The organism is Rhodococcus sp. BUPNP1, assembly GCF_002215235.1.
Taxonomy (GTDB): Bacteria; Actinomycetota; Actinomycetes; order Mycobacteriales; family Mycobacteriaceae; genus Rhodococcus.
Map to the genome: position 1 here is coordinate 56,509 of NZ_NERM01000003.1, position 227,152 is coordinate 283,660.

General features: G+C 68.6%; 232 protein-coding genes, 4 tRNA genes and 1 pseudogene (2 of these 237 running past the window's edge). 157 read left to right on the top strand and 80 right to left on the bottom strand.

What is annotated here, in order from left to right:
• On the bottom strand, positions 1-63 hold the beginning of the coding sequence (locus B9C99_RS03755; protein WP_088897011.1) for a hemerythrin domain-containing protein. The gene continues 621 nt to the left of window position 1, outside the view; the window shows 63 of its 684 coding nt (coding positions 1-63); the start codon lies at positions 61-63; the stop codon falls past the left edge of the window.
• A 147-nt stretch (positions 64-210) separates the two neighbouring features.
• On the bottom strand, positions 211-918 hold the full coding sequence (locus B9C99_RS03760; RefSeq protein WP_253249970.1) for a TetR/AcrR family transcriptional regulator: 708 nt from the start codon (positions 916-918) through the stop codon (positions 211-213).
• A 103-nt stretch (positions 919-1,021) separates the two neighbouring features.
• Here B9C99_RS03760 and B9C99_RS03765 point away from each other — a divergent pair, with 103 nt between their 5' ends.
• The 3 genes from B9C99_RS03765 to lpdA all read left to right on the top strand — a co-directional run bounded on the left by B9C99_RS03765 (position 1,022) and on the right by lpdA (position 4,263).
• Positions 1,022-1,978, top strand: a complete 957-nt coding sequence (locus B9C99_RS03765; RefSeq protein WP_253249990.1) for an ABC transporter ATP-binding protein — start codon at positions 1,022-1,024, stop codon at positions 1,976-1,978.
• Complete coding sequence (locus B9C99_RS03770) at positions 1,975-2,796, top strand: ABC transporter permease (protein WP_016693060.1); 822 nt, start codon at positions 1,975-1,977, stop codon at positions 2,794-2,796. Before B9C99_RS03765 ends, B9C99_RS03770 begins: the two co-directional genes overlap by 4 nt.
• A 63-nt stretch (positions 2,797-2,859) precedes the next feature.
• The gene (lpdA, locus tag B9C99_RS03775; RefSeq protein ID WP_059384716.1) at positions 2,860-4,263 is read left to right on the top strand and encodes a dihydrolipoyl dehydrogenase; all 1,404 of its coding nucleotides are present in this window, start codon (positions 2,860-2,862) and stop codon (positions 4,261-4,263) included.
• 74 nt (positions 4,264-4,337) lie between these two features.
• Here lpdA and B9C99_RS03780 read toward each other — a convergent pair whose 3' ends face one another.
• Positions 4,338-5,015 (bottom strand): metalloregulator ArsR/SmtB family transcription factor, encoded by a 678-nt coding sequence (locus B9C99_RS03780; protein WP_253249976.1) that lies wholly within the window; start codon positions 5,013-5,015, stop codon positions 4,338-4,340.
• A 179-nt stretch (positions 5,016-5,194) separates the two neighbouring features.
• On the opposite strand from B9C99_RS03780, the gene B9C99_RS03785 reads away from it, so the two are divergent.
• The 4 genes from B9C99_RS03785 to B9C99_RS03800 all read left to right on the top strand — a co-directional run bounded on the left by B9C99_RS03785 (position 5,195) and on the right by B9C99_RS03800 (position 8,970).
• Positions 5,195-6,007, top strand: coding sequence for a class I SAM-dependent methyltransferase (locus B9C99_RS03785; RefSeq protein ID WP_172414859.1), 813 nt, complete (start codon positions 5,195-5,197; stop codon positions 6,005-6,007).
• Positions 6,007-6,339 (top strand): cupin, encoded by a 333-nt coding sequence (locus B9C99_RS03790; protein ID WP_088897016.1) that lies wholly within the window; start codon positions 6,007-6,009, stop codon positions 6,337-6,339. Before B9C99_RS03785 ends, B9C99_RS03790 begins: the two co-directional genes overlap by 1 nt.
• Before the next feature lie 68 nt (positions 6,340-6,407).
• The gene (locus B9C99_RS03795) at positions 6,408-7,505 is read left to right on the top strand and encodes a ferredoxin reductase (protein ID WP_088897017.1); all 1,098 of its coding nucleotides are present in this window, start codon (positions 6,408-6,410) and stop codon (positions 7,503-7,505) included.
• Positions 7,506-7,533: 28 nt separating this feature from the next.
• Positions 7,534-8,970 carry an acyl-CoA desaturase gene (locus B9C99_RS03800; protein ID WP_088897018.1) on the top strand — a complete coding sequence of 479 codons (1,437 nt, stop codon included), beginning with the start codon at positions 7,534-7,536 and terminating at the stop codon, positions 8,968-8,970.
• Positions 8,971-9,045: 75 nt separating this feature from the next.
• Here the strand turns inward: B9C99_RS03800 and atzF are convergent, their stop codons facing one another.
• From atzF to urtA, 9 genes are all read right to left on the bottom strand, one after another.
• Positions 9,046-10,800, bottom strand: coding sequence for an allophanate hydrolase (atzF, locus tag B9C99_RS03805; protein WP_253249980.1), 1,755 nt, complete (start codon positions 10,798-10,800; stop codon positions 9,046-9,048).
• Positions 10,800-14,441, bottom strand: a complete 3,642-nt coding sequence (gene uca, locus B9C99_RS03810) for an urea carboxylase (RefSeq protein WP_088897019.1) — start codon at positions 14,439-14,441, stop codon at positions 10,800-10,802. The genes atzF and uca overlap by 1 nt, the downstream gene beginning before the upstream one ends.
• A 101-nt stretch (positions 14,442-14,542) precedes the next feature.
• The gene (locus B9C99_RS03815) at positions 14,543-15,073 is read right to left on the bottom strand and encodes a carboxymuconolactone decarboxylase family protein (RefSeq protein WP_088897121.1); all 531 of its coding nucleotides are present in this window, start codon (positions 15,071-15,073) and stop codon (positions 14,543-14,545) included.
• A 54-nt stretch (positions 15,074-15,127) separates the two neighbouring features.
• Positions 15,128-15,814: a GntR family transcriptional regulator gene (locus B9C99_RS03820; RefSeq protein WP_088897020.1), complete on the bottom strand. Its 687-nt coding sequence runs from the start codon at positions 15,812-15,814 to the stop codon at positions 15,128-15,130.
• Positions 15,814-16,506 (bottom strand): urea ABC transporter ATP-binding subunit UrtE, encoded by a 693-nt coding sequence (gene urtE, locus B9C99_RS03825; RefSeq protein WP_088897021.1) that lies wholly within the window; start codon positions 16,504-16,506, stop codon positions 15,814-15,816. Before urtE ends, B9C99_RS03820 begins: the two co-directional genes overlap by 1 nt.
• Positions 16,506-17,288 (bottom strand): urea ABC transporter ATP-binding protein UrtD, encoded by a 783-nt coding sequence (gene urtD, locus B9C99_RS03830; RefSeq protein WP_088897022.1) that lies wholly within the window; start codon positions 17,286-17,288, stop codon positions 16,506-16,508. Before urtD ends, urtE begins: the two co-directional genes overlap by 1 nt.
• Positions 17,285-18,421, bottom strand: coding sequence for an urea ABC transporter permease subunit UrtC (gene urtC, locus B9C99_RS03835; protein WP_016693073.1), 1,137 nt, complete (start codon positions 18,419-18,421; stop codon positions 17,285-17,287). Before urtC ends, urtD begins: the two co-directional genes overlap by 4 nt.
• Positions 18,421-19,305 carry an urea ABC transporter permease subunit UrtB gene (urtB, locus tag B9C99_RS03840; protein ID WP_088897023.1) on the bottom strand — a complete coding sequence of 295 codons (885 nt, stop codon included), beginning with the start codon at positions 19,303-19,305 and terminating at the stop codon, positions 18,421-18,423. The genes urtC and urtB overlap by 1 nt, the downstream gene beginning before the upstream one ends.
• A 26-nt stretch (positions 19,306-19,331) precedes the next feature.
• The gene (gene urtA / locus B9C99_RS03845; protein WP_088897024.1) at positions 19,332-20,606 is read right to left on the bottom strand and encodes an urea ABC transporter substrate-binding protein; all 1,275 of its coding nucleotides are present in this window, start codon (positions 20,604-20,606) and stop codon (positions 19,332-19,334) included.
• Positions 20,607-20,938: 332 nt separating this feature from the next.
• Between urtA and B9C99_RS03850 the strand changes: the two genes are divergently transcribed.
• Positions 20,939-21,832 carry a type IV toxin-antitoxin system AbiEi family antitoxin domain-containing protein gene (locus B9C99_RS03850; RefSeq protein WP_237451320.1) on the top strand — a complete coding sequence of 298 codons (894 nt, stop codon included), beginning with the start codon at positions 20,939-20,941 and terminating at the stop codon, positions 21,830-21,832.
• Between the two features lie 67 nt (positions 21,833-21,899).
• Here the strand turns inward: B9C99_RS03850 and B9C99_RS03855 are convergent, their stop codons facing one another.
• From B9C99_RS03855 to B9C99_RS03865, 3 genes are read right to left on the bottom strand one after another with little or no spacing between them, the layout of a single operon-like run.
• Complete coding sequence (locus tag B9C99_RS03855; RefSeq protein ID WP_088897026.1) at positions 21,900-22,301, bottom strand: PPOX class F420-dependent oxidoreductase; 402 nt, start codon at positions 22,299-22,301, stop codon at positions 21,900-21,902.
• A 19-nt stretch (positions 22,302-22,320) separates the two neighbouring features.
• Complete coding sequence (gene ramB, locus B9C99_RS03860) at positions 22,321-23,733, bottom strand: acetate metabolism transcriptional regulator RamB (protein WP_088897027.1); 1,413 nt, start codon at positions 23,731-23,733, stop codon at positions 22,321-22,323.
• A gap of 53 nt (positions 23,734-23,786) precedes the next feature.
• The gene (locus B9C99_RS03865; RefSeq protein WP_253249981.1) at positions 23,787-24,932 is read right to left on the bottom strand and encodes a globin domain-containing protein; all 1,146 of its coding nucleotides are present in this window, start codon (positions 24,930-24,932) and stop codon (positions 23,787-23,789) included.
• A 534-nt stretch (positions 24,933-25,466) separates the two neighbouring features.
• Between B9C99_RS03865 and aceA the strand changes: the two genes are divergently transcribed.
• The 4 genes from aceA (at position 25,467) to B9C99_RS03885 (ending at position 31,365) form a co-directional block, all read left to right on the top strand.
• Positions 25,467-26,756 carry an isocitrate lyase gene (gene aceA / locus B9C99_RS03870; RefSeq protein WP_006553580.1) on the top strand — a complete coding sequence of 430 codons (1,290 nt, stop codon included), beginning with the start codon at positions 25,467-25,469 and terminating at the stop codon, positions 26,754-26,756.
• 168 nt (positions 26,757-26,924) lie between these two features.
• Positions 26,925-27,821: a 3-hydroxybutyryl-CoA dehydrogenase gene (locus tag B9C99_RS03875; RefSeq protein ID WP_016693080.1), complete on the top strand. Its 897-nt coding sequence runs from the start codon at positions 26,925-26,927 to the stop codon at positions 27,819-27,821.
• A 105-nt stretch (positions 27,822-27,926) separates the two neighbouring features.
• Positions 27,927-30,227, top strand: a complete 2,301-nt coding sequence (gene metE, locus B9C99_RS03880; protein ID WP_026061320.1) for a 5-methyltetrahydropteroyltriglutamate--homocysteine S-methyltransferase — start codon at positions 27,927-27,929, stop codon at positions 30,225-30,227.
• Positions 30,228-30,306: 79 nt separating this feature from the next.
• A complete protein-coding gene (locus B9C99_RS03885; protein WP_016693082.1) occupies positions 30,307-31,365 on the top strand; it encodes an NAD(P)-dependent alcohol dehydrogenase in 1,059 nt (352 codons plus the stop codon).
• A gap of 45 nt (positions 31,366-31,410) precedes the next feature.
• Here the strand turns inward: B9C99_RS03885 and B9C99_RS03890 are convergent, their stop codons facing one another.
• Positions 31,411-32,193, bottom strand: coding sequence for a SigB/SigF/SigG family RNA polymerase sigma factor (locus B9C99_RS03890; protein ID WP_016693083.1), 783 nt, complete (start codon positions 32,191-32,193; stop codon positions 31,411-31,413).
• Positions 32,190-32,609: an ATP-binding protein gene (locus B9C99_RS03895; protein ID WP_026061321.1), complete on the bottom strand. Its 420-nt coding sequence runs from the start codon at positions 32,607-32,609 to the stop codon at positions 32,190-32,192. The genes B9C99_RS03890 and B9C99_RS03895 overlap by 4 nt, the downstream gene beginning before the upstream one ends.
• A 308-nt stretch (positions 32,610-32,917) precedes the next feature.
• Between B9C99_RS03895 and B9C99_RS03900 the strand changes: the two genes are divergently transcribed.
• Positions 32,918-33,361, top strand: coding sequence for an STAS domain-containing protein (locus B9C99_RS03900; RefSeq protein WP_033096142.1), 444 nt, complete (start codon positions 32,918-32,920; stop codon positions 33,359-33,361).
• 182 nt (positions 33,362-33,543) lie between these two features.
• Positions 33,544-34,044 carry a hypothetical protein gene (locus tag B9C99_RS03905; RefSeq protein ID WP_088897029.1) on the top strand — a complete coding sequence of 167 codons (501 nt, stop codon included), beginning with the start codon at positions 33,544-33,546 and terminating at the stop codon, positions 34,042-34,044.
• Between the two features lie 33 nt (positions 34,045-34,077).
• Here B9C99_RS03905 and B9C99_RS03910 read toward each other — a convergent pair whose 3' ends face one another.
• Positions 34,078-35,370 (bottom strand): glycosyltransferase, encoded by a 1,293-nt coding sequence (locus B9C99_RS03910; protein ID WP_253249983.1) that lies wholly within the window; start codon positions 35,368-35,370, stop codon positions 34,078-34,080.
• 547 nt (positions 35,371-35,917) lie between these two features.
• Positions 35,918-36,498: pseudogene (locus B9C99_RS03920) on the bottom strand (PAS and ANTAR domain-containing protein); the annotation flags it as partial.
• 248 nt (positions 36,499-36,746) lie between these two features.
• Between B9C99_RS03920 and B9C99_RS03925 the strand changes: the two are divergent.
• A complete protein-coding gene (locus B9C99_RS03925; protein ID WP_026061459.1) occupies positions 36,747-36,947 on the top strand; it encodes a hypothetical protein in 201 nt (66 codons plus the stop codon).
• Positions 36,948-36,981: 34 nt separating this feature from the next.
• Here B9C99_RS03925 and B9C99_RS03930 read toward each other — a convergent pair whose 3' ends face one another.
• The 4 genes from B9C99_RS03930 to B9C99_RS03940 all read right to left on the bottom strand — a co-directional run bounded on the left by B9C99_RS03930 (position 36,982) and on the right by B9C99_RS03940 (position 41,008).
• Positions 36,982-38,424 (bottom strand): trehalose-6-phosphate synthase, encoded by a 1,443-nt coding sequence (locus tag B9C99_RS03930; protein WP_088897030.1) that lies wholly within the window; start codon positions 38,422-38,424, stop codon positions 36,982-36,984.
• Positions 38,425-38,562: 138 nt separating this feature from the next.
• The gene (locus B9C99_RS25810) at positions 38,563-38,709 is read right to left on the bottom strand and encodes a hypothetical protein (RefSeq protein ID WP_016693674.1); all 147 of its coding nucleotides are present in this window, start codon (positions 38,707-38,709) and stop codon (positions 38,563-38,565) included.
• 115 nt (positions 38,710-38,824) lie between these two features.
• Entirely contained in the window at positions 38,825-39,391 is a 567-nt protein-coding gene (locus B9C99_RS03935; protein ID WP_088897031.1) for a type 1 glutamine amidotransferase domain-containing protein, read from the bottom strand.
• 90 nt (positions 39,392-39,481) lie between these two features.
• Positions 39,482-41,008 (bottom strand): FAD-dependent oxidoreductase, encoded by a 1,527-nt coding sequence (locus B9C99_RS03940; protein WP_088897032.1) that lies wholly within the window; start codon positions 41,006-41,008, stop codon positions 39,482-39,484.
• 258 nt (positions 41,009-41,266) lie between these two features.
• Between B9C99_RS03940 and B9C99_RS03945 the strand changes: the two genes are divergently transcribed.
• Positions 41,267-42,253: an alpha/beta hydrolase gene (locus B9C99_RS03945; protein WP_253249984.1), complete on the top strand. Its 987-nt coding sequence runs from the start codon at positions 41,267-41,269 to the stop codon at positions 42,251-42,253.
• Positions 42,254-42,362: 109 nt separating this feature from the next.
• On the opposite strand, the gene surE is transcribed toward B9C99_RS03945, so the two are convergent.
• Together surE and B9C99_RS03955 are read right to left on the bottom strand one after the other, a co-directional pair.
• Positions 42,363-43,154 (bottom strand): 5'/3'-nucleotidase SurE, encoded by a 792-nt coding sequence (gene surE / locus B9C99_RS03950; RefSeq protein WP_016693678.1) that lies wholly within the window; start codon positions 43,152-43,154, stop codon positions 42,363-42,365.
• Positions 43,151-44,110, bottom strand: a complete 960-nt coding sequence (locus tag B9C99_RS03955) for a 1-phosphofructokinase family hexose kinase (RefSeq protein WP_026061461.1) — start codon at positions 44,108-44,110, stop codon at positions 43,151-43,153. The genes surE and B9C99_RS03955 overlap by 4 nt, the downstream gene beginning before the upstream one ends.
• A gap of 115 nt (positions 44,111-44,225) precedes the next feature.
• Here B9C99_RS03955 and B9C99_RS03960 point away from each other — a divergent pair, with 115 nt between their 5' ends.
• The 4 genes from B9C99_RS03960 (at position 44,226) to B9C99_RS03975 (ending at position 47,343) form a co-directional block, all read left to right on the top strand.
• Positions 44,226-44,669 (top strand): SRPBCC family protein, encoded by a 444-nt coding sequence (locus B9C99_RS03960; protein WP_088897034.1) that lies wholly within the window; start codon positions 44,226-44,228, stop codon positions 44,667-44,669.
• On the top strand, positions 44,666-46,258 hold the full coding sequence (locus tag B9C99_RS03965; RefSeq protein ID WP_088897035.1) for an NAD(P)/FAD-dependent oxidoreductase: 1,593 nt from the start codon (positions 44,666-44,668) through the stop codon (positions 46,256-46,258). Before B9C99_RS03960 ends, B9C99_RS03965 begins: the two co-directional genes overlap by 4 nt.
• Before the next feature lie 139 nt (positions 46,259-46,397).
• Positions 46,398-47,084, top strand: a complete 687-nt coding sequence (locus B9C99_RS03970) for a HemK2/MTQ2 family protein methyltransferase (RefSeq protein ID WP_367301595.1) — start codon at positions 46,398-46,400, stop codon at positions 47,082-47,084.
• 4 nt (positions 47,085-47,088) lie between these two features.
• Positions 47,089-47,343, top strand: coding sequence for a CDGSH iron-sulfur domain-containing protein (locus tag B9C99_RS03975; RefSeq protein ID WP_016693683.1), 255 nt, complete (start codon positions 47,089-47,091; stop codon positions 47,341-47,343).
• A 202-nt stretch (positions 47,344-47,545) separates the two neighbouring features.
• Here the strand turns inward: B9C99_RS03975 and B9C99_RS25815 are convergent, their stop codons facing one another.
• Positions 47,546-47,701 carry a DUF6131 family protein gene (locus B9C99_RS25815; RefSeq protein WP_006552398.1) on the bottom strand — a complete coding sequence of 52 codons (156 nt, stop codon included), beginning with the start codon at positions 47,699-47,701 and terminating at the stop codon, positions 47,546-47,548.
• Positions 47,702-47,919: 218 nt separating this feature from the next.
• On the opposite strand from B9C99_RS25815, the gene B9C99_RS03985 reads away from it, so the two are divergent.
• From B9C99_RS03985 to B9C99_RS03995, 3 genes are all read left to right on the top strand, one after another.
• Positions 47,920-48,465, top strand: a complete 546-nt coding sequence (locus tag B9C99_RS03985; protein ID WP_016693685.1) for a Dps family protein — start codon at positions 47,920-47,922, stop codon at positions 48,463-48,465.
• 25 nt (positions 48,466-48,490) lie between these two features.
• Positions 48,491-49,597: an NAD-dependent epimerase/dehydratase family protein gene (locus B9C99_RS03990; RefSeq protein WP_088897037.1), complete on the top strand. Its 1,107-nt coding sequence runs from the start codon at positions 48,491-48,493 to the stop codon at positions 49,595-49,597.
• A 79-nt stretch (positions 49,598-49,676) separates the two neighbouring features.
• Positions 49,677-49,949 (top strand): hypothetical protein, encoded by a 273-nt coding sequence (locus B9C99_RS03995; RefSeq protein ID WP_016693687.1) that lies wholly within the window; start codon positions 49,677-49,679, stop codon positions 49,947-49,949.
• 78 nt (positions 49,950-50,027) lie between these two features.
• On the opposite strand, the gene B9C99_RS04000 is transcribed toward B9C99_RS03995, so the two are convergent.
• Positions 50,028-51,047, bottom strand: coding sequence for an iron-containing redox enzyme family protein (locus B9C99_RS04000; RefSeq protein ID WP_080597714.1), 1,020 nt, complete (start codon positions 51,045-51,047; stop codon positions 50,028-50,030).
• Between the two features lie 105 nt (positions 51,048-51,152).
• Here B9C99_RS04000 and B9C99_RS04005 point away from each other — a divergent pair, with 105 nt between their 5' ends.
• From B9C99_RS04005 to B9C99_RS04020, 4 genes are all read left to right on the top strand, one after another.
• Positions 51,153-52,010 (top strand): SDR family oxidoreductase, encoded by an 858-nt coding sequence (locus B9C99_RS04005; protein ID WP_088897038.1) that lies wholly within the window; start codon positions 51,153-51,155, stop codon positions 52,008-52,010.
• 67 nt (positions 52,011-52,077) lie between these two features.
• A complete protein-coding gene (locus tag B9C99_RS04010) occupies positions 52,078-53,085 on the top strand; it encodes a helix-turn-helix transcriptional regulator (protein WP_088897039.1) in 1,008 nt (335 codons plus the stop codon).
• A complete protein-coding gene (locus tag B9C99_RS04015) occupies positions 53,082-53,645 on the top strand; it encodes a dihydrofolate reductase family protein (RefSeq protein WP_088897040.1) in 564 nt (187 codons plus the stop codon). Before B9C99_RS04010 ends, B9C99_RS04015 begins: the two co-directional genes overlap by 4 nt.
• A gap of 63 nt (positions 53,646-53,708) precedes the next feature.
• Positions 53,709-53,930: a hypothetical protein gene (locus B9C99_RS04020; RefSeq protein ID WP_016693692.1), complete on the top strand. Its 222-nt coding sequence runs from the start codon at positions 53,709-53,711 to the stop codon at positions 53,928-53,930.
• Positions 53,931-54,007: 77 nt separating this feature from the next.
• On the opposite strand, the gene B9C99_RS04025 is transcribed toward B9C99_RS04020, so the two are convergent.
• From B9C99_RS04025 to B9C99_RS04035, 3 genes are read right to left on the bottom strand one after another with little or no spacing between them, the layout of a single operon-like run.
• On the bottom strand, positions 54,008-54,865 hold the full coding sequence (locus B9C99_RS04025) for a polyphosphate kinase 2 family protein (protein ID WP_088897041.1): 858 nt from the start codon (positions 54,863-54,865) through the stop codon (positions 54,008-54,010).
• 28 nt (positions 54,866-54,893) lie between these two features.
• On the bottom strand, positions 54,894-55,247 hold the full coding sequence (locus B9C99_RS04030; RefSeq protein ID WP_016693694.1) for a DUF4873 domain-containing protein: 354 nt from the start codon (positions 55,245-55,247) through the stop codon (positions 54,894-54,896).
• 44 nt (positions 55,248-55,291) lie between these two features.
• On the bottom strand, positions 55,292-56,035 hold the full coding sequence (locus B9C99_RS04035) for a TetR/AcrR family transcriptional regulator (protein WP_026061465.1): 744 nt from the start codon (positions 56,033-56,035) through the stop codon (positions 55,292-55,294).
• Positions 56,036-56,131: 96 nt separating this feature from the next.
• Between B9C99_RS04035 and B9C99_RS04040 the strand changes: the two genes are divergently transcribed.
• The 6 genes from B9C99_RS04040 to B9C99_RS04065 all read left to right on the top strand — a co-directional run bounded on the left by B9C99_RS04040 (position 56,132) and on the right by B9C99_RS04065 (position 61,386).
• On the top strand, positions 56,132-57,403 hold the full coding sequence (locus tag B9C99_RS04040; protein WP_172414866.1) for a DUF445 domain-containing protein: 1,272 nt from the start codon (positions 56,132-56,134) through the stop codon (positions 57,401-57,403).
• 61 nt (positions 57,404-57,464) lie between these two features.
• On the top strand, positions 57,465-57,941 hold the full coding sequence (locus tag B9C99_RS04045) for a helix-turn-helix domain-containing protein (RefSeq protein WP_051033041.1): 477 nt from the start codon (positions 57,465-57,467) through the stop codon (positions 57,939-57,941).
• Positions 57,938-58,864, top strand: coding sequence for a heparin-binding hemagglutinin (locus B9C99_RS04050; RefSeq protein ID WP_088897042.1), 927 nt, complete (start codon positions 57,938-57,940; stop codon positions 58,862-58,864). Before B9C99_RS04045 ends, B9C99_RS04050 begins: the two co-directional genes overlap by 4 nt.
• A gap of 64 nt (positions 58,865-58,928) precedes the next feature.
• On the top strand, positions 58,929-59,219 hold the full coding sequence (locus tag B9C99_RS04055) for a DUF2516 family protein (RefSeq protein WP_024101750.1): 291 nt from the start codon (positions 58,929-58,931) through the stop codon (positions 59,217-59,219).
• 165 nt (positions 59,220-59,384) lie between these two features.
• Entirely contained in the window at positions 59,385-60,308 is a 924-nt protein-coding gene (locus B9C99_RS04060) for a diiron oxygenase (RefSeq protein WP_088897043.1), read from the top strand.
• Positions 60,309-60,348: 40 nt separating this feature from the next.
• Positions 60,349-61,386, top strand: a complete 1,038-nt coding sequence (locus B9C99_RS04065) for an alpha/beta hydrolase (protein WP_088897044.1) — start codon at positions 60,349-60,351, stop codon at positions 61,384-61,386.
• 66 nt (positions 61,387-61,452) lie between these two features.
• Here B9C99_RS04065 and purU read toward each other — a convergent pair whose 3' ends face one another.
• The 3 genes from purU to B9C99_RS04080 all read right to left on the bottom strand — a co-directional run bounded on the left by purU (position 61,453) and on the right by B9C99_RS04080 (position 63,837).
• Positions 61,453-62,340 (bottom strand): formyltetrahydrofolate deformylase, encoded by an 888-nt coding sequence (purU, locus tag B9C99_RS04070; protein ID WP_016693701.1) that lies wholly within the window; start codon positions 62,338-62,340, stop codon positions 61,453-61,455.
• Between the two features lie 76 nt (positions 62,341-62,416).
• The gene (locus B9C99_RS04075; protein ID WP_088897045.1) at positions 62,417-63,307 is read right to left on the bottom strand and encodes a class I SAM-dependent methyltransferase; all 891 of its coding nucleotides are present in this window, start codon (positions 63,305-63,307) and stop codon (positions 62,417-62,419) included.
• Positions 63,304-63,837 (bottom strand): GNAT family N-acetyltransferase, encoded by a 534-nt coding sequence (locus tag B9C99_RS04080; RefSeq protein WP_088897046.1) that lies wholly within the window; start codon positions 63,835-63,837, stop codon positions 63,304-63,306. Before B9C99_RS04080 ends, B9C99_RS04075 begins: the two co-directional genes overlap by 4 nt.
• Before the next feature lie 117 nt (positions 63,838-63,954).
• On the opposite strand from B9C99_RS04080, the gene deoC reads away from it, so the two are divergent.
• Entirely contained in the window at positions 63,955-64,620 is a 666-nt protein-coding gene (deoC, locus tag B9C99_RS04085) for a deoxyribose-phosphate aldolase (RefSeq protein WP_088897123.1), read from the top strand.
• Between the two features lie 36 nt (positions 64,621-64,656).
• Here deoC and B9C99_RS04090 read toward each other — a convergent pair whose 3' ends face one another.
• Positions 64,657-65,406 (bottom strand): DUF2993 domain-containing protein, encoded by a 750-nt coding sequence (locus B9C99_RS04090; protein WP_088897047.1) that lies wholly within the window; start codon positions 65,404-65,406, stop codon positions 64,657-64,659.
• Positions 65,407-65,510: 104 nt separating this feature from the next.
• Between B9C99_RS04090 and B9C99_RS04095 the strand changes: the two genes are divergently transcribed.
• Positions 65,511-66,128, top strand: a complete 618-nt coding sequence (locus tag B9C99_RS04095) for a type IV toxin-antitoxin system AbiEi family antitoxin (RefSeq protein ID WP_088897048.1) — start codon at positions 65,511-65,513, stop codon at positions 66,126-66,128.
• Positions 66,129-66,139: 11 nt separating this feature from the next.
• Here B9C99_RS04095 and B9C99_RS04100 read toward each other — a convergent pair whose 3' ends face one another.
• The 3 genes from B9C99_RS04100 to B9C99_RS04110 all read right to left on the bottom strand — a co-directional run bounded on the left by B9C99_RS04100 (position 66,140) and on the right by B9C99_RS04110 (position 68,060).
• A complete protein-coding gene (locus B9C99_RS04100; protein WP_088897049.1) occupies positions 66,140-66,970 on the bottom strand; it encodes an SAM-dependent methyltransferase in 831 nt (276 codons plus the stop codon).
• 3 nt (positions 66,971-66,973) lie between these two features.
• The gene (locus B9C99_RS04105; RefSeq protein WP_088897050.1) at positions 66,974-67,474 is read right to left on the bottom strand and encodes a DUF2505 domain-containing protein; all 501 of its coding nucleotides are present in this window, start codon (positions 67,472-67,474) and stop codon (positions 66,974-66,976) included.
• A gap of 76 nt (positions 67,475-67,550) precedes the next feature.
• Positions 67,551-68,060, bottom strand: a complete 510-nt coding sequence (locus tag B9C99_RS04110; protein ID WP_016693708.1) for a DUF2505 domain-containing protein — start codon at positions 68,058-68,060, stop codon at positions 67,551-67,553.
• Positions 68,061-68,083: 23 nt separating this feature from the next.
• Here B9C99_RS04110 and B9C99_RS04115 point away from each other — a divergent pair, with 23 nt between their 5' ends.
• Positions 68,084-69,178 carry a UDP-N-acetylmuramate dehydrogenase gene (locus B9C99_RS04115; protein WP_088897124.1) on the top strand — a complete coding sequence of 365 codons (1,095 nt, stop codon included), beginning with the start codon at positions 68,084-68,086 and terminating at the stop codon, positions 69,176-69,178.
• A gap of 16 nt (positions 69,179-69,194) precedes the next feature.
• Here B9C99_RS04115 and B9C99_RS04120 read toward each other — a convergent pair whose 3' ends face one another.
• Both B9C99_RS04120 and B9C99_RS04125 read right to left on the bottom strand, forming a co-directional pair.
• A complete protein-coding gene (locus B9C99_RS04120) occupies positions 69,195-70,229 on the bottom strand; it encodes a DUF2804 domain-containing protein (RefSeq protein ID WP_088897051.1) in 1,035 nt (344 codons plus the stop codon).
• Between the two features lie 64 nt (positions 70,230-70,293).
• Positions 70,294-71,043, bottom strand: coding sequence for an SDR family NAD(P)-dependent oxidoreductase (locus B9C99_RS04125; RefSeq protein ID WP_088897052.1), 750 nt, complete (start codon positions 71,041-71,043; stop codon positions 70,294-70,296).
• An 83-nt stretch (positions 71,044-71,126) separates the two neighbouring features.
• On the opposite strand from B9C99_RS04125, the gene B9C99_RS04130 reads away from it, so the two are divergent.
• Both B9C99_RS04130 and B9C99_RS04135 read left to right on the top strand, forming a co-directional pair.
• Complete coding sequence (locus B9C99_RS04130; RefSeq protein ID WP_088897053.1) at positions 71,127-71,804, top strand: TetR/AcrR family transcriptional regulator; 678 nt, start codon at positions 71,127-71,129, stop codon at positions 71,802-71,804.
• A gap of 283 nt (positions 71,805-72,087) precedes the next feature.
• Entirely contained in the window at positions 72,088-73,413 is a 1,326-nt protein-coding gene (locus B9C99_RS04135; RefSeq protein ID WP_088897054.1) for an ROK family protein, read from the top strand.
• Between the two features lie 16 nt (positions 73,414-73,429).
• Here B9C99_RS04135 and B9C99_RS04140 read toward each other — a convergent pair whose 3' ends face one another.
• Positions 73,430-74,524, bottom strand: coding sequence for a tocopherol cyclase family protein (locus B9C99_RS04140; protein ID WP_088897055.1), 1,095 nt, complete (start codon positions 74,522-74,524; stop codon positions 73,430-73,432).
• Positions 74,525-74,708: 184 nt separating this feature from the next.
• Here B9C99_RS04140 and B9C99_RS04145 point away from each other — a divergent pair, with 184 nt between their 5' ends.
• The 6 genes from B9C99_RS04145 (at position 74,709) to B9C99_RS04170 (ending at position 81,300) form a co-directional block, all read left to right on the top strand.
• On the top strand, positions 74,709-75,902 hold the full coding sequence (locus B9C99_RS04145) for an MFS transporter (protein ID WP_088897056.1): 1,194 nt from the start codon (positions 74,709-74,711) through the stop codon (positions 75,900-75,902).
• Positions 75,903-75,907: 5 nt separating this feature from the next.
• On the top strand, positions 75,908-76,810 hold the full coding sequence (locus B9C99_RS04150; RefSeq protein WP_229565360.1) for an alpha/beta hydrolase: 903 nt from the start codon (positions 75,908-75,910) through the stop codon (positions 76,808-76,810).
• Entirely contained in the window at positions 76,807-78,141 is a 1,335-nt protein-coding gene (mshA, locus tag B9C99_RS04155; protein WP_088897058.1) for a D-inositol-3-phosphate glycosyltransferase, read from the top strand. The genes B9C99_RS04150 and mshA overlap by 4 nt, the downstream gene beginning before the upstream one ends.
• The gene (locus B9C99_RS04160) at positions 78,138-78,692 is read left to right on the top strand and encodes a YbjN domain-containing protein (RefSeq protein ID WP_016693718.1); all 555 of its coding nucleotides are present in this window, start codon (positions 78,138-78,140) and stop codon (positions 78,690-78,692) included. Before mshA ends, B9C99_RS04160 begins: the two co-directional genes overlap by 4 nt.
• 444 nt (positions 78,693-79,136) lie before the next feature.
• Complete coding sequence (locus tag B9C99_RS04165) at positions 79,137-79,466, top strand: transglycosylase family protein (RefSeq protein WP_016693719.1); 330 nt, start codon at positions 79,137-79,139, stop codon at positions 79,464-79,466.
• Between the two features lie 247 nt (positions 79,467-79,713).
• On the top strand, positions 79,714-81,300 hold the full coding sequence (locus tag B9C99_RS04170; protein ID WP_088897059.1) for a 4-coumarate--CoA ligase family protein: 1,587 nt from the start codon (positions 79,714-79,716) through the stop codon (positions 81,298-81,300).
• A 75-nt stretch (positions 81,301-81,375) separates the two neighbouring features.
• Here the strand turns inward: B9C99_RS04170 and B9C99_RS04175 are convergent, their stop codons facing one another.
• Complete coding sequence (locus B9C99_RS04175) at positions 81,376-83,148, bottom strand: FAD-dependent oxidoreductase (protein WP_088897060.1); 1,773 nt, start codon at positions 83,146-83,148, stop codon at positions 81,376-81,378.
• A 195-nt stretch (positions 83,149-83,343) separates the two neighbouring features.
• On the opposite strand from B9C99_RS04175, the gene B9C99_RS04180 reads away from it, so the two are divergent.
• The 3 genes from B9C99_RS04180 to B9C99_RS04190 all read left to right on the top strand — a co-directional run bounded on the left by B9C99_RS04180 (position 83,344) and on the right by B9C99_RS04190 (position 86,219).
• Positions 83,344-84,090 (top strand): phosphoglyceromutase, encoded by a 747-nt coding sequence (locus tag B9C99_RS04180; protein WP_059383356.1) that lies wholly within the window; start codon positions 83,344-83,346, stop codon positions 84,088-84,090.
• A gap of 199 nt (positions 84,091-84,289) precedes the next feature.
• Positions 84,290-85,468, top strand: a complete 1,179-nt coding sequence (locus tag B9C99_RS04185) for an ATP-binding protein (RefSeq protein ID WP_088897061.1) — start codon at positions 84,290-84,292, stop codon at positions 85,466-85,468.
• Between the two features lie 61 nt (positions 85,469-85,529).
• Complete coding sequence (locus B9C99_RS04190; RefSeq protein ID WP_016693724.1) at positions 85,530-86,219, top strand: response regulator transcription factor; 690 nt, start codon at positions 85,530-85,532, stop codon at positions 86,217-86,219.
• Here B9C99_RS04190 and B9C99_RS04195 read toward each other — a convergent pair.
• The gene (locus B9C99_RS04195; RefSeq protein ID WP_172414867.1) at positions 86,201-87,031 is read right to left on the bottom strand and encodes a hypothetical protein; all 831 of its coding nucleotides are present in this window, start codon (positions 87,029-87,031) and stop codon (positions 86,201-86,203) included. The two genes, B9C99_RS04190 and B9C99_RS04195, sit on opposite strands and share 19 nt — an antisense overlap.
• A gap of 45 nt (positions 87,032-87,076) precedes the next feature.
• On the opposite strand from B9C99_RS04195, the gene B9C99_RS04200 reads away from it, so the two are divergent.
• From B9C99_RS04200 to B9C99_RS04210, 3 genes are read left to right on the top strand one after another with little or no spacing between them, the layout of a single operon-like run.
• Entirely contained in the window at positions 87,077-88,030 is a 954-nt protein-coding gene (locus B9C99_RS04200) for a Ppx/GppA phosphatase family protein (RefSeq protein WP_080597715.1), read from the top strand.
• Positions 88,027-89,295 (top strand): hypothetical protein, encoded by a 1,269-nt coding sequence (locus tag B9C99_RS04205; RefSeq protein WP_088897063.1) that lies wholly within the window; start codon positions 88,027-88,029, stop codon positions 89,293-89,295. The genes B9C99_RS04200 and B9C99_RS04205 overlap by 4 nt, the downstream gene beginning before the upstream one ends.
• A 4-nt stretch (positions 89,296-89,299) precedes the next feature.
• Entirely contained in the window at positions 89,300-90,253 is a 954-nt protein-coding gene (locus B9C99_RS04210; protein ID WP_088897064.1) for a sugar phosphate isomerase/epimerase, read from the top strand.
• On the opposite strand, the gene B9C99_RS04215 is transcribed toward B9C99_RS04210, so the two are convergent.
• Positions 90,212-90,628, bottom strand: a complete 417-nt coding sequence (locus B9C99_RS04215; protein ID WP_088897065.1) for a hypothetical protein — start codon at positions 90,626-90,628, stop codon at positions 90,212-90,214. The two genes, B9C99_RS04210 and B9C99_RS04215, sit on opposite strands and share 42 nt — an antisense overlap.
• Before the next feature lie 94 nt (positions 90,629-90,722).
• On the opposite strand from B9C99_RS04215, the gene B9C99_RS04220 reads away from it, so the two are divergent.
• The 7 genes from B9C99_RS04220 to B9C99_RS04250 all read left to right on the top strand — a co-directional run bounded on the left by B9C99_RS04220 (position 90,723) and on the right by B9C99_RS04250 (position 96,276).
• Positions 90,723-91,388, top strand: a complete 666-nt coding sequence (locus tag B9C99_RS04220; protein ID WP_088897066.1) for a MerR family transcriptional regulator — start codon at positions 90,723-90,725, stop codon at positions 91,386-91,388.
• Positions 91,385-92,242: a thioesterase family protein gene (locus tag B9C99_RS04225; RefSeq protein WP_088897067.1), complete on the top strand. Its 858-nt coding sequence runs from the start codon at positions 91,385-91,387 to the stop codon at positions 92,240-92,242. The genes B9C99_RS04220 and B9C99_RS04225 overlap by 4 nt, the downstream gene beginning before the upstream one ends.
• Positions 92,243-92,319: 77 nt before the next feature.
• Complete coding sequence (proC, locus tag B9C99_RS04230; protein ID WP_088897068.1) at positions 92,320-93,180, top strand: pyrroline-5-carboxylate reductase; 861 nt, start codon at positions 92,320-92,322, stop codon at positions 93,178-93,180.
• A 260-nt stretch (positions 93,181-93,440) separates the two neighbouring features.
• On the top strand, positions 93,441-93,677 hold the full coding sequence (locus tag B9C99_RS04235) for a helix-turn-helix domain-containing protein (protein WP_006552345.1): 237 nt from the start codon (positions 93,441-93,443) through the stop codon (positions 93,675-93,677).
• A gap of 261 nt (positions 93,678-93,938) precedes the next feature.
• Complete coding sequence (locus B9C99_RS04240; RefSeq protein ID WP_003402602.1) at positions 93,939-94,040, top strand: AURKAIP1/COX24 domain-containing protein; 102 nt, start codon at positions 93,939-93,941, stop codon at positions 94,038-94,040.
• Positions 94,041-94,264: 224 nt separating this feature from the next.
• Positions 94,265-95,296 (top strand): NAD-dependent epimerase/dehydratase family protein, encoded by a 1,032-nt coding sequence (locus tag B9C99_RS04245; protein WP_088897069.1) that lies wholly within the window; start codon positions 94,265-94,267, stop codon positions 95,294-95,296.
• Positions 95,293-96,276: a lysophospholipid acyltransferase family protein gene (locus B9C99_RS04250; RefSeq protein ID WP_016693736.1), complete on the top strand. Its 984-nt coding sequence runs from the start codon at positions 95,293-95,295 to the stop codon at positions 96,274-96,276. Before B9C99_RS04245 ends, B9C99_RS04250 begins: the two co-directional genes overlap by 4 nt.
• 66 nt (positions 96,277-96,342) lie before the next feature.
• On the opposite strand, the gene B9C99_RS04255 is transcribed toward B9C99_RS04250, so the two are convergent.
• Positions 96,343-97,299 carry an HAD family phosphatase gene (locus B9C99_RS04255; protein WP_016693737.1) on the bottom strand — a complete coding sequence of 319 codons (957 nt, stop codon included), beginning with the start codon at positions 97,297-97,299 and terminating at the stop codon, positions 96,343-96,345.
• Positions 97,300-97,540: 241 nt separating this feature from the next.
• On the opposite strand from B9C99_RS04255, the gene B9C99_RS04260 reads away from it, so the two are divergent.
• The 8 genes from B9C99_RS04260 (at position 97,541) to B9C99_RS04295 (ending at position 105,233) form a co-directional block, all read left to right on the top strand.
• Entirely contained in the window at positions 97,541-97,831 is a 291-nt protein-coding gene (locus B9C99_RS04260) for a glutaredoxin family protein (RefSeq protein ID WP_006552340.1), read from the top strand.
• A gap of 159 nt (positions 97,832-97,990) precedes the next feature.
• Positions 97,991-98,860: a redox-sensing transcriptional repressor Rex gene (locus B9C99_RS04265; RefSeq protein ID WP_026061479.1), complete on the top strand. Its 870-nt coding sequence runs from the start codon at positions 97,991-97,993 to the stop codon at positions 98,858-98,860.
• Complete coding sequence (locus B9C99_RS04270; RefSeq protein WP_026061480.1) at positions 98,857-100,278, top strand: glutamyl-tRNA reductase; 1,422 nt, start codon at positions 98,857-98,859, stop codon at positions 100,276-100,278. The genes B9C99_RS04265 and B9C99_RS04270 overlap by 4 nt, the downstream gene beginning before the upstream one ends.
• Positions 100,275-101,285 (top strand): hydroxymethylbilane synthase, encoded by a 1,011-nt coding sequence (gene hemC / locus B9C99_RS04275; RefSeq protein WP_016693741.1) that lies wholly within the window; start codon positions 100,275-100,277, stop codon positions 101,283-101,285. The genes B9C99_RS04270 and hemC overlap by 4 nt, the downstream gene beginning before the upstream one ends.
• 63 nt (positions 101,286-101,348) lie before the next feature.
• Positions 101,349-102,914, top strand: coding sequence for a bifunctional uroporphyrinogen-III C-methyltransferase/uroporphyrinogen-III synthase (locus B9C99_RS04280; RefSeq protein WP_016693742.1), 1,566 nt, complete (start codon positions 101,349-101,351; stop codon positions 102,912-102,914).
• 86 nt (positions 102,915-103,000) lie between these two features.
• On the top strand, positions 103,001-103,978 hold the full coding sequence (gene hemB / locus B9C99_RS04285; RefSeq protein ID WP_088897070.1) for a porphobilinogen synthase: 978 nt from the start codon (positions 103,001-103,003) through the stop codon (positions 103,976-103,978).
• Entirely contained in the window at positions 103,975-104,508 is a 534-nt protein-coding gene (locus B9C99_RS04290; RefSeq protein WP_232622175.1) for a hypothetical protein, read from the top strand. The genes hemB and B9C99_RS04290 overlap by 4 nt, the downstream gene beginning before the upstream one ends.
• Positions 104,509-104,744: 236 nt before the next feature.
• Positions 104,745-105,233 carry a hypothetical protein gene (locus tag B9C99_RS04295; protein WP_088897071.1) on the top strand — a complete coding sequence of 163 codons (489 nt, stop codon included), beginning with the start codon at positions 104,745-104,747 and terminating at the stop codon, positions 105,231-105,233.
• On the opposite strand, the gene B9C99_RS04300 is transcribed toward B9C99_RS04295, so the two are convergent.
• Positions 105,215-107,161: an acyl-CoA dehydrogenase gene (locus B9C99_RS04300; protein ID WP_088897072.1), complete on the bottom strand. Its 1,947-nt coding sequence runs from the start codon at positions 107,159-107,161 to the stop codon at positions 105,215-105,217. The two genes, B9C99_RS04295 and B9C99_RS04300, sit on opposite strands and share 19 nt — an antisense overlap.
• 126 nt (positions 107,162-107,287) lie before the next feature.
• Here B9C99_RS04300 and hemL point away from each other — a divergent pair, with 126 nt between their 5' ends.
• From hemL to B9C99_RS04335, 7 genes are all read left to right on the top strand, one after another.
• Complete coding sequence (hemL, locus tag B9C99_RS04305; RefSeq protein WP_026061881.1) at positions 107,288-108,613, top strand: glutamate-1-semialdehyde 2,1-aminomutase; 1,326 nt, start codon at positions 107,288-107,290, stop codon at positions 108,611-108,613.
• A 61-nt stretch (positions 108,614-108,674) separates the two neighbouring features.
• Positions 108,675-109,325, top strand: a complete 651-nt coding sequence (locus B9C99_RS04310) for a histidine phosphatase family protein (protein WP_016696081.1) — start codon at positions 108,675-108,677, stop codon at positions 109,323-109,325.
• The gene (locus tag B9C99_RS04315; protein ID WP_016696082.1) at positions 109,322-109,927 is read left to right on the top strand and encodes a TlpA disulfide reductase family protein; all 606 of its coding nucleotides are present in this window, start codon (positions 109,322-109,324) and stop codon (positions 109,925-109,927) included. The genes B9C99_RS04310 and B9C99_RS04315 overlap by 4 nt, the downstream gene beginning before the upstream one ends.
• Positions 109,928-109,929: 2 nt before the next feature.
• A complete protein-coding gene (locus B9C99_RS04320) occupies positions 109,930-110,748 on the top strand; it encodes a cytochrome c biogenesis CcdA family protein (protein WP_016696083.1) in 819 nt (272 codons plus the stop codon).
• Positions 110,745-112,412 (top strand): cytochrome c biogenesis protein ResB, encoded by a 1,668-nt coding sequence (locus B9C99_RS04325; protein WP_016696084.1) that lies wholly within the window; start codon positions 110,745-110,747, stop codon positions 112,410-112,412. The genes B9C99_RS04320 and B9C99_RS04325 overlap by 4 nt, the downstream gene beginning before the upstream one ends.
• Positions 112,412-113,401 (top strand): c-type cytochrome biogenesis protein CcsB, encoded by a 990-nt coding sequence (gene ccsB / locus B9C99_RS04330; RefSeq protein ID WP_088897073.1) that lies wholly within the window; start codon positions 112,412-112,414, stop codon positions 113,399-113,401. The genes B9C99_RS04325 and ccsB overlap by 1 nt, the downstream gene beginning before the upstream one ends.
• Before the next feature lie 51 nt (positions 113,402-113,452).
• Positions 113,453-114,418, top strand: a complete 966-nt coding sequence (locus B9C99_RS04335; RefSeq protein ID WP_088897074.1) for a MinD/ParA family protein — start codon at positions 113,453-113,455, stop codon at positions 114,416-114,418.
• Positions 114,419-114,443: 25 nt separating this feature from the next.
• On the opposite strand, the gene B9C99_RS04340 is transcribed toward B9C99_RS04335, so the two are convergent.
• Entirely contained in the window at positions 114,444-114,644 is a 201-nt protein-coding gene (locus tag B9C99_RS04340; RefSeq protein ID WP_026061601.1) for a hypothetical protein, read from the bottom strand.
• A 190-nt stretch (positions 114,645-114,834) separates the two neighbouring features.
• Entirely contained in the window at positions 114,835-115,044 is a 210-nt protein-coding gene (locus B9C99_RS04345) for a BldC family transcriptional regulator (RefSeq protein ID WP_006552323.1), read from the bottom strand.
• A 208-nt stretch (positions 115,045-115,252) separates the two neighbouring features.
• On the opposite strand from B9C99_RS04345, the gene B9C99_RS04350 reads away from it, so the two are divergent.
• The 4 genes from B9C99_RS04350 (at position 115,253) to B9C99_RS04365 (ending at position 117,590) form a co-directional block, all read left to right on the top strand.
• Complete coding sequence (locus tag B9C99_RS04350; RefSeq protein ID WP_016694334.1) at positions 115,253-115,636, top strand: DUF4229 domain-containing protein; 384 nt, start codon at positions 115,253-115,255, stop codon at positions 115,634-115,636.
• Positions 115,633-116,730, top strand: a complete 1,098-nt coding sequence (locus B9C99_RS04355; RefSeq protein WP_088897075.1) for a PLP-dependent cysteine synthase family protein — start codon at positions 115,633-115,635, stop codon at positions 116,728-116,730. The genes B9C99_RS04350 and B9C99_RS04355 overlap by 4 nt, the downstream gene beginning before the upstream one ends.
• 75 nt (positions 116,731-116,805) lie before the next feature.
• On the top strand, positions 116,806-117,021 hold the full coding sequence (locus tag B9C99_RS04360) for a helix-turn-helix domain-containing protein (protein ID WP_088897076.1): 216 nt from the start codon (positions 116,806-116,808) through the stop codon (positions 117,019-117,021).
• A 5-nt stretch (positions 117,022-117,026) separates the two neighbouring features.
• Positions 117,027-117,590, top strand: coding sequence for a Clp protease N-terminal domain-containing protein (locus B9C99_RS04365; protein ID WP_172414860.1), 564 nt, complete (start codon positions 117,027-117,029; stop codon positions 117,588-117,590).
• 12 nt (positions 117,591-117,602) lie between these two features.
• Here B9C99_RS04365 and B9C99_RS04370 read toward each other — a convergent pair whose 3' ends face one another.
• On the bottom strand, positions 117,603-118,589 hold the full coding sequence (locus B9C99_RS04370) for a membrane protein (RefSeq protein ID WP_026061599.1): 987 nt from the start codon (positions 118,587-118,589) through the stop codon (positions 117,603-117,605).
• A 111-nt stretch (positions 118,590-118,700) separates the two neighbouring features.
• Here B9C99_RS04370 and B9C99_RS04375 point away from each other — a divergent pair, with 111 nt between their 5' ends.
• A complete protein-coding gene (locus tag B9C99_RS04375; RefSeq protein ID WP_016694329.1) occupies positions 118,701-119,090 on the top strand; it encodes a phage holin family protein in 390 nt (129 codons plus the stop codon).
• A gap of 42 nt (positions 119,091-119,132) precedes the next feature.
• On the opposite strand, the gene B9C99_RS04380 is transcribed toward B9C99_RS04375, so the two are convergent.
• The 7 genes from B9C99_RS04380 to B9C99_RS04410 form a co-directional block, all read right to left on the bottom strand.
• A complete protein-coding gene (locus B9C99_RS04380; RefSeq protein ID WP_026061597.1) occupies positions 119,133-120,002 on the bottom strand; it encodes a 1,4-dihydroxy-2-naphthoate polyprenyltransferase in 870 nt (289 codons plus the stop codon).
• Between the two features lie 48 nt (positions 120,003-120,050).
• Positions 120,051-121,196, bottom strand: a complete 1,146-nt coding sequence (gene menE, locus B9C99_RS04385) for an o-succinylbenzoate--CoA ligase (protein WP_016694327.1) — start codon at positions 121,194-121,196, stop codon at positions 120,051-120,053.
• The gene (locus tag B9C99_RS04390; RefSeq protein WP_006552314.1) at positions 121,193-121,492 is read right to left on the bottom strand and encodes a DUF3349 domain-containing protein; all 300 of its coding nucleotides are present in this window, start codon (positions 121,490-121,492) and stop codon (positions 121,193-121,195) included. Before B9C99_RS04390 ends, menE begins: the two co-directional genes overlap by 4 nt.
• 12 nt (positions 121,493-121,504) lie before the next feature.
• Positions 121,505-121,765 carry a hypothetical protein gene (locus B9C99_RS04395; RefSeq protein WP_016694326.1) on the bottom strand — a complete coding sequence of 87 codons (261 nt, stop codon included), beginning with the start codon at positions 121,763-121,765 and terminating at the stop codon, positions 121,505-121,507.
• Complete coding sequence (locus tag B9C99_RS04400) at positions 121,762-122,943, bottom strand: inorganic phosphate transporter (RefSeq protein ID WP_088897078.1); 1,182 nt, start codon at positions 122,941-122,943, stop codon at positions 121,762-121,764. Before B9C99_RS04400 ends, B9C99_RS04395 begins: the two co-directional genes overlap by 4 nt.
• Before the next feature lie 193 nt (positions 122,944-123,136).
• On the bottom strand, positions 123,137-123,520 hold the full coding sequence (locus B9C99_RS04405; RefSeq protein ID WP_026061596.1) for a VOC family protein: 384 nt from the start codon (positions 123,518-123,520) through the stop codon (positions 123,137-123,139).
• A gap of 2 nt (positions 123,521-123,522) precedes the next feature.
• A complete protein-coding gene (locus B9C99_RS04410; RefSeq protein ID WP_033096352.1) occupies positions 123,523-123,969 on the bottom strand; it encodes a hypothetical protein in 447 nt (148 codons plus the stop codon).
• A gap of 185 nt (positions 123,970-124,154) precedes the next feature.
• On the opposite strand from B9C99_RS04410, the gene B9C99_RS04415 reads away from it, so the two are divergent.
• Complete coding sequence (locus tag B9C99_RS04415) at positions 124,155-124,451, top strand: DUF4193 domain-containing protein (RefSeq protein ID WP_016694322.1); 297 nt, start codon at positions 124,155-124,157, stop codon at positions 124,449-124,451.
• 87 nt (positions 124,452-124,538) lie between these two features.
• Here the strand turns inward: B9C99_RS04415 and B9C99_RS04420 are convergent, their stop codons facing one another.
• Positions 124,539-125,432: a 1,4-dihydroxy-2-naphthoyl-CoA synthase gene (locus tag B9C99_RS04420; RefSeq protein WP_016694321.1), complete on the bottom strand. Its 894-nt coding sequence runs from the start codon at positions 125,430-125,432 to the stop codon at positions 124,539-124,541.
• Between the two features lie 64 nt (positions 125,433-125,496).
• On the opposite strand from B9C99_RS04420, the gene B9C99_RS04425 reads away from it, so the two are divergent.
• The 3 genes from B9C99_RS04425 (at position 125,497) to B9C99_RS04435 (ending at position 127,660) form a co-directional block, all read left to right on the top strand.
• Complete coding sequence (locus B9C99_RS04425; protein WP_016694320.1) at positions 125,497-126,129, top strand: PaaI family thioesterase; 633 nt, start codon at positions 125,497-125,499, stop codon at positions 126,127-126,129.
• Complete coding sequence (locus tag B9C99_RS04430; protein ID WP_019291219.1) at positions 126,126-127,121, top strand: o-succinylbenzoate synthase; 996 nt, start codon at positions 126,126-126,128, stop codon at positions 127,119-127,121. The genes B9C99_RS04425 and B9C99_RS04430 overlap by 4 nt, the downstream gene beginning before the upstream one ends.
• A 98-nt stretch (positions 127,122-127,219) precedes the next feature.
• Positions 127,220-127,660, top strand: a complete 441-nt coding sequence (locus tag B9C99_RS04435) for a hypothetical protein (protein ID WP_006552306.1) — start codon at positions 127,220-127,222, stop codon at positions 127,658-127,660.
• Between the two features lie 91 nt (positions 127,661-127,751).
• Here B9C99_RS04435 and B9C99_RS04440 read toward each other — a convergent pair whose 3' ends face one another.
• A complete protein-coding gene (locus B9C99_RS04440) occupies positions 127,752-128,612 on the bottom strand; it encodes a siderophore-interacting protein (RefSeq protein ID WP_172414861.1) in 861 nt (286 codons plus the stop codon).
• An 83-nt stretch (positions 128,613-128,695) separates the two neighbouring features.
• Positions 128,696-129,301, bottom strand: coding sequence for a flavin reductase family protein (locus tag B9C99_RS04445; RefSeq protein WP_088897080.1), 606 nt, complete (start codon positions 129,299-129,301; stop codon positions 128,696-128,698).
• A 52-nt stretch (positions 129,302-129,353) separates the two neighbouring features.
• On the opposite strand from B9C99_RS04445, the gene menD reads away from it, so the two are divergent.
• The 3 genes from menD to B9C99_RS04460 all read left to right on the top strand — a co-directional run bounded on the left by menD (position 129,354) and on the right by B9C99_RS04460 (position 132,206).
• Positions 129,354-130,973, top strand: coding sequence for a 2-succinyl-5-enolpyruvyl-6-hydroxy-3-cyclohexene-1-carboxylic-acid synthase (menD, locus tag B9C99_RS04450; RefSeq protein WP_026061593.1), 1,620 nt, complete (start codon positions 129,354-129,356; stop codon positions 130,971-130,973).
• Positions 130,970-131,422, top strand: coding sequence for a DUF3592 domain-containing protein (locus B9C99_RS04455; RefSeq protein ID WP_088897081.1), 453 nt, complete (start codon positions 130,970-130,972; stop codon positions 131,420-131,422). Before menD ends, B9C99_RS04455 begins: the two co-directional genes overlap by 4 nt.
• 82 nt (positions 131,423-131,504) lie before the next feature.
• Positions 131,505-132,206 (top strand): demethylmenaquinone methyltransferase, encoded by a 702-nt coding sequence (locus tag B9C99_RS04460; protein WP_088897082.1) that lies wholly within the window; start codon positions 131,505-131,507, stop codon positions 132,204-132,206.
• A gap of 55 nt (positions 132,207-132,261) precedes the next feature.
• On the opposite strand, the gene B9C99_RS04465 is transcribed toward B9C99_RS04460, so the two are convergent.
• On the bottom strand, positions 132,262-133,533 hold the full coding sequence (locus B9C99_RS04465; protein WP_088897083.1) for a geranylgeranyl reductase family protein: 1,272 nt from the start codon (positions 133,531-133,533) through the stop codon (positions 132,262-132,264).
• Between the two features lie 112 nt (positions 133,534-133,645).
• Between B9C99_RS04465 and B9C99_RS04470 the strand changes: the two genes are divergently transcribed.
• Together B9C99_RS04470 and htpX are read left to right on the top strand one after the other, a co-directional pair.
• On the top strand, positions 133,646-134,692 hold the full coding sequence (locus B9C99_RS04470; protein ID WP_088897084.1) for a polyprenyl synthetase family protein: 1,047 nt from the start codon (positions 133,646-133,648) through the stop codon (positions 134,690-134,692).
• Positions 134,693-134,794: 102 nt separating this feature from the next.
• A complete protein-coding gene (gene htpX / locus B9C99_RS04475; RefSeq protein ID WP_088897125.1) occupies positions 134,795-135,655 on the top strand; it encodes a zinc metalloprotease HtpX in 861 nt (286 codons plus the stop codon).
• Positions 135,656-135,785: 130 nt separating this feature from the next.
• Here htpX and B9C99_RS04480 read toward each other — a convergent pair whose 3' ends face one another.
• Positions 135,786-136,277, bottom strand: coding sequence for a YajQ family cyclic di-GMP-binding protein (locus tag B9C99_RS04480; RefSeq protein WP_016694310.1), 492 nt, complete (start codon positions 136,275-136,277; stop codon positions 135,786-135,788).
• A gap of 149 nt (positions 136,278-136,426) precedes the next feature.
• Here B9C99_RS04480 and B9C99_RS04485 point away from each other — a divergent pair.
• From B9C99_RS04485 to B9C99_RS04610, 26 genes are all read left to right on the top strand, one after another.
• A tRNA-Tyr gene (locus tag B9C99_RS04485) sits at positions 136,427-136,509 on the top strand.
• A gap of 362 nt (positions 136,510-136,871) precedes the next feature.
• Positions 136,872-136,944 (top strand) — tRNA-Thr (locus tag B9C99_RS04490).
• A gap of 43 nt (positions 136,945-136,987) precedes the next feature.
• Positions 136,988-137,063, top strand: a tRNA-Met gene (locus tag B9C99_RS04495).
• A gap of 59 nt (positions 137,064-137,122) precedes the next feature.
• Positions 137,123-137,290, top strand: coding sequence for a 50S ribosomal protein L33 (gene rpmG, locus B9C99_RS04500; RefSeq protein WP_003941903.1), 168 nt, complete (start codon positions 137,123-137,125; stop codon positions 137,288-137,290).
• Between the two features lie 84 nt (positions 137,291-137,374).
• Entirely contained in the window at positions 137,375-137,950 is a 576-nt protein-coding gene (gene hadA, locus B9C99_RS04505; RefSeq protein WP_016694308.1) for a (3R)-hydroxyacyl-ACP dehydratase subunit HadA, read from the top strand.
• Positions 137,937-138,362, top strand: a complete 426-nt coding sequence (hadB, locus tag B9C99_RS04510) for a (3R)-hydroxyacyl-ACP dehydratase subunit HadB (protein ID WP_019291230.1) — start codon at positions 137,937-137,939, stop codon at positions 138,360-138,362. Before hadA ends, hadB begins: the two co-directional genes overlap by 14 nt.
• A gap of 179 nt (positions 138,363-138,541) precedes the next feature.
• Positions 138,542-138,614: transfer RNA gene (locus B9C99_RS04515), tRNA-Trp, on the top strand.
• Positions 138,615-138,646: 32 nt separating this feature from the next.
• Positions 138,647-139,072: a preprotein translocase subunit SecE gene (gene secE, locus B9C99_RS04520; protein ID WP_026061589.1), complete on the top strand. Its 426-nt coding sequence runs from the start codon at positions 138,647-138,649 to the stop codon at positions 139,070-139,072.
• 50 nt (positions 139,073-139,122) lie between these two features.
• Entirely contained in the window at positions 139,123-139,959 is an 837-nt protein-coding gene (gene nusG, locus B9C99_RS04525; protein ID WP_016694306.1) for a transcription termination/antitermination protein NusG, read from the top strand.
• A 95-nt stretch (positions 139,960-140,054) separates the two neighbouring features.
• Positions 140,055-140,489 carry a 50S ribosomal protein L11 gene (gene rplK / locus B9C99_RS04530; RefSeq protein ID WP_006552290.1) on the top strand — a complete coding sequence of 145 codons (435 nt, stop codon included), beginning with the start codon at positions 140,055-140,057 and terminating at the stop codon, positions 140,487-140,489.
• 114 nt (positions 140,490-140,603) lie between these two features.
• Positions 140,604-141,317 carry a 50S ribosomal protein L1 gene (rplA, locus tag B9C99_RS04535; RefSeq protein ID WP_016694305.1) on the top strand — a complete coding sequence of 238 codons (714 nt, stop codon included), beginning with the start codon at positions 140,604-140,606 and terminating at the stop codon, positions 141,315-141,317.
• Between the two features lie 397 nt (positions 141,318-141,714).
• Positions 141,715-142,242: a 50S ribosomal protein L10 gene (gene rplJ / locus B9C99_RS04540; RefSeq protein ID WP_006552288.1), complete on the top strand. Its 528-nt coding sequence runs from the start codon at positions 141,715-141,717 to the stop codon at positions 142,240-142,242.
• Between the two features lie 123 nt (positions 142,243-142,365).
• Complete coding sequence (gene rplL / locus B9C99_RS04545; protein WP_003937621.1) at positions 142,366-142,752, top strand: 50S ribosomal protein L7/L12; 387 nt, start codon at positions 142,366-142,368, stop codon at positions 142,750-142,752.
• 314 nt (positions 142,753-143,066) lie between these two features.
• Entirely contained in the window at positions 143,067-144,140 is a 1,074-nt protein-coding gene (locus tag B9C99_RS04550) for an ABC transporter ATP-binding protein (protein WP_088897126.1), read from the top strand.
• 67 nt (positions 144,141-144,207) lie between these two features.
• Positions 144,208-144,999, top strand: coding sequence for an ABC transporter permease (locus B9C99_RS04555; RefSeq protein WP_006552286.1), 792 nt, complete (start codon positions 144,208-144,210; stop codon positions 144,997-144,999).
• 4 nt (positions 145,000-145,003) lie between these two features.
• Positions 145,004-145,864: an ABC transporter permease gene (locus B9C99_RS04560; RefSeq protein ID WP_024101684.1), complete on the top strand. Its 861-nt coding sequence runs from the start codon at positions 145,004-145,006 to the stop codon at positions 145,862-145,864.
• Positions 145,861-147,234 (top strand): MCE family protein, encoded by a 1,374-nt coding sequence (locus B9C99_RS04565; protein WP_016694782.1) that lies wholly within the window; start codon positions 145,861-145,863, stop codon positions 147,232-147,234. The genes B9C99_RS04560 and B9C99_RS04565 overlap by 4 nt, the downstream gene beginning before the upstream one ends.
• Positions 147,231-148,310, top strand: coding sequence for an MCE family protein (locus B9C99_RS04570; RefSeq protein ID WP_016694781.1), 1,080 nt, complete (start codon positions 147,231-147,233; stop codon positions 148,308-148,310). Before B9C99_RS04565 ends, B9C99_RS04570 begins: the two co-directional genes overlap by 4 nt.
• Positions 148,307-149,305 carry an MCE family protein gene (locus tag B9C99_RS04575; protein WP_016694780.1) on the top strand — a complete coding sequence of 333 codons (999 nt, stop codon included), beginning with the start codon at positions 148,307-148,309 and terminating at the stop codon, positions 149,303-149,305. Before B9C99_RS04570 ends, B9C99_RS04575 begins: the two co-directional genes overlap by 4 nt.
• On the top strand, positions 149,305-150,555 hold the full coding sequence (locus B9C99_RS04580; protein WP_016694779.1) for an MCE family protein: 1,251 nt from the start codon (positions 149,305-149,307) through the stop codon (positions 150,553-150,555). Before B9C99_RS04575 ends, B9C99_RS04580 begins: the two co-directional genes overlap by 1 nt.
• Before the next feature lie 14 nt (positions 150,556-150,569).
• Positions 150,570-151,883 carry an MCE family protein gene (locus tag B9C99_RS04585; RefSeq protein WP_019291235.1) on the top strand — a complete coding sequence of 438 codons (1,314 nt, stop codon included), beginning with the start codon at positions 150,570-150,572 and terminating at the stop codon, positions 151,881-151,883.
• Positions 151,880-153,127 (top strand): MCE family protein, encoded by a 1,248-nt coding sequence (locus B9C99_RS04590; RefSeq protein WP_016694777.1) that lies wholly within the window; start codon positions 151,880-151,882, stop codon positions 153,125-153,127. Before B9C99_RS04585 ends, B9C99_RS04590 begins: the two co-directional genes overlap by 4 nt.
• Before the next feature lie 140 nt (positions 153,128-153,267).
• Positions 153,268-153,888, top strand: coding sequence for a hypothetical protein (locus B9C99_RS04595; RefSeq protein WP_088897085.1), 621 nt, complete (start codon positions 153,268-153,270; stop codon positions 153,886-153,888).
• Positions 153,889-154,003: 115 nt separating this feature from the next.
• Positions 154,004-154,798 carry a hypothetical protein gene (locus B9C99_RS04600; RefSeq protein WP_202399757.1) on the top strand — a complete coding sequence of 265 codons (795 nt, stop codon included), beginning with the start codon at positions 154,004-154,006 and terminating at the stop codon, positions 154,796-154,798.
• Between the two features lie 389 nt (positions 154,799-155,187).
• Positions 155,188-158,694: a DNA-directed RNA polymerase subunit beta gene (locus B9C99_RS04605; protein ID WP_026061693.1), complete on the top strand. Its 3,507-nt coding sequence runs from the start codon at positions 155,188-155,190 to the stop codon at positions 158,692-158,694.
• A gap of 115 nt (positions 158,695-158,809) precedes the next feature.
• Positions 158,810-162,781 (top strand): DNA-directed RNA polymerase subunit beta', encoded by a 3,972-nt coding sequence (locus tag B9C99_RS04610; protein ID WP_016694773.1) that lies wholly within the window; start codon positions 158,810-158,812, stop codon positions 162,779-162,781.
• Between the two features lie 135 nt (positions 162,782-162,916).
• Here B9C99_RS04610 and B9C99_RS04615 read toward each other — a convergent pair whose 3' ends face one another.
• Positions 162,917-163,408 (bottom strand): histidine phosphatase family protein, encoded by a 492-nt coding sequence (locus B9C99_RS04615; protein ID WP_016694772.1) that lies wholly within the window; start codon positions 163,406-163,408, stop codon positions 162,917-162,919.
• Positions 163,405-164,217: an acyl-ACP thioesterase domain-containing protein gene (locus B9C99_RS04620; RefSeq protein ID WP_088897086.1), complete on the bottom strand. Its 813-nt coding sequence runs from the start codon at positions 164,215-164,217 to the stop codon at positions 163,405-163,407. Before B9C99_RS04620 ends, B9C99_RS04615 begins: the two co-directional genes overlap by 4 nt.
• Before the next feature lie 166 nt (positions 164,218-164,383).
• Between B9C99_RS04620 and B9C99_RS04625 the strand changes: the two genes are divergently transcribed.
• The 4 genes from B9C99_RS04625 (at position 164,384) to B9C99_RS04640 (ending at position 167,342) form a co-directional block, all read left to right on the top strand.
• Complete coding sequence (locus tag B9C99_RS04625; protein ID WP_088897087.1) at positions 164,384-166,060, top strand: FAD-dependent oxidoreductase; 1,677 nt, start codon at positions 164,384-164,386, stop codon at positions 166,058-166,060.
• Positions 166,061-166,149: 89 nt separating this feature from the next.
• Positions 166,150-166,605 (top strand): Rieske (2Fe-2S) protein, encoded by a 456-nt coding sequence (locus tag B9C99_RS04630; RefSeq protein ID WP_088897127.1) that lies wholly within the window; start codon positions 166,150-166,152, stop codon positions 166,603-166,605.
• A gap of 25 nt (positions 166,606-166,630) precedes the next feature.
• Positions 166,631-166,996 carry a DUF202 domain-containing protein gene (locus B9C99_RS04635; RefSeq protein WP_016690879.1) on the top strand — a complete coding sequence of 122 codons (366 nt, stop codon included), beginning with the start codon at positions 166,631-166,633 and terminating at the stop codon, positions 166,994-166,996.
• Between the two features lie 13 nt (positions 166,997-167,009).
• Positions 167,010-167,342 carry a DUF202 domain-containing protein gene (locus B9C99_RS04640; protein ID WP_016690880.1) on the top strand — a complete coding sequence of 111 codons (333 nt, stop codon included), beginning with the start codon at positions 167,010-167,012 and terminating at the stop codon, positions 167,340-167,342.
• Positions 167,343-167,379: 37 nt separating this feature from the next.
• Here B9C99_RS04640 and B9C99_RS04645 read toward each other — a convergent pair whose 3' ends face one another.
• Complete coding sequence (locus B9C99_RS04645) at positions 167,380-168,405, bottom strand: putative sulfate exporter family transporter (RefSeq protein ID WP_088897128.1); 1,026 nt, start codon at positions 168,403-168,405, stop codon at positions 167,380-167,382.
• Positions 168,406-168,506: 101 nt separating this feature from the next.
• Here B9C99_RS04645 and B9C99_RS04650 point away from each other — a divergent pair, with 101 nt between their 5' ends.
• Positions 168,507-169,400, top strand: coding sequence for a LysR family transcriptional regulator (locus B9C99_RS04650; RefSeq protein WP_016690882.1), 894 nt, complete (start codon positions 168,507-168,509; stop codon positions 169,398-169,400).
• 23 nt (positions 169,401-169,423) lie between these two features.
• Here B9C99_RS04650 and B9C99_RS04655 read toward each other — a convergent pair whose 3' ends face one another.
• On the bottom strand, positions 169,424-170,287 hold the full coding sequence (locus B9C99_RS04655) for an EamA family transporter (RefSeq protein ID WP_172414862.1): 864 nt from the start codon (positions 170,285-170,287) through the stop codon (positions 169,424-169,426).
• Positions 170,288-170,381: 94 nt separating this feature from the next.
• Between B9C99_RS04655 and B9C99_RS04660 the strand changes: the two genes are divergently transcribed.
• From B9C99_RS04660 to B9C99_RS04670, 3 genes are all read left to right on the top strand, one after another.
• Positions 170,382-171,176: a TIGR03084 family metal-binding protein gene (locus tag B9C99_RS04660; protein ID WP_088897089.1), complete on the top strand. Its 795-nt coding sequence runs from the start codon at positions 170,382-170,384 to the stop codon at positions 171,174-171,176.
• Between the two features lie 52 nt (positions 171,177-171,228).
• A complete protein-coding gene (locus B9C99_RS04665) occupies positions 171,229-172,377 on the top strand; it encodes an acyl-CoA dehydrogenase family protein (protein ID WP_088897090.1) in 1,149 nt (382 codons plus the stop codon).
• Positions 172,378-172,445: 68 nt separating this feature from the next.
• Positions 172,446-173,606, top strand: coding sequence for an acyl-CoA dehydrogenase family protein (locus tag B9C99_RS04670; protein WP_016690886.1), 1,161 nt, complete (start codon positions 172,446-172,448; stop codon positions 173,604-173,606).
• On the opposite strand, the gene B9C99_RS04675 is transcribed toward B9C99_RS04670, so the two are convergent.
• Positions 173,603-174,277, bottom strand: a complete 675-nt coding sequence (locus tag B9C99_RS04675) for a TetR/AcrR family transcriptional regulator (protein ID WP_088897091.1) — start codon at positions 174,275-174,277, stop codon at positions 173,603-173,605. The two genes, B9C99_RS04670 and B9C99_RS04675, sit on opposite strands and share 4 nt — an antisense overlap.
• A gap of 161 nt (positions 174,278-174,438) precedes the next feature.
• On the opposite strand from B9C99_RS04675, the gene B9C99_RS04680 reads away from it, so the two are divergent.
• The 7 genes from B9C99_RS04680 (at position 174,439) to tuf (ending at position 180,861) form a co-directional block, all read left to right on the top strand.
• Positions 174,439-175,068 (top strand): TetR/AcrR family transcriptional regulator, encoded by a 630-nt coding sequence (locus B9C99_RS04680; RefSeq protein WP_016690888.1) that lies wholly within the window; start codon positions 174,439-174,441, stop codon positions 175,066-175,068.
• Positions 175,069-175,078: 10 nt separating this feature from the next.
• On the top strand, positions 175,079-175,630 hold the full coding sequence (locus tag B9C99_RS04685) for a DUF3558 domain-containing protein (RefSeq protein WP_172414863.1): 552 nt from the start codon (positions 175,079-175,081) through the stop codon (positions 175,628-175,630).
• Positions 175,627-176,160, top strand: a complete 534-nt coding sequence (locus tag B9C99_RS04690; RefSeq protein ID WP_016690890.1) for a DUF3558 domain-containing protein — start codon at positions 175,627-175,629, stop codon at positions 176,158-176,160. Before B9C99_RS04685 ends, B9C99_RS04690 begins: the two co-directional genes overlap by 4 nt.
• A gap of 324 nt (positions 176,161-176,484) precedes the next feature.
• Positions 176,485-176,859, top strand: a complete 375-nt coding sequence (rpsL, locus tag B9C99_RS04695) for a 30S ribosomal protein S12 (protein ID WP_006552258.1) — start codon at positions 176,485-176,487, stop codon at positions 176,857-176,859.
• Positions 176,859-177,329 (top strand): 30S ribosomal protein S7, encoded by a 471-nt coding sequence (gene rpsG / locus B9C99_RS04700; RefSeq protein WP_016690891.1) that lies wholly within the window; start codon positions 176,859-176,861, stop codon positions 177,327-177,329. The genes rpsL and rpsG overlap by 1 nt, the downstream gene beginning before the upstream one ends.
• Before the next feature lie 146 nt (positions 177,330-177,475).
• Entirely contained in the window at positions 177,476-179,578 is a 2,103-nt protein-coding gene (gene fusA / locus B9C99_RS04705) for an elongation factor G (RefSeq protein WP_016690892.1), read from the top strand.
• Between the two features lie 92 nt (positions 179,579-179,670).
• Positions 179,671-180,861, top strand: coding sequence for an elongation factor Tu (gene tuf, locus B9C99_RS04710; protein ID WP_016690893.1), 1,191 nt, complete (start codon positions 179,671-179,673; stop codon positions 180,859-180,861).
• Between the two features lie 99 nt (positions 180,862-180,960).
• Here tuf and B9C99_RS04715 read toward each other — a convergent pair whose 3' ends face one another.
• Together B9C99_RS04715 and B9C99_RS04720 are read right to left on the bottom strand one after the other, a co-directional pair.
• On the bottom strand, positions 180,961-182,124 hold the full coding sequence (locus B9C99_RS04715) for a serine hydrolase (RefSeq protein ID WP_026060887.1): 1,164 nt from the start codon (positions 182,122-182,124) through the stop codon (positions 180,961-180,963).
• A gap of 153 nt (positions 182,125-182,277) precedes the next feature.
• Entirely contained in the window at positions 182,278-182,910 is a 633-nt protein-coding gene (locus tag B9C99_RS04720; protein ID WP_088897093.1) for a TetR/AcrR family transcriptional regulator, read from the bottom strand.
• Between the two features lie 45 nt (positions 182,911-182,955).
• Here B9C99_RS04720 and B9C99_RS04725 point away from each other — a divergent pair, with 45 nt between their 5' ends.
• Positions 182,956-184,131: an oxygenase MpaB family protein gene (locus B9C99_RS04725; protein ID WP_088897094.1), complete on the top strand. Its 1,176-nt coding sequence runs from the start codon at positions 182,956-182,958 to the stop codon at positions 184,129-184,131.
• Between the two features lie 21 nt (positions 184,132-184,152).
• On the opposite strand, the gene B9C99_RS04730 is transcribed toward B9C99_RS04725, so the two are convergent.
• From B9C99_RS04730 to B9C99_RS04750, 5 genes are read right to left on the bottom strand one after another with little or no spacing between them, the layout of a single operon-like run.
• Positions 184,153-184,716, bottom strand: coding sequence for a hypothetical protein (locus B9C99_RS04730; RefSeq protein ID WP_059383288.1), 564 nt, complete (start codon positions 184,714-184,716; stop codon positions 184,153-184,155).
• Positions 184,713-185,741 (bottom strand): DUF6286 domain-containing Asp23/Gls24 family envelope stress response protein, encoded by a 1,029-nt coding sequence (locus B9C99_RS04735; protein ID WP_088897095.1) that lies wholly within the window; start codon positions 185,739-185,741, stop codon positions 184,713-184,715. The genes B9C99_RS04730 and B9C99_RS04735 overlap by 4 nt, the downstream gene beginning before the upstream one ends.
• Complete coding sequence (locus B9C99_RS04740) at positions 185,734-185,928, bottom strand: hypothetical protein (protein WP_006552248.1); 195 nt, start codon at positions 185,926-185,928, stop codon at positions 185,734-185,736. Before B9C99_RS04740 ends, B9C99_RS04735 begins: the two co-directional genes overlap by 8 nt.
• Positions 185,925-186,236, bottom strand: coding sequence for a hypothetical protein (locus tag B9C99_RS04745; RefSeq protein WP_016690899.1), 312 nt, complete (start codon positions 186,234-186,236; stop codon positions 185,925-185,927). The genes B9C99_RS04740 and B9C99_RS04745 overlap by 4 nt, the downstream gene beginning before the upstream one ends.
• Positions 186,233-186,694: an Asp23/Gls24 family envelope stress response protein gene (locus B9C99_RS04750; protein ID WP_026060889.1), complete on the bottom strand. Its 462-nt coding sequence runs from the start codon at positions 186,692-186,694 to the stop codon at positions 186,233-186,235. Before B9C99_RS04750 ends, B9C99_RS04745 begins: the two co-directional genes overlap by 4 nt.
• A gap of 210 nt (positions 186,695-186,904) precedes the next feature.
• Here B9C99_RS04750 and B9C99_RS04755 point away from each other — a divergent pair, with 210 nt between their 5' ends.
• From B9C99_RS04755 to B9C99_RS04765, 3 genes are all read left to right on the top strand, one after another.
• On the top strand, positions 186,905-188,110 hold the full coding sequence (locus tag B9C99_RS04755; RefSeq protein WP_088897096.1) for an FAD-dependent oxidoreductase: 1,206 nt from the start codon (positions 186,905-186,907) through the stop codon (positions 188,108-188,110).
• Positions 188,111-188,178: 68 nt separating this feature from the next.
• A complete protein-coding gene (locus B9C99_RS04760) occupies positions 188,179-188,982 on the top strand; it encodes a glutamate racemase (protein ID WP_088897097.1) in 804 nt (267 codons plus the stop codon).
• Between the two features lie 139 nt (positions 188,983-189,121).
• Complete coding sequence (locus tag B9C99_RS04765; protein WP_088897098.1) at positions 189,122-190,372, top strand: MFS transporter; 1,251 nt, start codon at positions 189,122-189,124, stop codon at positions 190,370-190,372.
• 52 nt (positions 190,373-190,424) lie between these two features.
• Here B9C99_RS04765 and B9C99_RS04770 read toward each other — a convergent pair whose 3' ends face one another.
• Entirely contained in the window at positions 190,425-191,480 is a 1,056-nt protein-coding gene (locus B9C99_RS04770; protein WP_059383283.1) for a ferredoxin--NADP reductase, read from the bottom strand.
• Positions 191,481-191,779: 299 nt separating this feature from the next.
• Here B9C99_RS04770 and mdo point away from each other — a divergent pair, with 299 nt between their 5' ends.
• The 3 genes from mdo (at position 191,780) to B9C99_RS04785 (ending at position 195,793) form a co-directional block, all read left to right on the top strand.
• A complete protein-coding gene (gene mdo, locus B9C99_RS04775) occupies positions 191,780-193,051 on the top strand; it encodes an NDMA-dependent methanol dehydrogenase (protein ID WP_016690905.1) in 1,272 nt (423 codons plus the stop codon).
• Between the two features lie 80 nt (positions 193,052-193,131).
• Positions 193,132-194,220, top strand: a complete 1,089-nt coding sequence (locus B9C99_RS04780; protein WP_088897099.1) for a MoxR family ATPase — start codon at positions 193,132-193,134, stop codon at positions 194,218-194,220.
• Positions 194,221-194,338: 118 nt separating this feature from the next.
• Positions 194,339-195,793 carry a VWA domain-containing protein gene (locus B9C99_RS04785; RefSeq protein ID WP_237451197.1) on the top strand — a complete coding sequence of 485 codons (1,455 nt, stop codon included), beginning with the start codon at positions 194,339-194,341 and terminating at the stop codon, positions 195,791-195,793.
• Positions 195,794-195,800: 7 nt separating this feature from the next.
• On the opposite strand, the gene B9C99_RS04790 is transcribed toward B9C99_RS04785, so the two are convergent.
• Together B9C99_RS04790 and B9C99_RS04795 are read right to left on the bottom strand one after the other, a co-directional pair.
• On the bottom strand, positions 195,801-196,286 hold the full coding sequence (locus B9C99_RS04790) for an SRPBCC family protein (RefSeq protein ID WP_088897100.1): 486 nt from the start codon (positions 196,284-196,286) through the stop codon (positions 195,801-195,803).
• A 54-nt stretch (positions 196,287-196,340) separates the two neighbouring features.
• Positions 196,341-196,700, bottom strand: coding sequence for a helix-turn-helix transcriptional regulator (locus tag B9C99_RS04795; protein ID WP_016690909.1), 360 nt, complete (start codon positions 196,698-196,700; stop codon positions 196,341-196,343).
• A 159-nt stretch (positions 196,701-196,859) separates the two neighbouring features.
• Between B9C99_RS04795 and ggt the strand changes: the two genes are divergently transcribed.
• The 4 genes from ggt to B9C99_RS04815 all read left to right on the top strand — a co-directional run bounded on the left by ggt (position 196,860) and on the right by B9C99_RS04815 (position 202,361).
• Entirely contained in the window at positions 196,860-198,854 is a 1,995-nt protein-coding gene (ggt, locus tag B9C99_RS04800) for a gamma-glutamyltransferase (RefSeq protein WP_088897101.1), read from the top strand.
• Between the two features lie 230 nt (positions 198,855-199,084).
• Complete coding sequence (locus B9C99_RS04805; RefSeq protein ID WP_016690911.1) at positions 199,085-200,317, top strand: iron-containing alcohol dehydrogenase; 1,233 nt, start codon at positions 199,085-199,087, stop codon at positions 200,315-200,317.
• Positions 200,314-201,687 carry a GAF domain-containing sensor histidine kinase gene (locus B9C99_RS04810; RefSeq protein ID WP_016690912.1) on the top strand — a complete coding sequence of 458 codons (1,374 nt, stop codon included), beginning with the start codon at positions 200,314-200,316 and terminating at the stop codon, positions 201,685-201,687. The genes B9C99_RS04805 and B9C99_RS04810 overlap by 4 nt, the downstream gene beginning before the upstream one ends.
• The gene (locus tag B9C99_RS04815; protein WP_016690913.1) at positions 201,684-202,361 is read left to right on the top strand and encodes a response regulator transcription factor; all 678 of its coding nucleotides are present in this window, start codon (positions 201,684-201,686) and stop codon (positions 202,359-202,361) included. Before B9C99_RS04810 ends, B9C99_RS04815 begins: the two co-directional genes overlap by 4 nt.
• Positions 202,362-202,379: 18 nt before the next feature.
• On the opposite strand, the gene B9C99_RS04820 is transcribed toward B9C99_RS04815, so the two are convergent.
• Positions 202,380-202,724, bottom strand: a complete 345-nt coding sequence (locus B9C99_RS04820) for a helix-turn-helix domain-containing protein (protein WP_088897102.1) — start codon at positions 202,722-202,724, stop codon at positions 202,380-202,382.
• Between the two features lie 132 nt (positions 202,725-202,856).
• On the opposite strand from B9C99_RS04820, the gene B9C99_RS04825 reads away from it, so the two are divergent.
• The gene (locus B9C99_RS04825; protein WP_253249988.1) at positions 202,857-203,837 is read left to right on the top strand and encodes an NAD(P)H-dependent oxidoreductase; all 981 of its coding nucleotides are present in this window, start codon (positions 202,857-202,859) and stop codon (positions 203,835-203,837) included.
• On the opposite strand, the gene B9C99_RS04830 is transcribed toward B9C99_RS04825, so the two are convergent.
• The 3 genes from B9C99_RS04830 to mftR all read right to left on the bottom strand — a co-directional run bounded on the left by B9C99_RS04830 (position 203,760) and on the right by mftR (position 205,750).
• Positions 203,760-204,203, bottom strand: coding sequence for a hypothetical protein (locus B9C99_RS04830; protein WP_016690916.1), 444 nt, complete (start codon positions 204,201-204,203; stop codon positions 203,760-203,762). The genes B9C99_RS04825 and B9C99_RS04830 overlap by 78 nt on opposite strands.
• Positions 204,204-204,284: 81 nt before the next feature.
• Positions 204,285-205,088, bottom strand: coding sequence for a mycofactocin oligosaccharide methyltransferase MftM (gene mftM / locus B9C99_RS04835; RefSeq protein WP_088897103.1), 804 nt, complete (start codon positions 205,086-205,088; stop codon positions 204,285-204,287).
• Complete coding sequence (mftR, locus tag B9C99_RS04840) at positions 205,085-205,750, bottom strand: mycofactocin system transcriptional regulator (RefSeq protein ID WP_088897104.1); 666 nt, start codon at positions 205,748-205,750, stop codon at positions 205,085-205,087. Before mftR ends, mftM begins: the two co-directional genes overlap by 4 nt.
• A gap of 119 nt (positions 205,751-205,869) precedes the next feature.
• On the opposite strand from mftR, the gene mftA reads away from it, so the two are divergent.
• From mftA to B9C99_RS04875, 7 genes are read left to right on the top strand one after another with little or no spacing between them, the layout of a single operon-like run.
• Positions 205,870-205,965, top strand: a complete 96-nt coding sequence (gene mftA, locus B9C99_RS04845; RefSeq protein WP_006553546.1) for a mycofactocin precursor MftA — start codon at positions 205,870-205,872, stop codon at positions 205,963-205,965.
• Positions 205,966-206,005: 40 nt separating this feature from the next.
• Positions 206,006-206,281, top strand: coding sequence for a mycofactocin biosynthesis chaperone MftB (gene mftB / locus B9C99_RS04850; RefSeq protein WP_016696156.1), 276 nt, complete (start codon positions 206,006-206,008; stop codon positions 206,279-206,281).
• Positions 206,282-206,300: 19 nt separating this feature from the next.
• A complete protein-coding gene (mftC, locus tag B9C99_RS04855; RefSeq protein WP_059383270.1) occupies positions 206,301-207,542 on the top strand; it encodes a mycofactocin radical SAM maturase in 1,242 nt (413 codons plus the stop codon).
• 23 nt (positions 207,543-207,565) lie between these two features.
• The gene (gene mftD, locus B9C99_RS04860) at positions 207,566-208,774 is read left to right on the top strand and encodes a pre-mycofactocin synthase MftD (protein ID WP_016696154.1); all 1,209 of its coding nucleotides are present in this window, start codon (positions 207,566-207,568) and stop codon (positions 208,772-208,774) included.
• Positions 208,775-208,787: 13 nt separating this feature from the next.
• The gene (locus B9C99_RS04865) at positions 208,788-210,689 is read left to right on the top strand and encodes a mycofactocin system FadH/OYE family oxidoreductase 1 (protein ID WP_088897105.1); all 1,902 of its coding nucleotides are present in this window, start codon (positions 208,788-208,790) and stop codon (positions 210,687-210,689) included.
• A 50-nt stretch (positions 210,690-210,739) separates the two neighbouring features.
• Positions 210,740-211,552 (top strand): mycofactocin-coupled SDR family oxidoreductase, encoded by an 813-nt coding sequence (locus tag B9C99_RS04870; protein ID WP_024101647.1) that lies wholly within the window; start codon positions 210,740-210,742, stop codon positions 211,550-211,552.
• 2 nt (positions 211,553-211,554) lie between these two features.
• Entirely contained in the window at positions 211,555-213,540 is a 1,986-nt protein-coding gene (locus B9C99_RS04875; RefSeq protein ID WP_088897106.1) for a mycofactocin system FadH/OYE family oxidoreductase 2, read from the top strand.
• Here the strand turns inward: B9C99_RS04875 and B9C99_RS04880 are convergent.
• Positions 213,515-214,498, bottom strand: a complete 984-nt coding sequence (locus tag B9C99_RS04880; RefSeq protein ID WP_088897107.1) for a GNAT family N-acetyltransferase — start codon at positions 214,496-214,498, stop codon at positions 213,515-213,517. The two genes, B9C99_RS04875 and B9C99_RS04880, sit on opposite strands and share 26 nt — an antisense overlap.
• Positions 214,499-214,595: 97 nt before the next feature.
• Between B9C99_RS04880 and mftE the strand changes: the two genes are divergently transcribed.
• From mftE to B9C99_RS04935, 11 genes are all read left to right on the top strand, one after another.
• Entirely contained in the window at positions 214,596-215,279 is a 684-nt protein-coding gene (mftE, locus tag B9C99_RS04885; protein WP_088897108.1) for a mycofactocin biosynthesis peptidyl-dipeptidase MftE, read from the top strand.
• Positions 215,276-216,709: a mycofactocin biosynthesis glycosyltransferase MftF gene (mftF, locus tag B9C99_RS04890; protein WP_088897109.1), complete on the top strand. Its 1,434-nt coding sequence runs from the start codon at positions 215,276-215,278 to the stop codon at positions 216,707-216,709. Before mftE ends, mftF begins: the two co-directional genes overlap by 4 nt.
• 1 nt (position 216,710) lies before the next feature.
• Entirely contained in the window at positions 216,711-218,171 is a 1,461-nt protein-coding gene (mftG, locus tag B9C99_RS04895) for a mycofactocin system GMC family oxidoreductase MftG (RefSeq protein WP_088897110.1), read from the top strand.
• A 36-nt stretch (positions 218,172-218,207) separates the two neighbouring features.
• The gene (locus B9C99_RS04900) at positions 218,208-219,506 is read left to right on the top strand and encodes a GAF domain-containing protein (protein ID WP_088897111.1); all 1,299 of its coding nucleotides are present in this window, start codon (positions 218,208-218,210) and stop codon (positions 219,504-219,506) included.
• A gap of 66 nt (positions 219,507-219,572) precedes the next feature.
• A complete protein-coding gene (adh, locus tag B9C99_RS04905; RefSeq protein WP_088897131.1) occupies positions 219,573-221,096 on the top strand; it encodes an aldehyde dehydrogenase in 1,524 nt (507 codons plus the stop codon).
• A gap of 93 nt (positions 221,097-221,189) precedes the next feature.
• Complete coding sequence (locus tag B9C99_RS04910; protein ID WP_088897112.1) at positions 221,190-221,714, top strand: DUF779 domain-containing protein; 525 nt, start codon at positions 221,190-221,192, stop codon at positions 221,712-221,714.
• A gap of 133 nt (positions 221,715-221,847) precedes the next feature.
• Positions 221,848-222,396: a hypothetical protein gene (locus B9C99_RS04915; protein WP_088897113.1), complete on the top strand. Its 549-nt coding sequence runs from the start codon at positions 221,848-221,850 to the stop codon at positions 222,394-222,396.
• A gap of 264 nt (positions 222,397-222,660) precedes the next feature.
• Positions 222,661-223,944 carry an MFS transporter gene (locus B9C99_RS04920; protein WP_253249993.1) on the top strand — a complete coding sequence of 428 codons (1,284 nt, stop codon included), beginning with the start codon at positions 222,661-222,663 and terminating at the stop codon, positions 223,942-223,944.
• 112 nt (positions 223,945-224,056) lie between these two features.
• A complete protein-coding gene (locus tag B9C99_RS04925) occupies positions 224,057-225,724 on the top strand; it encodes an AMP-binding protein (RefSeq protein WP_088897132.1) in 1,668 nt (555 codons plus the stop codon).
• A gap of 146 nt (positions 225,725-225,870) precedes the next feature.
• Complete coding sequence (locus B9C99_RS04930; protein WP_016696140.1) at positions 225,871-226,140, top strand: GlsB/YeaQ/YmgE family stress response membrane protein; 270 nt, start codon at positions 225,871-225,873, stop codon at positions 226,138-226,140.
• A 144-nt stretch (positions 226,141-226,284) separates the two neighbouring features.
• Positions 226,285-227,152 carry the 5' portion of an acetoacetate--CoA ligase gene (locus tag B9C99_RS04935; RefSeq protein ID WP_088897115.1) on the top strand. Its footprint extends 1,079 nt past the window's final position, so the window shows 868 of its 1,947 coding nt (coding positions 1-868); the start codon lies at positions 226,285-226,287; the stop codon falls past the right edge of the window.

Below are 227,152 nucleotides of genomic sequence, written 5' to 3' on the forward strand. Positions count from 1 at the left end.
GAGACGCATTCCGAGCAGGTCGTCGTCGGTGGTGAGGCGCGGGGTGAGGGATGCGGAAGTCATGCCGGTAGCGTGCGCGGCCGGACTTGGAACCCACTTGGTGCCGAGCGGACGCCGAGATCGTCGCGCACCAAGTGGTCACCAAGAATGTCTCCACACGCTCGGTCCACGATCATCACTCCGGCGCTCGCAGAGAGCCGGCAGGCGATGTCAGCGGGTCGGCGCGATGCCGAACAGGAGCGCGTCGATGCCGGCGCGGAACGCACGGTCGTTCGCATCGGATCCGTCGTCCGCACCGCTGCCGCCGCCCGCAGGCCCTCCGGCCGACGCGCCGGTCATCAGGGCGGTGAGATGCGGGTAGTCGCCGTGCTCGAGCATCGCGGCGATGTGCGCGGCTCCGCCACCGGCCGCCCCTGCCGTCATCCCGGCCGCCTCCTGCGCGGCGAAGTTGGTGATCCACCCCGACAGCAGGGCGACCCCGGTCATCGTCGCGGTCGGGTCGAGTCCGGCAGGGGCGAGGGCGCCGACGAGGTGGTCGAGATACCGCATCGAGTTCGGGCCGAGCGTCGTGGCCGTGACCTGGCTCAGCCAGGGGTGTCGGCGGTGGATGGCGCGGGACTGTTCGGCGATGTCGAGTACGTCGGCGCGCACGTCGCCGGTCAGCGGAGCGAACCGGTATTCGGCGCCGGCCCGGTCGACCATGAGGTCCACGAGATCCGTCTTGCCCGAGACGTAGCGGTAGAGCGACGCGGGGGCGGTGCCGAGGGCGTCGGCGAGCCTGCGCATGGACAGGGCGCGGATGCCGTCCTCGTCGGCGATCCGCACGCACGCGTCCGCGAGCTGGTCGAGCGTGTAGGCCGGTCGCGGGCCGGGGCGCCCGGTGCCGGACCGCAGCCAGATCGAGTCGGAGACCGTCATGCAGGACAGCATGCCTCCTCGAACGGGTTGCGAACGATGTTCGCAGATGCGTACCCTCGAACTGCGAACGTTGTTCCCAGTCGAGAGGTGGATCGTGACCGAGATGGCACTCGAGGCGGAAGGCCTCACCCGGGCGTTCGGCGATCGCACCGTCGTCGACGACGTCCACCTGCGCGTCCCACGGGGGCGCGTCCATGCGCTCCTCGGTCCGAACGGATCGGGGAAGACCACCACCGTGCGGATGCTCGCCACCCTGCTGCGGCCCACGGCCGGTCGGGCCCGCGTACGCGGCTTCGACGTGGTGCGCGACGCGGCCCGCGTGAAGCGCTGCATCGGCTTCGTCGGCCAGTACCACGCGGTGGATCTGCGACTGACCGGTGTCGAGAACCTGATGATCGTCGCTCGCCTGCACGGTCTGGGCGGCCGCGCCGCCCACGCCCGCGCGGTCGAACTGCTCGACCGCTTCGGCCTCGCCGATGCTGCGAACCGGCAGGCGAGCACCTACTCCGGCGGGATGCGCCGGCGGCTCGATCTGCTCGCCGGGATGCTCGTGCGACCCGATGTGCTCTTCCTCGACGAACCGACCACCGGTCTCGACCCGAGCAGCCGCAACGAGATCTACGGGATGGTCGGCGAACTGGTCGCCGAGGGCACCGCGGTCCTGCTCACCACGCAGTATCTCGACGAGGCCGATCGGCTCGCCGACGACATCACCATCCTCGACGCGGGCCGGACGATCGCGACCGGCACTCCCGCCGAGATCAAGGAAGCGGTCGGCTCCGGACTCGACCTCGTCCTGCCCGGTGCCGCCCACCTCGACGAGGCCGTCGCCGTCATCGGCGCATTCGGCCTGCGCCACACCGGCATCCAGGTGCCGGGCGAGAACGGCTCGGTCCGGCTGTCCTTCACGACCGACGCCCACTCGGTGCCGCTACTGCCGGTGCTGCGCGCCCTCGACGACGCGGGCGTCCCCGTCGACGACATCGGCCGTCGCCGCGTCGGTCTCGACGAGGCATTCCTGACCCTGACCGGACGCGAGCGAATCGAGGAGTCCGCATGACCACCATCCACGAGTCCGGTCACGGCAGTTCTGCCCTCACCGGCACCCGGACGTTGCTGCATCGCGTCCTGCTGACCTACCGGCACTCGCCGGCCCTGCTGTTCGTCACCCTCGCCGCACCGCTGGGCATGATGCTGCTCTTCGGGTTCGTCTTCGCCGGCGCCCTGTCCGGTGGCGAGGGTGCCGCCTACCGCGCGTATCTGATGCCGGGTGTGCTCGTCCTCGTGGCGGCCATGGGCCTCGCGACCACCGCCGCCACCGCGAACGCCGACATGCGCAGCGGACTGTCGGATCGATTCCGGACCCTGCCCACCTCGCCGGTGGCCGCACCTGCCGGGCTCGCCTTCGCGGAGACGCTGACGTGTGCGGTCACGCTGGCGCCGATGGTCGGCATCGGGTATCTCGTCGGCTGGCGGATCGAAGCGGGCGCCGTGGAGATCGCGCTCGCCGCACTGGTGCTGCTGCTGTTCCGGTTCGCGCTCTCGTGGATGGGCGTGTGGCTCGGGGTCTCGATCCGCGACGAGCAGGTCCTGCAGCAGTGCGCACCGATGATCTTCGGCACGATCATGTTCTCGAACATCTTCGTGCCCACCGACACGATGCCGGTGGTGGTCCGGCAGATCGCCGAGTGGAATCCCGTCAGTGCCGTCGTGGGTGCGCTGCGCGAGCTGCTCTCGGCGTCCGCGCCGGTACCCGCCGATGCGGCGTGGCCGCTGCACCATCCGGTGTGGTCGGCGTTCGGCTGGTGCGTCGTACTGCTCGCCGTGACGGTCCCGCTCGCGGTGCGCCGATACACGGCCGATCACCGGATCCGGTAGCTACCGGCCGGTAACCGGACCATCGGCAGACACCGGAATCGGGCGGGACTACCCTGTATATCCGTGACCTCACACTATGACGTCGTTGTCCTCGGAGCCGGTCCCGGTGGGTACGTCGCTGCTATCCGCGCGGCACAGCTGGGACTGAGCACCGCCATCATCGAGCAGAAGTACTGGGGTGGTGTCTGCCTGAACGTCGGCTGCATCCCCTCGAAGGCACTTCTCCGCAACGCCGAGCTGGCACATCTCTTCAACAAAGAGGCCAAGACCTTCGGCATCTCGGGAGACGTGTCCTTCGACTTCGGTGCCGCCTACGACCGCAGCCGCAAGGTCGCGGACGGGCGCACCAAGGGCGTGCACTTCCTCATGAAGAAGAACAAGATCACCGAATACGACGGTAAGGGCTCGTTCGTCGACGCCAAGACCATCGAGGTGGCCCTCACCAAGGGCGGCACCGAACAGGTGACCTTCGACAACGTCATCATCGCCACCGGCTCCGTCACCAAGCTGCTGCCGGGCACCGAGCTCAGCGACAATGTCGTCACCTACGAGGAGCAGATCCTCACCCGCGACCTCCCCGAGTCCATCGTCATCGTCGGTGCCGGCGCCATCGGCATGGAGTTCGGCTACGTCCTGAAGAACTACGGGGTCGACGTCACCATCGTCGAGTTCCTCGACCGCGCACTGCCCAACGAGGACGCCGACGTCTCCAAGGAGATCGCCAAGGCGTACAAGAAGCTCGGCATCACCATCAAGACCGGTGCCGCCGTGCAGAAGATCTCCGACGACGGCTCGAAGGTGACCGTCGAGATCAAGGACAACAAGTCCGGCAACGTCGAGACCGTCACGGTCGACAAGGTGCTGCAGTCGGTCGGCTTCGCGCCGCGCGTCGAGGGCTACGGCCTCGAGAACACCGGCGTCGAGCTCACCGACCGCGGCGCCATCGCGATCGACGAGCGCATGCGCACCAACGTCAAGGGCATCTACGCCATCGGCGACGTCACCGCGAAGCTGCAGCTCGCGCACGTCGCGGAGGCGCAGGCCGTGGTCGCGGCCGAGACCATCGGCGGTGCCGAGACCCTCGAGCTCGGCGACTACCGCATGATGCCGCGCGCGACCTTCTGCCAGCCGCAGGTCGCCTCCTTCGGTCTCACCGAGGAGCAGGCGAAGGCCGAGGGCTACGACGTGAAGGTCGCGACCTTCCCGTTCACCGCCAACGGCAAGGCGCACGGTCTGGGCGATCCCAACGGCTTCGTCAAGCTCATCGCCGACAAGACCCACGGTGAGCTCATCGGCGGCCACCTCATCGGCCCCGACGTCTCGGAGCTGCTGCCCGAGCTGACCCTGGCCCAGAAGTGGGACCTCACGGTCAACGAGCTCGCGCGCAACGTCCACACGCACCCGACTCTGAGCGAGGCGCTGCAGGAGGCCATCCACGGTCTCGCAGGACACATGATCAACTTTTGAGGATGCGGGGCCGACCCGAGGCCCCGCGTTCACCCTTCTTCCGTGTGGGCGGATCCCCGCTCGGATGTACCGGCTCAGCCCGTGACGACTCGACCGTCGTCGCGGGCTGACGTCGTTCCGCCCTTCTCCGGGCGCAGCACCAGTTGGACGAGACAGTTGCCGTCCTGCGGGTCGGGCCGGACATCGACGGCGTAGCGGCTGCGCAGCAGGTCGGCGTGGTCGTCGAGGACGCGCTGGATCAATCCGCGTTGGATGCCGCGCACCACTTCGGGATTCGTGCGGGCGATCTCCGCGAGCGGGCACGTGCACAACGTGAGGCTGTGGGTGCCGAAGGCGTTCGTCGCGGTCTGTGTCTCGAACCCCAACTGCTGCAGGGCGTCGATGACGAGCGTGCCGGCGTCGACGGTCGGTGCGGGTGCCAGGGCGAGCATGCCCGCCCAGTCCGAGCCCACCTCGAACGCCTTGTCCTCGCGCTCGGTGGGGGTGCCCCCGATCCGCGCGGCGAGCAGCGCGACGAGATCGGTGTAGGACGGTTCCTTCACCGCGACGTAGCCGAGACGCGGGCGCCCGACCCGCTCGGCCGGAAGTTGCCGGGTGCGGACGAGACCTTCCTCCTCGAGGCCTGTGAGGTGGAAGCGGACGGTCGTGACGTGCAGGTCGAGCGTGGCGGCGAGGTGATGGGCGTCGACCGGCCCCGGGGACTCCCGCAGCAGTCCCAGAATCCGCTCGCGTTGCTTCACCCGCCGTGCCAAGTCCGCTCTCCCGTCGCGCCCGCGGTGACTCTTAGGTGAGGGTCACCTTATTAAAAGGAGGAAAATCCTCTATAGTCGGCGTCATGGAGGCGACGACCGGCTCACCGTCCACGTTACGACCGGTCCGGAAGGCCTCGGAACTGTGGCTACCCTTGGCCTCGCGAGAAAGAGTGCAGAACATGACGAATGAGCGCGCATCGGAAGATGCTCTGCCCCTTGCCGGTAGGGACACCGCCCACCTGCCGGGACACTGGCTGCTCGCCCGCCTCGGCAAGCGTGTGCTCCGGCCCGGCGGCAAGGAACTGACGGCACGCGTGCTCGCCGACGCGCGGTTGCGCGGCGCGGACGTCGTCGAGTTCGCGCCCGGCCTCGGCCGTACGGCGCAGGAGATCCTCGCGTACTCGCCCGGCAGCTACACCGGCGTCGAATCCGACGAGACGGCAGCCGAACTGACGCGCAAGGCCATCGCCGGTGGCGGCAGGGTGGTCAGCGGCGAGGCGTCGAAGACCGGACTCGACGACGAGGTCGCCGACGTCGTGGTCGGCGAAGCGATGCTCACCATGCAGACCGACAGGCACAAGGCGGAGATCGTGCAGGAGGCCCGCCGGGTGCTCCGCGCCGGCGGCCGGTACGCCATCCACGAACTCGCGATCGAACCCGACGAGGTCGACGACGATGTCAAGACCGAGATCCGCAAGTCGCTCGCGCGCTCGATCAAGGTCAACGCCCGCCCGCTCACCGCGGCAGAATGGCGGAGCCTGTTCGAGGAGAACGGATTCGAGGTCGAGAAGGTCGGCTTCGCCCCCATGGCGCTGCTCGAACCCAAGCGCATCCTCGCCGACGAGGGCCTGCCCGGCACCCTGAAATTCGTCCGCAACGTCCTTCGCGACTCCGAGGCCCGCAACCGGGTGTTGCAGATGCGGTCGACGTTCACGAAGTACAAGAAGCACCTGGTCGCGATCGAGATCGTCGCCACGAAGAAGGAAGCGTGATGAGTACACAGCAGGTCGAGGGCAAGCTCACCCGTATCGAGGGGCTCGCGGAGCTCCACCCGGGGGAGGGGAGCGGGCCGCGCATCGAGAAGCTCGCGGCGGTCACCGGCGCCACCGTGGTGCGGCTGTCCTTCATCGCCGGGCAGACGATGGACGACCACAAGGCCGGCGCTCCGATCCTCGTGCAGACCGTCACCGGCGACATCTCGTTCGGCACCGCCGACGAGACCGTCTCGCTCGTGCCGGGTACCGCCGTCCACGTCGACGCCGGCATCGTGCACCGCCTCGTCGCGAACGCCGATTCGGTGGTGCAACTGACGATCCTGCGCTGACCTGTCACCGATCCCACATCGGCGACGAATTCGCACGTGAGCTGTGCGCGCCCGCGTACTGTTGCGCCATGGCGGAACGCGGCGCTCGCCCACACGTGCACCCGATTCGGAGATGGTTGCTGCGCACGGTGCGGCACCTGTTCACACCTCTGCGGCCCGACGACTATCTCGAGATGATCAACCCGCTCTGGACGACCCGCGAACTGCGCGGCCGTGTGGAGCGGATTGTCCCCGAGGGTGGCGACGCCGCGTCGGTGCTCATCCGCCCGGCCTACGAGTGGCGCGGGCACGAGCCGGGCCAGTACGTGCGGCTCGGGGTGATCATCGACGGGGTCTACCACTGGCGCGCGTACTCGCTCACCTCCGATCCCGATCCGGTCGACGGGCTCATCAGCGTCACGCCCAAACTCGTCGAGAACGGGGTGGTCTCGCCGTACCTGGTCCGCAAACTCGAGCCCGGCGACATCGTCCGGCTCGGCGAGGTCGAGGGCGTGTTCACCCTGCCCGACCCGCTGCCCGCGAAGATGCTGTTCATCAGCGCGGGCAGCGGGATCACGCCGATCATGAGCATGCTGCGCAGCCTCGATCACCGCGACCGCATCGACGACGTCGTCGTCGTGCATTCCGCCCACACCGAGGACGAGGTGATCTTCGGTTCGACCCTGCGCGACCTCGACGAACGTCATCCCGGACTGCGCCTCGAACTGTGGCTCAGCGGCGACCGCGGCCGCATCACCCCCGACGACCTCGACGCTCTGTGCCCCGACTGGCGCGAACGCGACGCCTTCTGCTCGGGCCCGCGCGACCTGCTCGACGCCCTCGAAGAACACTGGGACGAACACGGCGATCCCGAAAGATTCCATCTCGAACGTTTCCAGCCGATCATCGGTGGGAATGCCGGGAGCGGCGAGGGCGGCACCATCCACTTCCTCGACAGTGAGAAAGAGGTGGAGTGCGACGGGGGAACACCCATCCTGGTCGCAGGCGAGAACGCCGGCCTGAAGTTGCCGTACGGCTGCCGTATCGGCATCTGCCACACGTGCGTCGGAACGCTGAAATCCGGGCAACTCCGGGACCTGCGGACCGACGAGGTGAGCGAGCCCACCGGGGCTGCGGTGCGTACCTGCATCCACACCGCGGAGGGTGACATCGAAATAGAACTGTGAAGCAACCGGCTTCGAAGCAGGGGGCGTCGTGACGAGAAGCATCGACAGGACCGACACCGGAACGCGGGAACCACAGAGTCCGCTCGCGCATCTGAGCGACGACGATCTCGAGCAGATCGCCAAGGAATTCGACGCCATCCACGACGAGGTGTACTCGAGTCTCGGCGACAAGGACCGGCAGTACATCAAGAACGTCATCGCCGCACAGCGGCAGCTGGTCGTGGCGGGGCGGGTACTGCTCTTCGCGTCGTCGTACAAGCCCGCATGGGTGGCCGGGACGGCCTGTCTCGGAGTGGCGAAGATCCTCGAGAACATGGAGATCGGCCACAACGTCATGCACGGCCAGTGGGACTGGATGAACGATCCGGACATCCACTCGTCGGTGTGGGACTGGGACACCGCCTCCACCGCAGAGGCGTGGAAGCACTCGCACAACTACATCCACCACACGTTCACGAACATCCGCGGCCTCGACAAGGATCTCGGCTACGAGATCATGCGGATCGACCCGCACCAGAAGTGGCACCCCGTCTACCTGGCGCAACCGCTCTACAACGCGCTGCTGACCGTGCTCTTCGAATGGGGTGTGGCGCTGCACGACCTCGACCTCGAGGCGTTGTGGGCCGGCGAGAAGTCGACCGGGCAGGTGATCGAGGAGCTGAAGGGCATCTTCGGCAAGGCCCGCGCGCAGTTCGTCAAGGACTATGTCGGTTGGCCGCTGGTGAGTGCCGCGCTGTTCGGTCTCGCGCAGGTCGCGCTGCAGGGCCGGTTGCCCCAGCCGAAGACGTCGCGTCTGGGCCGGCGACTGCGGTCGATGAGTAAGGGACCGATGGGCAAGGGGCGGTCCGGAAAGTTCCGCACCGCAGCCCATCTCGCCGACCGGTATCTGCCCGGCGTCGAGAAGACCTTCCTCGCGACGGTTCTCGCCGACATCACGGCCAACATCATCCGCAACGTGTGGGCGCACGCGATCATCTTCTGCGGGCACTTCCCCGACCAGACCTACACCTTCTCCAAGAAGGAGGTCGAGAACGAGTCGCGCGGCGGGTGGTACGTGCGGCAGCTCGTCGGAGCCGCGAACATCGAAGGCACCCCGCTGTTCCACATCCTCAGCGGCAATCTCGGCTACCAGGTGGAGCACCACCTGTTCCCCGACATGCCGAGTACTCGTTACGCGGAGGTCGCGCCGAAGGTCAAGGACATCTGCGAGCGCTACGAACTTCCCTACAACTCGGGCAGATTGGGCAAGCAATGGTTCATGGTGCACCGCACCATCGCCCGGCTCGCCTTCCCGGGCGGCAAGCCCCGGCCGAAGCCCGGACCGTACCGTCGCTCCCAGGACCCCACCGGTGGTCCCGTCCCCAGCGAGGCCGCACGGTTCCGCGACCGCCTGCCGGCCGACCATCCCGACGCCGGACCGGAACACGCCGGTGGCGGCGTGAAGGTCGATCCGCCGCCCCGCTGATCAGTTCGTCCGGTGCGCAGTTCTCGTCGACGATGCGTGAATTCGCCGACGAGAACTGCACTCCGGAGCCCGGGGTCAGGACGCCCGGTAAGCCTTCCAGCCGCCGAACTCGGTGATGTCCACCGCGTCGGCGGCTGCGTCCTGCGTGCACCCGAAACCGACGACCCACCGCCCGTCCGCCAGTTCGACACTCGTCAACGTCATCGGGGCGGGCAGCGCGGCGAGGAACCGCCCCAGAGCGGCCTCCGACAACCGGAACAGTTCACCCACGATCGCGGCGCCCTCACCCGGTGCGTGACGTACCAGTCCCGGCTTCGGCGGCGTCGTGTTCAGTGCGGCGAGACGGTACGCGTCGGAGGTGTGCACCTCCTCGACGAAACGCGCCCCGAGTTCCTCGAGCTGGAAGTGCAGCGGCTGACCGCGCAGGTGTGCTCCGAAGACCGCGAGTTCGACGCCGGATTCGACGACGCGCGGTGCATCCACACCGTTCAGCGCGGCCGCGACGTCGACGGCCACCTGGTCGCCGAACGCCGGGACCACGACCATGACCCCGAACGGCTCACCGGCCGCCGTGGGCGCGCCGGGCACCGCCACCGCTGCCATGTCCAGCAGGTTGCAGAAGTTCGTGTAGGTGCCCATCCGTCGATTGATCGCGATCGGATCGGCCTGCACCGCGGCGATCGTCGGGTGTTCCGTCGTCGTCGGGAGCAGCAACCCGTCGAACCCGGCGAGCAGTTCAGCGGCGAACGCCTTCACGTGGGTGAGGGTGTCGAGGTCCTCGACGAGTTCGTGGGCAGCGGGCTTCTTCGCGCCGGCGACGATCGCGGCGACGGTGGGATCGGCTCCCTCCGGTGCGGTCGACAGGAATTCGCCGACGGCCGCGTAGCGCTGGGCCACGACGGCACCGTCGTACAGGAGCAGGGCAGCGTCGAGCAGCGGTGAGACATCCACCTCCGCGATCTCGATGCCGGACTCGCGTGCCGCGGTCACCGTGCGGGTGAAGGCGTCGCGGTATTCCTCACACAGCGCCTCGAGGTCCTCGGCGCGCGGCACGGCGACGCGCAGGGTGTTCGGCGCGGCGAGTCGCACGTCCGCGGGCCAGGCCCTGCTGCGCGGGTCGCGGGGTTCGGGTCCGGCCATGATCCGCATCGCGGTCGCCGCCAGGTCGAGCGACGTCGCGAAGACCGTGAGGCAGTCGTAGTCGACGCAGGCCGGGACCACACCGTGGGCCGGGATCACGCCGAGAGTGGCCTTGATGCCGACGATTCCGTGCAGGGCGGCGGGGACGCGTCCCGAACCGGCCGTGTCGGTGCCCAGTCCGATGTCGGCGATGCCGAGCGCCACCGCGGCTGCCGAACCGGAACTCGAACCACCCGAGACCTTCTCGGGATCCCACGCACACCGCACCGCCCCGTAGGGGCTGCGGGTGCCGACGAGACCGGTGGCGAACTGGTCGAGATTGGTCTTGCCCAGCACGACGGCGCCGGCGGCGACCAGACGCTCGACACCCGAAGCGGTTTCCTCCGGGACGTACGCGAACTCGGGACATGCCGCGGTGGTGGGGATTCCTGCGACGTCCACGTTGTCCTTGACCGCCACGACCAGACCGGCGAGAGGAAGCGACTCACCGGCGGCGACCCGCGCGTCCACGGCGGCGGCGTCGGCGAGGAGATCGTCGGCGCTGCGCAGCGTGATCCACACCTCGGGTCGGTCCACCTCGTCGATGCGGCCCAGTGCGGCACGAACGCGATCGGTGGCGGACACCCTCACCGAGGGGACGGGCGCCGCGAATCCGACACCCGGGTTGTCGAGGGTACTGCCGATGCTCATCAGACTGCTCCGATCACGAGAAGGGGGGTCCCGGGTGCAACCTTCGTGCCCGGGTTCACGAGAACTTTCAGGACCGTGCCGCTGGTCTCCGCCGGCACGGGCATCTCGAGCTTCATCGCCTCGAGGATCACCGCGGTGCCCCCGGCGGTGACGGTGTCGCCCTCGGCGACCTCCACGCGCCACACGTTGCCGACCATCGGTGCCTCGACGACGACGGCACGGGGCGGCATGCCGTCGAGCGGGTCACCGACGGGGGACACCTCGATCGGTTCGCTGTCGACGCGGTCGAACTCTCCGGCCTCGAGCCAGGCCTGCTTCTCCGCGTCGAACGCGCGGGACTGCGCGGCGTGGAAGGCGTCGATGGAGTCGGCGTTGTCCTCGAGGAAACGCAGGTGGTCGGCGAGAGCGAAGGTGCCGTCGGAGATGTCGGCGTCGAACCGGCCCGCCTTCGCCGCGGCCCGGTGTTCGAGCAACTGCTCGGGCGTCACCGGTTCCCAGACGATGCGGTCGAAGAAGCGGAACAGCCACGGCTTGTCCTCCTCGAACGGCCCCGTCTGCCGGTAGCTCGACCAGATGGGGATCGTCCGTCCGACCAGCTGATACCCGCCCGGCGATTCCATGCCGTAGACGCACAGGTACTTGCCGCCGATGCCCACCGCGTCGGACGGCGTCCACGTGCGGGCCGGGTTGTACTTCGTCGTGACCAGCCGGTGCCGCGGGTCGAGCGGAACGGCCAGGGGCGCACCGAGATAGACGTCGCCGAGACCGAGGACCAGATATTCGGCGTCGAAGACGGTGTCACGGACCTGCTCGACCGAGTCGAGACCGTTGATGCGCCGGATGAACTCGGTGTTCGACGGCAGCCAGGGCGCCTCGTCGCGCACCCCGCTGCGGTACCGCGAGATGGCCTCGTCGATCGACGGGTCGTCGAACGACAGCGGCAGGCGGACGGTACGGCTCGGCACCACCAGATCGCGCGTCGCGGGCAGTTCCGTCTCGAGATCCTGCAGCACCCCGAGCAGGCGGTACTGCGGCAGCACATCGGGATCGAAGTGGATGTGCAGCGAGCGCACACCCGGCGTGACGTCGACGATGCCGGGTAGACGCGTGGCGGCCAGGGCCTCCGACAGTGCGTGCACCCGCATACGCAGACCGAGATCGAGCACCATCTCGCCGTATTCGACGAGGATGTTGTCGTCGCCGCCGCGCAGGTACACGACCTCGGGATGGTCCAGGAACGGCTCGATGCGACCGAGGCGCCCACCGTCGGGTGCGCTCTGCCGGGCGACCGGCGGGAGGTCGGCGCCGCGGGCCGCACTGTTGCGCAGTTCGACGGCCCCCTCGTCGGTGACCGGCACGAACCGCAGCGAGTCGCCGGGGCGGATCTGGCCGAGCTTCCAGCGGTGGCCGGAGACCACGGTGAGCGGGCACGCGAAACCACCGAGACTCGGACCGTCCGGGCCGAGCAGGATCGGGGTGTCGCCGGAGACGTTGAGCGCGCCCACGCTGTACGGATTGTCGTGCAGGTTCGACGGGTGCAGACCGGCGTCGCCGCCGTCGGTGCGCGACCAGGTGGGCTTCGGGCCGTCGAGCCGGATGCCGGTGCGGTTGGCGTGCGTCTGCACCGTCCACGTCGCGTCGTAGAACTGCTGCAGGTCGTCGGCGGTGAAGTAGGCCGGGGCCGGCTGCGGGCCCTCGGTCACCGCGAGATGCCAGGTGTGCCCGAAGGCAGGGCGGATCCCGGTGGGGACCGGCGCCGGATCGGTGAGTGTCTCGCCGGACGCGAGACCGAGCACGTCGCCGGTCGCGAGCGCCCTGCCGGTCGGCCCACCGAAGCCGCCGAGCGTGAACGTCGATGCGCTGCCGTGATAGAGCGGCACGTCGAGTCCGCCGCGGACCGCGACATAGGTGCGCAGACCGGCGTCGACGGGGGCGGCGACTTCGAGAACGGAGCCGGCCGGGACCTCGACGGGCTCCCACATCGGCACCGGCACACCGTCGACGGTGACCTCGGCGGGGGCGCCCGTGACACACACGATCGTCGGATCGGAGAACTCGAGGCGCGGGCCGAGCAGGGTACATTCGAGACCGGGTGCGCCCTCGGGGTTGCCGACGGCGACGTTCGCGGCGCGGAAGGAGAGATCGTCCATCGGGCCGGACGGCGGAATCCCGACCTCCCACAGTCCGATCCGCCCCGGGAAGTCCTGGACGGTCGTCATCGTGCCGGCGCGCAGCACGTCGATGCGACGTCCGGCAGGGGGGATGTCCGCCAGCGTCGTGGTGACATGCTCCGCGTCGAGAACCGTTGCCTCGGAGCAGATCCTGCGCAACTTCGACAGGTTCGTCTGCACGCCGTGGATCCGGGTGTCGTCGAGTGCCTCCGCCAACCCGGCGAATGCTGTGCGCCGCGACTCGCCGCGCACGATCACCTTCGCGAGCATCGGGTCGTAGAAGGTGCCGACCTCGGTGCCCGTGTCCACCCACGTCTCGATACGGGTGTGGGCGGGGAACTCGACGTGGGTGAGCAGACCCGCGCTCGGCCGGTGGTCGCGTCCCGGATCCTCCGCGTACACACGGGCTTCCACGGCGTGCCCGGTGAGCTCGGGTCCGGAATCGGGCAGGCCGCCCAGCATGCTGTCGTCGCCGCGCGCGAGACGCAGCATCCACTCGACGAGGTCGACGCCCGTGACCTCCTCGGTGACCGGATGCTCGACCTGCAGTCGGGTGTTCATCTCGAGGAAGGACACCTCGCCGCGGTCGACGTCGTAGACGAACTCGACCGTGCCCGCCGATCGGTACCGCACCGACGACGCGAGAGCGCGTGAACACGAGAGCATCTGCTCGACGATGTGGTCGGGGAGGTTCGGCGCGGGCGCTTCCTCGACGACCTTCTGGTTCCGGCGCTGCAACGAACAGTCGCGGGTGCCGAGGCTGATCGTCCGGCCGTGCCCGTCGCCGAAGACCTGCACCTCCACGTGCCGGGCGCGGGGGACGAACCGTTCGAGGAAGACACCGGAGGACGAGAAGTTCGCCGTGGCGAGACGGATGACGCGTTCGTACGCCCCACGCAGGTCGTCGGCGCTGTGGCAGGCCTGCATCCCGATACCGCCGCCCCCGCCGACGGCCTTGAGCATCACGGGATAGCCGATGTCCTCGGCCGCGGCGAGCGCGTCGTCGAGCGAATCGAGCAGGCCGCTACCGGGGACGAGGGGCGCGCCCACCGCGCGGGCGGCCTCACGGGCGGTGTGCTTGTCGCCGAAGACGCGCAACTGGTCGGGGGTCGGCCCGACGAAGGCGATTCCCGCACCTTCGCAGGCAGCGGCGAATTCGGCGTTCTCCGAGAGGAATCCGTAACCGGGATGGATCGCTCCCGCACCGGTGGCCAGGGCCGCCTCGACGACGAGATCGGCCCGCAGGTAGGACTCGGCTGCGGGAGCCGGGCCGAGCCGGACCGCGAGGTCGGCGAGTTCGACATGTGCGGCCGCTGCGTCGGCGTCCGAGTAGACCGCAACAGTCTTCAGACCCAGCTTGTGCGCGGACCGCATGATGCGGCACGCGATCTCACCGCGGTTGGCGACCAGCAGGGTGTCGAAGGCGAAGGTCGAGGGGACCGACGCTTCTGTATACGTCTTTGTGGACATGGCTGTATACGCTATGGACCAGCAATGACGCCGCTGTGACGTTGTGTAACAGCCTTGTTAGGGATCGCGCCGCCGAACGGATGCCGGCCGGTGCGGACGGATCAGAAGTCGCGTTCGATCCGCAGCACCCCGATGGTCGTGGCGAGAGCGTCGTACTGCGTGACCAGCAGGCAGAACTCGATGAGCCTGCGGTCGTCGTAGAACTGCGTGAGCGACGCCCACCTCTCGTCGGACAGATTCTTCGTCGCCACGAGTTCGTCGACGGCGAGGAGAAGTGCGCGATGCCTCGCCTGCCAGCCGGGAGCATCGGGTCCGGCGACGATACGCTCGCGCACCTCGTCGGTGATGCCGGCACGGCGACCCAGGCGGGTGTGGTGGTCGAATTCGTAACCGCACTCGCGCAGATGCGCGACGCGCAGGATGACCATCTCCGATTCGAACCGGCCGAGACGGCCGAACGGCATGAGCATGCCGGCGTAGTGCAACCACCCGCGGAACAGTCGTCCGGTGCGGCCGAGGGTGCTGAACAGGTGGGCATCAGAGGTGCCGCCGGCGGCGGACAGGGCCTTCCATGTCACCCAGTTGATCGGGCCGAGTTCCTTGAAACGTCCGGGCGGGATGCGGGGTGTCATGAGCGCCAGTGTGCCGCACCGGACCCCTCCGGTCACGTGACACGACCGGAAGTGTCAGTCTCGGACGGCGCGGGCCATCCGGGCGAAGGCGCGTGCCTCCTCGGCCCGGCGCACGACCACCGATCGCGAAGTGTCGATGTGAGCGAGCAGCAGGTCGTGGGCGTCGTCGAGCTTGTCGGCGAGGACCAGCTCGGCGACCTCGATGTGCTCGTCGACGGTCGCGACGATGCGGTCGGGGGTCAGATAGTCGAACATCCGCACCGGGCGCACCTTCGCGTTCACCGAGGCCAGCGCGTCGCACAGCGCACGGTTGCCGGAAGCGGCGAGCAGCGTCATGTGGAAGCGCTCGTCGAGCGTGACGAAACCGGCGTCGGGCTCGGGCGGCTCCTCGCGGATCTCGTACCAGCGGTCGAGTTCGGGACCGAGGACGTCGGGATCGTGCCGCACCGACTCGCCGTCGAGCGCGCGGCGGATCCCGCGCAGCTCCAGCGTGGTCCGCAGCTCGTACAGGTCGGCGAGGTCGTCGAAGCGCGGACGGTAGGGGTACAGCCCCTGGTCGCGGCGTTCGACGAGTCCGTCGGAGACCAATCGGGCGAGGGCCTCGCGCACCGGCGTGCGCGACACCCCGTACTGCTCGGCGAGGCGTTCTTCACTGAGTCGTTCGTCGGGGGAGGGTGTCCCGGCCATCAGGCGATCGCGCAGGGCCTTGTAGACCCTCTCGCGCCGTGTGTCGGCGGCCATCAGATCGCCATCGCCGCACGGACGGTGGAGGCGGCGTCGACACCACCGTCACCCGTCGAGGTGATGCGCCCGGATTCGAGGACGTAGTAGTGCAGGGCGTTGTCGAGGGCGAAACCGATGTGCTGTTCGACGAGCAGCACCCCGAGGTCGCCGCTGCGACCGAGCTCGACGATGGTGTTCTCGATCTCGGCGACCACCGACGGCTGGATGCCCTCGGTGGGCTCGTCGAGGATGAGCATGCGCGGCTCGGTGATCAGCGCGCGGGCGATCGCGAGCTGCTGGCGCTGGCCGCCGGAGAGCAGACCCGCCCGGCGATCGAGCAGCGGGACGAGCGCGGGGAACAGGTCGAGCATGTCGGCGACCAGCTGACGGCCGTTGCGGCGCGTGTCGGCGACGACCTGCAGATTCTCACGGCAGGTGAGCTGACCGAAGGACTGCTGCCCCTGCGGGACGTAGGCCAGACCGCGGGCGACCCGCGCGGACGGTCGCAGCGACGTGATGTCGTCACCGTCGAAGAGGATCTTCCCCTTCGTGACGGGCAGCAGGCCGACGGCGGCGCGCAGCAGTGTGGTCTTGCCGGCGCCGTTGTGGCCCATGACCGCGACGGTCTTCCCGGTCGGCACGGTGAGGGAGATGCCGTGCAGGATCTCGGTGCGACCGTAACCGGCGCGGACGTCGACGAGTTCGAGCATCATGCCTCCTGGGGAGCGGTGGCGGTCCCGAGGTAGACCTCCTGGACCTGCGGGTCGTTCTGGACCTGGTCGACGGTGCCGTCGGCGATGACCTTGCCGCGGGCGAGGACGGTGACCGAGGTGGCGAAGGCGCGCATGAAGTCCATGTCGTGCTCGACGACGACCACCGTGCGCTGCGCACCGATGCGGCGCAGCAGCTGCCCGGTCTCCTCGCGTTCGTCGTGGCTCATGCCGGCGACGGGTTCGTCGAGGAGCAGCACGTCGGCGTTCTGCACGAGCAGCATGCCGATCTCGAGCCACTGCTTCTGCCCGTGGGCGAGGATGCCCGCGGGAGTGTCGCGGTGAGCGGTCAGGCCGATCGTCTCGAGCGCTTCCTCGATCTCGGGCAGCACGTCGTTGCGGCGGCGCAGCAACTGCCACGGGGAGCGGCCCGCGCCGGCGGCGATGTCGAGGTTCTGCAGGACCGACAGTTCCTCGAAGACCGAAGCGGTCTGGAAGGTGCGGCCGACACCGAGGCGCGCGATCTTGTGGGTCTTCTTGCCGAGCAGTTCGACGCCCGACTTCGTGATCGAGCCGGTCGCCGGGACCAGACCGGTGACGGCGTCGACGAGGGTCGTCTTGCCGGCGCCGTTGGGGCCGATGAGGAACCGCAGGTCGCCCTGGAGGAGGGTGAGGTCGACGCCGTCGACGGCGGTGAAGCCGTCGAAGGTGACACGCAGGTCGCGGATCTCGAGGTAGTCGCTGCTCATTCCGGCGTTGCCGCCGTAGACGGGTTTGCTCATCGCACGGGCTCCATCTCGGGAAGGTCGGCGGGCTCGGGTTCGGCCGGCGGTGTGGGTTCCGTCGGGGTGGTGCGGCGGCGTCGGCGGAGCAGGGTGATGACCCCGGCGAGGCCGGCGGGGAAGAAGCCGACGACGACGATGAACAGCAGGCCCTGCGCGTAGGTCCAGGCGGAGGGGAAGTTCTCCGACAGGGTGGTCTGCGCCCACGCCACACCCACCGCGCCGAGGACCGGGCCGAGCAGGGTGGTGCGTCCGCCGATGGCGACACCGATGAGGAACGCGATGGACGGGACGATGCCGACGTCGGCGGGGGAGATGATGCCGACGATGGGCACGAACATCGCACCGGCGATACCGGCGAAGAAGGCGGCGACGGTGTAGGCGGCCACCTTGATCAGCGCGGGGTCGTAGCCCAGGAACCGGACCCGCTCCTCCTGGTCGCGCACCGCGACGAGCAGTTCGCCGTAGCGGGACTGCATGAGCTGGCGGGTCGCGGCGACGACGAGCAGCAGGATCGCGGCGACGATGAAGAACAGCATCCGCTTGTTGACCGGGTCGGACAGGTCGTAACCGAAGAAGGTGCGGAAACGGTTGAGGCCGTTGGATCCTCCGGTGGACTGCTGCCCGACGAGCAGGATCGCGAAGGCCGCGGCCAGCGCCTGGGACAGGATGGCGAAGTAGGCGCCCTTGACGCGGCGGGCGAACACACCGAAGCCGAGCAGTGCGGCGATGAGCGCCGGCACGATCAGGATCGCCAGCAGGGTGACGGCGGGGGAGGCGAACGGCACCCAGTAGGCGGGGAGTTCCCGGATGCCCGCGATCTGCATGAAGTCGGGGACCGCATCGCCGCGGAGTTCGGCGTCGGAGATCTTCAGGTGCATCGCCATGATGTAGGCGCCCAGGCCGAAGAAGACACCCTGGCCGAGGGTGAGCATGCCGCCGCGACCCCAGGCGAGACCGATGCCGACGGCGACGATCGCGAAGCACAGGAACTTGCCGAGCAGGCCGAGACGGAAATCGGAGAGTACTGCGGGTGCGAGACCGAACAGGACGATCGCGGCGATCGCGAATCCGCTTGCTGTGCGGACGGGTCCGGGTTTCGTGAAGCTGCGGACCGAGAATGTCGACGACATCAGACCAGGCTCCTCGTCTTGACGGCGAACAGGCCCTGCGGGCGGACCTGCAGGAAGATCACGATGAGCACGAACACGATGACCTTCGCGATCGACGCGGTCGTGGAGTACTCGATGAACGAATTGAGCAGGCCCAGTGCGACGGCCGCGAGCACCGCGCCCTCGATACGACCGAGACCGCCGATGACGACCACGAGGAAGGCGTCGATGAGGTACGACTGGCCGATCGTCGGACTGGTCGAGCCGATGAGCGTCAGAGTCACACCGGCGAGGCCGGCGAGACCGGAGCCGAGGAAGAAGGTCGTGATGTCGGTGCGGCGCGACGAGATGCCCACCGTCTCGGCGAGATCGCGGTTCTGCACCACGGCCCGGATCCGTCGTCCCATCGGCGTGTACTTCATCGACGCGATCAGGGCGACCACGCAGACCACGGCGAGGGCGAGGATGAACAGTCGGGTCTTCGGGACGACGGCCCCGAAGATCTCCACACCACCGGAGAGCCAGGACGGTGCGACGACGTTGACGGCGGGGGCGCCGAAGATGTCGCGGGCGGCCTGCTGCAGCAGCAGGCCCACACCGAAGGTGACCAGCAGGGTGTCGAGCGGGCGGTGGTACATGCGGCGGATGAGGGTGACCTCGAGGATCACGCCCATCACACCGCCCACCAGGAAGCCGACGAGGAGGGAGACGAACAGGGACACCCCGGCCGACGAGATCACCTGCTGCACGACGAACGCCGTGTAGCTGCCGGCCATGATGAATTCGCCGTGGGCCATGTTGATCACGCCCATCTGGCCGAACGTCAGCGACAGCCCCAGCGCTGCCAGCAACAGGATCGATCCGATACTCAATCCTGTGAAGAGCTGTCCTACGAGGACATCCATGTCGTCTCCCCCTTCGGCTTCCGTGCTCAGTTACCGGACAGGCTCAACGCCCAGTCGTAGGACTCGAGGTACGGGTCGGGCTCGATGGCGCCGTCGGACTCCCAGACGGTGTAGATCAGGCCGTCGCCGCGGATCTCACCGATGCGGGCGGTCTTGGTGATGTGGTGGTTGTCGCCGTCGATGGTGACGGTGCCCTCGGGGGCGTCGAAGGTCACGCCGTCGGCGGCTTCGATGACGTCGTCGACCTCGAAGGACTCGGCCTTCTCGACGGTGTTCTTCCACAGGTAGACCGAGGTGTAGGCGGCCTCCATGGGATCGGAGGTCGGCTTGTTGGCACCGTACTTCGCCTTGTACGCCTCGACGAAGGACGCGTTCTGGGGGGAGTCGACGGTCTGGTAGTAGTTCCACGCGGTGAGCTGGCCCTCGATGTTCTGCGCACCGATGCCGCCCACCTCCTCCTCGGCGATGGACACCGACACGACCGGCATGTCCTTCGCGTTGAGGCCGGCGTTGGTGTACTCGCGGAAGAACGCGACGTTGGAGTCGCCGTTGAGGGTGTTGAACACCGCGTCGGCGTCGGCGGTGCGCACCTTGTTGACGATGGTGGAGAAGTCGGTGGAGCCGAGCGGGGTGTAGTCCTCGCCCTTGATCTCGATGCCGTTGGCCTCGGCGTACGCCTTGATGATGCGGTTGGCGGTCTGCGGGAAGACGTAGTCGCTACCGACGAGGTAGAGCGACTTCACGCCCTGTTCCTTCAGGTAGTCCAATGCGGGCACGATCTGCTGGTTGGTGGTCGCGCCGGTGTAGAAGATGTTCGACGACGACTCGAGGCCCTCGTACTGGACGGGGTAGTACAGCAGCGCGTTGCGGTCCTCGAAGACCGGCAGCATCGCCTTGCGGCTCGACGACGTCCAACCGCCGAACACCGCTGCAACGCAGTCGGATCCGATGAGCTTCTCGGCCTTCTCCGCGAACACCGTCGGCTCGGATGCGCCGTCCTCGGAGACGATCTCGATCTGCTTGCCGAGCACACCGCCGTCGGCGTTGATCTCCTCGACGGCCAGCGCGATCGAGTCGCGGACGGTGACCTCGGAGATGGCCATCGTGCCCGACAGGGAGTTGAGCGAGCCGACCTTGATGGTGTCGCCCGAGGTGTCGACGCACGACGCAGCACCGGAGGCGGCCGTGCTGCCCTCGTCACCCGCGCGGCTTCCGCAGGCGGACAGCACGAGTCCGACTGCGACGAGTGCTGCGGGGGCCGCGATGGCGCGGGTGGCGAGCCTGGACCTGACAACAGACATGTAGAGCCCTTCCTTCGAAGGTGTGGCCGGAGAAGACCCCGGTGTATCCGGGAGGCGTATACAGCGCTGTATCCGTGAGGCCACACAGTAGAAGGGAGTTGTTGCGCGGGAATATCTTCCGGTCACGGTCTCGTGACACAGATTTCGCGTGTGTTACAAAGTGCGCACAAGCATCCGCTACGACCTTCGCGATCCGCTACGGCAGTCGCTGCGGCGGATGGCTGACGGTGTAGCGAACTGTTTGTCCACAGGGGGCGGGATCATCCACAGGCGACGCGAATACCGATGTTCGCACCGCTTCTGTACCACGACGATCGGGCACGGTGGTCCGCATGCGACCGACGCCTTTCCTGCGGACCACCGCTCTCGCTTCCGGGATGACCGACTCCGAGATCCGTCGTGCGGTACGCGCCGGTGAACTCGAGCGACTCGAACCCGGCGTCTACCTCCACCGCGACGACGCCCTCGACGAACTCGATCGCTATCGCGTGCGCGTGCGATCCGTCGGGGCGGTGCTCGCGCCGGGTACGGTGATCAGCCACGAGTCCGCCGCCGTCCTGCACGGGCTCGCCCTGTGGAAGCCGGACCTCACGCGGGTCCACGTCACCCGCGACAGGTCGGGTGGGGGACGCAGGACCGCAAGTCGCCACCTGCACGTCGCACCACTTCCCGCAGACGAGCGATCGGAGGTGGACGGCGTTCCCTGCACCTCGCTCGCCCGGACCGTCGTGGATCTCGCCTGCACACTCGACTTCGACGAAGCCGTGATCGCGGGTGATTGCGCTGCGGCACGCGATGCGGAGTTCGGCTCCGCGTTGCTCTGTTGTCTCGACGAGTCCGGGCCGCGTAGGGGTATCGCCGCGGCGCGACGCGTGGCTGCCTTTCTCGACGGTCGCAGCGAGAGTCCGGGGGAATCGCTGAGTCGCATCCGGATGCATCAGGCCGGCATGCCCGCACCGACGCTCCAGAAGGAGATACGAACACCCGACGGGCAGTTCGTCGCCCGGGTCGACTTCCTCTGGGAGGACGAAGGAGTCGTCGGTGAGTTCGACGGGATGGGCAAGTACGACGAGGGAGGCGTCGAGGCCCTACGGAACGAGAAGCGACGGGAGGACGCCCTGCGCGACCTCGGCTTCGAAGTGGTCAGGTGGACGTGGCCCGAACTGTCCCGGTTCGACGTCGTCCGCGCTCGCTTCGACCGTGCCGTCGCCCGTGCGCGGCGGTAACCGCTACCGTCCCAGCTATTTGCCGCAGCTGCTTCCGCTGCGGATGGCAAACAAGCGAGCGGATGCGTCAGGCGGGGTCGAGGACCGAACCCATCACGCGCTCGACTGCGATCTCGATGACGACGCGGCGAGGGTTGGGGCGGGGTTCGCGGTAGCGGCCGGCGTAGCGACACTCGCCCTCGCGGACGTCGGCCGGCTCGCGGGTCACGCGGGCCGGGCCCTCGAGGGTGAGCCAGCGACCGCCGTCGACCTGGCTCACCACCGCGTAACCCCCGCGCTCGACGTTGAGGGTCTTCTGGGAACCCTCGAAGGTGATGACGCGGGCGAGGCAGGCCTCGCCGTCCCACGTGAACCCGACGGCGACGACGTGCGGCGAGCCGTCCTTGCGGAGGGTCGTGAGCGTCGCGAGGTGGTACTCGGACAGGAACTCGAGTGCCTTCGCGCCGATCGCGTCGGGGGTGCGTGCCATGCGACGAGCCTACCGACGCTCAGCGCACCAGATACGGCGAGACCGACGAACGGTGCTCGTTGATGTCGATCTCCTTGCCCAGGGGCGGGAAGGCACGCTGCGGGCAGTTCATCCGCTCGCACACGCGACAACCCGAGCCGATCGGCGTGCCTGGGTTGGACTCGTCGAGATCGAGACCGTCGGCGTAGACGAGGCGATGCGCGTGCCGCAGTTCGCAGCCGAGACCGATCGCGAACGTCTTCGACGGCTGGCCGTAGCGTGCGGCGCGACGCTCGACCGTGCGCGCGACCCACAGATAGCGACGACCGTCGGGCATCTGCGCGATCTGCGTCATGATCTTGCCGGGATAGGCGAAGGTCTCGTAGACGTTCCACAACGGGCACGTACCGCCGCTCGTCGAGAAGTGGAAACCGGTGGCGGACTGTCGCTTCGACATGTTCCCCGCGCGGTCGACGCGCACGAACGAGAACGGGACGCCCCGCAGCTTCGGACGTTGCAGGGTCGACAAACGGTGCGCAATCGTCTCGTAGCTGACGCCGTAGAAGGCCGACAGACGCTCGACGTCGTAGCGGAAGTCCTCGGCGATCTCGTGGAACTGTGTGTACGGCAGGATCAGTGCGGCCGCCCAGTAGTTGGCGAGCCCGAGCCGGGCCAGCGCGCGCGAGGCGTCGCTCGTGAACGAACCCTCCGCGACGAGGCGGTCGATGAGCTCCCCGCACTCCAGGTACGCGAGTTCGATGGCCAGCTTGAAGACCTGCTGCCCGCCGGACAGCTGCGGCGCGACTTCGAGGACACGGGTCTCGGGGTCGTAGCGGTGCAGGATGTTCTCGCCCAGATCGATGCGCTTGACGATCTGCACGTCGTGGACCGTGGTCATGCGGCGGGCGATCTCGCCGCCGACGTCGCCGCGATGGAACCGGATGCGGTTGGCCAGTTCCTCGGCCGCGGTGTCGAGATCGTGCAGGTAGTTCTGCCGCTGGTAGAAGTAGTCGCGCACCTCTTCGTGGGGCATGGTGATCGCACCGCTGCCACTGCCGTCGCTGTACCTCTCCTCGGTCGCGACGGCGAGCTGCGCGGTGGTGTTGCGGAAGCGCCGGTGGAGATTGACCATTGCGCGCGCCAGAGTGGGATGGGCTGCGACCATCTCGGCGATCTCCTGCGCGTCGGCCTCGATGCCCATCTCCTGGTCGAGCGCGACCTCCCGCATCTCCGCGATCAGACGGGTGTCGTCCTGCGAGGAGAAGAAGGTGGCGTCCACCCCGAAGACCTCGCTGATGCGCAGCAGGACGGGCACGGTCAGGGGCCGGACGTCGTGCTCGATCTGGTTGAGATAACTTGCCGAGATCTCGAGGGTCTTGGCGAGCGCAGCCTGGCTGAGTCCTCGCTCGGTGCGTAGCTGCCGCAACCGGGCGCCTACATAGGTCTTGGCCATTCGCCCAGGGTAGAACTGCCTCGCAGCCTTCGCAAGGTGGCGTTCGCAGCGTGTTAATCGACGGGCACCGGTGGAGCCTCGAGACCGAACCACGAGCCCGGCGCGAACGCTTCGAAGTGGATCGACCCCGGGGACAGGCCCGACGCGACGAGATCGGAGCGGATCGCACGCATGAACGGGATCGGACCGCACACGTAGGTGCGGGCGTCGCCCGGAATCGTCAGCCCGGACAGGGGAGTTCGCCCGTCGCTGCGGATCTCGTCGTACTCGGTGTAGCGCACGTGCAGCCGGGCGTCCGGCAACGAGTCGACCAGGATGCCGATCTCGGTCCGGTGCGGTTGCTCGTAAGGGGTGCGGTCGATGTGGACGACGTCGACGCTCCGGCCGTCGCCTCGGGACTGCATGTCGCGCAGCGCCGCGACGGTCATCGTCACGCCCACGCCCGCCGAGACGAGCAGCAGCGGTTCGCTGCCCCGATCGACCACGACGCTGCCGAAGGGCGGCGACACGAGGAGGTGATCGCCGACGCGCAGGCCGTCGCAGAGCACGGGGGAGACGAGTCCGTCCGGCACGCGCTTGACGGTGACGGCCAACTCGCCGCTCACCCTGCCGGGGAACACGGTGTACTGGCGGATCTGCTCGGAGCCGTCGGACAGCGCGACCCGCACCGAGATGTACTGGCCGGGAAGGAAGGCCGGCAGCGGTTCACCGTCGACGGAACGGAGGTGGAGGGTGGCCGCGTGCGCGCCGTCGTACTCGTGCTCGGTGACGACCACGCGACGCCAGATGTCGCCGGGCGCCACACCGGCCCGCCGGTACAGCTCCGTCTCCTGCTCGACGAGCGAGTTCGCCATCAGCGTGTACACCTCGTGCCAGGCCACGGCGACCTGCGGTGTGACGGCGTCACCGAGGACCTCGGCGATCGCGGCGAACAGGTGCGTCCGCACGATCCCGTAGTGCGCTGCCTGCACACCGAGGGACGCGTGCTTGGCGGCGATCCGCTCCATGATGGGGTCGATATCGGTCGGTGCATGGGTGACCAGCAGTGATGCGAAGGCGGCGACCGAGTCGGCGAGTGCCCGCTGCTGGGCCCCGTTGGCCTGGTTGGTGCGGTTGAAGGTGTCCCGCAGGGACGGGACGGCCCGGAAGAGCCGGTTGTAGAAGACACGTGAGATCGTGCCGATCTCGGCGCCGACCACCGGCAGGGTCGCTTCGACGATCGACCGCGACGTACTCGAGAGAATGTCGACTCCTCGTGTTCGGGGGCTGTTCGGCCGGGGCCCTGAGACACGAAGGCGCTACGACGCACCGGCCCCGATCCGGCCCGAGACATGTTACGGATGGGATTCCAGGGGTCAATGGGGATCACAAACGGCGATCAACGCTTGTGAAGGCAGTCACAGACAGGTGTCCGGTCCGTCCCGCGGTGGGTGATTCGTCGGGACGGGTCGTTCCGACGGCATGGGCCGGACGACAGCGGCAAAAGCCGAGGTAGTTGCTACTCGCGGGTAATAAACGCGTGCCCGATTCGGGTAGTTGGACCGACCATCGATTAGCAATCTTCGCAATGCCTGCAACGAAAATAACCGAGATTGGCATTAGCAACAGGTAGACGGGTTTTTTGGACTGTGTCATTGTCGTTCTTGTACATCCGAACGGCACGCAAAGGATGTGAAGTCGTACATGCGTACTGCTTCATCCCGAGCGGGGCAGATCTAGAGAGTGGAGATTTGATGTCGACCACCGGCACCCCGAGGACTGCAGAAGAGATCCAGAAGGATTGGGACACCAATCCGCGCTGGAAGGGGATCACCCGCAACTACACCGCCGAGCAGGTCGCCAAGCTGCAGGGCAACGTCGTCGAGGAGGCCACCCTCGCTCGCCGCGGTTCCGAGATCCTGTGGGACCTCGTCAACAACGAGGACTACATCAACTCGCTGGGCGCCCTCACCGGCAACCAGGCGGTCCAGCAGGTCCGCGCCGGCCTGAAGGCCATCTACCTCTCCGGTTGGCAGGTCGCCGGCGACGCCAACCTGTCCGGCCACACCTACCCGGACCAGTCGCTGTACCCGGCGAACTCGGTTCCGCAGGTCGTCCGCCGCATCAACAACGCGCTGCTGCGCGCCGACGAGATCGCCAAGGTCGAGGGCGACACCTCCGTCGACAACTGGCTCGCTCCGATCGTCGCCGACGGTGAGGCCGGCTTCGGTGGCGCCCTCAACGTCTACGAGCTGCAGAAGGCCATGATCGCGGCCGGCGTCGCCGGTTCGCACTGGGAGGACCAGCTCGCGTCGGAGAAGAAGTGCGGTCACCTCGGTGGCAAGGTGCTCATCCCCACGCAGCAGCACATCCGCACCCTGACCTCGGCTCGCCTCGCGGCCGACGTCGCGGACGTCCCGACCGTGGTCATCGCCCGCACCGACGCCGAGGCCGCGACCCTCATCACCTCCGATGTCGACGAGCGCGACCGCCCGTTCATCACCGGTGAGCGCACCGCCGAGGGCTTCTACCACGTCAAGAACGGCATCGAGCCCTGCATCGCCCGTGCGAAGGCCTACGCTCCGTACTCCGACCTCATCTGGATGGAGACCGGTGTGCCGGATCTCGAGGTCGCCAAGAAGTTCGCCGAGGGCGTCCGCAGCGAGTTCCCGGACCAGCTGCTGGCCTACAACTGCTCGCCGTCCTTCAACTGGAAGGCGCACCTGGACGACGCGACCATCGCGAAGTTCCAGAAGGAGCTCGGCGCGATGGGCTTCAAGTTCCAGTTCATCACCCTCGCCGGCTTCCACTCGCTCAACTACGGCATGTTCGACCTGGCGCACGGCTACGCCCGCGAGGGCATGACGGCCTTCGTCGACCTGCAGGAGCGCGAGTTCAAGGCGGCCAAGGAGCGCGGCTTCACCGCCATCAAGCACCAGCGTGAGGTCGGTGCCGGCTACTTCGACACCATCGCCACCACCGTCGATCCCAACACCTCCACGGCTGCCCTGAAGGGCTCCACCGAGGAAGGCCAGTTCCACTAGGAACAAGCGCCACCGAAGAGGCCACCACCCCGCGGCGGGATCCACAGGTCCCCATGTCCTGCCGCGGGGTGCGTGCGTATCAGGGGCAGTTCTGCACCCGCGCACCCGATGGGTCCGCACCTGTACTTCCGGCCTCGGCCACGACCCCCACAACGAGAAGGAGCTGACGTGACCAGCGAAAAGATTCAGCGCGTCGGCGTGATCGGCGCCGGCATCATGGGCGCAGGTATCGCCGAGGTGTGCGCACGCGCTCATGTCGACGTACTGGTGTTCGAGCAGACCCGCGAACTCGCGGCTGCCGGACGCGCCCGCATCCTCCGGTCGCTGGACCGGGGTGTGAGCAGCGGGAAGATCACCGAACGGGAGCGTGAGCAGGCCGCATGGCGTCTGCGTTTCACCTCCGATCTCGGTGACTTCGCCGATCGGCAGCTCGTCGTGGAGGCCGTCGTCGAGGACGAGAAGATCAAGAGCGAGATCTTCGCCGAACTCGACAAGATCGTCACCGATCCCCACGCGGTGCTCGCATCGAACACCTCGTCGATCCCGATCATGAAGCTCGGTATCGCGACCGGTGCCCCCGAGCGTGTCATCGGCATGCACTTCTTCAACCCTGTGCCGGTGCTCCCGCTCGTCGAGCTCGTCACCACCCTGAAGACCAGCCCCACCGTCACCAAGCGCGCCGAGGCGTTCGCCGCCGACGTACTGGGCAAGCAGGTCGTGCGGTCCTCCGACCGTGCAGGTTTCATCGCCAACGCACTGCTGGTGCCGTACCTGCTCTCGGCGATCCGGATGGTCGAGTCCGGTTTCGCCACCAAGGAGGACATCGACAAGACGATGGTCCTGGGTTGCGCCCACCCGATGGGTCCGCTGGCCCTGACCGACCTCGTCGGTCTGGACACCGTCAAGTCGATCGCCGACTCCATGTACGAGGAGTTCAAGGAGCCCCTGTACTCGGCCCCGCCGCTGCTGCAGCGCATGGTCGAGGCGGGACTCGTCGGCAAGAAGTCGGGCGCCGGCTTCTACGAGTACGCCGACAACGGTCGCACGGTCAAGAAGGCCGGCTAGCCAGGTAGCACCACCGCACACGGCGCCCGTGCCCGGCGACAGTGTTCCGAACACTGGTCACCGGTGCACGGGCGCGATGTGCATGAGGGAAAGGTCGACGCCGACATGGCAACTCTCGCCGACGGATACGGATCGAGCATCCTCGGGTACCCGCGCATCGGGCCCCGCCGCGAGCTCAAGTTCGCCCTCGAGGCCTACTGGCACGGTGAGGGCACGCGCGACGAACTCGTCGCGGTCGCTCGCGAGCTCCAGGAGAACACCTGGCGCGAGCTCGCAGCCACGGGTCTGACCCAGGTACCCGGCAACACGTTCTCCTACTACGACCACGTCCTGGACAACGCCCTGTTGTTCGGAGCGCTGCCCGAGCGGTTCCGTCCGCTGGCCGACGAGCTCGACCCGCTCGATCTGTACTTCACGCTGTGCCGTGGACGCGAGGACTTCCCGCCGCTCGAGCTGGTGCGGTGGTTCGGTAGCAACTACCACTACCGCCAGCCCGAACTCGACGAGAACACCGTCTTCGAGCTGAACTCGGCGACTGTGCTCGACGAGTTCGAGCGTGCGAAGGCCGAGGGCGTCGAGCTGCGGCCGGTGGTGCTCGGCCCGGTCTCGCTGCTGCTGCTGTCGAAGGTCGCGCCGACGTCGACGAAGGAGGGCTTCCGCACCCTCGACCTGCTCGACGCGCTGCTCCCCGAGTACGAGAAGCTCTTCGAGCAGCTCGCCCGCGCCGGCGCGACCTGCGTGCAGCTCGACGAGCCGTCGTTCACCGAGGACCGCAGCGAGGAGGAGCTCGCAGCCCTCGCGCGTGCCTACGACGTGCTCTCGCACGCTCCGCTGCGTCCGCGTCTGCTCGTGACCGGCCCGTACGGGCATCTCGGCGAGGCGCTGCCGATCCTGGCCGCGTCGAAGATCGAGGCGATCGGCCTGGACCTGGTCGACGGCCGCATCAGCGCGGACGAACTGGCCGCCGTGCCCGGACTCAAGCGCAAGCGCATCTACGCCGGTGTCGTCGACGGCCGCAACGTGTGGAAGGTCGACCGCCACCGCACCCTCGAGTACCTGAAGTCGATCGTCGCGGTCGCACCGGATCTCGTCGTGTCGACCTCGTCCTCGCTGCTGCACGTGCCCTACGACCTGCTCGTCGAGTACGACATCCCCGGCGACGTCGCCGATCGTCTCGCGTTCGCGAAGCAGAAGGTGGGGGAGGTGGTCTCCCTCGCCAAGGCACTGACGACCGGCGCCGAGGAGCGGTGGCGCAAGCCGCCCGTGTCGGTGCACTTCAAGCAGAAGCACACCGTCCGTGCACGTCTGAACGCGATCACGCCCGCCCATCGGGTGCGTGCGCCGTACGAGGAACGCCGCGTCGCGCAGCAGAAGCGCCTGGATCTGCCGCCGGTGCCGGCGACGACCCTGGGCTCGTTCCCGCAGACCGCGGAGATCCGCAGGGCACGAGCAGAACTCGGTCGTGGCCGGATGTCGTACGACGAGTACGTCAAGCGCATCCAGGAGGAGATCGAGTCCACCATCCGTCTGCAGGAGGACATCGGTCTCGACGTCCTCGTCCACGGCGAGCACGAACGCAACGACATGGTGCAGTACTTCGCCGAGCTGATGGAGGGCTTCGCCACCACGCACTTCGGCTGGGTGCAGGCCTACGGTTCGCGCTGCACGCGTCCACCGATCCTCTACGGCGACATCGTGCGCCCGAAGCCGATGACGGTCGAGTGGATCTCGTTCGCACAGTCGCTGACCGACAAGCCGGTCAAGGGCATGCTCACCGGTCCGGTGACGATGCTGGCGCGTTCCTACGTGCGTCAGGATCAACCGCTCCACGAGACGGCCGACCAGCTCGCGCTGGCCATCCGCGACGAGATCACCGATCTCGAGCGGGCGGGCATCGCGATCATCCAGGTGGACGAACCGGCCATCCGTGAGCTGCTGCCGCTGCGGCAGGACGGGCGCGTCGAGTACCTCGACTGGGCCGTCGACGCCTTCCGTCTCGCCACCGGTGGTGCGAAGCCGGAGACGCAGATCCACACGCACCTGACCTATTCGGGTCAGGCATCGGTGGTCGACGCGATCGAGCGGCTCGACGCCGACGTCACGGCGATCGTGGCGACGCGCTCGATCCGCTGGGTGCTCGAGGCGATCAAGGACCGCGCGCTGTCCCACGGTGTCGGTCCCGGTGTCTACGAGTCGCGGTCGGCCCGGATCCCGGACATCGACGAGCTCGACGAGTTGCTCACCGAGGCGGCGGAATCGGTGGAACTCGACCGGTTGTGGGCCAATCCGGACGGTGGCCTCAAGACCCGTCATCACTGGCAGCTCGAGCCGTCGTTGCGCAACCTCGTCGCCGCGGCGCGACGACTGCGCCGCCGGGCGGCACAACAGGCCGACCAGGCCGGATAGCCGAACCGTCTCGACGACGCGCACCCGCGGGAGTCCCCCGCGGGTGCACGTCGTCGTGAGGCGGAGTAGTTGTGGAGGAATGACGTCCACAACCGGTACGACCACCGTCGCCGCCTACGCCGCCACCGCGCCCGACGCGCCCCTGTCGAAGACCACCGTCGAACGACGTGCCCTCGGCCCGCTCGACGTGCTCATCGAGATCGAGTTCGCCGGCATCTGCCATTCCGACATCCACACCGCCCGGAACGAGTGGGGCGGAACCAAGTACCCGATCGTGCCGGGTCACGAGATCGTCGGTACCGTCGCCGCCGTCGGGTCCGAGGTCACGAGACATGCCGTCGGCGACCGTGTCGGCGTGGGCTGCTTCGTGAACTCCTGTGGCGAATGTGATCCCTGCCGAACGGGATTCGAACAGCACTGCACCAATCGGGTGACGGGGACCTACAACTCCGTCGACCGCGACGGCACCGTCACCCAGGGCGGCTACTCGACGCACATCGTCGTCACCGAACACTTCGTCCTGAGGATTCCCGACGGACTCGACCCGGCCGCCGCGGCACCTCTGCTGTGCGCGGGAATCACCCTGTACTCGCCGCTGAAGCGATGGAATGCCGGGCCGGGGAGCAAGGTCGCGATCATCGGCATGGGCGGCCTCGGGCACGTCGGCGTGAAGATCGCGGCAGCCATGGGGGCGGAGGTGACGGTGCTCGGCCACTCGTTGTCGAAGCGGGACGACGGCCTGCGATTCGGGGCGGTCGACTACCGGTCCACCGAGGACGAGTCGACGTTCAAGGAGCTGCGCGGGAAGTTCGACCTGATCCTCAACACCGTCTCGGTCAACCTCGACCTCGATCGCTACCTATCGTTGCTGCGGCTGCACGGCACCCTCGTCGGCCTCGGCCTGCCCGAGAAGCCGCTGTCGGTGCGGGCGTTCTCGCTCGCGATGAACGATCGTGCGATGGCCGGATCGAATGTCGGCGGCATCCCCGACACGCAGGCGATGCTCGACTTCTGCGCAGAGCACGGTATCGGTGCGGAGATCGAGCTGATCTCCGCGGACCGGATCAACGAGGCATACGACCGTGTGGTCGCCAGTGATGTGCGCTATCGCTTCGTGATCGACGCCTCGACGTTCTGACCGTGTCGACGTCCCGGGTAACGAGAACCCGGGACGTCGACCCCGTCAGAAGTTGTCGCCGAGCTGATCGCGGAGTTGCGCGAGGGTCTTCGTGAGCAGACGCGACACGTGCATCTGCGAGACACCCACGCGCTCGGCGATCTGCGTCTGCGTCATGTTGCCGAAGAAGCGCAGCAGCACGACCGTGCGTTCGCGGGCCGGAAGGGCCTCGAGCAGCGGACGCAGCGCCTCGTGGTTCTCGACCTCGTCCAGCGCTGCGTCGTAGTCGCCGAGCGTATCGGCGAGGGTGAGCCCGTCGTCGCCCGACGGGGACGATCGGTCCACCGACACCGTCTGGTAGGCGTTACCGGCCACGAGACCCTGCAACACCTCCTCCTGATCGATGCCGAGTTCCTCGGCGAGCTCGGAGGCGGTGGGCGCACGTCCGAGCTGCTGGGAGAGCTCGGAGGTGGCCTTGCTCAGGGACAGGTGCAGTTCCTTCATGCGTCTCGGCACACGAACGGCCCAGCCGGCGTCCCGGAAGTGCCGGCGCACCTCGCCCATGATCGTGGGGACCGCGAAGGAGACGAAATCCGAGCCGCGTTCGGGGTCGAACCGGTCGACCGCGTTGACCAGGCCCAGACGCGCGACCTGCAGCAGGTCCTCGAAGGCCTCACCACGGCCGTCGAAGCGTCGGGCGATGTGCTCGGCGAGCGGAAGGCACCGCTCGACCACTTCGTCGCGGATGCGGATGCGACCGGGGTCGCCCTCCTCGAGTGCGAGGAGTGTTCTCAGCGTTTCGGTGACGTCGGCGTACTCGTCGCTCGACCTACCCGTGTTGCGCGTCACCGATCGGCGCTGCCTTCGGCGATGGACATGTCGATCGTGGCGCGCGAGTCGTCGCTCGTCACCGAGATGGACTCGGTCAGCGAGTTGAGCACGTGCCATCCGAAGGAGCGCGGCTGCCCGATCGCGGAGGCATCGTTCGTCGGTGCCGACAGGCTGATGTGCAGCAGAGGAAGGGCCGCCCGGAAGGAGCATGCCAGAACGGCGTCCTCGGGAGCGCCCATGATCAGCCGCGTGGCCGCTTCGTCGACGGCGAGCTTCACGTCCGCCACGGTATCGAGGTCGAAGTCGTGCTGCAGCGCGATCGCGGCGGCTACCGCTCGAAGCACTGCGAGCTGATCGGGATGGGCCTCTACTCGAAGTTCGACTACCGGGGGATTGTGGTCGCGTGCCGATTCGATCGACGCGGATTTTGCCATGAGCCTGATGTCTCCAGTACGGGGAGTGGGGGTACGAGGGGGTCGTGTCTGTCTGGTCGTCGGAGAGATTACCCAGATATCGCGAATTCAATCCATCCGCCGTGACCTGGGCAGGGGTCCGCAACATGCCCGAAATGCACGTTCGATGTGTTGAGCGCCGATGGTTCGTGGACTACCGTTGGGGCAGAAGGTTGAGCACACAGCCGAGAACACGGAAGCACCCCCGTTCCGGGAGGGTTCCGATCGGTCACCGGTTGTGCCTGTCTCGTAGGTCGTGCTTCCTGCAATTTTCGATGTTGGGAAGTGTTATGACAGTTCCTCAGCGAATTGCCGCACAGGTAGATTCCGTCCCATCCGCATGGTCGGCTCGGCCGATCAGGTCCGATATCCCCGCAGAGCGGGTCGTCGGTGCGGAATTCAGTGCTCAGAGGATCGAGCCGGACCTCGTCTGGATCGATGTGCGCGGCGAGATCGACATCCGTAACGCACACGCTCTCCACGCGTTCACCCATCGGCAGCTCGAAGAATCGATCCGTATGGTCGTCGACCTCGGGGCAGTCGAATTCTTCGGTGCGGCGGGATTGTCGGTCTTCGACGATCTCGACGAGCGCGCGCGTGCCCTGAACGTCCGCTGGGCTCTTCTGAGTGGGCGACCGGTGGAACGGTTGCTCCGGGTCGCCGATGCCGCCATCGCCGCCAAGGCCTGCAGGACACGTGAAGCAGCGCTCGCTGCGGTCGCTCCTGTGATGTAAGAGGAGAGTCGACCACACGGCGTGGCACGCGTTGCGCCACGCCCCTCCATACCGTTGCCGTTCGGGACACCCGGGCGGCAACGGTTCTGTTTCGGGACGCCTCCGATCCACCGACCGGCCCGACCTGCCCGTTTCGTCACTTCGACCCGGGGGAACCCGCTGATGAACCCGAGGAGGTCGAGATGAGCACGAACGACTGGATTCTGCTGGTGATAGCGGTGGTCGTCGCGTTGGTGGTAGTGGCGGTGCTGGTGTGGACGCTCCGCAACCGGCGCGCCGAGCGACGGCGTGCCGAAGCCGAACGTCTGCGTCGCAGCGTCGAGGAGAACAGGCCCGGAGTCGAACAACGGGCTGCGTCGGCCGAACGCACCGAAGCGGAGGCCCGCCGCGCCGCGGCGGAAGCCGAAGCCAAGGCGGCCGAGGCGGAGCGGCTGCGTGCCCGCTCGGAGGACGAACGCCGTACCGCCGAAGCGGCGCGAGCCGAACTCGACGAACGTCGTCGCCGCGCGGAAGAGCTGGATCCCCGTGCGGCGGAAGGCGCCGATCGCGGTGACCACCGCGGGGAATCGACTCCGGGAACGGCAGGTTCGCCGACCTCGAACTCGGTGCCCGGCGGCGAGGGCCGGATCGGCGAGGTCGGTGGGGCGGGTGCGCACCGGAACGATCAGGACTTCCGTCGCTGATCGTTCCGGTGCATGTGCCGAGTTCGATGGGCGCTACTGCACACCGGTCCGTGCGGTCCGGTGTGCAGTACGCCTGACCGGCACGCACCGTTCGTAGGCGCGAAGAGTGTCCTCCGCCACGCGAGCCCAGGTGTACCGGGCGAGCACGCGGTCGCGTCCGGCGATACCGAAGGTGGCGCGTGTCGTCGCATCGGAGAGAAGCCGGCGTGCGGCGGCCGCGACGGCCTCGGGGGAGCGGGTGGGCACGAGAAGGCCTGTGGCGTCGTCGAGCACGGTGTCGAGCATTCCACCGGAGGCGGTTGCGATGACCGGGCGACCGCACGACATCGCCTGCAGGGCGAGCATCCCCGACGGATCGTGCCAGGGGGTGGAGACCACGGCGTCGGCGGACAGGAGCAGACCGGGCATCTCGTCCCGCCCGACGTCGCGGCGGATCCGGACGCGTCCCTGCACACCGCGTACGCGTGCGAGCTTCACCAGACGGGACTTCTCCTGCTCGTCTGCTCGGCGCGACAGGTACGGCGGAGCGGGATGCGCGGCGATGACGAGTTCGGTGTCGGGAATGCCCGCCAGCGCTTCGATGGCGATGTCGAATCCGGAGCCCGGTTCGAGAGGACCGGCTGCGAGCAGGCGATGCTTGCGGGTCCTTGTGGTGTCGGGAGCGGCGGCGGTGCTGTAGTGCGCGGCGTCCACTCCGCTCGGTACCACTGTGGTCCGCGTGCGGGGGAGTCCCATGCGCGCCAGCTCGAACACCTCGTCGGAACTCGTCGCGATCATGCGCGTCGCGCCCCGGGCGATGAGTCGCTCCAAGCGGATTCGGTCGCGCGCGGATGCGTCCATCGCCGTCTTCTCCCGGATGCGGTGCTCGACCGTGCCGAGGGAGTGGAAGGTCTGGACCGTGGGGATGCCCAGCGAGCGGGTGGCGAGCTGGGTGGCCAGTCCGGACAGCCAGTAGTGGGCGTGGGTGATGTCCGGTGGCCGCTGACGCCACTCCCGATCCAGGAAGCTGCCGAATTCGCCCATCGCAGAGGCAGTTTCGTCGGGGCGCAGCGGGGACGGCGGACCCGCCGGCACCTGCACCACTTCGTATCCACCAGGGGCGGAGATCCGGTCGGGGCCGTCGCGATCCTCGCGGCGTGTGTAGACCACCACCTCGTGACCGGCCCCGGCGAGGGCGGAGGACAGTTCGGCCAGGTGGACGTGCAGTCCTTGCGGCGCTGCACCTGCGTGCGCGCCGTGACCGAGCAGGGGATTCACTTGTCCGGCAACCATCGCGATCTTCACCACAGCGGTATTCCCGTGTGTGATGAGGGATAAACCGGTCACGGCGCGTCGGTACGAACCGAAATACGCTGTTGTTCCGCCTGTTCGTTCGTGCGGGGTCGGTGGCTCCGGCCGTCCCGGGCCGGGACGACCGGGCGCCCGGTCAGATGATGGCGCGTGCGGAGATGGTGGCGTAGGCGACCATCAGCACCAGCAGTGCCCATCCCGCGCCCTGCCAGATCGGCCAACGACCGCCGCGCTTCCATGTGCGGTACGCCGTCCACAGTGCACCGAGACCGCCGAGCAGGAGCACGAGTGTGGGGCCGAAGACGAGGATCTGGCGGGCGGGATCGGCGCACACCGCGAATGCGGCGTCGCTGCAATCCTGTCCGGAGTTCGTGCCCCAGAGGATGGCGACGCCCATCACCACGAGTGCAGCGACGATCACGCCCCCTGCGTACATCGTGGCCTTACGGGCCGTGCGGGGGTCGTTCCAACGTTTCTCCACATCCTGGGTCATGGCTCTCCTCACTTCGAAGGGCGCGCGGGCGCAGCGACCGGTGCGGCGCCGGACGCGACTCCACCTTCGGGTACCCCCGAGCGGGTCGCCCGATCGGACTCGCTCGTGCACGGTGAGGAACAGGTGATCGAAACGGCCGCGGAACTCTTCGAGGAGCCCTGGGGTGGTCGAGATCTCGTGTACGAGCCGTTCGGCGAGTGACCGCAGCTTGACGTTCGTCTCCTGGGAACGCCACACGAGGATCTCGAACGCGCGCTCGGCCGGGATCGTGTACGCCAGCATGAGAGCGCCCTTGGCCTGTTCGATGACGGCACGGGCGTCCGCCAGGACGACATCGCCGCGTCGACCGCTGCCCGCAGGTCCTCTTCGAGAGCGTCGGTCAGGTCGAGATAGAACCCCGACGTGCCGAGTACCGAGCCGTCCTCGTCCACGATGCGATCGCCGATCACGACGACATGTCTGATCGTGCCCCGGGTGTCGACGATCCGGTGCCGGCTGCTGAACGGTTCACCCGCGGTACGGACGGAGGTGAGGAGCGTCGTGATGTCCTCCCTGTCGTCGGGGTGTTTGTGCCGGAGGACGAGTTCGGTAGTGGGTACGACGGTGCCCGGTTCGTAGCCGTGAATCCGGGCGACGGAAGCCGACCATTCCCACGAGTCGTCGGTCGACAGGTACCGGAAACTTCCGACGTGCCGGGAGACGTCGTCGGCGAGGATCCGGCTCAACCCTTCATCGGCGGGCGAATCGGTCACAAGAGAAATTATGCCGGTACTCCCACGCGATGGTTCGCACCCGGATGTGCAGAGAGGTGTTGCGTCCGGTATGGCCGGATCATGTTCCTCGGTGCGTTTGTTCGATTTCCGCCTCGGGTATTGCTACCCGGCCGGACGGTCCGGCGTGTGGGACGGATCGAGGTGAGATCGTGCGATTGTTGAGTCTCGTGGTCCTGGTCTGGTTGGTCATCGGTGCGGTGGCCGCAGGTCAGCGCGGCTACTTCAGCGACTCGGACCAGAATTGCAGCAGTCTCGCGACGGTGGCGGTCACGGTGGTGGCCGGGCCGCTCAACTACGCGGGCGTCAATCCCCAGGTCGAGTGCGAGGTACCGCAGCCGAGCCAGTAGGTCTGCACTTCTCCGGGTGCGGTTCCCGCGTGCCCTAGTTTTCGGCGGCAGCGACGTGCGCACCCGAGGTGGCCTGTAGATCCTCGAGGAAGGTGCGCGACCAACGGGCGACGTCGTGCTCCATGACGTGCGCGTGCATGGTCTTCATACGCCTCTTCCGTTCGGCCGGATCCTCCTCGATCGCCTCCACTATCGCGCGCTTGACGCCTTCGAGATCGTGCGGATTGACGAGGAGTGCGCGACGGAGTTCCGCTGCCGCCCCGGCGAATTCGCTGAGCACCAGCGACCCGCTGCCGTCGCCGTGGCAGGCGATGTACTCCTTGGCGACGAGATTCATGCCGTCGCGCAGGGGAGTGACCAGCATGACGTCGGCACCGGTGTACATCGCGAGCAGCTCGTCGCGGTCGACCGAGGCGTGGAGGTAGTGGACGACAGGGGAGCCGAGCCGGGCGAACTCGCCGTTGATCCGTCCCACTTCGCGCTCCACCTGGTCCCGGAGCTGTGCGTATGCCGTCAAGCGCTCCCGGCTCGGCGTGGCCAACTGCACCATCACGACCTTCTCGGGATCGAGGGTGCCGTCGGCGAACAGCTCGTGCAGCGCCTCGAGCCGTACGTCGATGCCCTTGGTGTAGTCGAGACGGTCGACGCCGAGCAGCATGACCTCCGGATCGCCCAGATCCCTGCGGATCTCGGCGGCGCGCTCGCGAATGACCTTGTCGCTGGAACGTTCCCGGAGCTGCGCGGAGTCGATGGAGATCGGGTAGGCGCCGACGCGGACCTGTCGATCGCCGAGATCGATGGTGCCGCCGGATGCGGTCCCGCGCGGTGCCGGGAGTCCGAAGAGCCGGTTGGCGAGGTAGAGGAAGTTCTGTGCCCCACCGGGGAGGTGGAAACCGACGAGATCGGCGCCGAGCAGACCGTCGACGATCGCCTTACGCCACGGCAACTGCAGGAACAGTTCGGTGGGCGGGAAAGGGATGTGGAGGAAGAAGCCGATGGTGACGTCGGGCCTGAGCTCGCGCAACATCCGGGGAACGAGCTGGAGCTGGTAGTCGTGCACCCACACCGTCGCCCCGGGGGCGGCGGCGCGGGCCGCGGCCTCGGCGAATCGCTGGTTGACCGCGCGATAGGTGCGCCACCAGCGTCGATCGAAGGTGGGTGGAACGAGCGCGTCGTGATAGAGCGGCCACAGGGTGTCGTTCGAGAAACCCTCGTAGTATTCCTCGACTTCCTGGGCGGACAGCTCCACCGGATACAGCGAGAGCCCGTCTTCTTCGAAGGGATCGACCGTCACGTCGGGAGTGCCGGGCCAGCCGACCCAGGCGCCGCTGTTGGACCTCAGGACGGTCTCCATGGCGGTCACCAGACCGCCGGGGCTGCGTCGCCAGACCGGCGGGCCGCCGTCGGCCGGCGTCTCCAGATCCACCGGCAAACGGTTGGCGACCACGACGAAATCGTCGGAGTTCGTTTCGTTCATATTCCCGCCTTCGTGCAATTGCCTTACGGCGAACCAATCCCAAATGTTCGAAATCGACTGCTTCTTGTTATCAAGGCGGGTAGGTGGCCGCAAACCGCGAGCGCTGCTGTGGGCCTTCGACCAGCAGTTGTTCGGGAATCAGCTCTCGCTCGGCAGGGGAGCGGCCGAGGTGTCGAACATTTCGTCGATACGCTTCTTGATCTCCGCGGTGCTGAACCGCACGCCCTGGTGGAGGGGCGCGGAGGGAAAGACGGTGGCGCCGGAAACGGGGCTCTGCTCGAGCATCGTCGAGGTCCTTTCGAAAACAGGTGGGGACGGACCGGAACCTCTGCGGTCGCGGTCGCGGTCGCGGTCGGTGGAGGAAAGAGGATGGGCCTGCGTGGTGCGCGGCCCGAAGAAATCAGCTCGCGGGGTTCGCTGCGAAGAGATCGACGAGTGCCTTGCAGAACGCCGGCAGGTCGCCGGGATTGCGGCTCGAGACGAGATTGCGATCGACGACCACCTCCTGATCGACGACGTTTCCGCCGGCATTGCGGATATCGGTACGGACGCTCGGATACGACGTCAGGGTGCGGTCGCGCACCACGTCGGCCTCGACGAGCGTCCACGGCCCGTGACAGATCACGCCGACCGGACGCCCGGAGGTGACGAACTCCCGCACGAACGACACGGCCTTGTCATCCTGGCGCAGCTGATCGGGATTCGTGGTTCCACCGGGAAGTACCAGGCCGTCGAAGTCGCCGGGGGAGACCTCCGAGACGAGGTGATCGACGGTGTACTTCCCTGCGGCGTCGACGTCCTTCTCCATGGCCTGGATCTCGCCCTGCTCGATCGAGACGAGCCGGACGGTGGCGCCCTCGTCCTCGAGAGCCTTACGCGGCTCGACGAGCTCGACCTCCTCGACTCCGTTCGTCGCGAGAATTGCGACGGTCAGTCCGGACAGTCGTGCCCCATCGGCGGAATTCATGTTCGTGTGTCCTTTCTCGGCTGCTGTCAGAACTACCCGGCTGCGGTGGGTGTGAAACGCAGGCTCTCACCCCTGCTTTCACCCTCGCCGTCACCTGGGGGAGAGATCGCCGGTCGCGGGTCCCTCCAGCAGGGCGCCGTCGGCGGCGAATCGGGAACCGTGCAGCGGGCAGTCCCACGACGACTCCGCGTCGTTCCACCGCAGGATTCCGCCGAGGTGTGGGCAGACCGCGCTCACGCGGCGGGTCCGGCCGTCGACCGTGGACACTCCGACGGGACGTCCGCAACTGCGCACCACCCGGCCCTGTCCTTCTTCGGGCTCCGGTCCGGAGGACGTCGCGGCCTGCAACCAGCCCTTGGCCATGTGCCATGCGACGGTGGCATTGAGCTTGGCTGCGGTGGGGGCGCCGGTCACCAGTTCGGTGCGCCAGGCCGCCAGGGCGGGCGCCCACGCCTCGACCTCGGGGTCCGGCGACTCCGAGAACCGGGACGCGATGATGTGCGCCGCCGCGACCCCGCCGGTCATGCCCCACTTGCCGAAGCCGGTCGCCACCCAGATCCGGTCGGCGCCTGGCAGGACGGGCCCGACCTCGGGGAGGCTGTCCATGTTCGTGTAGTCCTGCGCCGACCACCGGTACAGCTCGTGGGCACCGGGGAAGGTCCGTTGACTCCATCGCAGCAGGTCGTCGTACGCCGAGCGGGGCGACTCGTGCCGGCCGACGACGTGCCCGTTCCCGCCGACGAGCAGCAGTCGATCCGCCGACGAGGACGTTCCCGCCGCGGAGGCGGTGCGGAGCGACCTGGTGGGACTGTCCGCGGACAGGAACATCCCTTCCGGAGGACCGCCGGGCACCTCGACCGCGATGGAGTACGAGCGGTCGGGTTCCACCCTGGCGAAGAATGCACCGCGGTCCAGGATGGGGATGCCGGTCGCGAGGACCACGCGGTCTGCACGGACGTCGCCGTCGTCGGTGCGGACGACGCATCCGGCGTCCTCGGTGTCCACGGTCTTCACGCGACGCCCGACGAACACGTCAGCGCCGGCCGTGCGTGCCCGGTCGACCGCCGTGTACACGAGCGGCATGGGATCGATCTGCACCTGGTCGGGGATCGTGACCGCCGCGGCCACGGCGAAGGGGAGCGGGATCTCGCCGACACGTTCGGCCGGCAGTCCGGCCGCGCGGCAGTGGTGGTACTCCGCGTCGATCATGCTCACGTTCGACGGGTCCTGCGCATAGGTGTAGGCGTCCGAACGATCGAAGTCGAGTCCGTTCTCCGTGCAGAAGTCGACCACCCACCGTTGCGCGGCCAGGGTGCCGTCGACATATCCCTGACGGACCGCACCGGAATGTCTGCGGCCGATCTGCGACAGGCGTGTGCCCTGCAGGACGCTGACCTTGCCGGTGGTGTTTCCGGTGGTCACGGCCCCGATGTCCCGGGCTTCGACGATCGCGACGCGCAGTCCCCGCTCGGCGAGGAGCAGGGCGGTGACGGTGCCCGTGATCCCTGCGCCGACGACCACGACGTCGTAACGCTCCCGGCGGGCCGTCCAGTCGTCGTACGTCGCGGTCCGCGAGGCGCGATCCCGCCACAGGGACACCGTGGTCTCGGTAGGCATACGCGCTGGTTACCTCCCCGGTCGGACCGGTAAACGGGGCGCCGCGGGGGCGCCTCGCACCCGTTCGTGTCCGGTTCGTGATCCGAACCGGGTGTTTCGATGCCGGACAGGTGTGGGTAAACCGCAGTACCACGTCGCGTAAGGCGAAATAAATCAACCGGTTTCGTGGGTGTCCCACGGGAGGTTCCAGTGCTGTCTTCTGAGATCGACGATTTCGGTGGATGTGAGGGCGTCAGCCGCACCCACCGAGGTGGAAGCGTGCGCTCCCGATTCGTTCGGGGCGCAGTGCGCGCACTCGCGAAGCCGGTCGTCGGGGCATGGATGGCCCGGCCGGACCTCGCGTGGCCACTGTCGGTCGTCGACGGCGCTGCGTCCCTGCTCCCCAAGCCCTCCGGAGCCCAGTACGTGGAGGTCGACCTGGGTACGTGCAGTGCCGAGTGGATCCGTGCGGAAGGACGATCGACCAAGCGCGCGGTGCTGTACCTGCACGGCGGCGCTTTCCTGATGTGCGGACTCAACACTCACCGTTCGCTCGCCGTGAGCCTGTCGGATCGCGCCGACGGCGCGGTTCTCAGCGTCGACTACCGGATGCTGCCGAACGCTCCCATCGCACACGCGGTGGACGACGCGGTACGCGGCTACGAGTGGTTGTGCGAGAAGGGTTATCGGGGAGAGGACATCGTCATCGCCGGCGATTCCGCCGGGGGATACCTGTCGTTCATGACGGCCCTGGCCATCGCGGAATCCGATCTGCCCCGCCCCGCCGGCATCGTCGCGCTGTCGCCGCTCGTCGACCTCGATTCGGATCGCCGCGCCGAACACGACATGCAGGCGGCCTGCCCCATGTTCCCCGGATCGGCCGTGCAGTCGCTCGTGCGCTACATCGAGGGCACCCACACGCGTCTGACCGTCGACGGGGAGCCCGGACCGCTGATGTGCCCGCTGGACAACGACCTCAGTGTGCTGCCGCCGGTGATGATCCACGCCGGTCACGACGAATTGTTGCGCAGCGACGCCGAATCCATGGCACGGGCCGTGCGGGAGGCCGGGGTCAGCTGCGACCTGCACCTGTGGCGACACCAGGTGCACGCGTTTCCGATATTCGCCGACAGTCTTCCCGAGAGCCGGCGCGCGCTCGCCGAGGCCGGCAGGTTCGTGCAGTCCGTGACGGACACGGCCGGTCGCGCCGAACGGTCCGTCGTCACGCCGATCTCCCGCTACGTCTCGAATTCCGCCGTGGCCTGATAACCGCAGTGTCCTGAGAACTACAGTGCCCTGAGAATCGCAGGGAACGATATCTTTTCACGGCCGGGACCGCTCGGTCGCGGCGTCCGCGACCGAGCGGGATCCGAACCTACGACTGCGCACTGTCCGAATGGGCGAACTCCAGGGTGTCGAGATCGGTGTCCGCCACCTCGAAGGGCATCGTCAGCACGGTCGCGGTGGCCCATCCCTGGCAGACGAGAACGGCGTCGCTGTCGTGGGATTCGTCGAGTTCGACGGCCCGGAAGGTGATGGGCAGGGCGCGGGAGATGTCGCCGTCGTCCTCGACCTCCCCGATCTCGGCCTGGACGGCACCGAACTCCGCCAGCGGGGCACTGCGCAGTCCGCGCAACTCGTGGACGGGTATGTCGGGGATGTTGACGTTGAGAACCGCACCCGGACGGCTGTGTTCGACCGCCCACTCGAGAGCGTGACGGGCCACCAGTTCGGCGGTCTCCCATTGCGACGGAGCCGTCCCGTTGAGGGACAACGCGACCGCGCGGGCGCCGTGGCTGGCCGCGGTCAGGGCCGCGCCCACCGTTCCCGAATGCAGGATCGCGTGACCGGTGTTGGGGCCCAGATTGATCCCGGACAACACGATGTCGGGTGCCGTCCCGAACGCGCCGTACGAGGCGAGGAAGGTGATCAGCGCCGGAGATGCCTCCACCGCATAGGATTCCACCTCGGGCAGGTCGTCGATCGGGCGACGGCTCAACAGGAGCTTTCCTTCGTCCTGGAGAGCGGTCAACGATGCGCTCGCGCCGCTGCGCTCGACATGGGGCGCCGCGACCTGCACGTCGAATCCCGCCTCCACGGCGAGGCGTGCGAGCAGGGCGAGACCGGGGCTGTCGATGCCGTCGTCGTTGACGATCAGTGCTTTCATGAACGCTTCCCCTTCACCTTCCGGACCTCCACCTTCTCGGCCATCTTCTCCACCGCGCCACGATGTCCCGTCGCAAGACCGCGGCGCGTGACGTTGACCGCGCCCGCTGCGGCGCCGAGACGCAGCGCGTCCTCGAACTTCGCACCCGCGGCGTAGGCCGAGGCGATGCCGGCGGTCATCGAGTCTCCGGCGCCGTGGTGGTCCACCGTCTGCACCGAGGGGGCCTCCACCTCCCAGACGGTTCCGTCGTGCAGTGCGATCGCCGGATCACCGGCGCGGGAGATCACCACCGAGGCGGCACCTTCGTCGTGGAGACGGTGCATGGCCTCGATGAGATCGTCGAGGTCCTCGGACTTCGCGCGACCGTCCTCGATGAGATCCTCGTGGCTGACCTTCAGCACGGTCACCCCGCCTTCGAGGGCCGCGCCGAGGGTGGGGCCGGACAGGTCGGCGACGACCGGGACGCCGAGCGCTCCCAGATCCGAGCACAGCCGCGTGTACATCTCCGCCGGCACGGCGTCGTCGCAGTGCGGTCCGCCCAGCATCGCGACCTTCGCGCACATCGCGGAAGCCAGCGACGCGCTGAACAGATCGTCGGTCTCGTGCCGGGTGAGCGCCGGCGGGTCGATCTCCACGATCTCCTTCCGTTCGCCTTCGCGACGGTCGTGGATGTAGGAGCCGTTGGGCGACGCGGTCTCCACGGCGTGCACCGTCACCCCTTCGCGGTTCATCATGTCGACGAGGACCGTGCCGGACTCGCCGCCGAACGGTCCGCACAGGTGCACGTCCATTCCCAGGGTCGCCGCCATGCGGCCGATCCAGAATCCCTGCCCGCCGGGGTGCACGTGCAGTTCGGTGCTTCCGTCGGGTGCCTTCTCGAGTGTCACAGTGAGGAGCGGGGACGGTGCGAAGACGAAGGCGTACGGGTTCGAGGAGGGGGTGTTCTCGGCTTCCATGCCCGCCCGGATACCCCCTCCGAACAGCGATGACACCCGGCGTCGTGTGACACCTGCGGTGGCGGGGTATGCGTCTGCCGCAAGCGAGCTGTCGTCCAGCAGATGAGGAGCGGGCATGGCCAGGATCGCGACGATCGAGACTTCGGTGGCGCCGGCGCGAGTGTGGGAGATCCTCGCGGACGGCTGGCGGTACGCGGGATGGGTGGTGGGTGCGTCCCGCATCCGGGCCGTCGATCCCGCCTGGCCGCAGAAGGGCACCCGGATCCACCATTCGGTGGGTCTGTGGCCTCTCCTGCTCGACGACCACACCGAGGTCAAGGCCATGGTGCCCGAACGGGAACTGGTGCTGCGCGCCCGCGCGTGGCTGTTCGGCAAGGCCGAGATCACGGCCACCCTCGAACCGACCCACGACGGCGGCACCCGCATCACGATGGCCGAACACATCGTTGCAGGCCCGTACGCCCTCGTCCCCGACCGCGTGCAGGAGGAACTGGTGTTGCCCAGGAATCAGGAATGCCTGAGACGGCTGGTGTTGCTCGCCGAAGGCGCCACCGAATGAGCGACACGACGGTCGACGCGGTCGTCATCGGCGCGGGACCCAACGGTCTGACCGCCGCCGCGGTGCTCGCCGACGCCGGATGGGACGTCCTCGTGCTCGAGGAACAACCCGAACCCGGTGGCGCCGTGCGCAGCGCGGAACTCCACCCGGGATACTGCGCCGATCTGTTCAGCGCGTTCTATCCGCTCGGCGTGGCCTCACCGGCCTTCCAGGCTCTCGACCTCGCATCGCACGGCCTCCGCTGGGCGCGTTCGCCGAAGGCCTTCGGTCATCCGCTCGGCCCTGACGACGAGGACGCGATCGTCGTCTCTCCGGATCCCACCGACACGGCAGCCGACCTCGAGCGTCGCTGCGTCGGTGACGGGGAAGCGTGGCTGGCGGTGTTCGACCAGTGGAAACAGGTGCGTGGACCGTTGCTCGAACTGCTCCTCGGCCCGTTCCCGCCCGTCCGGGGCTCGGTGGACCTGCTGCGCACCATGAAGACGGGTGATCTACTGCGTTACGCGCGCATGCTGGCGCTGCCCGTCACCCGGATGTCCTCCGAACTGTTCGGCGGTTCGGCGGCGCGGTTGCTGCTCCTGGGCAATGCCATGCACGCCGACACACCGCCGGAAGCGCCCGGCAGCGGGGTCATGGGCTACATGCTCACGATGCTCGCGCAGGACGTCGGATTCCCCGCGCCGGTCGGCGGGGCGGGAGCGCTCACCGACGCGCTGGTCCGGCGCGGCGCCTCGGCGGGCGCTCAGCTGCGGTGCGACTCGCCGGTCGTCGGCGTGGAGGTACAGGGCGGGAAGGTCTCCGCGGTCCGGACCGCCGGCGGCGAGCGGGTGAAGGTGCGCCGCGCCGTCCTCGCCGACACCTCGGCCCCGGCCCTGTACTCACGGCTCCTGCCGGCCGACGCCGTCGGGTCACGGGTGCTCGACGACCTGCGCAAATTCGAGTGGGACACCCCGGTCGTGAAGGTGAACTACGCGCTCGACGGCCGCGTGCCGTGGCGTTCGCCCTCGTTGAGCGGGGCCGGCACGGTGCACGTCGGTGCCGATACGGACGCGATGATCCGGTGGTCGGCCGATCTGTCCACCGGCATCGTCCCCGAGTCCCCCTTCCTGCTCTTCGGCCAGATGACGACCACCGACGCGACACGATCGCCCGAGGGAACCGAAAGCTGCTGGGCCTACACGCATCTGCCGCGGGGCATCACCGACGACGCGTCGGCCGACCTCCTCGCCGAACGCGTCGACGCGCAACTCGAGGCCTACGCACCGGGTTTCGGTGCGCGCGTGGTCGGCCGACACGTCCAGCGACCCGGCGACCTCGAAGCGGCCGACGCGAATCTCGTCGGCGGCGCCGTCAACGGGGGAACCGCGCAGGTCCACCAGCAGTTGTTCCTGCGGCCCACTCCCGGTTTCGGTGGACCGCGAACCCCGGTCGAAGGGGTGTATCTCGCCAGTTCGGGTGCCCATCCGGGCGGGGGAGTCCACGGCATGGGCGGCTGGAACGCCGCTCACGCCGCACTCGCGGACCGGAAGCGTACTGCTCCGGTGACCCGGCGCGTGCGAAACACCGCGCGCCGGGTGCTGTTCTCGTGACCGCCGGGTGTCGCTCGCGGATCGGTGGCGTGTTTCACACGGAAGTCGTGCGGGTATCCGCCCGCGAACGGACGGATCCGGGTCTTCGGCCCGGGGTGGTGGAGATGCCGTCGAACTCGAGATACCGAGGTGGTGTGACGTGACAGCTTCCCTGGCACTGGACGGATCGGATTCGCCGCGGGTATGGCGCCTTCCGGGGGTGTACCGCCCCCAGGAGGATTCGTACCTGCTCGCGAGCGCGCTTGCGGACGCAGGCGGCACGAAGGGCGCGAAGGTGCTCGACTTCTGCACGGGGACAGGCTTTCTGGCGGTGAACGCCGCCATGCTCGGTGCTTCGTCGGTGACGGCCTTCGATATCAACCCGCGAGCGGTGTTCAGCGCCCGCGTCAATGCGTGGTCGCGCCGGTTGCCGATCCGTGCCCGGCAGGGAGATCTGAACGCGGCGTTGCGGCACGGTCCGTTCGACATCGTGCTGTCGAATCCGCCGTATGTTCCGTGCGATGGGGAGAACCGTGACCCGCGCTGGGATGCCGGGGCCGACGGTCGCTGCGTTCTCGATCCGTTGTGCGACAGCCTTCCCACGCTGCTCACGCCCGGCGGATTCGCGCTGATCGTGCACTCTGAGTTCACCGGTGTGGAAGCGACGCTGTCCCGGTTGCGCGACGCGGATTTCAAGGCCTCCGTCGTTGCCCGCAGCCGTATCCCGTTCGGACCGGTCCTTCGCAGCCGCACGGACTATCTGTACTCGTCGCAGCTGGCGGAGCCGGGGGCACTGACCGAGGAAGTGGTGGTCGTCCGCGCCGACCGTCCCCGCACGAGGAGTTGAGAACGTGAGCAGGACACCGAAGATCACGCAGCTCACCGCCGACGGAGAGTGCGAGGCGCGAGTCGTGCGGCAGGTGAGGGGTGGTCCGACCCTCGTCGAGGGTCCGGTGCGGATCGTCGAGGACGACGGCGCGGAGACGGTTTCGGACCGTTTTGTGGTGGCCGTGTGCCGGTGTCACCGCAGCGCCCTGTACCCCCTCTGCGACACCAGCCATCGCGCACTCCGCACGCCGAAAGCCGCGGCGCGCACCGACACGTAGTCACCCGACGAATCTGCCGATCCGGGCCGGCCCCTGCACAGGGGCCGGCCCGGATGTCGTTCCGGGACCCGGTCCGTCCGTCCTGTCGGGACCGGTCCGTAGAGGTCCGGAAACGACGGATCCCGGGTGCAGTGAGCACCCGGGATCCGCAGTTCTACTTCGTGCCGGACGTCTCCTTCCGGCACGGACGATCGGTAGGGGGTCAGTACCAATGCGCGCGTCCGCCGATCGCCCGGCCCGTCGCGCCCAGGATCGCAAGGATCACGCCGATCACCAGGAGTATCACTCCGAGTGTGGTGAGGATCGAGATACCCGTGAAGAACCCCACCACCAACAGAATCAGACCCAGAATGATCATTGTCGCCACCTCAGATGTCATGACCGAAACCTGGAAGCCTCGGTGCCCGGCGATCGAATAACCGGGTTGGTCCGTTTCCAAACGTTTGTGACTCGCCGAATTCGGACGAAATTCTTCGCCGCAGGTCACGGGACGCCCAGCGCGTCCGGATGTTTGGATTCCACCGCGCCTCGGGTATTCGCCCTCCGACACACCCGAGAGCATTCTGGAGGAAGAATATGTCGAACTCGAGCTACACGGTTCCCGGTCTGAGCGATGCCGACGGCTCGCGCACCGCGCAGATTCTCCAGGAGCGCCTGAGTGCCTACAACGACCTGCACCTCACGCTGAAGCACATCCACTGGAACGTCGTCGGTCCGAACTTCATCGGCGTCCACGAGATGATCGACCCGCAGGTCGAGCTCGTGCGTGGATACGCGGACGAGGTCGCCGAGCGGATCGCCGCGCTCGGTGCGTCCCCCAAGGGCACGCCCGGCGCCATCGAGAAGAACCGCACGTGGGACGACTACTCGGTCGGCCGCGACACCGCGCAGGCGCATCTCGCCGCGCTGGACCTCGTCTACGACGGGATCATCACCGACAACCGCAAGGCGATCGACGAGGTCGGCAAGCTCGACCCGATCACCGAGGACGTCCTGATCGGCCAGACCGGCCAGCTGGAGAAGTTCCAGTGGTTCGTCCGCGCCCACCTCGAGAACGCTGCCGGTACTCTCCAGAACGCCGATGCGCAGACGGAGAAGGACGCAGCGGAATCGGCCCGCTGACCGGGACGCTCGGACGATACCGGCGATGCCGATGGCTTCCACATCCCGAACCGGTCTGCCACGACGCATCGTCGTCACCGGAGCGAGCGGAAATGTCGGCACGGCGCTTCTGCGCCGGCTGGCCGCTCATCCCGCACAACTCGATATCGTCGCGATCGCGCGCCGGATTCCCCCGGCGCGCGATCCGTATGCGGCGGCACGGTGGTGCGCCGTGGATCTCGCGGCTCCCGACGCCGCCGAGGTCCTGACGCCTATCTTCGCGGAGGCCGACGCCGTCGTGCACCTGGCGTGGGGATTCCAGCCCTCGCACCGTCGTGACTATCTCCGGCGGGTGGCGGTGGACGGCACCCGCGCCGTCGTGACGGCCGCCGCCGACGCCGGTGTCGGGCACGTGATCCACATGTCCTCCGCCGCGGTCTACTCCGAGGGCGCCTACGGTCGGGAGGTCGACGAATCGTGGGCGCGCGAAGGTGTACCCACCTGCGTGTACAGCGTCGACAAGGTCGCGGCGGAGAAATTCCTCGACGACTTCGAGACCGGCACGAAGGCGCCCGTCCTCACCCGTTTCCGTCCGGGATTCATCGGGCAGCTCGTCTCCGGCTCGGGTCTCGAACGCTACGTGCTGCCCGAGTTCGTGCCCGCCGGCATCACGAACCACCTGCCGCTGATCCCGATCGACCACGGGCTCACGATCCCCGCCGTACATTCCGACGATGTCGCGGACGCGCTGGTCGCAGCGCTCGAACGGCGGGTGCCCGGCCCGTTCAACCTGGGTGCACCGACACCGGTCGGGGCGCGGGACTTCGCTGCTCCGTTCGACTGCCCGACGATTCCGGTGCCGCGATGGGGTCTGTCGTCCGTCGCCGAAGCGACCTGGCGCCTACGGCTGCAACCGGTGCAGGGCGGTTGGATCGACCTCGCCTACACTTGCCCGATGCTCGACTGCAGCAGGGCCCGCGAGGAACTCGGATGGTCGCCGAAGTACGACGGACCCGAGGTGTGGTCCGAGACGGTACGCGGCATGCGCAGTGCGACGGGCACCGACAGCCCTGTCCTCTCTCCGCGCAGCGCGCGGGAACGACTCGCGGCGCTCGTCGAACGTGGGTCCATCGGCCGGCGGATCCCGCCGTAACACTTTCCCGCGCAGAATCATCCGCTCCCCTCTTGTCTCCCCGTGGTTTCGGGGAGGATCGGATGCGGTATCCACGACCATGACGAAACCATCGAATCGAGCTCACGCTTCCACCACTGCGTCCCGAGCTTCGGGTTGGGTCGGATACGCCTGCATCCTCGCAGGGATCGCCGTCGTCGCTCTCGTCCTCTACGCGGCTGGCGACGGATTCGAGGGATGGGTGCTCGTCGGGGCCATCGCTGCGCTCGTGCTCATCGTCGTCGGCGTGGTGATGTCCGCTCTCAACCTCCGTCGACGTCGCCTGCGCGGATCCGGTGGTACCCCCACACACGAACCCGGTCTCATCGACTGAGCCGGGACTCCGGCACCGACGAACGGAGCCCCGGGACACACTGTCCCGGGGCTCCGTTCGCTGTCTCGTACCCGCTCGTCAGGCCGGTGCCCCGGCCGAGGTGAGGAGCGAACTGCGCCCGGCGGCCCAGCTGCCCAGCAGGTGGCTCCCGAGCCGGCCCTCGAGGAACTCGATGGCCTGTGCACCGAACGAGATGTCCTGCGCCCGAGCCGGGTCCTGCTCGAGCATGTAACCCACCACGTCGTGCCGCAGGACGAGCTCGTGAACGGCGTCGGCCTCGATGTGCTCGGAGTAGAAGAGGACGCATGCGTCGTCGGCACCCAGACGTTCGAGCGCCTCGACCATGCGCCGGGCGCTCGGGGCGGTGGTGATCTCGGCTGCGGCGAACATCCCGACCAGCATCGGCGTATGTGCGCGGTGCAGACCGCACAACGACATGAAGTTCACCGTCGCAAGGGTGACGGCGGGAACGACGTCGAGATAGCCCAGATAGTCGTCCTTCAGGCCGGCGGCGAGCAGCAGGTCGGCGAACAGCCGCGAGTGCATACGCTCGGCCCGGCCTCCGCCGTACTCGTCGAACTCGACGGCGACCAACGCCGCCTTTGCGCGGCCGGACAGTCGCGGGATCGCGAGGGCGTGCGGGTCGGCTTCCTTGAGGTGGTAGATGGAGCGATGGACGAAGAACTCGCGCATCATCTCCCACGTTCCGTTCGCGGCGAGCTCGTGGGAGACGCCCCACGAATCGTCCGGCTCACGGCACAGGTCCTCGAGGACACTCTGCGGATCGTCCGAGGCCGGGACGTCGGCGCGCAGCCGATCGAGGAAGATGCGCTCGAGTCGTGCCCGGACCCCGAGTGGTCCCGGTGCCCATTCCCATGCCGGGTCGACGCCCGCGAATCCTCGGTAGTGGAGCTCGTAGAGAACGGCCAGGGCGAGTTGGACGTCCTCGCCGTAGGCGTCCGCGCCGTCGGTCGCGATGTCCCACACGGCATCGTCCACCGGGCCGCCGAGTCGCTCGACGATCTCGGCGGAGACGGGGCCGCGAGGCGTGGGCAGCGGGGCGTCGTGCACGTCGCACATCCGGGTCTCATGAGCCATACGCCGGGATTACCCGCTCGGGGGCACGCAGAAACGACCTCCGGGTCGGTGCGAACCGGGGAAACGGACGTGAATATCGGTGCAGCCTGTGGGTATCCGGCGGCCATGAGCGAGGACCGCGAACGAGAACCCCACACCATCGACTATCCGGGTGAGACCGACGAGATGGCCGAGCGCCCCGCCGACGAGATGCGCGGTTACGTCGGCCGCGGGCTGCTGTCCGGCCGCAAGGCCCTGGTCACGGGCGGCGACTCCGGCATCGGACGGGCGGTCGCCGTCGCCTTCGCGAAGGAGGGTGCCGACGTCGCGATCGCGTATCTCGAGGAACACCGCGACGCCGAACACACCGCCGACCTGGTGCGACGCGAGGGCCGCACGTGCCACGTCATCGCGGGCGACCTCGGCGACGCGCAGCACTGCCGGGCGGTGGTGGCCGAGACGGTCGAGCAACTCTGTGGCCTCGACATCCTCGTCAACAATGCCGGCACCCAGCAGCCCGTCGACGATTTCGCCGAGTTGAGCGAGGAGCAGTGGCGGCACACCTTCGCCGTGAACATCGACAGCTTCTTCCACGTGACGAAGGCGGCCCTGCCGCATCTGACGCCGGGCGGTTCCGTCATCAACACCGCGTCGGTCAACGGCCTGCGCGGAAACAAGACGCTCATCGACTACTCGGCGACCAAGGGCGCGGTGATCGCCCTGACCTACTCGCTCGCGCAGGCACTGCAGGACAGGCAGATCCGCGTGAACTGCGTGGCCCCCGGACCGGTGTGGACACCGTTGATCCCGGCGACCATGGACGCGGAGAAGGTCTCCGAGTTCGGGCAACAGGCACCCTTCGGCCGCGCCGCGCAGCCCGACGAGATCGCCCCGTCCTACGTCTTCTTCGCATCGGAGACGATGTCCTCGTACTACAGCGGTGAGGTGCTCGCCCCGCTCGGCGGCGAGACCATGCCGGGCTGACCGGGTGAGCCGGTAGAGAGCAAGAACGGTCGGGCGGCGGCCGGGGTCTGCGCGCGACACTGAACGCATGACCTTCGGCCGTGACCGACTCCGGGAACTGCTCGACGCCGTTCTCGACGAGAACAACGCGACCCTCGAACGGATGGCGCAGCACGCCTACGCGTCGCAGTGGCACTTCAGCCGCACCTTCGCGGTGGGCACCGGCGAGTCGCCGGTGGCGTTGCGGCGCCGGGTGATGCTCGAACGCGCCGCCTGGCAACTGCGTCACGGCAGTTCGGTCACCGATGCGGCGTTCGCCGCCGGCTACGACAGCGTCGAAGGGTTCGCCCGGGCCTTCGCCCGTGCCTACGGATATCCGCCCAGCGCGGCCGCCCGGGTGCTCGGCATCGGCCGTAGGGATCCCGGGGCGCCTGCGCCCGTCGACCCCGGGGCACCCGCACCCGTCGACCCCTGGGCGCCTGCGCCCGTCGACCACTGGTTGCCCGCCCCCAACGGAGTCCACTTCCATCCGCCCACGAACCTCTGGGTCGAGGAGGACGGGCGACGGCCCACCGCGCCCGCCCACCCGGCCGCCGAGGTCCTCGCGCAGATGGTGCAGCACGACCTCGCGGACACCCGCTATCTCCTCGAGCGCGCCACCGAACTCGACGACGACGAGCGCGACCGGATCCGGTTCCCCGGCCTGGTCGTCCTCGAATGGGACGGCCCCGAGGAATCCGTCTCCCGGGTGCTCGGCAATCTGGTGCGCGCGAAGGAGATGTGGCTGGCCTCGATGGCCGGCGCCGACCATCCCGATGATGCGGGCGTCGGGATCGACTCCTTGACAGCCCGTTTCGTGGACGTCGCTCCACGCTGGGTGGAGACGATCCGTGACATCCATCGCCGTGGCGCCTGGGGCGACATACTCATCGACGCCCTGTGCGACCCTCCCGAGAGCTTCGTCCTCGGGGGAGTGGTCACCCACGTCCTCACCTTCGCCGCACACCGCCGACAACTCGCGCGGCACATGATGCGGGCGGCCGGCCTCGACGTCGATCACGGAGATCCACTCGACTGGAACAGGAGCAGCTCATGACCCGGATGATCTACTACACCGCAAGCACACTGGACGGCTTCCTCGCCACCGAGGACCATTCGCTCGACTGGCTGCTCACCCGAGAGTCGGGCGACGGCGGGCCGTTCGACTACGAGAAGTTCATCGCCGGTATCGGCGCCATCGCCATGGGATCGTCCACCTACCGCTGGGTGCTCGACCATGCAGGCGAGGACAAGTGGGAGTACGACCTGCCCTGCTGGGTGTTCACACATCGCGACGACCTGCCCGTCGCGCGGACGGGCGACGGACCCGGCGACATCCGCTTTACGCAGAAGGACGTCCGGCAGGTCTACGACGAGATGGCCGAGGCCGCGAACGGCCGCGACCTGTGGATGGTGGGCGGCGGTGATCTCGCCGGACAGTTCGCCGAGCGCGGTCTGCTCGACGAGCTCGTCGTCTCCTTCGCGCCGGTGACGATCGGTGCCGGCCGTCCGCTGCTCCCGCGGCACGTGGAGATGCGCTTGACCGAGCTCGGACAGAGCGGGGAGTTCGCCGTCGTCCGCTACGAGGTACTGAAGGACGCCACCGGCCGGTTGTGATGTGCGTCACCGGCAGGTACCGTCGGCATCGAGAGGGACACACCTCGTCCGAGGAGGCCGGTCGTGAAACTCAATCTGTTCGTAGCCTGGAGCGCCTACGCGCTCGCACTCACCTCGATCCTGATGATCGCGCTGACGATCGTCGCCGCCGGGTACGGATTCTCGGGCTGGGCGATGGTCGCGGCAGTCGCGGCAGTCGTCGCACTCGGGGCGGCATTCGGCATGATGGTCGGAACCGTGCGCCGGGACCACAGACGGCACTACGACACCCCGCACCTGTTCTGAGGGTGATACCTGACGCGAGTCGGTGAGAGCCGACTCGCGTCACTCATACGCCGTCGCGACTCTGCGAGTCGGTGACATCACGACTCTGCGAGTCGGCGCTTCTCCGTTTCGATATCGAAAGTCGGCTCCGGCCAATCGAGGTCGAGGCGTTCGAACGCGTCGATGAGCAGTTCCGTCACCGCGAGACGGCCGTACCACTTGCGGTCGCACGGCACGACGTACCAGGGCGCGTCGTCGGTGCTCGTCCGATCCAGCATGTCCTGATAGGCCTGCTGGTACTGCGGCCACAGGGCGCGCTCCGAGACATCGCTCGGGTCGTACTTCCAGTGCTTGTCACGACGCTCGAGGCGCTCGGCGAGGCGCTTCTTCTGCTCGTCCAGCGAGACGAACATCGCAACCTTCACGATGGTCGTGCCCTCGCGGACGACTTCGCTCTCGAACCTGTTGATCTCGTCGTATCGTCCGCGCCAGACGCTCTCCGGCACCAGTGATCTCACCCGCGCGACCAGCACGTCCTCGTAGTGCGACCGGTCGAAGACGCCGAGCTGACCGTTGCGAGGGAGGGCCTTCGCGATCCGCCACAGGAAGTGGTGCCGCTTCTCCTCCTCCGTCGGCACGCCGAAGGCCGTGTGGTCGACACCCTGGGGGTCGACGTGGCCCACGACGTGACGCACCATGCCGCCCTTCCCGGCGGTGTCCATGCCCTGCAGGATCAACAGCACCGAGCGGGTGCCGCCGGTCCGCCCCTCGGCGAAGAGCATCTCCTGCAGGTCGGAGAGGACGGCGCCGCGTTCGGCGAGCAGACGTTCGCCGAGTGCCTTGTCGCCGTCGAATCCCGGAGTGCCGTTCGTGTCGAGGTCGGCCACGCGCGTCTCGGGCGTCGCCCGGAGGGCTTCGACGATCGATGCGGGCCGGAAGACGTCGTCCTTCGTCATCCCGCCAGCGTGTCACACGCGGTCGTGCTCAGGTGGGATCGACACCATCGGTCTCGGTGGGCAGGGGATACGGCGGACGTGAGACGCCGTCGACCATGTGGCTGCCCCACAGATCGACCTCCGAGATACGGGCGGTCGCGGCCTCCGGGGCGTCCGGCACAGTGATCGTCACATTGGTACCGGGAGCGGGCGAGGCGTCTGCTCCGAGGGCCTCGGCGAGCCTGCGGAGCCGGCCGCGCCACACGTGCCGGCCGAGCAGGGGATCGAACCGTCCGGAGATCTCGACGTCGACGACGACCGTGCGGTCGTCCACGGTGACCTCGGCGGGACCGCGGTAGCCGGGGTCGTCCTCGTCGTGCAGGTCGTCGGCGTGGTCGCTCATGCCCGCACTATACGTGCAACTTCGAGTAACAGTAAAGGTGTCGATCAGGGAGTGGTCGACGACTCCGGCAGGAGCGGATGCGGCTGCGACTTGAAGCGCACCGGGGATCCGGCGACCCCGGCGATGCCGGTCATGCCGCCCCAGATCATCATCGTCAGGTAGTCGATGAGGTCCTCGGTGGTCATCGACTTGTTCGAGATCCACCAGTGCGTCGCGAGCTGGATGCCGCCGACGATCCCGTACGCCCACGGCACGGCGCCGCCCGAATCCATCTCGAGCAGCCGCAGCCGTTCCCCGAGGACGGTGGCGACGAGCTCGGCGATCATCCGCTCCGAATCGGCCACCACGTCGCGTCCCGCCGACGCGCTGTTGCTCATCACGTACAGATAGACCTCGGGATCGTCGGCGACGGTCTCGACGTAGGCGGTGATCGCCTCCCGGGTGAGCTCGTACTCGTCGAGATCCTCCGCGACCGCCGCGTAGATCCGGGGAGCGAGGACCGTCTCGACGTACCGCAGCATCGTCGCGGTCGTCAGGTCGCTCTTGTCGGTGAAGTAGCGGTAGAGCACCGTCTTCGACACGCCGATCTCGGCGGCGATCTCGTCCATGCCGATCTCGTGGCCGCGGGTACGGATTGCGTTGATGGTGCCGTCCACGAGCTCTTCCCGGCGGGCGATCTTGTGCTCGTGCCAGCGCCGTTTGCGGCCGTCCTGCTTCACGGGCGGGGCGGCCTCGCTCGAGGTCGGGTTCGAAGTCGTCTGCGGTCTGCTGGACACTGTGTGGCACATCCGTTCGGTTTCGATCGTCGGCTCAGTCTACGATCCGGTCTCTCGTCCTTCAGAACTCGAGGGCGATCCGTCCGCCGAGTGCCGACTTTCGGCACAATCGATCGGGTGCAGCTCCTGACGACCGACGACGAGATCAAGCGCCGAGAACTCCGCCGTATGAAGGCGGTCGCGACCGGCTTCCTCGTCGCCGCCGCGATCATCTATCTCTTCTGCCGCTGGCAGGAAACCCGCGGCGCCGGCGCGTGGGTGGGTTACGTGCGCGCGGCCTCCGAGGCCGGCATGGTCGGCGCGCTCGCCGACTGGTTCGCCGTGACCGCCCTGTTCCGGCACCCGCTGCGGATTCCCGTCCCGCACACGGCGATCATCAAGCGGAAGAAGGACCAGCTCGGCGCCAATCTGAGCTCGTTCGTCGGCAACAACTTCCTCGCGCCCGAGGTGGTGTCCGCCAAGGTCGAGTCGGCGCAGATCCCGCTGCGGGTCGGTACCTGGCTCGCAGAACCCGAGAACGCCCAGCGTGTGGCCAAGGAGACGTCGACGGTCCTGCGCGGTGTGGTCGGAATCCTGCGGGAGGACGACATCCAGCAGATCATCGACCACACCATCGTCAAGCGCATCGCCGAACCTGAATGGGGACCGCCCATCGGGCGTGTCCTCACCGAACTCCTCGCCGAGAACCGGCACCTCCCGCTCGTCGACATGCTCGCCGAACGCGCGCACCAGTGGGCGCTCGGGAGTCAGGAGACCATCGACCGCGTGATCAGCCGCGACTCGCCGTCGTGGTCGCCGAAGTTCGTCGACCTGCTGCTCGGCGAGAAGATCCACCGCGAACTCGTGGAGTTCACGTGGAAGGTGCGGTCGAATCCCGACCACGAGGTGCGCCTCGCAGTCAACAAGTTCCTCGCCGATTACGCCCGCGACCTGCAGAACGATCCCGTGACCATCGCCAAGGCGGAGAAGGTGAAGGCGGAGATCATGGGCCGCGACGAGATCACCGGTCTCGCCGCGGCGACCTGGCGGACGGCCAAGCGGATGATCCTCGACTCGGTGGACGACCCGAACAGCACCCTGCGCACGAAGATCGCCGAGAACGTCATGGCGTTCGGCATCCGGGTGCGCGAGGACGCAGAGCTGCGCACCAAGATCGACGGCTGGCTGCTCGACGCGGTGCGCTTCGTCGCGTCGAACTACGCCGACGAGATCACGTCCGTCATCCGCGAGACCGTCGAGCGCTGGGATGCCGAGGAGGCCAGTCGCAAGATCGAGCTCGCCGTGGGGCGCGACCTGCAGTTCATCCGCATCAACGGCACGGTGGTCGGTTCGCTCGCCGGACTCGCGATCTACACGGTCTCGGAGCTGCTGTTCGCGTGACAACCGTCACGTGCTAGCAGAGTGCTTGCTGTAGCTAGCACCTGTCCGTAGAGTGGTCGGTGTGTCCACGGAACCAGATCCGATCGAGGGCTCGGACACGCCGGACGACAGCGCGGGACCGGGGGATCTCGCCGCCCGGGTGGTCAACAACGCCGCCCAGGACATCGGCGCCTTCATCCGGTCGCAACGCGAGGCTGCACAGGTCTCGCTCCGGCAGTTGTCGCAACTGGCCGGTGTCAGCAACCCGTATCTGAGCCAGATCGAACGCGGACTGCGCAAGCCGTCCGCCGAAGTTCTCGCCCAGATCGCCAAGGGGTTGCGGCTCTCGGCAGAGGTCCTCTACGTGCGAGCGGGGATCCTCGAGCATCGAGCGGAGAGCGCCGTGCGCGACGCGGTGCTCGTCGACACCGTTCTCACCGAGCGGCAGAAGCAGGTCCTGCTCGACATCTACGACTCGTTCTGCCGGGAGAACCAGCAGAACACCGGCGATGCCCGGCCCGACCATCCGACAGACTTCGACGAGGAGAAATCTTCATGACCGATCCCACCAGCATCCGTACCTCCCTCTACGCCGCGGTCGGTGCCGGCGACGCCGTCGTCCAGGCCGTCGCAGACCTCGTGGCCCAGGCGCGCCGACGTGCGGAGACCAACCGCAACGAGGTGGCCGAGCGCGTCGAGACCGCCCGCGACCGCTTCGCGACCCTGCCCGCCGATCTCACCGAGACCGTCGAGTCCCTCCGCGAGCGCCTCGCCGAACTCCCGGCCGAGCTGCCCGAGGAGATCGCGGAGCTGCGCGAGCGTTTCAGCGCCGAGGAACTGCGCAAGGTCGCCGAGGCGTACCTGAAGGTCGCATCCGACCTCTACACCGCACTCGCCGAGCGCGGTGAGGAGACGATGGAGCGTCTGCGCTCCCAGCCGGCCCTCGAGGACGGCCTCGGTCGCGCCGAAGCCGTACTCGGCGACGCTGCCGACCTCACCGAGGAAGCACTCGGGACGGTTGCCCGTCGGACCCGCGAGGTCGGCGAGCAGGCCGCGAAGCTCGCGGGTCGCGCGGCCGGTCGCATCTCCGAGACGAGCGACGAGGTGAGCGAGGCCGTGTCCGACGCCGGCGACAAGGCCGCCGAGCGCGTCGTCGAGCTCGGTGAGCGTGCCGAGGAGACCGGCTCCGAGACCGCCGGCCGGGTCGAGTCGGCCCGCGGCGACGTCCGCGAGGCGGCCGACAAGGCTGCGGAGAAGGTCGAGTCGGTGGCCACCCCGGTCGAGCCGGTCGAGGTCACCCCCACCAAGGCTCCGGCCAAGAAGGCTCCCGCCAAGACCCCGGCGAAGGTCCCGGCCAAGACGGTTGCCAAGACGCCCGCCGCCAAGGCTCCGGCCAAGACCGCCGCGAAGACCCCGGCGAAGGCTCCGGCCAAGAAGACCCCTGCCAAGAAGGCGGCTCCGCGCAAGACCAGCGGCTCCTGACCTGCAGCGATCGGTCGGCCCTCGTGCGAACTCGCACGGGGGCCGATTCTCGTAGACTGGTGTGGTGACGAATGTCGATTCACTTGCCGGTCTGATCATCCTCGCGCTGCAGATCATCGCCATCGCCGGGGCGGGATTCGCGTTGTTCCACGTCGTGCGTCAGCCCGCCGAGGCGTTTCCGGCCGTCGACAAGCTGACCAAGCCCGTCTGGCTCGGCATCCTCGTGGCTGCGCTGCTCGTCCTCGTCGTCTTCGGCGCGGTGGGTCTGCTCGGGATCATCGCGGTCGTCGCGGTGTGCGTGTACCTCGTGGACGTCCGCCCGCGGGTCGAGGAGGTCCAGCGCCCTCGGTGGTGACCGCTTCGCGGTGATGACTGCGGGGTCCGAACTCCGCGGTGGTGATCAGGGAGGTCCGTCGTCCTCGGTGGTAGGGCGGGTGGGCCTCCCCTTTCGCTTGACAAGTGTGATCCAGATAATGACACTTCGGGTAACGGATAATTTTCCGAGACGAGGTGGTCGGCGATGACGCTCCTGCGAAAGCACGACAGCCTGCCTGGTGAACATTCCACGGATCACCGGCAGGAAACCGCGCAACGCCTGCTCGATTCGTCGGCGCGGCTCTCCTACGATCCCGGGCTCGAGATCGACTGGGACGCGCCGCTCGTGGACGGCAAGTACGGCATGACCCCCGAGTGGTGCAGTCTCTACGGCACCGACCTGTGGGAACGCATGTCGGAGGACCAGCGCATCACCCTCACAAAACACGAGGCCGCGAGCATCGCCGGCACCGGGATATGGTTCGAGATGATCCTCATGCAGATGCTCGTGCGCGATCTCTACCGGCACGATCCGGCAACCCCCTACGTGCAGTTCGGGCTCACCGAGATCGCCGACGAATGCCGGCACTCGATCATGTTCGCGCGGTCGGCGCAGCGATACGGCATCCCCTCCTACCGGCCCAAGCGCTGGATCCGCGAGACCGGCCGGCTGTTCAAGGCCGTCGCGCGCGGCGCCCTCGCCTACGGCGGCACCTTGTTCGCCGAGGAGATCCTCGACATGATGCAGCGCGACTTCGCGCGCGACGAGCGGGTGCAGCCCATCACCCGGACGGTGAGCCACGTCCACGTCGTGGAGGAGTCGCGGCACATCCGCTACGCCCGCGAGGAAACCCGCAGGCGCTCGGCCCGGCTCGGTCGTCTCGAGCGGGCATGGATCCGGATCCACCTCGGGGTGAGCGCGTACTTCGTCGTCACCAGCCTCGTGAACGACCAGGTCTACGCCGCTGCCGGACTCGACGTCGCCGAAGCGAGGAAGGCCGCGCAGGAGAACAGGCACTACCACGACAAGCTCCGCCAGGGCACTCGCCGCACGGTCGAGTTCCTCGACGAAGTGGGGCTGATCGGCGGTCCGTCCACTCTGCTTCTGCGTCGCGCGCACGTCCTGTGACGTCGCGCTGCTCCACCGAACCGACAGGAGAATCCCACCCGTGAGAAAGCCGTCCCCGACCACGTCGATCGCCGCGGGCTCGATCGTCCTCGCTGCCGCGGCGACCACCGCCGTGCTCGTCCGCCGGCGTCGTCGGACGGTCGTCCGTACCGAGGACGTCGCGCCGCACGAACTGCTGCGCGAACCGGAACTCGAACCCGAGATCCTCGACGTCCGCGCCGAGGACGGTGCCCGCCTGAACGTGCTCGCCTACGGCGACGCGGACGCTCCCGTCCTGGTGTTCTGCCACGGCTGGACGTGCAATGCCGCGTACTGGACCCCGCAGATCAACGCGTTCGCGGAGAACTACCGGGTGGTGGTCTACGACCAGCGCGGGCACGGCGACAGCGAGGCCGGGGCACGGCCGCTGGGAGCCGACGTGCTCGCCGACGATCTGCAGGCGGTCCTCGACGCCGTGGTCCGGCCCGGCGCGAAGGCCGTACTCACCGGTCACAGCATGGGCGGGATGAGCATCATCGCGTGGGCCGAGAAGTACCCGGAGAACGTCGACCGCACGGTCGCGGGAGTGCTGCTCGCGAGCACCGGCACCGACCGGCTGGTCGCCGATTCGGCGATCGTGCCGCTGCCGCAACGCTTCCCGCGGGTACCGGTGCCCGTCGCAAGTCGGCTCATGGGTGCGACGGTTCCGCTGGCCGCGTCCCCGGTGACGACCCGGGCCCTGCGCTACGTCGCCCTGTCACCCGGCGCGAGCGCCGCGGAGGTGCGGTTCTGCGAGAAGATCGTCCTCGGCTGCCCGCCGCGGACACGGGGCGGCTGGGGCAGGGCCCTGAGCGCCCTCGACATCCGTGAGGGCCTGCACAACCTCACCGTGCCGACGACGGTGCTGGTCGGCACCGCCGACCGTCTCACCCCGCCCGTCCACGCCCGTCGTCTCGCCGAGGAACTCGACCGTGCGGGCAACCTCGAACGTCTCGTGGTGCTCGACGGCGTCGGCCACATGAGTTCGGTCGAAGCGATCGACCGGTTCGACGAGGAGCTCGCGCACCTCGTCGAACGAGCCGGCGTGCCCGTCGGCTGAGCCGATCGTTCACGCACGAAAACCGGTCCATCCCCTCGCGGGTGGGCCGGTTTCGGCTCCGGGGATCTACCGGAAGACGACGGTCTTGCTGTCGTGCACCAGCACCCGGTCCTCGAGGTGCCAGCGCAGACCGCGTGAGAGGACCAGCTTCTCCACGTCGCGGCCCTGCCGGACCATGTCGCTGACGCTGTCGCTGTGACTGACGCGGATGACGTCCTGCTCGATGATCGGGCCCGCGTCGAGTTCGGCGGTGACGTAGTGGCAGGTCGCGCCGATGAGCTTCACACCGCGCGTGAAGGCCTGATGGTAGGGCCGTGCGCCGATGAACGACGGCAGGAAGCTGTGGTGGATGTTGATCGCCCGGCCGGCCCAGTGCTCGCACAGCTCCTCCGGGAGCACCTGCATGAACCGGGCGAGGACCACCGCGTGCGGGTCGTGGGAGTCGACGAGCTTGCGGACCTGCTCGAAGGCCGGTCCGCGCTCGGCGGGATCCTTCGGGAACGACACGTAGTGGAAGGTGATGCCGTGCCGCTGCGCGACCGGTTCGAGATCGCGATGGTTACCGATCACGGCGCAGATCTCGGCGTCGAGTTCCCCTGCGGCGACCCGCCCGAGGATGTCGTGCAGGCAGTGCCCTTCCTTGCTCACGAGCAGCACGACGCGCTTGCGCTTGCCCGTGTCGGACAGTGTCCATTCGGTCTGCGGGCCGATGTCGGCGGCGACGCTCGCGAACTTCTCGCGCAGCTCGTCGAGGCCGAACGGGATCGACGACGCCCGGACGGCCTGGCGGGTGAAGAACCAGCCGGTGTCCTGGTCGGCGTGGTAGGCCGCCTCGACGATCGAACCGCCGACCTCCGCGAGGAAGGTCGCGATGCGGGCGACGATCCCGGTGGTGTCCGGGCAGCCCAGGGTCAGAACGTAACGTCGATCGTCGGCGGATGAGGCGAGCGTCATGCCCCGATTGTCTCAGGTGACACACGGCGTCCTACTTCCGGTCGGCTCTGCTCCCGGTAGACCCTGCCGTCGGTCGTCAGCCCGAGACCGGAGGACGTCGAACGGTGCCCGTGGCGACGAGGGTGGTCGCGTCGATCGTGTGCAGTCCGCGAGCGGTGACCTCTTCGGCGATCTGCTGCCGCACCGACGCCACCTGCCCGGAGTCGAGCCCGGCAAGCACCCCGCGCAGACCGGTGCCCGTCACCAGCGACCAGCACAACTCGTCCGTCGCCGGAAGATGATTCGACAGGGTGCGGACCTCCACGGAATCGGTTCCGGCATCCGCGATCCACGCCTCGAGGGTGTCCGGCGTGTCGATCCGGTGCAGCGGTGTGCGATCGCGCAGGGCGCCGCGTTCGCGCAGTTCGGGGGAGTGGCGCGACGCGACGTCGAACACGATCGACGAGAACTCCTCCATCGCGCCGTGTCGCCAGACCGTCACGCCGGCGCGTCCGCCCTGCCGCACGAGCGAGACCAGACGCCAGAAGGTGCGGTCCATGTCCGGGAGGAAGAACACGCCGTAGGAGATCGACAGCACGTCGTAGCCGGCGTCGGGTACGTCCGACGGCGCCTCCCACTGCGAGGCGTCCGCACAGACGAATTCGATGTTCTTCAGGCCGCGGCGTTCCGCGGTCAGGCGGCCGTGTTCGAGCATCTCGTCGGCGATGTCGACGCCGTGGACGAGACCCTCGGGTCCGACGGCTGCGGCGGCGGGAAGCGCGGACGATCCCGTTCCGCAACACACGTCGAGCACCGCCTCGCCGGGAGAGACGCCGAGCTGGAAGACCAGAGCCTGCCCGGCCGGTCCCCAGACCGTCGGGGTCAACTCGTCGAAATCACTGCTCGCCGCGTCGAAGGTGCGTGCGGTCTCGGCTGGATCGGCCCGGACATCGGAGGCGGCCCGGACATTCTCGGGATCGTCGTTCATGCCGGCTCCTCGAGAGCGTAGAACGGCTCGGCATACCGGAAGGCACCCCGCAGCTCGGGATCGTGTGCCGTGAGCGCCCGCGCCTGGAAATGGGACGTCCACTCCTCGACGTCCGGGGAGATCCCGAGTTCGGCGGCGGGCACGAAACCGAAACGGGGGTAGTAGTCGGGATGCCCGAGCAGGAGCACGAGCGACTCGTCCAGAGCGTCCGCCGCTCCGAGCACGGCGTGCATGAGAGCGCCGCCCACACCGGAGCGCTGCGAATCGGGACGGACACCGAGCGGACCGAGGCCCAGGGCAGGAGTGCTGCCGACATGACCGCGAGTGGCGACGACGTGACCGACGATCGTGGCCGAGGCGTCCTCGGCCACGAGCGACAACGGGGGCAGCCACGCGTCGCTCGCCCGCAACGACGCGACGAGACCGGGTTCGACCGGCTCGCAGCCCTCCGGGGCGAACGGCGCGAAGGCAGCGCGGTGCACGTCGGCGATAGCAGGGACGTCGGCGGGGAGTTCTCGGCGGATCAGCACGCGATCATTGTGGGTGGCGGAGGGGACCGCGCGCGAGCGGATTACCGAAGCCGCGATGCGGTGCCGGACGATATGCGGTGCCGGACGGTCGGGCCCGCCGTGTGGGAAGCTGCAGTCATGTCCGGAACCCCGTTGACCCGCACGCAGGTCGCGTCGATGATCGACCACACCCTCCTCAAACCCGAAGCGTCCTCACAGGACGTGCGGGCCCTCGTCGACGAAGCCGTCGAGCTCGGCGTGTATGCGGTGTGCGTGTCGCCGTCGATGCTGCCCCTGCGGGCCGAGGGGGTCACGGTCGCGACGGTCGTCGGTTTCCCGTCGGGCAAGCACCATTCGCTCATCAAGGGCGCCGAGGCGCGACTCGCCGTCGACGAGGGTGCACGCGAGATCGACATGGTGATCGACGTGGGCGCAGCGGTGGCCGGGGACTACAACGCCGTCCTCGCCGACATCCTCACCGTGCGCGAAGCGATCGGGTTCGACCCGGTCCTCAAGGTCATCATCGAATCCGCCGTGCTCTCCGACGAGGCGATCGTCGAGGTGTGCCGCGCCGCGGAGAAGGCCGGGGCGAACTTCGTGAAGACCTCCACCGGCTTCCATCCCGCGGGCGGCGCCTCCACCCACGCGGTCGCGCTCATGGCGGAGACGGTGGGCGGCCGGCTCGGCGTCAAGGCAAGCGGCGGAATCCGCACCGCCGAGGACGCGATCGCGATGATCGACGCCGGGGCCACGCGCCTCGGGTTGTCCGGCAGTCGCGCGGTCCTCGACGGTCTGCAGAGCTGAGCAGCTCTCGACGGTCTGCCGGACCGGCCTCCTCGGTCACGACAGGAGGCCGCAGCTGCCCTCCTGCTGTTGCTGTTGTCCCTGCGGGGCCTCCGGCAGCACGAAGCGGCCACCCTCGAGGCGGAGATCGATACCGGCGTCGGTGACGTTCACCTCGGTGGCCTGCATCCCCAGCGGGTACTGCTGCAGACCCGAGGTCAGGATCTCCACGACGCCGTCGACGAGGGCCGTCGGGAGCCCGATGCCGAGGATCGTCGCGTCCGTCGTCTCGACCGTCACCACGCCGCCGTTCACCACCGGTCGCGCGGTGAACTCCGCAAGACCCTGACCGCCGACCGTGAACGTCAGGGTGCCCGCGTTCTCGTCGGCCGTGACGTCGGTGACGAGGCCACCGACCGGCTGGCTCTGCACGGTCGCGAGGATCCCGGAGGTCGGCCACGACACGTCGGCACTCGAGCTGCCGATGGTGCCGGCGCCCTCGGCGGAGTCGCGCAGGTCGACATCGTTTACCTCGGCGTGCACCTGCATCTGCTGGGCCGGACCGAAGGCGGTGTCGTCGCTGTCGAGGGCGACCGAGGGAACCTGCCGGTCGAGCAGCTGCAGCAGCACCGGCTTCCAGCTCAGGTCGACGTCGACTCCCGTGCCGAGCTCGCTCTCGAAGGACTGGGCGAGGCAGGTCGTCGCGCGGTTGCGGACGTACACCTCCGCGCCCACCAGGACTGCGACCAGCGCCGCGACGAGAACGACGGCGATCGTGACGGTGCGGTTGCGCTTCCGTTGCGTCATGGTCGCCGATTCTTCCGGAAGACACTGAGGATCGACTGAGCACACGGCCGCCGGATGAGGAAAATATGTGAGGTGTACCACATTCGTCGGCTACGCTGGGCGCCATGACAGGGTGGACGGATTCAGGTTACGACGCAACCGGGCGGGCCGATGCCGACGACTCGCTGCGGCGCCTCGCCGCCACGCAAGCCGGGTTCTTCACCGCACGCCAGGCCGTCGGTCACGGAATAGCAGCTCACGACTTCGCGGAACGCATCGAGGCGGGACTGTGGATCCGCGTCGAGACCGAACTGTTCCGCCTCAGCGACAGCCCACGGACGAAGTTCGACGAGTTCGCCCAGTGGTGCACCTGGTACGAGGGGGAAGCGGTCGTCTCGCACCAGAGTGCCGCCGACCTGCACGGCATGGGCCACCTCCAGCCGCGCTTCGTGCACCTGTCCACCCCCGACCAGCGCACCGTGCCGAGCAACCGGCTCGCACTGCACCACCGGACGCTGGCGGAGGAGGACTGCGAGGTCGTCGGGGCCTTCCGGATCACCACTCCCGCCCGCACCGCGGTCGACCTCGCGGCCGGTGGCGTGTCCCAGGAAGTGCTCGACGAACTCGTCGGCGACGCGATCGCGCTCGGCCGGGTCGACTCCGACCAGCTGCACGCCGCGGTGGCGAACCAGCCGGCCGCGGTGGCCGACCGGATCGAGCTCGCGCTCCTCGCCGCGGGCTGACCGACGGGGTCTCAGACCGCGACGAGCGCAGTTCCTCGGCCGACTCGCTCGGATGCGACAGGTGCGCCGGTGGGCGCGACCGCGTCCCACGGCACCGTCAGCACGCAGTCGCGCAGACGGCGGCGGGGCGGGGACACCGGGAAGCCCTGATCCCGCAGCAGCTCGAGCGTCGCCTTCCACCGGATCCGCGGCCCGAACGCCGCGTGCGGAGCGCTCGTCGCCCACGCCCGGTCGGCCGCGCGGAGCAGCGCGTGGATCGGCTCACCCGGGACGTTCCGGTGGATCAGCGCCTTCGGCAGCCGTTCGGCGACGTCGGACGGTCTCTCCACGTGGAACGGGCTCCACGCCAGGGTCAGCGAACGGGGACCGTGCTCGTCGAGGAGCACCCAGGCGCAGCGCCTGCCCAGCTCGTCGCACGTGCCGTCGATGAGCAGGCCGCCGGGAGCGAGGCCGGAACGCAGGCGCGCCCACGCCGGTTCGACGGCTTCCTCCGGATACTGCCGGAGCACGTTGAAGGCCCGGACCAGGGTCGGGCGCAGGCCCGCGAGCTCGAAACCGCCCCGGGCGAACTCGACACCGTCGCGGCCCGGGACCACACGGTCCGGATCGATCTCGAGACCGACCACACGCAGATCGCTGCGGACCCGACGCAGCCGCGCGGCGAGTTCGAGGGTCGTCACCGGCATGGCGCCGTAACCCAGATCGACCACCAGCGGGTCGGTGGCGTGCGTCAACGCCCTCGTGATGTGGGGATCGTGCATCGCCCAGCGGTCGCTGCGGCGCAGCCTGTTGATGCCGGTGGTGCCGCGCGTGACGACACCGACGGGTCCTCGATTCCGCACGCGCTACCGACCGGCGAGCCAGTCGGCGGTGATGGCCGCTTCGGTGCGGAACACGTCGACGAGATTGGTGAGGATGAGTTCTTCGAGCTTGCCGCCGACGAACGGGATGTGCACCTTGGCCTCGGAGGTGGTGCGGAGCGTGGCACCGTGATCGTCGCCGAAGAGGTCCATCGTGCCGGTGAGACTGCCCGGACCGCCGGGGATCGACGCCTGGTAGGTGCCGGTCGCGCGGTCGGTGAACGGCCCGTAGGTCTCCTTGCGCGTGATGACCATGTCCTTCTTGATCACCGTGCGGGCGATCTCCGGCAGGTCGGAACGCGGCAGGACGTGGTGCAACACCAGCGCGATGCCCGTTTCGGAGACCGTGAACTCGCGGACGTGGTTCTCCGAGTACTTGCGCATCTCGGTCATCCGCGCTTCCCAGTGATCGGGGTCGGCGAGAGCCTCGTACACCCGCTCCGGTGGATGAGGGAAGCGGGCGGAGTAGTCGATACGCCGTGCCACGACCGGCCAGGTTACCGCGCCGGACGGCCTCTCCGGAAATCGCGATCGTCCACGGGGGAGCCCCGCGGGCGTGCGATCAGGCCGAGTGGTCCCCGTTCAACCACTGCTCGGTGAAGGTGCGCTCCGCGTCGAACAGCTCGACGAGTTGCTCGACGATCATGCCCTCGATCTTGGAACCGAGGAACGGGATCTTCACCTCGACGGTGCCGTCGATGACGACGGACGAACCCGTCCCGTCGGCGATGAGGGTCATCCCCCCGGTGACCTCGCCGGGCATGCCGTCGACGTGGGCCGAGAACCTGCCCTCGGCGCGACCGTCGGCGAACGCACCCCACGCCTCGTGACGCCGGATGACGAGATCGCCCGGGCGCAGGCTCGTGACCATGCTCGGCAGGTGCTCGGCCGGGATGGCCTGGTGGAGGTCGAGCTCGATGGTGCCGTCGCCGGTGTCGGCGCGTTCGACGGCCGCACCCGGGCCCCCGACCTCACGCAGCCGGGTCTGCCAGTACTGCGGATCGACGAACGCCGCGTGGACCGCAGCAGGCGGGGACGAGTAGTTCGCAGTGTGGTCGATAGGGCTGCCCATACCGGGCACGCTACCGTTTGCTGGTGCTTGATCCACGTACCAGGGCCCGGCTCGTCGAAACGGGAGCCACGGTGTCCGAGCAGGTGTCGCTGTCGGAATTCACGACCCTCCGGCTCGGCGGCCCCGCCCGGTATCTCGTCGAATGCACGTCCACCGCGTCGTTGATCGAGGTCGTGCGCCTGCTCGACGAGCAGAGGGTGCCGTTGCTGCTCCTCGCGGGCGGCTCCAACCTCGTCATCGGCGACGACGGTTTCGATGGCGTCGTGGTCCGTGTCGCGACCACCGGTGTCGACCTCCGCGACGACCACGTCCGGGTGGACGCGGGAGCCGAATGGGACGCCGTCGTCGCGGCCACCGTGGACGCCGGTCTCGGCGGCCTCGAATGTCTGTCGGGCATCCCGGGCTCCGCGGGAGCGACGCCGGTGCAGAACGTCGGGGCGTACGGCGTCGAGGTCGGTTCGATCCTGCGCCGCGTCCGCCTGCTCGACCGCGCCACCGGGCAGGACTCGTGGGTCGGCCCCGAGGCCCTCGGTCTCGGTTACCGGACCAGCATCCTCAAGCACACCGATGCGGCGGTCGTCCTCGAGGTGGAACTGGACGTGCGGAGCGACGGTTCCTCCGCACCCCTGGCGTACCGGGAGCTCGCGGTCGCACTGGGTGCGGAGGAGGGCGAACGCCGGCCGGCGGACCAGGTCCGCAAGCACGTCCTCGCGCTGCGCCGCAGCAAGGGCATGGTGCTCGACGCCGACGACCACGACACCTGGAGCGCCGGATCGTTCTTCACGAACCCCGTCGTCCCCGACGACCGCCTGCCGCAGGTGCTCGCGGTCATCGCGGAAAAGGTGGGGGAGGACGTGCGGATCCCGCAGTTCCCCGCGGACGGCGGCACCAAGTTGTCGGCCGGATGGCTCATCGAGCGGGCCGGTTTCGCGAAGGGTTTCCCCGCCGCCGACGCACCGGCACGGTTGTCGACGAAGCACACGCTGGCGCTCACCAACAGGGGAGCGGCATCGGCGGCGGATCTCGTGGCGCTGGCGCGGACGGTACGCGACGGTGTCGAGGACGCCTTCGGGGTGCGTCTGCATCCCGAACCCGTCACCGTGAACTGCGCGATCTGACGGACGGCTCGGGCCGTCACCAGCGGTTGCGGACCTCCTCCGCGAAGCCGAGCAGGTTCTCGATCTCGAGCCGGGTGCCGTCGTCGAGCACGACACTGCCGGTGAACCGCCCGAAGACCTGGTGCTGCGTGGACCGCACGAGCAGGGCGTTCACGTCGGCCGCGCGGTCGAGGATCGGTTCGAACTCCATCTCGAACCGCTCGTCGTTGCTGGTGAACCGCCACGGCGCCCCGTCGTAGGTGTCGCGGGGCAGATGGAAGTGCACGCGGTCGAGCTTGTGCGCCACACCGTCGTGGAAGAGCATGTTCTCGCTCGCCGCGGTGGTGTCGCCGAAGCCGTGGCCGATGTTGAACCCGAACCGCACACCCTCGTGGATCCCCGAGGCCGAACCCCAGTACCAGGTGTTGTCGTAGGTCCATACCCCGCGACCCCAGTCGAACACCCCGAACGCGGTGGCGGGATCGAAGACCAGCTCCCGCCCAGCCACGGTGATCGTGCCCTGCGCGGGCAGGCAGTTGATCTTCTGGTTGTAATAGAAGGCCTTCGGCGCGCGGGGGAAGGGTGTCGCGATCACCATCCGGTCGTCCGCCGGCTGCGTGAGCACGAGTTCTCCGGACAGTCCGCGCCCACCGCCGAAACGGGGATGGTCGACGATCAGCCGCCGCGAGAGCCCCTCGTGGTGGTACTCGATGCGGAGTCCGCCGTGCTCGACGACGACATCGCCGCCGTCGGCGGTGTGCGGCAGGCGCATCCGGCCGAGCGGGAAGGGGACGAGGGCGTTCTCCGTGGTCTCGGAGCGACCCGCGAGGTCGAGCACGCTGACTCCGAGGAGCCCCATGTAACCGTTGTCGGCGACGGTCAGCGCGATCCCGAACGGTCCGTCCACCCCGTCGGACAGAACGCAGTAGTAGTCCCACTCCTTGATGCGGAACCGCGGCGCCGCGACCCGCTGCCGGTCGTAGGTGCGGACCTCGGAGGTGTTCCAGCCGGCTTCGGCGAGCACTCCGTCGTCGTCGAGCAGCGGGCCGGGCGCGAGGCGTCGTTGGCGCATAGTCCGGGACAGTACCGACGGTGGTGGACGCGAGCGTCCCGCCGCGCCCACCACCGTGACGGGATCACTCGGTGACGCGGTGGAACCGGCCGGCGTTGGCCTGGTCGCGAGGCTTGACGATGATCTGGTCGAGGTTGACGTGCGACGGACGGGACGCGACGAAGCCGATGATCTCGGCGATGTCCTGGGCGACGAGCGGGGTGATGCCCTCGTACACCTTGTCGGCCCGATCCTTGTCGCCCTCGAAGCGCACCAGCGAGAACTCGGTCTCGACGGCGCCCGGCGCGATCTCGGTGAGACGGACGGGCTGTCCGAGCAGTTCGCCGCGCAGCGTGCGGTGCAGGACGGCCTGCGCGTGCTTCGCGGAGGTGTAACCGGCGCCGTTGTCGTAGGCCTCGAAGGCCGCGACCGAGGTGATGGTGACGATCAGGCCGTCGCCCGAGGCGATGAGCTTGGGGATCAGCGCCTTGGTGATGCGCATGGTGCCGATGACGTTGGTCTCCCACATCCAGCGCCAGTCGTCCTCGACGGCCTCGGCCACCGGTGCGAGCCCCTTGGCGCCCCCGGCGTTGTTGACCAGCACGTCGACCCGCGGCAGCACCGTGGTGAATGCGTCGACCGAATCCTCGTCGGTGACGTCGAGCTCGAGGGCGGTGCCGCCGATCTCGTCGGCGAGCTTCTGCAGTCGGTCGAGTCGGCGTGCGCCCACCACGACGTGGAAGCCCTGTGCGGCGAGCGTGCGGGCGGTCGCCTCGCCGATTCCGGAGGAGGCTCCGGTGACGACGGCGACGCGGGAATCGGGAGAGATGCTCATGGGGGCAATCGTAGTGTCGGGCACCGGATGACGCCCCACCTCCCGGCCTGCGAAGTCCCCTCCGTGCGGCTACCCTGCGGCGTATGACCACCACCCGCGGTCGATACAGCTCGGGAGAACAGACCCGGATCCGGCTCGTCGAGGCCGCCGAGCGGCTCTTCGCCCGCCGCGGATACGACGGGGTCACCCTCGCCGACATCCGCAAGGCCGCCGGACAGCACAACTCCTCGGTGGTCGGGTACTACTTCGGCACCAAGGAGGGACTGCTCGAGGCGGTCTTCTCCCACCGGTTGCCCGCCCTGAACTCCCAGCGGGAAGCGCTTCTCGCCGAGATGCTGCGGACGCGGGAGACCCTCTCGGTCCGCGACCTGCTGTGGGTGATCATCCGCCCCCTGGCCGGCACGCTCGGCCGCACCAACCACTACGTCGCCTTCCTCGACCGGCTGTCGAACCACGACCGGTTCGCCGAGTGCTTCCGCGTCACCGGACCCACGGGAACCGAGAGCGGCCGCCGGTCCGACACCGCGCTGCGGACCCTGCTCGGGCCGCTGCCCGACGACATCGCCGGGCAACGTCTGCGACTGGTCTACTCCGGCACCGTCGGTGCGCTGGCGCGATGTCATCGTGCGGGCGAATCACCCACCACGGCCGAACTCGCCGCGCTCGTCGACGCGTGGGAGGCATTGCTGCTCGCCCCGGTGTCGGCGGAGACCGCGCAGGCGCGCGGGGATGTGCGGGAAGGTTTCCCACCGGGTCGGTGAGGATTGGACACGGCGCGGTCGGGGCGATAGTTTGATCGACATGTCAGTCGGCCACACCTCCGCACCGCGGGTCACCTACGTGACCGCCGCGCTGGGATCACGGCTGCCTCTGGCGCGCGAACTCTGTTGTCGCTGCTGCGGAAAGTAACTCCGCACCGATCCCGCCCCTCGTCGTGCGGGTCCGTCTCCGATCGTGTTCTCCACGCCGGGGTCTCGGTGCGTCGATCGTCTCCCGCCCGTTCTCCGGTCATCACGTCCGGATCAGCAGCCAAGGATCAGCGCCGTGTCGGTTCCCACTCTCTCGCCGTCCGTTTCCCTTCCCTCGCGGTCGTCCGCGCCCCGCCGCGCCACCGGCTCCGCCGTCCGTGGATCCACGCGTGCGACGGTCGTCCGTCCCCGCACCTCCCGTGTGTCGAGCCCGGTCAGGATCGTTCCGCCGGACCTGCGTATCGCCGACGGTACCGGGGCGTCGGTCTTCCGTGTCGCCGCCAACCGCGGCCCCGTCTCGCGCGACGTGATCGCGAAGGTCACCGGTGCGAGCATCGCCACCGTCAACCGTCAGGTGTCGGCCCTGCTCTCGGCCGGTCTGCTGCGTGAGCGCGCCGACCTCACCGAACCCGGCGCCGTCGGCCGACCGCGCGTTCCCGTCGAGGTCGACCACGAGCGGTACCTGACGGTCGGCATCCACATCGGTGCCGTCACCACCGGCATCGTCGCGAGCGACCTGCGCGGACGCATCATCGGCGCCGTCGAGGTCCCCACGCCGACCGGCGACCAGGACGCCGCGCTCGCGTCGATCACCGCGAGCGCCAAGGCCTTCGCCGCACGGTGGCACCGCCGCACCCCGCTGTGGGTGGGCGTCGCACTCGGCGGGCGGGTGGACTCGAACACCGCCGTCGTCACGCACCCGCGGCTCGGCTGGGTCGACGCCCGGGTCGGCGCGATCGTCGGTGGCGGTATGGGACTGCCGGTCTCGGTGGCCGCGCACGTCGAGGCGATGGCCGCCTCCGAACTGCTCCTCACTCCCGATCGCGACGCCCCCGAGGCCAAGGACACCGGCCTGTACTTCTACGTTCGTGAGACGGCCGGTGTGGCAATCACTTTCGACGGTAAGGTGCACACCCCTGCCGGCGGTCCGGGCTCGGTGACGCATTTCCCCACCGGTTCGTCGGCGCGGTGCTCATGCGGCGGCACGGGCTGCCTCGAAGCGACGGTGAGCGACCGGGCGGTCGTACAGCGCGCCGTGGCCGAGGGCATCCTCACCGACCGCGACGCCACCATCGGGTCGCTCTACCGCCTCGCACGGGACGGATCCGAGGCCGCGCACGGTCTGCTCGTCGAGCGGGCCACGGTGCTCGGCCGCACCGTCGGAATGCTGCGCGACCTGTTCAACCCCGACCGTGTGATCCTCGGCGGACAGGCCTTCACCGAGTACCCGGCCGCGGTCCCGCACGTCGCCCGCGCGTTCGCCGCGTCGACCACCCTGCCGCGCAAGGACATCCGCATCACCGGCTTCGGCAACCGGGTGCAGGCCCATGCCGCGGGGGTCGTCTCGCTCAGCTCGTTGTTCTCGGATCCGATCGCGGCGATGAAGCGCACCGAACTCTGACGGAGCCCCGCCGGCTTCACACGATCGGTGGGGCGTCCGTCGCGTCCGCAGCGGCACCCCGCCGATCGAGTTCGGCCCGGGCCCGGTCGAGCCCGCCGTGTTCGAGTGCGGCCGAGTGCGATTCGTCGGCCCACACCAGTTTCCCGCGTTCGTGGACCGTCACGGTCATGCGACCGCCGAGATGTTCGATCGAACCGGCGACGTTCCGTCGTTCCGCGGGGAGGGGGACCGGCAGGACGTGCGCCGCTCCGATCGGTGAACTCCCCGAGATCTCCACGCTCCAGCGGGCATTGCGTCCGCGCAGGTGCCAGCTCTCGTCGGTGACCGTCGCCCGTACCGGGGACGTGACGGGATTGCCCAGTCGCACCACGCGCCCGTCGGGCAACGCGACGACGACCGCCGTGACCTCCGTGCGCAGCGGACCCGAGTGCACCTGCCCACCGGCGAACGCCACACACGCCTGCGGGTCGGCGAATCCCTGCGCCTGACCCCACCACCACGATTCGGGGAAACCTCCCTTGCCCCAGTTCTTCTCGCCGTAGACCTGTGATCCGGTCAGATCCCACTTCTCGTCGCCGAGGATCGCATGGCCCTCCACCCGGCCGCCGAGCAGCCAGGAATGCCAGTACTGGTTGAGGCCGGGGACGGAATGGAAGACGCTCGACGCGCCGAAGCGGCGTCGCGGCCAGGGCCGCAGATCCGACAGCCGGATGTCGAGACGGGCGTCGTCGCCGAGATCCATCCACACGCGTTCGCTGTCGCCGCAGAAGACGTCGCCGGCCGATGCGCCGAGCCGGTCGGGCTCGGCGGCGGCTACCGGATGCGCGGCGGTGCGCAGGAAACCCCTGGGATGGGCGGCCAGGCCGAGGGTCGCCCAGTGCGAGCCCGGTCCTGCCGAGTCGTCCGCACGGTTGACCCCGCACAGGGCGATGACGACGCGGTCGGTTCCGGGCTGGGTGAAGCGCCAGAAGTAACCCTCCATCGCGACACCGTGCGCGGCGAGCGGATTCCCGAAGGGCAGATCCGCTCCCGATGCGCGGTAGCGGGCCCACAGACTCCTCGGTGAGAGTTCCTTCGGTGAGAGCCGTCCGTGTCGTTCGTGCACCGCCATGCCCGCTCCGTTCCGTCGATCCGTCCTGTCCGTTCTCCGGATGTACCCAGCATGGCCGTTCCCGTCACGGAACGTGCGGAATCGGGCAGCGATGTGCGGGCGCGGGAGGTACCTGCACCCGGCGCGGTCGGTCGGCCATAACGTTGACCGGACCGGATCTGACCGAAGAGAACGCGAGAAGTACGTGACAGGAGAGAAGGGCGGCTCGTACCGCGAGTTGTTCGCAGCGCCGGGCGCAGCCGCGTTCTGCCTGGCGGGATTCGTGGCACGCCTGCCGATCGCGATGGTCGGGATCGGCATCGTCACGATGTTCTCCCAGCTCGAGGGGAATTACGCCGTCGGCGGCGCACTGTCCGCGGTGTTCGCGCTGTCGTACGCCGTGCTCACCCCGCTCGTCTCCCGCGCGGTCGACCGGTACGGCCAGCGGCGGGTCCTCCCCACGGCGACGGCCGTCAGCGCGGTCGCCACCCTCGCGATGCTCGCCGGCGTCCGATTCGAGGTGCCCACGATATGGCTGTTCGTCTGCGGGATCCCGGCGGGACTCATGCCCACGATCGGGGCGATGGTGCGGGCGCGGTGGACGCAGCTCTACGGCGGCACTCCACGACTGCGCACCGCCTTCGCGCTCGAAGCGGTAGTCGACGAGCTGTGCTTCATCGTCGGCCCCGTCCTGTCGGTGGGCCTGAGCGTGGCGGTCTTCCCCGAGGCAGGCCCGCTGCTCGGCGCGGTCCTGCTGCTCGTCGGCACCCTCGCCCTCGCGGCGCTGCGCAGCACGGAACCTCCCGTGCAACCGAACACCGACGGCCGTGCGCGGACGAACATCCTGCGCATGCCCGTCCTCCTGTCCATCGTCGTGGTGATGGTCGCGATGGGTGTGGTCTTCGGGGTGATCGACGTCGCGGCCGTCGCGTTCACGGCCGAACAGGACTCCCCGGGATCGGCCACCTTCGCGCTCGCACTGTTCGCGACGGGTTCGGCGTTGAGCGGCCTGGTCTTCGGGAGCCGGGTGGGCTCGAATGCCCCGACCCGCCAGTTGTTCGTCGCCACCGGCACTCTCGCCGTCCTGCTGTGCCCGTTGCTGCTCGCCGGTTCGGTGCCGATGCTCACGGTGCTGTACTTCGTTGCCGGATGTGCGATCTCGCCCATCATGATCGTGGCGACGTCGCTGACGCAGCAGATCGTGCCGCCCGACCGGCTCACCGAGAGCATCACATGGACGGTCGCGGGTCTCGGCGTCGGTGTCGCCGCGGGTTCTGCGCTGGTGGGACAGGTCATCGACCGGACCGATGCCGGCACCGGCTATCTCGTGGCGGTCGCCGCGGGCATCCTCGCGGTCACCTGTGCCGGCGGGATCCATGTGCGGGCACGGTTAGAGTGACGCGCATGGCAGTTCGTGAAGTGGCCGGTATCGACGGCACCTCCCTCGTGTATCGCGTATTCGGCTCCGAGTCGGCACCGGTTCTGGTGCTGCTCCACGGGTGGGCGCAGTCGTCGCGGTGCTGGGGCGACGGGGTTCTCGACGCACTCGCCCGCGACTTCCGTGTGGTCGCCGTCGACCTGCGCGGACACGGTTATTCGCAGGCCCCCGAGACCGGATACGCCGATCGCAACCTGTGGGCCGGCGACCTCGCCGCGGTGCTCGCCGCCGAGAACGTCTCCGAGACGAACCCGGCGGTGCTGCTCGGCTGGTCCTACGGCGGCCTGGTGATCTGCGACTATCTCGCCGAACACGGCGCGGGGGCCGTCGCCGGCCTCGTCCTCGTGGGTGCCATCACGAGCATCGGCCGCGGTGAGAAGGGCGGACGCGTCGGTGCCTCGATGCGTGCCGCGATCCCCGCCGCGATGTCGGAGGACCCGAAGGAAGCGGTGCGTGCGCTCGGCTCCTTCGGCAACGCCCTCACCGGTCCCGTCGTCGAGGGCAGCGCTCTCCTCGAAGGCAAGGGTGCGGTGTCGCAGGCCCTGTTCGGCGCGAGCCTGTCCACCCCGCCCCGGGTCCGTGCGGCGCTGTTCGACCGTGCGGTGGGCAACGACGAGCTGCTCGCCGGCCTGGACGTGCCGGTTCTCCTCCTGCACGGCGACGCCGACTCGGTCGTCGACGTCTCCGTGGCGCACCATGCGGCGTCGCTGCTGCGCCGCGCCACGACCTCGATCTGGCAGGGCGTCGACCACGGTCCGTTCGTCGAGGATCCCGACCGGTTCGTGTCGGAGGTCGGCGAGTTCGCTCGAGCTGCGACGGCGGAGGCGGCGACACGCGAAGATCGGCAGCAGGGCAGTATGGAGGGGTGACGTCCCAGCCCAGCCGCCCGCACCGCGTGGCCGTGATCTCGGTCCACACCTCGCCGCTGGCGCAGCCCGGAACCGGGGACGCAGGCGGTATGAACGTGTACGTCCTGCAGACCGCCGTCGAGCTCGCGCGTCGCGGCGTCGAAGTCGAGATCTTCACCCGTGCGACCTCCTCGGCCGATCCGGCCGTCCAGCAGGCCGCGCCGGGGGTGCTCGTCCGCAACATCGAGGCCGGCCCGTTCGAAGGACTCGACAAACACGACCTGCCGACGCAGCTGTGTGCGTTCGCCGCGGGCGTGTTGCGCGAGGAGGCACGGCACCCGCAGGGCTACTACGACCTGGTGCACTCGCACTACTGGTTGTCGGGGCAGGTCGGCTGGCTCGCCCGCGACCGCTGGGGCGTGCCGCTCGTGCACACCGCCCATACGCTCGCCGCAGTGAAGAACGCCTCGCTCGCCGAGGGCGACACCCCCGAACCCGCGGCCCGGCAGATCGGGGAGCAGCAGGTCGTCGCGGAGTCCGATCGCCTGGTCGCCAACACCGCCGACGAGGCGGGGCAGCTCGAACGTATCTACGGGGCCGATTCCGCAAAGATCGACGTCGTCGCTCCGGGCGCCGACCTGAACCGCTACCGGCCCGGCGACCGCGCGGCCGCCCGTGCCGAACTCGGACTCGACCCGCGCGAGACCGTCGTGGCGTTCGTGGGCCGCATCCAGCCGCTCAAAGCTCCCGACGTGCTGCTCGAAGCCGCAGCGCGGGCACTCACCGACGACCCCGGCATGCCGCTGCGGGTCCTGGTGGTGGGAGGCCCGTCGGGAACGGGTCTCGAGCGCCCCGACGCGCTCATCGAACTCGCGTCCGCACTGGGTATCGCGTCGCGGGTCACCTTCCTCCCGCCGCAGCCGCCCGACCGTCTCGTCCAGGTCTACCGTGCTGCGGATCTCGTTGCGGTGCCGAGTTATTCGGAGTCCTTCGGCCTCGTCGCGATCGAGGCGCAGGCCTGCGGCACGCCCGTGCTGGCCGCGAACGTCGGTGGTCTCGGGGTCGCCGTGCGCGACGGGGAGACCGGCATGCTCGTCGACGGGCACCGCATCGACGACTGGGCGACGGCGCTGCGTTCCCTCGTCGGTGATCCGGATCGTCTCGCCCGGTTCGCGGCGACCGCGCCCGTGCATGCGGAGTCCTTCTCGTGGGAACACACCGCGGAAGGACTGCTCGACAGCTATCGGCGGGCCGGGATGCGCCGCAACCGCACCTTCGGTACCGGTGAGCATTCGCTGCGACGGCAGCGTGGAGTGTGGAAGTTGCGACGGACGAGGGGAGTCACGGCATGAGCGACCGGCTCATCGAACTGATCGATTCGACGCTGCGCGATCGCGAGCTCGAGTTCTCCGTCAAGGAGGGCGGGCACTTCGTCGTCGAGCTCCCGGGCGAGAAGAAGCTCAAGACGACCACGTTGCTCAGCGTCGGACAGCACGGTGTGCGGGTCGAGGCGTTCGTGTGCCGCAAGCCGGACGAGAACTTCGAATCGGTGTACCGCTACCTGCTGCGCCGCAACCGGCGCCTCTACGGCGTGGCGTACACGCTCGACAAGGTCGGCGACATCTATCTGGTGGGACGTATCGCCGCGCACGCAGTGACCCCCGAGGAGATCGACGCGGTCCTCGGGCAGGTCCTCGAGGCGGCCGACTACGATTTCAACATCATCCTCGGTATCGGGTTCATCACGTCGATCAAGCGTGAATGGGAATGGCGGGTCTCGCGCGGCGAGCCGCTGCGCAATCTCGAGCCCTTCCGTCACCTCATCGAGGAGGAGACCGGTACGCCGTTCGAACCCGATGTGGACGACGACGAACCCGAGGATCGGCGCGAAGCGAACGGGTGACGGCGTCGCCGAACACCGTTACCGCGCCGTGAGCATGTCCGGTTGGAGAGGTCTGCACGGCCGTATCGTGTGACCATCACCACAATCGAAATCCGCTGGAAACGTCCGGGAAACGGTGCGTTCCCGCGAAGCGACCTGGGGTTTTGTCGATCGCCGGTCCGGTTTCTCGCACAGCCGTACCGGAAAATCGACCCGTGACCTCGCCGTGATGAACCCTTACCGTCGATGTAGGCCCGATACCGACGGGCGTTACACACCGGCCCCGCAGCCGCTCGTTCCACCCCCGCGGGATTGTCGGATCCACAACCTGCCGAGGGGTGGAGCGAGAGAGCGACCGGGCGTGCGTCAGCACCGCACCGTGTTGCCGGCACCGACCGTCCAGCCCACACGTGGCGGACCCATTGCGTCGGGGGCCTCGCAAGCAGCCGGAAAGGATTCATCCACATGGCAAAGTTCACGATCAAGCGCGCCCTGGGCACCCTCGCTGCCTCCACTGCACTCGTTGCGACCCCGTTCGCTCTGGGTGCCGGTACCGCCAACGCCGCATCCGGTAACTGGGATGCCGTCGCACAGTGCGAGAGCGGTGGTAACTGGGCGATCAACACCGGTAACGGCTACTACGGCGGCCTGCAGTTCTCGCAGAGCACCTGGCAGGCCTACGGTGGCTCGGGAACCGCGAACAACGCCTCGCGCGAGGAGCAGATCCGCGTCGCCGAGAACGTCCTCGCCGGACAGGGCGCCGGTGCATGGCCGGTCTGCGGTCAGTACCTCTGAGCGCAGCGCCTCTTGGCGTAGCGAGCGCAGCTCACGCACGATCGTGAGCGCAGCTCCAGCAGCTTCCGAACCCCGCGTGCGACCCGTCGCACGCGGGGTTCGTGCTCTCCGGCAGGCGAATCGCGCCGGGAACGGTATCCTCGCAATCCTCACACAGCACGTGTGACGGGCTTCACAACCGCTGCGGTAGTGTGAACTCGACCGAAAGTCGGCACGGCGTGCCGGCAGAATGCTCGGAGGATGAGTAATGAGTTTCCGCAGTCCCTTTCCCGACGTCGACATCCCGGCATCGAGTGTCTACGACTTCCTGTTCGGTTCGCTCGACGAGTCCGAGCTCGATCGACCCGCACTGATCGACGGCTCGTCCGGCGCCGTGACGGACTACCGCACGCTCGTGGCCCACATCGACGCCGTCGCCGGAGCGCTGGCCGCCCGGGGCATCGGTGTCGGGAAGGTCGTCGGGTTGCTCGCACCCAACGTGCCGGCCTTCGCCTCGGTCTTCCACGGCATACTGAGGTCCGGTGCCACGGCGACCACGATCAACGCCCTCTACACGGCCGGTGAGATCTCGAAGCAGCTCGACGACTCGGGGGCCGCCGCACTGTTCACGGTCTCCCCGTTCCTGCCGCAGGCCAGGGAGGCCGCCGCGGCCGCCGGGATCCCCGACGAGCTGCTCTTCGTGCTCGACGGCGCCGAGGGCCATCCGTCCCTGCGCGACCTGCTCACCGAGGGCTCCCCGGCTCCGACCGTCGAGTTCGATCCGGCCACCCACCTCGCGGTGCTGCCGTACTCCTCGGGCACGACCGGCCGACCCAAGGGCGTGATGCTCACGCACCGCAATCTCGTCGCGAACGTCTGCCAGATCACCCCGCGGATGGGCATCGCGGCCGACGACCGCGTGCTCGCACTGCTGCCGTTCTTCCACATCTACGGCATGACGGTGCTGCTGAACGCCGCGCTGTACAACCGCGCGTCGCTGGTGACGATGCCGAAGTTCGATCTCGTCGACTTCCTCACCTACATCTCGGAACACAAGTGCACGTACGTGTTCATCGCGCCGCCGGTCGCGGTCGCGCTCGCCAAGCACCCCCTCGTCGACCGGTACGACCTGTCGAGCGTGCACACGGTCTTCTCCGGGGCCGCACCGCTCGACAAGGAACTCGCCGGATCCGTCGCGAAGCGCCTGGGCTGCAACGTCCGACAGGGATACGGCATGTCGGAGATGTCTCCCGTGTCGCACGCGATCCCCTTCGAGGACAACGAGACCGAGCTCGATTCGGTGGGTCCGACGATCGCGAACATGGAATGCAAGATCGTCGATCCCGCGACCGGCGAAGAAGTCGAATATCCCACCGGTGACGGCGTTTCGGCGCCCGGCGAACTGTGGTGCAAGGGGCCCAACGTCATGGCCGGTTATCTCGGCAACCCCGAGGCCACAGCCGACACCCTCGACGAGGACGGCTTCCTCCACACCGGTGACATCGCCACCGTCGACGGGAAAGGTGCCGTCCGGATCGTCGACAGGCTCAAGGAACTCATCAAGTACAAGGGCTACCAGGTGCCGCCGGCCGAACTCGAAGCCCTGCTCCTCACGCACCCGCAGATCGCCGACGCCGCGGTGATCGGGGTCCGCGACGACGAGGGCGAGGAGGTCCCGAAGGCCTTCGTCGTCCGGCAGCCGGATTCGACGGTCACCGAGGACGAGGTCATCGACTTCGTGGCCGCGCGGGTCGCGCCGCACAAGAAGGTCCGGCAGGTCGAGTTCATCGACACGGTGCCGAAATCCTCTGCGGGCAAGATCCTTCGGAAGGATCTGCGTGCCCTGAACGCCTGACGGACGGGCCGACGAAATGTGGATCCCCGGGAGACCGTGTGTCTCCCGGGGATTCCGCTGTCCGGGCCTGTCCGATCAGGCCAGCATGTGCGGTTGTCCCGCCCGGTACCGGTCGGAGTCGATGCGCCGCAACGGTTCCAGTTCGGGCGGTTCGTGCAACTTGTACAGTGCGGGTGGTGCGGCGGGGGAGCCCGCCGTCTGCAGCAGTGCACCCACTGCCGCCCGCGCCGATTCGTTCGCGCCCTCCATCGTCGCGAGGTCGATGTCGTTGCGGACGTAGTCGCCCGCGAGGAACAGGTTCGGGATCGCGGTGTGCGCCTCGGGCCGGTTCGCGAGCGACCCGGCGGTGTTGATGAGCAGCGGGGTGTCGTTGGTGACGCCGCCGGCTCCCCACTTCACGCCGGGATCGAGGAACCACGAGACGATGTCGTTCTCGTCGATCGCGCCCGTCCCGTCCTCGAGGCAGGCCGACATCTGCGCCCATACCTCGCGGGCGATCTCTTCCGGCGTGCACTGCTTGGCGGTTCTGCCGTAGAGGATGCCGGGGGTGTCCCAGTCGGAGATGTCCACCGACAGGCAGTCGTGTGCCGAACCGTCGCCGTACCGTTGCGCGAAGTCGCCGCGCCAGAACTGGGCCTGGCTGATCGATGTGAGCGCCCACGGCGAACCGAGATAGGCGACGTGACCCGGCGTGATGGGGGTGGGCCGCCGAAGGAAGTACTGGATGCCGACCATCCAGTCGGTGACCAGAGCGTTCATCCGTTCGAGGCCGGGATCGGCCGCGAGGATCTCGGGTGACCACAGCGAGACCGCGCGTTCGGCCGGCATCGCCGCGACGAACCAGTCGGCCTCGGCGCGGGCACGGTTGCCCGACCCGTCGACGACCCGTGCACCGGTGATCCGTCCGCCGGAGATCTCCAGAGCCTCGGCCGCCCAACCCATCTCGAACTTCACGCCGAGATCGTGCAGGAGTTGCGCCCACGGGTCGATCCACGCCTCGTTCGTCGGTGCCGACAGCAGGCGGTCGAGATGTCCGTACTGGGGCACGGTGCCCATCGCGTTCCACACGAAGGCCTGGCCCATGATGCCGATGGTGCGGGTCGAGACGGTCTGCGGCCGTGCCGCGACGAGCTGACGGGTCAGTGCGGAGACGAGGATCTCGCGGTAGCCCTTCGACTTGCCGTCGGCTTCGAGGGTCTGCGCCCACGTCTCGTGTTCCCATTGGTCGTTGCGACGTTCGAGGCTGCTGGTGAGGAACATGACGAGTTTGCGCATGAAGACCGCGAGCTCGTGCGGGGGGATCGAGCCGCCGAGGGAGAAGGCTGCCGTCAGGCTCTCCTGCAGGCTCAGCGGGTCGTAGACGTCGAAGCGCAGCGGTGCGATGGAGGCCGGGGCGGTGAGGTCGGGCGCCCCGGGGATCGCCATCCGGAATCCGTGTCCCGCAACGAGATTGTCGAACACGCCGTTCGGGTTGCCGGGGAACGGGATCCGCCGCATCGTGTCGGGGATGTGCTGGTAGAAGCCGGGGAAGAAGCGGAAACCGTGTTCGCCGGGCAGATCGAGGCGGCCGCCTGCCGCGGTGCCGGGGGAGGGGATGCTGCGCGCCTTGCCGCCGAGCGCGGTCGGCTCGAAGACGGTGACCTCGAAGCCGCGCTCGATCAGTTCGTGCGCGGCGGCCAGTCCGGCCATCCCGCCACCGAGGATCGCGACCCGGCGTCCGCCGGAGTGCACCGCCGGCGCGCGGCGGCCCGGCTGTGCCGCTGTGGGTGGTAGGGCGGCTGCCGTGGGTGGAAGGGCTGCGGCGGCACCGAGCGCCCCGAGGGCGGTGAGGACGGTGCGGCGGGACATGCGTGTGTCGGGCTGCGGACCCCCGTGTGACTTCGGACCCCCGTGTGACATCGAACCCCCCGTGTGTTTCGGTGATGACGAACTGTGGTGCGCGGCGCCGACTCCCGCGTTCCTGGCAACGCGCGTTGTCAGATATAGCCCACGATCGAGGGCGCCCGTGGCGAAATCGCCATCCGTGCATGTCAGGATTGGGTCATGACTATCGGAACACTTGTTCTGCTCCGCCACGGCGAGAGCGAATGGAATGCGATGAACCTGTTCACCGGCTGGGTGGACGTGCATCTGACGGACAAGGGGATCGCCGAGGGCAAGCGGGCCGGTGCCCTCCTCGTCGAGCACAACGTGCTTCCCGACGTCTCCTACACCTCCCTGCTGCGCCGCGCGATCAGCACCGCCAACTTCGCGCTCGACGCCGCCGACCGGCACTGGATCCCCGTCATCCGCGACTGGCGTCTCAACGAGCGCCACTACGGTGCGCTCCAGGGCAAGAACAAGTCCGAGATCAAGGACGAGTTCGGCGAGGAGCAGTTCATGCTGTGGCGTCGTAGCTACGACACCCCGCCGCCGCCGATCGAGCCGGGTTCGAAGTACAGCCAGGACGCCGATCCGCGCTACGCCGACGTCGACGAGGTCCCCCTCACCGAGTGCCTGAAGGACGTCGTCGCCCGCCTCATCCCGTACTGGGAGTCGACGATCTCCAAGGATCTGCTCGCGGGCAGGACCGTGCTGGTCACCGCGCACGGCAACTCGCTGCGTGCGCTCGTCAAGCACCTCGACGGGATCTCCGACGACGACATCGCCGGTCTCAACATCCCGACGGGCATCCCGCTTCGTTACGACCTCGACGAGAACCTGCGCCCGCTGAATCCGGGCGGCACCTATCTCGACCCCGAGGCCGCGGCCGCCGGTGCGGCAGCGGTCGCCAACCAGGGCGCCAAGTAACAGTTCCTCGGAACCGAACCGACCCCGTCGCCGATCGGTGACGGGGTCGGTTCGTTCGTGCAGGTCCGTCGCGGAGTCGTCCGTTCCGGGCGAACAAAGGGTGAACAACACTCCAACAACCGAAAAATGCGGTGTGACGTGCGGGAAATGCCGTCGACCCGGTGTCCGGTGGGGTACCGGTGTCATTACGATTCGAAGTGTGAGTGTTACGCAGGCCGTGTTGCTGGCCGTGGTCGCAGCGGTCCTCGGCGGGATCGTCACCGTCGCCGTCGGGAGGCTGGTGCAGCGCCGGGCCCACGGTAGCGACGAAGCCGACCTCACGATGTTCGACGTGCTCGACCGGGTCGTCCACGGGGCGTCGACCGGGATCGCGGTGGTCGACAAGTTCCACGACGTCGTCCTGTCGAACCCGCGCGCCGAGGAACTCGGTCTCGTCCGCAACCGGCAGATCGACGACCGGGCCTGGGTGGCCGCCTGCCGGGTGCTCGAGACGAGGAAGCCGATCGAACTCGACCTGGGCGCGAAGGCATTGCTCGGCCGCGAGCCCGTGGCGGTGCGCTGTACCGTCCGGCCGCTGCTCGACCAGGACCCGCGCTTCGTCGTGCTCTACGCCTTCGACGACTCCGAGCACGTCCGCATGGAGGCCACCCGGCGCGACTTCGTGGCCAACATCAGCCACGAACTCAAGACGCCCGTCGGCGCGATGGCGTTGCTCGCGGAGGCGCTGCTCGAATCCGTCGACGATCCCGACACCGTCCGCCACTTCGGCGAACGGGTCCAGCGCGAGGCGACGCGCCTAGGCAACATGGTGACCGAGCTGATCGCGCTCTCGAAGCTCCAGGGCGCCGAGAAACTGCCCGATCTCGAGGTCGTGGACGTCGACGCCGTCGTCGAGGAGGCCCTCGACCGCACGCGCCTGACCGCCGAGAACGCCTCGATCACCATCAGCACCGACCGGCCGAGCGGTCTCGAGATCCTCGGCGACCGAACGCTGCTCGTCAGCGCCCTCACCAACCTCATCGAGAACGCGATCGCCTACTCGCCGGCCGGCTCACCGGTGACGATCAGCAGGTCGCTGCGCGAGGGCAAGGTCGCGATGGCCGTCACCGACCGGGGGATCGGTATCGCGAAGGAGGACCAGGAACGGGTCTTCGAGCGTTTCTTCCGCGTCGACAAGGCCCGGTCGCGGGCCACCGGAGGCACCGGCCTCGGCCTGGCCATCGTCAAGCACGTCGCAGCGAACCATCACGGCGAGATCACCCTGTGGAGCAAGCCCGGTACCGGCTCCACCTTCACCCTTCTCGTCCCGGCCCACGTCGAGGACGCCGACGACGAGGACGACACCGTCGACCGCACCGAGAAGGCGGTCGGATCGTGACGCAGACCCCACCCGGGTTCCCGGGCGGACGGACACCGAGAAACAGACGGAGGACCAGCTCGTGACGCGTGTGCTGATCGTCGAGGACGAGGAATCGTTGGCGGATCCGCTCGCCTTCCTGCTGCGCAAGGAGGGGTTCGAAACGACGATCGCCGGCGACGGCCCGTCGGCCCTCGCCGAGTTCGACCGGGAGGGCGCCGATATCGTCCTGCTCGATCTGATGCTCCCCGGAATGAGCGGCACCGACGTGTGCAAGCAGTTGCGGACCCGTTCGGGTGTCCCGGTCATCATGGTCACCGCCCGCGACAGCGAGATCGACAAGGTCGTCGGACTCGAACTCGGCGCCGACGACTACGTCACCAAGCCGTACTCGGCGCGCGAACTCATCGCCCGCATCCGGGCGGTCCTGCGCCGCGGCGCCGACACCGAGAGCGAGACGGCGGCGGACGACGGACTGCTCGAGGCCGGGCCCGTGCGGATGGACGTCGACCGCCACGTCGTGCACGTCAACGGCGAGCCGGTTGCCATGCCGCTCAAGGAATTCGACCTGCTCGAATATCTCCTGCGGAACTCCGGGCGGGTGCTCACCCGCGGACAGCTCATCGACCGGGTGTGGGGCGCCGACTACGTCGGCGACACCAAGACCCTCGACGTCCACGTCAAGCGACTGCGCTCGAAGATCGAGGAGGACCCCGCCAAGCCGCGCCACCTCGTGACGGTGCGCGGCCTGGGCTACAAGCTCGAGGCCTGATCGGAACCGGCAGCCGAGCCCGCCTGTGCTGCCGACGTCGCGGGATGGATCGCGATCAGACCCAGTCCCTGGCGTCGCCGGCACAGGCGCGCGAGCTCGTCGTAGGCCGCCGCACCGAGGAGTTCGGTGAGTTCGGGGGCGTACGACTGCCAGACCGGACGCTCGCCGACGTGTGCGTCGGGGGAGCCGGAGCAGTACCAGTCGAGGTCGTGGCCACCCTCGCCCCAGCCGCGCCGGTCGTACTCGGTGATGACCGTGCGCAGGATCTCGGTGCCGTCGGGACGCTCCACCCAGTCCTGGGTGCGACGGATCGGGAGCTGCCAGCACACGTCGGGCTTCATCTCGAGCGGTTCGATGCCGCGTCGCAACGCCATGGTGTGGAGGGCGCAGCCCTGACCGCCCTCGAATCCGGGACGGTTGAGGAAGATGCACGCACCCTTGTAGCGGCGGGTGCGCAGGGCGGGCTCGTCGTCGATCTCGTCCTCTTCGAGGTAGCCCTTCTTGCCCAGGCCCTTGTCCATGAACTGCCAATCGGCCGGCGTGAGGTGTTTCACTGCCTTCGCCAGCTTCTTGCGATCGTCGTCGTCGGACAGGAACGCGCCGTGCGAGCAGCACCCGTCGTCGGGTCGCTCGGCGATGATGCCCTGGCACGCCGGAGTGCCGAACACGCAGGTCCACCGCGAGAGCAGCCATGTCATGTCTGCGGCGATGACGTGTTCGTCGTTGTCGGGGTCGGTGAACTCCACCCATTCCCGAGGAAAGTCCAGAGGGACTTCGGGGGCCGGGTCGAGTTTGTGTGGGGCATGGGACATACCTGCTGTCACAGGTCCCGACGGTAGACCCAGTACCGTATTGATGTGCGCTTAGGGGTACTCGACGTCGGAAGCAACACCGTTCACCTGTTGGTGGTGGACGCCCATCGTGGTGGGCACCCCACGCCGATGAGTTCGACGAAGGCCACGCTGCGGCTGTCCGAGAACATGGACGACAACGGCGACATCACCCCCAAGGGCGCCGAGCGGCTCGTCGAGACCACCGCCGAGTTCGCCAGCATCGCCCGCACTTCGGGATGCGGCGAGCTCATGGCGTTCGCGACCTCCGCGGTGCGCGACGCCGGCAACTCCGAGGCCGTCCTCGATCGGGTGCGCCGGGAGGTCGGGGTGTCGCTGGACGTGCTCTCCGGTGAGGACGAGGCGCGGCTGACCTTCCTGGCCGTGCGCCGCTGGTACGGCTGGAGCGCCGGGAACATCCTCGACCTCGACATCGGTGGTGGTTCGCTCGAGCTCACCTTCGGCGGCGACGAGGACCCCGAGATCGCCTACTCCCTCCAGCTCGGTGCGGGACGGCTCACGCGCGACTGGTTCCGTGAGGACCCGCCCGGCAAGCGCCGCATCTCGGCGCTGCGCGACTGGCTCGACGCGGAACTCGCCGAACCGGCGAAGGTCATACGCAACGCGGGCGACCCCGACCTGTGTGTGGGTACCTCCAAGACCTTCCGGACCCTGGCCCGCCTCACCGGCGCGGCCCCCTCGTCGGCCGGTCTGCGGGTACAACGGACCCTGACGGCGAGCGGACTGCGCCAGCTCATCGCCTTCATCTCCCGGATGACCACGGCCGACCGGGCAGAACTCGAAGGCGTCAGCTCGGACCGGTCCGAGCAACTCGTCGCCGGCGCCCTCGTCGCGGAGGCGAGCATGCGTGCCCTCGGAGTGGAGACGCTGCAGATCTGCCCGTGGGCGTTGCGCGAAGGCCTGATTCTTCGGAAGCTCGATACGGATATGGGTGGCGAACTGGTGGTGGCAACCGGATGAGCGAGAATCGCAGCAACGACACGGGGCAGATCTCCGTGGCCGAGCTGTTGGCGCGTAACGGCCAGAAGGTGGGAACGCGGGCCGGGGGACGACGCCGACGAGGCGCGAGCGGCGGCATCTCCGTCGCCGAACTGACGGGCGAGATCCCGATCACCCGCGCGGCCGACGACCGCGCGGACGGCAAGGGTGAGCGGCACACCTCTGCCGACGCCGAAAGCGCTGCTGCGCAGACGGATTCGGCTTCCTCGACGGCTACTGCCGATGCGGGGACCCCGTCGAAGGCCGTGCCGGCACCGCGCAAGGTCGAGACCCCGAACATCGAGACACCGAAGCTCGAGACGCCGAAGGCGGCGACCTTCGCGCTGTCCGACATCGAGAAGACCACCGTGACCCCGCGGGTCGCCGTCGGGACGAAGACGCCGCCGGTGAAGACCGGAACGAGCACGCCTGCCGTCACGAAGACACCGCCTGTCACGAAGGCACCGCCCGCCGCGAAGACACCCGCATCGACGGACGCGGTGTCGAAGACGGATGCGGTCTCCAAGGCGGCCGCACCTACGGAGGCGGCGTCCAAGGCGGCTCCGCCCAAGATCGAGTCGCCGACCGAGGTCATCCGTCCCGAGGCGCTTCCCCGTCGCGCGCGGGCGCATCTCGGAGCGGCCGCGACCGGCTCGCCGTCCGGTGAGGGAGCAGCGGTCGCCGACAAGAAGTCGGACACGAAGTCCGAGAAGGCGAGCGCCCCGGCGGTGTCGGTGCGCAAGGCCGACGTCGCCGAACCGCGACTGCTCTCCGGCCCGGCCAGCGACCTGCAGGGCACCGGCTCCGACGCCGACGACTCGACCGACACCATCGGTGCCGCGGACGCCACGTCCGACGCCGCCGAGGGGTCGGCATCATCGCGGTCGAAGAAGTCGCGCGGCAAGAGCAAGAAGGCAGCGGCCGGCGCCACCGACGACTCGGCACGGCAGAGTGCGGACGACGAGTCCGCCGACGCGGAACAGGGCAGCGGCCTCAAGCAGTGGGCGTTGCTGATCGGCGAGAGCGTTGCCGCGATCGTCGCGGGCGGATTGCTCTTCAAGGGATTCGAGCGGTTGTGGGATCTCCTGCCGTGGGTCGCCTTCGCCCTCGCGCTGCTGGTGATCGTGGGCCTGGTCGCGCTGGTGCGCGTCCTGCGGCGCACCGACGACATCACGAGTCAGCTCATCGCGCTCGCGGTGGGAGCATTCGTGGCCTTCGGGCCGCTGTTGTTCCTGCTGCCCGGGTGAGCCGATGCCGACCGCGCAGGGAATCCGGGTAGGGCTGTCCACCGCTTCGGTCTATCCGGAGAACACCGAAGCGGCGTTCCGCTTCGCGGCCGATCTCGGTTTCGACGGGGTCGAACTGATGGTGTGGGCCGAACCGGTGAGCCAGGACCCCACCTCGGTGGAGCGTCTGGTCCGCGAGTACGGCGTGCCGGTGCTCGCCGTGCATGTGCCGTGCCTGCTGATCTCGCAGCGCGTGTGGGGATCCGATCCCGCCGCCAAGCTCGACCGTTCGGTGCGTGTCGCCGAGATCCTCGGTGCGGAGACCGTCGTGGTCCATCCGCCCTTCCGGTGGCAGCGTCGCTATGCGGAGGGATTCTCCGACCAGGTCGCAGCACTCGAGGCGGACAGCCACGTGGTGGTCGCGGTCGAGAACATGTACCCGATGAGGGCCGACGTCGTCTTCGGCGGTCGTGATCGCGGCGCCGAACGTCTGCGCCGGCGCGGACCCGGCCGCGCGGTCTCGGCCTACAGCCCGTCGCTCGACCCCACCGACACCGGTTTCGCGCACTACACGCTCGACCTGTCGCACACCGCGACCGCCGGGGCCGACGCCCTCGCGCTCGCGGATCGGATGGGGGAGGGGCTCGCTCACCTCCATCTCGCCGACGGCCGGGGCTCCTCGCTCGACGAACATCTCGTCCCGGGAACGGGCACGCAACCCTGTGCGGACGTGTGCCGCCGGCTCGCCGCGAGCGACTTCGGCGGTCACGTGGTCCTGGAGATCAGCACCCAGAGCGCACGGACGCGTGCCGAGCGCGCCGGGATGCTGGCGCGTTCGCTGGCCTTCGCGCGCACGCACCTGGATCGCTCGGCGACGCGTGCGATCACCGCCGGCCCCGAGAGTCCCCGGCACACGGACATTGCGCGCGTCCCCGCCTCAGAGGGCCGCGATTCCGGCGGCGAGCACGGCGACGCCTGAGATCAGCACGCCCGCGGTGAGGGAGACGGCGCCGAGTCGGACCGCCGCGAACATCGGGCCTGGCCGGACCGGATCGGGCCCGAGCACCGACAGGAAGAAGCCTGCCGGGATCAGGATCGCGGCGACGAGCACGGCGATGGCGCCGGCCGCCGACCAACCGGGTGATGCGCCCACGACGTGCGTGAGGACGGCGATGAGCAGCCCGAGCGTGACGAGTACTCCCGCGTGGGCGTGACCGGCACGGAAGAACGTCTTCTGCAGGTCGTTGGTGGGTACGCCGCCCGCGGCGACGCGCAGCAGGAAGGTGCCTCCGAAGGCGATGCCTGCGACGGTGAGCACGGTGCTCCCGAGAACGATGGTCACGAGCGGATGCATGAGGGCCTCCTCGGCCGGGACTCCATCACTGGATAGTTTCACTATCCAATACTGGATAGTTGTAGTATCCGGTGTCAAGGGATGGAGGTGATCTGTGCGTATCTCGGAACTCGCCGAGCGCTGCGGCGTACCGCTGCCGACGGTGAAGTACTACCTGCGTGAAGGGCTGCTCATGCCGGGCGTGGCGACGAGCGTCACCTCGGCGACCTACGACGACCGGCACGTCCGCCGTTTGGGTCTGGTCCGCGCTCTCGCCGCGCAGGGTCTGCCCCTCGAGAAGATCAAGACCGTCGTGGACCTCGTCGACAACCCGCGCGACGACCTGTTCGTCGAACTCGGCCACGCCATCGCCGCGCTGCCGCCCTACGTCGAGGACTCGGTCGGCCCCGACTACCCCCGCGCCCGCCGCGTGCTCGAACACCTCGGCCAGATCTACGACCCGCGGTTCGCGGGCGTGGCCCAACTCGAACACGCGCTCGCGGCCCTCGAGGCCGCCGGCCTGCGGATGGACGACCGCCGGATCGACGCCTACGGCCGTCACGTCCGCGCCATCGCCGAAGTCGATCTCGAGTTGCTGCCGACGCACTCCCGGGAGGCCACCGTGGAAGCGGCCGTGCTCGGGACGGCCCTGTACGAACCGGTCCTCACGGCCCTGCGCCGACTGGCCCACCAACATCTCGCCGCCCGCATGTTCGGGTCCGGTGAACTCCCCACGACCGGCGCCGATCAGGCCCCGAACGACGACCAGGAGCAGCAGTGACCCTCACCGACCGGCCCTTCCTCGACCTGACCTCGGTCACCCGGGTGCCGGGGGACCACCCCGACGGCACCTCTGCCTGGCAGGCGCACATCGATCCGGTGTGGACCATCGGACCCAAGGTGCACGGCGGATGCATGCTCGCGGTGTGCGCGTCCGCGGCGCGCAGGTCGGTGCTCGACGCCGGCGTCGACCCGCTCACCCAGCCCCTCGCCGTCAGCGCCTCGTTCGTCGCCGCGCCCGATCCCGGCGACGTCGGGCTCACCACCGTGCTGCGCAAACAGGGCAAGCAGATCGGTCTCGTGGACGTCGAACTGTCCCAGGCCGGACGCGTGGCGGTGCGGGCGAGCGTCACCCTCGGCACGCCGGACTCCGAGGAGCCCTTCCACACCGTGCCGCACCGCGCGACCACCATGCCCGCCGACCCGCCGGCCGAGTCGGTGCTCGTCACCCCCGAGCACCCCATGGGGCAGATCGTGAAGTTCGCCGCCACCTCCCGCCTCCGGATCGACTCCGCCACCGCGCGTTTCCTCGACGGGCAGCAGGGCGAACCGCTCGTGTCGATGTGGACGCGGCCGTCGCCGGGCGACGAGGCCGATGTCGACACCTCGGTGCTGTTCGCGCTCATGTGCGGCGACGTGTCGGCTCCCGTCGCGATGAACCTCGGCCGTTTCGGCTGGGCGCCGACGGTGCAACTCACCGCATATCTGCGGCGGGTGCCGGCTCCGGGATGGCTGCGCGTCATCGCCGAGAGCAGCGTCCTCGGCAACACCTGGTTCGAAGAGGACCACACCGTCGTCGACTCGACCGGCCAGGTGGTCGTGCAGTCGCGTCAGCTGGCCATGATGCCGCGCTGATCCGCCCGACAGCGGCCCGTCCCGACGGGCGGCGACCGTGGTGTAGGCCGCACGGGTGGTCGTGGCAGGCTGTCCCCATGACGAGAATCGCAGTGATCGGTGGCGGCAGGATCGGCGAGGCGCTGGTCTCGGGTCTGCTGAAGAACGGCTTCGCGACCAAGGACCTCGTGGTCGCCGAGAAGTTCGAGGAACGGCGCGAGGAACTGTCGCGGACCTACTCGATCCGGGTCACCGACAGCACCGCCGACGCCGCGGAAGGCGCCGATGTGGTGGTCGTGGCCGTCAAGCCCAACGACGTGGACGTCGTCGTCACCGCTCTCGCAGCGGTCGACGCCGGGAACGACGACGAGCAGATCCTGGTGTCGCTGGCCGCAGGCATCCCGACGGTCCGCTACGAGACCAAGCTCCCGGCGGGCTTCCCCGTCGTGCGCGTGATGCCGAACACCCCGATGCTCGTCGGGGAGGGCGCGAGCGTGCTGTCCGCCGGCCGGTACGTCAAGCAGCAGCATCTCGACACGGTCCGCGAGATCCTCGCGAGCGTGGGAACGGTCTCGGTGGTCCCGGAATCGCAGATCGACGCGGTCACCGCGGTCTCCGGATCCGGCCCCGCCTACTTCTTCCTCGTCGCGGAGGCGATGATCGACGCCGGCGTCTCGCTCGGCCTGACGCGGGCCGTGGCCACCGATCTGGTGGTGCAGACGATGATCGGCTCGGCCGCGATGCTCGCGCGTTCGGGGGACAACGCCGCCGATCTGCGCGCCGCGGTCACCTCGCCGGGTGGCACCACGGCGGCTGCCATCCGTGAACTCGAGCGTGGAGGGCTGCGTACGGCCTTCTACGAGGCGCTCGACGCCGCGAAGCGTCGCTCCGCGCAGCTCGGGGCGGCATCGGACCAGCCGTCGCCCGCGGCCCGGGAGGGGCTGTCCGGAACCGCCTGACAGGGCGTCCGCCCGAGGCTCTCGCAGGGCGTCCCTGCGGAACGCTCACAGGCGTCACTGCGGAACGCTCACAGGCGTCACTGCGGAACGCTGACAGACGTCACTGCGGGGCGTAGCGTGGCGACGAACAGCCGCCCGCCGGAAATTCCCCAGCTGCATCGTCGCACAGGAACCATTCGTCACGCTAAGCTCGAATCAGCACGTGCGTGTCTGTTCCGCCGGAGGGGAAGCCGGCGGCGCGGGCGTGCCGGAGGTGTGTAATGGTTTCAGGAAACACGCCGTCGAAGGGTCAACCTCAAGACGGACAGTCGGTTCTCGCCGGTACCCAGTTCCTGACGGTTGCCGAGGTGGCAGCTCTCATGCGGGTGTCGAAGATGACCGTGTACAGGCTGGTGCACAGTGGCGAACTACCCGCAGTGCGCGTGGGACGCTCGTTCCGCGTGCATGCGAAGGCCGTCCACGACTACCTCGAGACGTCGTACTTCGACGTCGGATAGAGGTCGGACAGGGACGGTCGGCGCGTCGTCGGGGGACGACGGTACGACGAACGGATCCGGTGCGCGAGGGAAGTCGCGTTCCGGGGCGGACCTCGGTTTCACGCCGGGTGGGCCGCCCCGGTAGGATTGCTTGTCGTCGTACCGGCCAGCCGGTGTCGTGAGGCGCTGTTACTCGTCGCCACGAGGCCCAGCGTCGACATACATCAGGCGTACGTCACCGGCGTGCGCAGGAACGCTACAAGGAACGTGAGGGATGCCCACATGGGATCTGTGATCAAGAAGCGCCGTAAGCGCATGTCGAAGAAGAAGCACCGCAAGCTGCTCCGCCGCACCCGAGTGCAGCGTCGTAAACTCGGCAAGTAAGCCCTGCGCCTGTCCGATGCCCGTCACCTCCATGGTGACGGGCATCGTTCGTCTGTGCATCCCGGTACCCGGAAGTTCACCCGCGAGTCGTGCGATGGCAGCGAAGTGGCCGTATTGTGGGACGGCATACCGCGTCGGGGCGAATGTGACCGATGACGCGTGTGGTGCAGCAGGGGGTTTCACGAGTGGTTTCGCAGGGGCACGAAGTGGCACGTCCACGAGTCGTGCTGGTCACCGGAGCAAGTCGGTTCCTGGGTGGTTTCCTCGTCACCAGGCTCGCTCAGAATCCGGACATCGAGCGGGTGATCGGCGTCGACACCCAGTCGCCGTCGAAGGACATGCTCCGGCGCATGGGGCGGGCCGAGTTCGTGCTCGCCGACATCCGCAACCCTCTCATCGGCAAGATCATCCGCAACATGGACGTCGACACCGTCGTCCACGCGTCCGCCGTCACGAAGGCCCCCAAGTCGGGGAGCCGCACGGCGATGAAGGACATGAACGTCCTCGGCGCGATGCAGCTGTTCGCGGTGTGCCAGAAGGCACCCTCGGTGCGCAGGATCGTGCTGCGCTCGTCGTCCGTCGTCTACGGCTCGAGTGCCAAGGATCCCGCGAAGTTCACCGAGGAGATGAGCGCCCGCCGCCGGCCCACGGGCGCCTTCGCCCGCGACATGATGGAGGTCGAGGGCTACCTGCGTGGCGTCGCCCGCCGGCGCAGTGACATCGCGACCACCATCCTCCGGCTCGCACCCACCGTCGGGAACCGGCTGCCCGGCTCGGTGTCGAGCTATCTCACCTCCCCGCTCGTCCCCAACGTGCTCGGCCGCGACGCGCGATTGCAGCTGCTGCACGAGGAGGACGCGCTCGGCGCGCTCGAACACGCGGTCGTCGCCGGACCACCCGGGACGTACAACATCGCCGGTGAGGGCATCGTCATGATGACCCAGGCCGTGCGCCGGGCCGGGGGCGTCACCGTGCCGATGCCCTACGCGCTGTTCCGCACGGCCGGGCACGCACTCATGGGTTCCGTGATGAACTCCTTCACCAAGGAAGAACTCGACTATTTCCATTTCGGATGCGGACTCGACACCACGCGCATGCGCAACGAGTTCGGATTCGAACCACGCTGGACCACGAGAGAAGCGCTCGACGATTTCGCCCGGGGCCTCGCCCTCACCCGCATCGTGAAGACCGAATGGGTGGACAAGGCCGAGTCGATGGCGCTCTCCGTGCTCGGAGAGACGAGGGAGACGCGATGACGGAGGTCGCGAAGGTCATCCCGTTGCACGCCGGCAACCGCCGTCCCGGCGAACGGGTCACACGCACACCCCATCCGTCGATGGGGCCACCGCCCACCCCCGAACAGGTGAGCCGCACCGACCGGTTCCTCGACGACCTGCGCGGCACCCTCGCACAACAGGTCACCGCCACCGCCGAGTTCGTCCGTCGCCGGATGACCGGCGACTACGAGGTCGACGACTTCGGCTTCGACCCGCACTTCACCGAGAACGTCGTCCTGCCGGTCCTGCGACCCCTGTTCGACAAGTGGTTCCGCGTCGAGGTCCGAGGCGTCGAGAACATCCCCGCCGAAGGCAGCGCACTCGTCGTCGCCAACCACGCCGGCACGCTCCCCGTCGACGCACTGATGACCTCCGTCGCCGTGCACGATCACGCGGATCGTCACCTGCGGATGCTCGCCGCCGACCTCGCCTTCGGTATGCCCGTCGTCGGAACGGTGACGCGCAAGGCCGGCCACACCCTCGCGTGCCATCCCGACGCCGAACGGCTCCTCCGGCAGGACCAGGTGGTCGCGGTCTTCCCCGAGGGCTACAAGGGACTCGGCAAGCCGTTCAAGGAGCGCTACAAACTGCAACGGTTCGGCCGCGGCGGTTTCGTGTCGGCCGCCCTGCGCACCCAGGCGCCCATCGTGCCGTGCTCGATCGTCGGCTCCGAGGAGATCTACCCGAACATCGCCGACCTCACCTCGCTCGCGCGCCTGCTCGGCCTGCCCTACTTCCCGATCACCCCGCTGTTCCCGGCGCTCGGCCCGCTCGGAATCGTGCCGCTGCCGTCGAAGTGGTACATCGAGTTCGGCACACCGATCGTCACCGACGTGTACGACGACGCCGCGGCGGAGGATCCGATGGTCCTGTTCGAGGTCACCGACCACGTGCGCGAGACGATCCAGCAGACCCTCTACAAGCTGCTCACGCGCCGGCGGAACGTCTTCCTCGGCTGAGAAAGACGGAAATCAGGCCGCTCGGTCGCGGCTGTACTGTCAGGCCGCTCGGTCGCGGCTGTACTGTCAGGCCGCTCGGTCGCGGCGGCGGCCCACGAGGACCGCGACCGCACCACCCGCGGCACCGAGGCCGAGCGCCGTCGGAACCCCGACCTTCGCGGCCTTGCGCGCCGTCCGGAAGTCGCGGATCTCCCACCCACGTGTGCGAGCGACCTGCCGCAGGTCCGGATCGGGATTGATCGCGACGGCCGTGCCGACCACCGAGAGCATCGGCACGTCGTTGTGGCTGTCCGAATAGGCCGTGCAGCGCTTGAGATTCAGACCCTCACGGATCGCGAGGGCCCGCACCGCGTGCGCCTTGCCGAGACCGTGCAGGATGTCGCCGACGAGGCGGCCCGTGAAGACGCCGTCCTCCGACTCGGCGACGGTGCCGAGCGCACCGGTCAGGCCGAGGCGTTCGGCGATGACGTCGGCCAGTTCGACCGGCGTCGCGGTCACGAGCCACACCTGCTGGCCCGCGTCGAGGTGCATCTGCGCGAGCGCGCGGGTGCCCGGCCAGATCTTGTCGGCGATGATGTCGTCGTAGATCTCCTCGCCGAGCCGGCGCAGTTCCTCGGTGGAGCGGCCCTGCACGAACGACAGAGCCTTGTCGCGACCGGACGCGACGTCGTTCATGTTCTCCTTGCCCGTCAGGCGGAACTTGACCTGCTGCCAGGCGAACTCGAACAGGTCGGACTTGTCGAAGTAGTCCCGGGCGACGAGGCCACGGGCGAAGTGGATGATCGACGCGCCCTGCACCATCGTGTTGTCGACGTCGAAGAACGCCGCCGCGGTCAGATCGCGCGGGACGGGAGTGGTGTCGGGGGAGGGCTCGGGCTCGACACGGGATTCCTGCAACGCGAGGGCGGCATCGGCGCTCGCCTCACCTGCGAGATTGGCGCGGACCTCTTCCTCGCTGGGCCCGAACTTGCGAGAGAAGAGCCGACGTCCGGGACGGATGATGCGCGCCCACGTCTCACCCATGCCCCATCCGTAGGGAAACGAACGTCCTGGCACTCGCACCTCCGGTGTCGTAACGGGCGGGGCTGTCGAAACGGGCGGGCCCCGTGTGACCCCTGTGCTCCGGGCGCCGCGCACACGGCGCCCGCATACACGGGTGACCCGCGCCAAGCCTAGCGCGCGATACGGCCCGTCACCGGGAGGCCGTCGCCCCCGTGACCGGGTGTGACGTTCATCTCGACAGGTCGTGCCGCACAGTGGAGGCATGAGTGAGCAATCGTCATCGGCAACGAGCGGCTCCGCGAGCCGTCATCACCTGACCCTTCTGGTGCGCGCCGGGTGCGGTGCGTGCGGTCCGGCGCGCGAGCAGCTCGAGGCGCTCGCGGAGGAGCTCGGCGTCGAGGTCACCTGCATCGACGTGGATGTCGCTGCCGCAACCGATCCCGATCTGCGGGCCGAATTCGGGGACCGTCTGCCCGTCGTTCTCCTCGACGGACGCGAGCACAGCTACTGGGAGGTGGACGAGCCGCGACTGCGCGCAGATCTCGCCCGCTGAGTCGGCAGGTCCTTGTCGTACAGCAGGTGGGAAGCACATTCGGGGTGCTTCGAGCAACTTTGTGCATGGCTTCACAAGCGGTTACCGTGGTGTGAACGAATTCCCGGATCACCGTGAGGCCAGGCGTGTATCCACCGGCCGGACGAGGAGCCACGTACCGTGACGCAGTTGCACCCACCGCAGGGCGAGGACGCTCGCGGCACCGCCGAGTCCGGCGAGGGTGCCACTCCCACCCCTCCGGTCCGCGATATCCCACAGGCTACTGTGACGCGTCTCGCCACTTACCTCCGGGTCCTCGGTGCGTTCGCCGAAGCGGGCACCCTCATCGTCTCCAGTGAGGAACTCGCGGCCGCGGCCGGCGTCGGTTCGGCCAAACTGCGCAAGGATCTGTCCTTCCTCGGACCCAACGGAGTGCGCGGCGTCGGCTACGACGTCCTGCGCCTCCAGTCCCGCATCGAAGCAGCTCTCGGACTCGACCGGGGCCATCGTGTCGTGCTCGTCGGAGTGGGCAGCCTCGGCCGCGCCCTCGCCCGGTATCCGGGCTTCGACCGCCGCGGATTCACGATGGCCGGACTCTTCGATTCCGATCCCGACGTGGTGGGCACACGTGTGGGCGATCTCGTCGTGCGTCACGTCGACGATCTCGAGAACGGAGCCCGTGAACTCGGCGCGACCATCGGTGTCGTCGCCACCCCCGACGAGGCAGCGCAGCAGGTGTGCGATCGGCTCGTGCTCGCAGGAGTGCGCAGCATCCTGAGCTTCGCTCCCGTCGAACTCGATGTCCCCGACCACGTCGAGATCCGACGCGTCGATCTGTCCGTCGAGATGCAGGTTCTCTCGTTCAACAGCACGCGCAACGGGGAGACCCCCCGCGCCGCGACCGCTGACGTTCGTCCTGCAGCCGGCGACGTACGCCCCGCCGGCATCCCGCGGGTGTCCACCCGGAGCTCTGCACGGCGTACCACAACAGGAAAGGCGGGTCCGATGGGCTCGGCCGCGACCAGAAACGGATCGGTGATCGCACCGTGAGTGTTCTCCTCGTCGGGATATCGCATAGGAGCGCACCGGTCCCGGTGCTCGAGAAGGTGGCGGTCACGGACACCGACCGTCCCAAGCTCACCGACAAGATGCTGGCGTCGGACAAGATCTCCGAAGCGATGATCGTCTCCACCTGCAACCGGGTGGAGATCTACGCGGTGGTCGACGCCTTCCACGGCGCGCTCGCCGCGGTCAGCGAACTGCTCGCCGAGCACTCGGGTCTGCCCGTCACCGAACTGCACAAGCACGCCTACGTCCGGTACAGCGAGGCCGCTGCCGAACACCTCTTCTCCGTCGCCAGCGGGCTCGACTCGATGGTCGTGGGGGAGCAGCAGATCCTCGGCCAGATCCGCACCGCCTACGCCGCCGCCGACGCCCAGCAGGCCGCGGGCCGCACCCTGCACGAACTCGCGCAGCAGGCGCTGCGCGTCGGCAAGCGGGTGCACTCGGAGACCGGCATCGACGCCGCCGGTGCGTCCGTCGTGTCGGTCGCGCTCGAGAAGGCCGCGAACTTCCTCGGAGGCGACCTGAAGGGTCGCACCGCCGCGGTGATCGGCGCCGGCGCCATGGGCGGCCTCGCGGTCGCGCATCTCGTCCGCGCCGAGGTCGGCTCGATCGTCGTCGCCAACCGCACCCGCGACCGTGCCGAGCGACTCGCCGAGACCGCACGGGCCGCCGGTGTCGACGCCGAGGTCGTCGGATTCGACGATCTCGCGACCGCGCTGAGCCGCGCCGACGTCGCCGTCACCTGCACCGGAGCGGTGGGCGCCGTCGTCACCCTCGCCGACGCGCACCGCGCACTCGCGCAGCCCGGCCGCGGCGAACGCCCCCTCGCGATCTGCGATCTCGGTCTGCCCCGCGACGTCGACACCGCCGTGGCCGGTCTGCCGGGCGTGCAGGTCTTCGACATGGAGTCGCTGCAACGCGACCCGTCGGCCGGTGCCGCCGCGACCGACGCGGAGGCCGCCCGCAAGATCGTCGCCGCCGAGCTGTCGCAGTACCTCACCGCGCAGCGACTCGCCGAGGTCACCCCCACCGTGACGGCACTGCGTCAGCGCGCCGCCGAGGTGGTCGAGGGCGAACTGATGCGCCTCGAATCGCGACTGCCCGATCTCGACGACGGCCAGCGCGGCGAGGTCGCCCGCACCGTGCGCCGGGTCGTCGACAAGCTCCTCCACGCCCCGACGGTGCGCGTCAAGCAGCTCGCGTCGACGCCGGGAGGCGACCAGTACGCCGAGGCCCTGCGCGAGCTGTTCGAGCTGCGCCCGGGCTCGGTCGAGGCGGTCGCGACACCCACCAAGGATCTGAGCTCGCTGACCGATCCCACCCTCTCGGGGGATCTGTCCGCCGCGCTGGACCCCGCTGTCACCACCGAACTCCAGGCCTCACGAAAGGACGGCACCGCATGAGCACCGAAGCCGCATCGGTTTCCCGCGACGATGTTGCTCGGCAGGATCGTCCTCTGCGGATCGGTACCCGCGGCAGCGTGCTCGCCACGACCCAGGCCGGTACCGTGCGCGACGCACTCATCGCCGCGGGTCGCCCGGCAGAGCTCGTCGTCATCACCACGAAGGGCGACGTGACGCCCGGCCCGGTGCAGCGCATCGGCGTCGGCGTGTTCACCGCCGAGCTGCGCGAGGCGCTGCTCGCCGGTGAGGTCGACGTCGCCGTGCACTCCTACAAGGACCTGCCGACCTTCCAGGATCCGCGTCTGGTCGTCGCGGCCGTCCCCGAGCGGGAGGATCCGCGTGACGCGCTCGTCGCCCGCGACGGACTCGTCCTCGGCGAGCTGCCGCCCGGCTCGAAGGTCGGTACCTCGGCGCCGCGCCGGCGGGCACAACTCGCCGCGCTCGGCCTGGGACTGCAGATCGAACCGCTGCGCGGCAACATCGACACCCGCATCGGCAAGGTCGACTCCGGCGAACTCGACGCGATCGTCATCGCGCGTGCCGGACTGTCGCGCATCGGACGCCTGGACCGCGTCACCGAGTCCCTCGAACCGGTGCAGATGCTGCCCGCACCGTCGCAGGGTGCACTCGCCGTCGAGTGCCGGTCGGACGATCCCGAGATGATCGAGCTGCTCGCCGGACTCGACCACGCGCCGAGCCGCGCCGCCGTCGTCGCGGAGCGCTCGCTGCTCGCCGAACTCGAAGCCGGATGCACCGCACCGGTGGGGGCGATCGCCGACGTCGTCGAGTCGCTCGACGACGACGGCCGGGTGATCGAGGAACTGTCGGTGCGTGGATGCGCCGCCGCCATGGACGGATCGGATGTGCTGCGAGCGAGCGCGGTGGGGGCGCCGGAGAAGGCCGAGGAACTCGGTCGTCGTGTCGCCCGCGAACTGCTCGAGCTCGGTGCGCGCGAGCTCATGGTCGAGCACGGGGTCGTCCCCGAGACGAGACCTGCCGATGATTGACCCAGCCGTCACCGTCACCCGATTTGCCCTTACCGCTGATTTGACCGCACTGGAGAATGACCGATGAGCCGAGTCCGTAAGCACAACCCCGGGCGCATCCTGTTCGTGGGATCGGGTCCGGGCGATCCTGCGCTGCTCACCGTGCGCGCGCGTGACGTGCTGGCGGGCGCCACGATCGCCTTCACCGACCCCGATGTCGACAAGGGTGTCGTGGCCCTCGTCGGTGTCGATCACGGCACCGACCCGGAGACCGGTGAGCCCGTCGCCGAGGTCCGCCCCGCGCTCGGCGAGCCCGCCGAGGTCGCCAAGACGCTCGTCGCCGAGGCGAAGGCCGGACGCGACGTGGTGCGCCTCGTCGCCGGCGACCCCCTCACCACCGACTCGGTGATCGCCGAGGTCAACGCCGTCGCCCGCACCCAGGTGGTCTTCGAGGTCCTGCCGGGCCTGCCCGCCGGGTCGTCGGTGCCGAGCTACGCCGGCATGGCGCTCGGCTCGTGCCACACCGAGGTCGACGTGCGCGGAGAGGTCGACTGGGCCGCGCTCGCCGCAGCCCCCGGCCCCCTCGTCCTCCACGCGACCTCCGGTCACCTCGCCGAGACCGCCAGCGCGCTGGTCGAGCACGGTCTCGCGCCGCAGACCCCCGCCGCGATCACCGTGCGCGGCACCACCCGCCAGCAGCGCACCGTCGAGGCCACCCTCGCGACCCTGAACGATGCGGGTTCCGAGCTCGTCGGGCCGCTCGTCGTCACCGTCGGCAAGGTCGTCTCGCATCGCAACAAGATGTCGTGGTGGGAGTCGCGCGCGCTGTACGGCTGGACCGTGCTCGTGCCCCGCACCAAGGATCAGGCCGGCGAGATGAGCGAGCGGCTCGTCACGCACGGCGCCATCCCGATGGAGGTGCCGACCATCGCGGTCGAGCCGCCGCGCAGTCCCGCGCAGATGGAACGCGCGGTCAAGGGCCTGGTCGACGGCCGCTACCAGTGGGTGGTCTTCACCTCCACCAATGCGGTGCGTGCGGTGTGGGAGAAGTTCGAGGCGTTCGGTCTCGACGCGCGGGCGTTCTCCGGCGTCAAGATCGCGTGCGTCGGTGAGGCCACCGCCGCGAAGGTGCGCTCGTTCGGCATCATCCCCGAGCTCGTGCCCAGCGGCGAACAGTCCAGCCTCGGCCTGCTCGCCGAGTTCGCCCCGTACGACGACGTCTTCGACCCGGTCAACCGGGTGCTGCTGCCGCGCGCCGACATCGCGACCGAAACCCTCGCCGAGGGCCTGCGCGAGCGCGGCTGGGAGATCGACGACGTCACCGCCTACCGCACCGTGCGTGCCGCTCCGCCGCCGGCCGCGACCCGCGAGATGATCAAGACCGGTGGTTTCGACGCGGTGTGCTTCACGTCGTCGTCGACGGTCCGCAATCTCGTGGGTATCGCCGGCAAGCCGCACGCCCGCACGATCGTCGCGTGCATCGGCCCGAAGACGGCCGAGACGGCGATCGAGTTCGGCCTGCGGGTGGACGTGCAGCCCGAGACCGCGCAGATCGGGCCCCTGGTCGACGCGCTCGCCGAGCACGCGGCCCGGCTCCGCGCCGAGGGCGCGCTGCCCCCGCCGCGGAAGAAGTCCCGCGCCCGCCGCTGATCTCTCGTGATCCGATGATCCGTGCGCGGTTCCGGTAGTCGCCACTACCGGGGCCGCGCACGGCCCGTATGGAAGGTGTTCTCCCCATGTTTCCCGACATCCGTCCCCGCCGGCTGCGCAGCACACCTGCCATCCGACGACTCGTGGCAGAGACCTCCCTCGAACCCCGCCACCTCGTGCTGCCGATGTTCGTGGCCGACGGTCTCGACGAGCCGCGCGAGATCGCGTCGATGCCCGGTGTGTACCAGCACACCGCCGATTCGCTCCGCAAGGCCGCGGCCGAGGCCGTGTCCGTCGGTGTCGGCGGCCTGATGCTCTTCGGCGTGCCGCGCCCCGAGGACAAGGACGCCCGCGGTTCCGCGGCGAGCGATCCCGACGGTGTGCTCAACCGCGCGCTGCGGTCGCTGCGCAGCGAACTCGGCGACTCCACGGTGATCATGGCCGACACCTGCCTCGACGAGTTCACCGATCACGGCCACTGCGGTGTGCTCACCGACACCGGTGTCGTCGACAACGACGCCACCCTGGAGCGCTATACCGAGATGGCCGTCGCGCAGGCCGAGGCCGGAGCGCATCTGCTCGGCCCGAGCGGCATGATGGACGGTCAGATCGGCTTCATCCGGTCGGCGCTCGACGAGGCCGGGCACACCGAGGTCGGTCAGCTCGCCTACTCCGCGAAGTACGCCTCGGCGTTCTACGGTCCCTTCCGCGACGCCGTCGGCTCGTCCCTCGAGGGCGATCGCCGCACCTACCAGCAGGATCCGGCGAACCGTCGCGAGTCGCTGCACGAGGTGGACCTCGACCTCGCCGAGGGCGCCGACATGGTGATGGTCAAGCCGGCGATGTCGTACCTCGACGTGCTGCGCGAGGTCGCCGACCGATCGCCCGTCCCGGTGGCCGCCTACCAGATCTCGGGGGAGTACTCGATGATCACCGCGGCGGCGCAGAAGGGCTGGATCGATCGCGACGCGGCGATCCTCGAATCGCTGGTCGGCATCCGGCGGGCCGGCGCGGACGTCGTCCTCACCTACTGGGCCGCCGAGGTCGCGGGTCGCCTGTCATGAGCTTCCCCGCACCTCCTGTCGGGCCCGGTCCCGCGGCGAATCGTCCCGTTCCCGGAGACGTCACGACGGCCTACCAATTGTGGTGCGGGGTACTCGCTCTCGCCGTAGTGAGTTTGGCGGCAAGTCTCGCCGATCTGCTCGGTCGACGCGACGAACTGCTCGATCTGATGACGACGATGGCCACCGATCAGGCCGTCGAGGGGGTCACGACGGAGCAGCTCGAATCGGCGGTTCCGGTGCTGGTCGCGCTGACCGCCGGCATCGGCCTGGTGATCGTCGGACTGCTGTATCTGGTGGTCAGGCAGCTGTTGAAGGCCAAGAACTGGGCCCGGATGCTGCTCACCCTGCTCGGGGTGTTCATGTCGCTGTCGACCCTGCCCACCGTCTTCGGTGTGGGCGTCGGGGAGGGCGGCGCGGGCTGGATACTCGGTGTGGTGGGCATTCTGCAAGCCGTCGCGACCGTCGGAGCGATCGTGCTGATGCACCGGCGGGATGCCAACCGGTTCTTCCTGCGACTGCCGGAAGAATAGACGTACCACTCGGTTTCGTCGGGCGCGACGGAAGAGTACGGTGGGCTCACCATGTGGGCCGCACGGCCCTTTCCGTCGAGCGAAAAGGACGTCATGCAGGTGGAACCGCGGCCCTATGGGCGCCGTCGCGAACTGGTGTTGATCGCTCTCATCGCCCTCCTCGGCCTGGTGACCACCGTGCTGCTGGTGATCCCCGGCGCGTTCGCCGCTTGACCGACCCGACGACCCCCGACCCGATGGGCACCGACGCGACCGGGCCGCTGTTCCACGAACCCGGGGCGCGATGGCGCACGGTCGCCATCGGTCCGCTGTTCTGCGTCGTGGCCCTGGTCGTCGAACTGCTCACCGGTCCCGTCGTGCACTGGGCGGCACTGCCGATCATCGCGATCGTGCTCGCCGGTTTCTCCTACGTGATGGTCGTGGCGGCCCGTCGGCACGTCAGTGTCGAGCTCACCTCCACGACCCTTCGGCAGGGCACCGAGGAACTACCGGTCGCCGAGATCGAGGCGGTGCTGCCGCCGCCACCGGAGGACCGGCGCGATCCGGAACGCTGGGAGACCGCCCGGAGCCTCGGCGAACTGGCCGACGTGCCGCGCGGCCGCAAGCCCGTCGGACTACGGCTCACCGGAGGGACGTTCGTGCGGGCGTGGGCGAAGGACGCCGACGAGCTGCGAGCACGGCTCGGTGAGCTCGTCGGCGACCCGGGTCAGACCGCGACTTCCTGAGGCGGGACGACCGCTCCCTCACGGTCGAGCATGGCCGAGCCGAGCAGGTAGTCGGGCACACCCAGCCCGTCCACGAGCGTCAGCGCGTGCGGACGCAGGCTGCGGCACCGCTCGTTGATCCCGCGCGTGACGGCCTTGGCACGTTCGACCGACAGCAGGCGGTGCTCCATGAACCACGCCTTGTCCTCGTCGATGATCGTCAGCGCGTAGAGATCGCACAGCTCAGACAGCAGGTCGCCGGCGGTCTCGTCCTTGCAGTCCTCGATCGCGGCGACGAACGCCTCGAGCACGACGCGGTCGATGTGGGCGCGGGCGGCGTGCAGCACGTGGTCCTGCACGAAGTTGAAGGCGTCGAACGGGTTGTCCTCGCGCTTCATCGCGGCCTGCAGGCGCCGGGCCGCGGTGGACAGCAGGTACTGCTCGCGGTCCTCGAACATCGTTACCTGGGTGCCGCGGTTGAAGAGGCTGCCGTCCTCCTCGTTGTCCTGGCGGGTGTCGACGATCGTCTGGATGATCTGCTGCGCCGCGGTGCGCTTCTTGACGATGTCGGAGATGGTGGTCGCGGCGAAGCGCATCCACTCCACCGGGCTCATGCCCTGCACCTCGTCGGCGTAGGCGGTGAGCAGTTCCTTCGCGACCAGCTGGGTCAGGACGTGGTTGTCGCCCTCGAAGGTGGTGAACACGTCGACGTCCGCGCGCAGCGCCGTCAGCCGGTTCTCGGCCATGTAACCGGCACCACCGCACGCCTCGCGGCACTCCTGGATCGCCCGCGACGCGTGCCAGGTGTTGGCGACCTTGAGGCCCGCCGCGCGACCCTCGAGTTCGCGCTGTTCCTGCGCGTCGAGTTCCTGCAGCGACGTCGACTGCAGCCGGTGCATCGTCGTGAGCAGCTCGTTCTGGGCGAAGCCGAGCGCGTACGAGCGGGCGATCAGCGGGAGCAGGCGACGCTGGTGGACGAGATAGTCCATGATCGGCACCTCACCGTCGCGTCCGGGGGCGTCGAACTGGCGGCGCTTCTCGGCGTAGCGGGTGGCGATGCTCAGCGCGACCCGCGCCGCCGCACCCGCCGAGCCGCCGACGGTGATGCGACCGCGGACGAGCGTGCCGAGCATCGTGAAGAACCGCCGGCTCGGGTTGTCGATGTCCGAGACGTAGGTGCCGTCCGGTTCGACGTCGGCGTACTTGTTGAGCAGGTTCTCCCGGGGGATGCGGACCTGGTCGAAGACGATGCGGCCGTTGTCGACACCCGGCAGGCCGCCCTTGTAACCGCAGTCGGAGGTCGTCACGCCCGGCAGGTCGTTGCCGTCCTCGTCGCGGATCGGGACGACGAAACAGTGCACGCCGTGGGTCTCACCCTGCGTGACGAGCTGCGCGAAGACCGACGCGAACCGGGCGTGCTGCGCCGCGCCACCGATGTAGTCCTTGCGGGACGACGGGGTGGGGGAGTGGATCACGAACTCCTGGGTGTCCGGATCGTAGGTCGCCGTGGTCTCGAGCGACTGCACGTCGCTGCCGTGCCCCGTCTCGGTCATCGCGAAGCAACCGAGCACGTCGAGATCGATGAGCCGCTTGACGTATTTCTCGTGGTGCCGCTCGGTGCCGAGGTTCTCGACGGCACCGCCGAACAGTCCCCACTGCACGCCGGCCTTGACCATCAGCGACAGGTCGGACATCGCGAGCATCTCGATGGATGCGACCGCACCGCCCGCGTCGCCCGTGCCGCCGGACTCGACGGAGAAACCTGCCGCGGCGTAGCCGTGCTCGGCGAGGATGCGCATCTGCTCGAGCGTGATGGCGCGGGCCTTGTCGGTCTCGGGGGTGTAGTGCGGCGCGAACTTCTCGTGCGCGAGATCCTTGCGGGCGCGTTCGCGGGCTTCGTGCCACGCACCGTCGAGTGCGATGCGCAGGTGTTCGGCTGTCGTCGGCATGCCTCAGACGATAGGTGCGACACGTCACTCACGGTGTCCCTTTTTCCTGGTAAGGGAGAAAAAACACATGAGGTTTGAGGACCGCTGTTTTTGGCAAATCCCGCGAAACTACGGACACTGGAAGTCGTGACTGCGACCCCCGATGCTTCGTCCACCCACGACACTCGATCCGCTGCACTCTTCCACCGGGCATCGAAGGTGACACCGGGGGGCGTCAACTCTCCGGTCCGCGCGTTCGGATCGGTCGGCGGCAATCCTCCCTTCTTCGCATCGGGATCGGGTCCGCTGCTCACCGACGTCGACGGAAAAACCTACGTCGACCTGGTGTGTTCCTGGGGTCCGATGATTCTCGGGCACGCGCATCCGGCGGTCGTCGAGGCCGTCCGATCCACCGCCGTGGCGGGTCTGTCGTTCGGTGCCCCCACCGAGGGTGAGGTCGAACTCGCCGAGGAGATCGTCGCCCGCATCGCGCCCGTCGAGCAGGTCCGGCTCGTCAACTCCGGCACCGAGGCGACGATGAGCGCTGTCCGTCTCGCGCGCGGATTCACCGGTCGGTCGAAGATCGTGAAGTTTGCGGGCTGTTATCACGGTCACGTCGATGCGCTGCTCGCCGACGCCGGTTCCGGCCTCGCCACCTTCGGTCTGCCCACCTCGCCCGGCGTCACGGGCGCCCAGGCGGGCGACACCGTCGTCGTCCCCTACAACGACCTCGCCGCCGTGCGTGCCGCCTTCGAAGCGAACCCCGGTGAGATCGCCGCGGTCATCACCGAGGCCGCCGCCGGCAACATGGGCACCGTCCCGCCGGTGCCCGGCTTCAACGAGGGCCTGCGCGAGCTCACCCGTGAGCACGGTGTGCTGCTGATCATGGACGAGGTGATGACCGGCTTCCGCGCGAGCCCGACCGGCTGGCACGGCATCGACGGCGTCTCCGGCGACCTGATGACCTTCGGCAAGGTCATGAGCGGTGGTCTGCCCGCCGCGGCCTTCGGTGGTCGCGCCGACGTCATGGCCCATCTCGCTCCGAGCGGGCCGGTCTACCAGGCCGGCACCCTGTCCGGTAATCCCGTCGCCGTCGCCGCCGGCCTCGCGAGCCTGCGTGCCGCCGACGCCGAGGTCTACGCCGCCCTGGACCGCAACGCCGAGACTCTCGGTCGTCTGCTCGAAGAGGCGCTCGCCGCCGAAGGGGTGCCGCACCACGTCCAGAACGCCGGCACGCTGTTGAGCGTCTTCTTCACCGACGAGCCGGTGACGAACTACGAGCAGGCCAAGGCTGCGCAGACCTGGCGCTTCCCGGCCTTCTTCCACGCGCTGCTCGAGCGCGGCGTCTACGCGCCCCCCAGCGCTTTCGAGACATGGTTCGTCTCGTCCGCACTCGACGACGACGCGTTCTCGCGGATCGCCGACGCGCTGCCGCATGCCGCTCGCGCGGCCGCCGCGGCGACCGCGCCGTAGCGCCGCTCTCCTGCCTGCTCACACGAACCCGCCCCTCCCACACCCCTCGAGGAACATCGACGTGACCGACGCCGCCCCGTCCGAGACCCGCACGATCGTGCACGTGCTCCGCCACGGAGAGGTCCACAACCCCTCCGGAATCCTCTACGGCCGCCTGCCCGGCTTCCGGCTGTCGGTGACCGGCGAGGCCCAGGCACGAGCGGTCGCGGCGTCGCTCGCCGACCACGACATCGCGCACGTGGTCGCGTCCCCGCTCGAACGGGCCCAGCAGACCGCCACCCCGATCGCGGAGAAGCACGGCCTGCAGATCCGCACCGACGAGAACCTCATCGAGGCGGCCAACGACTTCGAGGGCCTGAAGGTCTCGGTCGGCGACGGCGCGCTCAGCAAGCCGCGCCACTGGTGGAAGCTGCGCGATCCGTTCACTCCCTCCTGGGGCGAGCCCTACCTGCAGATCGCCCACCGCATGCTCGCCGCCGTCAACGCGGCCCGCGTGGCTGCGGCGGGACGCGAAGCGGTGTGCGTGAGCCACCAGCTCCCGGTGTGGACGCTGCGCCGCTTCCTCGAGGGCGAGCGCCTGTGGCACGACCCGCGTCGCCGCCAGTGCAGCCTCGCCTCGCTGACCTCCCTGGTCTACGAGGGCGACACCCTCGTCGACCTGGTCTACTCCGAGCCGGCCGGCGCCTCCGACCCGAACGTCCACGGCGCATGAGAAAGGTGTTCCGGGCGACGGTCGCCGCGATCTGCGGTGCCGTCCTGCTCACCTCCTGCGCCACCGGGGACGACGCCGTCGCCACCGGGGGAACGTTCGACTTCGTCTCGCCCGGCGGGCAGACCCGCATCTTCTACGATCCCCCGGCCGAACGCGGCACCCTCGGTGAGCTCACCGGCGAGGACCTCATGAACGAGGGGGAGACCATCTCTCTCGACGACTACGAGGGCCAGGTCGTCGTGCTCAATGTGTGGGGCCAGTGGTGCGCGCCCTGCCGCAGCGAGGCCGACGATCTCGAGGAGGTCTACGAGGCCACCAAGGATCTCGGCGTGCAGTTCCTCGGCATCAACGTCCGCGACAACCAGCGCGACAAGGCCCAGGACTTCGTCACCGACCAGCAGATCGGCTACCCGTCGATCTACGACCCGCCGATGCGTTCGCTGCTCGCCCTCGGACGGAACTACCCGACCTCGGTCGTGCCGACGACGGTCGTCCTCGACCGCGAGCACCGCGTGGCCGCGGTCTACCTGACCGAACTGCTCACCGAGGACCTGCAACCGGTCGTCGAGCGGGTCGCGGCGGAACCGGATTCGGAGCAGTAACAGTGATCCTTGCGTCGGGTGTCGGGGAGACCTTCCAGAACGCGGCCCTGTCGGGTCCGCTGCTGCTGGCGATGGGCGCGTGCCTGCTCGCCGGTCTCGTCTCCTTCGCGTCGCCGTGCGTCGTGCCGCTCGTTCCCGGCTATCTGTCCTATCTCGCCGGGGTGGTGGGAGCCGAGGCTCCCGCCGTCACCGCCGAGCAGGCCGGTGCCCGCACCACGACCGTCCGCAGCGACGGCCGCCTCCGGGTGGCGGGTGCCGCCGGGCTGTTCGTCCTCGGATTCACCGTGGTGTTCGTCCTCGCGACCGCCTCGGTGTTCGGGGCGATCTCCGCGCTGGCCGTCAACCGCGAACTGCTCATGCGTGTGGGCGGTGTCGTCACCATCGTGATGGGCCTGGTCTTCATCGGCCTCATCCCGGCCCTGCAGCGCGACACGCGCCCGGCGCCCCGGCGGATCTCGAACCTCGCGGGCGCCCCGCTGCTCGGCGCGGTCTTCGCGCTCGGGTGGACCCCGTGCCTCGGCCCCACCCTCGCCGGCGTCATCTCGCTGGCGGCGGGCACCGAGGGCACCACCGCGGCACGCGGGGTGACGCTGATCGTCGCCTACTGCCTCGGCCTCGGGTTGCCGTTCGTCGTGCTCGCGCTCGGCTCGGCGCGGGCGCTGCGCGGGGTGGGCTGGCTGCGCACCCACGCGCGGACCGTGCAAATCGTCGGCGGCCTGATGCTCATGGCCGTCGGCATCGCTCTCGTCACCGGCGCGTGGGACCTGTTCGTGTCCTGGGTCCGTGACTCGTTCATCTCGGAAGTGACTCTGCCCGTATGACCGCGACACACACCCCGACCCCCGCACCGCAACCGTCGCCTCCGCCGCGACAGGGCGCGCTCGGACGTGCCACGGCCTTCGTGCGGAACACCTGGCGCGGCCTGACGTCGATGCGGACCGCGCTGGTCCTGCTGTTCCTGCTCGCGCTCGCCGCGATCCCGGGCGCACTCCTGCCGCAGCGCAGCCTCAACACCCAGAAGGTCGACGAGTACATCGCGGCCCGCCCGACGCTCGGACCGATCATGGACCGGTTCGAGCTGTTCGACGTCTTCGGCAGCTTCTGGTTCACCGCCGTCTACGTGCTGCTGTTCGTCTCGCTGGTCGGCTGCATCCTGCCGCGGTGCGTCGAGCACTTCCACGCCCTGCGCACCCCGCCGGTCGCCGCGCCGCGCAACCTGCAGCGCCTACCGCACCACACGCAGACGACCGTGGCCGACAACCCCGCCGACGCCCTCGACCGGATCCAGGCAGAACTGCGCGGCTGGAAGGTCGTGCGCCGCGAGGGCGGTGCCCGCGGACGTGACGGCGAGATGACCCTGTCCGCCGAGAAGGGCTATCTGCGCGAGGCCGGCAACCTGGTCTTCCACATCTCCCTCGTCGGGCTGCTCGTCGCCGTCGCCGCCGGCAAGCTCTTCGGCTACGAGGGGCAGCGCATCCTCGTCGCGAACGGCGAGGAGTTCTGCACCACCTCGCCCGCCTCCTTCGACTCGTTCCGCGCCGGCAGCACGCTCGACGGCACCGGCCTGAACCCCATGTGCGTGCGGGTGAACACCTTCGCCGCCGACTATCTCGACAACGGCCAGGCCGAGATGTTCACCTCCGACATCGAGTACCAGTACGGCGACGACCTCGTCACGAACACCTGGCGCGACGCGCAGCTGAAGGTCAACCATCCGCTGCGGGTCGGCAGCGACCGCGTGTACCTGCAGGGTCACGGTTACGCCCCGACCTTCACCGTCACCTGGCCGAACGGCGAGACCCGCACCGAGACGATGCAGTGGGCGCCCGACGACGCGACGACCTTCCTCAGCAGCGGCGCCATGCGTTTCGACCCGCCCGGCGGCATGTACCCCGACGCCGACGAGCGCCGGAAGAATCAGATCGCGCTCGAGGGACTGTTCGCGCCGACGGCGTCCTTCCACGGCACGCTGCTCACGTCGATCTTCCCGGCGATGATGGACCCCGCCGTCGCGATCGACGTCTACAAGGGCGACTCCGGTCTCGACACCGGCAGCCCGCAGTCGCTGTTCTCGCTCAACAAGGAACTGATCAACCAGGGCCGCCTCGTGAAGCAGGACCGCGTGAACCTGCGTCCGGGGGAGAGCGTGACACTCGCCGACGGCACCGAGGTTCGGTTCGACAAGGCCACCGACTTCGTCAACCTGCAGGTCTCGCACGACCCGGCGCAGCAGTGGGTGCTCGTCGCGGCGATCGCGATGATGGCCGGTCTGCTCGTGTCGCTGCTGGTCAAACGACGCAGAGTGTGGGCGCGCGCGTACCCGAGCGGTACAGTGAACGACGGTGAACGACGAACCGTAGTAGAACTCGGTGGTCTCGCACGGACCGATCAGGCCGGATGGGGAGACGAGTTCGACCGACTGGTCGAGCGACTCCTCGGTGACGATGCACCCTCCGCCCCGGCGGCACAGGAGAAGAAGAACTGATGACACAGAACGACACCCTGGCGCGGTACAGCGACTGGGCCTTCGAATCGGCGTTCGCGGTGCTCGTGCTGGCGCTGGTATTGCTCGTCGCCGAATACGCGACCCACCGCGCCGACGTCGTGGCCGAGCGGGAACGCGAACTCGTCGCGGCAGGCCGGCGACCGGCCTCCGACACCGTCGAACGCACCGCCGGCCCGGGTCGCGTCGAGGAGGCGCCGAAGCGCGCCCTGTCGCAGCGTCTCGGCAACATGGGCCGCGCGCTGGTCGTCGTGGTCGCCGGACTGCAGGTCGCCTCGATCGTGCTCCGCGGCCTGGCCACCGAGCGCTTCCCGCTCGGCAACATGTACGAGTTCGTCGCGATGGCGTGCACCGCCGCCGTGATCTTCGGCCTGATCGTCCTGCGCAAGCCGGCCTACCGGACCATGTGGGTGTACCTGCTGGTTCCCGTCCTGATCCTCATGTTCCTCGCGGCGACCGTGCTCTACGCCGACGCCGCTCCGGTGGTTCCCGCGCTGCGCTCGTTCTGGCTGCCGATCCACGTGACGATCATCAGCGTCGGCAGCGGCATCTTCCTCGTCTCGGGTGTCGCGAGCCTGCTGTTCCTTCTGCGCATCCGTTTCCCGAAGGGTGAGGAGCGCAGCGGTGTGTTCGCGGCGCTCGCCGAGCGTCTGCCCGACGCCCAGACCCTCGACCGTCTCGCCTACCGCACCACGATCATCGGTTTCCCGCTGTTCGGTGCCGGCATCATCCTCGGTGCCATCTGGGCCGAGGCGGCCTGGGGACGCTTCTGGGGCTGGGACCCGAAGGAGACGGTCTCGTTCATCACGTGGGTCGTCTACGCCGCCTACCTGCACGCCCGTGCGACCTCCGGTTGGCGCAACACCCGCGCGGCCTGGATCAACGTCGCCGGTTTCGTCGCGATGCTGTTCAACCTGTTCATCATCAACATGGTCGTCTCGGGCCTGCACTCGTACGCCGGGCTCAACTGAGGCTGCTATCGTCGCGCCGTCGTCCGTGACAGTCGACGGGGGGAGAACGCGGTGGATGGGGCCGGCAACGGTTCGTCGGGGCTCGGCGGACACGCATTGGACGCGACGGCGCTGGACTCGTCGCTATTGGTACGCCCGGTCGCCGCGCCGCCGCGGAAGGGCTGGCGGCGGGTGGTCTACCGGGCGACCGGTGGTCGCGTCCATGTGGGGGAGAGCCCCCGGCAGCAGCGCAAGGAGGAATCGGCCGAGCGGGTGCGTGTACCGCTGCACGGCTGCCATCGGATCGCCCTGCTGAGTCTCAAGGGCGGGGTGGGCAAGACGACCACCACGGTCACGCTCGGCTCGACCTTCGCGGAGCTGCGTGGCGATCGGATCGTCGCGGTCGACGCCAATCCGGACCGCGGGACGTTGAGTCAGAAGGTGGCCGAACAGACGCCGGCCACGGTGCGCATGCTGCTGCGTGATCAGGAACTGCTCGAGACGTACGCGGACGTGCGCGCCTACACCTCGCAGAACACGCATCGTCTCGAGGTGCTCGCCTCGGACACCGATCCGGCGGTCTCGGAGGCCTTCAGCGCCGACGACTACGAGCGGACGCTGGGTCTGCTCGAGCGGTTCTACAGCATCGTGCTCACGGATTGCGGGACCGGGCTCATGCACTCGGCTATGAGCGCGATCCTCGAGAACGCCGACACACTGGTCGTCATCAGTTCCGGTTCGGTGGACGGCGCCCGCAGCGCGTCGGCCACCCTCGACTGGCTCGACGCGCACGGCTATCGCGAACTCGTCGAGCGGTCGGTGGCCGTCGTCAACGCGGTGCGGCCGAGGTCGGGCAAGGTCGATCTCGACCTCGTGGTGCGGCACTTCGAACAGCGGTGCCGCGCGGTCCACGTCCTACCCTTCGACCCCCACCTCGAAGAGGGGGCGGAGATCGATCTGGACCGGTTGCAGTCGGGTACGCGGCGCGCCCTGCTCAGACTCGCCGCGGATATCGCCGACGGGTTCGCCGCGCGGTGACAGGCTCACCGCACACGGTGAACGGTCAGTCGCCCCGTTCCTGATCGGACTCGCCGGTGCCGTCGCCACTGCGGCGGCGGTGCACCTCGCGATCGACCTTCCACAGGAAGTCGGGATCGTCGTCCGGACCCATCACGCGGGTCGGCGGACGAGATGTGGGACCGTACGCCTTCCACAGCAGGACTGCGAGTGTCACCGCACCGATGAGTGCCAACAGATAGAGCACGTTGCACCTCCTGACCGTGGCGGTGCCGGACGAGGACGTGCCCTCGCCGTGCACCTCCGGGCCGCGGCGACCGCAGACCGGTTCGTCCACATTCTAGGTGGGCGGAACCCGGTCCGGCACGTGGGTTCCGCGGGTGGTCGGCCGGGGTCCGGCAGGTGCACGCCGGAGGTGCGGATTCTGCTGTCTCGGATCAGCGCGTCGCTTCGGTCGTCAGGGAGCGGAGCAGCGCCAGGACCTCGGACTCACGGAAGCGGCGATGGCCACCGGGGGTCCGCAGCGAGCCCAATCGGCCGGCGTGGGCCCACCGGGTGACGGTCTTGGGATCCACATGGAACAGTGCTGCCACCTGGCCCGGGGTCAGCAGGGATTCCTTCGCGCCGTTGAAAGTGGGTGCGCTCATTGCGAATGTCCTCCCGGTTGTCGTGATCGTGTTGTTCGACGCGATCGAGTTGTTCGATCGGGATGTCCAAGCCCATGGTGGCACCGATACCCCTGGTTGCTCGAACGGTCTACGGTTGGTAAAGCGGAAGTAATAGACAAAACGGACGGATGTCCGACTTCCGGAAATCGTCGCGGAACTCGTCGTCCGGACGGCCGGTTAACCTGGAGTGGTGAACGACGAACGCCGGAACGAACCCTCGGATACCCCCTCCCAGCGCACTCCACACCCTCACGGCGAGGGCGCCACGGCCGCAGGCCGTCGAGCGGGGACCGGGTCCCTGATCCGGGACGTCGCGTTGTACTCCGTGGCACGGCTCGCCCTCGTCGTCGTGCTCACACTGCTCATTCTCTACGTTCCGCGGGCATTCGGGGTGGAAATCCCCCTCCTCGTCGCGGCCCTGTTCGCCGTGCTCATCGCCCTGCCCGTCTCGCTCGTGCTCTTCGCCTCGCTGCGGCGTCGCGTCAACGAGAGCATCGCCGCGGTCGACGAGCGCCGGCGTACAGAACGCGCCGACCTCGAGAAGCGCATGCGCGGCGAGAACGGGCGGTGACGGCGACCGGCGCGGTCGTCGACCGCAGCGCACCCCGGGACTGGGTCGACAACGCGGTCCGGCTCATCGAGGCCGACGCTCAGCGCAGCGCCGACACCCACCTGCTCCGCTACCCGCTCCCGGCGGACTGGCGCATCGACCTGTACCTCAAGGACGAGTCGACGCACATCACCGGCAGCCTCAAGCACCGCCTCGCGCGCTCGCTGTTCCTCTACGCCCTGTGCAACGGCTGGATCCGTGAAGGGACCCCGATCATCGAGGCGTCGTCCGGGTCCACCGCGGTCAGCGAGGCGTACTTCGCGCGACTCCTCGGCCTCGACTTCGTGGCCGTCGTACCGCGCCGCACCTCACCGGCGAAGGTCGCGCTCATCGAGGCCCAGGGCGGCCGGTGCCACTACATCGACCGCCCGCCGGAGATCTACACCGAGGCGCAGCGGCTCGCCGACGAGCTCGGCGGCTGCTTCATGGACCAGTTCACGAACGCCGAGCGGGTCACCGACTGGCGAGGCAACAACAACATCGCCGAGAGCATCTACTCGCAGATGCGTCTCGAGCGTCATCCCGTGCCGGAGTGGATCGTCGTCGGCGCTGGGACCGGCGGCACGAGCGCGACTCTCGGCCGCTACATCCGCTATCGCCGTCACCGGACGCGGCTGGCGGTCGTCGACCCCGAGAACTCGGCGTTCTTCGGTGGGTTCGAGACGGGTTCGGCCGACTACACCACCGGCATGCCCTCGCGCATCGAGGGGATCGGGCGTCCGCGCGTCGAACCGTCCTTCGTGCCCGAGGTCGTCGACCGGATGGTGCGGGTGCCCGACGCGGCGTCCATCGCCGCCATGCGGCACGCGAGTGCCGCGCTCGGACGCCGGGTGGGCGGCTCGACCGGCACGAACCTCTGGGGAGCCTTCGGTCTGATCGCCGAGATGCTCGCGGAGGGCCGTGAGGGCAGCGTCGTGACGCTGCTGTGCGACGGCGGCGAGCGCTACGCCGACACCTATTTCTCCGACGAATGGGTCGTTGCCGAGGGAATGGATCTCGCCGCACCGCTCGCGATGCTGGAGAAGTTCGCGACCACCGGTCGGTGGCCTCGGTAGATCGTCCACCTGCGCGGATCCCGCTTCTTGTCAATCTTCGTTGACGCGCTGGAGTTGTCAACCTATATTGACACCATGAGTGAAGCCACCACCCTCGCCGCTGCCGCCGCGAGCTCCGATCCCGCAGTGGGCCTGCGCGCCGTGCGTGCCCTGCGCCGGCTGCTGGAACGGCTCGAGGAGGTCCAGGTCGCGAATGCCCGGGATCGAGGTTGGTCCTGGCAGGCCATCGCCGACGAACTCGGCGTCAGCCGGCAGGCGGTCCATCAGAAGCACAACCGGAAGCGCAGGTGATCGACATGTTCGAACGATTCGCCGACAGTGCCAGATCCGTCGTCGTCGCAGCACAACAGGAAGCGATCCGGGTGCACGATCCCCGGATCGAGGCGCCACACCTGCTCATCGGTGTCGCCGTCGCCGCGGAGGAACCGCTGCGGGTCCTGCTCGCGGAAGAAGGTCTCACGGTCGACGGGCTCCGCTCCGACCGGGCCGCCCGGACCACCGACGCCCCACTCGGTGAGGAGGACGCCGCGGCACTCGAAGCGATCGGCATCGATCTCGACGAGGTCCGGAGCCGTCTCGAAGCCGCCTTCGGCAAGGGGGTGCTCGACGGGAAGAGCGCCGATCGGCGGGGCGGCGCGAACCGACTCGGTCACATCCCGTTCGACCGGGCGGCGAAGAAGTCGCTCGAACTCGCGCTGCGAGAGGCGATCGCACGCCGCGAACGTGTCATCCGTCCCGAGCACATCCTGCTCGGACTGCTGCGCAGCGACGATCCGGCGACCGTCGCCCTCGTGGAAGCGCACGTGCCGCGCGCGCAGCTCCGTCAGCGACTGAACGGCCACCTCGACGCCGCCGCCTGATCCTTCGGGCGGTTACCGGGTGGGCTGTGCGGGAGCGACGGCGAGCGGACGCCCGGCGACGAGCGGGACGACAGTCGCCGCGACGAGCAGCAGCGTGCCGACCGCGATCGTCGCGAACGGCCACCACTGACGATCCGACGCGGCCACGGCTTCCGCGGCCTGCGTGTCCGGAGCGTCCGGCGCGGTGCGCGGCAGCGCTTCGGTGGCCGACCGGACGTTGTCGGCGATCCCACCGACGACATCGGCCACCGGCCCGACGCCGTCGACGAGCTGTCCGGTGCCGTCCGTCAGGGCCCGGCCCCCGTCGTCGAGGAGGACGAGGCCGTCGCGGAGCTGACGCGAGCCGTCGGCGGCCTGCGCCATGCCCGCGACGAACTGCGCGTTCGGATCGGTGAGTTCGTAGGCGAGCTGCCGTGCGCCGTCGCGCAACTGCCCGAGCTGGTCGAGGGTGTCCGGCCCGAGGCCCTGCGTGTCGAGGGTCTCGACGAGTCCGCGCAACTGGCCGGCCGCACCCTGCGAGACCGGGTCCGCGGACGCACCGAGCGTGTCGGCGACGGCCGTGAGGCGCGCCGTGACGTCGCCCTGCATCTCCCCGAAACCGGAGAGCCGGTCGACCACCTCGTCGACGCCACCGCTCACCTGGCGGGCGCCGTCGCCGAGCATGTCGACACCGCCGTCGAGCTGCCCGAGGCCGTCGGCGAGCTGCTCGCCACCGTCGCGAGCCTGCCGGAGGCCGTCGGAGAGTTGACGGGCACCGTCGTCGAGCTGGGTGCTGCCCTCCGTCAGCTGCCCGACCCCGCCGTCGAGCACCGACAGCGGCAGTCCGGCCCGCTGCAGGTTGCTCCGCGCCTCGTCGACGCCGTCCGCCGAGGGACTCGGCTCTTCCACGACGGTCGCGACCGGCGTCTCGGGGCGGTCGAGCCAGGCGAAGACCGAACCCGTGCCCACGAGGAGCAGTCCGGTCACAGCGAGAAGCAGGGGGAGAAGACGTGAACGCACGCCGGCCGACGCTACCGTCCGTCGCTGAGAGGCCCCTGAGGGGGAGGGGCGTCCTCGGATGTGTCCGATTTGCCCGTTACGAGACCGGGTTTCGTGTGCCACAGTGGCACCATGATTTCTCTGATACTGCGGTTGATCATCAACGCGGTCGGTCTGTGGCTCGCGGTCGAGCTGGTCGACGGGATCGACTTCACCGATCCCGCGGGCACCTCCGACACGACCCGCGCGGTCATCACGCTCGTCGTCCTGGCCGCCATCTTCACCGTCGTCAACGCACTCGTGAAGCCGCTGGTGAAGCTGCTGTCGCTGCCGCTGGTGATCCTCACCCTCGGGCTGTTCCTACTCGTCGTCAACGCGCTGATGCTCATGCTCACCGCGTGGCTGAGCGGCTTCACCGAGTACGGCCTCACGATCGACGGCTTCTGGGCGGCACTGTGGGGCGGCGTGATCATCGCGATCGTCAACTTCGTCCTCGGACTGGTCGTCCCGGACCGCGACTGATCCCGCCCGTCCGCGGCAGATTCCGCCGTGCCCGCGTCCTGGTCAGCCGAAGGCCAGCGCGGGCGCGGTGGCCACCGCCCACACGAGCATCGCGACACCCGAATCGCTCAACGCCGGGATCAGCGCGAGACCGAGGGCGCCGGCCCGCACCGGCTTGTGCGCGCGGACCGCGAACGGCGCGGCGAGGAAGCCTGCGAGCGCCCACGGCGTCGCCGCGACCAGCACCAGCGACATCACGAAGGGCACCACGATCAGCACCAGGTGGAGCGTGCGGGTCCTCGGATCACCCAGCTTGACCGCCAGGGTCCGCTTACCGGTCTCCGCATCGGTCGCGATGTCGCGGAGGTTGTTCGTCACCAGCACGGCCGTCGAGATCGAGCCGACGGCGACCGCGCACGCCAGACCCACCCAGTCGACGCGACCGGCCTGCACGAACTGCGTGCCGAGCACCGCGACGAGCCCGAAGAAGACGAAGACGCCGATCTCCCCGAAGCCGCTGTAGCCGTACGGGTTCTTCCCGCCGGTGTAGTACCAAGCCCCGGCGATGCAGACCGCGCCGACGAGCACGAGCCACCAGGCGGTCGTGACGGCGAGAGCGAGTCCCGCGACGGCCGCGATGCCGAAGCACACGAACGCCGCGCGCTTGACAGCACCCGGGCTCGCCGCGCCCGAGCCCACCAGCCGCATCGGCCCGACCCGCTCGTCGTCGGTGCCGCGGATGCCGTCGGAGTAGTCGTTGGCGAAGTTCACGCCGATGATCAGTCCGAGCGCGACGACCAGTGCCAGCAGCGCCTTCCACCACACGGCCTCACCGAGCCACGCCGCAGCGCCCGTGCCTGCCAGGACGGGTGCTATCGCATTGGGGAGGGTGCGCGGACGAGCGCCTTCGAGCCATTGACCAGCCGTTGCCATGGATCGATCTTCGCACCCGGGCCCACCTGCCGCGTCGTGCGCACCCCGTCAGGAGAAGCGCGAGACGAGGGCTCGGCGATCCACCTTGCCCGGCCCACGCAGCGGCAGTGCGTCGACGACCTGCAGCTCACGCGGCGCAGCAGTGGGATCGAGCGTGGCCTCGACGTGGTCCCGGAGCTCGGCGAGCGTCGGCGTCGTGCCGGGGATGGGAACGACGACGGCCGCGACGCGCTGCCCGAGCCGGGGGTCGGGCAGACCCACCACCGCGACCTCCCGGACGGCCGGGTGCTCGACGAGCACGGCCTCGACCACCTGGGGGACCACGGTGAGCCCGCCGGTGGAGATGGCCTCGTCGAGCCGTCCCAGGATGCGCAGGACCCCGTCGTCGAGCGTGCCTGCATCGTCGGTGCGGAACCAGCCGGGTTCGGCGAAGGCGGGATGATCGGGCAGGTTCCGGTAGCCCGAGGCGAGCGTGGCGCCGCCGAGCCACACCCGCGAGTCGCCGTCGACGCGCACGTGCACCCCGTCGAGCGGCACGCCGTCGTAGACGCAGCCGCCGCAGGTCTCGCTCATGCCGTAGGTGCGGACGACCGTGATGCCAGCCGCGCGGGCGCGTTCGAGGACCGGCACGGGAGTCGCGGCCCCACCGAGCAGGATCGCGTCGAGGCGGGCGAGCGCCGCGGTGGCGTCGGGATGATCGAGGGCCTTGATCAGCTGGGTGGGAACCATCGAGCTGTACCGGCGAGGACCCGGCATGGCGTCCACCGCCGCCGGCAGATCCGCGGGATCGAAACCGGCGGACACGTCGACGACGACGGGTTCGGTTCCGGAGAGCAGGCCGCGCAGCAGCACCTGCATGCCGGCGATGTGATGGGCGGGCAGGACCAGGAGCCACGAGCCCGTCCCACCCAGCCGGGCGTGGGTGGCGTCGCCGCTCGCACGCAGCGCCTGCGCGGAGAGCAGGGCGCCCTTCGGGGTCCCGGTCGTGCCGGAGGTCGCGACCACCAGTCCCACCCCGTCCGCGACGGGTTCACCGGGGCTCAGCGCATCGGTGAGGCGGAGCGTCTCCCGCTCGTCCCCGGCAGGGACGGGGAGCAACGCCGGTCCGTCACCGTCGAGCATGTGCTGCAGGGCGGGCAGCACGGATCGGACGGCGGACCCGGCCGGGACGGGCAGGAGCTCGAGTGTGGTCACAGATCGTATTGTGTCGTGTCCCATCCGCCCGCTTCGAGTTGGCGGCGGACCCGGTCCACGTCGTCGGGCGACGGCATGTTGTTGGTGATCTTGCTGATCAGGACCGCGATGTCGATGCGGTTGATCGAGAGGTCACCGTCCTCGACCAAGGTGTCGGCGACCTGGGCGACCTCCTCGTCGGACAGGCGCCGCGCGAGCAGTGCGAACAGGGGTACGTAGTCCTGTTCCGGCACCCCTTCGGGGTAACCGGCGCGGAGCCACTCGACGATGGAAGCGAGAAACGGCGGGAGGGCCACCCGTCACTCCGATCAGAAGATGTCGATGCCGAATGTTCCGGCGAGGAAATCGGACGCCAGCAGGAGGATGCCCGCCAGGATCGCGCAGGCCACCACGGCGAAGCACAGCACCGCGGCGGTCCGGGCCGCCGGATTCGGTGTGCCGTCGCTGCCACGACCGGTGTCGAGCGCGCGGACCCCCAGCGCGAACAGGGAGGGCAGGCCGGCGCCGAGCAGCAGGCCCACGAGAACGACCTGCCACAGGGAGTCGAGGGTGTGCGTCAGCAGGTTCACGAGCGTCCTTCCCCGGTGACCGTTTCGGAGGCACCCGGCGCCGGGGCGAGCTTGTCGTCCCAGTCGGCGGTGACGTTGGAGGCGTCGACGGGCTGCCGGCGCGAGCGCAGCCACATGAACACGGCCAGGGCGCACAGGATCGCGAACACGACGAGCACGCCGGGCATGCCGCCGATGAGCTGGGCGAGCCCCCAGCAGATCGCTCCGACGACCGCGGCGCACGGCAGGGTGATGACCCACGCGACGACCATCCGTCGCGCCACCGACCAGCGCACCTCCGCGCCCTTGGTGCCCAGACCCGTACCGAGGATCGAGCCCGTGGCGACGTGCGTGGTCGACAGCGGCAGACCGAAATGGCTCGAGGTGAGGATGATGGCGGCCGACGACGACTCGGCGGCCAGGCCCTGCGGCGGGGCGATCTCGACGAGACCCTTGCCCAGCGTGCGGATGATGCGCCAGCCACCGAGATAGGTGCCGAGGGCGATCGCGACGGCGCAGGCGACCTTCACCCAGAACGGCATCTCCGTGTCGGCGGTGATGGTGCCGTGGGCGACGAGGGCCAGGAAGATCACACCCATCGTCTTCTGCGCGTCGTTGGTGCCGTGCGCGAGGGACATCAGGGACGCCGTGCCGATCTGTCCCAGCCGGAAGCCGCGGTCGCGGTGTTCGTTGGAGACGGAGCGGGTCAGGCGGTGCATCGACCAGATGCCCACCGTGGACACCAGCGCCGCGATGACGGGCGCGAGCACGGCGGGGATCAGGACCTTGCCCAGCACTCCGTCCCACACCACGCCCTGGACACCGATCGACGCCAGTGCAGCGCCGACGAGACCGCCGAACAGGGCGTGCGACGAGCTGGACGGCAGGCCGAACAGCCAGGTCGAGATGTTCCAGAGGATCGCTCCGACCAGACCGGCGAAGACGATGAGCAACAGATCGGTACCGCCGACGGTGTCGAGGTCGACGACACCCTTCGCGACGGTCGCGGCGACTTCCACGGACAGGAAGGCGCCGACGAGGTTGAGGGTCGCGGACAAAGTGACCGCGGTTTTGGGTTTGAGGGCGCCGGTGGCGATGGATGTCGCCATGGCATTGCCGGTGTCGTGGAAGCCGTTGGTGAAATCGAATGCGAGGGCAGTGACGACCACCACCAGGAGCACGACGAACTCTGCGGTCACGTCTGTCGATTGTGGGGTAGCGGGCACGTGAATGTACAGCGACGGGGGTGTGAATTCTGCGTCTCGCCGTCACGCCCGACCGGTTCTTTCGGACTCCGACCATGAGCGGAGTGCAGAGCAGACCGCGCGGCTTGTGTGCAAGATCACCGGCGCCGCGCGACTGCCTCCGGCCGTGCCCGGGTACCTCCGTTCGTCAGCGGAGGTCGCGGCGCAACGGATGGTCCTCGGGGATCTGCACCAGGACGATCGGAATCCCGTCGGGATCGGCGATCCACAGCTCGTGCAGTCCCCACGGCTCCTGCTTCGCACCCCGGACGATGCGTACACCCTTCAGTGCCAGCTCGGCCTCGGCGTCGTAGACGTCGCGCACCTGGAGCCACAGGGCGCCGTGGAACACCTCGTCGCTGTCGTCGGACCGGCCGTGGGCGGCGATCTCGATGAGCGACTGCCCCGCGAAGAAGACGGTTCCGCCGGGATACTCGCGGGCGATCGCCAGTCCCAGCGTCGAGCCGTAGAACTCGAGAGCGGCCTCCTGATCGCGCGGCCGGAGGATGGTGCGGCTGCTGAGGATCTCCACCGTCACTGCTCCTCGGCCGGGCGGGCCTCGTGATGGCGGCGGCCGTGTGTGCGCCGCGATTCCTTCATCTCAGCTTCGAACAGATGGCGCCGGCCCTGCACGAGTTCGTCACGCACCTCCTTCTCGAAGGTGCGGAAGTCCGACCAGTAGCCGTCGTCGAACTCCTCGACGAGCTGGAAGGTCCAGCGGCCCTCGGCGATGTTGCGTCCGATGATCTCGGTGCCGAGACGCTCGGCGATCTCGTCGTGCCCGGCCTCGCGGAACAACTCCTCGGCGTCGCCGGTGAGCAGATCGGCGCGGCCCATCAGCTGGTGGAAGGCATAGAGATGGCCCCGCGCCTGCTCGACGGTCTCGAGGGCCTCGGACAGTTTGCCGGTCGCTTTCACGGTGGCGTCGGAGACGCCTTCCGGGCGGGTGTGGGCGGTTCGCGGACTCTGGCGATCGGTCATGTCCCACAGTGTGCCCGAGAGCACACAGTTCGAACGTAACTGGACATATGTGTTTGACGAAGCTTCGGGTGGGACATTACTGACGGCAACGGTGCCCATGACAGCGCCGGCCTGCCACAGCGGGTCCGACGCAGCCGTAACCCGCGACTGCGCGGCACCGCCGACAACGAGTGAGGAGAACTGCCATGGCGACCGACTACGACGCTCCCCGCACCACCGACATCCTGGGCGGCGGTGGCACTGCCCTGGACGAGCTGGACATCAAGCCCACCGCGGCCGCCGACACCGACGAGGGCGAGATCCTCGAGACCCTCGACCTGCCCGGCGCCGACCTCTCGGCACTGTCGGCGGAGGAGCTCTCGGTCCAGGTCCTGCCGAAGCAGTCGGACGAGTTCACCTGCATGGGCTGCTTCCTCGTCCAGCACCACAGCCGTCGCGCGACGGGCGACGGCGAGCAGGCCTTCTGCCGCGACTGCGTCTGACCTTCCGTCCGACGACCCCTCCTTACGCGGCGAACCGGGCCTTGCACCTGCTGTAGCAGGGGCGAAGCCCGGTTCGTCGCGTCAGGATCAGTAGTAGTGGGGGTACGGCGACCAGTCGGGATCGCGCTTCTCCAGGAAGGCGTCGCGACCCTCGATCGCTTCGTCGGTCATGTAGGCCAGGCGCGTGGCCTCGCCCGCGAACAACTGCTGGCCGACGAGTCCGTCGTCCTGCAGATTGAAGGCGTACTTGAGCATGCGCTGCGCCTGCGGCGACTTGCCGTTGATCTTCTGCGCCCACTCCAGCGCGACGTTCTCGAGCTCGTCGTGGTCGACGACCTTGTTGACCGCACCCATGTGGTGCATCTCCTCGGCCGTGTAGGTGTCGCCGAGGAAGAAGATCTCCCGCGCGAACTTCTGGCCGACCATCTTGGCGAGGTAGGCGCTGCCGTAGCCACCGTCGAAGCTGCCCACGTCGGCGTCGGTCTGCTTGAAGCGGGCGTGCTCGCGGGAGGCGAGCGTCAGGTCGCACGTGACGTGCAGGCTGTGCCCGCCACCGGCGGCCCAGCCGTTGACCAGAGCGATGACGACCTTCGGCATGAACCGGATCAGCCGCTGGACCTCGAGGATGTGCAGTCGGCCGGCGCGGGCCTTGTCGACGGTGTCGGCCGTCTCGCCGCTCGCGTACTGGTAGCCGCTGCGGCCCCGGATCCGCTGGTCGCCGCCGGAGCAGAACGCCCATCCGCCGTCCTTCGGGCTCGGGCCGTTGCCCGTGAGCAGCACGACGCCGACGTCGGAGGTGGTCCGCGCGTGGTCGAGCACGCGGTAGAGCTCGTCGACGGTGTGCGGACGGAAGGCGTTGCGCACCTCGGGACGGTCGAACGCGACGCGGACCGTGCCCTGCGTGACGTGTCGGTGATAGGTGATGTCGGTGAGGTTCTCGAACCCGGGTACCGGGCGCCACAATTCTGGATCGAAGGTCACCTCGTCACCATAAAGGGCCGGGCATCGCGACGACGTGCGCCGCCGCCCGATAACGTGCACAACCATGAGCGAGCAGACCGATCCCCGCGACGACTACGAACACCACGGTGGATTCCCGGTCTACGAACCGGTGAAGGCGGGGCCGAACTACGGACGCTTCGTCGAGACCTTCCGGCGTCTGCAGGATCTGATGGTCTCCACGAACCCACCGGACGAGGTCGTCGACCGCGCGATCGAGCAGACCGAGGCCCTGGTCGATCTGCTCGCCGAGCACGCCGTGCCCGAGGGCCGCTCGCCCGCCGGCTTCAACGTGGACCTGCCCGGACGCGGCAGTGCGCTGCTGCTGCCGTGGACGATCGAGAAGTACGGACCGGACGGTGTCCGTGAACGCGGCGTCTTCCGCCGCTACCACCTCGGAGGCAACGGGGCCGCGCACGGCGGCACGTTGCCGCTGCTGTTCGACGACCTGTTCGGCATGGTCATCCACGCCAACGGCCGGCCGATCGCCCGCACCGCCTATCTCCACGTCAACTACCGCAGGATCACCCCGATCGAGACCGAACTCGTCGTCGACGGCTGGGTCGACCGCGTGGACGGTCGCAAGGCCTTCTGCAAGGCCGAACTGCGCGATGTCGACGGCAACCTCCTCGCCGACTGCGAGGCGCTGATGGTCCAGTTGCTGCCGGGCCAGCCGTGACCTCCCTACCCCTCCCGTCCGCGGACGAGCTGCTCGACGGGGCGGTCGTCGTCTCGATGCCCATGCGCGTCCGGTTCCGCGGCATCACCGAACGCGAGGTGCTGCTGCTGCGCGGACCCGCCGGGTGGGGCGAGTTCGGGCCGTTCCCCGAATACGGTGACGACGAGGCGGCGCACTGGTTGCAGTCGGCGATCGAATCCGCCTGGCAGGGCCATCCGGCTCCGCGCCGCTCCCGGATCGCTGTCAACGCGACCGTGCCCGCCATCGGCCCGGAGCGCGTCCCCGAGGTGCTCGCCCGGTTCCCCGGCGCGCGCACCGCGAAGGTGAAGGTCGCCGAGCCGGGCCAGGATCTCGCGCAGGATGTCGCTCGTGTCCGGGCCGTGCGCGAGCACGTGCCCAACGTCCGGATCGACGCGAACGGCGGCTGGAGCGTGGACGAGGCTGTCCGTGCGCTCACGGCACTCACCGCCGACGGTCCGCTCGAATACGCCGAGCAGCCGTGCGCGACCGTCCCCGAACTCGTCGAGGTGCGCCGGCGACTGCCCGGGGTGCGCATCGCGGCGGACGAGAGCATCCGCCGCGCCGAGGATCCCCTGCGGGTCGTGCGGGCCGGGGGAGCGGATGTCGCCATCGTGAAGGTCGCGCCGCTCGGCGGGGTCCGACGCCTCGTCGCGCTCGCCGACGAACTCGCCGGACACGGCGTCGAGGTGGTCGTCTCGAGCGCTCTCGACTCGGCGGTGGGAATCGCCACCGGTCTCGCGGCGGCCGCTGCCCTGCCCGACCTCCCGTACGCCTGCGGGCTGGGCACGGGTGGCTTCTTCGAAGCCGACGTCGCGCCGGCTCTGCACATGTCCGACGGAGCGCTCGACGTCGTCGCGGTCGAGCCCGAACCCGAGCGGCTCGATGCGCTGCGGGCCGATCCCGATCGAGTCGAGTGGTGGTGCGAACGGGTGCGTCGGTGCCGTACGGTGCTCGCCGGACGCGGACTGTGACGACCTCGCCGGACGCGGACTGTGACGGCACGGAATCGTCGTATATCGTTCCCCGCGTCCCAACGGTCACAAGTGTCACATCTACGGAGGCAGTGAAAGTGGTTGCAGCTCTGGGCGATGCCCTCCTCGGCGCCGACAAGTTCCCGGCGGTCAAGGCAGACGTCGAAGCCCTGATCGATGCTGAGGTGTCGGACAAGAAGGGTGCGTCCGGTCTCGCCCTCAAGGGTGGCTACGCAGCAGTGAAGAAGGTCGGCCCGGGCATCGTGCCGGGTGCCGTCGAAGGTCTGCTGCCCGAATTCGTCGAGAAGCTCCAGCCGTTCTGGGTGGAGTACGCAGGCAACGGTTCGTTCGCGGACTTCCTGGTCGCCCGCGGCGAGGTCGTCGCCGACGCTCTTCTCGGGGTGACCGACGAGCGCATCGCCGGCACGTCGAAGTCCGGTGTCAAGAAGGTCTACGACTCGCTGCGCCCCTCGGCCAAGAAGCACGTCGTCGAGGCCCTGCCGCGCCTGGGTGATCTCATCCAGAAGCACGCCGGCTGAGCCGACACCAGCGACATCCGGACGTCGCGGTCCCGAACCGGTTCGCCGGTCGGTACCGCGACGTTCGTCGTTCCGGGGAAGATTCGGACCGTCAGTAGACGGGCTCGCCGTACTTCCAATATCCGATGAAGGTCACCGCCGAGCGGTCCCAGCCGCACTCGCGCACGAGATGACGGCGCACACCGGTCGCGAGCGATGACTCGCCCGCGACGAACGCGTGGGCGGAATCCGACGACGGGGTCGCCTCCCGCACGGCGTCGGCGACGAGACTGCCCGGTACCGCCTCGGCATCGGTCCTGATCACCGGATGAACCCGCACGTTCTTTCCCGTCGGCAGGTTCTGGGCGGTGAGGTCGTCGGGGTGCGGAACCTCGACGAAGACCTCGACGGACGCGAGCGGATCGAGGGCGAGGATCGAGTCGAGGATGCCGGCCACGGCGGGCACGGCGCTCTCGTCACCGACGAGCAGCCACGACCGCGCCTCGTCGAGAGGGAGGTTGCTGATGCCCTCGTCGAGGATGCCGATCTCGTCGCCGGGCTGTGCCCGCTCCGCCCATGCCGAGGCCGGGCCCAGATCGCCGTGCGACGCGAAATCGATCTCGATCTCGGAGGTCGGGCCGAACAGCCCGGTTCCCGCAGGTCGCACGCGGCGGAACGTGTAGTTCCGCAGCACGGGCCGCCGCTCCTCGGGTAGCTCCTGGTATTCGGGCCACCAACGATCGTCCGTCGCCCCGGGGAGGGTGAGTTCCTGCTGCCCCGGAGTGGGGAAGAACATGCGGAACCAATGGTCGAAGCCCATCGGTGCGATGGAGTCGACATCGTCACCGCTCACGGTGATGCGCACGAAGGTCGGGCTGATGCGTTCGGCGGCGAGTACCTGCGCGCGCACCATCCGCCGCGACCCGGGCTTGAGATAGGGATTGCGCCGTGCGGTTCCGGTGCTCTTCGCCATGCGGCCCTCCGAGGTTGCTCGGATGCCACCACTGACGACGTGCAGCATCCCGACGATCGTTCAGCGGAGCCTAACCTGTGTTCTCACCCGGGAGTGCCGGGCCGCTCCAGTCTCCGCACCGCGGGCGTCAGGCCCCATTCCGTCCGCCCCAACCGGCTCACCGCGCCGAGCGCCGCGAAATCCGGGGCACCGTCCTCCGCCAGCACCTCGGGGTCGACCGTCACCGCGAGGACGTCGCCCATCACGACGAACGAGTCGCCGATCTCGATCACTCGATGCAGCCGGCACTCGATCGAGGCGGGTGCCTCCGCGACCCGCGGGGGCCGCACCCGCTCGCTCGGCTCGGCGTGCAGACCCACCTCCGTGAACTCGTCGATGTCGTGCGGGAACGCCGCCGACGAGGCGTTGACCTTCTCCATCAACGGCACGGTCGCGATGTTGATCACGAACTCGCCCGTCAGCTCGATGTTCCGCAGGCTGTCCTTGCGGCCCACGGACGTGAATTGCACGACCGGCGGGGCCGTACTCGCCACTGTGAAGAAGCTGTACGGAGCGAGATTGAACACACCGTCCTCGGCCTCGGTCGACACCCACGCGATCGGTCTCGGCACGATTGTCGCGGTGAGAAGGCGGTAGAAGCGGCCGGGACTCGACTCGGCAGGATCGAAGACTGTGCGCACGGCCTCCATTCTGACCGCACCTGGACCCGGCCACACTTCCGGCGCAATTACCCTGGACTCCGTGAATCCGTCCACTGCCCAGGCCACCGCTGTCGTCGACGAACTCGCCCGGGGCGGTGTTCGGGACGTCGTGCTGTGCCCGGGCTCGCGCAACGCGCCGCTCGCCTTCGCGCTCCAGGCCGCCGACAACGCAGGACGTCTGCGCCTGCACATGCGTATCGACGAGCGCACCGCCGGATTCCTCGCGATCGGCCTGGCCCTCGCCTCGGGTCGCCCCGTCCCGGTCGTCATGACCTCCGGGACCGCCGTGGCCAACCTCGCGCCGGCCGTGCTCGAGGCGAACTACGCCCGCGTCCCGTTGGTCGTGCTCAGCGCCAATCGCCCCTACGAACTGCTCGGATCCGGCGCGAACCAGACCGTCGAACAGCTCGGAATGTTCGGCACCCAGGTACGCGCGACCATCAGCCTCGGACTCGCCGAAGGCACCGAACAGAACAGCCAGTGGCGTTCGGCGGTCTCCCGAGTGCTCGCCGCCGCCCGCGGAACCCGCTCCGGCAACGCCGGCCCGGTCCACTTCGACATCCCGCTGCGCGAACCGCTCGTGCCCGAGCTCGACGCGAAGGGACCGGTGCCCGAGGGGCGTCCCGACGGCAAGGCCTGGACCACCACAGTGAACGCCACCCTCGACGTCCCGCTCGAGATCGACCTGACCCCCGACACGATCGTCGTCTCCGGTCACGGTTCCGCCCACCGCCCCGAGCTCTCCGGGCTGCCGACCGTCGCCGAACCCACCGCACCGCTGCACGGCATCCCGGTGCATCCGATGGCGCTGCCGCACCTGAAGCCGCGCCAGGCGATCATCACCGGCCGGCCCACGCTGCATCGGCCGGTGTCGAACCTGCTCGCCGACCCCGCCGTCACCGTCTACGCGCTGACCACCGGCCCGCGCTGGCCCGACGTCTCGGGCAACGTCATCGCGACCGGCACCCGCGCCGTGGTGTCGGGAGCACCCGACGAGGCGTGGCTCGAACGATGCCGCCAGCTGTCGGCGCACACCGACAAGGCCGTGCGCGCCCAGCTCGACGGGCATCCGAAGGCCACCGGACTGCACGTCGCCGCGGTGGTGACGGATTCACTGAAGCCCGGCGACCAGCTGCTGCTCGGGGCGTCGAACCCGGTGCGCGACGCGGCGCTCGTGAGCTACCCGAAGCCGGACGTGAAGGTGCTGTCCAACCGCGGTGTCGCCGGGATCGACGGCACGGTCTCCACCGCCGTCGGTGCCGCACTCGCCTACGAGCAGGGACGGACCGTCGCGCTGCTCGGCGACCTGACCTTCCTGCACGACGCGTCGGGCCTGCTCATCGGACCGTCGGAGCCGCGTCCGCAGAACCTCACCATCGTCGTCGCGAACGACGACGGCGGCGGAATCTTCGAACTGCTCGAACAGGGCGACCCGCAGTACGCAGGTGTCTTCGAGCGTGTCTTCGGCACGCCGCACGGCATGGACCTGGCGGCACTGTGCGCGGCCTACCGCGTCCCGCACGAGCGGGTGGATCTGCAGGGCCTCGCGCTGGCGCTCGCGGACGACACGGTGCCGCCCGCAGGCATCCGTGTGGTCGAGGTCACCACAGACCGGGCCGGGTTGCGCGAACTGCACGCGGCGGTGCGGGCGCAGCTGTGAGCGGACCCGAGCGTGCGCGGCGCGCGGTTCTCATCGTCGCGGCGGCGATCTCCGCCCTCGCGGTCGTCCTGTTCCTCGGCGCCCTCCGCAACGACCTCACCATCCGCTCCGACACGGGTACGGCCGTCGCCGAGGTGCTCTCGGCCGGATCCCTCCGGTCCGCGGTGAGTTTCGTCACTCCCGACGGCGTGACACACAATCCCGAGCTGGGTGTTCTGTATCCGACAGGGCTGACCACCGGGCAGCGGATCGCCGTCGAATACGCCCGGAGTGATCCCGATCTCGTTCGCGTGACCGGACGGGACGCTCGCGTCGCACTGATCCCCACCGGATCGGTGATTGTCGTCACATGGCTGATCGCCATGCCCGTGTCGATCTGGCTCAGGCGGAAGAGGAACGCGGCTGCCGCAGCCCCCTCCGACGAGAAGGGTCGGCAACTTCGGGTGTGACGAACGCAACGTCCGTCGCGACGTCGCTCCCGGGACGGCACGACGGCCGGGACGGCGCAGGGGAGCGGGTAACGTTTCGGCCGTGGCAACAACTCACGGATCACGCGCGTCGCTCGACAAGGACCCGCGTGAGGTCGCGTCCATGTTCGACGGGGTCGCTGCACGCTACGACCTGACCAACACCGTCCTGTCGTTCGGGCAGGACCGCGGGTGGCGTCGCGCGACCCGTGCCGCCCTCGACCTGAAGCCCGGCGAGCGCGTGCTCGACCTGGCCGCTGGCACCGGGGTCTCCACCGTCGAACTCGGACGGTCCGGCGCATGGGTCGTCGCCACCGACTTCTCCACGGGCATGCTGCACGCCGGTGAGTTCCGCAACGTCCCGATGGTCGCGGGCGACGCGATGCGACTGCCGTTCGCCGACGCCGTCTTCGACGCCGCGACCATCTCCTTCGGCCTGCGCAACGTCGCCGACCCGGACGAGGGACTGCGCGAGATCGCCCGCGTGGTCAAGCCGGGTGGACGCCTCGTGGTGTGCGAGTTCTCCACGCCCGTGCGCGAACCGCTGCGCACCGTCTACATGGAGTACCTGATGCGGACGCTGCCGCGGGTCGCGCGGGCGGTCAGCAGCAATCCCGACGCCTACGTCTACCTCGCCGAATCGATCCGGGCCTGGCCCGATCAGGAACAGCTCGCCCGGCGCATCGAGGCCGCGGGCTGGAGCGACGTGAAGTGGCGCAATCTCACCGGGGGCATCACCGCCCTGCACCGCGCGGTACGCACGTAGCCGCGCGCATCGGTGCAGCGCGGTACGCAAGTAGCCGCGCGGCACATGTAGCGGCTCAGGCGAAGAGCGGCTGCCGATCCCAGCGCATCGAGAAATGACCGCTCGTCCGCCACACCCGGGCCACGAAGTCGGCGTCCTCGTCGGTGACGAGATTGCCCATCACCCGCACCGCGACCGACATCATCGTCCGCGACCGCATCGCGATCGGACCCGTCGCCGGCAGGAACTTCGGGATCGTGAGCAGGTTCGCGAGGCGACGCGCGGTGGAGAACGCCCGGCCGTAGTGGGAGCGCAGCGTCGCCGGCCACAGTTCGGTGAGGTCGTCGGAGTCGAGCAACCCGGCGACCAGCCGCCCGCCCTCGAGTCCGTAGTCGATGCCCTCGCCATTGAGCGGATTGACGCACGCCGCGGCGTCGCCGATCAACGCCCAGTTCCTGCCCGCGACCCCCGACACGGCACCGCCCATGGGCAGCAGCGCCGACGCCACCCGCGTCACCTCACCGAGCTCCCATTCGCTGCGGCGCTGCCGCGCGTACAGGTCGATGAGCGGTCGCAGCGATCCGTTCGCGGGTCGCGAGGCGGTCGCGAGGGTGCCCACCCCCAGGTTCACCTCGCCGGTGCCGAGCGGGAACACCCAGCCGTAACCCGGCTGGACGGCGCCCGCGTCGTCGCGCAGTTCGAGGTGCGAGGTGATCCACGGATCGTCGCTGCGCGGGGAGGTGGCGTAGGCCCGCGCGGCCACGCCGTAGGTGGTGTCGCGGTGCCAGCGACGTCCGAGCACCTTGCCGAGGGGAGAGCGCACCCCGTCGGCGACGATCAACATGCGGCACCGGACGGTCCGCGGTCCGTCGGCGGTGCGGAAGATCACGGCCGAGACCCGGTCGCCGTCGCGTTCGACGTCGACGGCCTTCGTCCCGTCCACGGCGCGGGCACCCGAGTCGAGCGCGACCTGCCGGATCCGGGCGTCGAGTTCGGTGCGCGGCACGGCACTGCCCACGACGGGGAACGACGAGTCGGGCCAGGGGAGTTCGAAGCGGCCACCGAAGCCCTCGAGACGCAGACCGCGGTTGACGGTGCGGGTGCGCAGCCAGTCGCCGAGACCGAGTTCGTCGAGTTCGGCGACGGCGCGCGGGGTCAGTCCGTCACCACAGGTCTTGTCGCGAGGGAAGGTCGCGGCATCGACGAGCAGCACCTCGCGACCGGCGCGGGCAGCCCACGCAGCGGCGGCGGAACCGGCTGGACCGGCACCGACGACGAGAACATCGGTACTGTCGGGAACGCAGGACTGGGATTGCCGCGGATCTCGCGCGGAGTGTTCGGCCACCACCGCTCCATCTTCTCAGGCCGCGATCGGCCGCCTCGACGAGGTGGATCGGGGAACGAACGGCTAGGTTCACTACGGTGAAGTCGAGGCGACAGAACAGGATGGGTACGTCATCGTGAGCACTGAGGGGGCGGCTCGGACCGCCGGTTCGGCCGATGCGGCGCCGAGCACCGTCGTGGCCGGTGTGGAACTCGGCGATCCGGTCCTCGCCGCGACAGTCGGGGACGGCCTCGCGAGCGTCGAGAAACTCCTGGTCGAGGAATTGTCCGACGGTGAGGACTTCCTGACGGAGGCCGCACTGCACCTGGCGAAGGCGGGTGGCAAGCGGTTCCGGCCGCTGTTCACGATCCTCACCGCGCAGCTCGGGCCGAAGCCCACCGATCCCGCCGTGGTGACGGCGGCGACCGTCGTCGAGCTCGTGCACCTCGCGACGCTCTACCACGACGACGTGATGGACGAGGCGACGATGCGTCGCGGAGCTCCGAGCGCCAACGTGCGCTGGGGCAACAGCGTCGCGATCCTCGCCGGCGACTACCTGTTCGCGCACGCCTCGCGACTGGTGTCGACCCTCGGTCCGTCGGCCGTGCAGATCATCGCGGAGACGTTCGCCGAGCTGGTCACCGGTCAGATGCGCGAGACCATCGGTGTGCGCAGCAACGACGACCCGGTCGAGCACTACCTGCGGGTGATCTGGGAGAAGACCGGTTCGCTGATCGCCGCCAGCGGTCGCTTCGGCGGTACGTTCTCGGGCGCCGATCCGGAACACGTCGAGCGTCTCGAACGACTCGGCGACGCCGTCGGCACCGCCTTCCAGATCGTCGACGACATCATCGACATCGCGTCCGACACCACGGAGTCGGGCAAGACCCCCGGAACCGATCTCCGCGAGGGCGTGTACACCCTGCCGGTGCTCTACGCGCTGCAGGAGACCGGGCCGGAGGCCGATCGCCTGCGCGAACTGCTCGTCGGTCCCATCGAGGACGAAGCGCACGTCGCGGAGGCACTCGAGCTGCTCGTCCGCTCGCCGGGGATGGATGCGGCGAAGGCGACCCTCGCGACCTATGCCGCCCGCGCCCACGCCGAACTCGACGCCCTGCCTCAGGGCCCGGCGAACGAGGCGTTGCGTCGCCTCGTGGACTTCACCGTCGCCCGCGTGGGCTGACGGACCGTCGTGTGGTCCCGCCCCGTTTCGGGGCGGGAACCGCGCCGTGCGCTCGTTCGTTGGACGAACGAGTGGGGAATCGTGGTGCGGAAGGGGTGCGACGTGCACGGATACTCGAACCGTCTCAAGACGGCCGGTCTGCTGATCGGAATGTCCGCGCTGATCGTGTTCGTCGGAGCGTTGTTCCAGAACTCGACGATCCTGCTGATATCGATCGTGCTCGCCGTCGGCATGAACGGCTACGCGTACTTCAACAGCGACAAGCTCGCCCTACGGGCGATGCACGCCCAGCCTGTCACCGAGGTGCAGGCTCCGGCGATGTACCGGATCGTGCGCGAACTCGCGACCGCGGCGCACCAGCCCATGCCGCGGCTCTACATCAGCCCCACCAACGCCCCCAACGCGTTCGCCACGGGACGTAACCCGCGCAACGCCGCCGTGTGCTGCACGACGGGCATCCTGGAGATCCTGAACGAACGGGAACTGCGCGCGGTGCTCGGCCACGAACTCGCCCACGTCTACAACCGCGACATCCTCATCTCGTCGGTCGCCGGCGCGATGGCCGCCGTCATCTCGGGTCTGGCGAACTTCGCGTTCTTCGCGTCGGCATTCGGCAACCGGGAGGGTGGCGCGAATCCGCTGGCGCTGCTGCTGGTTTCCCTGCTCGGCCCCATCGCGGCATCGGTCGTCAAGCTCGCCGTGTCGAGGTCGCGCGAGTACCAGGCCGACCAGTCCGGTGCCGAGCTCACCGGCGACCCGCTGGCCCTGGCGTCGGCGCTGCGCAAGCTCGCTCTCGGCACGCAGGCCGCGCCGCTGCCGCCCGAACCGAAGCTCGCGGCCCAGTCGCACCTGATGATCGCCAACCCGTTCCGGGCGGGCGACAGGATGAGCCGGCTGTTCTCGACGCATCCGCCGATGGCCGACCGCATCGAACGACTCGAGCGCATGGCCGGGATCCGCTGACCGGACGGCACACGACACCCACAGACGACACCGCCCGCGACGGAAGTCGCGGGCGGTGTCGTAGGGGAGGGGTTCGTCAGCAGAGGTCGACGAACCAGCGGTGCTCGACGAACCAGCGGTAGTTGACGAACTAGCGGTAGTTGACGAACTGCAGGGCGATGTCGAGGTCGGCGTTCTTGAGCAGCGAGATGACGGCCTGCAGGTCGTCGCGCTTCTTGCTGGTCACGCGTAGCTCGTCGCCCTGGATCTGCGCCTTGACGCCCTTGGGGCCCTCGTCACGGATGAGCTTGGAGATCTTCTTGGCGTTCTCCTGGCTGATGCCCTGCACCAGGGTTCCGGTGATCTTGTAGACCTTGCCGGACTGCGTCGGCTCGCCGGCGTCGAAGGACTTCAGCGAGAGGTCTCGGCGGATCAGCTTCTCCTTGAAGACCTCCAGCGCGGCGAGTGCGCGGTCCTCGGTCTCGGCCGAGATCGTGATGGCCTCGTCACCCGACCACTCGATGTGCGCCCCGGTGTTCCGGAAATCGAAGCGGTTGGCGATCTCCTTCGCCGCCTGGTTCAGCGCGTTGTCCACTTCCTGGCGGTCGACCTTGCTCACCACATCGAACGACGAATCAGCCACGTCTCACTCCACTTCCGGGTCGGTCTGTAAGGGTTCTGTCCACCCGACGCTATCGGGTCGCGCGGGGCTGTGACCACTCGGTTTGCGTTTCGGGGGGGTATGCGTTGTATTCTTCCAAACGCATCGAGGACGCGGTCCCGATCGCACCCGGCAGGTTGCCCGAGCGGCCAATGGGAGCGGACTGTAAATCCGTCGGCTTACGCCTACGTAGGTTCGAATCCTACACCTGCCACCGGAACGGCCCCGGTTCTTCAGAACCGGGGCCGTTCTGCATTCCGGGGTCTCTGTAGTGCGGATTCTCTGTAGTGCAGGTCCTTGTAGCGCAGGCCCTGGAGTGTGGTCCGGGAGTGTGGGTCCTGCTCTCCCGGGACTCTCCCGAGGTTCTGGCCGGCTCGGCACGCGGTGCCGTTCCGTCCCGCGCCCGGTACCCACCGCCGGCCCACCGCGCGCGTACGTGTGGGCACGGGTGGGTGCGGGTGCGCAGAGCTCGGAGAGCAGCGGCGTTTATGGGCCTCTACCAGCGGATTTTGCACCAGGACCGAGTGTGTGTAATCTTTTGGAGGCCGCAGCGAGCAGAGATGCTCCGGAGGCCACGCCCCCTTAGCTCAGTCGGCAGAGCGTTTCCATGGTAAGGAAAAGGTCGACGGTTCGATTCCGTCAGGGGGCTCGCTGGATTGAGGTGCCGCCTTCGTAGCGACACTCGGCACCGAGGCGGTGTAGCTCAGTTGGTAGAGCAAACGACTCATAATCGTTGCGTCGCCGGTTCAAGTCCGGTCACCGCTACCAAAAGTTCATTGATCCACCCTGATCGATACTGATCGGATTGACGCGAAAGAAGGCATCCCGTGGCCTCCTCTACTGACGTTCGGCCGAAGATCACCTTGGCCTGCGAGGTGTGCAAGCACCGCAACTACATCACCAAGAAGAACCGTCGCAACGACCCCGACCGGCTCGAACTGAAGAAGTTCTGCCCGAACTGCGGTACGCACCAGTCGCACCGCGAGTCCAAGTAGCCGGTCGGAACGACGTCGACGCGTAAGGTCTCCGCAATACCGACCGTGCCAGTTGGCGTCGTCGGAATTGCGGAGGTTTTGCGTATGACGAACGTACTCGAGAACCAGGAATCGGTGGACGCGACCGAACAGGCCGGGATCCCGTTCGATGCCGCCGCGCACGCCAAGTCCATGGTCGGCCACCACTACCGGGTGGACGACTACTACGAGGTGGGTCGCGAGAAGATCCGCGAGTACGCCCGTGCCGTGCGCGATTCGCATCCGGCGCATCACGACGACGACGCAGCCCGCGGGCTGGGGTACGACGGAGTGATCGCGCCGCTGACCTTCGTCTCGATCGTCGGCATGATCGCGCAGCGCAAGCTGTTCGAAGAGGTCGTCACCGGATACGACCTGAGCCAGATCATGCAGACCGACCAGCGGATGGTCTACCACCGCCCGATCCAGGCCGGCGACAGGCTGTTCTGCGACGTCTACCTCGACGATTTCCGTCAGGCTGCCGGCAGCGACATCATCACCACCAAGAACGTGATCACCGATCAGTACGACAATCTCGTGCTCACGTCCTGGACGACGCTCGTCGCCCGTTCCGGTGGCGAGGTCGACGACAACATCGCGCACGCGGTCAAGGATGTGGTGATGCACAGTGACACTCCGTAGTTTCGCGGATGTCGCGGTAGGGGACGAGCTTCCGTCGAAGGTCGTCACACTCACGCGCGGAAATCTGGTCAACTATGCAGGTGTGTCGGGTGATCCCAACCCGATCCACTGGAGCGACAAGGTGGCCGAACTGGCCGGCTTGCGCGACGTCGTCGGGCACGGCATGCTCTCGATGGGCATCGCGGCCGGCTTCGTCACGGAGTGGCTGGGAGACCCCGGCGCGGTGACCGAATACAACGTTCGGTTCACCAGTCCGGTATATGTGGAGGCCGACAAGGCCGCCGAGATCGAGTTCACCGGCAAGATCAAGTCGGTGGACGCGGAGAGCAAGACAGCAGTGGTCGCTATCGTGGCGAAGTCCGACGGTCGCAAGATCTTCGGTCGGGCCACGGCAACGGTCCGTTTGGCCTGACGGCCGAGCGGATTGGGTTTGTCCCGGGGCAATGCAGTACACTTAGGCTTCTGGGATCGCATAGCAGCGCGCTGCTCTACGAAGGCCGTAACGGCCCGACGGGGTAGCGCGCGTGTCATGTGGTCGCAGATGGGTCGGTTCCGGACACTCGCTTCGTACGAGTGTGGATGTCCGACCAGAGGGGCGTAGCTCAATTGGCAGAGCAGCGGTCTCCAAAACCGCAGGTTGCAGGTTCAAGTCCTGTCGCCCCTGCCCCCGGACTGCCAGCGACCGAGAGGAACGATGTGAGCGAGGAGCGCGGTCAGCGCCACAGCGGCACCGCAGGGAACATCCCCGGCGACGCTGGAACGGCTACCGGCGCGACCCCCGACGGTTCCTCCGCGGCTGCTCGGCCGACCGGCAAGCGGGCCACCCGTCGTGGTGCAGCCGGTTCCTCGGCTTCCACGACGAGCGCGGTGTCCATGAAGAAGACGTCGCGTTCGGCCACGGCCGTGAGCGATCGTCCCGCCGCGAAGTCCGAGAACATCTTCAAGCGACTCGTGCGCTTCTTCCGTGAGGTCGTCGCCGAGCTCCGCAAGGTGATCTGGCCCAACCGCAAGCAGTTGACCACCTACACACTCGTGGTCCTTGCGTTCGTGACCGTCATGACGGCGTTCATCTTCGGATTGGATCTGGCGTTCGTACAGGGCGTCAGCTGGTTGTTCGGTTAGCGCCTGTCCGCGCGAGACGAAAAATGTGATCGACGAGAGGAAAGTGCCCGGTGAGCACCCCCGAGAACGACTCGTACGAGGCTTCGGCCGAGGAGCACGTTTCGGACGAGGCCTTGGTTGACGACGTGACGGCCGAGTCGGCGGATGCGGACACCGAGGTCTCCGAGTCCGACGCTGCTGTCGAGTCCGGCACCGATGTCGAGTCCGATGCCGATGTCTCCGACGCAGCGGAGGACGCCGCTGACGCGCCCGCCGAAGAGGACGAGGTCGATCCGGCCGAGGCCCTCGAGAAGCAGCTGCGGCGTGAGCCCGGCGACTGGTACGTCGTGCACTCCTACGCCGGTTACGAGAACAAGGTCAAGACCAACCTCGAGACCCGTGTCCAGAACCTCGACCTCGCCGATTACATCTTCCAGGTCGAGGTGCCGACCGAAGAGGTCACCGAGATCAAGAACGGTCAGCGCAAGCAGGTCAACCGCAAGGTCCTGCCCGGCTACATCCTCGTCCGGATGGAACTCAACGACGAGTCGTGGGGTGCCGTCCGGAACACGCCCGGCGTGACCGGCTTCGTCGGAGCCACGTCGCGTCCGTCGCCGCTGACGATCAAGGAGGTCGTGAAGTTCCTCCTCCCGCAGCAGGCGAAGAAGAAGCCGGCGGCCGGTGCCCCGGCCGCAGGCGAGCAGGCTCCCGCCGCCGCTGCGAAGCCCGCCATCGAGGTGGACTTCGAGGTCGGCGAGTCCGTCACCGTGATGGACGGCCCGTTCGCGACGCTGCCCGCCTCCATCAGCGAGGTCAACGCCGAGCAGCAGAAGCTCAAGGTCCTGGTGTCGATCTTCGGCCGTGAGACTCCCGTGGAGTTGTCGTTCAACCAGGTGTCGAAGATCTGACGGTCCCCGGGACCCGACGGCGCCGGCATCCGGCGCGCACAAGCTTGCAGTAGCAGTACGCAAGAACCACACCGAGCAAGAAACTAGGAATAGAGATGCCCCCCAAGAAGAAGAAGATCGCCGGGCTCATCAAGCTCCAGATCCAGGCCGGCCAGGCCAACCCGGCTCCGCCGGTCGGCCCCGCGTTGGGTCAGCACGGCGTCAACATCATGGAGTTCTGCAAGGCGTACAACGCGGCGACCGAGTCGCAGCGTGGCAACGTCGTGCCGGTCGAGATCACGGTCTACGAGGACCGCTCGTTCGACTTCAAGCTGAAGACCCCGCCGGCCGCGAAGCTCCTGCTCAAGGCTGCAGGCGTGCAGAAGGGCTCCGGCGAGCCGCACAAGACCAAGGTCGCCAAGGTGACCATGGATCAGGTGCGCGAGATCGCCAAGACCAAGCAGGAAGACCTGAACGCCAACGACATCGAGGCTGCCGCGAAGATCATCGCCGGCACCGCTCGGTCGATGGGCATCACGGTCGAGGGCTGAGCCCTCACTGTTCCGGGGACCCGTCCCCGCCTGCAGTAGCACTCGTGGGAGGGCCGGCCAGGCCCGCTACCACGCCCGAACCATTCACCTGCCGGTGAGAAGTTAGGAAAGAACATGGCAAAGCGCAGCAAGGCATACCTCGCCGCGGCCGAGAAGATCGACTCGGACAACCTGTACAGCCCCCTCGCAGCTGCGAAGCTCGCGAAGGAGACCACCTCGAAGAACTACGACGCCACCGTCGAGGTCGCCATGCGACTCGGTGTGGATCCCCGTAAGGCGGACCAGATGGTGCGCGGCACGGTCAACCTGCCGCACGGCACGGGTAAGACCGCTCGCGTCATCGTCTTCGCGGTGGGCGAGAAGGCTGCCGAGGCCGAGGCCGCAGGCGCCGACGTCGTGGGCGCCGAGGATCTGATCGAGCGCATCCAGGGCGGCTGGCTGGACTTCGATGCCGCGATCGCGACCCCCGACCAGATGGCGAAGGTCGGTCGTATCGCCCGCGTCCTCGGTCCCCGTGGTCTGATGCCGAACCCGAAGACGGGTACGGTCACCCCGGACGTCGCGAAGGCCGTCACCGACATCAAGGGTGGCAAGATCAGCTTCCGCGTCGACAAGAACGCCAACCTGCACTTCGTGATCGGCAAGGCCTCGTTCGACGAGACCAAGCTGGTCGAGAACTACGCTGCTGCTCTGGACGAGGTGCTCCGCGCCAAGCCGTCCAGCGCGAAGGGCCGCTACATCAAGAAGGTCACGATCGCTACGACCACCGGCCCGGGCATCCCGGTGGATCCGCAGCGCACCCGCAACCTCCTCGAGATCGCGGAGTAGTTCGCACTGCACGCAGTGGATGTGCATTCGAAGCGGCCGGCACAGCATCGCTGTGCCGGCCGTTTTGCATTTCGCGGATATCGTCCGCTACAGTGGTCGGGTAGTTCGGCGTGCGCCGATCTTCACCCCGATCATGTTCTACCCAAGACCGTTGGTCACCGAATCCGCGTGCGGATCGGTTGAAGGTCCGGAGTTGTCCGGCGGCCCACGCAGGAGGACGAGGTTAGGGGAGATGTGAGCCGTGATGTGCCTTCCGGGTGCATTCGAGTTCCTCCTCCTTTCACGCCCCGTGTGCCCTGCGCCGGGGCGTTCGTCGTTTTCCGGTCCCGGCGGTCGTCCGGTGGGGCGTCCCACTCGGGACACCGGGAAAACGACTGTTACTGAGAGGAGGCGAAGTATGGCAAAGCCCGAGAAGGTTTCCGCAGTTGCGGAGATCACCGAGCAGTTCAAGACCTCCACCGCTGCCGTGATCACGGAATACCGTGGTCTGTCGGTGGGAAGTCTGACCGAGCTGCGTCGCGCTCTCGGAGAGGGTGCCACCTACTCCGTCGCCAAGAACACCCTGGTCAAGCGTGCCGCCGCTGAGGCGGGCGTCGAGGGTCTCGACGACCTGTTCGTCGGTCCGACCGCCATCGCGTTCGTCAAGGGCGAAGCGGTGGACGCTGCGAAGGCTCTGAAGAACTTCGCGAAGGACAACAAGGCTCTCGTCATCAAGGGCGGCTACATGGACGGCGCTGCGCTGTCCGTGGAGCAGGTCAACCAGATCGCGGACCTCGAGTCCCGCGAGGTGCTGTTGGCCAAGCTCGCCGGCGCGATGAAGGGCAACTTGGCAAAGGCCGCAGGCCTGTTCAACGCCCCCGCTTCTCAGGTGGCCCGCCTCGCGGCCGCTCTGCAGGAGAAGAAGGCGGGCGAAGAAGCCGCCTGACGCTGATCCGCATCACTGCGAATCCGCATCACCGCGAAAGATACATCCACGCGTGCTCCGGCACGCACCATCCCATCCGGTCGCGGATCAGCGACATGGGACTTATCAGGAAGGACCGCCACCATGGCGAAGCTCACCACCGAAGAGCTGCTCGACGCGTTCAAGGAACTGACCCTGCTCGAGCTCTCGGAGTTCGTTAAGGCATTCGAGGAGACCTTCGAGGTCACCGCTGCTGCTCCGGTTGCCGTCGCTGCCGCCGGTGCTCCGGCCGCTGCTGCCGAGGCCGAGTCCGAGCAGGACGAGTTCGACGTCATCCTCGAGGGTGCCGGCGACAAGAAGATCCAGGTCATCAAGGTCGTTCGCGAGATCGTCTCCGGCCTGGGCTTGAAGGAAGCCAAGGACCTCGTCGAGGGTGCTCCGAAGCCGATCCTCGAGAAGGTCGCCAAGGACGCTGCCGACGCTGCCAAGGCCAAGCTCGAAGAGGCCGGCGCCAAGGTCACCGTCAAGTAAGACGGTTTCCGAACTTCCCCGTCGAGCGTTCGTCGCTCTCCGGGACGGTTCCGCACAGGGCCGTTTCCGCGAATTCACTTTCGCGGGAACGGCCCTTTCGCATTCTCGGACAAGAATGCCGAGCGATATGTCCGATATCGGCAGAATTCGATATTTACATCGTGTTCATGCAGGTCACGGCATAAGTCCAGATATGTATGCCCCCTTGTACGAGGTCCTTACTCATGAGTAGGATCGCTTGTCACAGGTACCACTATCCATGCGATAGAGTGACCCAACCCACACGGGGGCGACGGTATCGGACAGCGGAGGTAATCGTGGGAGTCGAGGTTTCCGTCGAGGGGCTGACCAAGTCCTTCGGCTCGCAACGTATCTGGCAGGACGTGACGTTGACGTTGCCGGCCGGTGAGGTCAGTGCGCTGCTCGGTCCGTCGGGTACCGGTAAGTCGGTGTTCCTCAAGTCGTTGATCGGTCTGTTGCGCCCGGAGGAGGGCTCGATCGTCATCGACGGCACCGATATCCTGCAGTGCTCGAGCAAGGAGCTCTACGAGATCCGCAAGCTGTTCGGGGTGTTGTTCCAGGACGGGGCGTTGTTCGGGTCGATGAACCTCTACGACAATGTCGCCTTCCCGTTGCGTGAGCACACCAAGAAGACCGAATCGGAGATCCGGCAGATCGTGATGAGCAAGCTCGAGCTCGTCGGTCTGCTCGGCGCCGAGGACAAGCTGCCCGGTGAGATCTCCGGGGGGATGCGCAAGCGCGCCGGCCTGGCCCGTGCGTTGGTGCTCGATCCGGAGATCATCCTGGTCGACGAGCCGGATTCGGGTCTCGATCCGGTGCGCACCACCTACATTTCGCAGACGTTGATCGATATCAACGCGGAGATCGATGCGACGATCCTGATCGTGTCGCACAACATCAATCTGGCGCGTACGGTGCCGGACAACATCGGCATGTTGTTCCGTCGGCAGTTGGTGATGTTCGGTCCGCGTGAGGTGTTGTTGACCTCGGACGAGCCGGTGGTCAAGCAGTTCCTCAACGGCACGATGATCGGTCCGATCGGGATGTCGGAGGAGAAGGACGAGGCGACGATGGCGCACGAGCAGGCGCTCGTCGATGCCGGTCATCATGCCGGTGGTGTGGACGATATCGAGGGGATCGTGCCGCAGATGCAGGCCACGCCGGGGATGCCGGAGCGGCAGGCGGTGGCGCGTCGGCAGGAGCGGGTGCGCTCGATCCTGCACACTCTGCCCCCGGCCGCCCAGAGCGCCATCCTCGAATCGCTCGATCACACCGGCGCGCCCCGGACCTCCCGGGGATACGCCGACGACGACACCCAGATCATTCCCGCCTACACCGGAGAGGGATACGAGCAGGCCCCGAAGTAGCAACAGCCGCAGCAGTCGTACAACGTCAGTAGTAGTACAGCCGCAGGCTGGAGAAGTAGGAGAGTAGATGGGGGCGGGCAGCTCGCTCGTGCGGCCGGTTCACGGCGCACTCACCCAGGCCGGCAACATCGTCGAACTGTTCGTCGACGTCGTGCGGAACACCTTCCGCCGACCGTTCCAGTTCCGGGAATTCATCGAACAGGCGTGGTTCATCGCCAGTGTCACGATTCTTCCGACGGCGCTCGTCGCGATCCCGTTCGGCGCCGTCGTGTCGCTGCAGACCGGCTCGCTGATCAAGCAGCTCGGCGCCGAATCGTTCACCGGCGCCGCGAGCGTCCTGGCGGTCATCCAGCAGGGCAGTCCGATCGTGACAGCTCTGCTGATCGCCGGTGCCGCAGGCTCCGCGGTCACCGCCGACCTCGGATCGCGGACGATCCGCGAGGAGATCGACGCGATGGAGGTGCTGGGTATCAATCCCATCCAGCGGCTCGTCGTCCCGCGAGTACTGGCGATGGTGCTCGTGGCGCTCCTGCTCAACGGCCTAGTCTCCGTGATCGGCATCGCCGGCGGCTACTTCTTCAACGTGGTGCTGCAGGGCGGTACCCCCGGCGCCTATCTCGCCTCCTTCTCCGCCCTCGCGCAGCTACCCGACCTCTACGTCGCCGAACTCAAGGCTGCGATCTTCGGGTTGATCGCCGGCGTCGTCGCGTCCTACAAGGGACTGCACCCGGGTGCGGGCCCGAAGGGCGTGGGGGAGGCCGTGAACCAGACCGTCGTCATCACGTTCCTGCTGCTCTTCTTCGCGAACCTGATCCTGACGATGGTGTACCTGCAGATCGTTCCTGCGAAGGGATCCTGACCAGATGACAGTCTCCAGAGGCCGCGGAGATCTCGTTCTTCTCCGGGGTCGCCGAGCGGTGCGCGCACCGCTGAACGTGCTCGACCGCGCGGGGGACCAGATGTCCTTCTACGCGCGCGCCGTCGCGTGGACCCCGCGAACCCTCACCCACTACCGCAAGGAAGTCCTGCGGTTGCTCGCCGAGGTCACCTTCGGCAGCGGTGCACTCGCCGTGATCGGTGGCACCATCGGCGTCATCGCGATGATGTCCGGCTTCACCGGCGTCGTCGTGGGTCTGCAGGGTTACGCCGCGCTCGAGCAGCTCGGCTCGTCGGTGCTCACCGGCTTCCTCTCCGCCTACGTCAACACCCGTGAGTTGGCCCCGATCGTCGCGGCGCTCGCGTTGTCGGCGACCGTGGGCTGCGGCTTCACGGCACAGCTCGGCGCCATGAGGATCAGCGAGGAGATCGACGCCCTCGAGGTGATGGCCGTGCCGTCGCTGCCGTTCCTGGTGACCTCCCGGATGATCGCCGGCTTCGTCGCCGTGATCCCGCTGTACATCATCGGTCTCCTCGCGGCCTATCTCGCGACCCGCACGATCAGCACGCTGTTCAACGGCCAGTCGAGCGGCTCGTACGACCACTACTTCTATCTGTTCCTCCCACCGGAGGACGTGTTGTATTCGTTCGCGAAAGTGCTGGTCTTCGCGTTCGTGGTCATCCTCATCCACTGCTACTACGGTTTCCACGCCAGCGGCGGTCCCGCCGGCGTCGGTGTGGCCGTGGGCCGCGCGGTGCGTACCGCGATCGTGACGATCGCGATCCTCGACTTCTTCCTCAGCCTCGCGATCTGGGGCACGACGACCACGGTGAGGGTGGCCGGATGAGCGACACGACCACTTCGCCCGTGCGTCGGCGCACCCTGGGACTGATCTTCTTCGTGGTGCTGGCGCTGTTCCTGTACGTCACGATCGCGATGTACAACAAGACGTTCACGAAGGTCGTGAAGGTCGACCTCCGCACCGACAGCATCGGCAACGCGCTGCCGCTCAACGCCGACGTCAAGGCGCGCGGTGTGCTCGTCGGCGAGGTCCGCGGAACGAGCGCGGAAGGCGGCGACGTCACCGCGCATCTCGCTCTCGACCCCGACAAGGCCGAACTGATCCCGGTCAACGCCACGGCACAGCTGCTGCCGAAGACACTCTTCGGTGAGCGCTACGTCTCGCTGATCATCCCCGACGATCCGGGGCGTCCCGTCACGAACGGCGATGTGCTGGTGCAGGACACGAGCGAGCGCACCGTCGAACTCGGCGACGTGCTCGACGGGCTGCTCCCGCTCCTCGAGGCCGTCCCGCCGCAGGACCTCGCCAACACGCTCGGCGCACTGGCACAGGGACTGAGCGGACGCGGGGAGAAGCTGGGGCAGACGGTCGACGACCTCGAACAGATCTTCCGTGAGGTGAACGTCGAACTGCCCACGCTGCAGGAGGATCTGCGCGGTCTCGCCGACTTCTCGCAGACCTACTCCGAAGCCGCACCGGAACTCGTCGAGGCGCTGAACAACCTGCGCACGACGGGTGGCACGGTCGTCGAACAGCAGAACCAGATCCGCACGCTGCTCGCGAGCGCGACGGGAGCGTCGTCGCAGACGGCCGATTTCATCGAGCAGAACTCGAACTCGATCATCACGCTGTCCGCCGATTCGAAGGAGGCGCTGCAGCTGCTCGCCCGTTACTCGCCGTCCTTCCCGTGCACCTTCGAGGGATTCGCCGACGCGAAGCCGGCCGCCGTCGACCTGCTCGCGGCCGACGATCCGTTCCCGGGTGTGCGCGCGAACATCCAGTTCACGAACCCGAAGGGCCGCTACCTGCCGAACCAGGACGAACCGCGTCTGCTCGACGATCGCGGACCGGCCTGCTACAACGACGTGACCGCGCCCGGCCGCAACTTCCCGCAGTATCCGGGCGGTTCGGTCAACGACGGTTCGTACCAGGTGCCGTCGCGTAATCCCGGCCCCGAGACCATCGATTTCTTCCCTGCCCCGGCAGGATCCGGCGTCCCCGACGACGTCGGCGAGATCATCGGCACCTCGGGCAACGGCGCGACTCCCGTCTCGTACGCCGGCTCGCGTCTGGAACAGGACACGCTCGACGTGATCTACGGACAGGCCACCGGTGTCGACCCCGAGGAGGTCCCGTCCTGGACCACCCGGCTCGGCGCTCCGGCGATCCGCGGTACGGAGGTGAGCTTCCAGTGAGAGGTCTGGCAGCACCCCTGATCAAACTCATCGTGTTCGCCGTGGTCACCGTCATCGCGACCGGTGTCCTCGCCGCGACCATCGCCAGTGTCGGCGGTGGGGGAGGAACGAAGTTCCACGCGATCTTCTCCGACGTCACCTCGCTCAACAAGGGCGACGACATCCGCATCGCGGGTGTCCGCGTGGGACAGGTCGAGGAGATCTCGGTCTTCGACGAACGGCAGGCGCGGGTCACCTTCTCGCTCGAGGAGCGCGACTGGTTGCCTGCCGGTGCCACGGCGACCATCCGTTTCCGCAATCTCGTCGGCCAGCGGTACATCGCGCTCGGTCAGGGCGAGGGTGCGCAGGGCGAGAAGATCACGAGCGGCGACACGATCCCGATCGAGCGAACGAAGCCGGCGGTGAACCTCACGACGCTCTTCGACGGCTTCCGGCCGTTGTTCCAGACGCTGAGCGCCGACGACGTCAACAAGCTCTCGTTCCAGATCATCCAGGTCTTCCAGGGTGAGGCCGGAACGATCGACGATCTGGTGCGCAGCACCGCGTCGCTGACCAACACCATCGCCGACAAGGATCGCGTGATCGGTGCGGTGATCGACAACCTCAACACCGTCCTGGCCACGATCGACCAGCGCGACGAGCAGCTCGATTCGCTGCTCGTCAACACGCAGGCACTCGTCAGCGGATTGTCGGCCGACCGGGCGACCGTCGGTTCGGCGGTGGCGTCGATGGCGGGGCTGACCGACGCGGTCTCCGACGTCCTCGAGCCCACCCGTCCGTCGATCGCACAGTCGATCACGGCGCTCGAACAGGTCACCTCGAATCTCAACGCGAACCGCGACGAGGTCGACCGCGTCCTCGAGACGTTGCCGGTCAAGCTCGACAAGCTCGGGCGCGTGGCCAGCTACGGTTCGTGGTTCCAGTTCTACCTGTGCGGTATCGACATCGTCGCAGGTCCCGGTTCGGTCCCGTATCTGAATCTGCCGACGGGGCTGCCCACCGTGAACCAACCCATCTACACGAATGCGGCGAAGCGTTGCTCGCAGGAGGGGATGCAGGAGTTGCAGGGACGATGAGCAAACGTCGCAGTCCGGCCGCCGCCGGTGCCCTGGGCATCGTCGTGGTGCTGCTGGGGACACTGTCCGCCTTCTTCCTCGACGAACTGCCCATCATCGGGGCGGGCGCAACCTACGAGGCCGAATTCAGCGAGGCCGCAGGTCTCAAGCCCACCAACGAGGTGCGTATCGCCGGCGTGAAGGTCGGCAAGGTCACCGGAGTCGACCTCGAGGGCGACCGCGTGATCGTCTCGTTCAAGGTCCAGGACGCCTGGGTCGGGAACGACACGGCGGCCTCCATCCAGATCAAGACGATCCTCGGGCAGAAGTATCTGGCGCTCGAGCCGCGGGGTACGGAGGTGCTCGACCCGGACGACCGGATCCCGCTCGACCGGACGGTCGCGCCGTACGACGTGATCGAGGCGTTCTCGTCGGCGGCAACCACCCTCGGCGAGATCGATTCCGAACAGCTCGCGACCGGCTTCCAGACCCTGTCGGAGGCCTTCTCGGAGACACCCGACGACATCCGGGCCTCACTCGACGGCATCAGCCGCCTGTCCGAGACCGTCGCGAGTCGTGACCAGGAGCTGAAGAAACTCCTCGATGCGACCGGCAACGTCTCGAAGGTGCTCGCCGACCGCAACGCCGAGTTCAACCGGTTGCTCTCCGACGGCGCGCTGCTCGTCGCGGAACTGAACAACCGGCAGGAGGCGATCTCCCAGTTGCTCGACGGCACCAAGCGGTTGTCGGCCGAGCTCTCCGGGCTCGTCGAGGAGAACCGCGAGACCATCGGTCCCGCCCTGCAGCAGTTGCGCGGCGTCGTCGACATCCTCCAGGAGAACAACGACAACCTCGATCGGGCCATGGAGCTGTACGAGCCGTTCGTGCGCGTCTACACCAACGTTGTCGGCAACGGCCGGTGGTTCGACCAGGTCGTCGTGAACCTGACCCCGCCGGGCCTGCCGGAGATCCCCGGTTACCGCGAACCCGGTCGCCGCCTGGAAGGGGGTAACTGATGGCACACGCCGAGAACGGCGAGTCCCGCAGCAATCGCGGGCGCATCGCGCTGATCGCGGCCGTCGTGGCGGTCGCGGTGGCCCTGGCCGGAGCCGGCTGGTGGCTGTTCACCCGACTGGGCACCACCGAGATCACCGCCTACTTCGACAAGGCCGTCGGCATCTACGAGGGCTCCGACGTGCGGGTGCTCGGCGTCGAGGTGGGGAAGGTGACCTCCGTCGAACCGCAGGGCGATCTGGTGAAGGTCGGTCTGCGGGTGAACCGCGGCGTCGACATCCCGGCCGACGCTCGCGCCGTGCAGATCACCCCCTCGGTGGTCGCCGACCGTTACGTGCAGCTCACCCCCGCCTACACCGGCGGCGACACGATGAGCAGCGGTGCGGTGATCGACCGCGAGCGCACCGCCACCCCGGTGGAGGTCGACGAGCTCTACGCGAGCATCGACGAACTCTCCCGCGCGCTCGGTCCCGACGGCGCGAACCGTGAGGGCGCGCTGACCGATTTCGTGGAGGTCGGTGCGGAGAACCTCGCCGGCAACGGCGAGGCCCTCGGGCAGAGCATCGAGAACCTGTCGGCCGCCGCGCGCACGCTCGACCAGTCGCGCGACGACCTCTACGGCACGATCGAGAACCTGCAGGTGTTCGTCAGCGCCCTCGCGGCCAACGACGAGCAGGTGCGCCAGTTCAACGCCCAGCTCTCGGACCTGTCGGGATTCCTGGCGGGGGAGCGGCAGAACCTCGGCGAGGCCCTGAACACGCTGTCGGTCACGCTCGGCGACGTCGCGACGTTCGTGCGCGACAACCAGGCGGCCGTGAAGGACAACGTCGACGCACTCGTGCCGATCACGGAGACCCTGTCGAATCGTCGGCAGGAACTCGTGGATTCGCTGACGCTGCTCCCGCTCGCGGTGAGCAACCTCGTCAACTCCTACGACGCCGAAGCCGGTGTGCTCGCGTCGCGCCTCGTGCTGCCCGACCTGCAGGATCCTGCGGGAGCGGTGTGCAAGCTCATCGATCTGGGCAATCTCGTGCCCGGCGACGAGCGTTTCGAGCAGCTCGGCCGGCAGATGCAGCCGCTGATCGACCGGTGCCGCGACGTCGCCACACAGATCACCGAGGACCAGCGGTCCCCGGATCTGATCCTGCCGTTCGGTGTCCTGAGCGGCGAGAACATTCAGCGGCAGGTCACTCCGGGCACGGTGCCCGGCGTGGTCTCGCCCCGGCTCGACCTCCAGGGAGGAGATCGGTGAGCGGCGCGAAGAGGATGGGCCGCACAGGTGTATTCGGAGCGGCCGCGTGCGTGGTCGCTGTGACGGTCACGGGGTGCGGCGGTCTGTCCGACGTCCCGTTGCCCGGCGGCGCCGACGTGGGGAGCGATCCGATCCGTCTGTCCGTCCAGTTCGACGACGTGCTCGACCTGGTTCCGCAGTCGAGCGTGAAGGTCGACGGTGTACCGGTCGGGCGCGTCGAATCGATCTCGGTCGCATCCGATTTCGGGTGGACCGCCGACGTCGGCATCGTGCTCGACTCGAGTGTCGACCTGCCGGCGAACGCGCTCGCGAGCGTCGAACAGTCGAGTCTGCTCGGTGAGAAGTTCGTGCAACTCACGCCTCCGGAGGACGAGCCCCCGACGGGCCGGCTCGCGGACGGCGACGTGATCCCGCTCGACCGCACCCGGCACGCCACCGAACTCGAACCGGTGCTCGGCGCGCTGTCGCTGCTGCTCAACGGTGGCGGTGTCGGTCAGCTCGCGCCGATCGTCAACGAATTGTCGACGGCCTTCGACGGCCGCGAGGGAACCACGCGCAGCCTGATCGAGCAGGCCGAGACCCTGATCACCGGTCTCGAACAGCAACGCGACGACATCACCCGGGCGCTCGACGGACTCGACGAGCTCACGGTGCGGGTCGCGGAGCAGAACGACAAGATCGCCGCCGTGCTCGACGAACTGCCGGTCGCGACCGAGGTGCTCGAACAGCAGCGGCCGCAGCTGACCCAGCTGCTCGGCCAGCTCGACCGGCTCGGCACCGCAGGTGTCGACGTCCTCGATCAGTCCAAGGAGGATCTGATCGCCGACCTTTTGGCGCTGCGCCCGACCCTCCAGGCACTCGCGGCATCGGGCGACGACCTCGTCGAGGCGCTCGCCTTCGTGCCCACGGTGCCGTTCCCGGACGGTGTCGAGAAGGTCGCGCTGGGCAACTCGGTGAACCTCTTCCTCGTCGTCGACCTGCAGATCGGCAACGCGCTGGCCGCGCTCGGTGTGGGCCAGGGCGACCCGGTCTACCGCGAGCCGAAGTTCGGCAATCCGAAGCCGCTCGTCGACCCGTCCAACCCGTACTACGACGGGAACGGGCCCGCCCCGGGCTGGCCCACCGTGTCGCTGCTGCCGGTGCTTCCCACTCCGCGTCTGCCCGGTGTGACGCTGCCCGAAGGGGTGTCGCTGCCCGACGGCATCGAGATCCCGGGGGTCACCGAGGCCGGCGCGGACACCGACACCGGTGCCGACGGTGACGAGGCCCCACAGCCGGGGCCGCTGCAAGGTTTGCTGAATCAGCTCGGACTCGGGGGTGGGCAGTGAGATCGCGCCTGGTGAAAGTGCAGCTCGCGCTGTTCGTGGTCATCGCGCTGCTCGGCATCGTGTTCGTCGGTGCCCGGTACGTGCGGCTCGACAACCTCATGGGCTTCGGCCAGTACACCGTCGACGCGCGGTTCCCGACCGGCGGCGGCATCTTCCCGAACGCCGAGGTCACCTACCGCGGGGTGCCCGTGGGCCGTGTCGGGGCGCTCAGCCTCACGGACGACGGCATCAACGTCGAGCTGCGTCTCGACAACGGCGGACCGCAGATCCCGGCGTCGGCGCGACCGGTCGTGGCGAACCGGTCGGCGATCGGTGAGCAGTACGTCGATCTGCAGCCGCCGAACGACGAGGGCCCCTATCTCGAACAGGGCTCCGTCATCGAGGGAACCGAGGAGGATCTGCCCACGCCGGTCGAGGACCTGCTGCTGAGCACGAACGACCTCGTGTACTCGGTTCCGCTCGAGCCGCTGCGCACCGTCGTCACCGAGCTCGGCGCGGCCTTCGACGGCCGCGGCGACGACCTGCAGGTGCTCGTCGACGCGCTCGCCGGTCTCAGCGAGAAGGGCGCCGAGTACCTGCCGCAGACCGTCACGCTGATCCGCGACAGCCTCACGGTGCTCGACACGCAGTCCGACCAGTCGTCGGCGATCCAGCAGTTCAGCTCGGATCTGGACCTGGTGACCGCACAGCTCCGCGACAGCGATCCCGATCTGCGGCGCCTGATCGACACCGGCACCGACGCGAGCGACCAGCTCTCGCAGCTGATCGAGGGCTCCGGCCCGGGCCTGACCACCGACCTCGCGAACCTCGCGGCGGTGGCGGAAGTGGCCGCGCCGCAGTCGATCGCCCTGCAGCCGCTGCTGGCCTTCCTTCCCGCCGTCGCGGGCAGTGCGAGTACGGTCGCTCCGGGCGACGGTGCGGTGCGTCAGGGCATCGTGCTCGAGACCAACAATCCGCCTTCGTGCACCATCGGGTACGAGGGGACGCAGGAGATCCTCGCGCAGATGCGCGCGCAGGATCCGAACTTCGACGAGACCCAGCAGGACTTCCCGTTCAACACGAACGCCTCGTGCGAGGTGCCGCAGGGCAGTGTCACCGGCGTGCGCAGCGCGAACCGCATCGTCTTCGCCGATCCGAACACGATCCAGCCCTGGGATTTCAAGCCGAAGAAGGACCCCGACAAGCTCAACCTGAATCCGATCGCGACGCAGCTCGCGCCGTTGCTCGGAGTCACCCCGAAGTGAGCAGTTAGTAGGTTTGTGGAGTGAGTGCACCAATTTCCTCCGACGCTCCGCCCACCCCGCCCCCATCCGCCGACGGCAACTCGCCCGCGGACGGCCGGGGACCGGGCGGGGCACGCAGGGCGGCCCTCGCCGTCGTCTCGGTGCTCGCCGTCGTCGCCCTCGCGGCGGCGGTGTGGTTCGGCTACGGCTGGGGGCGTGCGCTCCTGGTGGACCGTTCGGCCGCCGAGGCGCGCGACGCCGCACTCTCGGGAGCCATGCAGGCGGCCGTCAACCTGAACAGTGTCGACGCGAACGACGTCGACCTGTCGATCGAGAACATGCGGTCGTCGATCACCGGCGACGCCCTGCGCAACGATCTCGCGGCGACCGAGGAGGACATCCGGGCTCGGGTCGCGGAGACCGGCACCAGCATGTCGGCCGAAGTGCTGTTCGGAACGCTCACCGAACTCAACACCGACGACGATCTGGGTAAGGCGCTCGTCGTGCTCGCCGTGCGCACCCAGACCCCCGAGTACTTCGTGACCAACAAGGTCCCGGTGCTCGTGTCGCTGCGCAAGGACGGCGACGTGTGGAAGGCCGAGACCATCGAGCCGCTCGCCTCCGTCGAGATGGAGTCGGGCCCGGTCCCCGGTGCTCCGGCTCCCGATCCCGGCGCGCAGCCCGCGCCCGACGATTCCGGGGCGCCCGCGCCGGGAGATACCGGGGCGCCCGCGCCGGGAGATACCGGGGCGCCCGCGCCCGAGGGCGAGGCGGGCCCATGATGTTCGGCAAGTCGACGAAGGAGAACGTGTAGTGCCCCCGCAGCGACGGAAGACCGGCCCCAGCGGGCCCCCGCGCCGTCGGCCGAAGGTCGCCGGCACGTCCCGACCGCCCCGGATGACCCCTGCAGAGGACGAACGCCCGACCCCGGCGCAGGACGAACGCCCGTCCCGGACGGAGCGGACGATCACGCCGCCCGAACAGGGGAGTACCGGACCGGCGGAGACCCGTACAGGGGAAAACCCTGCCGAGCAGTCGCGACCTTCCGAGGTGACGCTCGACAAGCAGGAGAACGAGCACGAGAAGCCCGCGCCGACGGCCGCCGACACGGCCGGGTCCCCGGCAGCGAGCCCGGCGGAGACTGCGACCGAGCCCGGGGATCCACCGGAGCCTCCCGCCGGTGAGGCCGGCGGGTCGCGTGCCTCCGGTGGGTGGCGCCCGGTGATTCTCGTCGGTGCGGTGGCGGTGGTGCTCGCGGTGATCGCCGCGGTCGCGGCCTTCCGTCCCGGTGCCGACGTCTCGAACGTCGCGTGGGTCGACACCGCGGAGACCCGGGAGGTCACCGAGGCCGCGAAGGTCGCGATCGAGACCATGCACGGCTACGACTACCGCACCATCGACGAGGACTTCGGGCGGATCCGGGAGTTGCTGACCCCGGAGCGGCTCGAGGAGTTCGACTCGACCGCGGACGTCACCAAGAAGGCCGCGATCGACACCCGCACGGTCACCGAGGTGATGGTCGAGCACATCGGCGCGACGATGCTCGACGACACCCGCGCCGAGGTCGCCGCCTACATCAACGTCAGCGCCACCGGCGACGGGATCGCCCAGGGCAGCGCGGCCGCACCGCTGCTGGTGAGGATGGAGAAGTCGGACGGACGATGGCTGGTCTCGGAGATCCGCGACCGGTGACGACGGCTGCGGATCGCCCCCTCACCGGGGGTGTCCGCGGCCGCGACGCGCGGATCGTTCCGGACGCGCAGTCTTGACGCAGGCGACGCGAGCGGTCACTCTATCGGTACGCCTGTTCGACTGAAGGCTTCCTCGTGAGCCGCTCGAGGTCGTTTGCCAGGTTTCTTTGAGGCACCCCTGTGGACATTTCGCCTACTTAGGTGTAGGTTAGTTCTTTGCGCTGGCTGCCTCCTGTTCACCTTCTGATCGTCGAGTCGGAATCCGCCCTTTCGGGCGAGACCGTTTCGGTGTGTCGGTGGGGTTCTCGTTCGGGTTGCGACCAGCGAAAACGCCCCACATGAAGAAGCAGGTACAGCGGCGGTCGCACCGGTTGGAGCGGCCCGCGTGAGGTGCTGGAAGGACGCATCTTGGCAGTCTCTAGCCAGACCAAGGCAGTAGCCGGAATCCCCGGAGCCCCGACGAGGGTGTCGTTCGCGAAGATTCGCGAACCCCTCGAAGTTCCCGGGCTCCTCGATCTACAGACCGATTCCTTCGAATGGTTGATCGGCTCGGAGCGCTGGCGCGCGAAGGCTGCCGAGCGCGGCGACGGTCACGTCGTCGGTGGCCTGGAGGAGATCCTCGACGAGCTCTCGCCGATCGAGGACTTCTCGGGTTCGATGTCCCTGTCCTTCTCCGATCCTCGTTTCGACGAGGTCAAGGCCTCCGTCGAGGAGTGCAAGGACAAGGACATGACGTACGCGGCTCCGCTGTTCGTCACTGCCGAGTTCATCAACAACAACACCGGCGAGATCAAGAGCCAGACGGTCTTCATGGGTGACTTCCCGATGATGACCGACAAGGGCACCTTCATCATCAACGGCACCGAGCGTGTCGTGGTGTCCCAGCTCGTCCGTTCGCCGGGCGTGTACTTCGACAAGACCGTCGACAAGAGCACCGAGAAGGACCTGCACAGCGTCAAGGTCATCCCGGGCCGCGGTGCCTGGCTCGAGTTCGACGTCGACAAGCGCGACACCGTCGGTGTGCGTATCGACCGCAAGCGCCGTCAGCCGGTCACCGTGCTGCTCAAGGCGCTGGGCTGGTCCACCGAGCAGATCGTCGAGCGTTTCGGATTCTCCGAGATCATGATGTCGACGCTCGAGAAGGACAACACGGCGGGCACCGACGAGGCGCTCCTCGACATCTACCGCAAGCTCCGTCCGGGCGAGCCGCCGACCAAGGAGAGCGCGCAGACCCTGCTGGAGAACCTCTTCTTCAAGGACAAGCGCTACGACCTGGCGCGCGTGGGCCGTTACAAGATCAACAAGAAGCTCGGCCTGAACACGGGTCAGCCGATCGAGGCGTCCACCCTCACCGAGGAAGACATCGTCGCCACGATCGAGTACCTCGTGCGTCTGCACGCGGGCGAGAACAAGATGACCGTCCCCGGCGGCGTCGAGGTTCCCGTCGAGGTCGACGACATCGACCACTTCGGCAACCGTCGTCTGCGCACGGTCGGTGAGCTCATCCAGAACCAGATCCGCGTGGGCCTGTCCCGCATGGAGCGCGTGGTCCGTGAGCGCATGACCACCCAGGACGTCGAGGCGATCACGCCGCAGACCCTGATCAACATCCGTCCGGTCGTGGCTGCGATCAAGGAGTTCTTCGGAACCTCCCAGCTGTCGCAGTTCATGGACCAGAACAACCCGCTGTCGGGCCTGACGCACAAGCGTCGTCTGTCGGCGCTGGGCCCCGGCGGTCTGTCGCGTGAGCGCGCCGGCCTCGAGGTCCGCGACGTCCACCCGTCGCACTACGGCCGCATGTGCCCGATCGAGACCCCGGAAGGCCCGAACATCGGCCTGATCGGCTCGCTGTCGGTGTACGCGCGGGTCAACCCGTTCGGCTTCATCGAGACGCCCTACCGCAAGGTCGTCGACGGTGTCGTCACCGACGAGGTCGAGTACCTCACGGCCGACGAGGAGGACCGCTACCTCATCGCGCAGGCCAACTCGCCGATCGGCTCCGACAACCGCTTCTCGGACGAGCGTGTCCTCGTCCGTAAGAAGGGCGCGGAGATCGAGTACGTCGCCGCCGACCAGGTCGAGTACATGGACGTCTCGCCGCGCCAGATGGTGTCGGTCGCGACCGCGATGATCCCGTTCCTCGAGCACGACGACGCCAACCGTGCCCTCATGGGCGCGAACATGCAGCGTCAGGCCGTGCCGCTGGTGCGCAGCGAGTCGCCGATCGTCGGTACCGGCATGGAGCTGCGTGCCGCCGTCGACGCCGGCGACGTCATCGTCACCGAGAAGAGCGGCGTGATCGAAGAGGTCTCCGCCGACTTCATCACCGTCATGGCCGACGACGGAACCCGCAAGACCTACCGTCTGCGCAAGTTCGACCGTTCGAACCAGGGCACCTGCTCGAACCAGCGTCCGATCGTGGACGAGGGACAGCGCGTCGAGTCCGGCCAGGTCCTCGCCGACGGCCCCTGCACCGAGAACGGTGAGATGGCGCTCGGCAAGAACCTGCTCGTGGCGATCATGCCGTGGGAGGGCCACAACTACGAGGACGCGATCATCCTGTCGCAGCGCCTCGTGGAGGAGGACGTGCTCACCTCGATCCACATCGAGGAGCACGAGATCGACGCCCGCGACACCAAGCTCGGTGCCGAGGAGATCACCCGCGACATCCCGAACGTCTCCGACGAGGTCCTCGCCGACCTCGACGAGCGTGGCATCGTCCGCATCGGTGCCGAGGTCCGCGACGGCGACATCCTCGTCGGCAAGGTCACGCCGAAGGGCGAGACCGAGCTGACCCCCGAGGAGCGCCTGCTCCGCGCGATCTTCGGTGAGAAGGCGCGCGAGGTCCGCGACACCTCCCTGAAGGTGCCCCACGGTGAGAACGGCAAGGTCATCGGTGTTCGCGTGTTCTCGCGCGAGGACGACGACGATCTGCCTCCGGGTGTCAACGAGCTCGTCCGCGTGTACGTGGCGCAGAAGCGCAAGATCCAGGACGGCGACAAGCTCGCCGGCCGCCACGGCAACAAGGGCGTCATCGGCAAGATCCTCCCGCAGGAGGACATGCCGTTCCTGCCCGACGGCACCCCGGTCGACATCATCCTGAACACCCACGGTGTTCCGCGTCGTATGAACATCGGCCAGGTCCTCGAGACGCACCTGGGCTGGATCGGCAAGGCCGGCTGGCAGATCCAGGTGGCCGACGACGGCAGCCGTCCCGAGTGGGCACAGAACCTCTCCGAGGAGATGCTCGCCGCCGAGCCCGACACCAACATCGCCACGCCGGTGTTCGACGGTGCCCGCGAGGAGGAGCTGACGGGTCTGCTGTCCTCGACGCTGCCGAACCGCGACGGCGAGGTCATGGTCGGCCCCGACGGCAAGGCGACGCTGTTCGACGGTCGCTCCGGCGAGCCGTTCCCGTACCCGGTGTCGGTCGGCTACATGTACATCATCAAGCTGCACCACCTGGTCGACGACAAGATCCACGCGCGTTCGACCGGTCCGTACTCGATGATCACGCAGCAGCCGCTCGGTGGTAAGGCGCAATTCGGTGGTCAGCGCTTCGGTGAGATGGAGTGCTGGGCGATGCAGGCCTACGGCGCCGCCTACACCCTCCAGGAGCTGCTCACGATCAAGTCCGACGACGTCGTCGGTCGCGTCAAGGTCTACGAGGCGATCGTCAAGGGCGAGAACATCCCCGAGCCGGGTATCCCCGAGTCGTTCAAGGTGCTTCTCAAGGAACTCCAGTCGCTGTGCCTGAACGTGGAGGTCCTCTCCAGCGACGGCGCGGCCATCGCGATGGCCGACGGCGACGACGAGGACCTCGAGCGGGCGGCCGCCAACCTGGGCATCAACCTTTCCCGCAACGAGTCGGCCACGGTCGACGACCTCGCGAACTAGGAGCCGAGCCGATGCGGTACGCACCCCGACACCACCGGGCGCGTACCGCATCGGGCCCCGGCAGCGATAGCGACAACTAGCAGCAATACAACCCGCACAGGGGAAAGGAAGTTACGTGCTCGACGTCAACTTCTTCGATGAACTCCGGATCGGCCTGGCCACCGCCGAGGACATCCGTAACTGGTCGTACGGCGAGGTCAAGAAGCCCGAGACCATCAACTACCGCACGCTCAAGCCCGAGAAGGACGGCTTGTTCTGCGAGAAGATCTTCGGTCCCACCCGGGACTGGGAGTGCTACTGCGGCAAGTACAAGCGTGTCCGCTTCAAGGGCATCATCTGCGAGCGCTGCGGCGTCGAGGTGACCCGCGCCAAGGTCCGCCGTGAGCGCATGGGCCACATCGAGCTCGCCGCTCCGGTGACGCACATCTGGTACTTCAAGGGTGTGCCGAGCCGCCTCGGCTACCTGCTCGACCTCGCGCCGAAGGATCTCGAGAAGATCATCTACTTCGCCGCGTACGTCATCACGTCCGTCGACGACGAGCTGCGCCACAACGAGCTCTCCACTCTCGAAGCCGAGATGGAGGTCGAGAAGAAGTCGGTCGCCGACCAGCGCGACGCCGACCTCGAGGCCCGCGCGCAGAAGCTCGAAGCCGACCTCGCCGAACTCGAGGCCGAGGGCGCCAAGTCCGACGTCCGCCGCAAGGTCAAGGACGGCGGCGAGCGCGAGATGCGTCAGCTCCGCGACCGTGCGCAGCGCGAGCTCGACCGCCTCGACGAGATCTGGACGACCTTCACGAAGCTGAAGCCGAAGGATCTGATCGTCGACGAGATGATCTACCGCGAGCTCCAGGACCGCTACGGCGAGTACTTCACCGGTGCCATGGGTGCCGAGGCGATCCAGAAGCTCATCGAGAACTTCGACATCGACGCCGAGGCCGAGTCGCTGCGCGAGACCATCCGCAGCGGCAAGGGCCAGAAGAAGCTCCGTGCTCTCAAGCGCCTGAAGGTCGTCGCGGCGTTCCAGCAGTCCGGCAACTCGCCCATGGGCATGGTGCTCGACGCCGTGCCGGTGATCCCGCCGGAACTGCGTCCGATGGTGCAGCTCGACGGTGGCCGCTTCGCGACCTCCGACCTCAACGACCTGTACCGCCGCGTCATCAACCGCAACAACCGCCTCAAGCGACTGATCGACCTCGGTGCCCCCGAGATCATCGTCAACAACGAGAAGCGGATGCTGCAGGAGTCGGTCGACGCCCTGTTCGACAACGGCCGTCGTGGCCGGCCGGTCACCGGTCCCGGTAACCGTCCGCTCAAGTCGCTGTCCGATCTGCTCAAGGGCAAGCAGGGCCGCTTCCGTCAGAACCTGCTCGGTAAGCGCGTCGACTACTCGGGCCGTTCGGTCATCGTCGTCGGTCCGCAGCTCAAGCTGCACCAGTGCGGTCTGCCGAAGCTCATGGCGCTCGAGCTGTTCAAGCCGTTCGTCATGAAGCGTCTCGTCGACCTCAACCACGCGCAGAACATCAAGTCCGCCAAGCGCATGGTCGAGCGTCAGCGCCCGCAGGTGTGGGACGTCCTCGAAGAGGTCATCAACGAGCACCCGGTTCTGCTGAACCGTGCTCCCACGCTGCACCGCCTCGGTATCCAGGCGTTCGAGCCGCAGCTCGTCGAGGGCAAGGCCATCCAGCTGCACCCCCTCGTGTGTGAGGCCTTCAACGCCGACTTCGACGGCGACCAGATGGCCGTGCACCTCCCGCTGTCCGCAGAGGCGCAGGCCGAGGCCCGCATCCTGATGCTGTCGTCGAACAACATCCTGTCGCCGGCATCGGGCCGCCCGCTCGCCATGCCGCGTCTGGACATGGTCACGGGTCTGTTCCACCTGACCCGTCTGGTCGAGGACGCCCCCGGCGCCTACAAGGCCGCGACCGCCGACGAGCCCGAGCAGGGCGTCTACTCGTCGCCGGCCGAGGCCCAGATGGCCGTCGACCGCGGCGTGCTGTCGGTCCAGGCTCCGATCAAGGTGCGCCTGACCCAGCTGCGTCCGCCGCGCGACGTCGAGAACGAGCTGTTCCCGGAGGGCTGGAAGTACGGTCAGGCGTGGACCACGCACACGACCCTCGGTCGCGTGCTGTTCAACGAGCTGCTGCCGACGAACTACGCGTTCGTCAACGACATCATGCCGAAGAAGCGCCAGGCCGCGATCATCAACGATCTGGCCGAGCGGTACCCGATGATCGTCGTCGCGCAGACCGTCGACAAGCTCAAGGACGCCGGCTTCTACTGGGCCACGCGTTCGGGTGTCACCATCTCGATGGCGGACGTGCTCGTTCCGCCGGAGAAGAAGGACATCCTCGAGCGGTACGAGACGCAGGCCGACGCCATCCAGCGGCAGTACGACCGAGGCAAGCTCTCGGAGGACGAGCGTCGCGATTCGCTCGTCAAGCTGTGGCAGGAAGCGACCGAAGAGGTCGGTCAGGTCATGGAGGCGCACTACCCGGACGACAACCCGATCCCCACGATCGTCAAGTCCGGTGCTGCGGGCAACATGACCCAGATCCGCTCGCTGGCGGGCATGAAGGGTCTGGTGACGAACCCGAAGGGCGAGTTCATCCCGCGCCCGATCAAGTCCTCCTTCCGTGAGGGCCTGACCGTCGCCGAGTACTTCATCAACACGCACGGCGCGCGTAAGGGTCTGGCCGACACCGCTCTCCGTACCGCCGACTCGGGTTACCTGACCCGTCGTCTGGTCGACGTCTCGCAGGACGTCATCGTCCGCGAGGTCGACTGCGGCACGCCGCGCGGCATCGAGATGACCATCGCCGAGCTCGCACGCGACGCGACGGGTCAGCCGACCGGTGAGCTCGTGCGCGACGCTCACATCGAGACCAGCACCTACGCCCGTACGCTGGCGACGGACGCGGTCGACGCGAACGGCAACGTCGTCGTCGAGCGTGGTTCCGACCTCGGCGACCCGGCGATCGAGGCGCTGCTCGAGGCCGGCATCCAGAAGGTCAAGGTCCGCTCGGTCCTGACCTGCGACACCGGCACCGGCGTCTGCGCGACCTGCTACGGCCGTTCGATGGCGACGGGCAAGCTCGTCGACATCGGCGAGGCCGTCGGTATCGTCGCCGCCCAGTCGATCGGTGAGCCCGGTACGCAGCTGACGATGCGTACCTTCCACCAGGGTGGCGTCGGTGAGGACATCACCGGTGGTCTGCCCCGCGTCCAGGAGCTGTTCGAGGCCCGCGTCCCCAAGGGCAAGGCCCCGATCGCCGATGTCTCCGGCCGCATCCGCCTCGAGGACGACGATCGCTTCTACAAGATCACGATCATCCCCGACGACGGTGGTGAGGAGGTCGTGTACGACAAGCTGTCCAAGCGTCAGCGTCTGCACGTCATCCGCAAGGCCGACGGCACCGAGGGCGTGCTCGCGGACGGCGACCACGTGGAGGTCGGTCAGCAGCTCCTCGAGGGCTCTGCCGATCCGCACGAGGTGCTGCGCGTGATGGGCCCGCGTCAGGTTCAGGTCCACCTGGTCCACGAGGTCCAGGAGGTCTACCGGAGCCAGGGCGTGTCGATCCACGACAAGCACATCGAGGTCATCGTGCGCCAGATGCTGCGTCGCGTGACGATCATCGACTCGGGCTCGACGGAGTTCCTGCCCGGTTCGCTCGTCGAGCGCAGCGAGTTCGAGGCTGCGAACCGTCGTGTGGTCCAGGAGGGTGGCGAGCCGGCTGCCGGCCGTCCGGTCCTCATGGGCATCACGAAGGCGTCGCTGGCCACCGATTCGTGGCTGTCGGCGGCGTCCTTCCAGGAGACCACTCGCGTGCTCACCGACGCGGCGATCAACTGCCGCTCGGACAAGCTGATCGGTCTCAAGGAGAACGTGATCATCGGCAAGCTGATCCCCGCCGGTACCGGTATCAACAAGTACCGGAACATCGAGGTCCAGCCGACCGAGGAGGCCCGCGCGGCCGCGTACGCCATCCCGGCGTACGACGACCAGTACTACTCGCCGGACGGCTTCGGCCAGAACACCGGCGCTGCAGTGCCGCTGGACGACTACGGTTACTCCAACGACTACCGGTAGTTCGCTGCCGTAGTAGACGACGAAGGTCCCGCCCTCTTCTCTTCGGGGGCGGGGCCTTCGTCATTTGTTCTCGACGGTGATCGCCGTCGTTGCTTCGCCGCGAGCGTCTCGCAGCGGTTCCGCGCGGGGTGTGGGTCAGCGCGGGATGTGGAAGTCCACGAGTTCGGCCGTGCCCCGCGACAGCTCGGACCACGATCCGCTCACCGTGAGGACTGCGATCGCGGAGGTGGGGAACTTCTCGGCCACCTGATGGGCGGCGTCGGTGCTGTGGTCCGTGATGAGTCCGAGGACGGTCGCGGAGAGGGTCGGCTCGTGCCCGATGACCAGCAGGGTCTGCACGTCGTCGGCGGTTCCCCGGATCTCGGCGACCAGGGATTCCGGATCGGCGTGGTACAGGCTGTCGCGGTACTCGACGGGAGCCTCCACGGCCGCCTCGGCGAGTGTCTTGCGTGTCCGGGTCGCGGTGGAGCACAGAACGGCGTCCACCTCGGGCAGGTTCGCCCGGATCCAGCGACCGGCGAGACCGGCCTCGCGGCGTCCGCGGGGGGAGAGGGGACGCTCGTGATCGTCCACGTCGTCCGGGTACGCGGACTTGCCGTGGCGCAGCAAGATCAGGGTACGGGTCATGGGGTCCACCGTAGAGCGTCCGGATTCCGGCCGATCCACGCGACCGCGCGAGTGTGATCCTCGACCGTGAACCAGACCGTCAGTCCGTCCTCCCGCAGGGTCGTCCGCAAGGTGAGGGTCTCGCCGGCGGCGACGGGGCGCAGGTGCTCGATCACCGCTCGGTACGGCGCGTCCGGGACGTCCGGCCGGAGGGGCAGAAGCTCTTCGACACCGTGCCAGTAGACGGCGTTGTTCACGTGCCCGAAGGGGTCGAGGTCGGTGGCGCGCAGGGGGAAGACGCGTTCGTCGTCGACCTCGTCGGGTGCGCGACCGGGCAGCCACGCCGTCCACTTCAGGCGTGTGTCGTGCGCGTAGCGGGCCATGTGCTCGAACAGGCCGTCGCTGATGCGGGTGGGAGCGCCGGTGGTGGGGCCGATGTCGATCCAGAACGCCGCGGTTTCGATCAGCGGACCGTCCGGGGCGTCGTCGGGGTCGTCGAGGCGGACCCGCACGTTCGCCCACCGTGTCGACAGGGCGTCGCACCAGCGCCGCAACCGGAGCGTGCGGCCGTACTCGGCGGGGCGGTGCACGTCGACGATCGTGCGCCGGACGATCCAGAGCGGGTCGGTCTCGGACGCGCCGACGGCGGCGAGGTTGTCGGTGCCGATGTCCTGGAGATAGCGGGCGATGCCGTCGAGTCGCAGTCGCTTCCCGGTGTCGACGTCGCCGGTGCGGACGGTGCGCTCGGTGGAGAAGGGATCCGCCTCCTCGGGCAGTTCCGTCAGCGGTCGCGTCCGAGGCAGATCGGTGCTCGACGTCGACGTGGCCATGTGTCCCCCCGGGTCGGATGTCCGATCGTGCGATTCTCGCAGCTTCGGTGGGTGGTCGCAGGTTCTCTTGCGAACCCGCGGTGACTGCCGCTACAGTCGAGTTAACTGTTACGGATCGTTACATGAAATTCGCGGACGCTCCGCCCGGCTGCCGAGGACCCTTCCCATGGCCTATGTGATCACCCAGACCTGCTGCAACGATGCGAGCTGCGTCGCGGTCTGCCCTGTGAACTGCATCCACCCCTCGCCGGACGAGCCCGAATTCGCCACCGCCGAGATGTTGCACATCGATCCGAAGACCTGCATCGACTGCGGCGCCTGCGCCGATGCGTGCCCGGTCGAGGCGATCCTGCCCGACGACAAGCTCGACCCCTCCCAGAAGCGGTTCGCCGAGATCAACGCGGCCTGGTACGCGGACCACCCGGCGCCGGAGGGGTGGCAGCCCCTCGTGCCCACCCCGGCGCCTCCGCGTGATCGCGGAACGCTGCGGGTCGCGATCGTCGGAGCCGGCCCCGCGGCCTGCTACGCCGCCCAGGAACTCCTCGAACGCTCCGACGTCGAGGTCGAGATGTTCGATCGGCTCCCGACTCCCTTCGGCCTCGTGCGCGCCGGTGTCGCCCCCGACCATCCGGGGACGAAGGCGGTCACGGAATCGTTCGAATGGTCGTTCCGGCGCGAGGAGTTCGCCCTGCATCTCGCCACCGAGGTCGGTCGCGACATCACCCACGCCGAACTGCTCGAACACCACCACGCCGTGATCTACGCGACCGGTGCGTCGTCCGACCGCCGACTCGGGATCGCGGGCGAGGACCTGCCCGGCAGCCACGCCGCCACCGAGTTCGTCGCCTGGTACAACGGCCACCCCGACTACGCCGACCGCACCTTCGACCTGTCCGGCGAACGCGCCGTCATCGTCGGCAACGGCAACGTCGCCCTCGACGTCGCGCGGATCCTCACCATGGACGTCGACGAACTGGCGCGCACCGACATCGCCGACCAAGCCCTGAAGGCGCTGCGGGAGAGCAACATCCGCGAGGTCGTCCTGCTCGGCCGGCGCGGCCCCGCCCAGGCCGCCTACAGCAATCCGGAGTTCCTCGCCCTCGGCGACCTCACCGGGGTGGACGTCGTCGTCGACGACGCCGACCTCGAACTCGATCCGGTGAGCTCTCGGGCCGTGGAGGACGACGCGGCGACCGCGCTGCGGGTCCGTCTCGCCCGTGAGTACGCCGGACGGCCCGTCCGTCCCGGTCACCGTCGCATCGTCTTCCGGTATCTCGCCGCCCCGAGCGAACTGCTCGGCGACGACCACGTGACCGGCGTGCGGGTCGAACGCACCGAACTCGTCGACGACGGCGGCCGCCTCACCGCCCGACCCACCGGCCGGTTCGAGGACCTGCCCGCCACGCTCGTGCTCCGGTCGATCGGCTATCGCGGCGTTCCCGTGCCGGGTGTGCCCTTCGACGACCTCCGCGGCGTCGTTCCCAACACCGGCGGTCGCGTCGACACCGGCGTCTACGTGACCGGCTGGGCCAAGCGCGGGCCGAGCGGCGTCATCGGCACCAACAAGGGGTGCGCGAAGGAGACCGTCGCGGCGCTGCTGGCCGATTTCGACTCCGGTGCGCTCGCCGATCCCCGCGGCGACCGTCGCGCGCTGAACCGGTTGCTCGGACAGCGCAGGCCCGATCGGGTGGACCTGGACGGCTGGAAGACCATCGACGCCGCCGAGCGGCAGGCCGGACGGGCCCAGGGCCGGCCCCGCGTCAAGATCACCGATCGCGGGACCCTCGTCGAACTCGGTCGTCGCCGACGCCGTCTTCCGCTGCTCGCTTCGCTGCGTCGCTGACGCAGTCGCGGGTGACGCAGGTCGCGGCCCACCCGGGCGTTCGTCGATAGGCTCGGGAGAACCGAATCCCGACCCGAACGGACATGTGCATGAGCAGCGACAACCTCGACCGCACGGCGCTCACGCGCCGCACCCTCATCGGCGGCGCCGGTGTGGTGGCGGCCGGCGCGGCCCTCACGGCCTGCGGATCGTCCGGCGACACCGGCGAGGCACGATCGGCGGTACCCGCACCGACCACGACCGCGCCTCCCGGACCCGACGCGGAGGTCGTCGCCGCCGTCGCGGACGTGCCGGTCGGCGGGGGCGTCATGCTCGAATCGAAGAGGCTCGTCGTCACCCAGCCCGCGGAGGGCGACTTCCGCGCGTTCATCGCGATCTGTACCCATCAGGGCTGCAATCTCAGCGGGGTCGAGGGCGACCGCATCATCTGCCCGTGCCACGGCAGCCGGTACGACCTCGACGGCGCCCCGGTCGAAGGACCGGCGAAGCGGCCGCTGAAGACCCGTCCGGTGGCGGCGCGCGGGTCCGATCTCGTCGTGGGCTGATCGGTCCGGGGATAGAGTCCGCTCCGTGGAGACCAGCGGAGGCTGGCGCCCGAAGGCGCTGCGTGACGGTACGGACCCGGACCCTCGTTTCACGCTGGCCAACGAGCGCACCTTCCTCGCCTGGGTGCGGACCGCGCTCGGCGTCATCGCCGCGGCGGTCGCGCTGGAGACCTTCGCGGGCGGCATCGTGTCGGAGGGGCTCCGCACGGTGCTGGCGTGTGCGCTGCTCGGATTCGCCGCCGTGCTCACCGTGTTCGCGCTGATCCGCTGGCACCGCGTCGAGCACGCGATGCGCACCGGACGTGCACTCCCGGTGCCGTGGGTGGCCTACCTGCTCGCCGTCGCCCTCGGGGTCTCCGGGGTCGTGCTCGCCGTCGCGATCGCCTGGTGAGACGAGCGGCATCGTGAGCCCGGACGATCTGCGGCACGGCGACGCCGGTCTGCAGCCCGAACGGACCAGTCTGGCGTGGCTGCGCACCGCGTCGGTGCTCGGGGCGGTGGTGCTCGGATTCATGCGGTTCGTGCCCGGCCCGGGTGCGGTGGTCGCGACGATCGGCCTGGTCTGCCTCGTGCCCGTGCTCGCGGTGCTGCTCGCCTCCCGGATCGGTCACCGCGCGCGTGTGCGCGGATTGGTGGCGGGGCGCGCGCCCTATTTCTGGTGGCGGAACGTCGCGGTCACCGCCACGGTCGTGGTGCTCGCGATCTCGTCGGCCGTACTGATCGTCACGGCCCACTGATTGTCACGGACCACTGATCGTCACCGCTCGCTGATCCTCACTGCCCGCTGATCGACGACACACCGATCAGCGCTATCGCGGCGACCCAAACAGTCGCCGCTGCCGCGAGTGCGATCGGGCGCCATCCGACCCCGCGAAGCACCTCCCGGCGCACCCCCGCGCCCAGGGCGAACATCGCGACCGTCAGCAGTGCCCTCTGCACCGTGCCCGCAGCCTCCACCACGATCGGATCGAGCAGTCCGGTCGAGCGCAGCGCGACACACGCGAGGAAGCCCAGCAGGAAGACCGGCACGATCGGGGGAGTGCGCTCGTCGCGGCGGCCCTCACCGCGCCGCCGGGCGACGACCCCGACGATCGCCACGACCGGAGCCAGCAGTGCCACCCGCGCGAGCTTGACCGTCACGGCCGCGGCGAGCACCCCACCGGCGGCGGCCTCGAGAGCGGTGCCGGTCGCGACGACCTGGGCGACCTCGTGGATCGCCGCACCCGCCCACAGACCGGCGGTCCCGGGGGTCAGCCCGAGCATCCCGGCGGCGAGCGGAACGAGCGGGATCATCGCGGTGCCGAAGACGACCACCAATGCGACGGTGGTGACGAGTTCGCGTTTGCGCGAATCGATCACACCGTCGACCGCCGCCGCGGCCGCGGCTCCACAGATCGAGAAGCCGCACGCGATGAGCAGGCGCTGGGTCCAGCCCACCCCGAGCCACCGGCCGAAGGCGAGCGAGCCGCCGATGCCCGCGACGACGACGGTCGCCGCGACGATCGCTGTGCCCCACCCGAGGTCGACGAGATCGGAGACCGCGAGCTGCACGCCGAGCAGCGCGACGCCCACTCGGAGCAACCGCTTCGATGCCGTACCCAGACCCGGCTCCAGAACCTCGACCACCGGTGCGGGCAGACCGACGTTCGCCACGACCACACCCAGGACGATCGCGACGAGCAACGGGCTCGCCCCGGGGATCAGGTGCGCCGCTCCCAGTGCGACGACCGCGCCCGCCGCGGCCACCAGGAGACCCGGGACGACGGTGGGCCGGGACACGGGCGCGTGGACGGTGAGCATGCCTCGACTCTTCCGTTGCAGCGGTGTCCGCACCAGCCGTCGATCGGACATGAGCTCATATCGAATGGATATGTGCAGAGGGTCCGGCATATCGTTCGTGCATGACCAGCTGGCCGGATCTCGTCGCTCTGGAACTGCTCGTCGGGGTCGACGACCGGGGCGGGCTCGGCGCCGCGGCCCGCGCGGCCGGTCTCGCCCAGCCCAACGCGACCCGCATGCTGCGCCGGCTCGAACGGCAACTCGGCGCGGTCCTCGTGCGGCGTGGCCGGACGGGTTCGGTGCTCACCCCGGAGGGCACAGTGGTCGCGCACTGGGCTCGGGAGGTCCTGGCCGACGCGGAACGCCTCCTCGACGCCGCCGCCGCACTGCGCGTCGAGCAGCAACCCGAACTGGTGGTCGCGGCGTCGATGACGGTCGCCGAACACCTCATCCCGCGGTGGCTCGGCGCCTTCCGCACTCTCCGCGACGACGTCCAGATCCAGTTGCAGGTCCACAACTCGATGCGGGTGTGCGACGTCGTCGCCGAGGGCGGATGCGACGTCGGGTTCGTCGAAGGACCGACGGTGCCGGAGGGACTGCACAGTGTCGCGGTGGCACGCGATCGCCTCGTCGTGGTCGTCCCGCCGCAGCATCCCTGGGCGCGGCGGCGTCGGCCGCTCACCGTGGCCGAACTCGCGGCGACACCACTGGTCGTCCGCGAGGAGGGCTCCGGCACCCGCCGCACCCTCGACCTCGCGTTGCAGGAGTACGACCGGGCCGCACCGCTGCTCGAACTCGGGAGCGGAGCAGCGGTCCGCACGAGCGTGCTCGGGGGTACGGGCCCGGCGGTGCTGAGCACCCTCGCGGTGGAGGAGTATCTGGACTCCGGTCGCCTGGTCGCGGTCGCGGTGGACGGACTCGACCTGCAGCGCGTGCTCCGTGCGGTCTGGAGACCACCGCGGGTGTTGTCCGGCCCGGCGGGGGAGTTGGTCCGACTGATCACCCGTACCCGCTGACCGGGCCTGCATCCGGTACCGGGTCACGCGCGCGAGTGCTGCAACGCGCCGGCTCCCGCGACCACGACGAGTGCGATGCCTACGAGGGCGAGAGGTTCGACGACCTGCCCCAGCACCAGAGCGCCGGCGAGCGCTGCGGCAGCGGGCTCGAGCGCGATGAGGATCGCGAACACCTTCTTCGGCAGGTCGCGCAGGGCACGGATCTCGAGGGTGTACGGGATCGCCGACGACAGCAGCGCCACGGCGAGTCCTGCGAGCGCGAGGTCGGGCCGGAGGAGCTCGGTGCCGGCGGTCGCCGCGCCGAACGGCAGGACGACGACTGCCGCGATCGTCGTCGCTCCCGCCAGTCCGGCCGATCCGGGCAGGGTCGTCGCCACACGTGAGCCGGCGATGATGTACCAGGCCCACCCCGATGCGGCGACCAGCGTGAAGGCGACCCCGAGGGGATCGAGACCGGTGGACAGTCCGGCACCGTCACCCACGCCGAGCAGGACCACTCCGGCCAACGCGAGCACCACCCACAGGGCGTCGCGGAGGCGTCGGGACAGGATCGCGGCCAGTCCGAGTGGGCCGAGGAACTCGATGGTGACGGTTGCGGCGAGGGGCAGCCGCGTCAGCCCCCCGTAGAAGGCCGTGTTCATCAGCGCGAGACTCGCGCCCAGTGTCACCACCGCCCGCCACTGTTCCGGTGTCCACGTCCGCGGCCGGGGCCGGGTGAACGCGCAGAGGATCACGGCCGCGAACAGCAGGCGCAGGGTCACCGTGCCGAGGGCGCCCGCCCGGCCGAACAGGGTCGCGGCGAAGGCCGCCCCGAACTGCATCGACAACACCGCGGTGAGGACCGCAACGACAGGCCCGACGGTGTGCGTGCGGGAGTCGTCGGCCATCCCGTCAGTCTGTCCGACAGGCCCGGACGACGTCTGCCGCAAAAAACAATCACGCGTGCTTGATTTTAGAGCTGTGACGTGTGACGCTTGCCGCATGTCCGATCTGCACACCGTGCTCGACGATCTCCGCGCGGAGGGCGACGATCTCGACGCTCTCGTTGCGAACCTGCCCGACGAGAGCTGGGCGCTGCCCACTCCGGCGGAGGGTTGGACCATCGCCCACCAGATCGGCCACCTGTTGTGGACCGACCGGGCGGCGCTCACCGCCGTCCGTGACCCGGACGCCTTCGTGAAGATGGTCGAAGCGGCGTTCGGCGACCCGCTGGGATTCGTCGACGTCGGTGCCGCGAAACAGGCGGGCCGGCCGCCCGCGGAGTTGCTCGCCGACTGGCGCGACACCCGCCGCGAACTCGCCGACGCGCTCGCCGAGGTCCCGCGCGGTACGAAGATCCTGTGGTTCGGACCGCCGATGTCGCCGGCCTCGATGGCGACCGCGCGGCTGATGGAGACCTGGGCGCACGGGGGAGACGTCGCCGACGCCCTCGGCGTCACCCGCACACCCACCGCGCGCCTGAAGAACATCGCGCACCTGGGGGTGCGGACGCGCGACTTCGCGTACGTCATCCGCGACCGGAAGCCACCGGCCGAACCGTTCCGCGTGGTGCTCACCGCCCCCGACGGTGACAGCTGGGAATGGGGTCCGGAGGACGCCGCGCAGTCGGTCACCGGCCCGGCTCTCGACTTCTGCCTGCTCGTCACCCAGCGCATCCACCGCGACGACACCGCCCTCGTCACCGACGGCCCGGACGCGGAGGAATGGCTCGGCCTCGCCCAGGCCTTCGCCGGTGCCCCCGGCGCCGGACGTGAAGCCGGCTCGTCCGCCTCCTGAAGACACCCGTACCCCAGCGAGACACCCCGGCCGAGACACCATCGGAGACATCGTGAGCATGTGGACCACCCCCGAGCGTCTCGCCCTCCGCGAGACCGTCACCGGTTTCGTGAAGCGCGAGATCCTGCCCCACCTCGACGACTGGGAGCGCGCCGGCGAACTGCCCCGCGAACTGCACGTCGAGGCCGCGAAGGTCGGCCTGCTCGGCGCGGGATTCCCCGAGGAGGTCGGCGGTTCCGGTGGCGACGGTGCCGACACGCTCACCGTGTGCGAAGCGTTCCACGAGGCAGGTGCCTCGGGCGGCGCGTTCGCATCACTGTTCACGTGCGGCATCGCCCTGCCGCACCTCATCGCGGCCGGCGATCCCGATCAGATCGACAAGTGGGTACGGCCCACTCTCGCAGGCGAACTCGTCGGATCCCTCGCGATCACCGAACCGGGCGGCGGATCGGACGTCGGCCATCTGACCACCACCGCGGTGCGCGACGGCGACCACTACGTCGTCAACGGCGCGAAGACCTACATCACCTCGGGATGCCGCGCCGACTTCGTGGTCACCGCCGTCCGCACCGGAGGTCCCGGCGCCGGAGGAGTCTCGCTGCTCGTGATCGAGAAGGGCACACCGGGTTTCACCGTCTCCCGCAAACTCGACAAGATGGGCTGGCGCGCGTCGGACACCGCCGAGTTGTCCTTCGCCGACGTCCGCGTGCCGGTCACCAACCTCGTCGCCGCGGAGAACACCGGATTCTGGCAGATCGCACAGGGTTTCGTCTCCGAGCGGATCGCCCTCGCCGCCCAGGCCTATTCGGGTGCGCAGCGGTGCCTGGACCTGACCGTCGCGTGGTGCCGCGATCGCGAGACCTTCGGCCGGCCACTGATCACCCGCCAGGCCGTGCAGCGCACGCTGTCCGAGATGGCGCGTCGCATCGACGTCGCGCGCGTCTACACCCGGCACGTCACCGAACGCGCCGTGGCGGGGGAGACCGACCTGATCGCCGAGGTGTGTTTCGCGAAGAACACCGCGGTCGAGGCCGGCGAGTGGGTCGCCAACCAGGCGGTCCAATTGTTCGGCGGACTCGGGTACATGGCCGAATCCGAGGTCGAACGGCAGTACCGCGACATGCGCATCCTCGGTATCGGCGGTGGCACCACCGAGATCCTCACCGAACTCGCCGCCAAGCGGCTGGGTTACGGCGCCTGACACACCTGATCCTTCACGCGACCGTCCACGGCCGCGCGTCCTCTCACCCGAACCCGGAAGGCATCCTCGTGAGCATCATCGAGACCGAAGAACAGAAGGAACTGCGCGCTGCGGTCGCGGCTCTGGCCGAGCGCTACAACTACGTCGACTACGTGCTTCCCAAGTCACGCGCGCACGAGCCGCTCACCGAATTGTGGGCGGAGGCGGCCAAGCTCGGCTTCCTCGGCGTGAACCTCCCGGAGCAATACGGCGGGGGCGGCGCCGGCATCTACGAACTCGCGCTGGTGCAGGAGGAGCTCTCCGCCAAGGGCGCAGGGTTGCTGCTCGTCGTGGTCTCGCCGGCCATCTGCGGCACGATCATCTCCAAGTACGGCACCGACGCGCAGAAGCAGGAATGGTTGCCCGGGCTCGCCGACGGCTCCCGCATCATGGCCTTCGGCATCACCGAGGCCGACGCCGGATCCAACTCGCACAACATCACCACCATCGCCCGCCGCGACGGTGACGACTGGATCCTCTCCGGCAGCAAGGTGTACATCTCCGGTGTCGACCAGGCCGACGCCGTGCTCGTCGTCTCCCGCACCGAGGACGCGAAGACCGGCAAGCTCCGTCCGGCCCTGTTCATCGTGCCGACCGACGCTCCGGGCTTCACGAAGACGCCCATGGAGATGGACATCCTCGAGCCGGACTACCAGTTCTCCCTGTTCTTCGACGACGTCCGGCTTCCCGCCGACGCACTGGTCGGTGAACCGGAGGCCGCGCTGATGCAGCTGTTCGCCGGACTGAACCCCGAACGGATCATGGGCGCGGCGATGGCAGTGGGGATGGGCCGGTACGCCCTCGACGCCGCGGTGCGCTACGCCAACGAGCGCACCGTCTGGAAGCAGCCCATCGGCGCGCATCAGGGCATTGCGCACCCGCTGGCGCAGCGCAAGATCGAGCTCGAACTCGCCAAGCTCATGATGCAGAAGGCCGCCGTCCTCTACGACAGCGGCGACGACTTCGGGGCCGCCGAGGCCGCGAACATGGCCAAGTACGCCGCGGGTGAGGCCGCGATCGCCTCGCTGGACCAGGCGATCCAGACCCACGGCGGAGCCGGCCTCACCCGGGAGTACGGCCTCGCGGCGATGCTCGGCGCCGCGCGCATCGCACGCGTGGCGCCGGTCAGCCGGGAGATGATCCTCAACTTCGTGGCCCAGCACTCGCTGGGCCTGCCGAAGTCGTACTAGGCCGACGCTTCGGTGTTCGACGCTTCGGTGTTCGATGCTTCCGGGTTCGAGGTGTCGGGATTCGACACCTCGGACCCGGAGGTACCGAGGTTCGGCGGGAAGGAATCCGGCGGGAAGATACCGGCCGCCTCCTCCGCCGGGAGCAGCGTCCCCAGCAGATAGGCGAGGGACCACCGCAACGAGTTCACGTCCTGCAGCGGCACGGTCTGCTGGTAGCCCACGAGCGTGTACAGGGCCAGCCTTGCGAACCGCTCGGCCTGTCCCCTCGAACCGAGATACTGGGCCACCGCTTCGGCCACCACCGCGTAACGCAGGTCGTCGACCTTGCTCTGCACCTCGTGGACCCCGGAGTCGCTGTGCGACCAACCACGGATGGCGGATTCGGCGGAGTGGGGGAGACTGCACGCGAATTCGACGAGCAACCGGAGCCGTCGGGTCATCGAACCCTCGAGGCGCGCCGCGGCGGCGAGCTGCAGCGTCTGGCTCTCGAGCCAGTGCTGGAGGAATTCGGTCTTGAACTGCGCCCAGCTCTCGAAATAGTTGTAGAACGAGCCGGTCGTCACCTCGAGGTGACTGCACAACCGTGCCTGCTTGAGCCCGGCATGGTCGTTGGTGGCCAGGATGGCCAGCGCGGCGTCGAAGTAGTCCTCGCGCCTGACGATGGTCGCCACGTGGTGCTCCCCTTTCGCCCCGACCTGTTATACGAGTGTACGGATGATGAGCTTTGCGTACGGTCTCGGGGTCGCACGAATACCCGTTCGGCGGAAGATCAGTCGTGACGGAACGGTCGTGACCGGGTGGTCGTGACAGAACAGCAGGAGCAGGAGGCCCGATGGCGCGAGAACCGAAGCAGGACCGCAGCCGCGCCACGCGGCGGCGACTGCTCGAGGCGACGATCGACTGCCTCGCCGAATCCGGTTGGGCCGCAACCACGGTGAGTGTGGTCGCCGAGCGGGCAGGAGTGTCGCGCGGGGCCACCCAGCATCACTTCCCGACCCGGGAGGATCTCATCACCGCATCGCTCGAGTTCATGTTCGACAGTCGCATCGAACGGGTCCGCACCGAGCCGTTCGACGTGCCCGAGGGCGTCGGCCGCACGGAGGCAGTGGTCGAGCGGATCGTCGACCAGTGCACCGGCAACATGTTCAAGGCCGCCCTGCAGGTGTGGACGGCCGCGGCGGCCGATCCTGCTCTGCGTGAGATGCTCCTGCCGCTCGAGGAGAAGTTCGGGCGTGTCTCGCACGCGGTCGCCGTCGAGCAGCTCGGCGCCGACGACACCGATCCGGTCGTGCACCGGACGGTGCAGGCGACCCTGGATCTCGCGCGCGGCCTCGGCCTGGCCGACGTGCTGACCGACGACTCGGCCCGCCGGCGGGAGATCGTCCGCCACTGGGCCGCGCAGCTCGACGAGGTGCTCCGGGAGTCCTCGAGTCGTCGCACACAGGCGGGCCCGGCTCGGTAGTCTTCCCGCCATGCCTCTCCCGCGCATCGGAAGGACGGCGGCTGCCGTGGCCACGGTCGGCCTCATGAGTCTCGGTGCGGCGGCGTGCGGGAACTCCGACGACGCCGGACAGGCAGCGACCTCGCCCACCGCGTCCGTCACCGACCCCGGCCCGCTGTTCGACGAGTGCGGCGCGATGTCCGACGACGAGGTGGCGGCGGCCTTCGGTCTCGGAAGTTTCACGACGGTGACGCGCAACTCGGTGGGCTGCGAGTGGGAGATCTACGTCGGCGGCCCCAGCGTGAGCTTCTCCTGGTACCGGGGAAGTCCCATCGGCCGCGAACGCGCCGGCTCCGATCTCATCGGCCGGCCCGCCGCCGACGTCGAGATCGGGGGACGGTCCGGTTTCATGGGGTCCTACCAGAACGAACTGGGGCAGACGACGCTGTGCGAGATCGGTGTGGAGTTCGGCGGCGACTTCGTCCACTGGTCGGTCTCGTACTCGAACCTCACGCCCGTCGCCGACGCCTGCGTGGTCGCTCGCGGCCTGGCCACCACAAGTGTGGAGAGGGTGCAGAAGTGAACGCCCGCCGCTGGGGTGCCGCGCTCGCGACCGTCCTCACGACGGGCGCTCTGCTCACCGGGTGCACCCGCACCATCGAGGGGCGTGCCGTTCCCGAGGGGATCGGTGGCGGCACGGGCGCCGAGTTCACCCGGCTGCTCACCGAGTGCGACGCGGTCGCCGACGAGAAGATCGCCGAAGCCGTGGGCGCGGACTACGTCTACCGCGGTTTCTTCGGTGCGATCTGCCGCTGGGACGGTGAGGGACCCGCGGGTGTCGTGAAGGTCACCTTCAACTGGTTCGAGACCGGTTCCCTCGACCACGAACGCGCCGCAGCCGAGGGGCTCGGTTACGAGATCGAGAACACGACCATCGAGGGCCGGCGGGCGCTGCAGATGCGCCGACCGGGCGATCCGCGCTCGTGCGGGGTCAGTTCCGGGGCCTCGACGACCGGCATCTTCGGCTGGTGGGTGCAGTACACCTCCGGGGGAGCGGACCCCTGTGAAGCTGCTGCTACGTTGGCCCGGCTCACACTGAACCTCAGCAGTTGACGGTGTGTGCGGATCCTCGGGAGGGTGCGCGCTCCTCACTTTGACCTCATGCGCGCCCGCCGGGTATCGTTGTGGGTCGTGTCCGGCATGCCCGGGCCGGTCTGTGTGCCTATGCGAGGTAGTGCCGTGCGCGCGGTCTGTGGATTTCTGCAGGAGCGAGCCCCCGGCTGCCTGTGTGGGGGTACGCGACACACCCGACCTCGTGTGCACACGAGGGGCGAGTGCGGGGCAGCAGCTTTCTTGCCCCAACCGATGGATCCCTAATTTCAGAACAGCCGAGGTTGCTCGAAGTGAGCAGCTTCAGACAACGAAGAAAGCCGGTTAATGCCAACCATCAATCAGCTGGTCCGCAAGGGCCGCCGCGACAAGGCCGCCAAGGTCAAGAGCGCGGCGCTCAAGGGCAGCCCCCAGCGTCGCGGCGTGTGCACTCGCGTGTACACCACCACCCCGAAGAAGCCGAACTCGGCTCTCCGGAAGGTCGCCCGTGTGCGTCTGACCTCCCAGGTCGAGGTCACCGCCTACATCCCGGGTGAGGGCCACAACCTCCAGGAGCACTCGATGGTGCTCGTGCGTGGCGGTCGTGTGAAGGACCTCCCGGGTGTGCGCTACAAGATCATCCGCGGCTCGCTCGACACCCAGGGTGTCAAGAACCGCAAGCAGGCTCGCAGCCGCTACGGAGCGAAGAAGGAGAAGGGCTGATGCCACGTAAAGGTCCCGCTCCCAAGCGCCCGCTGATCGCCGATCCGGTCTACGGTTCGCCGCTGGTCACCCAGCTGGTCAACAAGATCCTGCTGGACGGCAAGAAGTCCACCGCCGAGCGCATCGTCTACCAGGCGCTCGAGCAGGCTCGCGAGAAGACCGGCACCGATCCGGTCGTCACCCTCAAGCGCGCGCTCGACAACGTCAAGCCCGCCCTCGAGGTCCGCAGCCGTCGCGTCGGTGGTGCCACCTACCAGGTGCCGGTCGAGGTTCGCCCCGGTCGTTCCACCACCCTCGCCCTGCGCTGGCTGGTGACGTTCGCGCGTCAGCGTCGCGAGAAGACCATGGTCGAGCGGCTCGCCAACGAGCTCCTCGACGCGAGCAACGGCCTCGGCGCATCCGTGAAGCGCCGCGAGGACACGCACAAGATGGCTGAAGCCAACAAGGCGTTCGCGCACTACCGCTGGTGAGTCGTCGCCGACCGGGAGATGCCGTCATCACGGACCTCCCGGTCGGCTGCTCGCACAACTGTGTCGGTCCCGTAAAGGCCGGCTGACAACACAAGAACATGTGGTCCGCACCCAAGGACCGACACGAGCTACGAGCGGGGTTACCTGTGGCACAGGAAGTGCTGACCGACCTGAACAAGGTCCGCAACATCGGCATCATGGCGCACATCGATGCCGGCAAGACCACCACCACCGAGCGCATCCTCTTCTACACCGGTGTCAACTACAAGATCGGTGAGACGCACGACGGTGCCTCGACCACCGACTGGATGGAGCAGGAGAAGGAGCGTGGTATCACCATCACCTCCGCTGCTGTGACCTGCTTCTGGAACAAGAACCAGATCAACATCATCGACACCCCCGGCCACGTCGACTTCACGGTCGAGGTCGAGCGGTCGCTGCGCGTCCTCGACGGCGCAGTCGCCGTGTTCGACGGCAAGGAGGGCGTCGAGCCCCAGTCCGAGCAGGTCTGGCGCCAGGCTGCCAAGTACGACGTTCCGCGCATCTGCTTCGTCAACAAGATGGACAAGATGGGCGCGGACTTCTACTTCACCGTGCAGACGATCATCGATCGCCTGGGCGCGAAGCCGCTGGTCCTCCAGCTCCCCATCGGTGCCGAGGATGCCTTCGACGGCGTCGTCGACCTCGTCGAGATGAAGGCCATCACCTGGCGCGGCGTCACCGAGATCGGTGCCGAGCCGACCATCGAGGAGATCCCGGCCGATCTCGCCGACAAGGCTGCCGAGTACCGCGAGAAGCTGCTCGAGACGGTCGCCGAGTCCGACGAAGAGCTCATGGAGAAGTACTTCGGTGGCGAGGAACTGACCGTCGCCGAGATCAAGGCTGCCATCCGCAAGATGACGGTCGCCTCCGAGCTGTACCCGGTGCTGTGCGGCTCCGCCTTCAAGAACAAGGGCATCCAGCCCATGCTCGACGCGGTCATCGACTACCTGCCGAACCCGCTCGACATCGGCGACGTCATCGGCCACCAGGTCGGTAACGAAGAAGAGGAGATGCGTCGTAAGCCCTCGAAGGAGGAGCCCTTCTCGGCGCTCGCCTTCAAGATCGCTGCGCACCCCTTCTTCGGCAAGCTGACCTTCGTCCGCGTGTACTCCGGCCGGATCGACTCGGGCACCCAGGTGCTCAACTCGACCAAGGGCAAGAAGGAGCGCGTCGGCAAGCTGTTCCAGATGCACGCCAACAAGGAGAACCCGGTCGACGAGGCAGTCGCGGGCCACATCTACGCGATGATCGGCCTGAAGGACACCACGACCGGCGACACCCTGTGCGCGCAGGACGCCCCGATCGTCCTCGAGTCGATGACCTTCCCGGACCCGGTCATCCAGGTCTCCATCGAGCCGAAGTCGAAGGCCGACCAGGAGAAGCTGTCGACGGCCATCCAGAAGCTCGCCGAAGAGGACCCGACCTTCTCGGTCGAGCTCGACGACGAGACCGGCCAGACCGTCATCGGCGGTATGGGCGAGCTCCACCTCGACATCCTCGTCGACCGCATGAAGCGCGAGTTCAAGGTCGAGGCGAACGTCGGCAAGCCGCAGGTCGCGTACCGCGAGACGATCACCAAGCCGGTCGAGAAGCTCGAGTTCACGCACAAGAAGCAGACCGGTGGCTCGGGCCAGTTCGCAAAGGTCATCATCGGCCTCTCGCCGTTCGTCGGCGAGGACGGCGCGACCTACGAGTTCGAGAACAAGGTCACCGGCGGTCGCATCCCGCGCGAGTACATCCCGTCGGTCGACGCGGGTGCTCAGGACGCCATGCAGTACGGCGTGCTCGCCGGCTACCCGCTGGTGAACCTGAAGGTCACCCTCATCGACGGTGCGTACCACGACGTCGACTCGTCCGAAATGGCGTTCAAGATCGCCGGCTCGCAGGCACTGAAGGAAGCGGCCCGCAAGGCCGCCCCGGTGATCCTCGAGCCCCTCATGGCGGTCGAGGTCACCACGCCCGAGGACTACATGGGTGAAGTGATCGGCGACCTGAACTCCCGCCGTGGCCAGATCCAGGCCATGGAGGAACGCAGTGGTGCCCGTGTCGTGAAGGCGCTGGTTCCGCTCTCGGAGATGTTCGGTTACATCGGCGATCTGCGGTCGAAGACCCAGGGTCGTGCGAACTTCTCCATGGTGTTCGATTCCTACGCAGAGGTTCCCTCGAACGTCGCGAAGGAAATCATCGCCAAGGCGACCGGCGAGTAACCTCCGGGTTATCCCTCGGTCACCTGCACGACCAAGTAATACAAACCGCACTGCTGCATACAGCAAGCAACAACAGTCCAGGAGGACATCCAGTGGCGAAGGCGAAGTTCGAGCGGACCAAGCCGCACGTGAACATCGGCACCATCGGTCACGTCGACCACGGCAAGACCACCACCACGGCTGCGATCACCAAGGTGCTTGCCGACAAGTTCCCCGACCTGAACGAGAGCTTCGCTTTCGATCAGATCGACAAGGCACCTGAGGAGAAGGCTCGTGGTATCACGATCAACATCTCCCACGTCGAGTACCAGACCGACAAGCGCCACTACGCGCACGTCGACGCCCCGGGTCACGCGGACTACATCAAGAACATGATCACCGGTGCCGCCCAGATGGACGGCGCGATCCTGGTCGTGGCCGCCACCGACGGCCCGATGCCGCAGACGCGTGAGCACGTGCTGCTCGCCCGCCAGGTCGGCGTTCCCTACATCCTCGTCGCCCTGAACAAGGCCGACATGGTCGACGACGAGGAAATCCTCGAGCTCGTCGAGATGGAGGTGCGCGAGCTCCTCGCTTCGCAGGAGTTCGACGAGAACGCTCCGGTCGTCCCGATCTCCGCTCTCAAGGCTCTCGAGGGTGACGAGAAGTGGGTCCAGTCGATCGTCGACCTCATGCAGGCCGTCGACGACTCCATCCCGGACCCGGTCCGTGAGACCGACAAGCCGTTCCTCATGCCCGTCGAGGACGTCTTCACCATCACGGGTCGTGGCACCGTCGTCACCGGCCGTATCGAGCGTGGCGTGATCAACGTCAACGAAGAGGTCGAGATCGTCGGCATCCGCCCCGAGTCGACCAAGACCACGGTCACCGGCATCGAGATGTTCCGCAAGCTGCTCGACCAGGGCCAGGCCGGCGACAACGTCGGTCTCCTCGTCCGCGGCATCAAGCGCGAGGACGTCGAGCGCGGCCAGGTCGTCGTCAAGCCGGGCACCACGACTCCCCACACGGAGTTCGAGGGCCAGGCCTACATCCTCAACAAGGAGGAGGGCGGCCGCCACACGCCGTTCTTCAACAACTACCGTCCGCAGTTCTACTTCCGTACCACGGACGTGACGGGCGTTGTTACCCTCCCCGAGGGCACCGAGATGGTCATGCCCGGTGACAACACCGAGATGTCCGTCAAGCTGATCCAGCCGGTCGCCATGGACGAGGGCCTCCGCTTCGCGATCCGCGAGGGTGGCCGCACCGTCGGCGCCGGTCGCGTCACGAAGATCATCAAGTAGGCACCGCCTACGGGATCATCAAGTGAGCTAGTCCTCACTGACGCTCGAACGGCGTCCACCCTCGGGTGGGCGCCGTTCGGCGTTTCGGGATCACGGCGATCAGCCGACGATCTCCTTCAGCTGGTTCGCCACGGGGGTCACCGGTTCCTCCCCGTCGGCGGTCGGGATGTCGCTGTTCACGGCAGCGACGACCACAGCCTGCCGTTCGGGCAGATATCCCACGTAGGTGTTGAAACCGGGGAGCTCGCCCGTGTGGCCGAGCCAGCCGTTCTCGATACCGAGCCCGAGACCGTAGGCGCGGGTGTCGGTCGCACCGGGGATGTCGAACAGGAACGAATCGAGACGGAGCTGCTGCATCTCGGGGGAGAGGATGCCCTCGCCCGTCCCGAGGGCCGTGCCCCACAACTCGAGATCGTCGACCGTGGAGATCACCGCGCCGGCCGACCATCCCCACGACGGGTTCCAGTCGGTCGCATCGGCCGTCTGCCCGTCCGGCTGTCCCTGTTCGGTGATCCCGTACAGGTGCGGTGACGCGATCGCCGCGTCGGTGGGCATGACGGTCTCGGCCATGCCCAGGGGCTCGAAGACGTTCGCCCGGAAGTACTCGTGCAGGCTCTGCCCGGAAACCTGCTCGACGACCAGCCCGAGCGCGATGAAGTTGGTGTTCGAGTACTCGAACCGCTCGCCGGGAGCGAAGTTCGGTGCGTCGCCGCGCACGAAGTCGAGGAGCTGGTCCGGGGTCCACGGGGCCTCCGGATCGGCGAAGAGCCGCTGCTGGAATTCCTCGTCGAAGGTGTAGCTGGGGATACCGCTCACCATCGAGGCCAGTTGCCCCAGAGTGGCGGTGTCCCCGTTCGGCAGACCCGGCACATAGCGGCCGATCGGATCCTCGAGCGACAGTTCGTCGTCCTCCGCCAGTTGCAGCAGAGCGGTGACCGTCATCGTCTTCGTGATGCTGCCGATACGGGTGTGATCGTCGGGGTCGGGCTCCTCCGATCGATCCGCACCGATCGTGCCGGATGCACCGGTCCATTCGTAGTCCGGGGTGACCACGCGCGCAACGACTCCGGGGAAACCGACCTCCTCGCGCATGCGGTCGAGCACGTCCTGGAACTCGTCGGCGGGCGCCTCGCCGGTGGCGGTCGAATCCGTAGCCGTGGCCTCGGATGTTGCGGCCGGCGGTGATTCTTCGGCGGTGTCGTTGCCGCAGGCGGCCACGACGGTGAGCATCACGGCGGACAACACGATCGGTAATCGGCGCACGGCATTCTCCCCGGTCGAGACGACGGTGTGAGGACGACAGTGATCAGTATGTGCCGTTCGGCAGGACATCGGGTCTGTTTTCGGGTCGAAAAACGACCGCTCCGTATGTGAAGTACTCTTGTCAACCGCGCCGTGTGGTCGGCGCTCTCTCGATCAGGCGCTCTCGATCGCGGCGAGGAGCATCCGCGCCGTCATCGCAACCATCTGCGTCCGATCGGATCTCCGGGGACGTAGGAGGGCGATCCGCGAGCACAGGCTCGCCGTCGCTCCCATCACGATGAAGACGAGATCGTCGAGTGCTGCGTCGTCGAGATCGGGTCGCAGCCGCGCCGGGATGATGCGTCCCAGCGGCCGCAGCGGACCTTCGACCTCGGCCCACGCGAGCCCGAACTCGATCTCCTCCGAGGTGTACGACACCCGGAGTACCGCAGCGTGTTTCTCGAACGCGGCGGTGAGACTCTCCACGACCGTCACCATGGCCTCCGCCGGCTGCTGGTCCATCGCCCGTCCGATGGCGGTGGACAGTGAGGTGGTGATCGCGTGGACGGCGGTCATGCGGAGTTCGTCGAGCACGGCGTCGACGTCGGGGAAGTACCGGTAGACCGTCCCGATGCTCACGTGGGCGTGCTCGGCGAGTGCCGTGGTGCTGATCCGCGCGGTGGGGCTGCGCTCGAGCAACTCGTGCGCAGAGGTGAGGAGCAGCTTGCGGGTGTCGTGGCTGCGCTGCTGGACAGGACGCTTCCGGGGTGCTTTTCCTGCGGTTCTGTCACCGCGCGGGGAGCTCATGAAAAGTGAATAGTAAGTGAGGATTCCTCGTGTTTCCATGGATGTATGGAGCGACGTATCCCACGTGATCTCGTCAACGCCGACCTTGCGGTGCGCCGATACGCCGATCTCGGTGAGCGCTGGCTCGACGGCATGTGGCAGGCGGACCCCCTCGCCGACGCCGTGGTGAACGACGACTTCGGTCCGAACTCCGCGACCGACGCCGTGCGGGTCGCACTCGCCGACGGCGTCGACGCGGTCCCCGGGGCACCCGACTCCCTGCGCGACCTGTTCGCCTTCCTCGACGACGAACCCGCCTGGGTCGACCACGACCGCATCGACAACGCCGCCGATGCGCTCGTCCGGCACACCCCGATCCTCGGCATGGTGCTCGGTGCCGCGTCGCTGCTGCGCGGTGCCGGAAACTTCATCGCCGGAAAGCCTCTCGCGCTGACAGGGCGCTATGTGAGTCGGCCGGCCGTGCGGTCGGTGGAGGTCGGGGAGTGGCTGCGGCACGTCCTCACCCGCGGCGGGATGCGACGCGACGGAGGCGGATTCGCATTCACGGTGCGGGTGCGCCTGATCCACGCCCACGTGCGCAAGGGCATCCTCGCGAGCGGAGTGTGGGACGAGGACGCCTGGGGCGTGCCGATCCCGCAGTCGTACATGGCGCTGACGATGGCCGAGTTCGGCCACATCGCGGTCGAGGCGATGCAGATCCTCGGGGTGCGCTTCACCGATCGCGAACTCGACGACATCTACCACCTGTGGCGATATGTCGGGCACGTGATCGGGATGGGCGAGGAACTGGGCCTGCGTACCGAACGCGACCACATCGCGGTCGAGGACCTCTACAGGCTCACCTCGCCGGGCCCCAGCGACGAGGACCGGGAATTCGTCACCGCACTGACCGAGCAGTATCTCGTCCCGGAACTGGCGAACCTGTTGCCGGGCACCGCACCGATCCGGACGGCGGTCGCCCGCACGGTGATGCACTCGCTGCAGCGGGTGTTCATCGGCGACGCCGACGCCGACGCCCTGCACATCCCCGACAGTCCACTCAAGCACCTCCTCGGACGCGTCGGGCCGCTGCTCGCGCTCGTCACCCGCGTCCAGGAACTCCGCTACCCGGACCTCGAACGCACCACGCAGCGGGCGTACAAGGTGCGCGACGTGGCGATGGACCGGATGCGCGTGGACTACCGCGTCGAGCACGACCTCGTGGACGCGGCCCGAAGCTGAGCCGCCCCGGGCGGGGTGGGCTCAGTGGACGTCGACGGCCGGGTCGAGATGTACCAGGACCTGCGTCGCGACGTGCGCCCCACCGAGAGCCCGCGCGACCCGCTGGGCGGCATCCTCGGCGGCCTCCGTCAGTTCGGTGACGTCGATGGTCGGGTCGGCGTGCACCACCACCGAGAGCGTCGGCAGGTGGCGTTCGACCACGGCGCGTCCGCGCACGGCCCGCACGCCGGGTAGGGCGGCGAGTTCGGCTGCCACACCGTCGGCGACGGGACCGAGTTCGACACCGAGAGTGGCGTCGGTGACCTGGTCGTAGAGCTGCACGGTCGAGGTGCGCCGACGCGACAGGTTGACGGCGAGCAACGCGATGCCGAGCACGAGTCCGCCCGCGAAGACCGACCACAGGGCCGGCGTCCACCACGACTGGTCCGGAATGTCGGTCACGCGGGGACGGTCGAGACGCGAGAGCTGTTCGCGGGCGGCGGGAACCTGCCACACCCAGGCGAGGGCGAATGCGCCGGCACCGGCGAGCGCGAGGCCCGTCAGGAAGGTGACGAGCCGATTCGCCAGCACGGTACGAAGTTTCACCGCGCCACCTCCACCACGAGTTCGACGGGGTCGGCGAGCGCCGCGAGGTTCGGGGCGACCGCGCCGCGCACGGAGGCGGTGATCTCGTCGATCGGCGTCTCGTCCTCGATCGAGATACGCACCACGGCACGGCGACGATCGACGACCGTGCGGGCCGTGCGCACGCCGGTGAGCGCGGATGCGTGAGCGCTGCACATGCGTGCGACGTCGGTGCGCCGCATCCACACCGTGGGCACCGGTCCCGCGACCTGCAGTGGGACATGCGTCCGGCGACGGGGTTTGAGCGAGACGACGATCAGGACGATTCCGAGGACGAGGCACACCGCGGCGATCGGCGCGAGCCAGGTGTGCCAGTGCAGGCGGCCGAACCACTCGAAGGAGTTGCGCAGCCACGGGGCGCCGCCGTACGTCCCGTTGACGATGAGCAGTTCCCGGGCAGCGACGAACGACAGGGCGAGTGCCGCGATCGCGACGATCGCAGCGGCGGGTGCGGCCGCGGGCGGCGCCAGCGGCGGCAGGGGAGCGACGGTGGGGATGTCGGGATGCGGGGTGGTCCGCGCCGCGACGATGTCGGATTCCAGGTACTCGACGGGTGGCTGCGTCTCGTCGGTCTCGCCGTCCTCGACGAGCGCGGTCGCGACGATGAGCACGTTGAGTTCGCTGATCCGCATGCCCGTCAGGTCGTGCAGTTGGCGTTCGACCGCGTCGTGGACCCTGCGGGTGAGCATCGCCGCGTCGTACGGCCATTCGGCGGCGATGTAGAGATTCACCGCGACGGCGGTCGCTCCGGTGGTGACGTCGGCCCGGGGCAGGTCGCGTCCGGTGAGACGCAGGATGCCACCCCCGCTGTGCCGCACCACACCGGGGACGCCGAGCGCGGCGGCCGCGGCGATGCGTTCGATCGCGCGGTCCTTGACGACGAGGCTGCCGCGTTCGCCCGGCGGCACGACCCCGGTCCCGGAACCGGTCTCCGCGGGTGCGGCATCGTCGGATGTCCCGACATCGGATGCGGTGGGGTCAGCCACGGCCCCGACTCCTCAGCAGGGCGCCGAGGTCGAGGTGGCCGTCGCGATGGGCGCCGATCGCGGCACCGAGCGCGCCGAGCAGCACAGCGAACAGCAGACCGCTGAACCCGCCGATGATGCCGGCGAGGGCCAGGAGCAGCCCCGCGAGGAGTCCGACGACGGTGTTGCTGACGGGTGTGTGGTTCACGATGGGGCTCCTTCTCGTTCACCGGCGTGGACGTCTTCGATCGTCACCTGGACGGGCACGTCCACCAGCGAGGACACCCGGACGCGGACGGCGTCGGCGACGGCCGGGAGATCGGCGGGGATCCGCACGACGATGTGCACCGCGCACAGCTGATCGGTCAGCCGCACGCCTTCTACGCGTCGCCCGGGCAGGTAGGTGGCGACCTCCCCGAATGCGCCGCGGTGCAGACCCACGACGCCGGGAACGGACAGCGCGGCGTCCGCGACCAGGTCGGCCGCGTTCGCCTGCGCTGCGGATCCGGGGTTCACTGCACGCGGGGTTTGGCGTCGTCGGTGAGGGCCGCGGCCTCTTCGTGGAGCATGACGTCGAAGACCGTGATGTTGACCTCGGTGACCTCGAGTCCTGTCATGCGCTCGACCGCGGCGATGACGTTGTGCCGGATGGCGACCGCGAGTTCGTGCAGCGCGACGCCGTATTCGGCGACGATGCCGATGTCGATCGCAGCCTGACGTTCACCGACCTCGACGGCGACACCCTGGCCGTGGTTGATGCGCGCACCGGGGATGCGGTCGCGCAGTGCGCCCACGACGCGGGCGGTGCCGGCGCCCACCTCGATGACGCCGCTGATCTCGCGGGTCGCGAGCCCCGCGATCTTGGCCACCACCGCGTCCGCGATGATCGTGCGGCCCTGCGGGTCGGCGGGTCCGGAGGAGGTTCCGGCGCCGAACTGTATGCGGCTGATACCTGCGCCGCTGTCGCTGGTCATGAGGGCTCCCAGGTAGGTGTACCGGTCGTGTTCCGTGCTCGATCCTGTGCTGGATCCCATTGTCCTCACGGTGCCTCGAACTCTAACGGCCGACGTAGGTCTGTCGCCCGCCGTCGCCGTTTGGTAAGAACGTGGGACGCAGGGTGGGATGCATCACTACCGCGCGGCACGAGCATTCGTGTCACAGACGAAGCGAAGGATGGGGCAAGGGTGTCGAACGAGCGGGAGACCGAGAGTACGCCGGAGCGTGTCGTCGTCGTGGGCGCCGGCCTGGCGGCGGTGCGTACCGCCGAGGAGCTGCGCCGCGCCGGATACGAGGGCGAACTCGTGCTCGTCGGCGACGAGACGCACCTGCCCTACGACCGCCCGCCCCTGTCCAAGGAGGTCCTGCGCGGCGACCGCGACGACACGACCCTCCGGCCGAGCGAGTTCTTCGACGAGAACCGCATCGAGCTGAAGCTCGGTGCCGCGGCCCGCTCGGTCGACACCGCGTCGCGCACCCTCACCCTCGCGGACGGCACCGAACTCGGCTACGACGAACTCGTCGTCGCCACGGGTCTGCGGCCCCGCCGCATCCCCGGTCTGCCCGATCTGGCGGGAGTCCACGTTCTGCGGTCGCTCGAGGACAGCCGCGCCCTGCGCGAGGCGATCGTTCCCGGTGCCCGCGCCCTCGTCGTCGGTGCCGGGTTCATCGGGTGCGAGGTCGCGGCGAGCCTGCGCGCGCGTGAGGTGGAGGTCGTGCTGGTCGAACCGCAGCCCACTCCGCTCGCGTCGGTGCTCGGTGCCGAGGTCGGTGCTCTCGTCACCCGCCTCCACACCGCCGAGGGCGTCGACGTGCGTGCCGGGGTCGGTCTGTCGGAGATCCGCGGCGACGAGCGTGTCACCTCCGCCGTCCTCGGCGACGGCAGCGAGATCGACGTCGATCTCGTGGTGCTCGGCATCGGGTCGATCCCGGCCACCGAATGGCTCGAGGAATCGGGCGTCGAGGTCGAGAACGGTGTCGTGTGCGACGGCACGGGCCGCACCTCCACGCCGCACGTGTGGGCGGTCGGCGACGTCGCGTCCTGGCAGGTGCCGGCCGGGGGGCGCAGGCGTATCGAGCACTGGACGAACGCCGGTGAGCAGGCATCAGTGCTCGCGAAGACCATCATGGGCGTCGAGGCCGGGGCGGCCGCGCAGGTGCCCTACTTCTGGAGCGACCAGTACGACATCAAGATCCAGGGCCTCGGTGCGGTCACGGCCGACGACACGGTGCACGTCGTGCGCGACGACGGCCGCAAGTTCCTCGCGTACTACGAGCGCGACGGCAGGCTCGTCGGTGCCGTGGGTGGCGGCCTGCCCGCGCTGGTCATGAAGTCGCGCGCGAAGATCGCCGCGGGCGCCCCGATCGACGAGCTGCTCGCAGCGACGGTCTAGGGGAGTAGGGCTGCGTGCCGCACCGACCGCACTCGGGCCCGCCGCGCGCGACCGGCTAGATTCGTAGGGTGATCGTTGCGCTCATCGACTCGGGTCTCGGGCTGTTGCCGACGTCCGCGTGGCTGCGACGGTTGCGTCCCGATCTCGACCTCATGTTGTCGACGGATCCCGACGGCGCCCCGTGGGGGCCGAAGTCGCCGGACTGGGTAATCGACCGGGTCGTTACCACCGCCCGCCGCGCTGTCGACCGCGGCGCCGAGGTGGTCGTGCTCCCGTGCAACACCGCATCGGTGACCGCCCTCGAACACGTCCGGGCCGATCTCGGTCCGTCGGTGCCCGTGGTGGGCACGGTCCCGGCGGTCAAGCCCGCGGCGGCGGCGTGCGATTCGGTGGCGATCTGGGCCACCGCCGCGACCACCGCGAGCAGGTACCAGGCGAATCTGATCGAGCAGTTCGCGAACGGGTCCGAGGTCGTCGGGGTGGCGTGTCACGGACTCGCCGACGCCATCGATGCGGGCGATCGGGTGGCCGTCGCCGCAGCGGTCGCCTCCGCAGCCGAGCGCACCCCTCGGCACGTCCAGGGTGTGGTTCTCGGCTGCACCCACTATCCGCTGGTCGCCGACACCATCACCGAACACCTACCGGCCGGAGTGCGCCTGTTCGACAGCGCCGAGGCCGTCGCGCGGCAGACGCTGCGCCGGATCGACGCGCTCGGGCGCCCCGCCTCGGGTTCGGGCCGTGTCCAGGTCTTCCGCAGCGGTGTGCCCGGAGAGTTGCCGCCGGCAGCGACGGTCTTCGCCGCCGGTCGCGCCCTGCTCGCGGCGCCCGGCGACATGCGAGACGAGGACGTCGAGGACGCTACCTCCCTCTGAGTGTCCGAGCCGCCGGGTGGATGGCCGGAGGAATACTTCGTCGAGCGAAGTATGTTGGTGAAGGGGTGTTCACCAATTCGCGCGGGGACACGCCGTTCGTCTCTCGCGTGGAACGCGCCGATCACCTTCTGGAGGTTCGATGACTGCTCCCGTACAGCCCCGCGGCCGTATCCGCTCGTTCGGTTTCGCCGTGGTCGGCCTGGGAGCGTTCACCCTCACCGCGTCGTCGTCGGCACCGTCACCGCTGTATCCCGTCTATCAGCAGATGTGGGGATTCTCCGCGGCAATGCTCACGGTGGTGTTCGCGGTCTACGTGCTCGCACTGCTTGCGGCGCTCGTGACGGTGGGGTCGCTGTCCGACCACGTGGGGCGCAGACCCGTGATCGTGACGGCGTTGCTGTTGCTCGCGGCGAGCATGGTGGTCTTCATCGTCTCCCCTGGCGTGGGGTGGCTGATTCTCGCGCGGATCCTGCAGGGTCTCGCGGTGGGCGCGGCGACGAGCGCGCTGGCCGCCGCCGTGATCGAGATGCAGCCGAACAGACACATCGGCCCGCTGATCAACACCGCGGCGCCGTCACTCGGCCTCGCGCTCGGCGCGGCGGGAGCGGGCGTGCTCGTGCAGTTCGCGCCGTTCCCGACGGTCCTGAGCTATGCGGTCGTCGGCGTTCTCGCCGTCGCGCTGGCGATTGCGCTGATCTTCGTGCCGGAGACGTCGCCGTCGGTGGGTTTCCCGTCGCGACGCGACGCCCTGCGGAGCCTGGTGCCCAGCGCGTCGGTACCCCGTGAGGTCCGGGGCCGCTATCTGCTCATCCTGCCCAGCCTGATGTCGGCGTGGGCGCTCGGCGGGCTGTACATGTCGCTGGGACCGTCGATCGTCGACTCGGTGTTCGGTATCGACAACCGTCTCGCCGCGGGTCTGGCGATCGGCACCCTCTTCACGGCGGGCACCGTCGCGGCGACCACCACGGCCCGCCGCGACCCGCATCGCATCGTGGTCCTCGGGGCCGTGCTGCTCGCGACGGGACTGGCCGCGGTGATCACCGCGCTCCTCACGGGATGGGTCGCGGTGTACTACGCGGGTACCGCCGTCGCCGGTTTCGGCTGGGGCTCGACCTTCGTCGCGGCCATGGGCGTCGTCGGCTCGCTCGGCCGACCCGATGAGCGCGGCCGGATCTTCGCGACGACCTTCGTCGTCTGCTACTTCGCGTTCTCGGTGCCCGCGATGGCCGCCGGGGTGGCGGCCGGATCGTTCGGCCTGATGTCCACCGCCGTCGGCTACGGCGTGGTCGTGGCCGTGCTGGCGCTCGTGGCCGGGGTCGGCGTGCTCGTGCGCAAGCCGAAGCCCGACTCCGCCGGGATGCGGGAAGTGCCCGTCCCCGCACGTTCGTAGGGGCCGGGCACTTCCGCAGAGGGAGCGAGCAGCGGGGCGTGAACCCGCCGGCTCAGAACTCGATCTTGAGGTGGTCGGTCACCGGCCGGGCCTGGCAACCGAGGATGTAGCCCGCCTCGATGTCCTCGGGGTCGAGCACGTCGCAGTTCTCCATCTCGACCTTGCCCTCGAGCACGGTGCACGCGCACGACCCGCATTCGCCCTCCTGGCACGAATACGGCACGTCGATGCCCTTCGCGAGCATGATGTCGACGAGGGTCTGCTTGCGCGGCCACGACAGCTTGTGGACCTCGCCGTCGAGCTCGACCTCGACGGTCGCGGCGTCGGCGGCGTCCTCGTCGCTGACCTCGACCGGCGCCTGGTCGGCGAACGGGTCGCCCGACAGCGAGTTGAAGACCTCGGCGTGCACGCGGGCGCGGGGCATGCCCACGGTGTTCAGGGCCTGGTGGACCGTGTCCATGAACGGTCCGGGGCCGCACATGAACGCCTCGTACGACTCGTAGGGCGCTGCGATCGCCGCGAGCTGATCGGCCGTGGGAAGGCCCTGCACGGACTCGAGCCAGTGCACGACGGTCAGGCGCGTCGGGTACTTCTCCGCGAGCGCGCGCAACTCCTCGGCGAAGATGACGGACTTCTCGTCGCGGTTGGCGTAGACCAGCACGACCTTGCCGCCGCCCTGGGTGAGTGCGGACTTGAGGATCGAGATCACCGGGGTGATGCCGCTGCCGGCGCCGAACAGCAGGAAGTCGTGGTCGAGCGACTTCGGGGTGAAGACGCCCGCGGGAGGCAGCACCTCGAGGGTCTGTCCGGCCGCGATGTTGTCGCACAGCCAGTTGGATCCGTAGCCGTCGGAGGTGCGCTTGACGGTGACCTTGGGGGCGTCGTCGGTGAACGGCGAGCTCGCGAGCGAGTAGCAGCGGGCCACCGAGCCCGTCCGGTCGCTCGGGATGCGCAGGGTGAGGAACTGGCCGGGCCGGTAGGCGAATTTGTCGCGCAGCTCGTCCGGGACGGCGAACACGATCGACCGCGTGTCGGCGGTCTCCTCGACGACGGCGGACACGGTGAGGATCACCGAGCGTGAGCCGTGGGGCACCTCGACAGTCGTCATGGGTGGGTCTCGTCCTCTCCTGCAAAGATGGCCGCGCACGACCGAATCTAGAACGTGTTCTAATTCAGGTTACCAGCGCGCATGGGATGAGGAAAACGGTACCGGCACTGCTCGGGCGGGTGCGGAGCCCACCCGGTCAGCGGGAGGTCCCCTACCCGAACGGGCGGTGCCCCCGCGGCGACCGGACGGTTTCGGCCGCTGTGTCTTTCACGCCTCGCGACTCTGGTCGATGGTGAATCGCGGATGAGGTCCACATCACACTCCCGATCCGGTACACCCCCTCTGCGAGGAGATACACCATGGCAATCGAGCTCAATCAGATCTGGGACTTCCCGATCAAGGAATTCCATCCCTTCCCCCGCGCGCTGATGGGCGTCGGTGCCCACGACATCCTCGGCGTCGAGGCGAAGAACCTCGGTTTCAAGCGCGCCCTGCTGATGACGACCGGCCTGCGCGGATCGGGGATCATCGAGGAGCTCATCGGCAAGATCGAGTACCAGGGCGTCGAGGTCGTCCTCTACGACAAGGTCGAGTCCAACCCCAAGGACTACAACGTCATGGAGGCCGCGGCGCTCTACCAGAAGGAGAAGTGCGACTCGATCATCTCCGTCGGCGGCGGATCGAGCCACGACGCCGCCAAGGGCGCGCGCGTCGTGATCGCCCACGACGGCCGCAACATCAACGAGTTCGAAGGCTTCGCGAAGTCCACCAACAAGGAGAACCCGCCGCACATCGCCGTCTCCACGACCGCCGGCACCGGCTCCGAGACGTCCTGGGCGTACGTCATCACCGACACCTCCGACATGGACCACCCGCACAAGTGGGTCGGCTTCGACGAGGCCACGATCGTCACCCTCGCGATCGACGACCCGCTGCTCTACTACAGCTGCCCCCAGCACTTCACCGCCTACTGCGGCTTCGACGTCCTCGCCCACGGCTCCGAGCCGTACGTCTCCCGGCTGGACTTCGCGCCGTCGCTGGGCAACGCGCTCTACTCGATCGAACTGGTCGCGAAGAACCTGCGCGAGGCCGTCTTCGAGCCGCGCAACCTCAAGGCCCGCGAAGGCATGATGAACGCCCAGTACATCGCCGCGCAGGCCTTCAACTCCGGCGGCCTGGGCATCGTGCACTCCATCTCGCACGCCGTCTCCGCCTTCTTCGACAGCCACCACGGCCTCAACAACGCGATCGCGCTGCCCCGCGTGTGGGAGTACAACCTGCCCTCCCGTTACGAGCAGTACGCCCGCATCGCCACCGCGATGGGCGTGGACACCCGCAACATGACCACCGTCCAGGCCGCCGACGCGGCGGTCGAAGCGGCGATCCGTCTCGCGAAGGACGTCGGCATCCCCGACAACTTCGGTCAGGTGCGCACCGACTCGTACGAGAAGAACCAGATGAACACCAAGAAGTACGCGGGTCGCGGAGACACGATCCGCGGCGACGAGAAGACCGTCCGGGCGATCTCCGAGCACATCCAGGACGACTGGTGCACCCCGGGCAACCCCCGCGAGGTCACGGTCGACTCGATGATCCCGGTCGTCGACCACTGCATCAACCGGTCCTACTGAGAACCCGTGCTCCCGGGGCGTCCCCTGCGCCCCGGGAGCGCCCTGCTCCGCTGCGACCACGCCAGACAAGGAGACCCCGGATGACCCCGTTCGCCTCGGGCGCCGAGTTGAAGGATGCGCTGCGCCGGCACGACTACATCGCCGACGACGAGTTCGCGACCGTCGTGCACCTCGCCACCGCACTCGAGCGGCCACTGCTGCTCGAAGGCCCCGCCGGGGTCGGCAAGACCGAACTGGCCAAGGCGCTTGCCGCGGTCGGCGACCGGAAACTGGTGCGGCTGCAGTGCTACGAAGGGCTCGACGACAGCCGCGCCCTGTACGAGTGGGACTACGCCAAACAGCTGCTGCACGTGCAGATGCTGCGCGACCGCATCGGCGAACTGCTCGCCGGTCACGCCGACCTCGCGGACGCGTCGAAGTTCCTCGCGCAGCAGGACTTCGGCCTGTACTCGGAGACCTTCCTGTCGGTCCGTCCACTGCTCGAGGCCGTGCTCTCGGAGGAGCCGGTGGTCCTGCTCGTCGACGAGGTGGATCGCACCGAGGAGTCCATGGAGGCACTGTTGCTCGAGGTGCTCGCCGAACGGCAGGTGACGATCCCCGAGGTCGGCACGTTCACGGCGCGGTCCACACCGTGGGTGATCCTGACCTCCAACGACACTCGCGAGTTGTCGCCCGCGCTCAAGCGTCGCTGCCTGCACTACCACGTCGGATACCCGACACCCGAACGTGAACGCGAGATCGTCACCGCCCGGGTGCCGGATGTGCGCCCGGGAACGGCCCACCAGATCGTCGATCTGTCCCGGACCCTGCGCGATCTGCCGCTGCGCAAGAGCCCCTCGATCTCGGAGGTCATCGACGCCGCGCGCGCAGCGACGGTGATGGGACACGATGCCGACGACCCGGATTCGCTGGGCGGCATGCGCGACGTGCTGTTGGCGACGCTGCTCAAGTACACCGGCGACGTCGACCTCGCGAAGACGCGGCTCGGCGGTGCGGCACCGGCAACCGCGACGTCCGAACCGGATATGTCCGAAGCGATTGCGGCCGAACCTGTCCCGTCGCACGAACGTGTGACGGTCGCATCACGCCCGGCGAACACCACGACCTCCGTCTTCCGGGGACGCGGTGGTGGCGGTCGCGATGCCGCGGGCAGCGGACTGCGGGGGTGACCCCGCGATGTACGCATCCCGAGTGGGACGGGTGTCCACACCCCGGGCGACACGGGTGACCGCGCTCGACGAGCGTCGCCCCCGCTACGTGCTCGACGTGGTGGCGGCGGTGTTCGGCATGCTCCTGCGACGCCACGGTGTCGCGGCGTCACCGGCCGAGAGCATCGAGGTGCGCCGGGTGCTCGACCTGGTCCCCGTCCGCGAGCGGGATTCGCTGCGCTCGTGCTTGCGGGCGGTGTGCGCGAAGTACCCGCACGAGAGGGCCGGCTTCGAGCGCGCCTTCGACGAGTTGTTCGGTGCGGTCGACGCCGCCGTCGTCGCGAGCGGCGGCGGTCCCGCCCGCGCGCAGTTCGCGGAGTCCCTGCCGGCGGCGCTCGAGATCGGCGACGACCCGAGTGTCGCGCGCTACGCCGAGTACAACGAACGCGCAGCCGAGGTCGGCGACCACTTCGACACCCCGGAGGCCCGCAAGGGATTCAACCCGCACAAGGACGACGACGATGTGTCGATGACATCGTCCGACGCCGATCTGTCGGTGGACACGGGTGCGGACTCGGGCCGTCGCGGCGTCACCTACACCGTCGACGTCGAGAACGCCGCGACCACGACGGTGGGTGATCTGTCCGGTGAACCCGGGGCCGCGGTCGTCGGATCGTTGTCGTGGGACGACCCGGCGTCGATCCTCGCGTGGCTCGACGCCTACGACCCGCACCGCACGTACGGGGGAGAGGTCCTTGACGAACCTCTCTCCGCCTCGCAGCTCGCGCGACTCGTGGACGCGGTCGAGGCATTCGTGGCCTCGCTCGCCGCCGCGGTGCCGGGGACCGAAGGCGTCGAGGCACCCGAATCGCACGACACCGCCGGTATCGACCGTGCCGAGATCGAGCTCGCATGCCACGAGGTGCTGCGCCGCATGCGCGGACCGGTCCGGCCCCATCCGCGTGAGCGGACCCGCGGACGGCTCGACATGCGCAGGACCGCCCGAGCGGGGATGCGGACCGACGGCGTGCCCTTCCGGCTCGTCGTCCGCGCGCCCCGCCCCGATCGGGTGCGGCTGCTCGTCCTCGCCGACGTCTCGTTGTCGGTCCGTCCGATCACCGCGTTCACGCTCCGGCTCGCCCAGGCGATGCACGGGCGGGCGCACCGGTGCCGGGTGGTCGCCTTCGTCGATCGTCCGGTGGACGTGACGACACAGTTGCTCGCTGCCGGCGGTGACGGTGCTCTGGCCGCCGTACTCGCCCATCCCGCAGTCGATCTCGAAGCGAGCAGCGACTACGGCCGGATGTTCGACGAACTCCTCACCGAGCACTCCGGATCGATCGACGGCCGGACGTCGGTGCTGGTGGTGGGGGACGGGCGCTGCAACGGTCTTCCCCCGCGCACCGATCGGCTCGAGGAACTCCGTCGCCGCGTGCACCGCCTCGCGTGGATCACGCCCGAGCCCGAGCGGTACTGGACGCAGGCGACCTGCGCGATGCCCGACTACGCCGAGGTGTGCGACGAGGTGGTCGTCGCCCGCGACGGCGTGCAACTGCTCGCGCGCGCCGCCGAACTCGGCCACGCCCTGCGGTGAGCGGCGCTCACCGTGTCGCGGACCCGGCCAGCAGCTCCTCGAGTCGTTCGAAGCCCTCGGTCAGGCCGGTCTCCATACCCGATTCCGCCATGCCGTCGCGGGCCTCTCGGCTCGGGTACACGGAATGGCCGACCAGCTTGCAGCGGCCGTTCCCGAGGTCGACGAAGGTGAGCGTCTCGAGGCTCACCACATCCGGGAATCCGAGATATTCGAAGGTCTGGACGATGAGCTCGTTCTCGCGCACGGTGTGGAAGACACCCGCGAAGCGGTAGCTGCCGCCGTCGTCGGAGTGTTCGTAGCGGTACGAACCGCCGGTGCGGAGGTCGTACTCCTCGATCTTCATCTCCATGCCGCGCGGGCCGAGCCACTGCGCGACGAGATCGGGGTCCTTGTGGGCGCGGAAGACGTCCTCGAGGGGGAAATCGAACTCCCGCTCGTAGTCGATGAAGGGGACGCCCTCGGGGATCGAGAGGGTGACTGCGTTGCTGGTCATGATGGTCCTCCGGAGACCGGGGTGCGCTGTGCACACTATGAGGATCGGGGTGGGCTACACACCCCGTGGACGATCGGGGGCCGCTTCCCGGGCCAGCACGGCGTCGAGATCGCGGAACTGCTGCTCCTTCACCAACCGGTAGCGGTCGATCCAGGAGGTCAGCATCTCCAGCCGTGCAGGGTTCAGATGGACGGGCCGGCGCTGGGCGTCGCGCGTGCGCGTGACGAGACCGGCGTGTTCGAGCACCCGAATGTGTTTCGAGATCGCCTGCGTGGTGATCTCGAAGGGTTCCGCGAGTTCGGTGACCGTGGCCGGGCCCCGGCTGAGCCGGGCGACGATGCAGCGGCGGACCGGATCGGCCAGTGCGGTGAACGCCAGGTCGAGTGCGGTGTCGTCCGTCTCGTCGTCGTACACGATCGCCTCCGCTTTGTGAACCTTCCGGTTTATCAACCATCCGGTTGAATAAAGGATGCTCCCTGGGCGACGGCCGCGTCAAGGGGTCCGGCGCACGGACGCGAGCCGATCGCGGTCGAATTCCCTACGGCCACTCACGCGCCCGGTTACGGTCGGGGAATGGTCCTGCCCTCGAGAGTCCGGTCCGGTGTCCGCGCGGCCTTCGCCGCGACCGTCTCGATCACCCTCCTCGGCGCGTGTATGTCCGCGTCCGGCGATACGGAATCCGACGGTGCCGCCGATGTGCAGGAGACCGCGGCGGCCGCGACCTGCACCGCCGAACCGAACGGCACCCCGATCACCGACACGCAGCCGACGGAGACCGGGGATCGCGACATCTCCACGAACCCCGAGATCGCGACCGGTTACCGCGCCGGCATGACAGCGGTGACCACCTCCTCCTTCGCCGTGTCGACGGCCAATCCCGTCTCCACCGAAGCAGCGTGTGAGGTCCTGCGCGACGGCGGGACCGCAGCCGACGCACTCGTCGCCGCCCAGATGGTTCTCGGCCTCGTCGAGCCCCAGTCCTCGGGTATCGGCGGTGGAGCGTTCCTGGTCTACTACGACGCCGCGTCCGGTGAGGTGACGGCATACGACGGCCGCGAGACGGCACCGATGTCCGCGACCGAGAACTACCTGCGCTGGATCAGCGACACCGATCGCACCGAACCCCACCCCGACGCGCGTGCGAGCGGCCGGTCGATCGGCGTGCCCGGCGTCGTGCGGATGCTCGAAACCGTCCACGCGGAACACGGGAACGCCGCTTGGGGCGAGTTGTTCCGCCCCGCCATCGATCTCGCCGACCAGGGCATCGTGATCAGCGACCGCCTGGCGCAGTCGATCGCCGATTCCGCCGAACAGCTCGCCGTCGACGACGAGGCGCGCGCCTACTTCCTGCAGGCCGACGGCTCACCCAAGGCCGCGGGTGAGACCCTCACGAATCCCGCCATGGCCAAGACGCTCTCGGCGATCGCCACCGACGGCGCGAACGCCTTCTACACCGGTGACATCGCGGCCGGCATCGTCGAGTCCACCGGCACCGATTCCGGCGGGCGTACACCCGGAACGATGAGCCTCGAGGATCTCGCCGTCTACCAGGCGAAGGAACGGCAACCGCTGTGCACCCCCTACCGCGAGTACGAGATCTGCGGCATGCCCAATCCGTCCTCCGGTGGCATGGCGGTCGCGGCGACGCTCGGCATCCTCGAGAACTTCGACCTCGCGTCGCTGCCGCCGGGTGATGTCGACGCCGACGGCGGTGTCCCCGACGCGGACGCGGTGCACCTGATCTCCGAGGCCGAACGACTCGCCTACGCCGATCGCGACAAGTACGTCGCCGACGCCGATTTCGTCCCCCTGCCGGGCGGCTCACTGGAGACCCTGGTGAACCCGGACTACCTGTCCGAACGTGCAGGGTTGATCGATCCCGGCAAGAGCATGGGCGAAGCGCAGCCCGGCGACTTCGGTCCGGTCCCGCTCGGTATGCCGCCGCAGAGCCCCGAGCACGGCACCAGCCACATCTCGGTCGCGGACAGCTACGGCAACGTCGCGTCCATGACGACCACGATCGAGTCGGCCTTCGGCTCGTTCCACATGACGGACGGCTTCCTGCTCAACAACCAGCTCACGGATTTCTCGGCCGAACCGGTCGACGAGGAGGGACTGCCCGTCGCCAACCGCGTCGAACCCGGCAAGCGGCCGCGCAGCTCGATGGCCCCGACGCTCGTCTTCGAACGCACACCCGACGGTGGTCGCGGCGACATCCGGATGGTGGTCGGGTCGCCGGGCGGTTCGGTGATCATCCAGTTCGTCGTCAAGACGCTCGTGAACACCCTCGACTGGGGCCTCGACCCGCAGCAGGCCGTCTCGGCCGTGTCGTTCGGCGCCGCGAACACCCCCGTCACCGGGGTCGGCGGCGAACATCCGGCGATCGACGGTGCCGACGACGGAGCGAACGATCCGCTCGTGCAGCAGCTCCGCGACATGGGCCACGAGGTGTCCGTCGCCCCGCAGTCCAGTGGATTGAGCGCGCTGCTGCGTCAGGGGCAGGGATGGGTCGGTGGTGCCGACCCCCGCCGCGAGGGTGCCGTGATGGGCGATACCGGCGGGCAGTGACGTAGCGGCGCAGAACTGTCGACGTATCGGTGCAGGACTGTCGATGTATCGGTGCACGCCGTAGGGGGAGATCCGCCGCGCGCCGACCCGCTTCGGTGACCTACCCTGTCGGATAGGTGCCGACCTCGCCATCGGTCCGGTGCGTCCCGTGCCCGCTCCGCCCGACAACCCGTGCACCGTAAGCTGGATCACACAGGTGCGCGGATCGTGCGGATCGTCAGGAGTGAACAGTGGCCGTCGTCATGCCGGGACACCAGAACACGACCCATCCCCGTGCTTCCGCGACCCCTCGGGACGACCACCACGCTTCGGGGCCGGCCCTGGTCAAGTTCCACGCCCCCGAGATCGTCTTCGGGGAAGGCTCGCTCGTCGAAGCGGCCCACGCCGCCGTCCGGCTCGGCGGTGTCCGCCCCATGCTCGTCACCGATCCGGGGCTTATCGAGGCCGGTTGGGTCGACGAACTCCTCGGATACCTGCGTGACCAGGGTGTCGAAGCCACGGTGTGGGCCGGGCTCACCCCCAATCCGAAGGACCACGAGGTCGCCGCCGGTCACGAGCTGTACCGATCGCGGGGCTGCGACGTCCTCGTCGCCCTGGGCGGTGGCTCGGTGATCGACGCCGCGAAGGGCGTCGCGATCCTCGCCGCCAACGGCGGCAACATCCTCGACTACGAGGGCGTCGACCGCGCGCCGCTTCCCATTCCGCCCATGGTCATGGTGCCGTCGACGTCCGGGACAGGAGCCGACGTCTCCCAGTTCTGCGTGGTCACCGACACCGCTCGTGGCAGCAAGATCACCATCATCGGGCGGTCGCTCGTCCCCGACCTCACGGTGATCGATCCGCGACTGCTCACCACCATGCCCGCCGACCTCAACGCCGCCACCGGACTCGACGCCCTCACCCACGGCATCGAGGCGTTCGTCTCCCGCGCCCACAACCCCCTCACCGACCATCACGCACTGCGGGCGGTCGGCATGGTCACCGGCACGCTCGTACGCACGATCGACGACCCGACCTACATGCCCGCTCGCGCCACCATGGCCCAGGCGAGCCTCGAGGCCGGACTCGCGTTCACCAACGCGATTCTCGGCGCCGCCCACGCGATGAGCCATCAGGTCGGCGGGCTGCTGGATCTGCCGCACGGGGTCATCAACGGCGTGCTGTTGCCGCACGTCATCCGGTTCAACGGCGCCGATAACCCCGAGCCGTTCGTCCAGGTCGCCGCGACCCTCGGTCTGGAGGAGGCGCGCGGTGCCGCGCCCGAGGCCGTCGAGGCCGTCGCGGCGCGCATCGACGCTCTCGCCCGTCAGGTGGGTGTGCCGCGCGGACTGCGCCAACTCGGTGTGCGGGAGGAAGACCTGCCGCGACTCGCGGAGGGATCCCTGCGCGACGCGTGCATGTCGACGAATCCGCGCACCGCGACCCGCGAGCAGATGATCGAGTTGTTCCGGACGGCGATGTGAGTGCTCCCGACCTGTCGGCACTGACCGGACTCCGCTCCGGGAAGTCGACCTTCTATCCGCAATATCGCGGCGCCGCCGAGCGACTCGAACGCGTCGTCCACGCACTCGAGCTGATCTCCCGGGCGCTGGTGCGCACGGTCGAAGGGCCGGAGACGCTCATCTGCGCCGTTGCCGAGGCCGCCCGCGCACACCTGAGTGCGACGTGGGTGGCCTTCGCTCTCGCCGACGGTGTCCTGCCCGATGCCGGACCGCGCAGGCTCGTGCTCGGCCCCGACGCGACCCCCTTCCTCGTCGACAACGTCGAGGGACCGCCCCTGCCCGACGAGGTCGTGGCCCTGCTCGACGCCGTGCGCACCGGAGCCGTCGAGCGACGCGAGCTGGTCGAGAACCACCACGCGTTCGTGCCCATCGTCCTCGACGGGGGAGTCGCCGGTGCCATCGCCGCGTGGACACCGGAGCACCGCGCCCTCGACACCACCGACCGCGCCGTTCTGTCGATCCTCGCAAGCCAGACCGCGGTGGCGCTGCAGAACTCCGCTCTCTACCAGCGCGGGCAGCTCCTGCTCGAACGCGCCGAACAGGCCTACCGCGAAGCGAACCGCGCCGCCGCCGACCTGCAGGCACGCAACGAGGAACTCGAAGCGACCCTGAAGAAACTCGCCGTCACGCAGCGGCAGCTGGGCGTCGCCCACCGCAACCAGGCGCTCGACGAGGAACGCCACCGCATCGCACGCGAACTCCACGACAGTGTCACACAGGCCGTGCTCTCGGCGGGCATGCAGATCGAGGTGTGCCGCAGCGACATCCCCGACACCGAACGCAGCGAACGACTCGATCTCGCCAAGGAACTCACCCGCGGCGCCGTCGAGCAGTTGCGGTCGGCGATCTACGCGCTGAACCGGCCGTCCGATTCCGAACGGATGTCGTTGCCGGAGATGCTCGAACAGCTCAGCGTGGCTCACATGCCGGGCGAACTCGAGGTCAGGACGAGGATGGGCGGCACGCCGGTCGAGCTGAGCGGCGAGGCCGAGCACGCCCTGCTCAGGATCGCCGGCGAAGCGCTGTTCAACGCGGCGGTGCACGCCAACGCGAGTCGCGTGGTGCTGCGGCTCAGTTACGGACGCGACGCGGTCCTGCTGTCGGTGGCCGACGACGGCGACGGCGACCCCGCGCGTCTACGGGTGATGCTGCGGCTGGCCGCCAACGACCTCGACGGGAGCCACCGCGGTCTCGCGAACATGCAGGCCCGCGCCCGCGAACTCGGCGGCACGCTCGAGGTGCGTCGTTCGCGACTCGGCGGTGTGCGGATAGCGGCCCGGATTCCGTTGCAGGACAATGCTGTAGCTCAACAGGTGGGAGAACCGTCATGACCGTCACGCCGCCGCAGGCGACCCCGCGGGCGCGGCCCGGCACGGTGCGCATCGCACTCGTCGACGACCACGCGATCCTCCGCCAGGGACTCCGCTCGATCCTCGACCGCGAGCCGGATCTCGAAGTGGTGGGGGAGGCTTCGACGGACGCGGAGGCGCTCGCACTCGTCGACCGCATGCGCCCCGACATCGTGCTGCTCGACCTCAAGCTCTCGGCCGGATCGGACTTCGAGGGACTGGGATTGTGCGGACGGCTGTCCTCGGCGCATCCGGGTATCGGCCTGCTCGTCCTCACCACCTTCCTCGACGAACAGCTCGTCGTGCGGGCCGTGCACGCCGGCGCGCGCGGTTACGTCGTCAAGGACGTCGACACCACCGAGCTGGTGCGCGCCATCCGGGCGGTTTCCCGCGGCGAGAGCGCCTTCGACTCGCGCAGTGCCGCGGCGGTCGTGCGTTCGCTCAACGGGCAGGGTGCACCCGCCGAACAGTTGACCGGCCGCGAACTCGAGGTGCTGAAGCTTCTCGCCGCCGGCATGTCGAACGTGAAGATCGGTGAGCAGCTGTTCATCTCGGCCACCACCGTGAAGTTCCACGTCAGCAACATCATGCGCAAACTCGGGGTGAGCCGCCGAGCCGAGGCGGTCTACGCCGCGAGTAAGCAGGGGTTGATCTGACCCCCGCTCTCCCGACACTCAGCTGCGCTCGGTGAGCCTGCTGCTGTAGGCCGCACCCCAGTCGTCGAGCCACGCGACGGCCGGCTCGAGGGTCCGGCCGAGCTCGGTCAGCTCGTACTCCACCCGTGGCGGTACCTCGGCGAAGACCGTGCGCGACACGATTCCGTCGGCCTCCAGTTCGCGGAGCTGCCGGGTGAGCACTCGCGCGCTGACGGGACCGACACGCCGGCCCAGCTCGCCGAACCGACATGGCCCGTCGATCAGGTTCTTGACGATCGTGAGCTTCCACGCGCCCCCGAGGACCGCCACGGCGATCTCCACCGGGCACACCTGCATCGCCGTCTCCACGGCCTTCCGTGTCATCGGAACTCCTCGGTCATCAAGAATCGCTGGTCATCAGGAATCCCTGCTCATCGCCGATCGTTACATCTCGGTCCGTATGTGATCGCAAAGTGCGTACTTCCCATAGCGTTCCCGTCCCCAGACTATGGAGACATGGCCGAGAAGAACAGTGCAGAAAAGGACAGTGCAGAAAAGGACAGTGCAGAAAAGGACAGTGCAGAAAAGGACAGTGCAGAAAAGGACAGTGCAGAAAAAGACAGTGCAGAAAAAGACAGTGTCGAAAAGGACAGTGTCGAGAAGGGCAGCGTTCTGTGGGTGCACGCCCACCCGGACGACGCCTCCCTGGGGCACGCCCTCGTCCGCTCGGGGGCGGCACGACTACGCGAGTCGGGCACGCGCGTCGCGATCTCGGATCTCTACGCGATGAACTGGAATCCGGTGCTCGCCGACGCCGACTTCGGTACGGCGCCGGGGAGCACGTTGTCGGAGCGGCAGAAGAACGCCACAGCCACCGGGCTCCTCGCCGACGACATCCGTCGCGAACAGGACGCGCTGCGCGCCGCCGACCACTTCGTGGTGTCTTTCCCACTGTGGTGGTACGGCATGCCGGCGATCCTGAAGGGATGGTTCGACCGCGTGTTCACCAACGGCTTCGCGTTCGGTGTCCGCGACGAGCGTGGCCGCGTCCGCAAGTACGGCGACGGGGGACTGGCCGGCAGAACGATGCTCGCCGTCGTCACGGCGGGCGATCGGGCCGCAGCGCTCGGACCGCGCGGAATCAGCGGGTCGATCGATCACGTGCTGTGGCCGCTCCTGCACGATACGGGCTTCTACACCGGAATGCGGGTACTGCGACCGCATCTCGTCGCGAGTGCCGACCGGCTCGACGAGGAGACCTTCCTGCGCGAGGAGCGTCGTCTCCACGATCGTCTCGACGGCTTGTCGTCGGAATCCGCAATTCCGTACAGGCCGCTGCGCGGAGGAGAGTACGACCGCGAGCACGTGCTCGTCGACCACGTCCGCCCGGGCGAGTACGGCCCCGACGTCCACACCGCCTCAGCGCCCGCTCGGAGCAGACGAGTGCAACGGTACGAGTACCGACAGTGCGCCGGTGTACACGATCAGGCGCAGTAGCGGTCCGCCTCCGAGAAGTTGTCGGGTGATCTCCCGGACCCGTCGGCCCTCGTCCTCACCCGGCGGTGCGGCGAGCACGATCGCGGGACCGGACCCGGGCCGGGTCGCGGTGACGAGCAGGCACTCCTCCGAGGCGGTGAGTACCGGAATGTCGTTCTCGCCGTCGGTCTTTCCGATCGTCACGGCGTCGTAGTCGGAGTCGTCCGCGTCGTCGTGGTAGACGAGCAGTCGCACGTCCGGCCGCTCGGGGAGCGGCCGGCAGTCCGTCACCACTCCGGACGAGGACATCTGCCGGTCCGCGGCGCGGCGGGGAAGGACGACGCGGCGGGTCGTCCGGCCGAAGTGGCTCTCGGCGATGTGGTTCATCGCGCCACCTCCTTCCGTCCACACCGGGTATTCGTCGCCGGAGGGGAATCGGATGGGCGGGCAGGCGGATGGCCGGGTGGATCAGTCGACGACGAGCCACCCGCCGTGGTGTTCGAACACCTCGAAGGGACGCCCCGTGCTGCGCCCCAGTTCCTCGAGCGCGGGCAGGTCGAAGGTGCGCACGTGCCCATGGCAGGCCGTCGCCTCGTCCTCGAACGGCACCGCGACCACCACCCGCTCCCGGGCGATCCGCAGCGCCTCGGCGAGGATCGTGGCACCGAGGGTGTCGTCGACGTGCTCGAGCAGGTGGATCGCGGTGACGGTGTCGGCGCTGTCGTCGGGCACCGGAACGTTCGCCGCGTCGCACACGAGCGAGTCGACGTGCAGTCCGAGTCGCGGTGCGACCGCATCGAGCAGGCGCATCGTGCCGGACAGGATGTCGGTGGCGGTGACGGCGGTGCCGGCGGCGGCTAGCCGCAGCGGCAGGAAACCGAAACACGACCCCAGATCGAGGACGCTCCCACGCACGAGTTCGGCCGCGCGATCGTGGATGGGCGCGAAATCGGCTGTACCGTCGAGCAGTTCGCCGAGCGAGTTGCGGTAGTAGGTGACCCACGAGTCGAGGGCGCCCGGCACCGTGGAGCGGACGAGTCCCACCATCGTCAGCTCGAACTCGTCCTGGCCGAACTCGGCATCCTGGATCGAGGCGGTCACCTCGGCGACGAGGCGCTCGCTGAGCTGCTCGGCCGTGAGGGAATGCGTGACGTGGAGCCTATCGTCCTCCCGCCGGACGTTCAGCGGCCCGGCGGGTACGCGTTCGACCGTCACGTGGTCGTGTGTCCACCGGCCCGGGCTGCAGGGAGCGAGCGAATCGAGCAGGGTCATTGTTTCGCAACCTTTTTCGGAGGTGTGGAAGGGGGCAACGTGGAAGGGGAGTGCGGGTCACTGTAGTCGAGACCGGCGGTCAGTGTCCCCATCCCGATGGCCAGGTATTCGTGCAGATCCGATCCGGGTTCGTCGAGCCACGCCTCGTAGGCGGAAATCGCGACACCGAGCAGCAGATAGCCGACGGTGCGGGGGATGTGGTCGTCGGGATCGGCCCCGGTGCGACGGGCGACGAACTCGGCGACGACACGTCTCCAGCCCTGGTACATCACCGACGAATAGCCCTGCAGCGCGGGCGTGTGCAGGATGAGCCCCATCCGCGCGCGGTGTCGTTCGGCCTCGCTGTCGGGGAAGGTGTTGAAGTCGTGCAGGGCGGTGGTCAGCGCTTCGGAGAGCGGAACGTCCTCGGGGATCGATTCGAGGCTCGCGCGCATGCCGGCGAGGTGTTCGTCGAAGTTCCCCCATGCCACCTCGTTCTTCGACGGGAAGTAGCGGAAGAAGGTGCGTCGCGCGATGCCGGCTGCCTCGGCGATGTCGTCGATGCTCGTCTCGTCGAAGCCCGCCTCCATGAACAGTTCGATGCCGATCGCGGCGAGTTCCTCCTTCGAGGTGGACGGGCGGCGACCTATCCGAGCGGACGGTTTCCCGCGGCTGCGCGTCATTCTTCCTCCCGGAGGGGTGACATTCTGCACTCGATGTCATTACAGTAGTGAACCGGCTCACAGCGCAAGTCCACTGTGACCACCGACTCCGATCCAGGAGAAGAAACCGAGGAGGAAACATGTCCGATCGTGACAACGCCGTGATCGAATCCGATCTGATCGAGGAATCCCTCGTCGAGGAGGTCTCCATCGACGGCATGTGCGGCGTGTACTGACATGACCGCGCCCGGAGCCACCGACGTGTCCCCCGTAGCAATGGACACCGAGTTGTTCGATCCGGGTGCCGGCTGGCGGCTCCACCCGCAGGTAGCGCTTCGCCCCGAGCCGTTCGGGGCGTTGCTCTACCACTTCGGCACCCGCAAGTTGTCGTTCCTGAAGAACACCGTCATCGTCGACGTCGTCCGATCCCTCGGCGACCACGGTTCGGTGCGAGAAGCGTTGCGAGCGCACGGGATCGACGAGAACGCCGAGCGGCCCTACGTGCGTGCCCTGGGCACCCTGGCCGATTCGCACATGATCGTTCCTGCCTGACGTCTGTAAGGACCAGCCCATGACCTCGCTGCTCGAACCGCCCACCACCTCCGCCCCACCCAAGGTCGGCCGCCTCGTCGACCAGTTCGAGAAGGGCCTCGACGCCCCGATCTGCCTGACCTGGGAGCTCACCTACGCCTGCAACCTCTCGTGCGTGCACTGCCTGTCCTCGTCGGGCAAGCGCGACCCGCGCGAACTGTCGACCGAACAGTGCAAGGCGATCATCGACGAGCTGCAGCGCATGCAGGTCTTCTACGTCAACATCGGTGGCGGCGAACCCACCGTGCGATCCGACTTCTGGGAACTCGTCGACTACGCCACCGAACACCAGGTGGGCGTGAAGTTCTCGACCAACGGTGTGCGCATCGACAAGAAGGTCGCCGCCCGGCTGGCCGCCTCCGACTACGTCGACGTGCAGATCTCCCTCGACGGTGCCACCGCCGAGGTCAACGACGCCGTGCGCGGGCCGGGTTCGTTCGCGATGGCCGTGCGCGCGCTGGAGAACCTGTCCGAGGCGGGTTTCCGCGACGCGAAGATCTCCGTCGTCGTCACCCGCCAGAACGTCGACCAGCTCGACGAGTTCAAGGCTCTCGCCGACCGCTACGGCGCGACGCTGCGCATCACGCGACTGCGCCCGTCCGGCCGCGCCGTGGACGTGTGGGACGATCTGCATCCCACCCACGAGCAGCAGCGGCAGCTCTACGACTGGCTCGTCGCCCACGGCGAGGGCGTGCTCACCGGCGACTCGTTCTTCCACCTGTCCGCCTTCGGCGGCGAGGGCGGCGGCTCGCTGCCCGGACTGAACCTGTGCGGCGCGGGACGGGTGGTGTGCCTGATCGATCCGGTCGGCGACGTCTACGCGTGCCCGTTCGCGATCCACGAGAACTTCCACGCCGGGAACATCCTCACCGATGGTGGTTTCGCGTCGGTGTGGAAGAACTCCGAGCTGTTCCGCGAGCTGCGCGAACCGCAGTCCGCCGGTGCGTGCGCGTCGTGCAACTTCTTCGATGCGTGCCGCGGCGGTTGCATGGCCGCAAAGTTCTTCACCGGCCTGCCGATGGACGGCCCCGATCCCGAATGCGTGCAGGGCTACGGACAGTCCGCGCTCGAGGCCGAGCGCACCGTGCCGCAGTCGAGCGTCGACCACTCGCGTACCGGAAAGCGCGCCGAACGGCGCACCCCGGCCGCCCCGGTACCGCTGACCCTGCTCACCAAACCCCCCGCCAAGTTCTGCGACGAGAATCCGCTCGCAGGGCTCTAGATCTTCCGAGGAGACGACCGACGATGGCCAAGCCTTCCTGGTTGAAGAATCCGTGGGCCCAGGACCCGTGGTTCGAGACCGTCGCAATCGCACAGCAGCGCGCCCGTAAGCGCCTGCCCAAGTCCGTCTACGGCGCGCTCGTCGCCGGGTCCGAGGCCGGCATCACGGTCGACGACAACACCACCGCCTTCCGCGAACTCGGATTCGCCCCGCACGTCGCGGGACTGTCCGACAAGCGGGAGATGGCCACGACCATCATGGGCCAGGATGTGTCTCTGCCCGTGATGATCTCGCCGACCGGCGTGCAGGCCGTGCACCCCGACGGTGAGGTCGCCGTGGCCCGCGCGGCCGCCGCCCGCGGTACGGCGATGGGTCTGTCGTCGTTCGCGAGCAAGTCCATCGAGGAGGTCGCGGCGGTCAACGACAAGACCTTCTTCCAGATGTACTGGGTGGGCAGCCGCGACACGCTGATCCAGCGCATGGAACGTGCCCGTGCCGCCGGTGCGAAGGGTCTGATCATGACCCTGGACTGGTCGTTCTCCAACGGTCGCGACTGGGGCAGCCCCGCCATCCCGGAGCGGATGAATCTCGAGGCGATGATCAAGTTCGCCCCCGAGGGCATCACCCGCCCGAAGTGGCTGCTCGAATGGGCGAAGACCGGCGGGGTGCCGGATCTGACCACCCCCAATCTCACTCCGCCGGAGGGTCAGGCCCCGACCTTCTTCGGTGCGTACGGCGAGTGGATGACCACGCCCCTGCCCACCTGGGAGGACGTCGCGTGGCTGCGCGAGCAGTGGGGCGACGCGCCGTTCATGCTCAAGGGCGTCATGCGCGTCGACGACGCCAAGCGCGCCGTCGATGCCGGGGTCACCGCCATCTCGGTGTCCAACCACGGCGGCAACAACCTCGACGGCACCCCGGCACCGATCCGGGCGTTGCCGGCGATCGCCGAAGCGGTGGGCAAGGACGTCGAGGTGCTGCTCGACGGTGGTATCCGCCGCGGTAGCGACGTCGTCAAGGCGATCGCGCTCGGTGCCAGGGCCGTGCTCATCGGCCGCGCGTACCTGTGGGGTCTGGCCGCGAACGGTCAGGCCGGTGTGGAGAACGTCCTCGACATCCTGTCCGGCGGAATCGGTTCCGCCCTCATGGGTCTGGGCAAGAACTCGATCCACGAGCTCACCCCCGACGACGTCTTCGTGCCGGACGGTTTTCGCCGCGATCTCGGCATCTGACCGAACGGACGACATGAGCCCCGCGCTCACCGAACCGATCACCCTCGCCGGACGCACCGTTCCGGCGAGGGTGATCTTCGGTCCGCATGTCACGAATCTCGGTGACGGTCGGTCGTTCTCGGACCGCCACGTCGCGTACTACGCGCGACGTGCGCGGGGTGGGTGCGGGATCGTCGTGACGGAGACGGCGTCGGTGCACCCGTCCGACCATCCCTACGAACGTGCGCCGCTGGCCGAGTACTGCGGCGACGGCTACCGGCGGATCGCCGAGGCCTGTCGTCCGCACGGCACCCTCGTGCTCGCGGGCCTCGGTCATCGCGGCCTGCAGGGTTCGAGCGCGTGGACCCGCGCACCGCTGTGGGCGCCCTCGCGCGTGCCGGACCCGGGGACACGCGAACTACCCGCCGAGGCGACCGAGCGCGAGATCGCCGAGCTGGTCGAGTCCTTCGCCTGCGCCGCCACCGTCGCCGTGGAGGCGGATCTCGACGGGGTGGAACTCGACGCGGGACCGACCTCGCTGCTGCGGCAGTTCCTCTCCGGGCTGACCAACCATCGCGACGACGCCTACGGCACCGACCGCCTGCGGCTGCTGCGCGAGGTGATCGCCGCCGTGCGCACGCGGATCGGCGCGGATCGCATCCTCGCACTGAGACTCTCGTGCGACGAGAACGCGCCGTGGGCGGGCATCACACCCGAGATCGCCGCCGGATACGTCCGCGCGATCGCGCCGTCGATCGACCTGCTGACCGTGGTACGCGGTGGGTTGTTCTCACCCGAGTCGTATCGGCCCGACGCGCATGTCCCTGCCGGATTCAACGACGACCTGTGCCACCGCGTCCGTGACGAGATCGCCGGATCGGTCCCGATCGCTCTGCAGGGCGGCATCGTCGACGTCGGACACGCGCAACGGGCGCTTTCCGACGGCGCGTGCGACCTGGTCGAGATGACCCGCGCGCAGATCGCCGACCCCGACCTCGTCGTCGTCGCCCGTCGTGGTCGTCGGCCGCGTCCCTGCGTGCGCTGCAACCAGGCGTGCCTCGTCGACGACTTCCACAATCCGGTTGTGGGGTGCATCGCGAACCCGGAGGCCGGCGACGAGACACGGGACCCACCCGGACCGGTGACTTCCGCACGCGACGTACTCGTGGTGGGTGCCGGACCCGCCGGCCTGGAAGCAGCCCGCGTGGCCTCGACGCGCGGTCACCGTGTCGTCCTGGTCGAGGCGGACGAGCGGGTCGGTGGGACGATCGCCACCGTCTCACGCGGTGGCCGGCCCGACTTCGCTGCGCTCGTCGACTGGCTCGACCAGCAGTGCCTCGAGTCCGGCGTCGACATCCGTACCGGCACGGAAGTCGGTGCCGCCGACATCGAGAGCGCACTCGCCGCTGGCACCGCGGTCGTGCTGGCCACCGGCGGGCTGCCACGTCCGCCCTCCTTTCCGGTGACTGCGCCCGAGCGGTACGCGACCGCCGCGGAGGTGCTGTCGGGGAAACGGCCTCCTACGTCCCCGGTGGTCGTGTGGGATCCGATGGGTGGTCCGGTGGCGAGGGCCGTCGTCGACCGTCTCGTGGAGCGCGGTATGGAGGTCCACTACGCGACGGGTGATCCGGTGGCCGGATCACGACTCGCGCCGACGGGGGACCTCGTCGCCTTCGACGTCCGCATGCAGCGGGCGGGCGTGGCGAGACATCTCGGGTGCCGGGTCGGTTCGGTCGATGCCGAAGGCGTCGTGCTCGTCGACAGGGTGTCCGGGGAATCCACGCGGGTCGCGGACGCTGTCCTGGTCGACTGCGCACCCCTGCTACCGGCAGAAGTGTCCGAGTGGCCGGGATCGTGGTCGATCGGCGACCGGGCGGCCCCGAGAAGCGTGCGCGAAGCCGTCCGAGAGGGATACCGGGTGGCCACGGCGCTGTAACGTGGGGCACACTGAAACGCGTTCTAATCCGGGTCTACGGAAGGGCCGACATGGGAGATTTCGACGGCAAGGTCGTCTTCATCACCGGGATCGCACGCGGGCAGGGCCGCAACCACGCCATCCGGTTCGCGCGCGAGGGCGCGTCCGTCATCGGCGTCGACATCGCGGCCCCGGTCTCGGAGTACGTGACCTACGAGCAGGCCACCGAGGACGACTTCCACGAGACGGTCCGCCTCGTGGAAGAGGCCGGCGGAAAGATCCTCGCCCGCGTCGCGGACGTGCGCGACAGTGCCGCACTGAAGGCCGTCGTCGACGAGGGCGTCGCCCAGTTCGGGCGACTCGACGTGGTCGTCGCCAATGCCGGTATCTGCAGCTGGAACCGCTTCTGGGAGATGCCCGACGACCAGTTCGAAGAGCTGATCGACATCAACCTCACCGGTGTCTTCAAGACCCTCAAGGCCGCCGCCCCCGCGATGATCGAGGCCGGCAACGGTGGATCGATCATCGTCGTCAGTTCGGTGGCGGGCCTCAAGGCGATGCCGGGGCAGATCAACTACGCGGCAGCCAAATTCGGTCTCGTCGGCATCACGCAGGCGGCGGCGAAGGAACTCGGCCCGTACCGGATCCGGGTCAACTCCATCCACCCCTACGGTGTGAACACCCCGATGGGCACCGACGTCAGCGTCCTGAAGCTGTTCGAGAAGAATCCGTCGTGGGGGCCGAACTTCGTCCCCATCCTCACCGAGAAGCCCGCGGCCGACCCCGACGACATCTCCGAGACCGTGTTGTTCCTCGCGAGCGATCGGGCCTCCACGATCACCGGCAGTCAGATGGCCATCGACCAGGGCAACTCGAAGGTCTGACGGTGACGCGCACGGGGACCGGAACCGTTCCGCACGCGTCGTTGCGGATCGGTCCGGTCACCCTGCGCAATCGCATCGTCTTCCCGGCGCACCTGACCAACTTCTCGGTCGACGGCACCGTCACCGACCGGCACATCGCGTACTACGAAGCCAGGGCACGCGGCGGCGCGTCGATGATCGTCACCGAGGAGCACACCGTGCACCCCTCGGACCGGCCCTACGAGAAACTGATCCGCGGCTGGGACCCGGACGTCGTCACCGGTTACCGCCGCCTCACCGACGCCGTCCACCGGCACGGCACGCGGATCCTCGCGCAGCTCAACCACAACGGCGCGCAGGGCACCTCGATGTACACGGGGCAACCGTTGTGGGCGCCGAGCCCCGAACCCGACCCGCTCTTCCGTGAGGTCCCGCGCGCGGTGACGGAATCCGACCTCGCCGAACTCGTCGCGGGCTACGCCGACGTCGCCCGCCGCTGCGCCGAGGGCGGCTTCGACGGTGTCGAGATCCAGTGCTCCCAGGCATCGGTCCTGCGTGCCTTCCTCGCACCCGCGACGAACCGTCGCACCGACCGTTACGGCGGGGATCTCACGGGGCGGGCCCACCTGCTGCTCGAGGTCGTGTCCGCGGTGCGGGGGGCCGTCGGGCGCGACCGTGTCGTGGGCGTGCGACTGACGGGTCACGACGGCACCGAGGGCGGTGTCGGTATCGACGACGCCGTGCAGGTCGCGCGGATGCTCGAGGCGAGCGGCGACGCCGACTACCTCAACACGTCCGTGGGCGTCGCGACCGAGACGTTGCATCTGGTCGAAGCGCCGATGTCCACCCCGCACGGTTATTCACTGTTCGTCCCCGACGCGATCCGGGCAGCGGTGTCGCTGCCGGTCGTCGGGGTCGGGCGCTTCACCCGACCCGAACAGGTCGGTGCCGCGCTCGCCGACGGAGTGTGCGATCTGGTCGGCGCCGTGCGTGCGCAGATCGCCGACCCGGAGTTCGCGAACAAGGCCCTCTCCGGACGCGACGACGAGATTCGGCCGTGCATCGGCTGCAATCAGGAATGCATCGGACGGGTCGGGCTCAACCGTCCCATCGCGTGCGCGGTCAATCCCCATGCCGGGTACGAATCCGACGCTCCCGCCGCGACCGCCGTACCGCATCGGGTCGTCGTCGTCGGCGGCGGACCCGCGGGTCTGCAGGCTGCGGTGACGGCTGCCGGACAGGGGCATTCGGTCACGCTACTCGAACGGAACCGGTGCACCGGCGGCCAGATCCGTGAGGCGGCCGCGGCGCCGCACCGTGCAGAGCTGCTCGGTGCGGTGACGCACCTCGACGCCGAGTGTCGGCGCAGGGGAGTGGACATCCGCACCGGTGTGACCGCGGATGCCGCGACCCTGCGTGCGTTCGCACCCGACGTCGTGGTCGTCGCGACGGGTGCGCGCCCACACCGGCCCGCCTGGGCGGGATCGTCGGCGCGGGTGAGCGACGTGCGCGATGTGCTCACCGGTCGCACTGCACCCTCCGGCCGGGTCCTCGTCGTCGACGATCTCGGTTTCCACCAGGCGACGTCCGTCGCCGAACTGCTGGCGGACCGGGGATGTGCGGTGACGGTGTGCACGCCGGGGATGCTCGTCGGCCAGGATCTCGGCCTGACGCTCGAGCTCGACGGCTGGTTGCGCCGCGCCCACGCCACGCGGATCGAGCGACTCACCGGCGTCGCCGTCGGCGGTGTCGTGGACCTGCCGGACGGTGCCGAGGTCACCGTGGTCCACCACGCGACCGGCGAGCCGACGACGCTCACGGTGGACGCGGTCGTCGTCGCCACCCATCAGGAGCCCGTCGACGAGTTGTGGCGGGAACTCACAGGAGCCGGCACGAGGGTGATCCGCGTGGGCGATGCGGTGACCCCACGCCGCCTGCACGCCGCGATCGCCGAGGGGGAGCGGGCCGCCAGGGACCTGGCTCCTACGTCTCCAGCCCGCGACGCATGACGATCCGCGGCCACCGGTCGAGACCGTTCTTCCGTTCCTCCACGCGGATCCGGGTGAGACCAGGGGAGAGGGCATCGTCCGGGACGGTGCGGAAGCCGAGACGCGCGTAATACGGGCCGTTCCAGGGCACGTCGCGGTAGGTGGTCAGCGTCAGCGACCCGAACCCGGTGTCCCGAGCCCACCCCGCGACGTGCTCGATCAGCTCGCGTCCGATCCCGCGACGCGCGTGATCGGGATGCACCGACACCTGCTCGATGTGGACACCGTTGTCGACGAGGTCGGCCACGAGATACGCGACCGCTCGTCCCTGCTCGTCGAACCACGCCCAGCAGCGGCCCGCGTCCCGGTGAGCGCGCAACTCCTCGACGGACGGAGGATCGTCGTCGGCGACGAACGCCATCCCGATCTCGGCGAAGGGCTTGCCCGCCGCGCGTTCGATCTCCTGCAGCACCGGCAGGTCGTCGTCGGTCGCCGGACGGATCGGGGGCAGTTCCTTGCAGTAGTACATCGCCGTCGGTGATTCTGCGTAGAGCCCGAAGCGCTCGGTCATCGGCACGTACCCGGCCTTCGCGTACAGCGCGATCGCCTCGGGTTGCTCGCTGCCCGTCTCGAGGATCATGCGACGGCGACCGGCATCGGTCGCCGTGCGCTCCAGCGCACCCAGCACCCGTGCTGCCACACCGCGGCGCCGCATGCTCGCCCGCACGTACATCCGCTTGATCTCGGCATCATCGTCGCGCACCCCTCGATGCGAATGCTCCGGTGCACGCCAGCCGCCGATCCCGGCCGGAACCCCGTCGGCCACCGCCAGGAGGAACACCCCGCGTGGCGGTTCGAATTCGTGCGGCGCCAGTTCCGTGTCGTCGGGTCCGCCGTACCTCCGCACGTATTCGAGCTGGACCTCGCCGATGAGGTCCTGCACGTCCGGATCGTCCAGCGGACGAGGTTCGATCAGCACCGGGAAAGCGTACCGATCGGATCTCGGCGTCCGGGCGGACCTACCGGGACCTCCGGGTTTCGTGCACGCCCGCGAAACCCTTAGCATCGGAGCGGTGATGCGGGAGCTCGCCGACGCCTGTTGGACGGACATCGAACCCGACCGGGTGACGGTGGCCGTCCCGATCGGTGCGCTCGAACAGCACGGTCCGCACCTTCCCCTCGACACCGACACCCGGATCGCAGCTGCTGTCGCCGCCGCGCTGCCCGAGGTGGTCGTCGCCCCGCCGCTGCCCTACGGAGCGAGCGGCGAACACGAAGGTTTCGCCGGCACCGTCTCGATCGGAGCCGAGGTGACGAAGGCGCTGATCGTCGAATACGGCAGGTCGGTGTGCCGATGGGCGAAGCGGGTCGTCTTCGTCAACGGGCACGGTGGCAACGCCTATCCGCTGATCGAGGCGGTGAGCCTCCTGCGATACGAAGGCCGCGACGCTGCCTGGCTCCCGTGCGCGGTGCCGGGATCCGACGCCCACGCCGGTGTCACCGAGACGAGTCTGCTGTTGCACCTGGCACCCGGGACGGTCGACATGACACGGGCCGCGGTCGGAGCGACGGAACCGATCGGAGCACTGATGCCACGACTGCGCGAAGCCGGTATCGTCTCGGTGTCCGCGAACGGAGTGCTGGGAGACCCCACCGAGGCCACCGCAGAACTCGGCGCGCGCCTGTTCGCGAGTCTGGTCGAGCGGGCGCGTGCACAGGTCGCCCGGTGGCAGCCGGGAACGGAAGGAAGGCTTCGGTGAGTCGGGCGATCACTCCACAGGCGACCTCCCCGGAGGCGGCGCAGCCCCGGGCGACCCGGCTCCCCGACGGTTTCGGTGTGCGCATCGACGCGCGGGTGCGCAGCTTCGCCGGGGGACGTGTCCTCGTCGGAGGATCGCCCACGCGCATGCTCAAACTCGCACCGGCCGCCGCGGCGATGATCGACGAGGACTTCGTCGAGGTCGTCGACGCGCAGAGCGCTGCGGTCGCACGCCGCCTGCTCGACTCGGGAATCGGGAACCCCCGCCCGACGAAGCTGCCGCCGAGTTCCGCCGTCACCGTCGTCGTCCCCGTCAAGGACAATCCGTCCGGCCTCGCCCGTCTGCTCGCCGCCGTCGAAGGGCACGAGGTCGTGGTCGTCGACGACGGTTCCGAGAAGCCGGTCGAGGCTCCGGAGCGCGGTCGCGTCCGCGTGATCCGGCACGAGACCCCACGCGGGCCCGCAGCGGCCCGGAACACCGGATTGCAGCAGGTGACAACGGAATTCGTCGCCTTCCTCGATTCCGATGTGGTGCCGCAACTCGGTTGGCTCGAACGATCGCTGGGGCACTTCATCGATCCCGCGGTCGCTCTCGTCGCGCCGCGCATCGTGGCCCTCGAACCCGACAGCAGCGCGCTCGCGAAGTACGAGCACGCACGCTCGTCGCTCGACCTGGGCAGCCGGGAATCCGCCGTGGTCGCGGGTGGCCCCGTCTCGTACGTGCCGAGCGCGGCGCTGCTCGTGCGCCGCGACGCGCTCGTCGCCTGCGGCGGTTTCGACGAGACGATGCATGTGGCCGAGGATGTCGATCTGTGCCGGCGACTGCAGACCTCGGGGTGGCGGTTGCGGTACGAACCCATCTCGCGGGTCGCGCACGACCATCGCACCCGCTTCCGGACGTGGTTGACACGCAAGGCCTTCTACGGAACCGGTGCGGCCCCGCTCGCCGAGCGGCATCCGGGTTCCGTCCCACCGATGGTGATGTCGATCTGGACGCTCCTCGCGTGCGTCGCGATCGCGAGCTTCACCCGCATCGGGGTGATCGCAGCGGTACTGACCCAGGTGGCCACCTTCGTGCGGCTGCGACGGATGTTCTCCGAGCTCGACCGGCCGGACCGCATCGCCGGGCTGCTCACGGCCCAGGGATTCGCCGGTGGCCTGTGGCAGGTGGCGTCGGCGGTGTGCCGGCATTACTGGCCCGTGACGGTCGTCGCAGCGGTGTTCTCCCGCCGCGTGCGTCGAGCGGTTCTGGCTTGTGCTGTGGCCGAAGGCATCTGGGACTGGAAGACGCACCGCGAGAGCGGCGGCCTCGATCCCGTCCGGTATCTGCTCTACAAGCGCCTCGACGACCTCGCCTACGGCGCAGGGCTGTGGAAGGGTGCGCTCGACGCCCGCTCGGCGGCCGCGCTCGTACCCGACATCCGGAAGTGACATGATCCCGGCGCACGCCGATGTGGTGATCGTCGGCGGCGGAAGCTGCGGTTGCGTTCTCGCCGCCGGGCTCAGCGACGATCCGGCCCGCACCGTGCTGCTGCTCGAGGAGGGCGCGGCGTTCGGGTCGGCATCCGTTGTTCCGCGCGAGATCCGTGATGCCGCAGTCCTTCCGGTGGGTCCGGAGAGCCCGTGGACCGCGGACTTTCCGGCACGACTGACTCCGGATGTCGAGGCGACCGTGACGCGGGGCCGGGTGCTCGGCGGCTCCGGCGCGGTCAACGGCGCCTACTTCGTGCGTGCGCGACCCGACGACTTCGCGTCGTGGCCCGCCTCGTGGTCGTACGAGGAGGTGTTGCCGTACTTCCGGGCCGTCGAAACCGACGCGGATGTCCCCGGCGACCTGCACGGGAGTTCCGGCCCGATACCGGTCGCCCGGGTACCGCGCGAACGGATGCATCCGCTCTCGCGTGCCTTCGTCGACGCCGCCGAGGACGCGGGATTCACCCCGGTCGCCGACCTCAACGCCCCCGGACCCGACGGGGTGGGCGCGGTCCCGTCGAACGTCCGCGACGGCACGAGGGTGGGTCCGTTCCTCGCGTACCTCGCGCCCGTCCTGCACCGGCCGAATCTGACGGTCGCCGGCGGGGTGCCCGCGACCCGCATCGTGATGGCGGGCGCTCGCGCGGTGGGCGTCGAGATCGCCGGGCCCGACGGACCACGCACGGTCTCGGCCGCACACGTGATCGTCGCCGCGGGCGCCGTGAGGTCTCCCCAGTTGCTGATGCTCTCCGGAATCGGACCGGCCGGCGAACTGCGACGGCTCGGCATCGATCCGCTGCACGACCTTCCCGGGGTGGGCGGAAACTTTTCGGACCATCCGGAGTTCACCGTCCCGTACCGGTTCCGCCCGGGTCTCCCGTCGCACACGCTGCTGCTCGAGACGGTCGTGCACACCGGCAACCTCGAACTGCGCCCGTACACCGCGGCATTCGGAGCGGTGATCCCCGGCAGCGGCGTCGTCGATCCGGTGCTCGGAGTCGTCCTGACGCGCCCACGCAGCCGCGGACGCATCGTGCTCGACGAACGCGACCCGCGACGTCCACCCCTGCTCGACTACCGATACCTGACCGATCCGGCCGACCGGGAGGCCCTCGAAGAAGGGGTCCGGCTCGCCGCCGACCTCCTCGCCGCGACCACCGGCGTCGCCGAGGCCGGCAGCGTGGACGTGCGCGGCGGCAGGCTCGGGACGTCGCTGCACCTGTCCGGCACGTGCCGGATGGGCGACGACAAGCACGCCGTGGTCGACGAGTGGTGCCGCGTGCGGGGAATCGAGGGGCTGAGCGTCGTCGACACCTCGGTGTTTCCGCAGGTCCCGAGCCGTGGACCGCACGCCACCGCGGTGATGCTCGCCCACCGCGTCGCCGCGACCGCGAGGGATGCCCTGCCGCACACGGTGTGATCCCGACTACAGTGTCGGGGGAGGAGGCGCCGGTACATGACGGATCGTGGAATCGCGACGACCAATCCCTGGGTGGCACTCGGCCCGGGAGCGGACGTGGCCGCGCATGCACGTGCGGTGCTGCGTGCGCACGGAACCTTCGTCTCCGCACGCGGCAAGGATCGGCTCGACGGGGTGCGCTCGGTGGTCCGCGACTCGTGGAGCCGGAGCCTGCAACGCGGCATCGATCCCGACGTCGTCGAACAACCCGCGCTGCTCTCCGGACACGACCTCGAGGAGTACCGCGCCGGCCACCCGATGTCGCTGATCCGCCCGGTGGTGCGCAAGCTCCTCGTCGAGGACGCCGCCGACAGCGGACTGCTCGTCGCCATCACCGACGGGCAGGGACGGCTGCTGTGGGTCGAGGGCGATCACGCCGCGCGCGACCGCGCCCTGTCGATGAGCTTCGTCGAAGGGGCCGACTGGAGCGAGGACCGCGTCGGCACGAATGCGCCGGGAACCGCTCTCGCCGTGGATCATTCGGTGCAGATCTTCGGCGCCGAGCATTTCAACCGCACGGTGCACGAATGGAGTTGTTCGGCCGCTCCCGTGCACGACCCCACCAGCGGCCGGGTCCTCGGTGCCATCGACATCACAGGGGGGCACCGCGTCGCCGCGCCCGAGGTCCTGCAACTCGTCCGCGCGACGGTCGCGGCGGCGGAGGCCGAACTGCGCGTGCATGCCCTGAGCGGCCGCCCGCTGTTCCCCTCGACGACGCCGCGCATCGAGACGATCGGCGCCGGCCGGCCCGCACTGCACCGCGGAGGCGAACGCGTCGGCCTGTCCCGCCGGCACGCCGAGATCCTGCTGATCCTCGCCGATCACCCCGAGGGCCTGAGCTCCGACCGGCTCGCGGTGCTGCTCGACGAGAACGAACTCGACTCGGTGACGATCCGCGCCGAGATGTCGCGCCTGCGCAAGGTGCTCGGGGCCGAACACCTCGGATCGCGGCCCTATCGACTGCTCACCACGCTCGACACCGATGTCGCGGACGTGCGCCGCGCACTCGACCGCGGCGATGCGGCCTCGGCGGTCCGCCTCTGTACCGGGGAGATCCTGCCCGGATCGGTGGCGCCGGGCATCGAGGAGATCCGCGACGAACTCCGCTCGGGTGTGCGGGCGGCGCTGTTGCGCTGCGGCGACGAGCACCTGCTCGCGCAGTGGACCTCGTCCGTCCACGGCCGTGAGGACATCACCGCCTGGGCGGCCTACCGGGCGTCGATCGACCCGCGGTCGCCCCGTTTCGCGCAGGTCGATGCCACATTGACCCGATTGGACAGGCAGCTCGCAACGTAGTTGCAACCCTCGCGTTCGTAGTGTTCCGGATCACATACCGACCGCTCGACGCTGCAGGAGATGCACATGACCGTGTACGCCCGTCCCGGTTCGCCCGACGCCCTCATGTCGTTCCAGTCCCGGTACGACAATTGGATCGGCGGCCAGTGGGTGCCGCCGGTGAAGGGGGAGTACTTCGAGAACGTCACCCCCGTCACCGGCCAGGTGTTCACCGAGGTCGCTCGCGGCACCGAGGAGGACATCGAGCGCGCGCTCGACGCAGCCCACGCCGCCGCACCGGCCTGGGGGAAGACGTCGCCCGCCGAACGCGCGGTGATCCTCAACAAGATCGCCGACCGCATCGAGGAGAACCTCGAATCGATCGCCCTCGCCGAGTCGTGGGACAACGGCAAGCCCATCCGCGAGACCCTCAACGCCGACATCCCGCTCGCGATCGACCACTTCCGCTACTTCGCGGGGGCCATTCGCGCGCAGGAGGGTTCGATCTCCGAGATCGACTCCGACACGGTCGCCTACCACTTCCACGAGCCGCTCGGCGTCGTCGGCCAGATCATCCCGTGGAACTTCCCGATCCTCATGGCCGTGTGGAAGCTCGCGCCGGCCCTGGCCGCCGGCAATGCGGTGGTCCTCAAGCCCGCCGAGCAGACCCCGGCGTCGATCCTGCACCTGATCTCGATCATCGGCGACCTGCTGCCGCCGGGTGTGGTCAACATCGTCAACGGCTTCGGTGTGGAGGCGGGCAAGCCGCTCGCGTCGAGCCCGCGCATCCGCAAGATCGCGTTCACCGGTGAGACGACCACCGGTCGGCTGATCATGCAGTACGCCTCGCAGAACCTGATCCCGGTCACCCTCGAACTCGGTGGCAAGAGCCCGAACATCTTCTTCTCCGACGTGCTGTCGGCGAACGACGACTACCAGGACAAGGCGCTCGAAGGCTTCACGATGTTCGCCCTCAACCAGGGTGAGGTGTGCACGTGCCCGTCGCGTGCACTGATCCAGCAGGACATCTTCGACGACTTCCTCTCGCTCGCCGCGGTCCGCACCAAGGCCGTCCGTCAGGGCGATCCGCTCGACACCGACACGATGATCGGCGCCCAGGCCTCTAACGACCAGCTCGAGAAGATCCTGTCGTACATCGAGATCGGCAAGAGCGAGGGTGCCAAGGTCATCACCGGTGGTGAGCGCGCCGATCTCGGCGGCGACCTCTCGGGCGGCTACTACGTGCAGCCGACGATCTTCCAGGGCGACAACAAGATGCGCATCTTCCAGGAGGAGATCTTCGGCCCGGTCGTGTCCGTGACGTCCTTCAGCGATTTCGACGACGCGATCTCGATCGCCAACGACACCCTCTACGGTCTCGGTGCCGGTGTGTGGTCCCGCGACGGTGGTGTCGCCTACCGTGCCGGTCGCGCCATCCAGGCGGGCCGCGTGTGGACGAACACCTACCACCAGTACCCCGCGCACGCGGCCTTCGGTGGTTACAAGCAGTCCGGCATCGGCCGCGAGAACCACCACATGATGCTCGACCACTACCAGCAGACGAAGAACCTCCTGGTGTCCTACGCTCCCAAGGCACAGGGCTTCTTCTGATCCGAACTTCGGCGCCTGTCACGTCCGCACGACGTGGCAGGCGCCGTTGCCATACGCTCGGAACATCGTGCACCCCAACGGAAAGGCAGGCCTGTGACCGTCCCGCGACTCGTGGCGACCGTCGACGCCGTCGCCCTGCTGCGCCGCCTCGCGCAGCGCAACGGACCGCTCATGATGCACCAGTCCGGCGGATGCTGCGACGGCTCCGCGCCGATGTGTTATCCCGACGGCGATTTCGTCGTCGGCGACCGCGACGTGCTCCTCGGAGTCCTCGATCTGCGCCTCGGGGCAGGGGAGACCCGCTCGGATCCGCCGGTCGGCGCCGACGCCGTGCCGGTGTGGATCTCCGGTTCGCAGTTCGAGGCGTGGAAGCACACCTGTCTCGTCCTCGACGTGGTGCCCGGACGCGGCTCCGGGTTCAGTCTCGAAAGTCCGGAGGGGGTGCGTTTCCTCAGTCGGGGGCGCGCATTCACTCCCGACGAACTGGCCCTCCTGGAAGCCGACCGGCCGCTCACCGGGCGGGACCGGGAGGCCGGCGTGGAGCCCGCCGTGTCCGATGTACCCACGGTGGTCGCCGAGGCCGCCGACGCGTGCCCGGTGCCCGGCCTGTCCTCGTGATCCGATCTGCGTGATCCCACCGGGAGGAGGGTGACTCACCTGCCCGTTGCCGGTGTGCGTCAGAATCGGAGCGGAATCCGGCCGGATTCCGGACGACGACGTGGGCGCCCGGCGGGTGCGACGAGGAGTGGGCATGGCCTTCGCAGGCAACGTGGACGAACTGGCACTGCTGCAGACGGTGCGTCTGAAGAAGCAGGTCACGGCCGAGGTGCTCGCCGCGCACCTCGGTGTGTCGGTGGCGGCCGGCCAGGCTGCGGTGGCCGCACTCCTCGAGCAGGGCAAGGCGTCGGAGAACGACGGCGGCATCAGCCTCACCGACAAGGGCACCTCCGAGCTGAACGATCAGCTCGACGCCGAGCGGGTCTCCATCGACGAGGATTCGATCTCGGAGCTCTACGACCAGTTCCTCCCGCTCGACGAGGAACTCAACGCGCTCCTCGAGAATGCCGACGCCGACGGATTCGTCGACGGCCTCATCGATCTCGACCGCCGGGCGCAGAGCCTGTTCGACGACGTGTCGGCGTTCGTGCCGCGCCTGTCGCGGTACCAGGACCTGTTCGCCGAGGCCCTGGAGAAGATCAAGGGCGGCTCGCTCGCGTGGGCCACGGCCGCCAACATCGACTCCTACTCCTCGGTGTGGGGCGAGATGCGCCAGGAGATCGCGGGCGCCGCCGGCCGCTGAGAATTTCGTTCGTTCGGCACACTATGTGATGCCGGTCACCCCCACCCCCCTTTCGGGGGTGGTGAGGGGGTGACCGGCATCACTACGTTTTCGTTCATCCGCCGAGGCGATCACGCCCGCGGTTCGAACGGACAACGGAGGACTCACGTGACCAGTGTGTCGACCCCGGGGGCTGCCGAACCCCCCGTCGCCGGACCGGTGGGACGTTCGCGTCCCGACCCATCCACACCCCGCCACGCGGGCCCCTCGAAGGAAGGGCCCGGTATCCGGCGCGTCGCCGTCGCCAGCTGCATGGGCACGACGATCGAGTTCTACGACTTCTTCATCTACGGCACCGCCGCAGCGCTCGTCTTCCCGACGGTATTCTTTCCCGCGCTCGGATCGACCGCGGGTACCGTCGCCTCCTTCGCGACCTTCGCCGTCGCCTTCATCGCCCGCCCCGTGGGCGCAATGCTGTTCGGCCACTTCGGTGATCGCATCGGACGCAAGAAGACGCTGATCTCCACGCTGCTGCTGATGGGTATCTCCACCCTGCTCATCGGCCTTCTGCCCGGCGCCGAGACTATCGGTGTCGCCGCCCCGATCATCCTCGTACTGTTGCGATTCGCCCAGGGCTTCGCAGTGGGCGGTGAGTGGGCCGGCGCGACCCTGCTCACCGCCGAATATGCGCCACCGGGCCGACGCGGTCTGTACGCGATGTTCCCGCAGCTCGGTCCTGCCATCGCCTTCGCCCTGTCGAGCGGCACCTTCCTGTTCACCGGTCTCGCACTCGGCGACACCAACGACGCCTTCCTGAACTACGGCTGGCGGATCCCGTTCCTGCTCAGCATCGTTCTCGTCGGCATCGGCCTCTACATGCGCCTCGCCATCGAGGAGACCCCCGTCTTTCGTGCAGAGCAGGAAGCCCGCCGTAACGCCCCGGTCGCCGAGGTCGAGGCCCCGCGCCGGCTGCCCTTCCTCGACGCGTTGCGTTACCAGGCCAAGGAGATCTTCCTCGCCGGCGGCGCGCTGGCCATCATGTTCGCCTTCTTCTACATGGGCACGGCCTACCTGACCAGCTACGCGACCTCCGAGCTGGGATTCGACCGGCCGTTCGTCCTGATGGTGGGCATCGCCTCGTCGCTCGTCTTCGGTCTCGCGATCGTGCTGTCCGCGCTGTATTCCGACCGCTTCGGGCGCAAGAAGGTCATCATGGTCTCGTGCGCCTTCTCCGTGGTCTGGGCACTGGTGTTGTTCCCGCTTCTCGACACCGGCTCACCGATCGCGTTCGTGCTCGGGATGATGATCACCCTCGCGATCTTCGGTATCGCCTACGGACCGTGCGGAGCACTGCTGCCCGAGATGTTCGCGACCCGTTACCGCTACACAGGCGCCGGTCTGGGCTACAACTTCGCCGGGGTCCTCGGCGGCGCCATCCCGCCGATGATCGCCGCACCGCTCGCCGCCTCCTACGGCGGTATCGCGATCGGGATCATGCTGGCCGGAATCGGCCTCGTGAGCCTGGTCTGCACCGCGGCACTTGTGGAGACCCGCGACCGGGCCCTCTGATCCATTCCCGGTGGATCCGTTCCGAACCGATCCACCCCCCGGTGGCGGTCGTCCGGCAGCAGCCCGACGACCGCCACCACAGCCGTATCCCCGTCTCGTGAAGGAGAATGCGATGTCCGGCCTCGACGTCGACCGTCTGCCCAGCTACACCCAGGGTGCCTGGGACGTCCCGTTACTCGGCGACACCATCGGCGACAACCTCGACCGCACCGCCGCCCGCTTCGGCGACCGTGAGGCACTCGTCGACTCCGCCGCCGGAAAGCGCTGGAGCTACACCGAATTCGTCGCGGATGTCGATGAGCTCGCGCTCGGCATGCTGCGGGCGGGCATCACCAAGGGCGACCGTGTCGGCATCTGGGCACCCAACTGCTGGCAGTGGGTGCTCGTGCAGTACGCGACTGCGAAGATCGGAGCGATCCTCGTCAACATCAACCCCGCCTACCGCTCGCACGAACTGCAGTACGTCCTCGAGCAGGCCGGTGTGCGGATGCTGGTGTCCGCCCCGACGTTCAAGACCTCCGACTACGCGACGATGATCGAGACCGTCCGGCCCAACTGCCCCGACCTCGAGGACGTCGTCCTGCTCGACTCGCCGCGGTGGGACGAACTCGTCGAGTCCGGCCGCGCCGCGCTCGCCGAGGACCGGGCGCCGCTCGACTCGGCCCAGGCGGCGCTGTCGCCCGACGACCCGATCAACATCCAGTACACCTCGGGCACCACGGGTTTCCCCAAGGGCGCCACCCTCAGTCACCACAACGTGCTCAACAACGGTTTCTTCGTCGGCGAACTGTGCCACTACACCGAACGCGACCGGGTCTGCATCCCCGTCCCGCTGTACCACTGCTTCGGCATGACGATGGGTAATCTCGCGTGCACGAGCCACGGCGCGACCATCGTGCTGCCGGCGCCGGGCTTCGATCCCGCCGCAACGTTGAGCGCTGTCGCCGAGGAGAAGTGCACGTCGCTCTACGGCGTGCCGACGATGTTCATCGCCGAACTGGCCGACCCGGGATTCGACAACTACGACCTGTCGAGTCTGCGCACCGGCATCATGGCGGGATCACCGTGCCCGGTGGAGGTGATGAAGCAGGTCATCGACCGGATGGGCATGAGCGAGGTCTCGATCTGCTACGGCATGACCGAGACTTCGCCGGTCTCGACGCAGACCCGCAGCGACGACAGCATCGAGCGGCGCGTGAGCACCGTCGGTCGTGTCGGCCCACATCTCGAGGTCAAGGTCGTCGACCCCGTCACCGGACTGACGGTGCCGCGCGGCGAACCCGGCGAACTGTGCACCCGCGGTTACTCGGTGATGCTCGGCTACTGGGATCAGCCCGACAAGACCGCCGAGGCGATCGACTCGGCCCGATGGATGCACACCGGCGACATCGGCGTCATGGACGAGGACGGATACGTCTCGGTGACGGGCCGGATCAAGGACATGGTCATCCGGGGTGGGGAGAACATCTATCCCCGCGAGATCGAGGAATTCCTCTATACCCACCCGGACATCCTCGACGCCCAGGTCGTCGGCGTGCCCGACGTGAAGTACGGCGAGGAGCTGATGGCGTGGGTCCGGATGCGCGAGGGCGCCGAACCGCTCGACGCCGAGTCGCTCCGGGCGTTCTGCACCGGGAAACTCGCCCACTACAAGATCCCGCGTTACGTGCACGTGGTCGACGAGTTCCCGATGACGGTGACCGGAAAGGTCCGCAAGGTCGAGATGCGTCAACAAGCGATCGCGCTCCTCGAGGCGGCAGGAACAGAGGGGGCCCGGTGAGATCCGGGCCCTGCCGGAGAAGGAAATTCACCCGGAAGGGACGTCGAATCGGCCTCGTGTGAGCCGTTCATGATCGACACTGATGAGGTACATGGTCGTCGAGGTTGCGCCGCCCGCAGGTGCGGCGCCGAACAGAGAGGCTCACCATGGGACAAATCATCGGCACCATCATCTTCGGCGCAGTCATCGGCATCCTCGCCCGGTTGGTGATCCCGGGTAAGCAGGCGATGGGCATGATCATCACCATCGTCATCGGCATCATCGGCGCGCTGATCGGCTACTGGATCTGGGGCATGATCTCGTCCGAAGGCAACGAGGACACCTCCGGCATCGACTGGATCCGGTGGATCATCTCCATCGCCGTCGCGGTGGTTCTCACTCTCATCTACACCTCTGCGACACGCGAGAGGCGGTAGCCGGGAGTCCTCGCGCGAGGCTCCGTTTCGGACGTCTCGGACGTCGTGCACGGGCAGTCCGTCCGTGCACGACGGTCCCCGGCCGGTCCGGGCGGGGCCTTCACCCGTCTTCAGGTACGGTCCCGGACCGGGAGGTGAACTGTGGTGGAACCGCAATGGACTCCGACGGACGTCGACATCGAGCAGGCGAACGTCACCGGATTCACCCGATTCGTCGAGGAGAGACACGGACTCGACCTGCCCGATTACCGGGCGTTGTGGCAGTGGTCCGTCGACGAACCCGGTGATTTCTGGCAGGCCGTGTGGGACGCCTTCGACGTCGTCTCCCACACCGATCCCGGCCCGGCTCTGGCCGACGCCTCCATGCCCGGTGCCGTGTGGTTCCCGGGCGCGCGACTGAACTTCGCCGAGTACGTCTTCCGGGAACGTCCCCCGGACGAGGCCGCCATCGTCCATCTCGACGAGGAGGGACGCCGGCGCGAGATCGGCTGGGCCGAACTCGAACGCCGCACGGCCGCCCTCGCCGCGACCCTCCGAGCGCGCGGGGTGGGGGAAGGCGACCGTGTCGTCGGTTACCTGCCGAACATCCCCGAAGCGATCGTCGCCCTGCTCGCCACTGCGAGCATCGGGGCCGTCTGGGCGGGCTGCGGACAGGACTACGCCGTGCCCGCGGCGATCGACCGTCTGGGCAGGCTCGAACCGCGGGCACTCGTCACGGCGACCGGATACCGCTACGCGGGACGGCGACACGACCGCGTCGACGAGGTGAACCGGCTCCGCGCCGCGATGCCCGACCTCGCCCTGACGGTCGTCGTGTCGACCGGTGAGACACCGTTCGATGCCGCCGCATACGCGGGGGCCGTTCTGGACTGGCAGGACGCCGTCTCCGGTGACGCCGAACTCGAACCCCTGCCCGTCGCCTTCGATCACCCGCTGTGGGTGGTCTTCTCCTCGGGCACCACGGGTCCGCCGAAGGGCCTCGTTCACGGCCACGGCGGTGTTCTGCTCGAAC

Coding starts and splice junctions, on each gene's coding strand:
- B9C99_RS03760 (WP_253249970.1), bottom strand. CDS start 918: ATGACGGTCTCCGACTCGATCTGGCTGCGGTCCGGCACCGGGCGCCCC.
- B9C99_RS03765 (WP_253249990.1), top strand. CDS start 1,022: ATGGCACTCGAGGCGGAAGGCCTCACCCGGGCGTTCGGCGATCGCACC.
- B9C99_RS03770 (WP_016693060.1), top strand. CDS start 1,975: ATGACCACCATCCACGAGTCCGGTCACGGCAGTTCTGCCCTCACCGGC.
- B9C99_RS03785 (WP_172414859.1), top strand. CDS start 5,195: ATGACGAATGAGCGCGCATCGGAAGATGCTCTGCCCCTTGCCGGTAGG.
- B9C99_RS03790 (WP_088897016.1), top strand. CDS start 6,007: ATGAGTACACAGCAGGTCGAGGGCAAGCTCACCCGTATCGAGGGGCTC.
- B9C99_RS03795 (WP_088897017.1), top strand. CDS start 6,408: ATGGCGGAACGCGGCGCTCGCCCACACGTGCACCCGATTCGGAGATGG.
- atzF (WP_253249980.1), bottom strand. CDS start 10,800: ATGAGCATCGGCAGTACCCTCGACAACCCGGGTGTCGGATTCGCGGCG.
- uca (WP_088897019.1), bottom strand. CDS start 14,441: ATGTCCACAAAGACGTATACAGAAGCGTCGGTCCCCTCGACCTTCGCC.
- B9C99_RS03815 (WP_088897121.1), bottom strand. CDS start 15,073: ATGACACCCCGCATCCCGCCCGGACGTTTCAAGGAACTCGGCCCGATC.
- B9C99_RS03820 (WP_088897020.1), bottom strand. CDS start 15,814: ATGGCCGCCGACACACGGCGCGAGAGGGTCTACAAGGCCCTGCGCGAT.
- urtE (WP_088897021.1), bottom strand. CDS start 16,506: ATGCTCGAACTCGTCGACGTCCGCGCCGGTTACGGTCGCACCGAGATC.
- urtD (WP_088897022.1), bottom strand. CDS start 17,288: ATGAGCAAACCCGTCTACGGCGGCAACGCCGGAATGAGCAGCGACTAC.
- urtC (WP_016693073.1), bottom strand. CDS start 18,421: ATGTCGTCGACATTCTCGGTCCGCAGCTTCACGAAACCCGGACCCGTC.
- urtB (WP_088897023.1), bottom strand. CDS start 19,305: ATGGATGTCCTCGTAGGACAGCTCTTCACAGGATTGAGTATCGGATCG.
- urtA (WP_088897024.1), bottom strand. CDS start 20,606: ATGTCTGTTGTCAGGTCCAGGCTCGCCACCCGCGCCATCGCGGCCCCC.
- B9C99_RS03850 (WP_237451320.1), top strand. CDS start 20,939: ATGCGACCGACGCCTTTCCTGCGGACCACCGCTCTCGCTTCCGGGATG.
- B9C99_RS03855 (WP_088897026.1), bottom strand. CDS start 22,301: ATGGCACGCACCCCCGACGCGATCGGCGCGAAGGCACTCGAGTTCCTG.
- ramB (WP_088897027.1), bottom strand. CDS start 23,733: ATGGCCAAGACCTATGTAGGCGCCCGGTTGCGGCAGCTACGCACCGAG.
- aceA (WP_006553580.1), top strand. CDS start 25,467: ATGTCGACCACCGGCACCCCGAGGACTGCAGAAGAGATCCAGAAGGAT.
- metE (WP_026061320.1), top strand. CDS start 27,927: ATGGCAACTCTCGCCGACGGATACGGATCGAGCATCCTCGGGTACCCG.
- B9C99_RS03885 (WP_016693082.1), top strand. CDS start 30,307: ATGACGTCCACAACCGGTACGACCACCGTCGCCGCCTACGCCGCCACC.
- B9C99_RS03895 (WP_026061321.1), bottom strand. CDS start 32,609: ATGGCAAAATCCGCGTCGATCGAATCGGCACGCGACCACAATCCCCCG.
- B9C99_RS03900 (WP_033096142.1), top strand. CDS start 32,918: ATGACAGTTCCTCAGCGAATTGCCGCACAGGTAGATTCCGTCCCATCC.
- B9C99_RS03905 (WP_088897029.1), top strand. CDS start 33,544: ATGAGCACGAACGACTGGATTCTGCTGGTGATAGCGGTGGTCGTCGCG.
- B9C99_RS03930 (WP_088897030.1), bottom strand. CDS start 38,424: ATGAACGAAACGAACTCCGACGATTTCGTCGTGGTCGCCAACCGTTTG.
- B9C99_RS25810 (WP_016693674.1), bottom strand. CDS start 38,709: ATGCTCGAGCAGAGCCCCGTTTCCGGCGCCACCGTCTTTCCCTCCGCG.
- B9C99_RS03935 (WP_088897031.1), bottom strand. CDS start 39,391: ATGAATTCCGCCGATGGGGCACGACTGTCCGGACTGACCGTCGCAATT.
- B9C99_RS03940 (WP_088897032.1), bottom strand. CDS start 41,008: ATGCCTACCGAGACCACGGTGTCCCTGTGGCGGGATCGCGCCTCGCGG.
- surE (WP_016693678.1), bottom strand. CDS start 43,154: ATGAAAGCACTGATCGTCAACGACGACGGCATCGACAGCCCCGGTCTC.
- B9C99_RS03955 (WP_026061461.1), bottom strand. CDS start 44,110: ATGGAAGCCGAGAACACCCCCTCCTCGAACCCGTACGCCTTCGTCTTC.
- B9C99_RS03960 (WP_088897034.1), top strand. CDS start 44,226: ATGGCCAGGATCGCGACGATCGAGACTTCGGTGGCGCCGGCGCGAGTG.
- B9C99_RS03965 (WP_088897035.1), top strand. CDS start 44,666: ATGAGCGACACGACGGTCGACGCGGTCGTCATCGGCGCGGGACCCAAC.
- B9C99_RS25815 (WP_006552398.1), bottom strand. CDS start 47,701: ATGATCATTCTGGGTCTGATTCTGTTGGTGGTGGGGTTCTTCACGGGT.
- B9C99_RS03985 (WP_016693685.1), top strand. CDS start 47,920: ATGTCGAACTCGAGCTACACGGTTCCCGGTCTGAGCGATGCCGACGGC.
- B9C99_RS03990 (WP_088897037.1), top strand. CDS start 48,491: ATGCCGATGGCTTCCACATCCCGAACCGGTCTGCCACGACGCATCGTC.
- B9C99_RS03995 (WP_016693687.1), top strand. CDS start 49,677: ATGACGAAACCATCGAATCGAGCTCACGCTTCCACCACTGCGTCCCGA.
- B9C99_RS04000 (WP_080597714.1), bottom strand. CDS start 51,047: ATGGCTCATGAGACCCGGATGTGCGACGTGCACGACGCCCCGCTGCCC.
- B9C99_RS04005 (WP_088897038.1), top strand. CDS start 51,153: ATGAGCGAGGACCGCGAACGAGAACCCCACACCATCGACTATCCGGGT.
- B9C99_RS04010 (WP_088897039.1), top strand. CDS start 52,078: ATGACCTTCGGCCGTGACCGACTCCGGGAACTGCTCGACGCCGTTCTC.
- B9C99_RS04015 (WP_088897040.1), top strand. CDS start 53,082: ATGACCCGGATGATCTACTACACCGCAAGCACACTGGACGGCTTCCTC.
- B9C99_RS04025 (WP_088897041.1), bottom strand. CDS start 54,865: ATGACGAAGGACGACGTCTTCCGGCCCGCATCGATCGTCGAAGCCCTC.
- B9C99_RS04030 (WP_016693694.1), bottom strand. CDS start 55,247: ATGAGCGACCACGCCGACGACCTGCACGACGAGGACGACCCCGGCTAC.
- B9C99_RS04035 (WP_026061465.1), bottom strand. CDS start 56,035: ATGTGCCACACAGTGTCCAGCAGACCGCAGACGACTTCGAACCCGACC.
- B9C99_RS04050 (WP_088897042.1), top strand. CDS start 57,938: ATGACCGATCCCACCAGCATCCGTACCTCCCTCTACGCCGCGGTCGGT.
- B9C99_RS04060 (WP_088897043.1), top strand. CDS start 59,385: ATGACGCTCCTGCGAAAGCACGACAGCCTGCCTGGTGAACATTCCACG.
- purU (WP_016693701.1), bottom strand. CDS start 62,340: ATGACGCTCGCCTCATCCGCCGACGATCGACGTTACGTTCTGACCCTG.
- B9C99_RS04075 (WP_088897045.1), bottom strand. CDS start 63,307: ATGAACGACGATCCCGAGAATGTCCGGGCCGCCTCCGATGTCCGGGCC.
- deoC (WP_088897123.1), top strand. CDS start 63,955: ATGTCCGGAACCCCGTTGACCCGCACGCAGGTCGCGTCGATGATCGAC.
- B9C99_RS04090 (WP_088897047.1), bottom strand. CDS start 65,406: ATGACGCAACGGAAGCGCAACCGCACCGTCACGATCGCCGTCGTTCTC.
- B9C99_RS04095 (WP_088897048.1), top strand. CDS start 65,511: ATGACAGGGTGGACGGATTCAGGTTACGACGCAACCGGGCGGGCCGAT.
- B9C99_RS04110 (WP_016693708.1), bottom strand. CDS start 68,060: ATGGGCAGCCCTATCGACCACACTGCGAACTACTCGTCCCCGCCTGCT.
- B9C99_RS04120 (WP_088897051.1), bottom strand. CDS start 70,229: ATGCGCCAACGACGCCTCGCGCCCGGCCCGCTGCTCGACGACGACGGA.
- B9C99_RS04125 (WP_088897052.1), bottom strand. CDS start 71,043: ATGAGCATCTCTCCCGATTCCCGCGTCGCCGTCGTCACCGGAGCCTCC.
- B9C99_RS04130 (WP_088897053.1), top strand. CDS start 71,127: ATGACCACCACCCGCGGTCGATACAGCTCGGGAGAACAGACCCGGATC.
- B9C99_RS04140 (WP_088897055.1), bottom strand. CDS start 74,524: ATGGCGGTGCACGAACGACACGGACGGCTCTCACCGAAGGAACTCTCA.
- B9C99_RS04150 (WP_229565360.1), top strand. CDS start 75,908: ATGGCAGTTCGTGAAGTGGCCGGTATCGACGGCACCTCCCTCGTGTAT.
- B9C99_RS04160 (WP_016693718.1), top strand. CDS start 78,138: ATGAGCGACCGGCTCATCGAACTGATCGATTCGACGCTGCGCGATCGC.
- B9C99_RS04165 (WP_016693719.1), top strand. CDS start 79,137: ATGGCAAAGTTCACGATCAAGCGCGCCCTGGGCACCCTCGCTGCCTCC.
- B9C99_RS04170 (WP_088897059.1), top strand. CDS start 79,714: ATGAGTTTCCGCAGTCCCTTTCCCGACGTCGACATCCCGGCATCGAGT.
- B9C99_RS04175 (WP_088897060.1), bottom strand. CDS start 83,148: ATGTCCCGCCGCACCGTCCTCACCGCCCTCGGGGCGCTCGGTGCCGCC.
- B9C99_RS04180 (WP_059383356.1), top strand. CDS start 83,344: ATGACTATCGGAACACTTGTTCTGCTCCGCCACGGCGAGAGCGAATGG.
- B9C99_RS04195 (WP_172414867.1), bottom strand. CDS start 87,031: ATGTCCCATGCCCCACACAAACTCGACCCGGCCCCCGAAGTCCCTCTG.
- B9C99_RS04205 (WP_088897063.1), top strand. CDS start 88,027: ATGAGCGAGAATCGCAGCAACGACACGGGGCAGATCTCCGTGGCCGAG.
- B9C99_RS04210 (WP_088897064.1), top strand. CDS start 89,300: ATGCCGACCGCGCAGGGAATCCGGGTAGGGCTGTCCACCGCTTCGGTC.
- B9C99_RS04215 (WP_088897065.1), bottom strand. CDS start 90,628: ATGCATCCGCTCGTGACCATCGTTCTCGGGAGCACCGTGCTCACCGTC.
- proC (WP_088897068.1), top strand. CDS start 92,320: ATGACGAGAATCGCAGTGATCGGTGGCGGCAGGATCGGCGAGGCGCTG.
- B9C99_RS04235 (WP_006552345.1), top strand. CDS start 93,441: ATGGTTTCAGGAAACACGCCGTCGAAGGGTCAACCTCAAGACGGACAG.
- B9C99_RS04240 (WP_003402602.1), top strand. CDS start 93,939: ATGGGATCTGTGATCAAGAAGCGCCGTAAGCGCATGTCGAAGAAGAAG.
- B9C99_RS04250 (WP_016693736.1), top strand. CDS start 95,293: ATGACGGAGGTCGCGAAGGTCATCCCGTTGCACGCCGGCAACCGCCGT.
- B9C99_RS04255 (WP_016693737.1), bottom strand. CDS start 97,299: ATGGGTGAGACGTGGGCGCGCATCATCCGTCCCGGACGTCGGCTCTTC.
- B9C99_RS04260 (WP_006552340.1), top strand. CDS start 97,541: ATGAGTGAGCAATCGTCATCGGCAACGAGCGGCTCCGCGAGCCGTCAT.
- hemC (WP_016693741.1), top strand. CDS start 100,275: ATGAGCACCGAAGCCGCATCGGTTTCCCGCGACGATGTTGCTCGGCAG.
- B9C99_RS04280 (WP_016693742.1), top strand. CDS start 101,349: ATGAGCCGAGTCCGTAAGCACAACCCCGGGCGCATCCTGTTCGTGGGA.
- hemB (WP_088897070.1), top strand. CDS start 103,001: ATGTTTCCCGACATCCGTCCCCGCCGGCTGCGCAGCACACCTGCCATC.
- B9C99_RS04290 (WP_232622175.1), top strand. CDS start 103,975: ATGAGCTTCCCCGCACCTCCTGTCGGGCCCGGTCCCGCGGCGAATCGT.
- B9C99_RS04295 (WP_088897071.1), top strand. CDS start 104,745: ATGGGCACCGACGCGACCGGGCCGCTGTTCCACGAACCCGGGGCGCGA.
- B9C99_RS04300 (WP_088897072.1), bottom strand. CDS start 107,161: ATGCCGACGACAGCCGAACACCTGCGCATCGCACTCGACGGTGCGTGG.
- B9C99_RS04315 (WP_016696082.1), top strand. CDS start 109,322: ATGAGAAAGGTGTTCCGGGCGACGGTCGCCGCGATCTGCGGTGCCGTC.
- B9C99_RS04325 (WP_016696084.1), top strand. CDS start 110,745: ATGACCGCGACACACACCCCGACCCCCGCACCGCAACCGTCGCCTCCG.
- ccsB (WP_088897073.1), top strand. CDS start 112,412: ATGACACAGAACGACACCCTGGCGCGGTACAGCGACTGGGCCTTCGAA.
- B9C99_RS04345 (WP_006552323.1), bottom strand. CDS start 115,044: ATGAGCGCACCCACTTTCAACGGCGCGAAGGAATCCCTGCTGACCCCG.
- B9C99_RS04360 (WP_088897076.1), top strand. CDS start 116,806: ATGAGTGAAGCCACCACCCTCGCCGCTGCCGCCGCGAGCTCCGATCCC.
- B9C99_RS04365 (WP_172414860.1), top strand. CDS start 117,027: ATGTTCGAACGATTCGCCGACAGTGCCAGATCCGTCGTCGTCGCAGCA.
- B9C99_RS04375 (WP_016694329.1), top strand. CDS start 118,701: ATGATTTCTCTGATACTGCGGTTGATCATCAACGCGGTCGGTCTGTGG.
- B9C99_RS04380 (WP_026061597.1), bottom strand. CDS start 120,002: ATGGCAACGGCTGGTCAATGGCTCGAAGGCGCTCGTCCGCGCACCCTC.
- B9C99_RS04410 (WP_033096352.1), bottom strand. CDS start 123,969: ATGACCGATCGCCAGAGTCCGCGAACCGCCCACACCCGCCCGGAAGGC.
- B9C99_RS04415 (WP_016694322.1), top strand. CDS start 124,155: ATGGCGACCGACTACGACGCTCCCCGCACCACCGACATCCTGGGCGGC.
- B9C99_RS04425 (WP_016694320.1), top strand. CDS start 125,497: ATGAGCGAGCAGACCGATCCCCGCGACGACTACGAACACCACGGTGGA.
- B9C99_RS04440 (WP_172414861.1), bottom strand. CDS start 128,612: ATGGCGAAGAGCACCGGAACCGCACGGCGCAATCCCTATCTCAAGCCC.
- B9C99_RS04445 (WP_088897080.1), bottom strand. CDS start 129,301: ATGGAGGCCGTGCGCACAGTCTTCGATCCTGCCGAGTCGAGTCCCGGC.
- hadA (WP_016694308.1), top strand. CDS start 137,375: ATGACGAACGTACTCGAGAACCAGGAATCGGTGGACGCGACCGAACAG.
- rplK (WP_006552290.1), top strand. CDS start 140,055: ATGCCCCCCAAGAAGAAGAAGATCGCCGGGCTCATCAAGCTCCAGATC.
- rplA (WP_016694305.1), top strand. CDS start 140,604: ATGGCAAAGCGCAGCAAGGCATACCTCGCCGCGGCCGAGAAGATCGAC.
- rplJ (WP_006552288.1), top strand. CDS start 141,715: ATGGCAAAGCCCGAGAAGGTTTCCGCAGTTGCGGAGATCACCGAGCAG.
- rplL (WP_003937621.1), top strand. CDS start 142,366: ATGGCGAAGCTCACCACCGAAGAGCTGCTCGACGCGTTCAAGGAACTG.
- B9C99_RS04555 (WP_006552286.1), top strand. CDS start 144,208: ATGGGGGCGGGCAGCTCGCTCGTGCGGCCGGTTCACGGCGCACTCACC.
- B9C99_RS04560 (WP_024101684.1), top strand. CDS start 145,004: ATGACAGTCTCCAGAGGCCGCGGAGATCTCGTTCTTCTCCGGGGTCGC.
- B9C99_RS04565 (WP_016694782.1), top strand. CDS start 145,861: ATGAGCGACACGACCACTTCGCCCGTGCGTCGGCGCACCCTGGGACTG.
- B9C99_RS04575 (WP_016694780.1), top strand. CDS start 148,307: ATGAGCAAACGTCGCAGTCCGGCCGCCGCCGGTGCCCTGGGCATCGTC.
- B9C99_RS04580 (WP_016694779.1), top strand. CDS start 149,305: ATGGCACACGCCGAGAACGGCGAGTCCCGCAGCAATCGCGGGCGCATC.
- B9C99_RS04585 (WP_019291235.1), top strand. CDS start 150,570: ATGGGCCGCACAGGTGTATTCGGAGCGGCCGCGTGCGTGGTCGCTGTG.
- B9C99_RS04600 (WP_202399757.1), top strand. CDS start 154,004: ATGACCCCTGCAGAGGACGAACGCCCGACCCCGGCGCAGGACGAACGC.
- B9C99_RS04615 (WP_016694772.1), bottom strand. CDS start 163,408: ATGACCCGTACCCTGATCTTGCTGCGCCACGGCAAGTCCGCGTACCCG.
- B9C99_RS04620 (WP_088897086.1), bottom strand. CDS start 164,217: ATGGCCACGTCGACGTCGAGCACCGATCTGCCTCGGACGCGACCGCTG.
- B9C99_RS04625 (WP_088897087.1), top strand. CDS start 164,384: ATGGCCTATGTGATCACCCAGACCTGCTGCAACGATGCGAGCTGCGTC.
- B9C99_RS04630 (WP_088897127.1), top strand. CDS start 166,150: ATGAGCAGCGACAACCTCGACCGCACGGCGCTCACGCGCCGCACCCTC.
- B9C99_RS04645 (WP_088897128.1), bottom strand. CDS start 168,405: ATGCTCACCGTCCACGCGCCCGTGTCCCGGCCCACCGTCGTCCCGGGT.
- B9C99_RS04650 (WP_016690882.1), top strand. CDS start 168,507: ATGACCAGCTGGCCGGATCTCGTCGCTCTGGAACTGCTCGTCGGGGTC.
- B9C99_RS04655 (WP_172414862.1), bottom strand. CDS start 170,287: ATGGCCGACGACTCCCGCACGCACACCGTCGGGCCTGTCGTTGCGGTC.
- B9C99_RS04660 (WP_088897089.1), top strand. CDS start 170,382: ATGTCCGATCTGCACACCGTGCTCGACGATCTCCGCGCGGAGGGCGAC.
- B9C99_RS04680 (WP_016690888.1), top strand. CDS start 174,439: ATGGCGCGAGAACCGAAGCAGGACCGCAGCCGCGCCACGCGGCGGCGA.
- B9C99_RS04685 (WP_172414863.1), top strand. CDS start 175,079: ATGCCTCTCCCGCGCATCGGAAGGACGGCGGCTGCCGTGGCCACGGTC.
- rpsL (WP_006552258.1), top strand. CDS start 176,485: ATGCCAACCATCAATCAGCTGGTCCGCAAGGGCCGCCGCGACAAGGCC.
- rpsG (WP_016690891.1), top strand. CDS start 176,859: ATGCCACGTAAAGGTCCCGCTCCCAAGCGCCCGCTGATCGCCGATCCG.
- B9C99_RS04720 (WP_088897093.1), bottom strand. CDS start 182,910: ATGAGCTCCCCGCGCGGTGACAGAACCGCAGGAAAAGCACCCCGGAAG.
- B9C99_RS04725 (WP_088897094.1), top strand. CDS start 182,956: ATGGAGCGACGTATCCCACGTGATCTCGTCAACGCCGACCTTGCGGTG.
- B9C99_RS04750 (WP_026060889.1), bottom strand. CDS start 186,694: ATGACCAGCGACAGCGGCGCAGGTATCAGCCGCATACAGTTCGGCGCC.
- B9C99_RS04765 (WP_088897098.1), top strand. CDS start 189,122: ATGACTGCTCCCGTACAGCCCCGCGGCCGTATCCGCTCGTTCGGTTTC.
- B9C99_RS04770 (WP_059383283.1), bottom strand. CDS start 191,480: ATGACGACTGTCGAGGTGCCCCACGGCTCACGCTCGGTGATCCTCACC.
- mdo (WP_016690905.1), top strand. CDS start 191,780: ATGGCAATCGAGCTCAATCAGATCTGGGACTTCCCGATCAAGGAATTC.
- B9C99_RS04780 (WP_088897099.1), top strand. CDS start 193,132: ATGACCCCGTTCGCCTCGGGCGCCGAGTTGAAGGATGCGCTGCGCCGG.
- B9C99_RS04785 (WP_237451197.1), top strand. CDS start 194,339: ATGCTCCTGCGACGCCACGGTGTCGCGGCGTCACCGGCCGAGAGCATC.
- B9C99_RS04790 (WP_088897100.1), bottom strand. CDS start 196,286: ATGACCAGCAACGCAGTCACCCTCTCGATCCCCGAGGGCGTCCCCTTC.
- ggt (WP_088897101.1), top strand. CDS start 196,860: ATGGTCCTGCCCTCGAGAGTCCGGTCCGGTGTCCGCGCGGCCTTCGCC.
- B9C99_RS04815 (WP_016690913.1), top strand. CDS start 201,684: ATGACCGTCACGCCGCCGCAGGCGACCCCGCGGGCGCGGCCCGGCACG.
- B9C99_RS04820 (WP_088897102.1), bottom strand. CDS start 202,724: ATGACACGGAAGGCCGTGGAGACGGCGATGCAGGTGTGCCCGGTGGAG.
- B9C99_RS04825 (WP_253249988.1), top strand. CDS start 202,857: ATGGCCGAGAAGAACAGTGCAGAAAAGGACAGTGCAGAAAAGGACAGT.
- B9C99_RS04830 (WP_016690916.1), bottom strand. CDS start 204,203: ATGAACCACATCGCCGAGAGCCACTTCGGCCGGACGACCCGCCGCGTC.
- mftM (WP_088897103.1), bottom strand. CDS start 205,088: ATGACCCTGCTCGATTCGCTCGCTCCCTGCAGCCCGGGCCGGTGGACA.
- mftR (WP_088897104.1), bottom strand. CDS start 205,750: ATGACGCGCAGCCGCGGGAAACCGTCCGCTCGGATAGGTCGCCGCCCG.
- mftA (WP_006553546.1), top strand. CDS start 205,870: ATGTCCGATCGTGACAACGCCGTGATCGAATCCGATCTGATCGAGGAA.
- mftB (WP_016696156.1), top strand. CDS start 206,006: ATGGACACCGAGTTGTTCGATCCGGGTGCCGGCTGGCGGCTCCACCCG.
- mftC (WP_059383270.1), top strand. CDS start 206,301: ATGACCTCGCTGCTCGAACCGCCCACCACCTCCGCCCCACCCAAGGTC.
- mftD (WP_016696154.1), top strand. CDS start 207,566: ATGGCCAAGCCTTCCTGGTTGAAGAATCCGTGGGCCCAGGACCCGTGG.
- B9C99_RS04865 (WP_088897105.1), top strand. CDS start 208,788: ATGAGCCCCGCGCTCACCGAACCGATCACCCTCGCCGGACGCACCGTT.
- B9C99_RS04870 (WP_024101647.1), top strand. CDS start 210,740: ATGGGAGATTTCGACGGCAAGGTCGTCTTCATCACCGGGATCGCACGC.
- mftE (WP_088897108.1), top strand. CDS start 214,596: ATGCGGGAGCTCGCCGACGCCTGTTGGACGGACATCGAACCCGACCGG.
- mftG (WP_088897110.1), top strand. CDS start 216,711: ATGATCCCGGCGCACGCCGATGTGGTGATCGTCGGCGGCGGAAGCTGC.
- B9C99_RS04900 (WP_088897111.1), top strand. CDS start 218,208: ATGACGGATCGTGGAATCGCGACGACCAATCCCTGGGTGGCACTCGGC.
- adh (WP_088897131.1), top strand. CDS start 219,573: ATGACCGTGTACGCCCGTCCCGGTTCGCCCGACGCCCTCATGTCGTTC.
- B9C99_RS04915 (WP_088897113.1), top strand. CDS start 221,848: ATGGCCTTCGCAGGCAACGTGGACGAACTGGCACTGCTGCAGACGGTG.
- B9C99_RS04925 (WP_088897132.1), top strand. CDS start 224,057: ATGTCCGGCCTCGACGTCGACCGTCTGCCCAGCTACACCCAGGGTGCC.
- B9C99_RS04930 (WP_016696140.1), top strand. CDS start 225,871: ATGGGACAAATCATCGGCACCATCATCTTCGGCGCAGTCATCGGCATC.